This window comes from Amycolatopsis japonica (assembly GCF_000732925.1).
In the GTDB taxonomy this organism is placed as follows: domain Bacteria; phylum Actinomycetota; class Actinomycetes; order Mycobacteriales; family Pseudonocardiaceae; genus Amycolatopsis; species Amycolatopsis japonica.
In genome coordinates this window covers 6,473,093-6,702,829 of the sequence record NZ_CP008953.1, presented here as the reverse complement: position 1 = coordinate 6,702,829, position 229,737 = coordinate 6,473,093, and the positions used below count along the sequence as shown (strand labels likewise).

Genomic DNA, 229,737 nt, shown 5'->3' with positions numbered 1-229,737 from the left:
TCGCGGGTGACCGAGCCGGGCTACCGGCTCAACGCACTCGGCTACTCCGCGACGCGCGATCTGGTCTTCGGTGTCGCCGAAGGACTCAGCCGGGGCGCGCACGCGGTGACGATCGACCGGGCGGGGAAGACCCGGGATCTCGGCCCGATCACCCGTGCCGGCAACCGGCTGCCGCTGTGGAGCCCTGTCGCGGGAGTGACCGCGGGCGCGATCGGCGGGGATTCCTGGTACCTGCTCAGGAACGGCACACTGTACACAGTGGACTTGACGCCGGGGGAGCGGTACCTGCGGGTGATCAGGACGGTGTTCCTGCGGCCGATCACGCTCGCCCACGACGTCAACGATTTCGCGTACCACAACGGATTGCTGTACGGAGTTTCCACCACCTGGCGCGGAAAAGGCGCCGTGATCACCATCGATCCGGAGACCGGAAAGGTCCGTGAAGCCGAAGACGCGCGTTTCCCGCCAGCCGACGTCTACGGCTCGGTGGTGCTCGGCCGTGACGGTGCGCTGTACGCCACGGCGAACCGGATCGGCGGGCGCAGCGTGCTCTACCGGCTGGAGCGGAGCGGGCAGGTGACCGTGGTGCTTTCGGGGCCGCCGCTGGCGGGTTCGGACGCCGCGGGCTGTCTCACCGCGCCGGAACCGGAACCGCCCAAGCCTGAGCCGCCGAAGCCGGAACCGCCCAAGCCGACGCCCACGCTCACGCCTTCCCCTACTTCTACGCCGCCGTCGCCCAGTCCGTCTCCGTCTCCTTCGCCGAGCCCGAGTCCGTCGCAGACGCCCTCATCGTCTCCGTCTCCCTCGCCGTCGTCGAGCCCGGCGCCCACGTCCGCTCCCCAGGCGATGCCGCAGCCGCCCGTTTCCCCGCCGAGGCCGTCTCGTTCGGCGGCGCCCAGGGAACGGAAGGAGGTGGCGGCGGAGGTCGACGCGCACGCCCGCACGAAGGAGAAACGGCGGTGGGGTTTGACCGCGCTGGTCCTGATCCTCGGTGGCGGCGCGGCGGCCGGTGCCGTCCGGCGGGCGCGGTGAGTCAGTACTTGAACTGGTCCACGTTCTCGCGCGTGATCAGGAGCGGGTCGCCCAGCAGGAGGGTCTTCTTGTCTTCCTCGTACTTGATCGCGGGGAGTTCGAGGTTGACCTTGTTCGACGGGCCGGGCAGTTTGCCCTCGGCGATCTGCTTGCCCGCCCAGGCGGTGAGGTAGCCGAGCGATTCGACGTTCCACAGCACCGAGAGCGACGCGGAACCGTCCAGCAGATACGGCTTGATCGCCTGCGGGGTCCCGACGCCGACGGTGAAGACGCGGCCGATCTTCTGCTGCGAACGGACCGCTTCGGCGACGCCCGGCGCGGACGTCGTGCATTCGCCGACCAGGCCGGTGAGGTCCGGGTACTTGGTCATCAGCTGTTTGGCCAGCGCGGTGGCGTTGTCCTTGTCCTCACCGGCGTAGACCGTCTCGACGAGCTGGGCATGGGGGTACTGGGTAGCGGTATAGGCACGCTGAACGGCGATCCACGCGTTGAGGTTCTCGGCGGTCTCGCCACAGGAGACGATCGCGTACTTGCCCGCGTTGCCCATCTTCTTCATCAGCGCGTCGGTGAGCGCCTTGCCGATGCCTTCCGGGGTCGCCTGATTGACGAAGAGCTCGCGATCGGTGCCCGGCGCGTCGGTGTCCGAAGTGATCACGTGGACGCCCTTGGCTCGCGCGTCGGTGATCGCGGGCGCGATCGCCCTGGGATCGTTCGGCGCGATCGCGATGACGTCCACCTGCTGGTCGACGAGGCCGCGCACGATCGAGACCTGCGCCGCGGGGTCGACCGTGACCGGACCGGTCGAGGTCCATTCGACACCGAGCTGCTTGGCCGCGGCCTGCCCGCCGGTGTTCATCGCCTCGAAGTACGGGATGCCGGCGACCTTGGGCACGAACGCGATCCGGATCGGCCTGGCCGCCATTCCCGCCGGCTCTTCGCCGTCGCAGCCGGCCAGCCCGAACACCATGCCCAAAACGAGCACAGTGGCAACGACGAGCGTCTTCGTCGGCCCTCGCATCTCCACCCCATAGTCACGGAACCATCTGAACCAGCCGATCGGTCTACGCGCGGTGGAGACCTCCGGCGAAACTAGGGTCTCCGGTTACCCCGGTCAACCGGATGAGCGCAAAGGGTTACGGAAGTGAGTTCATCGACCTGGGACGATTACCCAGTCAGCCTCCGGGGGTGACGGTGAGCGACGGCTCGCCCCGCGTTTGATACGGGCGGGGGGTATGGTCTGTCGTATGGGCGACGCAAGGCATGGAGCAAGCTGGTCGATGGCGGTGTCGGCGACCCTGCACTGCCTCACCGGCTGTGCGATCGGTGAGGTCCTCGGCATGGTCATCGGTACCGCGCTCGGCCTCGGCAACCTGGCGACGGTCATCCTCTCGGTGGTGCTCGCCTTCGTCTTCGGTTACGCGCTGACCATGCGCGGCGTGCTGAAGTCGGGGCTGCCGTTCGGCGCCGCCCTCAAGGTGGCGCTGGCCGCCGACACCGTGTCGATCGCGGTCATGGAGATCGTCGACAACGCGGTCATGCTGGTGGTGCCGGGCGCCATGGAGGCCGGGCTCGGGACCCTGCTGTTCTGGGGCGCGCTGGTGTTCTCGCTGGCGGTGGCGTTCGTGCTGACGGTGCCGGTGAACAAATGGATGATCGGGCGCGGGCTGGGGCACGCGAAGGTCCATGCGCACCACGGTGGTCACTGAGCTCTCCAGGAGCAATGCGTCCGATTTGGGTACTTTGGGCAGTATTGTCTGGGGGGTCGTGAGTGGCGAGTGTCGTTAGAACGACCCGAAACACTCACGACCACCCGCGCCGACCCCTCACCTGCCTTCGCGACGCTTCCGCCCCCTGTGGACTGTAAGACCTGAGGTGAAGGGGACCTTCCGCTCATGCGACGCGGGGAAAGTCCCCTTCACCTCACCCATCCCCGCCGGTCACGCGCGGCCGCGCCGGAACGCGTTGCGAAAGCCACTTTCGCAACCTTCAACGTTGCGAAAGTGGCTTTCGCAACACCACGCCGCAGCCGGAAAGCCCGCCCGGCTCAGACGCTCGAAAGATCGACGGCCCGGTCGATCTCCCGCGGCATCAGCACCCGCAGAATGCCTTCCAGCAGGTAGTAGTCGCCGTACGGCAACGAAACCTCGACACCGTCCTCGGCCCGCCGGTTGCGCGTGCCCCGCGCCATGATCGCCTCGGCCTGCGTCGATTTCGCGGTCAGGCACGTGTCGCACAGCGCGGTGAGGATCCGGATCGCCGCTTCGCGGTACTGCGGCCGGTTCGCCACCTTCGCGAGGTCGAGCAGCCCGCACGCCATCACGGCACCGGCGGAGGAGTCCTTGATGTCGTACGGCGCCTGCGGTGCGAGGTAGTCCCATACCGGCACGTTGTCCGGAGTCAGCGCGCGCAATGCGAAGTCGGCAAGGCGTTGCGCGGTCCGCAGGAACAGCGGATCCCCGGAGCGCCGGTACATCGTGGTGAACCCGTAGATGCCCCAGGCCTGGCCGCGCGACCAGCACGACGTCGGGCTGTAGCCCTGCACGGTGTTCGGCCCGATCTCGGCGCCGGTGTCCGGGTCGAAATCGAAGACGTGCGGGGTCGAACCGTCCGGGCGCACGAAGACCCGTTCGGTGGTCTTCGCGTGCGAGATGGCGATGTCGAGGTACTTCCGGTCTCCGGTCTGCTTGCTCGCGAAGGTCAGCAGGTCCAGGTTCATCATCGTGTCGACGATGACCCGGCCCGCGTTGCCCGGGGTGCCGAGCGCGCCCCACGCCCGGATGAACTTCCCCTTTTCGTTGTAGCGCTGGATGAGCGACGCGGCGGCGTTGAGCGCGCCGGCACGCCACTTCTCGTCGCCGGTGAGCCGCCAGCCGGTCACCCACGACGGGTAGAAGAGGAATCCGAGGTCGTGATCCCGCGTCTCGTACTGGCGCGGCGCGAGCTTTTCCGCCGACGCCATGGCGAGCGTGCGGAATCGCGGATCACCGCTGTAGATCGAAGCGAGCCACAAAGTTCCCGGCCAGAATCCGCCGATCCAGCCGCCGTTCTGCGAATAGGTCCATTTCTCGAATCGGGTGATCTCCGGAAAGGCCGTGACGCCGGGGGCGACGGCCCGCAGCTTGGTCACCGCGTAATCGGCCGTTCGGCGGAAAGTCCTTAGCCCGTCGGCTTCTTCCCCTGCCGCACTGGCGGCCGGGGTGATCGTCGTCGCCGCGACGGCGGCACCGGCAGCGGTGGTCAAGAGGGTTCGCCGGGAAACGTTCACAATGTCCGCCATTCGTCAGTGGGAACGCGTCACGGGAGTTTCGCACGACGATTACGGACTTGTGAAGACCATTCATGGTTGTGAATAACCGCTTCACTCAGCGGGACGGATGTTCGCGTTGTGGTGGAACACGTTGTCCGGGTCGTACACCGCCTTGATGGCGGCCAGCCTCGCGTACTTCTCCGCGCCGAACGCCGTGCGCACGCGGTCTTCGTCGTATTCGTTCATGAAGTTCAGATAACCGCCGTAGTTGTTGGAATGCGGCAGGAGTTCCTCCCACAACGACCGCACCCAAGCCCGGTCGGCGGCCAGGAGTTCCGGCGTCGGCGCGGTCGCCGCGAGGCCGATGACGAATCCCGGCGTCCGCGGCCCGCCGAACGCGGTCGCGTCGTCGGGCACCGTCGAGAACGTGTCCTGCAACGGCACGATCGGCAGCACGGTCGTCGGCGACGCCTTGTCCGGCAAGCGCGCGGCGATCACGTCGATGACCTTTTCGGACAGTGACGAGACGTAGAGCGATTTCTCGTAGGCGAGGATGCCCCGGGGCGCGGTCGGGTCGAGCAGTTTCTGCAGCTCCGCGTAGGGCATCGGCGTGACGAGTTCGAACGCCGTGGGCAGCCCGCCCCGGATCCGCTCGACCAGCCGCTCGTGCCGCTCTGGGCCGTCGAAGCCGGCGACGACCAGCGCGAGTCCTGGCGCGAAGTGGTGCTCCGGCGGGACGAACGGCGCGGGCGGCGCGGTGATCCCGACGAGCATCGAACCGGTGCCCGGCGGCAGCGTCGCGATCACGTCCTTCGCGAAGCGCATCGCGTCGGGCGCGTTCGCCAGTGTCCAGAAGAACAGCCCGACCTCGGCGAGACCGACCCGGTGCAGCCGGAACTCGAATTCCGTGACCACGCCGAAATTCCCGCCACCGCCGCGCAAGGCCCAGAACAGATCCGGATGCTCCACTTCGGACGCCCGCAGGATCCGGCCGTCGGCCGTCACGACCTCCGCCGAAAGGAGATTGTCGATCGTGAGCCCGTGTTTCGCGGTCAGCCAGCCGAAGCCGCCCCCGAGCGTGAGACCGCCGACGCCGGTGTCGCTCACCGTGCCGCCGACCGTCGCGAGCCCGTACCGCTGCGTCGTTTCGTCGACGTCGGCCCAGACGGCGCCGCCCCCGGCCCGCGCGGTGCGGGCGTCGGGATCGACGGTGATCCGGCTCAGCCCGCCGAGGTCGATCACCAGACCGTCGTCGGCCACGGCGGAACCGCTGAAACTGTGCCCGCCACCGCGAACGGTGATCTCAAGACCCTTCTCGCGGCCGAAGGCCAGCGCCGTGACGACGTCTTCGCGGGTGGCGCATTCGGCGACCACCGCCGGACGCCGGTCGATGTCGCCGTTCCACACGGCGCGGGCGGTGTCGTAGCCCGGATCGGCGGCGGTGACCACCGTGCCGGAGAGCTTTTCGCGCAACGTGGTCGTTTCGGGCGGATTCATGGGGACCCCCTCAGGTCGTGGCTACCGCAAGTCTCGATGGCGGACGCCGCGGCCCAAGGTCCTCACGAGCGGGAGAAAGGGCGGACGAAAGGGCGAAGGCCCGGCGTTATGGGGTACGCCGGGCCTTCGCGATTAGGAGTGCGTCAGCACTTGGGTGCCACCGGCAGGTCCGATCCGGTCTGCAGGTAGGTGTCGGAGATGTAGTGCCCCGGCCCGATCCGGTCCCAGATGTTGCTGGTGCCGAACTTGCCGGTGACGGTCTCGCCCTCGACGTAGCATTCGATGTTGACCTTCGCGTAGTTCGCCGCGAGGCCCTTGATCGCCGCCGAGGTGCTCGCCGAAGCGCGGACGTTCATCGGGTCGCCCGCGGTGCTGACGACGCCGGTCGGACCGGAGCCGGTCCACAGGTAGGAGACGTTGACCCAGCCGTTGTCCGTCATCTTCAGGCCGTCCCAGAAGGTGCCGTCGGCGAGGTCGATACCCGCCGGGTTGGCGACCCTGCGGCCGAACTCGTCCTTGCCGCCGTTGTAGCCGTCCTGGTACGCGGCCTGCGCCTCGGGCTTGCCCTGCGGCAGGTTCTTCCACATCTGGCGGGTGGCCGACGGGTTCCAGTAGTCGTCCTTGGTGTTCCACGGGCCGACGTCCCACACCGGCGCGTATTCGCAGCGGCTGTTGTCGGTGCGGCAGATGCGGACGGTGTAGTTGCCGGTGTTCTTGGGCGCCAGGCCGCGGCCCGAGGGGAGGGCGACGAAGTGGTCGCGGGACTTGATCACGTGCCCGTTGGCGGTGGTGCCGCCGACGAGGCCTTCGCGGGTGCCGTAGACCTTGTACGTCAGCGGGGCCGCGGCCGCGCCGATCGCGTTCACCTGCGGGCCGAGATCACCCTGGAGGGTGACGTCGCTGACCTTCGCGGTCACACCGTCGTTCACCGTGCGCAGTCCGATGCGGACCTGGACCGTGGAGACCGAAGCGGACAGCTGGGCGGCGCCGCCGTCGGTGGGCGTCCACTCCGTCCAGTCCTGCGAGTTGAGCTTGCCGCGGACATCGACCTCGACCTCGGTGCCCTTCGGCGCGTCGGCGGTCACCTGGGCGGTGACGCGGTTGACCGGCTTCCCGAGTTTCTGCTCGGCCAGCAGCAGGTAGCCCTGGCTGCCGATGGAGTCGGGTTTTCTGTGCCAGGCGGCGTTTTCCAGGCTGAGCACGCCGCCGTCGCTGCGGACGTTGACGTCGTCGCCGTCCACAGTGGACAGATCGGCGCGCCAGCTTCCTTCGGGCGCGGCGTTCGCGGGGCTGGCGGCGAGCGCGGTGACCGCCCCCATGGCCAGCACGGCCGCCATCACCCGGCGGGCCTTCACGGTCCGGACCATTCCGGTCTCCCTTCGAGCACTCTCGGTTGCTACGAAGGGAGCTTCGCCGGGGGCTGTACACGATCGATACAAACGCGAGTCGGCACCTGATCGCGGTGCGTGAATACCGCGACCAGGTGCCGAAAGGCGAAACGGTCAGGCGCTCGCGGAGTCGTTGTAGGACGCTTCGGCCGACTCCTGAAGACGTGAAGCGAGCGCGGATTCCTGCGGCCGTGCGGAGAGTTCCCGCCACAACGCCAGCGCGCGTTCCGAATAGGTCCGAGACCGCTCGGGCTGGCTCAGCGCCTCGTGCAGTTCCCCGAGCAACTGCGACACCTCGGCCTCGGACCGGCGGTCCCCGTTGCGCCGGTGCACGCTCAGCGAATTGACCAGCAGCAGTTGCGCGTGCGCCAGATCGCCGCTGTGCAGGTACAGCTCGCCGAGATTCTGGTTCGCGTAGCCGACGCAGTGGTCGTCGCCGAGTTCGTTGAAAAGGGCGATGGCCCGGTCGACCCACTCCCGCGCGCCCGCGAGGTCGCCCTGGTGCTGACGCAGCATCGCGAGCCGCTTCAACGCGTGCGCCTCCCGATGCCGGTCCCCGATCCGGGCGGACTGTTCGAGGGCCTCGGTGAACCAGCGTTCCGCCTCGGCGAACCGGCGCCGCGCCAGCCACACCGCGCCGATCGCGATCCGCGCGAGGGCCTCGCCATGCGGGTCACCCGCCGCCGAGAACTGGTCGAGCGCCGCGTGACAGTGCTCCAGCGCGACGGTGTCCTCGCCCTTGATCCGCAGCACCGTGCCGAGCCCGGCCAGCGCGATCGCCGCGCCCTGCGCGTCGCCGACCTTGTCGAACAGCAGCTGCGACTGCTCGAACGCGACCAGGGCCTCGGCGTAACTGTCCTGGTACAGCTGGATCTGCCCGAGGTTGCGCTGGATGATCGCCTCGCCGCGGACCTCGCCGGACCGCCGGGCGGCGGCCAGCGCGACGGCGTGCGTCTGCAGCCAGTCGTCCTGGTGACCGCGCTGGTCGAAGTACGGTGCCAGCGCGGCGGCGAGCCGCCAGGCCAGCGAATCGAAGCCGAGGTCGGCGGCCAGCGAGACGGCGGCGACACAGGTGTGCCGTTCGGCGGCGAACCACGCGGCCGGATCCTCGATCAGCCTGCCGGTCCCCCGGGGGAGCGCGGGCTGGACCGCGGTGTCGTCCCGGTAGAGGCCGAAGAAGTGGATCGGCAACCGGTCCGCGGCCTCGACCGCGAGCGCGAGATAGCCCTCCAGCACCCGTTTCGTGGCGCCGTGCGCCTTCGCCGGGACGTCCTGCGCGCGGAGTTCGAGCGCGTAACACCGCAACAGGTCGTGCAGACGGTAGCGAGGCTCGCCGGTGGTGTCCGAGCCGCTGAGCTCGACCAGATGGGCGTCCACCAGCACGTCGAGGACGTCGTCCCCGTGCTCGCGGCCGAGCAGCGCCGCGACCACCCAGCCGGGGAACTGCACCGAACCGAGCCCGCCGAGGCCGCGGAACGCGGTCGCCGCCGACATGGGCAGCAGGTCGTAGCTGAGGGTGACACTCGCCCGCACGGCGAGATCGCCGACGCGGAGTTCGTCCAATCTTCGTCTCTCGTCCCGCAGCCGGTCCGCCAGCACGCGCAACGTCCAGCCCGGCCGGTGCGTCAGCTTCGCCCCGGCGACCCGGATCGCCAGCGGCAGATACCCGCAGTGACGCAGGATCGCGGTCGCGCACTCCGGCTCCGCGGCGACCCGCTCGGCGCCGACGATGCCTTCGAGCAGCTTCGCGGCTTCGGCTTCGGGGAGGAGCTCGACGTCGACCGGGGTCGCCCCGGCCAGATCCGGCATCCGGATCCGGCTGGTGATCAGCACCGCGCACGAACCCGCGCCGGGCAGCAGCGGCCGGACCTGCGCCGCGCTGCCGGCGTCGTCGAGGACCACGCACATCCGCATGGTCGACAGCCGGGACCGCAGCAACGCCGCGCGTTCGGGAAGATCGCGCGGCAGCCCCGCGTCGGGGACGCCCAGCGCGCGGAGCAGCTCGGCGAGCACCGTCATCGGGGGCCGGGGCGAGGACGACGTCCCGGCGAGGTCGACGTGCAGCTGACCGTCCGGGAAGTCGTCCCGGACCGCGTGCGCCACCCGGATCGCGACGGAGGATTTGCCGATCCCCGGCGCACCCGAAAGCACCGCGATCGCCGGCTTCCCCTGCTCGCGGCGCTCGCGGAAGAGGCCGACGAGCTCGCCGACCACGTCGTCACGGCCGGTGAAGTCCGGCAGGTCCAGCGGCAGCTGGCAGACCGGCGCCATCGGCCGGGTGAGGGCCGCGGACACCGCGTCCTGGGTCGCGGACGGCGTGAGGACCAGCGAGGCCCGCAGCTCCCTCAGCCGCGGGCCCGGTTCGGTGCCGAGCTCCTCGGCCAGCACCTTCTCGGCCGTTTCGTAGGCCTCGATCGCGTCGGCCGTGCGGCCGTCGGCCCGCAACGCGACGATCAGCTGCTGCCAGAGCTCCTCGCGCAGCGGATGCTCGGTGACCAGGCCGCGCAGTTCGGCGACGGCCTCCGCGGTCCGGCCGAGTTCGATCCTCGCCCGCAGCCGCTGTTCCTGCACCGCCAGCCGCAGTTCCGACAGCCGTGCCACGGTCGCGCCCCAGCCGTGGTCGTGGGGGAGGCCTTCGAGTACTTCCCCGCGCCACAGGGATTCGGCTTGATCCAGCAGGTCGAGTGCGGATTCGGCCTCGCCACGGCCGAGCGCGTCCTGCGCGCGGGCGGCCAGTTCGCCGAACCGGATGTGGTCGATCTCCTCGGGCGTGGCCTTGAGGATGTATCCGGACGCCCGGCTCCCGATGCGCTCCCCGAGCGCGGGGTCGTGGTCGGCGAGGCGTTTGCGGAGTGAGTGGACGTAGGTGCGGATGTTCGCGGCCGCCGACCGGGGAGCCGACGAAGGCCACAGGACCTCGATCAGCAGTTCGGTGGAGACGACGACGTTGGGCTGGAGCAGGAGAGCGGCCAGCAGCAGACGCGGTTTGGGGCCGCCGAGCGGCACCACCTGCCCGTCCACCGCCACTTCGAGCGGACCGAGAACGCGAAACCCGAGAATAGTCACCTAAACCGCCAATACGGCAGGAGCCCCATATCCGCCGATAATATTGCCGTCCCGCCATGGTTGGCTAGATCCATTCGCATGCATGTGCAGACGCGGGTCGGCGTTTGTACGTGACGTGTACGACGCCGGTCGACCCTGCCGTCATGAAGCGTTCAAGTGTCCGGCGGCTCGCCGGTTTCTTTCTCGTGCTGGTGACGGCGGGCGCCTTGGGCCTCGCCGGAGCCACTCCCGCGGTGGCCGCGGCCACCGGGACCGTGAAGACGGCGGGCGATCCGCTGAACGTCCGCCGCGCCCCGAGCACCTCCTCGACCGCGGTGCGCACGGTCGCCAACGGCGCCACGGTGACCATCGACTGCCAGACGATCGGGACCTCCGTCGCCGGCCCGCTGGGCACGACGACGTTGTGGGACTACGTTCCCGCGCTGGGCGGTTACATCTCGGACGGTTACGTCTACACCGGTTCCGATCAGCGCATCGCGCCCGACTGCGGAGTCGGTTCCGGCAGCGCCGAATGTTCCACCGGCGTCTGCGCGGGTGAGGGGCAGTTCCGTTCATCGGATGCTCATTTCCTCGTCTACGACAAGGACGCCGACGGCAAGTCCGCCGTGGTCGCCTACTGGCTGAAGGGCGGCGCCGGCCCGTTCTACGTCTGGGCTTCCGGCGGCAACGGCACGCACGTCGACAAGGCCGTGCCGGTCGCGAAGGGATCGTGGGTCTATTACAAGGTCTGCGTCGCCAACGCCGCCGCCAATCCGACGCTCGAAGCCTGTAGTGGCGGCATCACCGATTACGCCGCGTGAAATCCCTCCCCTCTTCTTTCCCCACTTCGAAAGGTTGAATTTTCATGGGCCAGGTGAATCGGCGGGCGGTACTCCTCGGCGGTGCCGCGGCGGTTTCGGCGGCGGCGTTGTCGTCGACGGTGCCTTCGTGGGCGAACGCGAGAACGCTGGCGGCGGCGCCCGCCATCCACGATCCGTTCCAGCTCGGGGTCGCCTCGGGTGACCCGCTGCCGGACAGTGTCGTGCTGTGGACGAGGCTCGCGCCCGCGCCGCTGAACCCCGACGGTTTCGGCGGGATGCCGGACGCTTCGTACACAGTGGACTGGGAACTCGCGAACGACCAGGCGTTCACCTCGATCGCGCAGCGGGGCACCGTGACCGCGGCCCGCGCTTCTGGGCACAGCGTGCACATCGAACCGGTCGGACTCGAGCCGGGACGTGAATACTTCTACCGATTCAAGACCAGTGGCTACATCTCGCCGGTCGGCCGGACCAGGACCGCGCCCGCCGCCGGTGCCGCGGTGAACCAGCTGAAGTACTGCTTCTCCTCGTGTCAGCACTGGGAGGAAGGCTGGTACCACTCGTACAAGGGCATGCTCGCCGACAACCCCGAATTGGTGCTGTTCCTGGGCGACTACATGTACGAGCGGAAGTCCGGCCGTGCCGCCGCCGAGCGGAATCCGCGCAGGCTGGCCTTCACCGAGGACGTCACGACCCTCGCGCAGTACCGCGCCCGGCACGCCCAGCACAAAACCGACGCCGACCTGCAGAACGCGCACGCGATGGCGCCGTGGATCGTGGTCTTCGACGACCACGAGGTGATGAACAACTGGAACGGCACCACCAGCCCGGCCACCGCGGACCGCAAGGCCGCCGGATTCCAGGCGTTCTACGAGAACATGCCGATCCGGTCGACCGCCAAGCCGAGCGGCGCGTCGATCCGCCTGTACCGCCAGTTCACGTGGGGGAACCTCGCCCGGTTCCACATGCTCGACACCCGTCAGTACCGCAGCGCGCAGGTGCCCGACCCGTCCGGTTCGACGGGACCGGCGTGCACGGACATGCGGTCGACGTCGCGCAGCATCCTCGGCACCACACAGGAAGCGTGGCTGCTGAAGGCATTGGAGACGCAGCCGGCGAAGTGGGACTTCCTCGGCCAGCAGGTCTTCTTCGCCACCCGTGACGGCGACGGCAACAAGGCGACGTGCGAGAGCCCCGACTCCTGGCAGGGTTACGAGGCCTCGCGCGACCGGATCGCGAAGGGCATCGTGGACCGCAAGGTGCCGAACCCGATCGTGCTGACCGGCGACGTCCACCGCCACTGGGCGGCCGATCTGCGCCGCGACTACTTCAACCACAGCGACCCGGTGTTCGGTTCGGAACTCGTGACGACCTCGGTGACGAGCAACAGCGACACCGCGACCGACCCGTCGTCGACGTGGCTCTCGAACAACCCGCACATCAAGTACTGCCGGGGAAAGCGCGGCTATGTCCGGGTGACGGCGTCGCAAACGCAGATGCGGGCGGATTTCATGACGGTTTCGGACACCACGGAGTACGACTTCTCGAAGGTGACCTTGGCCGCGGACCGTTCGTACGTCGTCGAGGCGGGCAAGCCGGGGCTGCAGCGGGTCTAGTCAGGAGAGCAGGTCCACCAGCGCGTCACCGCGAGGAGTCCGGACCACGAGGACGACCTGGCCCTCGCGGTGCCGCTGGATCAAACCCGCCGAAACGAGCTGTTCGCAGTGATAGGTCGCGGTGCTCGCCGCGCACGACAGCAGATTCGCGATCTCGCCCATCCGGGCCGGCTTTCCCAGATGCCGCAACAGTTTCGCGCGGTGGGCCCCGACCACCAGGTCGAGCCCGTCGACACCCGGGGCCGGTTCGGTCTTGCCGCCGTCGAGCAGGCCGTCGAGCCCCGGCAGCGGGTAGCCGATCCAGATGGCGTCCTCTTCGTCGAAGTTGGACACCACCGAACGGCTGCCCGCGAGCATCGGGACGAGGATCAGCTTGCGGCCGCGGGTGGTGTACCGCGCCGGTTCGGCGTCGGGCAGCAGGAGACATCCGTTGCTGAACCGGAAATGGGGCCGCAGCAGGCCGAGTACCGCGTCCGTCCCGCCGCGGACGGAGGCGACGCCGATGCGTTCGATCTCGCGGTCGAGCAGGGGACGGGCCTTGGTCCAGAGATTTTCGGTCGCCAGCCTGGTCGCGGTGAAGGCGTCCGCGATCGAGGCGACCCAGCGTCTCGGATGGTCGGCGGCCTGCCGCCACTGCGCGGGCAACCGGTCGCCGAAGACCTCTTCCAGGCCTTTCAGGACGTCGGCCTCCGGCAGTTCGCGCAGCATCTCCGCCTGTGCGGCGGCGGAGGAGTCCGCACCGGGGCTGATCGGGACGATGAAGTCCGGTTGTACCGAGGTGCCGCGGCGGGCGAGGGCGCTCGCCGCGCGGTATCCCTGCTCCGGGATCGCCGAGCCCACCTGACGGCGCCAGGCGGCGGGCAGGCCGCGGTCGTACCCGCCGACGACCTCGACGAGCATCGAAACCAGTGAGATGTGCGGGGAAACCGTCACACCGACCGGGATCGTGCTGGTGTCACCGAGTTCGAGCCGGGTATAAGAAGCCTGGGGCGGCGTCTCGCGCATCCGGTCGTCCCTCCTGGGAGTGGGCGTCGCAGCACGCGATGTTAGCGCCTCCGGTCAATACCCGGCACCCGCCCGGAAAACGACCGAAGGACGCTTTCCCCAGGTCGGAAGCGGGGAAGGCGTCCTTCGGCCGGTGCGGCGACCTCAGCGGGCGAGTTGCTCATTCATGATGAGGAACGCGCCGAGACCGTGGAAATCGTTGGTGTTGCGTTTACGCGCGTAGTAATACGCCGTGTCGCCGACGTTGGTGCCTTCGGAAATGTTCGCGATATCGGTCAATCCGTCGGAACCGGTCGAAACCTGGGACAGAACCCCGCGATAGCCCTTCGCGGCCACTGGTCCGTACTCCGGGCCGACGTAGCCGCGTTGCACCGCGCGGGACAGCAGGAACGTGTACATCGCCGAAGCCGACGTCTCCAGCCAGTTGTCCTTGTCGCCACCCCGGTCGACGACCTGGAACCAGCGGCCCGAAGCCCGGTCCTGCCAGCGCCGGTAGCCGGCCGCGAGGAATTCGACGACGTCCACGAGACGACGCCGCCGCGGATGGTCGCGGGGAAGGATTTCGAGGAGGTCGATCGCCGTCATCCCGAGCCAGCCGATCGCCCGCCCCCAGTGGTACTTCGAATGCCGTCCGGCGCCCGAAGCCCACGGTTCCGAGCCGTCCTCGTCGTAGGCGTGGTAGAGCAGGCCCTTGGCGGGTTCCTTGAGGTGGTCGAAGTAGATGCTGACGTTCTTCGCGGCCTCTTCGTAGCAGTAGCCGGCATCGCCGAAGGTCTTGCCGTACAGGGCGAGGAACGGCTGCGCCATGTACACGCCGTCCGCCCACAACTGCCCGACCCGGCTCGTGGCGTGGAACATCCCGCCGTCGGACGTCCGGGGATAGGACGGGAAGCGGCCGCGCAGCTGCTCCGCCGCGGTCTTGTACTTCGCCTGCCCGGTTTCGTTGTACAGCAAGGGGAACATCTGCCCGGAGCGCATCGCGTCCAGGTTGGTGAACCCGTTGGAAATACCGCTGTCGGTGACGAATCGGTCGTACCACGCGAGGATGTAGTCGAGGTAGGACTTCTCGCCGGTGCGCCGGTACACCAGGTACTGGCCGTAGAGGTAGAGACCACGGGTGTAGCCCCAGCCGCCGAGCGTGGCCGGGGTGTGGCGTTTCATCGTCGAGTCGACGACCGCGCGCGACCAGTCCACCGGCGCCGCGGTGGCCACGCCGGGCAGGGTGAGCGCGCCGAGGGCGCCCGCGGTTCCCGCCAGCACGGTGCGTCGCGAAAGCCGTGCCGCGCGAAGAGGATCCGGTGCCATTCGAAGTCCTTCCTGCGCCGGGGAACCGGGGGAATGAGTGGCCGGGATGCCGATCCGCCGTCCGTCGCCATCCCGGCTGAACAACGTCTACCCGCGTGTTCGATGGCGAGTCAAGAGAGATCCGATCTCTTACGTCATATATCAGATATGCCACTCGAATGGGCGCTCCCGGTCCCCGGGACGGTCCCGCTGGGCGGCACTTTCCGTCTCCGGGCGTCCGCTCGCCTACGATCGGTGCGTGAACGAGCTGACCTTCCGCGGGCGCCGCGTCGCCAGGGACCGCGCCCTGGTCATGGCTATCGTCAACCGGACCCCCGATTCGTTCTACGACAAGGGCGCGACCTTCTCGGATCCGGACGCGCTCGCCGCCGTCGCCAGGGTGGTGGCGGAGGGCGCCGACATCGTGGACATCGGCGGGGTCAAGGCGGGCCCCGGCGCGGACGTCGACGTCGAGGAAGAGATCCGACGGGTGGTCCCGTTCGTCGAGCGGATCCGGGAACTGCATCCCGACCTGGTGATCAGCGTCGACACCTGGCGCCACGAGGTGGGCAGGCGCGCGGCGGAGGCCGGCGCGGATCTGATCAACGACACCTGGGCGGGCGCCGATCCGAAACTGGCCGAGGTCGCCGCGGAATTCGGCACCGGTTACGTCTGCTCGCACACCGGGAACGCCGTCCCGCGCACCCGCCCGTTCCGGGTGCGCTACCCGGACATCGTCGCCGACGTCGTCGCGGAAACGACGGCCCACGCCGAAGCCGTCGTGGCGCTCGGCGTCCCGCGTGAAGGGGTGCTGATCGACCCGACGCACGACTTCGGCAAGAACACGTGGCACAGCCTGGCGCTCCTGCGGCACGCGAGGGAACTGGCGGACACCGGCTGGCCGGTGCTGATGGCACTGTCCAATAAGGACTTCGTCGGGGAGACGCTCGGCGTGGAACTCGCGGAGCGGGTCGACGGCACCCTCGCCGCGACGGCCTGGGCGGTGGCCGAAGGGGCGAAGGTGTTCCGGGTACACGAGGTGCGGCGCACCCGGCAGGTGCTGGAGATGGTCGCGTCGATCCAGGGTGTGCGGCCGCCCGCGCGCGCGATCCGCGGGCTCGCCTAGGCTCGGTCGGTTGTCAGCGCGATTCGGTCTGGAGCCGTGGCCCGGGCACCCGCGATCGGACATTTCGCGTGACTGCGAGGACGACACTGGTGATCAGATGGACGACACGCGTGACTGGATGGACGACACGCGCACGTGGCCGGGTCCGCCGCGAGTCGTCCACCTGGACACGCGTGTCGTCCATCTGATCACGCGTGTCGTCCCCGCGGTCACGCGCACCGGACCGCAGAAGGGGCCTAGCCGTCAGTCGGGATGACGGCCGAAACCGTGGTGCCCGAGCCGGGTTCGCTCGCGACGGTCAGTTCGCCGCCGAGCGCCCGGACCCGGTCACGCAGGCCGTGCAGCCCGGAACCGCCGCCGATGTCGGCCGTGCCGACGCCGTCGTCGTGGACGTCCACCCGCAGGCCGTCCTCCCCGACGCGGATGCACACCCGGACCTGCTCGGCTTGCGCGTGCTTCAACGCGTTGGTGACCGCTTCCGAAACGACGAAGTACGCCGTCGCCTCGACGGCGCCGCTGAGCCGGGGCACGTCCTCCCCGGCGAGGTCGACGGCGATCGGGACGCGGGCCAGCAGCGACCGGACCGCGGGGATCAGCCCGGCCTCGGTGAGGATCGGGGGACGCAGCCCGCGCGCGAGTTCACGCAGTTCGGTGACGGTGGCCTGCAGTTCGTCGATCGTGCCGGTCAGCAGGGTCGCGACGGCGGGCGTGAGGTCGTCCCCGAGCCGTCGTTCCGCCATCCGCAGCAGCAGTACGACACTGACCAGGCGTTGCTGTGCCCCGTCGTGCAGGTCGCGTTCGACCCGCCGCCGCTCGTCGTCGGCGGCGGCGACGATACGGGCGCGGGAGGCCTGGACCTCGACGAGACGTTCCTCAAGTTCCGCGGCCAGCCGCTGGTTGTCCAGGACGAGCCCGGCGGCGGCGTTGAGCGCGTCGATCGACCGGCTGTCCTTCCACACCTCGTCGTCCTGCACGAGCGCGGCCAGCCCGGAGCCGTCGCGTTCCAGCAGGAGCCGGATCATCTCCGCGTTGCCGACCCGCGCCCGCAGCACCCCGATCAGGAACGTCAGCGGCCACAGGCAGAACGAGATCCGGTAGACGTCGAGCAGCGGTTCGGAGAACGGATGCCCGGAGCCGAGCGCGCTGCCGACCGTGGTGCTCACCGCGCCGACCACGGCGATCGCGAGGACGGGGGAGAGCAGCCGCCGCTGCGGGAGCCGCCCGGCGAGCCAGCGGTAGAGCAGCACCACCACGACCCCGCCGCCGATCAGCGCGCCGACCAGCTCCAGCAGCCGTTTGACCAGCTGTTCGGCCTCCGGGGACGCGGCGACCGCGGCGAGGTTCCGTGGATCGTCGTTGACCAGCAGGCCGAGGACGGCCGACCCGAAGACCACGGCGTACGCGGAGAACGCGAGCACCCGCTCCCCGCGGGACCGGAGTTTCCCGTGCGGGAAGGCGAGCACGAGATGCGCGATCACCGGACTGGACGCGGCCGAAAGCGCCAAGCCGAGGGTGTGCGTGAGCGGCTCGTCGGAGAACTGGAGGTCCTCGGTGAACAACGCGAGCCCGGCCAGCGCGATGAGCAGGCCGATGGGGTTCGAGGCGCGGCGCACGTGCGCGACGGCGCCGGCGAGGAGGAAGAGGAACCCCGTCGTGGACGACAGGGTGGTGTCGAGCACGGTGTGCGTGCCGTCGGCGATCTTGAGCGTCGTCGCGACGACGCCCATGCCGATCCCGGCGGTCAGCACGCCCGCCATCGCGACGGTCCGAGGGTGCGTCACCACTAAGCGTGATTCGTCCGTTCGGCCCGGACCGTTACACCGGTCCTGATATGTGGAACACCTGTTCCGCCAGGTGTCAAGGATTCTCAGCATCTTTCCCGTCATTCGGATGGCGATGCAGGCACGTGGGTGAACATGCGACTCTCGCGCCATCACCCGAGCCGAAGTCGTACCCTCCGAAAGGCGACCTTCCGTGAGCACCCACCACAGAACCCGTTTGCTGGCCGCGGCCTTCGCCGCCCTGACACTGGCCGGCGGGATCGCGGGGTGTTCACGCGCGGACAGCGGCGCCGCTCCGGCGGAGCAGAAGAGCCAGGGTGCCGCGGCCGAGGTGCGTGTCGGGTACTTCCCCAACGTGACGCACGCGCCCGCGCTGATCGGCGTCAAGAACGGCTTCTTCGCCAAGGAAATCGGCTCGACGAAGCTCACCACGCAGACGTTCAACGCCGGCCCCGAAGAGGTCAACGCGCTGCTCGGCAACTCGCTCGACATCGCCTTCATCGGCTCCGGGCCCGCGATCAACGCCTTCACCAAGTCCAAGGGCGCCATCCAGCTGGTCTCCGGCGCGGTCACCGGCGGAGCGCAGCTGGTGGTGAAGCCCGAGATCACCACTCCCGAGCAGCTCACCGGCAAGAACATCGCGACACCGTCGCTGGCGAACACCCAGGACGTCGCGCTCAAGAAGTTCATCGCCGAAAAGAAGCTGCCCGACGTCAAGATCACCAACCTCGAGAACCCGAAGACGTTCGACGCCTTCAAGAAGGGCGAGCTCGACGGCGGTTGGCTGCCCGAACCGTGGTCCTCGCGGCTCGTGCTGGACGCGGGCGCGAAGGTCCTGCTGGACGAGAAGAACCTGTGGCCGGAAGGCAAGTTCCCGACCACGGTCGTGATCGTCCGCAGCGAATTCCTGCAGCAGCACCCGGAGACCGTCACCGCCATCCTCAAGGGTGAACTCGCCGCCATCGAGTGGGCGAAGACCAATCCCGCCGAGGCGAAGAAGGTCGTCAACGGGGAGCTCAAGGCGCTCGCGGGCAGCACACTGAGCGAGGCCGTCCTCGATCGCGCCTTCTCCGGCATCGAACTCGGCATCGACCCGGTGGCGTCGACCTTCACCCAGCTCGCGCAGGACTCGGTGACCGCGGGCGTGGTGAAGTCCGCGGTGGACCTCAAGGGGTTCGCCGATTTCGGCCCGCTCAACGCCGTGCTCGCCGAGCAGGGCAAGCCCGGCGTGAACGCGCCCGGGCTGACGAAGTGACCGGAGGGGATCAGCGATGACGACCACCTTGGAGCCCGGCCTGTCCACCGATGTCGCCGTGCGGCTCGACGGGGTGCGGAAGGCGTTCGGGCCGACCGGCCGCGCCGTCGTGGCCCTCGACGGGATGGACCTGACGGTGGCGCCCGGCGAGTTCGTCTGTCTCCTCGGCGCCTCCGGTTGTGGCAAGAGCACCCTGCTGAACCTGGTCGCCGGCCTCGACCAGCCGACGTCGGGCTCGATCACCCTCGAAACCTCCCGGCCCGCGGTCATGTTCCAGGAAGCCGCGCTGATGCCGTGGCTGACCGCGGCCCGCAACGTGGAACTGCCGCTGCGGCTCGCCGGTTTCGGCCGGGCCGAGCGCCGCGAGAAGGCGGCCGAACTGCTCGAACTCGTCCGCCTCGGCGGCGCGGGTGACAAGCGGCCGCACGAGCTGTCCGGCGGGATGCGGCAGCGTGTCGCGCTCGCCAGGGCGCTGGCCGCGACCCTGCGCGTCGGCGGTGACACGGAGCAGTCGCTGCTGCTGATGGACGAGCCGTTCGCCGCGCTCGACGCCATCACCCGCGACGTCCTGCAGGGTGAACTCCTGCGCGTCTACCGCAGCACCGGCACCTCCGTGTTGTTCGTGACCCACGACGTCCGCGAGGCCGTCCGGCTGGGCCAGCGGGTCGTGCTGCTCTCGTCGCGGCCGGGCCGGGTCGTGCGGGAATGGCGCGACGTCCAGGCCTCCGACGCCGAGGAGCTGACGCTGGAGATCACCGGTCACCTCCGGGAGGTGATCAGTACCCATGCCGCGGCTTGACCGCCCTGAAACCGCGGTGGAAGACGCCGACGAGGCCGTCGGCGCGGGACTCGATTCGCTCGACACCCCGACCGGGGAACGCCGGGAAAGCCGGGGCAAGCGGTTCCTGCGCGGCTTCGTGCCGCCGGTGGTCTTCCTGGCGCTGCTGATCGCGCTGTGGCAGGCACTCTGGGCCGCCGCGTTCTGGCCGGAGGCCATGCTGCCCGCGCCGCTCGCGGTGTGGGACGAACTCGTCGGCATCACCGTCGACGGCGAGATCTTCGAATTCGTCTGGACGTCGGTGCACCGGGCCGCGCTGGGCTTCCTGATCGGCGTGGTCATCGGGACCCCGCTCGGCCTGCTGGTGGCGAAGGTCCGCATCGTGCGCGCCGCGGTCGGGCCGTTCCTGACCGGGCTGCAAAGCCTTCCGTCGGTGGCGTGGGTGCCGGCGGCGATCCTGTGGTTCGGGCTGAACGACGCCTCGATCTACTTCGTGGTGTTGCTGGGTTCGGTGCCTTCGATCGCGAACGGTCTCGTCTCGGGCATCGACCAGATCCCGCCGATCCTGCCGCGCGTCGGACAGGTGATGGGGGCGAACAGGCTCTCGTCGGCCCGGCACATCCTGCTGCCCGCCGCGTTGCCGGGGTTCCTGGCCGGGCTCAAGCAGGGCTGGGCGTTCTCGTGGCGTTCGCTGATGGCCGCCGAGCTGATCGCGCTGTCCCCGGCGCTGGGCAAGGGGCTCGGCGCGTACCTCAACGAGGGCTCGTCGTTCAACAGCATGGAAGGCGTGATCTCGGCGATCTTCCTGATCCTGCTGGTCGGCGTCGGTATCGAGCTGCTGGTGTTCCGTCCGCTGGAGCGTTCGGTGCTGCGGGCGAGGGGGCTGACGGCCTCGCTGTAAGTCGTTCATCTTCCGGAGGTGGCAAACCTACGACACCGTAAGTTACGGTGTCGTAGGTAGCGTTTTCCGTACCCTGGAAGGACGAAACGCATGACGGTCCCCGAAACCACCCGGCTGATGCTCGAGCTCGAGGGGACGGTCGAGGAGAACCTCAACCGGCATCTCTCGGTCGCCAAGGAATGGATGCCGCACGAGTACGTGCCGTGGGACGAGGGCCGGAACTTCGCCGATCTCGGCGGGGAGGCGTGGGATCCCGAGCAGTCGCGGGTGTCGCCGATCGCGCGGACGTCCCTGGAGGTCAACCTCCTCACCGAGGACAACCTGCCGAGCTACCACCGCGAGATCGAGCGCGCCTTCGGCCGCGACGGGGCGTGGGGCACGTGGGTGCACCGCTGGACCGCCGAAGAGGGCCGCCACGGCATCTGCATCCGCGACTATCTGCTGGTGACGCGCGCGGTCGATCCGGTCGAGCTGGAGCGCATGCGGATGCAGACCATGGAGGCCGGCTACGACAGCGGCGACAAGGCGCTGCTGAACGTCTTCGCGTACGTGTCCTTCCAGGAGCTGGCGACGCGGATCTCGCACCGCAACACCGGGAAGTACACGCAGGATCCGTTGTGCGAGAAGCTGCTCGCGCGGGTCGCGATGGACGAGAACCTGCACATGCTCTTCTACCGGAACCTGGTGCAGGCGTCGCTGGAGCTTTCACCCGACGCGATGATGCGCGCCATCACCGACGAGGTCGTCCAGTTCCAGATGCCGGGCGCGGTGATCCCGAGCTTCGTGCGGAAGGCCGCGCTGATCGCGAAGGCGGGCATCTACGACCTGCGGATCCACCACGACGAGGTGATCTGGCCGCTGCTGCGGCAGTGGAAGATCTTCGAGCTCGAAGGGCTCGGCGAGGTGGGGGAGAAGGCGCGGGACGAACTCGACCAGTTCCTGAAGGCCCTCGACACCCAGGCGTCACGTTTCGAAGAGCGTCGCGCGGCCGCCGAGGCCCGCTCCGCCGCCCGTCGCGCGTGATCGGAGCCGTAACTCGCGTGATCAGAGGCGTAACTCGCGTGATTGGAGCCGGATCATGGAGTTACGCCTTCAATCACGCGAGTTACGCCTCCGGACACGCGTGATCCGCCTTCAATCACGCGTGTCCGGGGTGGGTCAGCGCGAGCGGCGCGAGCCGGCCCGGGTTCCCGAAGAGAACGCGGCGGCACCGCCACGACGGGCGGGAGCGCCGCCGGACTGGTTCCGCGAGGATTGCGACTTCGACGCGCCGGAGCCGCGGCGCGGCTGCGCCTCGGCGGAGGCGCGACGACCTTGGCCGCCCTTGGGCGCGCCTTCGCGACGTCCGGTGGACTCGGCCCCGCGGCGGCCCTGGCCCGCGGAAGCGCCGCGACGGTCGCCCTCGGAGCGGGGCTGACGCGAACGGCCGTCCGAGGAGCCATCGCGACGCCCGCCGCCCGAAGTACCCCGTCCGCCGCCGGAAGCGCCACGGCCACCGGCCGAGGGACCGCGGCCACGACCACCGCGGGCACCGCGCCCGCCGCGAGCCGGACGCTCTTCGTCGTCACCCTTGGCCGGGATGGCTTCACCGGAGGCGGTGACCTTCTTCGGCCGCGTGTCCACGATCGGCCGCCGCGGCGACGCGGTGAACGAACGCTCACCGGGCGCCAGCTCCGACAGCAGCGGATGGCCGGGGCCGAGCTGCGTGGTGGTCGGCTTGATACCCGCCTTGCGGGTGAGGTCGCGGACGTCGCCGACCTGCGCGTCGGTCATCAGCGTGACGACGGTGCCGGACGCCCCGGCCCGCGCCGTCCGGCCGGAGCGGTGCAGGTACGCCTTGTGCTCGACCGGCGGGTCGGCGTGGATGACGAGCGTGACGTCGTCGACGTGGATACCGCGCGCGGCGATGTCGGTCGCGACCAGCGTCTTCGCCGCGCCGGACGCGAACGCCTCCAGGTTGCGGGTCCGCGCCGTCTGGCCGAGGTTGCCGTGCAGTTCGACCGCCGGCACGCCGGAGGCCATGAGCTTGCGTGTCAGCTGCTTGGCGCGGTGCTTCGTGCGGGTGAACACGAGCGTGCGGCCCGGGGCGGCGGTGAGGTCGATCAGCACCGGCAGCCGGTGGGTCTCCTCCAGGTGCAGCACGTGGTGCTTCATGGTCGCGACCGGCGACTGCGCCGAGTCGACGCTGTGCGTGACCGGGTCGTGCATGAAGCGCTTGACCAGCACGTCGACACCCGCGTCGAGGGTCGCGGAGAACAGCAGCCGCTGCCCGCGCTCCGGGGTCTCGGCCATGATGCGCCGCACGTCGGGCAGGAAGCCGAGGTCGGCCATGTGGTCGGCCTCGTCCAGCACGGTGATCTCGACGTGGTCGAGCTTCGCCTCGCCGGAACGCATGTGGTCGGCGAGCCTGCCGGGGCAGGCGACGACGATGTCGACGCCGTCACGCAGGCGGGTGATCTGCGGGTTCGGGCTGACCCCGCCGAAGATCGTGGTGACCTTGAGGCCGAGCGGTTTGGCCAGCGGCAGGAACGACGCCTCGATCTGGGTCGCCAGCTCGCGGGTCGGCGCCAGGACCAGCGCGCGCGGGCGGCCGGGGCGGCGCCGCGTCGGGCCATCGGCGAGCCGGGCGAGGACGGGCAGCACGAAACCGTACGTCTTGCCGGAGCCGGTGCGGCCGCGGCCGAGGACGTCCCGGCCGGCCAGCGAATGCGGCAGCGTGGCGGCCTGGATCGGGAACGGGCTGGTGACGCCCTGTTCGGCGAGCGCGTCGACGATCGTCTTGGGCAGGCCGAGTTCGGTGAAGGTAGGTGTGCTCATAAGCGTGTGGGCACAGGTGCGCCCTGGTATCTCCGTAAGGATAGAAAGGGTTGTCCTGCCCGGCGCAGACCTCGGGGGCCGCGGCGCGTGGTCTTCGACAACGAAACGCGGCCCGAGGCAGAACTGAGCGGACCGCAAGAGCAGTGTACTGGGTCGTGATCTCCCGGGCTACGTGATATCGCCCGCACCGGTCCGTCGATGTTCGTCGGTTCGTACGAGCCGGACCCGCCCTCGCGGTGAAACGCTGACCTGACCGGACGAAAGGGGACACGGGTGTCGAACGTTCAGGAACTGCAAGGGGTGCTCGACGAGGAAGCGCGTCGCGCGAGTGTCCCCGGGGCCGTGGTGGGGGTGACGCACCGGGGCGAGGAGTCGGTGTTCGCCACCGGGGTGTCCAGTGTGGACACCGGGCTCCCGGTCGATCCCGGCACGTTGTTCATGATCGGCTCCACCAGCAAGACGTTCGCCGCGGCCGCCGTCATGGCACTGGTCGAAGACGGGGTGCTGGACCTGGACCGGCCGGTCGTCGACCACCTTCCCGATCTCCCGCTGGTGGATCCGGTGGCGCGGAAGACAGTTACCCTGCGCCATCTGCTCACGCATTCGGCCGGGTTCCTCGGCGACGTGGACTTCACCACCGGATGGGGTGACGACGCACTGGCCCTCGCGATCGCGAAGTTCGGCGAACTCCCGCAGAATTTCGCGCCCGGTGAGGTGTTCTCCTACTGCAACGCCGGGTTCCAGCTGGCCGGACGGGTCGTCGAGGTGGCGGCGGGCGAGCCTTTCGAAGACGTCGTCCGCGCCCGCCTGCTCGAACCGCTCGGCATGACCGAGTCGTATTACCTGCCGTGGGAGGTGCTCACCCGGCGTCACGCCGTCGGTCACGTCCTGCGAGACGGCGGACCGGCGGTCGAGCACACCGTGGGCCTGACCCGCGCGGACAGCGCGAGCGGCGGCCTCTGGTCGACGGCGGGTGACCAGCTGAAGTGGGCCCGGTTCTTCCTGGCCGGCGAGGCCGAGGGGAAGCCGCCGCTCAGCGAGGCCACCCGTGACCTCATGCGCGCGCCGCAGCGCAAGGCCGCGCTGCGCTTCGAAGAGGTCGGCCTGAGCTGGCTGCACACGACCCACGGCGCGGCACGGCTGGTCCGGCACGGCGGCAACGTGAGCAATCTGCAGCTGTCGGATTTCGTGACGCTGCCCGAGCACGATTTCGCCGTCACGGTGCTGACCAACAGCGCGGGCGGATCGGCACTGGGCGCCAAGATCGTCGACTGGTGCCTGGAGAACGTGGTCGGGCTGCCACCGCTCGTGAGCCCGCCACCTGTGCCCCAGCCGGATATCGCCGAGTACCTGGGCCGCTACCAGACCGGTGACCTGGCGTTCGTGATCAGCGACCGGGACGGCGCCCTCTGGGCTCAGATGGTCGCCGATATCGAGGACTTCCCGTCGCCTCCGCCGTTCGAGGCCGTGTTCGTCGGCGAAGACGCGATCGCCCCGGCCGCGGACACCCGCAAGCCCACCGCCCGGTTCCTGCGGGACGAGCGTGGACGGGTGACTTCGGTCGAGTTCGGTGGCCGGACGGCGAAGCGAGGCGCTACGGTTACCGGGTAGTAACTTCGGCTGACCAGGAGTGACCATGAGCGAAAAGGCGACCGCGTTGTTGCTGAACCCGGGTGGGTACGACCCCCAGCAGTTCGACCCGGAGACGCGTCGCCTGTTGCGTGCCACCATCGAGTGGTTCGAACAGCGTGGCAAGCGCAAGCTCGTCGAGGACTACCACGACCGGACCTTCTACGCGGACTTCATCGAGTTCGCGGGCAAGGAAGGCCTGTTCTCGACCTTCCTCACTCCCGGCGCCAACGCCGAGGGGAACCCCGACAAGCGCTGGGACACCGCGCGGGTCGCGGCCCTGTCGGAAATCCTCGGCTTCTACGGCCTGAACTACTGGTACCCGTGGCAGGTCACCATCCTCGGCCTGGGCCCGGTGTGGCAGAGCGCGAACGAGGCCGCCCGCAAACGCGCGGCGGACTCGCTCGCGGCCGGCGGCGTCGCCGCGTTCGGACTGTCCGAAAAGGAGCACGGGGCCGACATCTACTCGTCGGACCTCGTGCTCACCCCGGACGGCGCGGGCGGCTACCGCGCGAACGGCTCGAAGTACTACATCGGCAACGGGAACTGCGCGCGGACGGTGTCGGTCTTCGGCCGCATCGAAGGCGTCGAGGGGCCGGACCAGTACGTGTTCTTCTACGCGGACTCGGAGCACCCGAACTACCGCGTGGTGAAGAACGTCGTGCCGTCGCAGATGTACGTCGCCGAGTTCGAGCTCAACGACTACCCGGTGTCCGAAGAGGACATCCTGCACGTCGGCGCCGAAGCGTTCTCCGCAGCGCTGAACACGGTCAACATCGGCAAGTTCAACCTGTGCTTCGGCGGCATCGGGATGTCGACGCACTCGCTGTACGAGGCGATCACGCACGCGCACAACCGGGTGCTCTACGGCAAGAAGGTCACCGATTTCCCGCACGTGCGCCGGGAATTCGTCGAGGCGTACGCGCGGCTCGTCGCGATGAAGCTGTTCTCCGACCGCGCCGTGGACTACTTCCGCAGCGCGAACGCGGACGACCGCCGGTACCTGCTGTTCAACCCGATCACCAAGATGAAGGTGACCACCGAGGCGCAGAAGGTCATCGGCCTGGTCGCGGATGTGGTGGCGGCCAAGGGTTTCGAGGCCGACACCTATCTCGCGATGTCCAAGAACGACATCGACGGCCTGCCGAAACTCGAAGGCACGGTGGCGGTGAACCTCGCGCTCATCGCGAAGTTCGTGCCCGCGTACCTGTTCGCGCCGCAGGCCTACGAGCCCGTGCCGACCCGTTCCGACGCGGCGGACGACGAGTTCCTGTTCCGCCAAGGCCCCGCGCGCGGGCTGTCGAAGGTGCGGTTCCACGACTGGCGTGAGGCCTACGCCAAGGCGTCCGCGATCCCGAACGTCGCGCGGTTCACCGAACAGGCCGAGGCGCTGGTGAAGCTGTTCACCGACGCGGCCCCGGACGAGGCGCAGCAGCAGGACCTCGACTTCGGCCTCGCGCTGACCGAGCTGTTCACGCTGGTCGTCTACGGGCAACTGGTGCTGGAGCAGGCGGAGATCACCGGCATCGAGACCGAGGTCGTCGACCAGATCTTCGCCGTGCTGGTGCAGGACTTCAGCGTCGCGGCGATCGACCTGCACGGGAAGTCGTCCTCGACCGAGGCGCAGCAGGCGCTGGCGCTCGCTTCGATCCGGAAGCCGGTCGTGGACGCGGACCGCTTCGACCACGTGTGGTCCCTGGTCCGCGATCTCTCCGGCGCCTACGCGATGAACCCCTGACCCAAGTACATGAAGGCCCCCATCCTTGCGCCTGGGTACAGGATGGGGGCCTTCATGTACTTCTGAGCCTTACTTGCCGAAACCGGCCTTCCGGAGCGCGTCCGCCATGGCGCCGCCGCCGCCGGAGTTCCCGCCGCGGTCCCGGCCGCCGCCACGGCCGCCCTGGCCGCCACGCTGACCGCCGCCCTGACGCTGTCCGCCCTGGCCGCGGTCACGACCGCCGCCGCCCTGCTCGCGAGCGGGCTTGCCGGGCTCGTCGTCCAGGCGCAGGGTCAGCGAGATCCGCTTGCGCGGCACGTCGACCTCCAGCACCTTCACCTTGACGATGTCGCCCGGCTTCACGACCTCACGCGGGTCCTTGACGAAGTTCTTCGACAGCGCCGAGACGTGCGCGAGCCCGTCCTGGTGCACGCCGACGTCGATGAACGCGCCGAACGCGGCCACGTTCGTCACGACGCCTTCCAGCCGCATCCCCGGCTTGAGGTCGCCGATCTTCTCGACGCCGTCGGCGAAGGTCGCGGTCTTGAACGCCGGACGCGGGTCGCGGCCCGGCTTGTCGAGTTCGGCGAGGATGTCGGTCACCGTCGGGAGACCGAAGGTGTCGTCGACGAATTCCGACGGCTTCAGCGCCTGCAGCGTCCGCGTGTTGCCGATCAGCGCGCGGATGTCGGTGCCGGTCGAGGTCAGGATCCGCCGCACCACCGGATAGGCCTCGGGGTGCACCGAGGACGAGTCGAGCGGGTCGTCGCCGTCCGGGATCCGGAGGAAGCCCGCACACTGCTCGAAGGCCTTCGGGCCCAGCCGCGCGACCTCCTTGAGCCCGCTGCGGGTCTTGAACGGCCCGTTCTCGTCGCGGTGCGCGACGATGTTCTCCGCCAGCGTCGTCGTGATACCCGAAACGCGGGTCAGCAGCGGCGCCGACGCGGTGTTGACGTCCACGCCGACGGCGTTCACACAGTCTTCGACCACCGCGTCGAGTGACCGCGACAGCGAGATCTCCGACAGGTCGTGCTGGTACTGCCCGACACCGATCGACTTCGGATCGATCTTCACCAGTTCCGCCAGCGGGTCCTGCAGCCGCCGCGCGATCGAGACCGCGCCGCGCAGCGAGACGTCCATGCCCGGCAGTTCCTGCGAAGCGAACGCCGACGCCGAATAGACCGACGCGCCGGCCTCCGAGACGACGGCCTTCGTCAGCTTCAGTTCCGGGTGCTTCTTGATCAGCTCGCCGGCGAGCTTGTCGGTCTCGCGCGACGCGGTGCCGTTGCCGATCGAGATCAGGTCCACCTTGTGCCGGGCGCACAGCGCGGCGAGTTCGGCGATGGACTGGTCCCATTTGTTCGCGGGCTGGTGCGGGTAGATCACGTGGGTGCCGACGACCTTGCCGGTCGCGTCGACGACGGCGACCTTGACGCCGGTGCGGAAGCCAGGGTCGAGGCCCATCGTGGCGCGGGTGCCCGCCGGGGCGGCGAGCAGCAGGTCGCGCAGGTTCGCGGCGAACACGCGGACGGCGTCGTCCTCGGCCGACTGACGCAGCCGCATCCGCAGGTCGATCCCCAGGTGCAGCAGGATCTTCGTCCGCCACGCCCAGCGGACGGTGTCGCCGAGCCACTTGTCGGCCGGGCGGCCCTCGTTCGAGATGCCGAACTTGTGGGCGATGCGGTTCTCGTACTCGGTCGGCCCCGTGCGCGGTTCTTCGGAGGGCTCCTCCGACTCCATCGTGAGGTCGAGGATCTCTTCCTTCTCGCCGCGGAGCATCGCGAGGATCCGGTGCGAGGGGAGCTTCGTGTAGGGCTCGGAGAACTCGAAGTAGTCGGAGAACTTCGCGCCCTCTTCGGCCTTGCCGTCGCGGACCTTCGAGGCCAGACGGCCTTCCGCCCACATCTTCTCGCGCAGCTCGCCGATCAGGTCGGCGTCTTCGGCGAAGCGCTCGACGAGGATCGCGCGGGCACCGTCCAAGGCGGCCTGCGCGTCCGCGACACCCTTGTCGGCGTCGACGAACACCGCGGCGGCGGCCTGCGGGTCGGTGTTCGGGTCGCTCAGCAGCCCGTCGGCGAGGGGCTCCAGACCGGCCTCGCGGGCGATCATCGCCTTCGTGCGCCGCTTGGGCTTGTACGGCAGGTAGATGTCCTCGAGACGAGACTTGGTGTCGGCCGCCATGATCGACGCTTCGAGCGCCTCGTCCAGCTTGCCCTGGCTGCGGATCGACTCCAGCACCGCGACCTTGCGCTCGCCGAGTTCCCGCAGGTAGCGGAGGCGCTCTTCGAGCGTGCGGAGCTGGGTGTCGTCCAGCATCCCGGTGACCTCTTTGCGGTACCGGGCGATGAACGGCACGGTCGATCCGCCGTCCAGCAGGTCGACGGCCGCCTTGACCTGCCCCTCGCGCACGCCGAGTTCTTCGGCGATCTTCTGCTCGACTGTCTGCAGGCCCTGCACGCTCACTCCCACGCTCCTGAAATCCGCCCTCGGGTGCTCTCGGACCCTGCATTCTGCCGCTCGCGCCGAGCCGACTTTCGTATGGCCTCCCCTAAGCGAACCCTTGACAGTTGTATTGGTCTGTACCATTTTGATGTGGCCGACATCACCCGTTCGTGGAGGCCAGTCGTGAAAGTGAAGCCGAAACACGCGTTCCTCGCCCTGCTGTCGTCACTGGCCGTGTGCCTGGGGGTGACTTTCGCGGTCTCGGGCAACGCCTCGGCCGCCAACATCCTGACCAACCCGGGCTTCGAACTCGGGACCACGAGCGGCTGGACCTGCTCCGGTACGTCCTCCGTGGTCACCACGCCGGTCCACTCGGGAAGCCGCGCGCTCAGCGCCACCCCGGCCGGACAGGACAACGCCCGCTGCTCGCAGAGCGTGCCGGTCAAGGCCAACACCGCGTACACGCTTTCGGCGTGGGTGCAGGGCAGCTACACCTACCTCGGTGTCACCGGCACCGGGACGGGTGACAAGAACACCTGGACGCCGGGCGGCGGCAGCTGGTCGCAGCTCTCGCTGAGCTTCACCACCGGCGCGTCCACCACCAGCGTCGAGATCTACCTGCACGGCTGGTACGGCCAGCCCGCGTACTTCGCCGACGACGTGAACCTCGACGGCCCCGGCGGCTCGCCCACCACGACGCCGACCACGCCGACGACGTCCACGAGCCCGACGACCACGACGTCGAACCCGCCGACGACCACGACGAGCACCCCGCCGACCGGGAACCTGCCGAAGCACGTGATCACCGGCTACTGGCAGAACTTCTACAACGGCGCGAAGGCACTCAAGCTCGCCGACGTGCCGACGAAGTACAACATCATCGCGGTGTCCTTCGCCGACGCGACGGCCACGCCGGGCGCGGTCACCTTCACCCTCGACTCCGGTCTGTCGAGCCAGCTCGGCGGCTACACCGACGCGCAGTTCAAGGCCGACATCAAGACGGCGCAGGCGCGCGGGCAGAAGGTCATCCTGTCCGTCGGCGGCGAGAAGGGCACGATCCGCGTCGACTCCTCGGCCGCGGCGACGAACTTCTCCAACAGCATGAAGTCGCTCATCGCGACCTACGGCTTCGACGGCGTCGACATCGACCTCGAGAACGGCGTCAACGCGACCTACATGGCGCAGGCGCTGCGCAGCATCCACGCGGCGGGCGGCACCGTCATCACCATGGCGCCGCAGACGATCGACATGCAGAGCCCGGCGGCGGAGTACTTCAAGCTGGCGCTGAACGTCAAGGACATCCTGACCATCGTCAACATGCAGTACTACAACAGCGGCACGATGCTCGGCTGTGACCAGAAGGTCTACTCGCAGGGCACGGTCGACTTCCTCACCGCGCTGGCCTGCATCCAGCTGCAGAGCGGCCTGCGGGCCGACCAGGTCGGGCTCGGCCTGCCCGCCTCCGGTTCCGCCGCGGGTGGCGGCTACCAGGCGCCCGGCAACACGGTCAGCGCGCTGAACTGCCTGGCGAAGGGCACGAACTGCGGCTCGTTCAAGCCCTCGACGACGTACCCGGCGATCCGGGGCGCCATGACCTGGTCGATCAACTGGGACGCCTCGCAGGGCTACGCGTGGTCGAACACGGTGAGCGCGGGCCTGGCCGGCCTCCCGTGATGATCCGCTAGACCGGGGCGGGGCACCGTCGTCGCGCGGGCGACGGTGCCCCGCCCTTTCCACTTCACGCGTTTCGTCCTCTGGATGCGGTAGTTGGCAGGGCGAACTACCGCATCCAGAGGACGAAACGCGGGGGTTAGAGCGGGGTGAGGGGCAGGCGCAGGGCCGCCGGGGCCTCCGGAGGGACGACGGGCTTCAGCGGGGCGACAGGGGACAGGCGCCGGTAGGCGGAGCCGAGCGGCGGCCGCGGGTCGTCCTCGCCTTTGTTGGGCCACAACGACATCGCGCGTTCCGCCTGCGCGGTGATGGTCAGCGACGGGTTCACGCCGAGGTTCGCCGAGATCGCCGAGCCGTCGGCGATGTGCAGCCCCGGATACCCGTGCACCCGCTGGTACGGATCGACGACGCCGGTCTCTGCGCTGTCGCCGATCGCGCAGCCGCCGATGAAATGGCCGGTGACCGGGATGTTCGCCAGATCCGTCCACGCTCCCTGCGCCAGCCCGCCGATCTTGTCCGCCACCCGCCGGGTGACCTCGTGCCCGGCCGGGATCCATTCGGGGTTCGGGTCGCCGATGCCCTGTTTCGTGGTCATCCGGCGACCGAAGAGCCCGCGTTTCGTATACGTGGTCACGGAATTGTTCAGCGTCTGCATCACCAGCAGCCCGACCATCCGTTCCGACCAGCGTCGCGGGTTGTGCAGCCGCACCAGGTTCCGCCGGTGCCGCCACAGCTCGCGGACGCCCAGCGCCCACCGGCGTTTGCCCGGCTCGGCGTCCACGAGCACCGTCGCGAGCAGTCCCATGGCGTTGCTGCCCTTGCCGTAACGCACCGGTTCGACATGCGTGACGGCGTCGGGGTGGATCGACGACGTGATCGCGACGCCGCGAGTGAAGTCCGTGTCGTCGCGCAGCGAGCGCGCGGCGAGCACAGCCTCGGAATTCGTCCTGGCGAGCAGACCCAACCGCGGCGACAGCTCCGGCAGGGTGCCCGAATCCTTGAGCGAGTGCAGAAGTCGTTGCGTGCCCAGGGAAGCGGCGGCGAACACGACGTGCTCGGCGGTGAAGGTCCGCTTGGCCTTGCGGACCCACCGTCCTGTTCGGACGGTGTCGACCGCGTAGCCGCCGCCGATCGGCCGGACCGACACCGCGGTGGTCAGCGGGTGGACCTCCGCGCCCGCCTTCTCCGCCAGGTACAGGTAGTTCTTGACGGTCGTGTTCTTCGCGCCGACCCGGCAGCCGGTCATGCACTCGCCGCAGTGCGTGCACGGCTTCCGCAGCGGGCCTTCGCCGCCGAAGAACGGGTCGACGTCGCGCGCGCCGAAGTGGACGCCGACCGGGGTCGGCCGGTAGGTGTCCGCGATCCCCATGTCCTCGGCGACTTCGCGCAGCACGCGGTCGGCCGGGGTGACCAGCGGGTTCTCGACCACGCCCAGCATCCGTTTCGCCTGGTCGTAATGCGGGGCGAGTTCGGCCTTCCAGTCGGTGATGTGCGCCCACTGCGGATCCCGATAGAAGGTGTCCGGGGGCTCGTAGAGCGTGTTCGCGTAGACGAGCGAGCCGCCGCCGACACCCGCTCCGCTCAGCACGAACGTGTTCTTCAGCAGCGTGAGCCGCTGGATGCCGTAGCAGCCCAGTTTCGGGGCCCACAGGTACTTCCGCAGCCGCCACGAGGTCTTCGCGAACTCGTCGTCGGCGAAGCGGCGGCCGGTCTCCAGCACGCCTACGCGATAGCCCTTCTCGGTGAGCCGCAACGCGGTCACGCTGCCGCCGAAACCGGAGCCGATCACCAGCACGTCGTAGTTCATCGCGGTCCCGCCGTCCGGTAGTCGCCGAGGTCGAGCGTCTTCGTCCGGCGGTCGTATTCGGTGACCAGACCGGGCCAGTTCGTGCTCACGCGCCCGTTCTCCTGGCGGTACCAGCTGGCGCAGGTCGTCCAGACGCTCTTGCCCAGCCGTCGCTGGATCTCCTCGTCGTACCGTTGCTCGACCTCCGGGACGACGTCCATATAGGACACTTCGGGTTTCGCGAGGTGTTCGACGGCCTGGCGGATGTAGCGGGCCTGCCGTTCGATCATGTAGATGATGGAGCCCGCGCCGAGGTTCGTGTTGGGGCCGTAGACGCAGAACAGGTTCGGGAAACCCGGCACGGTCATGCCGAGGTACGCCCGCGCGCCGCCCTTCCACGCGTCCGACAACGCTTTTCCGCCGAGGCCTTCCACCTTCAGCTCGCCGAGGAAGTCGGTCGCCGCGAAACCGGTCCCGTAGACGATGACGTCCGCCTCGTGCTCGACGCCGTCCTCGGTGAGCACGCCGGACGGGGTGATCGCGCTGATACGCCGCGTCTCCACGGCGACGTTGTGCTGCGCCAGCGCGGGCAGGTACTCGTTGGTGAACAGGATCCGTTTGCAGCCCAGCGGGTAGTCCGGGGTGAGTTTCTCGCGCAGCGCCGGATCCTTGATGTGACGGCGGCGCAGCTGGGCCGTCCGCAGCTCGAAGACCTTGGCCAGCAACGGATGCTTCGTCATCGCGTAGGTCGCGTATTCGGCGAGCAGGAAGATCCGGAGCCTGCCGATCAGCTGCGTCGCGGGCAGGTGCCGGAACAGTCGCTGCTGCCAGCGCCGGTAAGCGGTGTCCCGTTTCGCCATGATGTAGGGCGCGGTGCGCTGGAAGACGGTCAGTTCGCCCGCCTGGCGCTGGAGTTCGGGCACGAACTGGATGGCGCTCGCGCCGGTGCCGATCACCGCGACCTTCTTGCCGCGCAGATCGACGTCGTGATCCCAGTGCGCGGAGTGGAAGCTGGTGCCTTCGAAGGTCTCCTGGCCGGGGATGTCCGGCTGGACGGGTCGCGAGAGCTGGCCGACGGCGGGGACGAAGACGTTCGCTTCGTACGTCTCGCCGCCCGCGGTCTCCACCCGCCAGAGCCCGCGTTCCTCGTCGAAGGCCGCGGAGGTGACGCGGACGCCGAACCGGATGTGCGGTTCGAGTCCGTAGCGGCGCACCACGCGTTTGAGGTACTCGTGGATGTCCGGTTGCAGCGAGAACCGCTTCGGCCAGTCGGGATTGGGCTCGTAGGAGAACGAGTACAGCGGCGACGGGATGTCGCAGCCCGCGCCGGGATACGTGTTCTCCCGCCAGACGCCACCGGGTTCGTCGGCGCTCTCCAGGATGGTGAAGTTCTCGAAGCCGGCGCGTTTGAGCTCGATCGCCGTCCCGACCCCGCCGAAGCCCGTCCCTACGATCAGCACGCTCGTATCGCCCATGCCGATCGAAGTTACCCAGCGGTCACCCCTGGTGGAAGTACACGAGCGGCCACTCGATCGAGATTTCCGGCCACGCCCCCGCCCGCATTCAGAGGACTAAATGCACCGAGTGGGTCTCCGCCTGCGGGTGCGCCCAGGCCAGGAGGCGGTGCGCGGAGCTCTCCAGGGTGTCCAGATCGCGCTTAGGGACGCGCTCGAACGGCGTGATCACCACCGAAGCCGCCTTCTTCACCGTCTTGATCTCCCAGAAGCCCTTCACCATCCCGCCGACCAGGATGGTGCCTTTGACCAGGCCGTTCTGCGTGATGACGACCTTGCGGTGCTCGTCGCTGATCACCCGCGTGCGGTCGGCGTAGGACAGGACGGTCTGGTCGAACGGGCCCAGCAGCCGCGCGGGCGCGGGGGTGTCCGGATCCGGACGCGAGGCCTCGGGCAGGTCGAAGAGCTCGCGGCCGTTCTCGTCACGGAACGTCCGCAGCTCCGGCCGCAGCCGCTCGGCGACGTCGCCGAGCTTCGTGATCCCGGCCCAGGCCTGCGCGTCCTGCACGCTGGCCGGCCCGAACGCGGCCAGGTAGCGCCGGAACATCGCTTCCGGCGACGGCGCGGTGTTCGGTTCGGCGCCCAGCCAGTCCCCGGTGGTCTGATACGTCGGCTGCCCGGACTTGCCCCAGACGCCGCGCGGCGGGATCTGCACCAGCGGCAGCAGCGCCCGTGCGACGTGCACCAGCGACGACGGCGCGACGCCTTCCCAGTGCTTCGCCAGTTCCGCGCCGAGGCCTGCCGACGAAAGCGGCCGCTCACCCAGCAGTTTGCGGGCGGTGCGGGCGATCTCCTGGTGGTCGAGGCCCTTGATGTCGGGGCCGTGCTGGGTGTTGCCGAGCACCGAGCGGTCGTAGAGCGGCTGCACGATGGGGCGCCACGCGAGCGCGTCCGACGGCGTGACCAGGTGCACCGTGCCGCGCATGAGCGCGATCCGCACGACGCTCTTGTCCAGCAGGAGGCTCGCGAGGTCTTCCTGGCGGAAGCCGTGCAGCCGGGTCCACAGCGCGAAGTACGGCGGGTTCGGCGCCTGCGCCTGCAGCCCGGCCAGATGCTCGACCGCTTCGAGCGCGGTCATCTTCGAACGCCGGAGCAGCAACTGCCGGTCCAGCATGGCGCGGTTCAGCGCGCGCCTGCTCAACGTGTCGGACATGCCGCTCACCCTAAAGGGGATCAAGGACAGTTATGGTCCTCAATGGGCCGATCGTCGCCAGGGGATCCATAATCCCGGCCATGGAACTACCGCCGCCGGTGATCCGGGACTGGGACTACCCGCGCGGCACGGCGAGCATCGTGCTCATGGCCCGCTTCGCCGCCGAAAACGGCGTCGAGGGGCTGGAGTCCTACGAACACGCCCCCGTGGACGGCCAGGTCGACGCGCGTCAGGAACTCGCGGTGGTCCGGGCCCTGGTCCGCGGGCTGGGCGGCGAGGACGCGGTCGCGCTCCGGCTGAGCAGGCGATACCGGGTCAGCGCGTTCGGCATCTTCGGGTTCGCGTGCATCAGCAGCCCGACGCTGGGGGACGCGATGCGCTTCGCCCTGCGCTACCTGGACCTGAGCTTCACGTTCTGCATCCCGCACGTGACCGTCGAGGCGGGACGGCTCGCGCTCGCCATGGACGACAGCCGCGTGCCCGGCGACGTCGCCCGCTTCCTGCTGCTGCGCGACCTCGGCGCCATCCACACCGTCATGCGCGACATCCTGCCGGACATCTCCTTGCGCTCCTTGGCCTTCCGGCACGACAAACCCTCCACTGTGGACGAATACGTGCGGACCTTCGGGCTGGCGCCGTCGTTCTCGGCGACGTCGCATGTCGCCACCCTGGACCCGCTCCTCCTCGACAAACCGCTGCCGCAGGCCAACGACCAGACCGTCGCGGTGTGCGCCGCGCAATGCGAACTGCTGGTGTCACGGAAACGGGAGCGATCCGGGATCGCCCAGCAGGTGCGGGAAAGACTGGTACGGCTCGGCGGGGTCGACGCGGGTATGGAGGAGGTCGCGCGGCAGCTCGCGCTCAGCCCCCGGACCCTGCGGCGACGGCTGTTCGAGGCCGGGACCGGCTACCGGGCCCTGCTCGACGAGGTCCGCCAGGCGCTGGCGGAGGAGATGCTGGACACCGGCGCGCTCACCGTGGAGGACGTCGCGCTGCGGCTGGGCTACGCGGAGGCGTCGAGTTTCATCTACGCCTTCAAACGCTGGAAGGGGATGACGCCGGCGGCCTACGCCCGGCGGAACGCGTTGCGAGCACGGCCGGGTAGGTGACCCGCAGCAGGTGCAGGATCGACTCGGTGAGGAACACCCGCAGCTCCTCCCGGCCGAGCGTGCCGCGGATCAGCCATTCGCGTGACGCCGCGCGCAGCATCCCGCCGTACGAACGGATCATCGCGCGGAGTTCTTCGCGACCCTCGGTGACGTCGCTCATCAAGGCGGCCGCGAGCACGCGATCGGCGGCGATCTCGTCACCCTCCAGCATGATCCGCTCGATCTCCGGGTCGCGGCCCACCGCCTCCGGGCCGATCGCCGTCAGCCACGCCTGCTCGTTGCGCTCGACGACCTCGATCCAATGCCGGACGCTGATCGCGAGCCGCTCCTCGGCGGTCGTCTCCGGCAGGTTCTCGATCACCGGCGCCGGGACGATCATCATCTGCCGGACGACTTCCAGGTACAGCTCGCGTTTGCCGCCGAAGTAGTGGTTGATCAGCGGCCGGGCCACCCCGGCGGCCTTCGCGATGTCCGAGGTCGAAACCGAGGCGTACGTGCCCTCGCCGAACAGCCGCCGGGCCGCGGTCAGGATCTCGGCGCGCCGGGCGGCCGGTTCGAGGCGGCGCCGCCGGGCCTCCGGATCGGTGCTCATGGGCCGAGCGTAACCGTTTCACGTGGCCGTCTGCCGTTACTCATTCGGAACAACCCCTCGGTAACCCCTGGGGCCTTCGCGGCGACGTTCGGGGCGGGGGACCGGGTGTCATGGGTAGGGACGAATGACCAGTGCTGAGCGCGATCCGGTCCGCCGTGCCGGACGGTGGGTCAGTGTCCGGCTGCAGCATCGTGACGTCCGCATCCAAGGTGACACCGGGGAGGAAGCCGTCTCGTACGCGGGGATCGTGATCACGAGTTTCGAGAACGGCGCCGAGGTCTGCGAACGCTGGATCCCGCTCGGGGTGGATCCGTCGGAGGCCGACGACGAACAGCTCATCCAGCAGTTGCGCGACGCACTGGTCTGGCAGGCCCGGCGGCCGCCAAAATCCTGATCACGCGTGCTTGGAGCCGTAACTCGCGTGATTGAAGACGGAACGGCTCCAATCACGCGAGATCCGCCTTCAATCACGCGAGTTACGGCTATTGAGTCCGCAGGCCGTCGAAGGCGATCTTGCACACCGCGTCCGCCAGCTCCGTCCCGGCCGAACCACGACGCGGTCGGTACCACTCGATCAGCGAGTTCACCATGCCGTACAGCAGGCGCGCCGTGACCGCGGGATCGATGTCGGGGCGCACGTCGCCCTCGGTTTCGGCCTGTTTCACCAGTTCCGTGACGAGCCGGTCGAATTCGCGCCGCCGCGCGAGCGCCGCCCGTTCGATCTTGGTGTTGCCGCGCACCCGCAGCAGCAGGGTCACGAACGGCAGCTGGTCGACCAGCACCAGGACACTGCCCCGCACCAGATGCTCCAGCTTTTCGATCGCCTTGCCCTCGAAGGATTCCGTCTCGGCGGCGACGGCGAACAGGCCGTTCAGCGCGCGGTCGACGGCGAGCCGCAGCAGCTCCTCCTTGCTCGGTACGTGGTGGTAGATCGCGGATTTCGTGATGCCGAGCTTGCGGGAGAGGTCCTCCATGCTGGTGCCGTCGTAGCCGCGCTCGTTGAACAGCTTCACCGCGACCTGCAGCAGCGACTCGAGGTCGTAACCGGGACGCCCCCGGCGGGCGGGGGTGCTCAAGCGCGGTCCCGTTCGTCGAGGACGCGGCGCATCTTGCCCAGCGAGCGTTCCAGCGTGTCCGGGTCGACGACCTCGACGCCGACGCTCACGCCGACCCCGTCCTTCACCCCGGCGATCAGCCGGGCGGCGGCCTCGGCGCGCTGCTCGGCGGTGGCGTCCGGACGCGCTTCGACGCGGACGGTCAGGTGGTCCATCCGGCCCTTCGTCGACCGGATCAGCTGGAAATGCGGCGCGAGCGCGGGGGTCACCAGCACGACTTCCTCGATCTGCGTGGGGAAGACGTTGACGCCACGCAGGATGATCATGTCATCGCTACGCCCGGTCACCTTCTCCATCCGCCGGTACGCCGGCCGCGCGGTGCCCGGCAGCAGCCTGGTCAGGTCGCGCGTGCGGTACCGGATGATCGGCAGCGCCTGCTTGGTGAGCGAGGTGAACAGCAGCTCACCTTCGGCGTCGGTCGGTTTCTCGGTGAACGGGTCGATCACCTCGGGGAAGAAGTGGTCCTCCCAGATGTGCAGCCCGTCCTTGGTCTCGACGCATTCCTGCGCGACGCCGGGGCCCATCACCTCGGACAGGCCGTAGATGTCGACCGCGTCGATGCCGACGCGCTCCTCGATCTCCGTGCGCATCTGCTCGGTCCACGGCTCCGCGCCGAAGATGCCGACCTTGAGCGAACTCGTCTGCGGGTCGATGCCCTGCCGCTCGAACTCGTCGAGCAGCGTCAGCATGTACGACGGGGTGACCATGATGATCTCGGGTTTGAAGTCGGTGATGATCTGCACCTGCCGCGCGGTCATGCCGCCGGACGCCGGGATCACCGTGCAGCCGAGCTTTTCGGCGCCGTAGTGTGCGCCGAGCCCGCCGGTGAACAGGCCGTAGCCGTAGGCGACGTGGACCTTGTCGCCCGGCCGCCCGCCCGCGGCGCGGATCGAGCGCGCCATCACCGTCGCCCAGGTGTCGATGTCTTCGGACGTGTAGCCGACGACGGTCGGTTTCCCGGTGGTACCGCTGGACGCGTGGATCCGGCTCACCTGCGCCTCCGGCACGGCGAACATGCCGAACGGGTAGTTGTCGCGCAGATCCTGTTTGGTGGTGAACGGGAACTTCGCCAGATCTTCCAGCGCCTTGCAGTCGTCCGGGTGAACGCCCGCCTCGTCGAACTTCCGCGTGTAGAAGGGCACGTTGTCGTACGCGTGCCGCAGCGTCCACCGGAGGCGCTTCAGTTGCAGCGCCTGGAGTTCGTCGATGGTGAGGTTCTCGGCTTCGTCGCTGAAAGTCATCGTCACGCCTTCTGGATGGTGCGGCTGCGGCCGCGGAATTCGGCGACGACCTCCGGCCCGTCGGGGGTCTCCCGGTGCACGGTGACGTCGTAGATGCCGTTGCGGCCGTAACGCGTCCGTTCGGTGGCGGTGGCGATGAGGTGGTCGCCGAGTTTGCCCGCCGCGACGAAGGAGATCTCCGCGCCGGCCGCGACGGTCACCGGCCCATGGCTGTTGCAGGCGCAGGCGAAGGTCGTGTCGGCCAGCAGGAAGACGTAGCCGCCGTGGGCGATGTCGTGGCCGTTGACCATCGTCTCGGTGATCCGCATGGTGGCGACGGCGTGGCCTTCGGCGGCCTCGATCAGCTCGATGCCCAGCGCCTTCGACGCCTGGTCGTCGGCGAACATCGTGTGCGCGGCGTTGCTAGTCAAGCCTGACCACCTGGTTACTGACCGAATGGACGGTTGTTAAAGGGTGTCGCAAGTAAAGGCGCGCTTTCGGGCAGATGTCAAGGGTCCACCGCCGTCAGGGGGTTTGCAAGACCCCGGTCACGAGCTACAGTGAATTACTGAACGGACGGTCTGTTAATCCCACCATCGAAGGGTCGGCCCCATGGCATTGCTGCGCAGCTACGTCTCCGGCGGGTGGCACACGGCGGAAAGTGACGGAGTACCGCTGCACGACGCCTCCACCGGCGAGGAGGTCGCCCGGGTCTCGTCCGACGGCATCGACTTCGCCGCCGCGCTGGAGTACGGCCGCCGCGTCGGCGGCCCCGCGCTGCGCGAGCTGACCTTCCACCAGCGTGCCGCGCTGCTGAAGGCGCTGGCCTCCCACCTGCGCGAACACCGCGAGGAGCTGTACGCGCTCTCCGCGCGTACGGGCGCGACCAAGGGCGACTCGATGGTCGACATCGACGGCGGCATCGGCGTGCTGTTCGCCTACTCCAGCAAGGGCAAGCGCGAACTGCCGAACGACACCGTCTACGTCGACGGCAACGTCGAGCCGCTGAGCAAGGGCGGCACCTTCGTCGCCCAGCACATCGCCGTCCCGCTGCGCGGCGTCGCCGTCCAGATCAACGCGTTCAACTTCCCCGTCTGGGGTCCGCTGGAGAAGTTCGCGCCCGCGTTCCTCGCCGGCGTGCCGAGCCTGATCAAGCCGGCCAGCCAGACCGCGTACCTCACCGCGCGGCTGGTCGAGATCATCATCGAATCCGGCATCCTGCCCGAGGGCACGCTGCAGTTCGTCGCGGGCAGCGTCGGCGATCTGCTCGACCACGTCACCGCGCAGGACCTCGTCTCGTTCACCGGCTCCGCGTCGACCGCGCAGAAGCTGCGCGCGCACCCCGCGATCGTGCGCAACTCCGTTCGGTTCAACGCCGAAGCCGACTCGCTCAACCTGTCGATCCTCGGCCCGGACGCCAAACCCGGCACCACCGAGTTCGATCTCTTCGTCAAGCAGCTGACCACCGAGATGACGGTCAAGGCGGGCCAGAAGTGCACCGCCATCCGCCGCGCCTTCGTCCCCGCCGACCTGCTGGACGAGGTCGCCGAGGCCGCGAGCGCGCGGCTGGCGAAGACCACCGTCGGCAACCCGACCGCCGAGGGTGTCCGCATGGGTGCCCTGGCCAGCCTGGAGCAGCGCGAGGAGGTCCGGCGGTCGCTCAAGGCGTTGCTGGACGTCGGCACGGTCGTCTTCGGCGACCCGGAGCAGGTCGAGGTCGTCGGCGCGGACGCCGAACGCGGCGCGTTCATCTCACCCGTACTGCTGAAGGCCGACCCGGAGCGCTCCGAGCCGCACGAGGTCGAGGCGTTCGGCCCGGTGTCGACGCTGCTGCCCTACACCTCCACCGAGCAGGTCATCGAGCTCGCCGCACGCGGCGGCGGCAGCCTCGTCGGTTCCGTCGTTTCCGCCGACAAGGAGTTCGTGCGCGAAGTCGTCCTCGGCGTCGCGCCGTACCACGGCCGCCTGCTGGTGCTGGACGCCGAAGACGCCAAGGAGTCCACCGGGCACGGTTCCCCGATGCCGCAGCTGGTGCACGGCGGCCCCGGCCGCGCCGGTGGCGGCGAGGAGATGGGCGGCGTCCGCGGCGTGCTGCACCACATGCAGCGCACGGCGGTCCAGGGTTCGCCCGCGGTCCTGAGCACGGTCACCGGCCGCTGGGTCGCGGGTGCGCCGCGCGCCGAAGGCGACGTCCACCCGTTCCGGAAGTCCTTGGCGGAGCTCAAGATCGGCGACTCCGTGGTCGCCGGTCCGCGCACCGTCACCCAGGAGGACGTCGACCACTTCGCCGAGTTCACCGGCGACACCTTCTACGCCCACACCGATCCCGAGGCCGCCGCGGCGAACCCGCTGTTCGGCGGGATCGTGGCGCACGGGTACCTCGTGGTCTCGTTCGCCGCCGGCCTGTTCGTCTCGCCGGAGCCCGGCCCGGTGCTGGCGAACTACGGCCTGGAGAACCTGCGGTTCCTCACCCCGGTCAAGGTCGGCGACTCGCTGACCGTGACCTTGACCGCCAAGCAGATCACCCCGCGCATCGACCAGGAGTACGGCGAGGTCCGCTGGGACGCGGACGTCACCAACGCCGACGGCGACTCGGTCGCCAAGTACGACGTGCTCACCCTGGTGGCGAAGGAGCAGTCATGACCGCGACGTTGCCGGAAGAAGACCTCGAACGGCATTTCGAGGCGACGATCGAGCGCGATCAGCGCATCGAACCGCGTGACTGGGTGCCCGAGGGCTACCGCAAGACGATGATCCGGCAGATCGCGCAGCACGCGCATTCGGAGATCATCGGCATGCAGCCGGAGGGCAACTGGATCACCCGCGCGCCTTCCTTGCGGCGTAAGGCGATCTTGCTCGCGAAGGTGCAGGACGAGGCCGGACACGGGCTGTACCTGTACTCCGCGGCCGCCACACTCGGCGCCGATCGCGCGGATCTGACCGACAAGCTGATCAACGGCAAGCAGAAGTACTCGTCGATCTTCAACTATCCGACGCTGACCTTCGCCGACGTCGGCGTGATCGGCTGGCTGGTGGACGGCGCGGCGATCTGCAACCAGGTTCCCTTGTGCCGCAGCTCGTACGGGCCGTACGCGCGCGCCATGATCCGCATCTGCAAGGAGGAGTCCTTCCATCAGCGGCAGGGTTTCGAACTGCTGATGACCATGATGCGCGGCACCGAGAAACAGCGCGAGATGGTGCAGGAGGCGGTGAACCGCTGGTGGTGGCCGTCGCTGATGATGTTCGGTCCGCCGGACGCGGATTCACCGAACACCGCGCAGTCGATGGCGTGGAAGGTCAAGCGGCACACGAACGACGAGCTGCGCCAGCGCTTTGTCGACATGTCCATCCCACAGGCCGAGGCGCTGGGCGTCACCTTCCCGGACCCGGACCTGAAGTGGAACGCCGAACGCGGGCACTACGACTTCGGCGCCGTCGACTGGGACGAGTTCAAGAACGTGTTGAAGGGCAACGGCCCCTGCAACGCCCAGCGCGTCGCGCACCGGCGGCGGGCCCAGGAAGACGGCGCGTGGGTGCGGGAAGCCGCCTCGGCGCACGCAGCGAAGAAGGGTTCGTGATGAAACACGACTGGCCGTTGTACGAGGTGTTCGTCCGGGGCAAGCGCGGGCTGAACCACGTGCACGTGGGTTCGCTGCACGCGGCGGACGACGACATGGCGTTGCACCACGCGCGGGATCTGTACACCCGCCGCAACGAGGGCGTGTCGATCTGGGTCGTGCGCGCGTCGGACATCACGGCGTCCTCGCCGGACGAGAAGGACCCGTTCTTCGCGCCCAGCGGCGACAAGGTGTACCGGCACCCGACGTTCTACGAAATCCCCGACAACGTCCCCCACATCTGACATGAGCTTCGACAACGCCTATGAGGCGATCACCGAGGAGAACGACTCCCGCTGGGCCTTCGGCACCGGGTTCGAGGATCCGCTGTCCGGTGTGGACACCACGGTTCCGTCCGGTGTGGATGGTGCGCGGCTGGCGGCCTACTGCCTGATGCTCGGCGACGACGCACTGATCTTCTCGCACCGGCTGCAGGAGTGGTGCACGAACGCGCCCGAACTCGAGGACGAGGTCGCGATCGCGAACATCGCGCTCGACCTGCTCGGGCAGGCGCGGCTGCTGCTGGCCCGCGCGGGCAAGGCCGACGGCAGCGAGCGTTCGGAGGATTCGTACGCCTTCTTCCGGAGCGAGCAGGAATACCGCAACGTCCGCCTCGCCGAACTCGAAGGCGGGCACTTCGGACATCTGATCGCACGGCTGCTGGTGTTCTCGATCTGGCGGCTCGCTTTGCTGCAGCAGCTTCAGTCCTCTGTGGACCCCGTGCTCGCGGCCATCGCGGACAAGGGTGTCAAGGAAGTCGCGTACCACCGCGACTACGCCGCCCAGTGGGCCGTGCGCCTCGGCGACGGCACCGAGCTGTCCCACGCGCGGATGCAAGAGGGCCTCGACGCGGTCTGGCCGTACGTGGACGAGCTTTTCGCGGCGCACGAGGTCGAGTTCGTCGAGTCGCCGTCGCTGCGGCCGGAGTTCGACGCGATCCTGGACCAGGTGCTGGCCGTCGCGACGCTGAAGCGTCCCGAAATCGGTGCCATCGCCGGGGTTTCCGGCCGGATGGGCCGCGACGGTGTGCACACCGAGCGGATGGGCTTCCTGCTGGCGACGCTGCAGAGTGTCGCCAGGGAACATCCGGACGCGACATGGTGACCGCGTACGCCGTGGCGGCCACGGTCACCGACCCGGAGCTGCCGATGCTCACCCTCGCCGACCTCGGCGTGCTGCGTGAAGTGTCCGAAGAGGACGGTCGGGTGGTCGTCGCGATCACCCCGACTTACACCGGCTGCCCGGCGATGGACACCATGCGCGACGACCTGGTGCACGCGTTGACCGGCGCGGGCTACGGTGAGGTCGAGGTCCGCACGGTGCTGCAGCCCGCCTGGTCCACCGACTGGATCACCGAGGACGGCAAACGGAAACTGGCCGAGGCCGGGATCGCGCCGCCGGGAGCCGCGCCGCGGCGGACCGGGCCGATCCCGCTCACGTTGAGCCCGGCGGTGTCGTCTGTCCGCTGCCCGAACTGTGGTTCCGCGGACACCGAGGAGCAGTCCCGGTTCAGCGCGACCGCGTGCAAAGCCTTGCGCCGCTGCCGGTTCTGCCTCGAACCGTTCGAACACGTCAAGGAGATCTAGCGTGACCGCAACCCTGCGCCGCACGGGATTCCACGCCCTGAAGGTGGCGGACGTCCAGCGCCTGTGCGACGACGCCGTCGCGGTGACCTTCGACGTGCCCGAAGACCTCGCGGACACCTTCCGCTTCAAGGCGGGGCAGTCGCTGACCCTGCGCCGCGAGATCGACGGCCGCGACGAGCGCCGGTCGTACTCGATCTGCGCGCCCGCCGGCGCGGCGCCGCGGGTCGGCGTCCGTGAGGTGCCGGGCGGGCTGTTCTCGTCGTGGCTCGTGCGCGACGTGAAACCCGGCGACGAGATCGAGGTCGCGCCGCCGACCGGCACCTTCAGCCCCGATCTGGAAGCGGCCGGGCATCACGTGCTGATCGCGGCCGGATCCGGGATCACGCCGGTGCTGTCGATCGCGTCTTCGCTGCTCAGCGACTCCGACGCGACGGTGACCGTGCTCTACGGCAACCGCCGCACGGACACCGTCATGTTCGCCGACGACCTCGCGGATCTGAAGGACCGTTACCCCGCGCGGCTCGAACTCGTCCACGTGCTCTCCCGTGAGCCGCGCGAGGCCGAACTGTTCACCGGGCGGCTCGACGTGGAGAAGCTGCGGCGCCTGTGCAGCGTGCTGATCCCGGTCGAGGACGTCACGCACTGGTGGCTGTGCGGGCCGTTCGAGATGGTGACCGGCGCGCAGGAACTCCTGCGCTCGCTGGACGTCGCGGACGAACGCGTGCATCAGGAACTGTTCTATGTGGACACTCCGCCGGAGCCGGTGCATCACGTCGACCCGGCCGTCGTGGGCGCGTCCAGCGAGGTCACGCTGGTGCTCGACGGCCGGTCGACGACGATGACGCTGCCGCGCGGGACTTCGGTGCTCGACGGCGCGCAGAAGTTCCGTCCGGATCTGCCGTTCGCCTGCAAGGGCGGTGTGTGCGGCACCTGCCGGGCGAAGATCTGCGACGGCAAGGTGGACATGCGGCGCAACTTCGCGCTGGAGAAGGCCGAAGTCGACGCCGGTTTCGTCCTCACCTGCCAGTCGGTGCCCGTCTCCGATGCCGTCACCGTGGACTTCGACGCCTGACCCACCCCCGCGTTTCGTCCTCTGGATGCGGTACTTGCGTGTGCAAGTACCGCATCCAGAGGACTAATCGCGGAGGGGGAGCCAGCGGGTGATGCCGATGTCGGCCAGGAACGGCCGGTCGTGGCTCGCCACGATGAGCGTGCCCCGGTAGGCGAGCAGTGCCTCGGTGAGCCGCCGCACGCTGGCCAGGTCGAGGTTGTTCGTCGGCTCGTCGAGCAGCAGGAGTCGCGGCGTGGGCTCGGTCAGCAGCAACGTCGCCAGCGCCGCCCGGAACCGTTCCCCGCCGGACAACGACGCCACCTCGCGGTCGGCCGCCTTGCCCCGGAACAGGAACCGGGCCAGCCTCGCGCGGATCTCGTTGTCCGTGAGCGACGGCGCGACCAGTCGCACGTTGTCCACAATGGACAGCGTGTCGTCCAGCGCGTCGATCCGCTGGGGGAGCAGCCTCGCGGGGACGAAGAGCCCCACCTCGCCCGACTTCGGCGGCAGCTCGCCGGCGATCGTCCGCAGCAGGGTGGTCTTCCCCGACCCGTTCGGGCCGGTGAGCGCGATCCGCTCGGGGCCCATGACGTGCAGGTCCACCGCCGGGCCGAACCGGGGCACGGCGTCGATCCGGAGCACGTCCGTGCCGCGGGCGACGGTCGTCTCCGGCAGCTCGACGCGGATCTCGGCGTCCTCCCGCACCAGTTCCTCGGCGGCCTTCAGCGCCTCGACGGCGCCTTCCAGCCGGTCGGTGTGCAGGTTCCGGTACTTGCCCGCGGCGATCTGCGCGTCCTCCTGGCGTTTGCGCATCCGCACCTTGGGCTCGCGTTTCCGGTCCCACATCTGCTGGCCGTAGCGGGCCCGCCGGGCGAGTTTGATCCCGGCCTCGACCAGCTCCCGCTTCTGCCGTTTGACGTCCGACTCCGCCGCGCGCACATGCCGCCGGGCGGCCTCCTGCGCGACCTCGACGGCGTGTTCGTAGTCCGCGAGGTTGCCGCCGTACAAGGTGACCTCGTGGTCGCGGACCTCGGCGATCCGGTCGACCAGCCGCAGCAGTTCGCGATCGTGCGAGACCACGACGAGGATCCCGCCCCAGCCCGCGACCTCGCGGTGCACGAGTTCACGGGCCCGCAGGTCGAGGTTGTTCGTGGGCTCGTCGAGCAGCAACGCGGCGGGACGGCGCAGCAACAGGGCGGCCAGACCGAGCAACGTGAGTTCGCCGCCGGACAATTCGCCCGCCAGCCGGTCCAGGCGGACGGCTTCCAGGCCGAGCCGGTCGAGGATCGCGCGGATGCGTTCCTCGACGTCCCAGTTGTCGCCGATGGTGGCGAAGTGCTCTTCGGTGGCGGAACCGTCCTCGACGGCCCTGATCGCCGCGCGGATCGCGGTGACACCGAGCACGTCGTCGACGCGGCGTCCGGTGTCGAGGACGAGGTTCTGCGGCAGATAGCCGAGTTCACCCGGTGTGGTGATGGAACCCGTCGTGGGCCGCAGCTCGCCGGCGAGCAGCCTGAGCAGCGTGGACTTGCCGGATCCGTTGGTGCCGACCAGGCCGGTGCGGCCGGTGCCGAGGGTGAGCGAAAGGCGGTCGAACGCCGGGGCGCCGTCGGGCCAGGTGAAGGTGACGTCGGAAAGCGTCAAGGAAGAAGACATGAGACTCCCTGCGAAGGAGGTGGATGTGGGCGCAGGTTCGTCTCAGAAGATCACCGCGACAGGTTAGCTCTTGGGTGGTCGGGTGGCGATCGATTTTCGTGGGGCCCGGTAGCCGTTTCGTGGCGATCCGGTACTCGGGTTCGTCCTTGAGCCGATGAGGCGGGTGTGTGCCTTGGAGCGGTCGAGATCGCGGGCCTGAGTGGGCACCCTGGTCCGGCGTTCGCGGGACCGGCGCCGGGGCTGGGCCGATGATGATCCGACGCGGCACCATGTCGGGTCCGCTCGCGAAGGGTCGGCGGATTTCGGCGGCGGTGCGGGTGGTGTTCCGCGGCTTGCGTGGGCGGTCGTTGCCGAATTGCGGCAACGGTGCGGGCGTCTCGGTCACATGACATGGGGACGGTCGCTGGTGCCCTAGGCGCTGTCGCCGAATTGTGGCAACGCGGGGGAGTCGGTCTTGGTCATGTGGCTGCGGGTAGCGTCGTGGATTCCGTGGTCGTTGCCGATTTTCGGTAACGCCGAGGGTGGCGTCCTTGGTCACGTGACGTCGGGGCGGTCCCGGTTGCCGCAGGTGGTCGTTGCCGATTTGCGGCAATGGTCGCCGGTGCGGTCGGCCCTGATTCGGTGCGGGGGTGGTCCTGGTGCGGGCAGGCGTTGTCGCCGCTTTCTGGCAACGCTGAGGGGTGTCGGTCTCGGTCACGTGACGTTGGGGCGGTCTCGGTTGCCGCAGGTGGTCGTTGCCGATTTGCGGTAACGGTCGCCGTGCGGTCGGCCCTGATTCGGTGCGGGGGTGGTCCCTGGTGCGGGCAGGCGTTGTCGCCGATTTCCGGTAATGCCGAGGGTGTCGTCCTTGGTCACGCGGCATCGTGCCGGTCCCCGGTTCCCGCAGGCGCAGGTGTTGTCGCCGATTTCCGGTAACGCCGAGGGGTCTCGGTCACGTGACGTCGGGGCGGTCTCGGTTCCCGCAGGAACCGTCGCCGAATTGCGGTAACGGTCGCCGTGCGGTCGGCCCTGATGCGGCACGGGGGCGGTCCCTGGTGCGGGCAGGCGCTGTCGCCGAATTTCGGTAACGCCGAGGGTGTCGTCCTTGGTCACGTGACGTCGGGGCAGTCCCGATTCCCGCAGGAAACCGTCGCCGAACTGCGGCAACGGTCGCCAGGTGCGTCGACCCTGACACGCCATCGGGCCGGTCCCCGGTTCCCGCAGGCGTTGTCGCCGATTTCCGGCAACGCCGAGGTTGTCGGCCTCGGTCACGTGACATCGGAGCGGTCCCAGTTCCCATCGGCAACCGTCGCCGAATCCCGGCAACGGCACCAGAGCGTCGCCCCGACGCGACACCCGACCCCGGCTCAGGCCGTCGCCGAATCCCGGTAACGAACAACCCGCCACAGAGCCCCGAGTCACGGTCTGTCCCAAAGACCCGCGAGGGGCATACTGGCGGTCGTGATCGAACGCCCTCATGTCCTGCTCTCCGCCGCGGTCTCGCTCGACGGTTACCTCGACGACGCGAGCGACACCCGGCTGGTGCTGTCGAACGAGGAGGACTGGGCCAGAGTGGACGGGCTGCGTGCCGCGTCGGACGCGATCCTCGTCGGCGCGAACACGGTGCGCGCGGACGATCCGCGGTTGCTGGTCCGCTCGCCGGAGCTGGTCGCGAAAAGGGTCGCGGAAGGGCGCCCGGAGCAGCCGGTCAAGGTCACCCTCACGCGGAGCGGGTCACTCGATCCGGCGGCGCAGTTCTTCACCGTCGGCGACACCGAGAAGCTGGTCTACGCGCCGCCCGGCGTCGTCACGGGGGTGAAGGCGACCGTCGTCGAACTGTCCGGCCTGAACAAAATCCTGGCCGATCTCCACGCGCGCGGCATCCGACGGCTGATGGTCGAAGGCGGCGGCGCGATCCATACCCAGTTCCTCACCGAGGGCCTGGTCGACGAACTGCATCTGGCCGTCGCGCCGTTCTTCGTCGGCGACACGCGCGCGCCGCGTTTCGTCGGGCCGGGCGCGTTCCCGCGCGGGCTGACGCTGACCGGAACGACACGGCTGGGCGACATCGCCGTCCTGGAGTACCATGCGACGCCGGAACCGTCCGATGTGGACATTCAACACCTGCGCGAGGCCATCGCGCTGGCCGAGAACTGCCCGCCGCGCACCTTCCGCGTCGGCGCGGTGATCACCGCCGCCGACGGCGAAGTGCTCTCCACCGGTTTCTCGGGCGACGGCGATCCCGCCAACCATGCCGAAGAAGCCGCGCTCGCCAAACTCGAATCAGGGGATCCGAGGCTGGCGGAGGCGACGATGTACACGTCACTGGAGCCGTGCAGCTCGCGGACGTCACATCCGCGAAGCTGCACCCAGCTCATCCTCGACGCCGGCATCCCGCGCGTCGTTTTCGCCTGGCGCGAGCCATCGGTGTTCGTCGACTGCGTCGGCGCCGAGACACTGGAGGCGGCCGGACGCCGGGTGATCGAGGTACCCGCCCTCGCCGCCGACGTCCGCCGCGCGAACACCCATATCCCGGGTGTCCACCTCTGAGCTTCTACTTGCAGGCGTCGCAGCAGCCGCAGCCCTGACCGGTGCACGCCGAGCAGCAACCGTGGCGAAGCACGACCTTCAACAGACGCTTGATCATCGCTGTCCTCCCGATCATTGACGTCCCACCGCCCTTGTCACGCTAAGTTCTGCGCATATGACAGTGGTACCGCCGGGAGTGCCACGACGCTGCTCCAGCGGGTGACGGCAATGTCTCTGGTGAACCCGCGACCGCGATCGACGTCGGCAGGACGCGGCCTAGCCTTCCCTGTCACGGATGCGGATAGGGCGCCCTGCCACCGCGATAGCGGGGCCTTCGGCCGTGGCGGGTTCACGCGTATGGTCACCTTTCGCGGCCACTGCTCAGCTCCGCCAACAGGCAAGTCAGGATTCGAGATCCCCCTCCAGCGATAGGTAGACCTCGCGCAGCTGAGCCAAAAGATCGGCGTCCGGCTCCGCCCACAGCCCCCGATCGGCCGCCTCGTTCAGCCGCTCGATGATGCCGCGCAGCGCCCACGGGTTGGCCTGGCGCAGGAACTCCTGGTTGACCTCGTCGAGCACGTAGGACTCGGTGAGCTTCTCGTACATCCAGTCACCGACGACACCCGCGGTGGCGTCGAAACCGAACAGGTAATCGACCGTCGCCGCCAGCTCGAAAGCGCCCTTGTAGCCGTGCTTGCGCATCGCCGCCAGCCACCGCGGGTTGACCACGCGGGCCCGGAAGACGCGGGCGGTCTCCTCGCCGAGCGTGCGGGTGCGGACGGCGTCCGGGGTGGTGCTGTCGCCGACGTAGGACGCGGGCGCGGTCCCGGTCAGCGCGCGGACCGTCGCGATCATCCCGCCGTGGTACTGGAAATAGTCGTCGGAGTCGGCGATGTCGTGCTCGCGGGTGTCGGTGTTCTTGGCCGCCACCACGATCCGCTTGTACGAGTTCTCCATGTCCTCGCGCGCCGGCCTGCCGTCGAGGTCGCGGCCGTAGGCGAACCCGCCCCAGACCGCGTAGACCTCGGCGAGATCCTTGTCGTCGCGCCAGTTCCCGGAATCCATCAGCGGTAGCAGACCCGCCCCGTACGCGCCCGGCTTGGAGCCGAAGATCCTCGTGGTGGCCCGGCGTTCGTCGCCGTGCGCGGCCAGATCCGCGCGGGTGTGGGCTCGCACGAAGTTCTGTTCGTCCGGCTCGTCGAGGTTCGCCACCAGGCGCACGGCGTCGTCCAGGAGGGTGATCACATGCGGGAAGGCGTCACGGAAGAAGCCACTGATCCGCACGGTGACGTCGATCCGCGGACGGCCGAGCTCGGCGAGCGGGATCGCCTCGATCCCGGTGACGCGCCGCGAAGCCTCGTCCCAAACCGGCTGGACACCCAGCAGGGCAAGGACTTCCGCCGCGTCGTCACCCGACGTGCGCATCGCCGACGTGCCCCAGACCGAGAGACCGACCGAACGCGGCCAGTCGCCTGTGTCCTCCTTGTAGCGGCGGAGAAGCGAGTCCGCGAGCGCCTGTCCAGTTTCCCATGCGAGACGGCTCGGGATGGCCTTCGGGTCGACGGTGTAGAAGTTGCGGCCGGTCGGCAGCACGTTGATCAGGCCGCGCAGCGGAGAACCGCTGGGTCCCGCGGGGATGTAGCCGCCGTCGAGCGCGTGGAGCACGGCGTCGATCTCGGCACCGGTGCCCGCCAGACGTGGCACGATCTCGGTGGCGGCGAAGGTCAGCACGCGCGCGACCTCCTGGTGTTCCGGTACTTCGGCGACGACCTCGGCGACGGCGGCGGGGGACCAGTCCCTGGCCTCCATCGCCTCGACGAGCGAGCGGGCCGTCTGCTCGATGGCGTCCACTTCGGACAGTGGGGCGCCGCTGTTCTCCTTGAGCCCCAACGCGGACCGCAGACCGGGGACCGCGCCCTGTTTGCCGCCCCACATCTGCTGTGCGCGCAGCATGGCGAGCACGAGGTTGATCCGCGCCTCGCCCACCGGCGCGGCGCCGAGGATGTGCAGGCCGTCGCGGATCTGGGCGTCCTTGACCTCGCACAGCCAGCCGTCGATGTGCAGTAGGAAGTCGTCGAACTCCGCGTCGTGCGGGCGTTCTTCGACACCGAGGTCGTGGTCCAGTTTCGCGGCCTGGATCAGCGTCCAGATCTGCGCGCGGACGGCGGGCAGTTTCGCCGGGTCCATCGCGGCGATGTTGGCGTGCTCGTCGAGGAGCTGCTCCAGTCGGGCCATGTCGCCGTAGCTCTCGGCGCGGGCCATCGGCGGGATCAGATGGTCGACGATCGTGGCGTGCGCGCGCCGTTTCGCCTGCGCGCCCTCGCCGGGGTCGTTGATCAGGAACGGGTAGATCAGTGGCAGATTGCCCAGGACGGCGTCCGGCGCGCACGAGTCCGAGAGACCCGCGGTCTTGCCGGGAAGCCATTCCAGCGAACCGTGTTTGCCGAGGTGGACGACGGCGTGCGCGCCGAATTCCTCCTCCAGCCAGCGGTACGCGGCCAGGTAGTGGTGGCTCGGCGGGAGATCCGGGTTGTGGTAGATCGCGACCGGGTTCTCGCCGAAACCGCGCGGCGGTTGGATCATCAGGATGACGTTGCCGGACTGCAGCGACGCCAGCACGATGTCGCCGTTGTCGACGTAAAGCTCGCCGGGCGCCGGGCCCCAGTGCTCCTCCATGCCCTCGCGCAGTTCCGCGGGCAGCTCGGCGAACCACTCGCGGTATTTGTCCGCGGGCACGCGGATCGGGTTGCCGGACAGCTGTTCCTCGGTGAGCCACTCCGGATCCTGGCCGCCCGCGGCGATGAGCGCGTGGATCAGAGCGTCGCCGTCGGGCTGGTCGGTGCCGGTGGGCTCGACGCCGGGGAACGGATCGTCGCCGAGGTCGTAACCCTGGTCGCGCATGCGGCGCAACAGTTCGATCGCGGACGCGGGCGTGTCGAGGCCGACGGCGTTGCCGACGCGGGAATGCTTCGTCGGGTACGCGGACAGCATCAGCGCGATCCGGCGTTCCGGCGGGGGAGTGTGGCGCAGACGCGCGTGCGCGAGCGCGATCTTGGCGACCCGCGAAGCGCGCTCGGCGTCCGGCACGTACTTGGGGAGGCCGTCGTCGTCGATCTCCTTGAACGAGAACGGGACGGTGATGAGGCGGCCGTCGAACTCGGGGACGGCCATCTGGTTGCCCGCGTCGAGCGGCGAGAGGCCGTCGTCGTTCGCGGACCAGGTCTCGCGATCGCTGGTGAGGCACAGCGCCTGCAGGATCGGGATGTCGAGCGCGGCCATCTCGGCGACGTCCCACGCCTCGTCGTCCCCGCCCGCGCCGACCTCGGACGGGCGGGTGCCGCCGGCGGCCAGCACGGTGACCAGGAGCGCGTCGGCCTTGGCCAGCTCGGCCATCATCTCCGGCTCGCGGGTGCGCAGGGAGGCGCAGTGGATCGGGAGCGCGCGGCCCCCGGCGTCCTCGACGGCGTCGGCGAGGGCGTGGACGAACTCGGTGTTCCCGGACAGGTGATGCGCCCGGTAGTAGAGGATCGCGACGACCGGTCCCTCGGTGCTCTTCGGCTCGCGCTCCAGGACACCCCACAGCGGCTGCACGGCGGGCGGCTCGAAGCCGTCACCGGTGAGCAGGAGCGTGTCGCTCAGGAACCGGTGCAGCTGCGTGAGGTTGGCCGGGCCGCCCTGCGCCAGATACGCGTGCGCCTCCGCCGCGGTGCCGGCCGGGACGGTGGACAGCTTCATGAGCTGCGCGTCCGGCGTCTGCTCGCCGCCGAGGACCACCACGTGCGCGCCGCTCGCGCGGACCGTGTCGAGGCCTTCCTGCCAGCTTCGTTCGGAGCCGAGGATCCGGACGACGACGATCTTGGCGCCGTCGAGCAGGGCGGGCAGCTCCGCGAGGTCGAGGCGGGCCGGGTTGGCCAGCCGGTACTCGGCCTCGCTGGAACGGGCGCTGAGCAGGTCGGTGTCCGAAGTGGACAGAAGCAGGATCACGGCAGTCCTCACTCGGGGTGTCCGCGCCCCGGGTCGTGTGGTCGCGACGGCCGGAGTTCCTGGCTTCCCTCCCTGGCCGGGAGGATGACAGTGGCGGGACCGCCCCGGACTCTCACCGGGTTCCTCCGCCGCCGTCGCGTGGGTCTTGAGTTCACTCTCCGGTGCGGTCCGGCGGGAGTCAAGGTGATGTGTGGCCGGGGTCGAACGCGTACCCCATACCCCGCGCGGTGCGGATGTGGCCCGCCCCGATCTTGCGGCGCAGGGTGCGGACGTACACGTCGACGATGTTGGAGCCCGGGTCGAAGTCGTACCCCCACACGTGGGAGAGGATCTGCTCACGGGTCAGCACCTGGCCCTGGTGGCGGATGAACAGCTCCAGCAGGGCGAACTCGCGCGAGGTCAGGTCGACGCCGGCGCCGTCGACGTCCGCGCGGCGCGTGCGCAGATCCAGCGACAGCGGGCCAGCGTGCAGCACGGTGGTCTCGGCGACGAGTTCGGTGCGGCGCAGCCGGAGCCGGATCCTGGCCAGCAGCTCGTCGAAGCGGAACGGTTTGGCCATGTAGTCGTCGGCGCCGCCCTCCAGCCCGGCCAGGGTGGTCTGCGGCGAATCGTGCGCGGTGAGGATCACCACCGGGGTGGTGTTGTGGTGTTCGCGCAGCGTCCGCAGCACGGACAGGCCGTCGCGGGAGGGCAGGCCGAGGTCGAGCACCAGCAGGTCGTAGCCGTCGCCGAGGGCGTACTGGAGAGCCTGCTCGCCGTCCGCGACGACGGTGGTGGTGAAGCCGTTGGCGACGAGCCCCTTGCGGACGAACGACGCGATGCGCTCCTCGTCCTCGGCGATCAGGATACGGGCCACGGCGTGCCTCCTTCGGCTGAATGAACAGGGATTTCGATGGTGAACCGGGCGCCGTGCCCCGGGGCGGATTCCAGGCGCACCAAGCCGTGCTGAGCCTCGGCGATGGCGCACACGATCGCCAGCCCGAGCCCGGCCCCGCTCCGATGACCGCCCGACGGCCCCCGGTTGAACCGCTGGAAGATCTTCTCGGCGTCCTCCCGCGGCACTCCAGGGCCATGGTCGGCCACCCAGAACGACACGGTGTCCTCGGTGACGGCCGAGCCGATCAGGATCTCGTCGCCGTCTTCGGTGTGCTGGACGGCGTTCTGGGCCAGCTGCACGACGGCCTGGGTCGTGCGCTGCTCGTCGAGCGGCACTTGGCCTTCGCCGAGCGCCTCCAGCCGCCAGCGACGATCGCCGATGGTGCGGACCTTGGCGTAAAGATCGCTGGTCAGCTCGGTGACGTCGGTGGGGGCGAGGGTGACGAAGTCGGGCTGCTCGGCCTTCGCCAGCAGCAGGAGATCCCCGACGATGCGGTTCATGCGGTCCAGTTCGTCGACGCACAGCCGGATCGCCTCGGCCCGCGCGACCGGGTCGTCGTCGAGCAGTTCGAGATGGCCGAGCACGATCGTGATGGGCGTCCGCAGTTCGTGGCCGGCGTCGTCGAGGAAGCGCCGCTGGGTGGCGAACGCGAGGTCGAGCCGGTCGAGCATGGCGTTGAACTGTTCGGCGAGCGCGGCGACGTCGTCGCGGCCGTCAACCGGGATGCGGCGGGTCAGGTCGTGCTCGGTGATCTCGGCGGCGGCGCGGCGCACCAGCCGCACCGGGGCGAGGATCTGGCCGGCGACCAGCCACGCCGCGGCCCCGGCCAGGACGAGCCCGAGCAGCCCGACGAACAGCAGGGTCCGCACGGTGGTGGCGATCTCGGCGCGGTCGCGGTCCACGAAGTAGCCGACGACGAACGAACCGCGGTCACCCTCGCGGGTGCCGGACGCGTCGACACGGATCCAGCGCATCTCCCCGGCGGGGGTCTCGACGCTGCCGCTGCGCGCCGGGTCGGCGAGGATCGGATCCAGCACCGCCGGGCTCTCGCCCAGCCGGAACGGTTCCTCGCGGTCCTGCAGGATCGGCCCGGACGACGGCGTCCAGGCCAGGACCACTTCGTCATCGTCGACGTACTGGCGCCGCAGGTGCGCCGACAATGCGGACCGCACGTCCGGGAACGGCTGCCCGGTGGCGCGGTCCACCCCCTCGGCCAGCACCTGGCCGAGTTCGGCGGCCTCCTGCTCGAGCGCCGCGTTGACGTCGCTGTCGACCTCGCGCAGCAACAGGTTGTACGTGACCAGCGTCGTCGACACCGTCACCACGGCGACGAGCAGCAGCAGCCAGCCCATGATCCGGACGCGCGCGGGGACCGCCCGCATCCTGGGTTCAGTCGTCGTCGGCACCGTCGTCGTCCTGGTCGTCGCCGGGCGGGACCACCGGGGGCGGTGGCACGACCACCGGCGTGGAACTGCTCGGCGGAGGGGGCTGGGTGGTCGACGTCGGATGTTCCTTCAGTTTCACCTCGATCGGCGCCTGCGGCGCGGGCGGCTCCGGCCATGCCCAGGTGACCGCGGCCGCACCGAGCGGGAGCGCCACGGCGGCGATGAGCAGGGCGATACGCGGCGAACGGGCCATGGCTCCACCCTTCCGGTCGTCGATGTGGCGAAGATGAGGACAAGATGAAGGAATCTTCACATAACGGGCGTGGACAGGCGGGTGCCGACCAGCACGAGCCGCAGCAACCGTTCGGCGGCGTCGGTGAGGAACTCCGCGCCGCGCAGGATCGCCTCGTCCAGATCCACCGGGCCGGGCTGGATGGCCTGGAAGGCGTCGATGCCGACCGCGTAGGTGGTGTCGGCGTCCATGCCGATCCGCCCGGCGAGCGCGACCACCGGCTTGCCGTGCGCCTTGGCCCGGCGCGCGACCTCGGCGGGCACCTTCCCGTGCGGGGTCTGGGCGTCGATCGTGCCCTCGGCGGTGACCACGAGATCGGCCGCCGCCAGCCGCGCGTCGAGGTCGACGTGGTCCAGCAGGACTTCGAAGCGCGGCAGCAGCCGGGCTCCCAGCGCCGCGCACAGCCCCGCGCCGAGACCGCCGGAAGCACCCGATCCGGGGACGAGCGCGACCTCGGCGCCCAGGTCGCTGCGCAGGACGCCGGCCCAGTTGTCGAGCGCCGCCGCCAGCCGCTCCACCTGCTCGGGAGTGGCGCCCTTCTGCGGGCCGAACACCCTGGCCACGCCGCGGGGGCCGCACAGGACGTTGTGCGGGTTGACCGCCAGCCGGAGTTCGGTGCCCGCGAGTCTCGGATCGAGCCCGGACACGTCGATGTGCCGGGCCCGCGCCAGCTCCGCCCCGCCGGGCCCCACCTCCTGACCGGCGCGATCGAGCACCCGGGCGCCCAGCGCCTGGAGCGCCCCGGCTCCGCCGTCGGACACGCCGGAATCGCCGCAACCGACGAGCACCGACGAACAGCCCGAGTCGAGCGCGGCGATCATCAGCTCGCCGACGCCCCGGCTGGTGGTGCGCCCGGGATCGCGGCGATCGGCGGGCACCAGGCGAAGACCCGCGGCCGCCGCCATCTCGACCACCGCCGTCGACCCGTCACCGAGAATCGCGAAATGGGAGCGCACCGGCAGCCCGACCGGGCCGGTGACGACGGTGTCCACGATCTTCCCGCCGGTGCTCCCGGCCAGCGCCGCGGCCGACCCCTCGCCGCCGTCCACGAGCGGGACGCGGTCGATCTCCGCGAACGGGACGACCCGCAGCACGCCCTCGGCGATGGCGTCGGCGGCGGCTTCGGCACCGAGACTTTCCTTGAACCCACTGGGGGCGACGACGATCCGCATGACTTCCTCCTGATGGTTCACGGGATGAGCGAGAGGCCGAGGTGCGGCCAGACGAGCAAGGCGAAGACGGCGACGACGACCACGTGCAGCGGCGCGAGCACCTTCGAAAGCCGGAGCAGGTCGCGGGACGAATAGGTCGGCACGCCGTCGATGTCGGAGAAGAGCGCGACCGGTTTGGCGGACGAGGTGAGCGTGTGGCAGAACCCCGCCGCCGCGGTGGAGGCGAACACCGCCGCGGCCGGGGCCAGCCCGGTGGCCGCCGCGAGCGGGATCACCACCGGCACCAGCACCGAAGACCGCGCCGACCGGGACTGCACCGCCAGATGCGCGGCCGTGCTCACCACGATCACCGCCGCCAGCACGACCCACGCCGGAGCGCCCCGGACGGGACTCAAGGCCACGTCCGCCACCCATGCCGCCGCGCCCGACCCCACCAGCGCGCCGCCCAGCGCGGCCGTCGCGGCGGTGAAGAGCAGCAACGACCACGGCACGGTCTTCAGCGCAGTACCCGTCGTGACCCGATGCGGTGGCACGCACATCGCCAAGGCACCGACGAGCCCGACCAGCGCGGGCGGCAGTCCGTGCCACGGCTCGGTGCACCACAGCACCAGCACGGCGCCGATGGTGACCGCCGCGAACCGTTCCGTCCGGGTCCACGGCCCTCGCGGCGGGAACCTGGAGCGCAGGTCGAACCGCTCACGACGGTCTTCGCGGGTGGTGAACAACCGCAAGACGACCTCGGCCGCGAGGTGGCACGAGACCACCGCCAGCGGCAGGCCGAGCAACAGCCAGCGCAGGAAGCCGATGCCGTCGCCGGTCGCTTCACGCAGAAGCTGATCGGCCACCAGATGCGCGCCCGCGCCGATGAGCGTCGAGACCGCCGACAGCAACACCACCGTGGGGAACAGCACTGAGAGCGCCTTGACCATCCGCGGGAGCGCGCTCGCCAAGGCGGTGAACACCGGCACGGCCAGCGCCGCCCGCCCCGACGTCGAGGGGACCACCAGCGACGAGACCACCACCGCGACCGTCGACAGATGCGCCAGCCCGCGCACCGATCGCGCCCGCGCGGGGACCATGGCCACGAACCGGTCGACCAGTCCTGACGCGGTCAGCCCCGCCGCCAGTACGAACGCCGCGATCAGCAGCCACACCAGATCCGCGCCGAGGGTGGCGAACAGGTCGGCGGGCGCCAGCACTCCGGCCACGGCAAGGACGGCCACCGCCGCCAACGCGATCCAGGTGTCGTCCACGCTGGTCAGTACCCACGCGCCCACGGCCGCGGCGAAGACGGCCAGGACCAGTGCGCCCTGCCAGCCCGGTCCGCCGGGCACGAGCGCTGTGGACAGCGCCGGGATGGCCGCGGCGGGGATCAGCCATGCCTTGGTGTGCCGGGGTTTTTCGGGGTTGGTGGGTTTTCTCGGTGGGCTGGTCGTGTAGGTGTAGGCGGTCACGGTGATGAGCTTGTGACGCGCTTCTGAATCGTCCGTTAAGGACGGATGAGGAGGTCTTCATGTTGGCTTGGCGGCTGTTGCCGTGCGAGGGGCAGGTCGTGACTGGTCCGGTGGTGATGGACTGTGTGGATTTTGGGGCGTTGGATGACCAGAAATCCACACAGTCACCGGGCCTGTCCGGCGCAGGGCATGCCGAGGGGCCCGTCGCCTGGGGGTGGCTGGCGGGCTCCTCGGGGCCTAGACGTGGTGCAGGGTGTTACGGCGGGGTTTTCGGAGCGGGTCCCGGTATTGGGGTGGGATGAATTCCGGTAAACCATCAGCGGCCATCCGTACTTCCCAGTCACCGTGGTGGATCAGCCGATGATGGAAGCCGCAGAGCAATACGAGGTTCCGGAGGTCGGTGGGTCCGCCGTCTGCCCAGTGATGAATGTGATGGGCGTGGCAATTCTTCGGTTTCCGATGACACCCGGGGAAGGCGCAGCCGCCGTCGCGGATGTTCAACGCGCGTCTCTGGCCTGGAGTGACGAACCGCCTCAGCCGCCCCATATCCAGCGGTTCCCCCGAGGCACCCATCACGACCGGCACCATCAGGCAATCGCAGGCGGCAAGCCGGGCTTCCCGTGCCGTCATCGTCCCCACGAAGTCGAGACACGCGGTCCCGAGACCCGACTTCAGTTCCTCAAGTCCGACGGTGACGTGCACGAGGGTCCGATAGCCACTGGTCCCCGGCTGGTCCGGGCACGCGATCGCCAGATCGAGGAGCTCGGCCCAGGCGTCGCCCATGCGCTCGCACTTCATCCGCAGATCCGCCTGCCCGAACTCATCCACCGGCCGCGGCTGCGCGTGCGCCTCCAACGCCGCCGCCGTGCGAGCACCGGTCTCGTCATCGAGAAGACCGGTCAGTTTCCAGAACCCGTCTTTGCGGCGTTCGAGGGTGATCTCGCGGCGTGGTTCCTTGGGCTCGGGGTCTTTGGGTTCGTTGCCGTCAGGGTTGAGCAAGCCCTGCAAGTTCGCCTCGGCCTTGGCGAGCTGGCGGGGACCGGCATTCGGGGCGAGGTTGGCGAGGATCTGCTCCGCACCGGCCCGATCCTCGGCCGAAATGTCGGCGGGGAGGTTTTTCAGGATCTCCAGGATCTGATCGATCCGTTCGTCCCCGACCAGTCCCTGAGCGGCGACCGCAGCAGTGGCGGGAGCGAGAGGCGGAACCTCCGTGCCATCCAGAGCGCGGGTGGGGTTCAAGGCGATGGCGCGCTTCACCACCGCACTGGCCTCGCCACGTGACAATCCCGCGATCTCGGCGAGCCAGCTCGCCGTGCTGCCATGCCCGTACAAGTCTTTGGCGCCCCGAGACTCGATCTCCGCCAGGAACTGCCCCAGACAGGCGGTCGCGATCCGGATCACCTGCAAAGCGTGCTGCACGCCATGGGCAAGCTCCAGCTTGCCGGCGCGCCACAGCTCCTGCGGCAACTCGGGGAGGAAGGTCTCGGGCACGACTCCATAATACCCGAAAAAATCGAACACGTGTTCGTAATTTTAAGCAACCAGCAAACCGTACGAACAACACTGAAGAGTGAAACGGTCACTGACCCGAATCATCCTGCGTTGAACCTCACGCATTTAGTCGACTAAGTGCGGCGAAGGATGGCGACCATTTCCCGCAGCGAAACGACCGCCTCGGCCAGATCCACCGGATCGACGGTCGCCGCCCATTCCCGGATGAGCTCGGACCGTCGCCGCTCGACCGCTTTCTCCTTGTCGCGGATGAGGGCCGCCTGGGTGTACTCCTGCGCATCGACGGCTGCTTCCTTGCGTCGCCGATATTCGGCGATCTCGGAAGTCAGCGCCTCGATCTCGACGGGCGGGTCCGCGGGGCCGCGCGTCGGAGTGCCGGGCCCGGGGCCTCCCCAGATGGCGTTCTCATCCAGAAAGGGAGCCCAGATCCGCGCGTAAGCCTCCCGCACCCGCTCCTCGGTCACCCCGTGTTCGCCCAGGACGCGAGCCGCTCCGCCCCCGGCGGCCAGCAGGCCGACGACCAGCTCCGCCAAACCCGAGGATCGAGGCACGCCAAGGACTTCGGCCGTGACCGGATAGCCGTCGATGCTTCCGGCGGCAGGCGACGAAGGAGCTTTCTCCAGTTGCCACACAAGGACATCGCGAGAGATCCCCAAAGCGCCAGGGAGTGCATACCCCACACCATCGTCGAGGACCGCGAGCAGAAGTTCCTCGCCCCCGATGCGATCGCGCCCCAGCCGGACCGCGTGCGCGTGCGCCCGCTCCAGCAGGCTCACGCCGACCGCTCCGACGAAGAGTCCCCGATCCGCGGGAAAGGGGCGGTGGAGAAGATGATCTCCACCGCCACCTCGAAGAACTCCGCGATCCGCAGGGCGAGGTAGAGGCTCGGGCTGTACTCGCCGCGTTCGAGGTAGCCGATGGTCTGGTAATGCACGCCCAGCGCATCGGCGAGTTCGCGGCGGGAAATGCCCCGTTCCGCCCGCAACATCGCGATCCGGTTGTAAACGACCTCGCTCATGAGCTAGCCAATTCGCTGCATCGCCTTTTCCCGTCGTGCCGCCACCGAGGACCCGGACTCGCGCCGCGCCATGCGCCGCAGGACGACCGGGGCCAGCGTCAATCCGATCACGGCCCACACCGACAGCACGCCGAGGGTCTCCCAAGGCCGCCAGGACTGGCCGATCTCGATGATCACCGTCGAGTCCGGCAGCAGCGCCGACCGCATGCCGAGGCCGAGCCAGTACATCGGGAACACCTGCCCGAGGTATTGCAGCCACTCCGGCAGCGCGGTGATCGGGTAGAAGATCCCCGAGATCGCGCCGATCCCCAGTGTCGGCAGCATGATCAGCCCGATGCTGCGCGCGTTCGAGGTCAGCGAGCCGAAGATCGCGCCGATCGGCATCGTGGCGAGCAGGCCGAGCACCAGCACCCACAGCAGGCCCAGCCACGACGTCAGCCCGCCGGGCGCGATGCCGTCGAACAGGATCAGGCTGGGGATCAGTACCAGCAGCATTCCGATGACGGTGCTCATCGACACCGTGACGACCTTGCCGACGAGGTAGCCGATCATGCCGTTCGGCGTGGCCTTGGCGCGCAGGAGCGTGCCGTCTTCGCGTTCGACGGCGAGGACTCCCGCCATCCCGAGCATGCCGCTGAACACGATCGACGCGCCCAGCACGCTCGGCACGGTGGCGGCGCCGAGCGAGAACTCCGTGCCCGGCAGTTTCGCGCCGCGCATGAAGAACATGACGATCACGAAGATCGCCGGGTACAGGAAGGTGTTGAAGAGGTCTTCCCGGTTGGTCATCATCTGGCGGGCCTCGAGCCAGCCGCGTCGGACGCCCAGCCGGACACTGTGCTGAATCGTGTTCATCGCGCGCCCACCGCCTCCAGGGACTCGGCCTTGCGGACCAGGGTCATGTACGTGTCTTCGAGCGACGCCCGCCGGACCTCCAGATCGCCGATGGCGTCCCCGTGCTGCTTGAACAGTTCGTGCACGTACTTCGTCGATTCGGTCGTGGAGTGCACGAACCGCTGGCCGTCCAGCGTCCAGCGCACCTCGGCCTCGCCGGCGATCTGCCTGCTCAGCGCGTCGGCCGAACCGTCGGCCACGATGCGGCCGTGGTTCAGGATCAGGATCCGGTCGGCCAGCTTCTCGGCCTCGTCGAGGTCGTGCGTGGTCAGCAGGATCGTCGTGTCGTCGTCATCGGTCAGCCGGTGCACGAGTTCGTGGAACTCGCGCCGCGCCTCCGGGTCCAGCCCGGCGGTCGGCTCGTCGAGGAACAGCAGTTCCGGGCGACCGACGATGCCGATCGCGACGTCGAGCCGCCGCCGCTGCCCACCCGAGAGCATCCGGACCTTCTTGTCCGCGTGCTCGGTCAGGCCGACCGCGGCGACCAGTTCGTCCGGATCCCACGGCCGCTTGATGCGGTCCGTGGAGTACGGCGCGTAGTAGCCGCCCAGGTGCTCCAGCAGCTCGCGCACCCGCCATTTCGCGTGGTCACGCCAGGCCTGGAGGACGACCCCCAGCCGCGCCCTCCAGTTCTCGTCGGCGTGCGCCGGGTCGACGCCCAGCACGCTGACCTCGCCCTCCGACCGCATCCGGAAGCCTTCGAGGATCTCGATCGTCGTGGTCTTGCCCGCCCCGTTCGGGCCGAGCAGGCAGATCACCTCGCCGCGGTGCGCGGTGAAGTCGACGCCGTGGAGTACGTCGTTCGTGCCGTACCGCATCCGGAGATCTTTGACGGAGATCATCACGTCGTGTGGATCTCTCATTGGTCACCCCCATCTCAGTGCTGCGATCGAATGTAGCACACCTACTACATATGAGCTGAGACATACTCTCGGTGGAATCGGCCATCTACAGTGAGCGCATGTCCACGAGCGCACGTGTCCGAGCCGACGCGTGCCCTGGTGTTTTCGCCACGCACGACGCGGCCGACGGTCCGCTCGCCCGGATCCGGCTGCCCGGCGGCGCCATCACCGCGGCCCGGTTCAGGGCGCTCGCCGACGCCGCCGACGACCTCGGTGACGGCGCCCTCCACTTGACCTCCCGCGGCAACGTGCAGCTGCGCGGAATCACCCGGCCGGGGCTCGCGGGCAGGCTCGCCGCGGCCGGGCTCCTGCCTTCGCCGTCACACGAACGCGTCCGCAACATCCTCGCTTCGCCGCTGAGCGAGACCGCGCAAAAGCTCGCTCAGGAACTCGACGAGGCCTTGTGTGCCGTCCCGGAGCTGGCCGAGCTCCCCGGACGCTTCCTTTTCGCGTTCGACGGCGGCCAGGGTGACGTCGCCGGTGAGGGCGCCGACGTCTGCTGGCGCGACGGGGCCGTACTGCTCGCGGGCGAGGACACCGGCCTGCGCGTCCCCGCCGAGCACGCCGTCGAGACGCTGCTCGCGGTCGCGCGCGCGTTCCTGCGCACGAGGGGAACGGCCTGGCGGATCAGCGAACTCGCCGACATCGAGCCGCTCGTCAGGGGCATCCCAGGCGAAATGACGGAGCCGCGGGAGTTCGAGGTGAACCCGGGCCTCCCGATCGGGCCGATCGGTGACGCGATCGGGGTCGCCGCGGTCTTCGGCAGGCTCACCTCGGCTCAGGCGCGCGCGATCGCGAACGCGGGGAACGCCGTTGTCACGCCGTGGCGATCGATCCTGGTGCTCGGTCCCTTGGCCGCGGACACGGGGCTGATCACCGATCCGGACGCGCCTTCGCTCGGGGTCAGCGCCTGCATCGGGCATCCGGGCTGTGCCAAGTCGCTGGCCGACGTGCGGGCCGACGCGGCGCGGGTCGGGCGGACGCCGAGAGCCCATTTCGCCGGTTGTGAACGGCGCTGCGGCAAACCCGCGCGCGAGCACGTCGACGTGCTCGCGACGGAGGACGGTTATCTGGTCGACGGGGCGTTCGTCCCGGTCGGCGAGCTGGCGAGGACGTTGGCGGAGAAAGGGACACAGTGATCGACTACATCCGGGACGGGGCCGAGATCTACCGGCATTCGTTCGCCACCATCCGTGAGGAGGCGGATCTCGCGATCCTGCCCGACGACGTCGCGGTGCTGGCCGTGCGGATGATCCACGCCTGCGGGATGGTCGACCTGGTCGACGACCTCCGCTACAGCCTGGACGTGGTGGAATCCGGCCGCGCCGCGCTCGAAGCGGGCGCGCCGATCCTGTGCGACGCGAACATGATCGCCTCCGGGGTGACCCGCAAACGTTTGCCTGCCGCCAACGAAGTGCTGTGCACGCTGTCCGATCCGAAGGTGCCCGGGCTGGCCGAGCGGATGGGCACCACCCGGTCCGCGGCCGCGCTGGAGCTGTGGCGCGACAAGCTGCCCGGTTCCGTGGTGGCGATCGGCAACGCGCCCACCGCGCTGTTCCGCCTGCTGGAACTGCTCGAAGAAGGCGTCGGTGCCCCGGCGGCGATCATCGGGGTCCCGGTGGGCTTCATCGGCGCCGCCGAGTCCAAAGTGGAGCTCGCGAAGCGGGCACCGGCCCCGTACCTGGTGGTGCACGGACGACGTGGCGGCAGCGCGATGGCCGTCGCCGCGATCAACGCGATGGCGAGTGAGGTCGAATGAGCGGGCTCGGAAAACTCTGGGGTGTCGGGCTCGGACCGGGTGACCCCGAGCTGATGACGGTCAAGGCCGCGCGCCTGATCGGCGAGGCCGACGTCATCGCGTATCACAGTGCGCGGCACGGCCGGAGCATCGCGCGTTCGGTCGCCGAGCCGTACCTGCGGGACGGCCAGATCGAGGAGAAGCTGGTCTACCCGGTCACGACCGAGACCACCGACCATCCCGGCGGCTACGAAGGCGCCATCGCCGATTTCTACGAGCTGAGCGCGAAACGGCTTGCCGAGCATCTCGACGCCGGACGCGACGTCGTCGTGCTCTGCGAAGGCGACCCGTTCTTCTACGGCTCCTACATGTACATGCACGAACGCCTCGCCGACCGCTACGAAGCGACCGTGGTGCCGGGCGTGACCTCGGTCAGCGCGGCGTCGTCGGTGCTCGGCCGCCCGCTGGTGCAGCGCGACGAAGTCCTCACGATCCTGCCCGGCACGCTGCCCGCGCCGGAGCTCGCGCGCCGCCTGGCCGACACGCAGGCCGCGGCGGTGCTCAAACTCGGCCGCACGTTCGGCAACGTCCGCGAGGCGCTGGTCGAAGCCGGGAAGCTGGACGACGCCTTCTACGTCGAACGGGCGACCTGGCAGGCGCAGCGCGTCGAGCCGTTCGCCGACGTCGACCCGGAGTCGGTGCCGTACTTCTCGCTGGCGCTGCTGCCCAGCCCGGCCTACGCGTCCCGGCTCGCCGACGAACCCGAAGTCACCCGGGAGCAGGAAACGCATACCGGCGGCGAAGTCGTGGTCGTCGGCCTGGGCCCGGCGGGTCCGGACTGGCTGACCCCCGAAGCGACCGCGGAACTGGCCGCGGCGGAGCACATCGTCGGCTACGGCCCGTACGTCGCGCGGGTGCCGCAGCGCGCGGGCCAGCAGCGGCACGCGTCGGGCAACCGCGTCGAGGCCGAACGCGCCGTCGAAGCGCTCGAACTGGCCGCCGACGGGGCCAAGGTCGCGGTGGTCTCGTCGGGCGATCCCGGCGTGTTCGCGATGGCATCGGCGGTACTGGAGCAGGTCGCGGCCGGACACGGCGCGGGCGCACGGGTGCGGATCGTGCCGGGCGTGACCGCCGCGCAGGCGGCCGCGTCCCGGGTCGGCGCGCCGCTCGGCCACGACTACTGCGTGCTTTCGCTGTCCGACCGGCTCAAGCCGTGGGAGATCATCGAACGTCGGCTGGACGCCGCGGGTGCGGCGGATCTCGTGCTCGCGCTGTACAACCCGGCGTCCCGCACGCGGACCACGCAACTCGCGCAGGCCCGCGACGTCCTGCTCCGGCACCGTGCGCCGGAGACGCCGGTGGTCGTCGCCCGGGACGTCGGCGGCCCCGAGGAGGACATCCGCGTGGTCACCCTCGGCACCCTCGATCCGGCCAGCGTGGACATGCGCTGCCTGCTGATCATCGGCTCGTCGAAGACCCGCGCCGAGAACGGCATCGTCTGGACACCTCGCACCTACGAGTGACGGCCGAGCCCGGCGTTCCTGGCCTGGGCGAGCAGCACCTCCCGGTCGTCGATGCCGGCCTTCGCGTGGATCGACGTGACGACGTTGCGCACGGTCTTGGGCGCGAGCCCGAGCCGTCGCGCGACGGCCGGGATCGTCAGGCCACCCGCCAGGAGGTCGAGCACCTCGTGTTCGCGCGGGGTCAGCCGTGGGAACGCCCGCATCGGCTGCGAAGCGGCCAGCAGGCCGTAAAGCCGGTCCGCGGCGCGCTCGCCGAACACGACCGCGCCCGCCGCGACCCCGCGGATGAACCGGATCAGATCGTCGGGGCCCGCGCTGCGGGACAGGACGCCGCGCGCGCCCGCGAGCATCGCGGCGACCACGAGTTCGCCGTCGCCGGGCGGGGTCAGCACCAGCACGGCGGTGTCCGGTACGCGCGACGACACCTCGCGCGTGATCGCCAGCCCGTCGAGTGAGGGCGGATGGACGGACAGGACGAGGACGTCCGGCCGCAGCACGCTGGCGTGCCAGACCGCTTCACGTTCGTCGGGGGTATGGGCGACCACCTCCAGCTCCGAGGACGCGGGCGGTTGGGGGACGCCCGCGAAGACCACGGTCACCGCATGGGTTCGAATCGGCACGCCATCGGTTGTAGCGCAGAACTTTTGTACAGTGTCGGGCCGTTTTCGGTGAACAATGTCCAATCGGTAACGGTTCGACGATCAGGGGGGCCTGGTGCCGAGACGCGAGCGCCCGCTGGGGCCGGGCGACGACGTCGTCGTGAGCTTCGCGGCGGATCTTCGCCTGCTTCGCGAGAAGGCCGGCGGGCCGACGTACCGCGAGCTTTCGACCCGCGCGGGCTACTCGGCCGCCGCGCTTTCCGAAGCCGCCGGCGGACGGAAGCTGCCCGGGCTCGCGGTCACGACGGCGTACGTCACCGCGTGCGGCGGTGACGTCGCGGCGTGGGAGGAACGTTGGCGCGCGGTCGCTGCCGGGCTCGCCGCGACCTCCGGCGAACGCGACGAAACCGAACTCCCGTACCTCGGGCTGGCCGCGTTCCAGACGGCCGACGCCGACCGCTTCTTCGGCCGCGAGCGGCTGGTCGCCGAGCTGACCGGCAAGCTCGCGGAACGACGGCTCGTCGGCGTCTTCGGCGCGTCGGGGTCCGGAAAGTCGTCCGTCCTGCGGGCCGGGCTGGCGGCGGTGAGCGAACGCCCCGTCGTCCTTCGCACGCCAGGGGCGCATCCACTCGACGAGGACCTCGACGCCGAGGGACGGCTGCTGATCGTCGACCAGTTCGAGGAGGTCTACACGCTCTGCGGCGACCGGATCGAACGCGAGAAGTTCATCGACGCGCTGGTCGCGCTCGCCCGCGACGAGCACGGCACGCGGGTCGTCCTCGGTGTCCGCGCGGATTTCTACGGTCACCTCTGCCGTCACGCCGGTCTGGTCGAGGCGCTCACCGACGCACAGGTGATGGTGGGCCCGATGACCGCCGACGAACTCCGGACCGCGATCGTCGAACCCGCCGTCCGCGCGGGGTGCCGGGTCGAGGCGGCGCTGGTCACGACGCTCGTCGCCGACGCGACCGGCCAGCCGGCGATGCTGCCGCTGGTGTCGCACGCCTTGCTGGAGACGTGGCGGCGGCGTCAGGGGATCACGCTGACCAGTGCGGCGTACGAGGCGGCCGGCGGGATCCTCAACGCGATCGCGCGGACCGCGGAGGCGGTCTACACGGATCTGGAGCCGGACCGGCAGCGCGTCGTACGGCAGATCTTCCTGCGCTTGACCGCGCTCGGCGAAGGCACCGAAGACACGAAGCGCCGTCTCAACCGGCGCGAACTCGACGACGACCCAGCGACGACGGAGGTTCTCGAACGCCTCGCCGACGCGCGCCTGCTCGTCCTCGACCGCGACGGCGTCGAGATCGCCCACGAGGCCTTGATCCGTAGCTGGCCGCGGCTGCGCGACTGGCTCGCGGAGGACCGCGAAGGGCATCGCCTGCACCGGCAACTGGCCGAGGCGACGGAGCTGTGGGAGTCGCTGGATCGCGACAAGGGCAGTCTCTATCGCGGCACGCGGCTGGGGCTCGCGGCCGAATGGGCGGACCGGGAGCCGGACGCGCTGAGCGCGCGCGAGCGGACGTTCCTCCAGGCCGGGCTCGACGCCGAAGCCGAGGAGACCGCCGTCGGCCGCAAACGGACGCGGAGGCTGCGAAGACTCGTCGCGCTCCTCGGCGTCCTGCTGCTCCTGGCGGGTGTCGCCGTCGGGTATGCCGTCGACGCCGGGCGGACCGCCACCGAACAGCGGAACGAGGCGCTCGCGCGCAAGGCCGTCGTCGAGGCGAAGACGTTGCGGGAGTCCAATCCGGCGCTGTCGACCCAGCTCAGTCTCGCCGCGTACCGGCTCGCGCCGATCCAGGAGACCCACGACGGCCTGCTCACCGCCATGGCGGCGCCGTTCGCCACGCGGATGACCTTCGACCCCGGCGACGTCACCGTCGCGCTGAGCGGGCAGCTCATGATCACTTCCGACTCCTACCGGGCGACGCAGGTGTGGTCCATCGCCGATTCGCGGCATCCAGAACTCCTGGCGACGCTGCCCGGATCGGAGGAGGTCCGCGGGCCGCTGGCGTTCAGCCGCGACGGGCACGCGCTGGCGACGGTCACCCGGGATCATCGGGTCCGGCTCTGGGATCTGACCGATCCGCGGCGTCCGGTGCGGAAGGCGGACGTCACCGGGCATCGGGAGGTCGTGATCTCCGCCGACTTCGGCTCCGACGGCCGGACGCTCGTCACCGGGTCCGACGACCGCACCGTGCGGCTCACGGACGTCACCGACCTCGGCGCGCCGAAACCGCTCGTGGTGCTCGGCGGGACCCCGGCCGCGCAACTCGCGCGCGCCGCGTTCAGCCCCGACGGCAAGCTGCTCGCGGTCACGAACACGAACTGGACGGCGGAGCTCTGGGACGTCACCACCCCGTCCGCGCCGCAGCGGCGCTCCGTCCTTTCCGGACACAAGGATCTTCAGCTCACGCCGTCGTGGAGCCCGGACGGCAGGCGGCTGCTCACCACCAGCTGGGATCGCACCGCGAGACTGTGGGACGTCGCCGATCCGGCGGCGCCGCGGCCCTTGTCGACGTTGACCACCCCGGCCGTCGTCTGGGCGGCCGGGTTCAGCCCGAGCGGCAGGCTCGTGGTGACCGCGGGGGACGACCAGTCCGTGCGTATCTGGGACGTCACGGGGCCGGCGAAGGAGCTGCCGCCGCTGTCCGGGCACACGAACGCCATCTGGTGGACCGCGTTCTCCCCGGACGGCAAGACCATCGTGTCCACCAGCGCCGACCGCACCGTCCGGCTGCAGGACGTCGGCGAACTCGCGCTGGCGTCGAGCGCGGGCTGGAACGTCGGCGCCTTCCTCGAACAGGGGCGGATCCTCGTCACCGCGGGGGACGACGTGCGGCTCTGGGCGATGGACGATCTCCGTGCCCCGAGGCAGCTTTCGAAGCTGCCCGGGCCCGCGACCGTCACCGCGGTCGCGGTGAGCCCGGACCGGCGGAGTCTCGCGCTGGCGGCGCACGCCGGTGCCGGGGTGGCCGGGACCTTCGTGCTCCAGCGTTGGGACATCAGCGATCCGACGGCGCCGAAACTGCTGGCGTCGACCGAGGTCCTGCCGACCTACTCGCTCGCCTTCAGCTCGGACGGGAAGACCTTCGCCTCCGGCCGCGACGACGGACCGATCACGCTCTGGGACGTCAGCGACCCGCGGCGGTTCACCGGGCCGCGGGATCTGCCGGTCGGCGACGGCACGGTGTGGTCGCTCGCGTTCACGCCCGACGGGCGGACGCTCGTGGCGAGCCAGGGGCCGGACTCGTCCGCGGTGACCTTGTGGGATGTCGCGGACCCTCAACGGCCCAGCCTGGTGTCGACCCTGCGGCCCGACGGCGGCACGGTGTTCAAGATGGCGCTCAGCCCCGACGGCCGCACGGTCGCCGCGGGCAGCAGCGACCGGAACGTCTACCTGTGGGACATCACCGATCGCGCGCACGTCGCGCGGCCGGTCAAACTGGGCGGGCACTCCGAAGGCGTCGGGCCGCTCGCGTTCGGCCCGGACGGCCGGGAACTGGCGGCGTCGGCGTTCCGGACGGTGCGCGTCTGGGACGTGGCCGATCCGCGGAAACCGGTGGAGACGGCGCAGCTCACCGGCTTCGCGGCGACGGTCAACTCGCTGGCGTACCGGGACGACGGGCATACGCTCGCGATCGGGAGCAGCGGTGTCCAGCTGTGGCAGACGGACACCGCGAAAGTGGGCGAGGAGATCTGCAGGCTGGCGACGCCGAGGATCACGCGGGAAGAGTGGGAGAAGTACTTTCCGGGGCTCGAATACGCGCCACCGTGCGGATGAGCGACTCCCGGAGGCCCGTGAGGAAAGCTGTCGGGTGAGGTGGGCGGTGTCGCAGGGGCTTGAGCGAACAATGTCCACAAAGGACACCAGTCGGCAGGTTGCTGTACGTTTGATGCGCATCTGTGCGGTTTTGGCTGGGGTCGTGAGTGTTTTGGGTCGTTAGAGCCAAGGGTGTCTTAAGTACCTACGCGGAGCGCGGCTGCGGCTGATCCAACCTGCGTCAGTAGGACTAGCGGAGTGGTGTGGGCTGAAGGCTCCCTTCACCGAGTCTGACGCGACGAAAGGAGCCTTCGCCCCCCGGTCGGCTACGGGGAGCGGCGGTTCGGTCACAGGTGTCGCCTCGTGAGTGTTTTGGGTCGTTAGAACGACCCAAAACACTCACGACCCCTTCGCAAAACGCCCGAATCGGGCCCGATTGTCCCGGAAGTGTCCCCAGCGGACAGACGAATGCCGAGACCTGACCTTCAGAGCAGGGAACAGGCCCGACGGGGCCGAGAAGTAGACGGAGTAACTCCCTCCGTAATAAACATATAGCGCATGGGGGGACTTGCCACAAGACCCCGGTGATGCCTCAGACTCACTCGCCGTAGCCGAAACCTGGCGAAATGGGAGTCTGTGTCAACTCAGGGTCATGAACAAGAGCTCCGGTCCGAACGCGAGTACGTCGCCGGGCTCTACACGCGCCTGGACGCCGAACGCGCGCGGGTGAAGGGGGAGTACCAGGCCGCGCTGGGCGGGACCGGCGGGACGGCCATGGAACGTGACGTCGAGGTGCGCGCGCTGGCCAGGGAGTCGCGTCGGCTGGATGTCGTCGATAACGGGCTGTGCTTCGGCAGGCTCGACAGCCTCGCGGGGGAGACCTCGTACATCGGCCGCATCGGTCTCTTCGACGAGGAGAACGACTACGAACCGGTGCTGCTCGACTGGCGGGCGCCGGCGGCGCGCCCGTTCTACACCGCGACCGCCGCGACGCCGGAGAAGATGCGCCGTCGCCGTCAGTTCCACACGCACGGCCGTGAGCTGCTCGGGTTCACCGACGAGGTGTTCGGCCGCCCCGGCGGTGACGCGGAGGGTGACGCGGCGCTGCTCGCGGCCGTCAACGCGCCGCGTGGCGAGGGGATGCGGGACATCGTCGCGACGATCCAGTCCGAACAGGACGAGATCATCCGGCACGAGCACCCCGGAGTGCTGGTGATCGAGGGCGGGCCGGGGACCGGGAAGACCGTGGTCGCGCTGCACCGCGTCGCGTACCTGCTCTACACGCAGCGCGAGCGGATGGAACGCCACGGCGTGCTCGTGGTGGGGCCGAACCCGGCGTTCCTGCACCACATCGGCCGTGTCCTGCCGTCGCTGGGCGAGACCGACGTGGTGTTCATGACCACCGGCGATTTCGTGCCCGGCAAGCACATCACGGCCGAGGACGGCCCGGAGGCCACGCGGCTCAAGGGTTCGCTGAAGATGCTGGACGTGCTCAAGGCCGCCGTCGCCGACCGGCAGCGGCTGCCCGAGGAGCCGGTGCTGATCGACCTCGCCGACGTCACCGTGCGGATCGACGCCGAGACCGCGGAATGGGCCCGCGACGAGGCACGCAAGAGCGGCCTGCCGCACAACGAGGCGCGCGGGACGTTCACCGACATCGTCACCTACGTGCTGACCGAGCGGGCGATCGCGCGGATCGGCCGCGGTTGGCTCAGCCGGGACGACCGTGACGAATGGGAGCGGCTGCGGAAGGACCTGCTGAAGGAACTGGCGGAGAGCGAGACGTTCACCGCCGCGCTCGACGCGCTCTGGCCGATCCTGACGCCCGAAAGCCTGCTGGGGACGCTGCTTTCGTCGTCAGAGCGGCTTCGCGCGGCGGGGGCCGACCAGGCGTTGCTGCGCGCAGACGGCGAGGCCTGGACGGTGTCGGACACGCCGTTGCTCGACGAACTCGTCGACCTGCTCGGCCGCGACAAGGCGGAGGACAAGGCCGCCGAGATGGCGCTCGCGCGGGAGAAGAAGGCGGAGGCCGAGTACGCCGAAGGTGTGCTCGACACGATGAAGCTCGACCGCGAGGAGATGGACGAGGATGTCATGCTGTCGGCGGAGAACCTGCTCTTCGCCGACGAACTCGCCGACCGGTTCGTCGAGCACGACACGCGCAGCCTCGTCGAGCGTGCCTCGGCGGACCGGGACTGGACGTACCGGCACGTCGTGGTCGACGAGGCGCAGGAACTGTCCGAAATGGACTGGCGGGTGCTGATGCGGCGCTGTCCCAACCGGTCGTTCACCGTCGTCGGCGATCTGGCGCAGCGCCGGTCCGAGGCCGGGGCGCGCTCGTGGGACGCGATGCTGAAGCCGTACGTGCCGGGGCGCTGGGTGTACCGCTCGCTGACGGTGAACTACCGCACCCCGGCGGAGATCATGGCCGTCGCGGCGTCGGTGCTCGCCGAGTTCGCGCCCGAGGTCCGGGCCCCGGAATCGGTGCGCTCCAACGGGGTCCGGCCGTGGGCGCGGCAGGTCGACGCGGAATCCCTGGCCGGTGCCATCGAGGAGTTCGTCAAGGACGAAGCCGGGCGTGAGGGCACGAGCGTCGTGATCGGGCCGCCCGGCGTGCCGGGCACGGTGCCCGCGTCGGAGACGAAGGGGCTCGAGTACGACGCCGTCCTCGTCGTGGACCCGGAACGGATCCTGGCCGATGGCCCGCGAGGTGCCGCTGAGCTCTATGTGGCGCTGACGCGCGCTACGCAGCGCCTCGGCGTCCTTCACGAGGCTCCGCTGCCGCCCGCGTTGCGGGGGCTGAAGGACGCTTTCCCCGCATGAGACGCGACGAAAGCGTCCTTCACCGCGTCTGATGCGGTGAAGGACGCTTTCAGCCCACTAGCGGGTCGGGTCCTTGCCGTTCGGCTGCCGCGGTCCCGGGCCGGGCGACCACCAGCCGGGGACGACCTTCTCGCCGTGGACGATCGTCGGCGCGATGCCCTCGGTGAACGGTTCGACCTGCAGCAGTTGGCCCCAGGACTGGCTCGGCTGGCCGATCAGGTAGCTGGGCACCTCGGGTTCGGCCGCGACCTCTTCGAGCCAGCCGATCGGGCCACCGTTCGTGCTGGACGCCCAGTTCGCCTCGTCGGCGACGGCGCCGGCGGTGATCCGGTACTCGGGCATCTTCGAGATGCCGTCGTGCGAGGTCACCGGCTGCACGCACGGGTAGACGAACGACGCCGGCCAGTCGACGTACACCGGCTTGCCCGCGATCTTCTCGGTCAGCGTGGTGAACGTCGGCACGCGCGGCGCGGACGCGGCGATCCAGCCGTCCTCGGTGAGGTCGTTGTCGACGATGTTGATCCGCACGGACGTCGTCTCGGCGGGGAGGTCGCGCAGGTTGATCCGGGTGTCGTTCCAGCCGTTGGTCCCGGCGCCGGGCGGCAGCACGAACTGGCTGCGCACGACCTTCACGCCTTCGCTGGTGTTCACGCCGTAGTCGAGGCTGACCGACGTCGGCCGCCGGGCCGCGCCCGCGGTGGCGACCACGATCTGGCCGTCGGCCGGCTTCTCGGAGAGGGCGTACCAGTCGCTGCGCAGCCGCCCGGCCCGCGTCTCGGGATCGAGGAAGCTGCTCCACATCGGGACTTCGTCGGGTTTGAAGCCGTGCGGCGGTTCGGCCAGCGGATCCTTGTCGTCGATCGCGCGGGTGTGGAACCCGGTCTGCACCCGGCCGTTGTCCTGCTCGGGATCGGGCAGCGGCGGCGGGGTCTGCCCGGCGGGCGGCTCCTCCTTCTTCACCGGGACCGTCCGCTGTTCGGGCTGGGCCCGCAGGATGCTGGTCGCGGCGTCCCGTTCCACCATCACGTGGTCGGAGAGGTTGCAGCTCTTGCCGAACAGATGCCCGAAGTTCGCGGCGCCGAGGCTGTAGGAACCCTGCTGGTTGTGGATCGCCCACGCCATGCTGACGAACTCGCCCGTGGCCATCAGACCGCAGACCACCACCAGCGAGAGCGAACCGAGCCGCAGCGACCGGCTCCGCCCTTCCTGCGGTCCCGCCTGCAGGCCGGGCCGGTGCGCGCGGACGTTCTCCACGAACGCGTACACCCCGGAGATCGCCGCCGCGATCAGCAGGATGGTCGACAGCGGGATCCCGCCGATCGACGGCGCCACCGCCGTCCACTGCACGCCGAGTTTCGAGACGAACCAGTACGAGTTGGGGCCGGTCGCGGCCAGCGCGCCGACCACGAGCAGCCCGGCGAGGAACGCCGCCCGGTTGCGCCGTGAGCGCAGCACCGTCGAACTGGTCGCCAGCGCGGTCAACGCCGCCATCGCCGCGCCGACCGCGGCGAACGCGCCGAAGTGGTGCGTCCACTTGGTCGGGGTCAGCGCCAGCAGCAGGAAGAACAGCGCGACCGTGCCGATCAGGCGGCGGCTGGGGCCGAGCGCGGCGCCGGGGATCCGGCCGCGGCGCAGCAACACCACCAGGCAGGTCCCGGTGCACAGCAGCACCAGCAGCACGGGGAACCGGCGTGGCACGGAGCCGTCCGGCAGGCTTTCGAACAGCAGCTGGTAGCGCGCGAGTTCCTGGAACCACGACAGGTTCGGGCCGACCAGGGTGCGGATCCGGGTCGCCTCCTGCACGGTGGCGAAGGTCTGATCGGCGAACACCACGACCAGCACGAGCAGCCCGGCGGCCAGCACCGGCGCGAGCACCGGGAGCCAGCCGTTCTCGGCGCGCTGGCGGACCAGTTTGTACAGCGGGCGCGCGGCGACCAGGAACGGCGCCACCGCGATCAGCCCGGTCGGTGTCGCGGCCAGGGTGAACCCGGCCGCGGTGAGCCCGAGGCACAATGGCAGCAGACGGCGGGTCACCAGCGCGCGCTCGACGGCGCAGATCGCCAGCAGCGAGCCCAGCGCGGCGACCGGTTCCGGCCGGACCCCGTTGTTGAACGGCATCCACCAGACCAGGAACACCGCGGCGGCGGCCCAGCCGGCGGCGCGGCTCGTGCGGACCTGGGTGCCCAGGCGCGGCATGACCTCGCGGCTGATCAGCAGCCAGCTCAGCACGCCCAGCAGGAACGACGGGAGCCGGATCCACGGCGGCACCGTGCTGACGTGCGCCATCAGCTGATACACGTGGTAGAACCAGCCGAACGGCGCTTCGGCGACACCGAACCAGCGGTGGTAGTTCGTGAGGTAGCCGGTCTCTTCGGCCACTCTCGACATCGTGAGGATGTAGCCGTCGTCCGAGGTGACCGGGCCGATGAACACCCAAGCGCCGAGCGCGATGATCACCGTCGCGTCGCGGGCGGTCAGCCGCCACCAGCCGACCGGCGCCCAGCGCGGCGCGCGGCGGGCGAATCCGGAGTCCATCCGCCACACCGCGATCAGGCAGCCGATGAACGACAATGCCGCGATGACGCCGACGATCCACTTCCACACCGTCGGCGACGTCTGGTAGCGGGTGTCCGGGACGACCGAGACGTGCAGACCGTCGATCGGGTCCTTGCCCGCGTTGATCGACGAGTAGATCCCGACCAGCCGCGGCCGGACGTCGCCCTCGGCGTGGAACACCACGGTCTCGGCGACGGTCAGCGTCATCTGGTTCGCGTCCGCCGACAGCTTTACGTCACATTTGTTCTCGGGAAGCGGCTGCTGCACGATCTGCTGTCCCTGGCTGGAGGCGAGCAGCACCCCGTTGTCGATGCGCAGCTGCAGGCCGACGCCCTTGCCGGCGCGCGGGTCGGTGCGGCCGTCGGGCACGGTGGAGAACAACAGCGCCTGCCCCTGCGAACGCGCGTCCAGCGAACGGACGGTCGTGCACGGCAGGTCGACGCGCAGGTCTTGCGCCCAGTACCCGGTCAAGGGCGCGTTGACGGAGCGGGTGTCGCCGCCCGTTGGCCAGACGACCTCCGCTGTGTCCTGCACCACCGGCAGGAAGGGGAAAGCCAATGCGCACAAGGCGGACAGCAACCCCAGCGTGACAGCGATCAAACGCATCGGCGCAACGCTAACGGGTCTGGTCCGAACGGCTTACGCAGGGCTGCCCTTCGTCTCGGTGCCGAGCCAGGTTATAGCGCCCTGAACTGTCGTTACGCTGGCCGTTTCCGGCCGATGCGGCCGCCGCACGACGACCACCGGAAGGCCGAGCCCACGGGCCGCGGTGAGCTTCGCCGCGGTCATCGCGCCGCCGCTGTCCTTGGTGACGAGGACCTCGACGTCGTGCCGCTCCATGAGCGCGCGTTCCTTCTCCACCGTGTACGGCCCGCGGTCCAGCAGGATTTCGTGACGGCGGGGGAGGGGCACCTCGGGCGGATCGACGCAGCGGATCAGGAACCAGAGATCCAGCCCGGCGAAGGCGGCGAGCCCTTGCCGTCCGCTGGTGAGGAACACGCGTTCGCCGAGCGCCGGGAGCAGCCGCGCGGCGTGGTCGAGGTCGTCGGCCCAGTGCCAGGTGTCGCCTGGCTGTTCCGTCCAGCCGGGCCTGGCGAGCCTGAGCAGCGGTGTGCCCGTTTCCCGCGCCGCGATGGCCGCGTTGGCGCCGATGCGTTCGGCGAAGGGATGCGTGGCGTCGATCACCGCGTCGACGTCGTTCTCGGTCAGCCAGCGCGCGAGCCCTTCCGGACCGCCGAAGCCGCCGACTCGGGTCTCGCCGTGAGGCAGCTTCGGTCGTGCGACGCGGCCCGCGAGCGAGGACACGACGTGCTCGCCGCGCGCCACCAGTTCCTTCGCGAGCTCGCGTGCTTCGCCGGTGCCACCCAGGATCAGCAGTGTCATCGGGCCACGGCCTCGCGCCATCGTTCCAGCGTGCGCAGGTTCGCGAGCGTCTCCGCCCAGGTGAGTTCGGGGGCCTGCCGGTCGGCGATATGCGCCGCGACGTGGTCGGCTTCGCGGGCGAAAAGGCCTTGTGTCGCCTCGACTTCGATCACCTCGGGCTCGCCGCCCTCCGGCGTGAGCACGATCTGCGACGTCTTCGGCTTGCGCATTTCGTGGATCCACGCCGGTTTCGGCACGTACAGCTGCCCTTCGGAGCCGTACACGCGGATGTGATCGTCCTGCGTCAGCTGGAAACCGCAGGCCAGCTGCGCGAGGATCCCGCCCGGCAGCCGCAGCAGCCCGAACGCGACCTCGTCGACGCCGTTCTCGTCGAGCCTCGCCATTCCGAGCACCTCCTCGGGCTCCACGACGTCCTGCCCGGTCGCCGCCTGCGAGACCAGCCGCGCGAGTGACGTGCAGTAGCAACCGACGTCGAAGATCCCGCCGCCGCCCAGCGCGGGATCGGTGAGCCGGGGCACGGCGAAGTTGTAGCTGAAGGCGACGTCCACGGCGCGGACCTCGCCGATGGCGCCACAGGAGATCAGCTCGGCCAGCCGCCGGATCTGCGGATGCAGCCGGTACATGAACGCCTCCATGAGGAAGACGTCGTTGGCGCGGGCGGCTTCGACGACCTTCTCGGCCTCGGCGACGGACATCGTCAGCGGTTTTTCGCACAGGATGTGCTTGCCCGCTTCGGCCGCGCGGATCGCCCATTCGCCGTGCAGCGGATGCGGCGTCGAGATGTAGATCGCGTCGACGTCCGGATCGGCGAGCAGATCCTCGTAGGCGCCGTAGCATTTCGGGATCTCGAAACGGCTCGCGAACTCGGCCGCCCGGTCACCGGATCGCGCGGCGACGGCTTCGAGCACGCCGTGCTTGCTCTCTTCGACGCCCGCCGCGAACTCGGCGGCGATGGTCCCGGCGGCCAGCAGGCCCCAGCGAAGACTCTTCACAACGACTCCGGTTGGCTCGCGCGATCACGGGTGGCCGAATACAGGAAACTGTCGGGAAACCCTTCCGCGGCAAGGACTTCCCCGACGAAGATCATCGCGGCGCGGCTGATCCCGGCCTCGCGGGACTGCGCGGCGATGGTGCCGAGCGTGCCGCGCAGCACCTGTTCACCAGGCTGGCTCGCCAGCGCCACCACCGCCGCCGGGCAGTCTTCGCGGTAGAACGGCCGCAGTTCGTCGACTACCTGCTCGATGCGGTTGATCGCGAGATGCAGTGCGAGCGTGGTGCCGGTGCGCGCGAAGTTCGCCAGCGTTTCCCCCGGCGGCATGGCCGTGGACCGGGCCTGGGCCCGCGTGATGACCAGGCTCTGCCCGACTTCGGGCACGGTCAGTTCGCGGTTGAGCAGCGCGGCCGCGGCGGCGAACGCGGGGACGCCCGGCGTGACGTCGTACGGAACACCGGCGGCGTCGAGGCGGCGCATCTGCTCGGCGACCGCGCTGTAGATCGACGGGTCGCCCGAGCACAACCGCGCGATCTCGTGGCCCTTCCCGTGCGCCTCGACCATGCGCTCGACGATCGCGGGCAGGTCGAGGTTCGCGGTGTCGACGAGCACCGCCTCCGGAGGGCAGTACTCCAAGAGCGCTGTCGGCGTCATGCTGCCGGGGTACAGGCAGGTTCGGCAGCGGCCGAGCAGGTCACGGCCTCGTACGGTGATGAGGTCGGCCGCACCCGGGCCGGCGCCGATGAAGTGCACTGTCAAGGTTTGCTCCACTGTGTCACGGCTCGCGCCGGGGTCCAGCCGGTGAATCCGCCGAGCGGCGCGGCCTGTTCGACGGCGACGCGGATCAGTTCCCCGCCGTGTTCGCCGTACGCGCGGGCCAGGGCCTGTTCGGATTCGAGGGTCACGCCGTGCGCGACGATCCGCGCGCCGGTCGCCAGGCAGGCGTCCAGGACACCCAGCACGGTCAGTCCGCCGCCGATGAAGATCGCTTGCGGGGTGGACAGCCCTTCGAGGGCTTCCGGTGCCGCGCCGGTCACCACGTCGAGTTCCGGGACGCCGAGCGCGTCCGCGTTCCGGGTGATCCGGGCGGCCCGTTCCGGCGACCGCTCGATCGCGATCGCCCGGTTCAGCGGATGCACGCGGGACCACTCGATGCCGACGCTGCCCGCGCCCCCGCCGACGTCCCACAGCAGTTCGCCGGGCGTCGGCGCGAGCCTGGCCAGCGCGGACGCGCGGAGGTCGCGTTTGGTGAGCTGGCCGTCGTGCTCGAAGATGTCGTCCGGCAGCCCGGTAAGCGGCAGCGCGGGACCTTCGGCCTCGATGGCGAACACGGTCAGCGAGCCGGGTCCGACACGTTCGTCGGGGCCGCCGAGGTCGGACAGCGCGGTGACGCGGCTGTTGCCGTAACCGCGGGTTTTGAGCAGGTCGAGCAGGTCTTCGGCGTTCGCGCCGAGGACGAGGATCTTCCGCCCGGGCGCGAGTGCGCGGCTCACCCGGGCGATCGCGCGGCCGACGACGGTGACCACCTCGGTCTCCTCCGCCGCCCAGCCGAGCCGCGCGCGGGCGAGCGTCACCGAGGAGAGCGCGGGCAGGACTTCGACGTCGTAGCCGCGCTGGATCAGCGTCGTGCCGATGCCGGACAGCAGCGGGTCGCCGCTGGCCAGTACGCAGACGCGGCCCTCGCGCTCGGCGAGGAAGCCGTCCAGCCCCGGCAGGAGCGGACTCGGCCAGGGCTCGGATTTCATCCCGGCGGGCAGGTACGCGAGCTGACGCGGAGCGCCTACGACCACGTCGGCGTTCAGGACCGCTTCCCTGGCCTGCGAGGACAGGCCGGGCCAGCCGTCGGCCCCGATCCCGACGACCGTCAGGGGTGATTTTTCGCGCACGTTCGTCACGGTAGATGACGGATTTCCTGTGCGATGATCGGCCGGAGGTCGTCGAGGATGAGGGAGAGCTGTGAAGCCGTACCCGTTCACCGCCGTTGTGGGGATGCCGGATCTGCGCCTGGCGCTGGTGCTTTCCTCCATCTCGCCCGCCGTCGGCGGGGTTCTCGTGCGCGGCGAGAAGGGCACGGCGAAGTCCACGATGGTACGCGCGCTGGCCGGTCTCCTGCCCGGCGTCGACGTCGTGGACGCGTGCCGGTTCTCCTGCGACCCCGTCGAGCCCGATCCGGCCTGCCCCGACGGCCCGCACGCGGAAGGTTCGCCCGCCCACCGTCGTCCCGCGCGGCTGGTGGAACTGCCGGTCGGCGCGGCCGAAGACCGCGTGATCGGTTCGCTGAACCTGGAACGCGCGCTCGCCGACGGCGTCACCGATTTCCAGCCCGGCCTGCTCGCCGCCGCGCATCGCGGGCTGCTGTACGTGGACGAGGTCAACCTCCTGCACGACCACCTGGTCGACACGCTGCTCGACGCCGCCGCCATGGGCCGCGCGACCGTCGAACGCGAGGGTGTCTCGGTGTCGCACGCGGCCCGGTTCGTCCTGATCGGCACGATGAACCCCGAGGAGGGCGAGCTGCGACCGCAGCTGCTGGACCGGTTCGGGCTCACCGTCGAGGTCGCGTCCAGCCGGGACCCCGAACTGCGGGTCGAGGTCGTCCGGCGGCGGCTCGCCTACGAGGCGGACCCCGACGGCTTCGCCGGCCAGTACGCCGCGGCCGACGCCGAACTCGCCGCGGACATCGAGGCGGCGCAACGACTTCTGCCTTCGGTCAAACTGCCGGACGACGCGCTGCGGCAGATCGCGGAGGTCTGCGCGTCGTTCGAGGTCGACGGGATGCGCGCGGACATCGTCACCGCGCGGACCGCGGTCGCGCACGCCGCCTGGGCCGGGCGCACCGAGGTGACCACCGACGACGTCCGGGTCGCGGCCAGGCTCGCGCTGCCGCACCGCCGTCGCCGCAATCCCTTCGACGCGCCCGGGATCTCCGAGGAGCAGCTTGAGCAGGCGTTGCAGGACGCCGAACCCGAAGGCCCCGGTCCCGACGACGACGGTCCCGGTTCCGGTGCACCTCCGGAGGGCGGTGAGGCCCCGCCGCCCTCGCAAGGTGGCCAGGAGCCATCAAGCGGCGGGAGTGGCGGCGACCAGAAGCCGGTCGGCGCCGGGGAAGCCTTCCGTGCCCGGCGTTTCGAGGTGAAGGGCACCGGTGAGGGTGCCGCCGGGCGGCGGTCGAGGGCGATCACCGACAACGGGCGGACCATCGGCGTCCACCCCGCCGGGACCAAGGACGGGCATCCGCATCTGCTCGCGACCGTGCGCGCGGCCGCGCCGCATCAGCGTTCCCGCGGCCGTAGCGGCGCGGGTCTCGTGGTGCGGCCCCAGGATCTGCGGTTCGCGCGGCGGGAAGGACGCGAGGGCAACCTGGTGCTGTTCTGCGTCGACGCGTCCGGCTCGATGGGCGCGCGGCAGCGGATGCGCGAGGTCAAGACCGCCGTGCTGTCGCTGCTGCTCGACGCCTACCAGCGCCGGGACAAGGTCGGCCTGGTGACGTTCCGAGCCTCCGGCGCCGAACTCGCGCTCCCGCCCACGATCAGCGTCGACGCCGCTGCGTCCCGTTTGGACGGTCTCGCGACCGGCGGCCGGACCCCGCTGGCCGAAGGACTTCTCGAAGCGGCAAGGGTTCTGCGGATCGAAGCGGTTCGCGATCCGTTGCGGCGTCCGCTGCTGGTGGTCGTCACCGACGGCCGTGCGACCAGCGGCGCCGACGCCGTCCAGCGTGCCCGTCAGGCGGCCGGGTTGCTGGCGGGGAACGTGACCTCGATCGTGATGGACTGCGAGAGCGGGAAGATGCGCCTCGGGCTCGCCGCCGAACTGGCGGAACACCTTGGCGCGGAACACGTTCCGGTCGCCGAGGTCGCCGCCGACACTCTCGCGGGCGCGGTCCGCACCCGTATCTCCGGAAAGGCGGCGTAATGCCACAGGGCAAACCGGAAACGGTGCCGAACGACGGTCTCACCACCCGCCAGCGGCGCAACCGCCCGCTGCTCGCCGTGCACACCGGTGAGATGAAGGGCAAGTCCACGGCCGCGTTCGGGATGGCGCTGCGCGCGTGGAACCAGGGCTGGTCGATCGGCGTGTTCCAGTTCGTCAAGTCGGCGAAATGGCGTGTCGGCGAGGAAGCCGCGTTCCGCGCGCTGGGCAAGCTGCACGAGGACACCGGCCAGGGCGGCGCCGTCGAGTGGCACAAGATGGGCGAAGGCTGGAGCTGGGCGCGTAAGTCCGGTTCCGAGGAGGACCACGCCGAGAACGCGCGTGAGGGCTGGGCCGAGATCAAACGCCGTCTCGCCGCCGAAACCCACGACTTCTACGTCCTCGACGAGTTCAGCTACCTGCTCAAATGGGGCTGGCTCGAAGTGGACGACGTCGTCTCGACGCTGAGCGGACGCCCCGGCCATCAGCACGTGGTGATCACCGGCCGGTACGCGCCGCCGGAGCTGATCGAGGCGGCGGACCTGGTCACCGAGATGACGAAGGTGAAGCATCCGATGGACGCCGGGCAAAAGGGCCAGCGAGGCATCGAATGGTGAACCGCGTGGTCATCGCCGCGCCCGGGTCCGGGCACGGCAAGACCACGATCGCCGCGGGCCTGATGGCGGCGTTGCGCGCACGGGGGTTGAAGGTGTCCGGGCACAAGGTCGGGCCCGACTTCATCGACCCGAGCTACCACGCGCTGGCCACCGGACGGCCGCCGCGCAACCTCGACCCGTTCCTCCAGGGCGAGGACCGGCTGATCCCGTTGCTGCGGCACGGTTCCGCCGGTGCCGACATCGCCGTCATCGAAGGCGTGATGGGCCTGTTCGACGGCGCGCTCGGCACCGAGGGGTACGCCTCGACCGCGCACGTCGCCCGGTTGCTGGACGCGCCGGTGGTGCTCGTCGTGGACGCGTCGGCCGCGTCGCGCAGTGTCGCCGCGACCGTGCTCGGGTTCGCGCAGTACGACACCCGCGTCCGGCTCGCCGGCGTGATCCTCAACAAGCTGGGCTCGCAACGGCACGCGGACGAGATCGTCACCGCGCTGGAGGCGACCGGCGTCCCGCTGCTGGGAACGTTGTACCGCAACGAAGAGATCCACGCGCCCAGCCGTCACCTCGGCCTGGTCCCGGCGGCGGAACGGGCGAGCGAGTCCGAACGTCTGCTGCCGGAGCTGGCCGCGTGGATCAGCGAAGGGGTGGACCTCGGCGCGATCGTGCAGGTGGCGCGTTCGGCCTCCCGCCTTTCGGGGGAGCCCTGGCGGCCGCCGTTCGCGGTCGAGGGGCGGCGTTCGGTGGTCGCCGCGGCGGCCGGTCCGGCGTTCACCTTCCGCTACACCGAGGCCGTCGAACTGCTCGCCGCCGCGGGGGTCGACGTCGTCGACGTGGATCCCTTGCAGGATAAGGAACTCCCCGAAGGCTGCGCCGGGCTGTACTTCGGCGGTGGCTTCCCCGAGGTGCACGCCGAAGAGCTTTCGGCGAATCTCCCGCTGCGGACGGCGATCGCGCGGGCCGTCGGCGACGGAATGCCCGTCGTGGCGGAATGCGCGGGGCTGTTGTACCTGTGCCAGGACATCGACGGCACGCCGATGACCGGCGTCCTCGACGCGTCGGCCACCATGACGAAACGCGGAAAGCTGGGATACCGCAAGGCTTTCTCGCCCGCGGACAGTGTGCTCGCGGTCGCCGGGCAACGCGTCACCGGGCACGAATTCCACCGCACGATCATCGAACCCGGCAGCGGCCCGACCCCGGCCTGGGGCTGGGACCGCACTCCGGACGGCTTCGCGTCGGCGTCCCTGCACGCGTCGTACCTGCACGTCCATTGGGCGGGCTACCCTGAACTCGCCGAGCGGTTCGCCACCGCGGTGCACGCCCATGGCTGACTACGATCTCTGGCATCACGGCGATCGCGAGGTCGGCGAGGGTCTCGTCGATCTGGCGGTCAACGTCCGCCTGCCGGCGCCGCCCGCTTGGCTGCGCGCCGAACTGGCGGCGGCGCTGGACGATCTGGCCGCCTATCCGGACGTCACCGCCGCCACGGCCGCGGTCGCCGCCCGGCACTCGTTGCCTGAGTCCCAGGTCTTGGTGACCTCCGGCGCGGCCGAGGCGTTCACGTTGCTGGCGACGGCGTTGCGGCCGTCGTGCGCGGTGGTCGTGCACCCGCAGTTCACCGAACCCGAAGCCGCCCTGCGCGCGGCAGGCCACGCCGTGCGGCGGGTGGTGTTGTCGCCCGACGACGGTTTCCGGCTGGGCGACGTCCCGGAGGAAGCCGATCTGGTCTTCGTCGGGAACCCCACGAACCCGACATCCGTGCTGCATCCGGCCGCGGACCTGCTCGCGCTGGGCCGCCCGGACCGGCTGGTCGTCGTCGACGAAGCCTTCCTCGACGCCGTCCCCGGCGAGACCGAAAGCGTTGCGGGGCAACCGGGTTTCGTCGTTCTCCGCAGCCTGACGAAGACGTGGGGGATCGCCGGGCTGCGCGCCGGGTACGTCCTGGCGGACGAGTCCGTTGTGGACAGTCTGCGCGCCGTCCAGCCCCCGTGGTCGGTGTCGTCGCTGGCCGCCGTCGCCGTGGTGGCGTGCTGCCGCCCGGAGGCGCTGGAGGAAGCCGAGAAACTGGCCGTGGCGGCGGAAGCGGACCGGGAGTACCTGGTTTCGGGCTTGACCGCTTTGGGGGTCGAGGTGCTGGGGGAGCCCCGGGGGCCTTTCGTGCTCGTGCGGCTCCCGGGCGCCGACGGCGTGCGGGAACGATTGCGGGAGAACGGCTTCGCCGTCCGCCGGGGGGACACCTTCCCGGGGCTGGACGGGCGGTACCTGCGGATCGCGGTGCGGGACCGGGAGACGGTGGACCGCTTCCTGGCGGCGCTCGCGGCGGTCAGGCGGCTCCCCGCTTGAGGATCTCGATCACCGAGGAGTAGCCGCTCTTGCCGAACCCCGCGGCGACCGCCCGGTCCAGCAGTTCCTTGTTCCCGGCCGGGATACCGGCGTCGACTCGCTGCTCGTCGCTGGTGCCGATGATGTGCTTCAGCGTCGTGACGTTCATTTCCAGGGAAGCGAGCTCGCCGGGATACTCACCCTTGTCGATGGTGGGCGCCTCGGCCTTGATGATCCCGCCGATCACCGAGGGCAGGAACCAGTCCACCGCGATCTCCGTGAACTCGGCCGCCCCGACCCCGGCACTGCCGACCAGCGCGGCGGCGTGCAGGAAACCGTTCAGGGACGAGTACATCATGCTCAGCAACGCGGTGTTGTACAGCACGGCGAGGCCCGGGTCCGTGCCGAGATGGGTCGGATCTCCCAGATCGGCCAGGGTCTCCTTGTGCGTCTCGAAAACCTCGGTGGGGCCGCTGTAGAGGAAGAGCGAGCCGGGGTGCCCGACCAGGGGCGGAGGAACCATGATCGCGCCGTCGAGATAGCCGATTCCGTGTCCTTCCGCCCACTGGGCGGCCTCGCGTGCCTCCTTCGGCGTGCCGGAATTCAGGTTCACCACCACGCGGCCGCGCAAGGCTTCCCGCGCCGGGCCGAGCGCGGAGTAAAGCGCGTCATAGTCGGCGAGACAGACCACGAGCAGACGGCTCGCGGACACCGCGTCCACGATGTCGTCCGCCTGCCGCGCGCCTTTCGCCACCAAGGGGGCGGCCTTGCCGGGGGAACGGTTCCACACGGTCACGTCGTGGCCGCGGTCGAGCAGGGCGGCGGCGAGCGCGGCACCCATCGGGCCGAGTCCGACGACGGCCACCGGGAGGTTCTGATCGGTCATGGGGCAAGGCTAAAGTCTCTCATCGATGTGAGAGTCAACTCCTGATCGTGTAATGGTTGTTCTCATGCGGATCGGTGAGCTGGTGCGGCGGACGGGCGTGCGGGAACGGTTGCTCCGCTATTACGAGGAACAGGGCCTTCTGCATCCGGTGCGAAGGCCGAGTGGTTACCGCGAATATTCGGAAGCGGATGTCGCGCGGGTGCGCAACATCCGCACCCTGCTGTCCGCGGGACTGGGCACCGCGACCATCGCCGGGGTGCTGCCGTGCATGGTCGATCTCGGGAACGGCCTGGCGCCCGCCTGCGTCGATCTGCTGCCCGAGTTGTACCGGGAGCGGGACCGGATCACCACGGCGATCGACGAGATGACGGCGACGCGGAAGGTGCTGGACGGCATCATCGCCGCGACCATCCCACACGCCGACGAAGTCGCCGAAGCCTTGGCTCGTGAGGGGTAAGTGTCGTTAGAACGCGACTTACCACTCACGACCAACTCGGCCAAAGCGCACGGCGACTTCTGGTTGGATAGGCGAGTGAACTTCGTGATCGGCGTCTTCGATCTCTTCGCCTACACCATCCCCGGCGCGCTGTACGTCGCGTTCTTCGGTTACCTCGGGGCGAAGGTCCACATCCTGACGGCGGCGAGCGTCGGCGGCGTGCCGACCGTGGTGCTCGTCGTCGTGATCGTGGTCCTGAGTTTCCTGCTGGGCTATCTGGCCTATCCGCTCGGGGATGCGCTGGAGCGGATCGTGCCGCGCAGGCGGGACCGGGACGCCGCCGTGGAGTTCGTGCGCCGGATGCCCGCGGCCAAGGACCGCGCGTTCCTGAAGGAGAGCCCGCATCTCCTGCTGTGCGCGCTGCAACTGCACGACAAGGAGGTCGCGGCCGACGTCACGCGGCTGCGCGCGTCCGGGCTGATGGTGCGCAACTGCGCACCGCCGATGCTGTTCGGCGCCGTCGCCGCGATCGTCGACATCTTCGCCGGCAAGCACCCGTTCATCGCCGCCGTGATCGCCGCGCTGCTGCTGTTCGCGTCGGTCACTTTGGTCTCCCAGGGCCGCAAACTCGGCCTCTGGGCCGGGATGAAGACCTTCGAGTTGTGCTTCTGGCTGCCGGAGATCGACGAGAAACTGGCGGTTCCTCAGAACGACGAAGCCAGCAAGATCCCCGCGACGGAGACCTCGACGCAACCCCCGAGCACGTCCCCGGTCACCCCGCCCAGCCGCTGAACGCACCGCGCCAGCAGCGCGGACGCGGCCAGATACCCCAACGCCACCGCGGCGAGCCCTTGCCACCACGGCAGCACCAACGCCGCCGCGCCCGCCAGCACGGCGAAGACCAGGGCCGCCGCCCACACCGGCACCGAACCGGCGACGGTCGCCCCCAGCCCTTCCGGCCGGGCCGACGGGACACCGCGCGCGCAGCACAGCGAGAGCACGCCGCGTCCGGCGACGACCGCGACGGCGGCCGCCGCGATCCCGTGCCCGGCCGAGATCGCCCCGGCCAGCGCGCCGACCTGGACGAGCAGCGCCAGCACCAGGGTCGCGATCCCGGTCGGCCCGGAATCCCCGCGCCGCATGACCTCCAGCGCCCGAGCACGGTCGTACGAAGCGCCGAGACCGTCGGCCGTGTCGGCGAGCCCGTCCAGATGGAGCCCGCGGCTGCCGAGCGCCACCGCGCCCAGCGCGAGCGCCGCCGACGCGAACGCGGGCAGACCGATCAGCTCACCCAGGAAGACGATCAGCGAAGCGACGGCCGCGAGCGGCACGACGGCAAGCGGGCCGAGCACCATCGCCCCGCCCGCCACCCGCCGGTCGATCACCCCCGGCGCCGGCACCCGGACGGTGGTCAGGGTGCCGACGGCCATTTTCAGCGCGTCGGCGATCAAGCCAGATCCGCCAGCAGACCCATGTCCGCGAGGATCGCCCGCGCCGCCCTCAGCACCGGTACCGCCTGCACGGCGCCGCTGCCCTCGCCGAGCCGCAGCCCGAGGTCGAGGATCGGCTCCAGATCGAGCGCCTTCAACGCGTACGCCTGCGACGGCTCGGTCGACCGATGCCCGGCCAGCCACCACTGCTCGGCACCCGGCGCGATCTCGCGGGCGACGAGCGCCGCGGCCCCGGAGAACACGCCGTCGAGCAGCACCGGCACCCCGCGAACCGCCGCCTGCACGAGAAAGCCCGCCGTCGCGGCGAGACAAGCGCTGCCGAGCGCGGTCAGCAGTGCGAAGGGGTCTTTCGTCGCGCCCGCCCTGATCAACGCGGCCTCGACGACCGCGAGTTTCCGCGCGCGCCCGGCCTCGTCGATCCCGGTGCCCGTGCCGACGACGTCTTCCGGGAGAAGACCGAGCAGCGAGGCGACCACGGCCGCGCAGACCGTCGTGTTCCCGATCCCCATGTCACCGGGGATGAGCAGATCCGCGCCGCCGTCGATCTCCTCGTCCGCGATCGCCAGCCCGTGCTCGAACGCCGTCCGCGCCTCGCCCTCGGCGAGCGCGTCCTCGACGTCGATCGCGCCGGAACCCCGCCGGACCTTGTGCGCGGTGACCTCGGCGGGCACGTCCGCGCCGTCCCAGTCCACGGCGATGTCCAGCACCCGCACCTTCGCCCCGGCGAGCCCGGCCAGCACGCTGACGCCGCTCTTCCCGGCGAGGAACACCCGGACCATCGCCGCGGTGACCTCACGCGGATACGCCGACATCCCGGAAACCCCGTGGTCCCCGGCGAAGACGACCACGCGGACGTCGTCGAGCGGCCGCGGCGGGACGACACCGTGCGCCGCGCTGAGCCACGCGGCCAGGTCTTCGAGCCGTCCGAGTGAACCGAGCGGTTTGACCAGTCCGTCCAGTCTGGCGCGCGCGGCGGTTGCGGCGGCGGCGTCCGGGGTGGCGATACGCATGGGGACTCCCTAGGGCAGGTCGAGCATCCGTCCGGCGACGACCAGCACGGTCCGGTCGGACACGGCGGACACCCGGTTGTTCAACGCGCCCAGCACATCACGGAACACGCGTCCGGACACCGTCGCGGGCACCACACCGCTGCCGACCTCGTTGCTGACCGCGATCACCGGCACGTCGGCCTGCGCCCACGCCGCGAGGAAATCCTCCAGCCGGTCGTCGAGCCGCCGCTCCCAGCCCTTGCGCTGGTCCCAGGCACCGACCTCGTCGAGCACCCGGCTGATCCACGTGCCGAGGCAGTCGATGAGCAGCGGATGTGTCGCCGTGCGCAGCACCGTGGCCAGGTCGGTGGTCTCGACGGTCTTCCAGTGGCTCGGCCGCCGCGCGCGGTGCGCGGCCACCCGGGCGGCCCATTCGGGATCTTCGGCGCTCGGCGGCAGCCCGGGCGCGACATAGGTGAGGTGCGGGTGGCGGGACGCGAGCCGCTCGGCGTGGTGTGACTTCCCAGAGCGGACGCCGCCCAGTATCAGCACCTTGCCGTCGTCGCGCGAATAGCGGCGAAGTGCCCGCGCGAGAGTCTCCAGGACCCTCGCGAGGCGATGCGTCAGCTTGGTCATACCCCGCATTCTCGTGCACGCGCTACCGTTCGCCACGTGCCACTCCGACAAGCCGCCACCGCAGCCGGACTCGTGACCGGTTACGTCGCCGACGCCGTGTTCGAAGATCCACGGAAGAGGCATCCCGTCGCGGGCTTCGGCCGCGCCGCACAAGCCCTCGAACAGCGGGTTTACGCCGATTCGAAGGTCCGGGGTGTCGCGTACACCGCGGTCTGCGCGGGCACCGTCACCGGATTGGGGGTCGCGGCCCAGTTCTTGACGCGGAAGCGTCCCTTCGCGAGATTCGCGCTCACCGCGGCGTCCACTTGGGTGGTTCTCGGCGGCAAGGGGCTCGCGGCCGAGGGCACGCGCATGGCTCATCTGCTCGACGACGGCGACCTGCCCGGCGCACGGCAGCGGCTTTCGCATCTGTGCGCCCGCGACGCCACCGGCCTCGACACCGAACAGCTCGCGCGCGCGACCACCGAGTCCATCGCCGAGAACACCTCCGACGCGGTCGTCGCGCCGCTGCTGTGGGGCGCGGTCGCCGGGATCCCCGGTCTGCTGGGTTACCGCGCGCTCAACACGCTCGACGCGATGGTCGGCTACCGATCGCCGAAGTACGCCAACTTCGGCTGGGCGTCGGCGCGGACGGACGATCTGGCGAATCTGGTGCCGTCCCGGGTCGGCGCGGCGCTCACCGTGGTGTCGGCGCCGCTGGCGGGCGGCTTCGCCAGGCCTGCGTTCCGCATCTGGCGCCGAGACGGGAAGCACCATCCGAGTCCCAACGCGGGCCAGGTCGAGGCCGCCTTCGCCGGCGCGCTCGGGATCAAACTGGGCGGGACGAACAGCTACGGCGGCCGTACCGAACGCCGCGGCGTCCTCGGCGACGGCCGCGAACCGGAGCCGGTGGACGTGCGCCGCGCGGTCCGGCTGTCGAGGGCGGTCGGTCTCGCCGCGCTCGTCGTCGCGGTGGCGGTCGCGCGATGAGCGGCCTGCTCGTCGCGGGGACGACGTCGGACGCGGGAAAGAGCCTGGTCACCGCCGCGTTGTGCCGCTGGCTCGCGCGCCGGGGCGTGCGGGTGGCGCCGTTCAAGTCCCAGAACATGTCGAACAACTCGATGGTCTGCGCCGACGGCGCCGAAATCGGCCGCGCGCAATGGCTTCAGGCGCGGGCGGCCCGCGTGGAACCCGAAGCCGCGATGAACCCGGTGCTATTGAAACCCGGGAGCGATCGGCGCAGCCACGTCGTCGCGCTCGGGAAACCGTTCGGCACGCTGGAAGCGGGGGAGTACGCGACGGGCCGGGCCGGGCTCGCCGAGATCGCCTTCGACACGTTCTCTTCGCTGCGAAAGCGTTTCGACGTCGTGCTGTGCGAAGGCGCGGGCAGCCCGGCCGAGATCAACCTGCGCGAAGGCGACTACGTCAACATGGGGCTGGCTCGGCGCTTCGGCCTGCCTGTGGTCGTCGTCGGCGACATCGACCGCGGCGGGGTCATGGCCGCGATGTTCGGCACCCTCGCGCTGCTGTCCGCCGAGGACCAGGCGCTGGTTTCGGGTTGGCTGGTCAACAAGTTCCGCGGTGACGTGGGTCTGCTGCGGCCGGGACTGGAGACGCTGGAGAAGCTCACCGGCCGAGAGGTCCTCGGTGTGCTGCCGTGGCTCGACCAGGTGTGGATCGACTCGGAGGACGCGCTCGCCGCCGCGGGCTGGGGCGCCTCCGGCGGGTCCCTGCGCGTCGCCGTCGTGCGTTTCCCGCGGGCCTCCAACGCGACCGACGTCGACGCGCTCGCCGCCGAGCCCGGTGTCTCGGTCGCACTGACCGCCGACCCGGACACGGTCCGGTCCGCCGACGTGGTGATCCTGCCGGGTTCCCGCGCGACCGTCGACGATCTGGCGTGGCTGCGGGCGCGTGGTCTGGCGGACGCCGTGCGCGCACGGGCCGAGGCGGGGCGTCCGGTGCTGGGGATCTGCGGCGGCTATCAGATGCTGGCCGCCGAGATCGAGGACGACGTCGAATCCGGGGCGGGAACGGTCCCCGGTCTCGGTCTGCTGCCGACGCGGGTCTCGTTCAGCGCCGACAAGGTGCTGGCCAGGCCGACGGGTTCGTGGCGCGGTCAATCCGTGGAGGCGTACGAGATCCACCACGGCACCGTGACCGCCACCGGCCCCGCCGAGTCCTTTTTGGACGGATACCGGCGGGGCGCGGTGTGGGGCACGATGTGGCACGGCGCCTTCGAGAACGACGGTTTCCGGCGCGCCTGGCTGGGCGAGGTGGCGGACTGGTCACCGGCCGCCGGGGCACCGGGCTTCGGCGCGCTGCGGGAGTCCATGCTCGACAGGCTCGCGGACGCCGTCGAGGAGCACGTCGACACCGAGGCTCTGCTGCGCCTGATCGAGAACGGTGCCGACGGCTCTCTGCCTTTCGTGCCGCCCGGAGTCTAGGCCCGAACGGCGTCCCGGCTCTTCAAGGCCTTCTCGGCCAAAGCGCCGAAGGCAAGGCCGAGCGCGGTCCACAGCACCACCTGCGTACCGACCGACGCCAGCCGGAAGGACCACAGCGTGGAACCGGGGAACCCGTCGGGGACCTCGTCGATCGACGGCAGCAGCGCCGCCGCCACCGAGATCAGCACGACGTACCCGCCCGCGGCGAGCAGACCGCCGCGCCAGGCGCCGAGTTTGTCGGCCAGCTTCCGCCCGAACGCCGCGGCGAGGATGCCGACCAGCAGCGAAAGCGCGACGAAGCCGAAGTACAGCGAAGTCCGGCTCCCGATCGTGCCGGCCTGACCCACCGCGGGCGGATTCCCGGGGTACTTCAAGAACGGCACCAGGAACACGACCACGAAGGCGCCGCCGGCGAGCAGGGCCGCGGTCACCCGCGGTCGCAGCGTGCCGAGGCGCCCGTAGGTGAAGGCGAACGCGAGCGAGAACAGCCCGCCGACGGCGACGCCGTACAGGCCGACGCCGGTCAGCAGCCCGACGGTGCTCTGCACACCGCGGGTGACGAGCTCCTCCTCCGCCGCCTCGGCGTCGGCCGGGGCGTGTTCGTGGGCACCGGGCGCGCTGTGCGAATGCGCGGCGGTGCCCTCGAGACCGATGGCGGTGTCGACCGAAGGCTCACCGAAGAAGTACGCGAAAAGGGTCGCCAGGACACCGGCGACCAGGCCCGCGAGCATGCCGCGGACCAGCAAGGTCCTCATCATGGGGCGCTTGCCGCCCTAGTGACAGGGGAAGGCCAGCAGGTGCCGGCCGTCGTGGACGAACTCGTGGACGTACGAGTTCGCGAACACCGACACCGCACCCTGCTCGGCGCTGACGAAGTACAGCGTGATCAGCGAAAGGAGGATGACGAGCACCGCCCAGGGCAGGATCTCGCGGAGGGGGATCCGGACGGGGACGGGTACTGCGGCTACCGCTTCGGACATGGCGGTGGGACCTCCTCGGGCTAGCGCGGCCTCTTCAGGGGTGTCACGACGGCTCCGGGTCTGGCTTCCCCGATCGCTCGGGGTCACAGTGGCGCGACCGCGCGGATTCTCACCGCGTTCCGGGAACCGTCGTCTGGCCGGTCGAGCGTAGGTCGCGGTGAAGCCTCCGGTCAATGTGACAATCGTGGGTATGACACCTGCGGTGGCGGCACTCGATGTCGGCGGCACGTCCATCAAGGCGGCCCTCTACGACGCGGACCTGAAAGACCTCGCCAGCCTGCGCGAGCCGACGGCGCGCGGCGCGGACGGCGAAGCGCTCGCCGATCAGGTCGCGCGGATCGTGGAAACGCTGGGCAAGCAGGCGGGGACCGGTACGCCGGACGCCGTCGGCGTGGTCATCCCCGGCATCGTCGACGAGGTCGAGCGGGTGGCCCGGTTCTCGGCGAACCTCGACTTCCGCGACGTCCCGTTCGGCGAGATGCTCGACAGCAGGCTCGGCCTCCCGTTCGCGTTCGGGCACGACGTCCGCGCCGGCGGGCTCGCGGAATTCCGTGTCGGTGCGGGCAAGGGCTGCACCGACGCCGCCTTCATCCCGGTCGGCACCGGGATCGCGGCCGCGCTCCAGCTCGACGGGAGGCTGTACGCCGCAGGCGGGCAAGGCGGCGAAATCGGGCACATCGACGTCGGTCACCGGCTGCCGTGCGGTTGCGGCGCGACGGGATGCCTCGAAGCGATCTCCTCCGCGTCGGCCATCGCCCGCCGCTACAGCGAGCACACCGGGCGACCGGCCGAAGGAGCCGAGCAGGTGGTCGACGCCGCCCGCCACGGTGACGAGGCCGCGATCTCCGTGGTCAACGACGCGCTCGAGGGGCTCGGCCACGGCATCAAGACCCTGGTCACCCTGCTCGCGCCCGAAGTCGTCGTCCTCGGTGGCGGTCTGTTCACCGCGGGCGACTACGTCCTCGAGCCGGTGCGGGCCTGGCTGGCGGCGAACCTGCAGTTCCAGCGGATGCCGGAACTGCGGATCGCGCGGCTCGGCGACGAGGCCGGCAGGCTCGGCGCGGCGCTGCTGGGGCTGGACCTGCTCAAGCCTTGACCACGCGCACGCCTTCCTCCTCGAAGGCGTGCACCCGCTCGGGATCGGCGCGGCCGTCGGTGACGAGCACGTCGACGTCGGCGGTCGCGCAGATCTTCGCGAAGGCGTGACCGCCGAGCTTCCCGCTGTCGGCGAGGACGACGACCTGCCGGGCGCGGGCCGCCATGAGCCGGTTCGTGCTCGCGTCGCCCTCGTGGTGCGCCTGCGCGCCGTGCACCGGGTCGAAGGCGTCGACGCCGAGGAACACCAGATCGAGCGAGATCTGATCGAGGAACAGCTGCGACAGCGGCCCGGACAGGTCGAACGACTGCTGCCGCGCGACCCCGCCGGTCACCACGATCTTGATATTGGGCCGCACGGCGAGTTCGTGGGCGATGTTGAGCGCGTTCGTCACCACGGTGAGCGACGGCCCGCCGCTCGGCTCGCCCATGTCCGGCCGCGTCGCGAGCGCGCGGCCGACCTCGGTGCTCGTGGTGCCGCCGTTGAGGCCGACCACCATGCCCGGGTCGACCATCCTGGCCGCGGCGGCGGAAATCCGTTGCTGTTCCGGCGCGTTGCGCGCGGCCTTGTGCCGCAACGGAAGGTCGTAGGCGACGTTGCTCGCGACGGCGCCGCCGCGGGTGCGGACCACGAGATTGCGGCCCGCCAGATGATCGAGGTCCCGGCGAATGGTCGCGGGGGAGACACCGAGTTCGCCCGCCGAAACCTCGACGTCGACTTTTTCCCGCACTCCCACCATGTCCAATAAGGCCGTCAGCCGTTCATGCCGATTCATCACCAGCTCCCTCCCCGAAGCCCGATGTCGCTTACCGCACCGGACAAAGTACTACGCGTCGCGATACGGACGGAGAGAAGGGAGAAAGCGGGCGCCGGCCACCCCCAGTGTGACCGGCGCCCGCCGGATCAGTTCTTCCCGCCGAGCCCGCGCAGGAAGGCGAGTGACGGCATGAAGAAGTAGTCGCCACCCTTCAGTGTCACCGCCTGCGGGAGGGGATCCGCGGTCACCGTCCGCGTTCCCGCCCATTCCGCGGTGTAGACCGATTCCGGGCGCGGGCCCTGGCCGATGACCGGATCGAGGCCCGGCGGTTTGACCCCGACCGGGGGAATCGGGAACCCGGGGTTGTTCGACCAGGTCGCCTGCGTGAACTCGAACTGGTTGCCCAGCACCGAATTGAACGCCATGAACAGCAGACCGACCCCGCCGCTGGGCCGCGCGGACGGCGGCAGATCGGCGTTCGGATCGTCGGCCCGTTCGCCGTACGGCACGCCCCGCCGCGCCATCAGGTGCAGACGTTCCTGCGGCGGTTGTTCCGCGCCGCCGCTGCCGCGCGGATTCGTCTTCCGGATATGCGCCTGGAACGGGCATTTGGCGCCGGCGATGTCGCTTCCGTAGTCGAAGTTGTTCGGTACCGGGCTTTCCGCGCCCTCTTCCCGTTGCGCGGTCACCGGCGTGCCGTCCTCGAATCGGCCGACGATCATCGCGCCCGCCCGTTCGCGGTCTTCGCCGACGAGACCCAATTGATCCGCCAGTGCCTCTTCCGACTGCTTGAACCGCCGCACGTTCTGTTCCAATTTGCGGAAAACGAAGTAGCTGCCGAAATGCACTTCGGGATCGGGAGCCGCGTGATCCGGAACGAGCACCTGGTTCAGCGGGGCGCTCGGATCCCAGACACTGATCCCGTCCGTTCCCGTCTTTTCCGCGTGGATGTCCTCGACCAGGAAGAGCGGCTGGCTCCGGCCGTCGACGTAGCCGAAATGCTCGATACCCTCACCGTTGGCGTTCACCCGGCCGAATCCGGTTTCCTCGGCGACGACGGAAACGGTCGACGGAATCAGTGCGAGAACCGCGTTGCGGCGCGCGGTCATCGGAGCGTCGGCGCCGTCGCCGATGATGACGACGGCGTGGATCTCGTCGTGGTATCCGCTGTCGAAGGTGGAGCGAGGCGGGTCGTTCAGCTTCTCCCGGGTCTCCTGCGTTCGCATGCCCAGACGGAAGGATTCGTCTTGTGGCGCCTCGATTTTCAGGAATCGGTAGCCTGCCGAGGTCAGCCCGGTGCCGACGTAGGGCGTCCCCTTCACCCCTTCGGTTTTGAAGCGCTCGACCTCGGTCAGATGGGTCTTCGCGGACTTCATCAGCGGGACGAGCGACGCGAGGAACTTCATCGCGCCCGGGGCCTCCGAAAAACGGAGGAAAAGTGCGGAAAAATGGTCTCGGGCGTGCGCTTTCAGGATGTTCGGCTGTAGTTCTTCGAGCATCTTCGCGGCATCGCCGGTGGCGGTCTTCCATTCCAAGGGCACGGTCAGATCGACGGACATATCAAGGAACCCCCTCCTTGGGATCCCGTCCGGCGGCCCCGGCAGGTCTTGCCGGTCCCCGCCGCCGCACGGGACTTACCCCTTGATACAACCGATACCGAAACCTCGCTGTCATCACCCGCAAGTACACTCTTCCGGCGGTTCTTTCACTCGAAAGAACCAATGCGCCGATTACGCCCCGCGTTTAGTCCTCTGCTTGCGGTGGTTGCCCGCGCAACTACCGCATTCAGAGGACTAAACGCGGCGGGTGGTCGCCAGACGCCGAGCGCGCGCCGGAACGCGGTGGGTCGCGGTGGTCGGCGCGGATGAGCGACCGGGGTGAAGGCTCCCTTCACCGCATCAGACGCGGCGAAGGGAGCCTTCACCCCACCATCGACCCGCCCGCGCCCTCGACCCCTTTGCCTTACCGCTCAACAACCCGAATCGCCACTCACGACCACCTGGACCGAGCGATGGCTTCGCGTGATCGATCGGACGGCACGTGTGATCCGGCGGACGACACACGTGACCAGACGGACGACACACGTGACGAGACGGACGACGAACCCGCGACTACCTCCCCGCCGCGAGCCGTCCGTGCAGACACGCGTGTCGTCCCTCCGCTCACGTGTGTCGTCCAACCAGTCACGCAAGACCGCCGGTAGATGTCCAAGACACCGTTGGCTCCGAGCCGAATCGCCACTTACGACGTCCAACCCGACCTCAACGCGCGTGAAGGCCTCCTTGAGGGACCTAGAGTCCCTCAAGGAGGCCTTCACGGACTTCGGAGGCCGCCTAGGTGAGCGGCCGGTCGGTCGGAGCGATCGGCGCGGGCAGCACGTCCCGTCCGGTGAGGAACGCGTCCACCCCGGCCGCGGCGGACCGGCCTTCGGCGATCGCCCACACGATGAGCGACTGGCCGCGGCCCATGTCACCCGCCACGAACACGTTGTCGATGCTGGTCTTGAACGCCTTGTCGCGGGCGACGTTGCCGCGCTGGTCCAGTTCGACGTCGAGCGACTCCAGCAGGCCTTCCCGCTCCGGGCCGACGAAGCCCATCGCGAGCAGCACCAGCTGCGCGGGCAGTTCGCGTTCCGTGCCTTCCACCGGGACGAACTTGCCGCCCTCGTTGCGCACCTCGACCAGCTTCAGCGCCCGCACCCGGCCGTCGGCGTCGGCGGCGAACTCCTGCGTGTTGACCGAGTACAGCCGCTCGCCGCCCTCCTCGTGCGCGGACGAGACGCGGTAGATCATCGGGTACGTCGGCCACGGGTGCGCGTCGGACCGCGAAAGCGGCGGCTTCGGCATGATCTCCAGCTGCGTCACCGATTTCGCGCCCTGGCGGTGCGAGGTCCCGACGCAGTCCGCGCCGGTGTCACCGCCGCCGATGACCACGACGTCGAGGCCTTCGGCGCTGATCGGCGAGACGTCCAGTTCCCCGGCGGCAACGCGGTTGGCGTGCGGCAGGAACTCCATCGCCTGGTGGATACCGGCGTGCTCGCGGCCGGTGATCGGCAGATCCCGCCACGCGGTCGCGCCACCGGCGAGGACCACGGCGTCGTAGGACGACTTCAGTTCCTCGACGGTGAGGTCGACGCCGACGTTCACCGAGGTCCGGAATTCCGTGCCCTCGGCGCGCATCTGGTCCAGACGGCGGTCGAGCCGGTGCTTCTCCATCTTGAATTCGGGGATGCCGTAGCGCAGCAGCCCGCCGATCTTGTCGGCCCGCTCGAAGACCACGACACTGTGGCCCGCGCGCGTGAGCTGCTGCGCCGCGGCGAGTCCCGACGGGCCGGATCCGACCACCGCCACCTTCTTGCCGGTGAGCGCCACCGGTTTCTGCGGCGTGACCCAGCCTTCTTCGAAGGCCCGGTCGATGATCGAGATCTCGACCCGCTTGATGGTGACGGGATCGTCGTTGATCCCGAGCACACACGCCGTCTCGCACGGCGCCGGGCAAAGGGTCCCGGTGAACTCCGGGAAATTGTTGGTCGCGTGCAGCCGCTCGGCCGCGTCGCGCCAATCGTCGCGCCAGGTCAGCGTGTTCCACTCGGGGATGAGGTTCCCGAGCGGGCAGCCCTGGTGACAGAACGGGATACCGCAGTCCATGCAGCGCCCGGCCTGCTTCTGCAGTTTCGACGTCGCGAAGTCCTCGTACACCTCGCGCCAGTCCATCAGGCGCAGGTCGACGGGACGGCTCTTGGGCGTCTCGCGAGTGGTGGTCAGAAAGCCCTTGGGGTCAGCCATGTGCGGCCTCCATGATCGCCTCGTTCACGTCACGCCCGTCGCGCTCGGCCTTCGCCTGCGCCGCGAGCACGCGCTTGTAGTCCTTCGGCATGACCTTGCCGAACCGGTCGACGGCGGCGTCCCAGTCGGCGAGCAGCGCACGCGCGACGGCGGACTCCGTTTCGTCGTAATGCTTTTCGAGCGCCTCACGCAGGAAGTCCACATCGGACGAATCCAGCGGGTCGATGTCGACCATCTCCGGGTTGATCCGGTGCGCGGGCAGGTCCAGCACATAGGCGGTGCCGCCCGACATCCCGGCCGCGAAGTTGCGGCCCACACCGCCGAGCACGACGACACGGCCACCGGTCATGTATTCGCAACCGTGGTCGCCGACGCCTTCGACGACGGCCAGCGCACCCGAGTTGCGCACGCAGAACCGTTCGCCGACCTTGCCGCGGATGAAGATCTCACCGCTGGTCGCACCGTAGCCGATCACGTTGCCCGCGATGATGTGCTCTTCGGCGTTGTACCGCGCCACCTTCGGCGGCCGCACGATGAGCCGTCCGCCGGACAGGCCCTTGCCGACGTAGTCGTTGCCGTCGCCGTAGAGCCGCAGCGTGATGCCCTTGGGCACGAACGCGCCGAACGACTGACCGGCGGTACCGGTGAAGGTGACGTCGATCGTGTTGTCCGGCAGGCCCTCGCCGCCCCACCGCTTGGTGAGCTCGTGGCCGAGCATGGTGCCGACGGTCCGGTTCACGTTGCGCACCGGCAGTTCCAGCCGCACCTTGTCCCCGGACGACAGCGCGCCCTCGGCGAGCTGGATCAGCGTGTTGTCGAGCGCCTTCTCCAGCCCGTGGTCCTGCACGGTCTGCTGGTGACGCAGGCCGGCCGGGGCCGTGTCGGGCACGTGGAAGATCGGCGTCAGGTCGAGACCGGCGGCCTTCCAGTGGTCGATCGCCTTGCGCTTGTCCAGCATCTCCGCGTGGCCGACGGCCTCGGCGATGGACCGGAAACCCAGCTCCGCCAGGTACTCCCGGACCTCCTGGGCGATGAACTCGAAGAAGTTCACCACGTACTCGGCCTTGCCGCTGAACTTCTCGCGCAGCTTCGGGTTCTGCGTCGCGACGCCGACCGGGCAGGTGTCGAGGTGACACACCCGCATCATGATGCAGCCGGACACCACCAGCGGCGCGGTCGCGAAACCGAACTCCTCGGCCCCGAGCAGCGCGGCGATGACGACGTCGCGGCCGGTCTTGAGCTGGCCGTCGGTCTGCACGACGATCCGGTCGCGCAACCGGTTGGCCAGCAACGTCTGCTGCGTCTCGGCGAGCCCGAGTTCCCACGGGCCGCCCGCGTGCTTGATCGACGACAGCGGCGAAGCGCCCGTGCCGCCGTCGTGCCCGGAGATGAGCACGACGTCCGCGTGCGCCTTGGAAACACCGGCCGCGACCGTGCCGACGCCGACCTCGGACACGAGCTTCACGTGGATGCGCGCGGCCGGGTTGGCGTTCTTGAGGTCGTGGATCAGCTGCGCCAGATCCTCGATCGAGTAGATGTCGTGGTGCGGCGGCGGGGAGATCAGCCCGACTCCCGGAGTGGAGTGCCGCGTCTTCGCGATCCACGGGTACACCTTCGCGCCGGGCAGCTGGCCGCCCTCGCCGGGCTTCGCGCCCTGCGCCATCTTGATCTGGATGTCGTCGGCGTTGACCAGGTATTCGCTCGTGACGCCGAACCGGCCGCTGGCGACCTGCTTGACCGCGCTGCGGCGCTCGGGGTCGTAGAGCCGATCCGGATCCTCGCCGCCCTCACCGGTGTTCGACTTGCCGCCGAGCCGGTTCATCGCGATGGCCAGGGTTTCGTGCATCTCCGCCGAGATCGACCCGTAGGAGATCGCGCCGGTGGCGAACCGCTTGACGATCTCGGAGATCGGCTCGACCTCGTCGATCGGCATCGCCGGCCGCTGGCCGACCTTGAAGTCGAACAGCCCGCGCAGCGTGTACAGCTTCTGTGCCTGGTCGTCGACGGACTTCGTGTACTCCTTGAAGACCTCGTACTTCCCGGCACGCGTGGAGTGCTGCAGCTTGAACACCGTCTGCGGGTTGAACAGGTGTGGCTCGCCCTCGCGGCGCCACTGGTAGTCCGCGCCGGTCTCCAGCTCGCGGTGGTTCGCGCGGAACCCGTCGCGCGGGAACGCGCGGCGGTGCCGTTCGGCGACCTCCAGGGCGAGCGTGTCGAAGCCGACGCCGCCGAGCCGGGAAGTGGTGCCGGTGAAGCAGTTCTGGATGACTTCGTCGCCGAGCCCGACCGCTTCGAAGATCTGTGCGCCGGTGTAGGAGGCCACTGTGGACACACCCATCTTCGACATCGTCTTGCGGACGCCCTTGCCCAGCGCCTTGATCAGGTTCGCGGTCGCCTGCTTGGCGGTGGCGCCGGCGATCAGGCCCTGCTCGGCCATCTCCTCGACGGTCGCCATCGCCAGGTACGGGTTCACCGCCGCGACGCCGTAGCCGATCAGCAGCGCGATGTGGTGCACCTCGCGCGCGTCGCCCGCCTCGACGATGAGGCCGACCTGCGTACGGGTCTTCTCGCGCACCAGGTGGTGGTGCACCGCGCCGGTGAGCAGCAGCGACGGGATGGCCGCGTGGTCCTCGTCGATCCCGCGGTCGGACAGCACGATCAGCCGCGCGCCCTCGGCGATGGCCGCGGACACCTCGGCGCGGATCTCGTCGAGCCGCCGCACGAGCGCCTCGCCGCCGCCGTGGACGTCGTAGGTGCCCTGCACGGTGACCGCCTGGAACTCCGGCAGGTCGCCGTCGTCGTTGACGTGCACCAGCTTCGCGAACTCGTCGTTGTCCAGCACCGGGAACGGCAGCACGATCCGGCGGCACGACTTGGCGTCGGCCTGCAGGAGGTTCGGCTCCGCGCCCAGCTGGGTGCCCAGCGAGGTGACCAGTTCTTCGCGGATCGCGTCCAGCGGCGGGTTGGTCACCTGGGCGAAGAGCTGGATGAAGTAGTCGAAGAGCAGCCGCGGGCGGCTGGACAGCGAGGCGATGGGGGAGTCGTTGCCCATCGAGCCGATCGGCTCCGCGCCGGTGCGGGCCATCGGTTCGAGCAGGACGTCGAGCTCCTCCTCGGTGTAGCCGAACGCCTGCTGACGGCGCACGAGCGCGGCGTGCGGGGGGATCTCGCGCTCACGCTCGGGAAGCCCGTCGAGCGGGAGCAGGCCGTCCTCGACCCATTCGTCGTACGGGTGCTCGGTGGCGAGCTCGTTCTTGATCTCCTCGTCCTCGACGATCCGGCCGGCGGCCGTGTCGACGAGGAACATGCGGCCCGGCTCCAACCGTCCTTTGCGGACGATCGTGGACTGCTCCAGCTCCAGCACGCCGACCTCGCTGGCGAGGACGACGAGGCCGTCTTCGGTGACCCAGTACCGGGCGGGGCGCAGGCCGTTGCGGTCGAGGACCGCGCCGATCTGGGTGCCGTCGGTGAAGGAGACCAGCGCGGGGCCGTCCCACGGTTCCATCAGCGTCGAGTGGAACTCGTAGAACGCGCGGCGCGCGGGGTCCATCTCCTGATGGTTCTCCCAGGCCTCCGGGATCATCATGAGCACCGCGTGGGGCAGCGAACGGCCGCCGAGGTGGAGCAGCTCCAGCACCTCGTCGAAGGACGCCGAGTCGCTCGCGCCGCGGGTGATGATCGGGTGGATCCGCTTGAGGTCGCCGGGGATCAGGTCGGATTCCAGCAGCGCCTCACGCGCGTCCATCCAGTTCCGGTTGCCGCGCAACGTGTTGATCTCGCCGTTGTGGGCGACGTACCGGTACGGGTGCGCCAGCGGCCACGACGGGAAGGTGTTGGTGGAGAAGCGGGAGTGCACCAGGCCGATGGCGCTGGTGACGCGCTCGTCGGTGAGGTCGGCGAAGAACCGCTCGACCTGCGGCTCGGTGAGCATTCCTTTGTAGACGATCGTGCGCGAGGACAGGCTGGGGAAGTAGACGTCGTCCTCGACGAGCTCGTGCTCGGCGCGTTTGCGCACGACGAAGGCGGCGCGCTCCAGCGCCAAGCCCTCCAGCGCGTCGTTCCCGGCGAGGAACAACTGGCTGAAATGCGGCATGGTCTCGGCCGCGCCGGTGCCGACGTGGTCCGTGTCGACGGGAAGGTCACGCCAGCCGAGCACGCGCATGCCCTCTTCGGCGGCGACGCGCTCGATGGTCGTCATCGCCCGGCCGCGGGCCTTTTCGTCCTGCGGAAGGAAAGCCGTACCGACGGCGTAGGCGCCGGGCGCGGGGAGGTCGAAGCCGACGACCTCGCGATAGAACTCGTCGGGGACCTGGATGAGGATCCCGGCGCCGTCGCCGGTCTCCGGGTCGGCGCCGCGGGCCCCGCGATGTTCCAGGTTCCGCAGCGCGATCAGCGCTTTGGCGACGATGCCGTGATCGCGTTTACCGGAGAGATCGGCGACGAACGCGACACCGCAGGCGTCGTGTTCGAACTCCGGGTCGTACAGGCCTTCGGGGGCCTTGCTGCCCTTGTAGCTGGCATGGTGGGTCACGGCTGGCCGCCTCCCAAGGCGTCGGCGCGACCGGTAACACTCCGTTCGGGTGGTTCGGACGGAACCAGTTAACGGAGTGGTCCGGGACCGCGATGGTCAGTCGAGAGGGAACGATCCCGCCCGCGGAAACGGGGGCAGGCCTCGTAGAGCCGCACTGCACTGGGCGGCCGATGCGCATATCGGTACTGCTGTGCACGTGGGTGCCGCCTGGCCGCTGTGGTGGGTGGCTGGCGGGTACACGTGTTACTCCCGGGTTCGCCGGTCTTATGACGATAGTGTGAAATCGCTGTTATCGACATACGTCGCTTGGTCGGGGTGGGAAATGCCACGCGGGCGTTGACTTCAAACATCATCTGCCCACTGGCTGGAATGACGTGTCCACTGAGTGGAGCATCAGCGCGCTGACCTGCGGTTATCGCCGCACCGCTCGTCCGAAAGTGTGACCTGGGTCGCGCGGAAGAGTGGGTTTCGCCCGCGCCGCGGTGACCTCGGGTGACCGTCGAATCGCCCGAACGGCAGAGCGACCTGCCCGGTTTGAGAGGCTTGGCCGATGGCGGATCGTTATCTCACCGTGGCGGGTACCGGGGTCCACGAGATCGAAATCCGGCGTTCGCGCTTCCTCTGCGCGCTCGCGCCGGTCACCTCGGAAGAGGCCGCCCGCGAGGTGATCGCCGCCAGGAAGAAGGCCGATCCGGCCGCCCGGCACCACTGTCACGCGTTCGTGTTGGGCGCAGACGGACGCACCCAGCGTTCGAGTGATGACGGCGAGCCCGCGGGCACGGCGGGCACCCCGATGCTCGAGGTGCTTCGCCGTCGCGAGCTGACCGACACGGTCGCCGTGGTGACCCGGTACTTCGGCGGGGTGCTGCTCGGTGCCGGCGGACTGATCCGGGCGTACGGGCAGGCCGTTTCGGAGGCCGTCGACGTCATCGGGGTGCGGGAGTACCGGCGGCTGCGGCTGGTGGAGGTGGTCGTCGACTACGACCGGGCCGGCCGCCTGGAGAACGACATCCGCTCGTCGCCGTACCTGCTGCACGCGACGCGCTTCGAGGACGTCGCGCATTTCGACGTCGGGCTCGCGCCGGACCAGGGGGAGGCGTTCCACGCCTGGCTCGCCGACCTCACCGGCGGGGAGGCCCTGGCCGAGGAGATCGGCGAAACCTGGCTGCCCACCGGCCGCGTTTAGTCCTCTGAATGCGGTTTGGGCGCCGACCGCCACTCGTCCAGGGTGATGGCGTACTCGACCTCGCCCTCCTCCGTGCCGGGGATCGGGTGGTCGAAGTGCTCGTGAAAGGTCCGGACGTACCGCATCCCGATCTTTTCCATGACCCGCCGGGACCCCAGGTTCACCGCCATGGTCGCCGCCCAGATCCGCTGGACCCCCAGTTCGGTGAAACCCTTCTCCAAGAGCGCGAGCGAACCTTCGGTCGCGTACCCCTTGCCCCAGGACGACCGGTTCAGCCGGTAACCCAGCTCGGGGTCGTCCGTGTGGTGTCCCTTCAACGGGCGGAAATGGAACCACCCCAGGAAATCCCCGCTCGCTTTCTCGATCGCCGCCCAGAACCCGTAACCGGGGAAACGCTCGTAGTAACCGAGAAAGGCGGGAAGGTCCAGCTTTTCGATCTCCGCCCGGTCGGCGGGTTCGCCCCCATTGAGGTACCGCATGACTTCGGGATCGTCGTAGAGCGCGAACAGATCGTCGACGTCGGCGTCGGTGAACTGCCGCAGGACGAGCCGCTCGGTCTCCAGAAAGACACGCATCACGAGATCGTGGCGCTCCCCGTGCGCCCCCGCAAACGCTTTTAGGCGGCCAGCGGCGGGAACGCGCCTTCCAGCGCCACCGCTCCGGCCTCGGTGAGCAGGGCGGGAACACGCTCGCCCCATCGGCCGCTGCGCGCGGGCATCACCAGGCCGAGGTGGGCGAGGCGATGCGCGGTGTGCTGGTCGCAGCAGGCGAGACCGTCGACGAACAGGTCCGGCTCGCAGCTGCAGCTGATCTCGGCGTGGCCCTCGGCCACGGCTCTCAGGGTGGCCCGCTCACGATGGTTCAGGCCTGTCCGAACGTCCATGGCGCGCCTCCTTTCCGTTTCCGCTATGGCCAGTCAAACCCACACCACCGACAGTTTCCGTCTTCCAAGATGCGAAGTCTCGGATTTCGGGCGTACTTAGGGGTGGTGTGTCGGGTATTCCGGGGTAAGGACCTAGGGGGTGTCACCCGGTATTCGGCGCGGAAGGGGTTCCAGCTCGGTCTTGCGCAGATGCCGGAAAATGATCGAACTCCGGAAGCCGATGATCTCTTTGCGCTTCGCCAAGCGATCCACCAGGAATGCGTGGAGCTGATCGACGTCCTGGGCGGCGACGTGGATCAGGAAATCGTCGCTGCCGGCGGTGACGAAAACGGAGAGCACCTCCGGCAATTCCGCGACCGAACGCTGGAAGGAATCGATCACCTCCCGGCTCAGCGGCCGCACCTGCGCCGAGACCATCGCCTGCACGCCGCGGTTGAGGCTGCGCAGGTCGATGTCGGCGTGATAGCCGCGGATGACGCCGCGCTCCCGCAGCAGCCGCGTCCGTTCCAGGCAGGTCGACGGCGCGACGCCGACCTTGCGGGCGATGTCGCGGTTCGACTGCCGCGCATCCGCCTGGAGTTCCCGGATGATCGCCGAATCAAGTTCGTCCACGTCCACTCCTTCATCGGCCTTGCCGAATATCGTTCGGCGGAGCCCCTATAGCCCTGCGCATCACCTTAACTTCGGCGCATTCAGTCGACTAAATGCGCAGAAGAGGAGTGAAATGTCCGTACAGGAGCTGGTCGTCCGGCGGGGGCGCCGGTCCGGGGTGACGACGATGGTGGCCGTGCATTCGAGCACGCTCGGCCCGGCCGTCGGCGGCTGCCGGTTCAAGGTCTATCCGCGTGTCCACGACGCGATCGACGACGTCCTGCGGTTGTCCGCGGCGATGACCCGCAAATGCGCGGTCGCGGGTCTGGACTTCGGCGGCGGCAAGAGCGTCGTCGCGCTCGACGGCGTGCCGTCCCCCGAACAGCGGCGCGAGATCCTGCTCGACCACGCCGACCTCATCGCGTCACTCGACGGTGCGTATCTCGTCGGCCCCGACGTCGGAACCGGCCCGGCGGACATGCTCGTGCTGCGCGAGCGGACCCCGCATGTCTTCTGCCTGCCCGAGGAGCACGGCGGTACCGGTTCTTCGAGCGGGCCGACCGCCGTCGGCGTGCTCGCCGCGCTGCGAGCGGGTGCGCGGGCGGTCTTCGGTGACGACGGGATGAAGGGCCGCAAGGTGGTCATCAGCGGCTACGGCTCGGTCGGCGCCCACCTCGCCGCGAACCTGGTCGAGCAGGGCGCGGAGGTCGTCGTGTCCGATGTGGACGAACGACGTCTCGCCGCGGCCCGCGAACAAGGACTGGCCCTGGTCCAGCCGGAGAAGGTACCCGGCATCGAGGCCGACGTCCTGATCCCCGCGGCCGTGGGCGGGGTCTTCGGCCCGGGAACCGAGGTCGCCGCGCCGCTCGTCGTCGGCCCGGCCAACAACCAGCTCACCGACGACACCGTTGCCGAAGCCCTCGCCGCCCGGGGAGTCCTGTGGATCCCGGATTTCGTCGCGAGCGCCGGGGGAGTCGTCTACACCCTCGGCCGCGAGAAGGAGAGCCTGACGCACGCCGAAGCACTCAACCGCGTCGAGGCGCTGGAGAAGACCACGCAAGGGATCCTCGACGCCGCTTCGGCCAACGGCACCACGCCGTTGGCCGAAGCGGACGCGCTCGCCGAAGCGAGACTCACTTCTGGTGCGGGGCCACGTACTCCTTCGCCTCGGGAGCCTCGAACAGTGGCTTGACGTAGCGGACGCCGCCCTCGGCCGACGCGTCCGGTGTCGCCGCGTACACCTGACGTGTCGCCGGGGTGCCCGGCTTCGAGAAGTCCAGCGCCGCCACGAGATCCTCCGTGCTCGCCGACGTCGTCTGCTTCAGTGCCGCCGCGACGCCGTCACGGGTGAGGTCCTTGTTCTCACACGCCTTCTTGAGCACCGCGCCCCACACCTCACCGACCGCGTAGCCATAGGGGATCCCGCCGTTCGGGGTCTCCTTGTACGCCGCCTTGTACTTCGTGGCGACTTCCTTGGCCTTCGGGATGTCGGCGGAGAACGGGACGCTGCTGGCGACGATGGTCAGCTTGTCCAGCGCGTTCGCCGCCGGGCTCTTCAGCAGCACGGGATCGAACACCGGGTTGTTGCCGAGCACGGGCACGTTGAGCCCGAGCGCCTTGTTCGCCGCGAGCGCGGAACCCGTCTGCGCCGGGGACGTGGTCAGGACGATGGCCTTGACGCCGTCGCCCTTGAGCCCGGTGACGATGTTGGTGAGGTCGTTGTCGGTGGAGGTGATCTTGACCTCCTTCACCGTCAGGTTGTGCTTCTTCGCGTAGTACTGCGAGCCGCGCAGGCCGTTCTTGCCGTACTCGCCGTCGATGTAGACGTGCCCGATCGTGTCGCCGTCCTTCACCAGGCCCTTTTCCTGGAAGTACGACAGCCCGTCGATGATCTCCAGGTCGTAGGTCGTCCCGACGATCATCACGTACTGGTTGTCGAGCAGTTCCGAAGACCACGACGCGGGCGCGGCGACGGTCTTGTCCGAGGCGATGTTCTGCTTCAGCGCGGCCACCACCGGCGAGCCGAGCAGCTGCACGAAGCCGAGGACCTTCGGCTCGATCTGCGGATACAGCGTCTTGGCCGTGTCCGCCTTGTAGCCGTGGTCGACGGTCTCGAGTTTGACCTGACGGCCGCACACCCCGCCCGCGGCGTTGAAGTCCTTGGCCCACAACTCGTTGCCCTGCGTGATACCGAGCCCGAGGTTCTTGAACACCCCGGTCTTGTCGGTCATCACGCCGAGGGTGATCTCCGAGGCCGTCGCCCCTTTGTCGGTCTTGACGCCCGAACCGTCCGCCCCCGAGGACCCCGAGTCGCCCGCTTTCGTGCTGCACGCCGAAAGGGCGAGGACCGCCGCCAGCGCGACGGCCGGATATGTGCGCTTCATTTGTCTTGCTCCTCCGGGAGATGAGGTTTCTTGGCGGGTGTTATCCGTCGTCCGATCGCGGCGAGTCCGCCCGGTTCGAAGAGCACCACGAGGATGATCGCGGCGCCGTAGACGAACGAACTGACCAGGATCGGGGTCAAGGCGCCGTCCCCGGTTCCGGAGAACCAGCCGAGATCGGCGGAGTACAGCGAAAGCACCTGCGGCAGCCCGTTGACGATCAGCGCGCCCACCAGCGCGCCGGGCACCGAGCCGAGTCCCCCGATGATCACCATGGCCAGGAAGGCGATGGAGATGTTGATGCCGTACGTGCCGAATTCGCTCTCGTCGGGTTTGAGGATGTCGAACCACAGCACGGTCATCGCGCCCGCGAGCCCCGCGTACGCCGAGGAGACCGCGAACGCGCCCGCCTTGGCCCGCGTGACGCTGACGCCCATCACGGACGCGGCGGCCTCGTTGTCCCGCACCGCCCGCCACGACCGGCCGACCCGGCTGCGCACCGCCGCCTTGGCGACGACGAACGCGAGCACGGTCAGCAGCAGGAACAGGTACCAGAGCCGTTCCGCCTGCCGGATCGGCACGCCCATCAGCTCGATTTCGGGGCCGCCGTTGGTGAACGGGAAACCGAACAGCGAGAACGGTTCCGGGGTGCGCCCGGTCGACGTCCCGCCGGTCAGCGTCTCGGCCGACTGTCCGAAGTAGAGCCCGAGGAACACCAGGGAAAGGGACGCGACACCGAGGTAGATCCCGCGCAACCGTCCGGAGACCGGCGCGAACGCCAGCCCCAGCAGCGCGGCGACGACCACCGCGCCGATCAGCGACAGCCCGGGATCGAGCCCGAGCCCGATCACGCGCTCGTCGTCGGACGGTCCGGAAAGGACGGTGTACCCGGTCGCGCCCGCCAGCAGGAAGAACGCGTGCGCCAGCGACAACTGCCCGGCCTGCCCGACCAGCAGCGTCAGCCCGATCGCGCCGACCCCGCCGATCATCATGTACTGCCCGGCCTTCAGCCAGGCGGCGTCGAGGTACAACGGGATCGCGAGCAGGACCACCAGCAGCGCGACCCAGGCCAGCGCTTTGAGCAAGCGTCCCCGATCGCGTTTCGGGGGCGGTGCCGTCGGGGCGGCGGCGGGGGTTTTCACGGCGGTGTCAGACACGTGTGCTCTCCCTCGTCCCGAACAACCCCGACGGCCGCACCACCAGGACCACGAGCATCACCAGGAAGACCGCGCTCTTGGAGAAGTCGAACGACACGTACTGCGCGGAAAGCGCCTCGACGAGCCCGACGACGAGGCCGCCCACCACCGCGCCCGCCGTCGAGTCCAGCCCGCCGAGGATGGCCGCGGGGAACGCGGCGAGTGCGATGGAGTGCGTGCCGCGGGACAGCCCCGCGCCGGAGAAGTCCTGCGTGGCGATGAAGAGCACCGCGACCCCGGCGAGGACGCCCGCGACCACCCAGGCGGTCGCCGTCACCCGGGAACTGCGGATGCCCATCAGCGCGGCGGCCTCGCGGTTCTCGGCCTGTGCCCGCATCGCGACGCCCCAGTTCGAGTACTTGAACGCCAGCGTGAACGCGGTGATCAGCACCGCGGCGACGAGCAGCGCCACCAGATGCGTGCGGAACAGCGTGATCCCGCCGAGCTGGAACGGTTTCGCGTCCCAGGCGTCGCCGAGGAACGGCAACGTGACGCCGAGCCGCCGCACGATCTCCTCGGTGATGATCACGTCGACGCCGATGGTCAGCAACGCCAGGCTGTTCGCGTCCGCGTGCCGCGAGCGGGACAGCAGGAACCGTTCCAGCAGGAGGGCGAGCAGACCCGCCGAGACGATGCCGACCAGCGAGGCACCCACCCAGCCGAGCGCTTCGCGGGTCACGACGACCAGGTAGCCGCCGAAGAGCACGAGCGACCCGTGCGCGAAGTTGACCACTTCGGTGGCCTTGAAGATGATCACGAAACCCAGCGCCAGCAACGCGAACACCGCGCCCTTGCCGAGTCCGTTCACCACGAGTTGCAGGAATGTGTTCACGCCGTGGCCTCCGTGCCGAGATATGCCCTGATCACGTCCGGATCCGACTGGACCTCGGCCGGTGTGCCGTCGGCGATGCGCTTGCCGAAGTCCAGGACGGTGACCCGGTCCGCGATGCCCATCACCAGCCCCATGTCGTGTTCCACCAGCAGGATCGAGATGCCGAGTTCGTCACGGACGTCGCGGATCGTCCCGGCCAGTTCGGCGGTCTCGGTCGCGTTCATGCCCGCCGCGGGTTCGTCGAGCAGCAGCAGGACCGGTTCGACGGCGAGCGCGCGGGCGAGGTCGACGCGTTTCACCGCGCCGTAGGGCAGCGCGCCGACCGGGAGGTCCACCAGCCCGCCGATGCCGAGGAAGTCGCAGATCTCCCGCACCCGTGCGGAATGGCGGCGTTCGGCCCGGACCGTCCACGGCAGACGGAGGCCGCAGGCGAGGAAACCGCCCTTGGTCAGCGCGTGGCGGCCGAGCATGACGTTGTCGAGCACGGTCGAGCCGGGGGAAAGGGCAGCGTTCTGGAACGACCGGCCGACCCCGAGCCGGGCGAGCCGATGCGGCGGGAGTCCGGAAAGGACGGTGTCGCCGAGCCGGACGCTTCCGGTGTTCGCCCGGTAGAGGCCGCTGATCACGTTGAAACAGCTGGACTTGCCGGCGCCGTTCGGGCCGATGAGCGCGTGCAGCGAACCGGAGCCGACGGTGAACGAGACGTCGTCCAGCGCCCGGATCCCGCCGAAGCGCAGGGTCACGTTCTCGACGCGCAACTCGGGCGGCGTCATCCGGCCCACCTCGACAGGCTCCGGCCCGCGAGGTGCTTCCGGGCGTCGGCGGCCTCGGCTTCGGCGGTGGCCTGCGATTCGGCGTGACCGCCCAGGTAGAGCCGCTGGACCTCCTCGCTCGCCACGAGCTCGGCCGTCGTCCCGGCCAGCGCGACCCGGCCGACCTCCAGGACGATCGCGTGGTCGGCGACGCGCAACGCCATCACGGCGTTCTGCTCGACCAGCACCACGGCGGTGCCCTGTTCGTGGATCTCGCGGATGATGTCGCCGATCCGCTCGACGATCTTCGGTGCGAGACCGAGCGAAGGTTCGTCGAGCAGCAGGAGCCGGGGGCCGGACATCAGCGCCCGGCCGATCGCGAGCATCTGCTGCTCGCCGCCGGAAAGCAGGCCCGCGCGCTGTTTGGCGCGTTCGGACAGGACCGGGAAGAGCTCGTCGACGCGTTTGCGGGCGGCGGCGCGCTGCTCGGGGGAGCGGGCGCCGATCCCGCCGGCGCGCAGGTTCTCCTCGACCGTCATCCGCGCGAAGACCTGGCGGCCTTCGGGGACGCCGACGACGCCGAGACCGACGATGCGGGCCGGGTCCAATTTGGTCAGTGGTTTGCCGTCGTAGCGCACCTCGCCGGCGGAAACCGAGCCGCGGTGCATCCGCAGCGTGCCGGAGACGGTGCGCAGCAGGGTCGACTTCCCGGCCCCGTTGCTGCCGAGGACGGCCAGCACGCCATCAGGTGAAACGTCGAGGTCGACCCCGTGCAGCGCGGCCACCGACCGGCCGTACCGCACCTGGAGATCACGAACACTGAGCAAGCCGCCTCCTCCGTTCGTGTGACGCGAGTCACGATCGGTGGCGGTCATCCTGCGTGGGCACCCTCCGCCGCGTTACCCCCACGTGGAGACCCACCCGGCTACAAAACGGACACGGGAGCTGTACCTACTGGTCCGAAGTCCGTGAAGGCCTCCTTGAGGGACTCTGGGTCTCTCAAGGAGGCCTTCACGGACTGGGAACACAGGCGCGGCGTGAGCGAAGGCGGGACTCGCGTTGATCAGGGACGTGACTCGCGTGATTGGAGGCCGCACTCGGGGTGTTCCGCCGCCGATCACGCAAGTTCCGCCTTCAATCACGCGAGTGCGGTGCCACTCACGACCACCCGTATCCGTATTCGGGCCGAAGGCTCCCTTCGCCGCATCAGACGCGGTGAAGGGAGCCTTCGGCCCCCGCGTCAGAGGAGGCCGGCTTCGGAGGCCTTGCCGATGGCCTCGACGCGGTTCCGGGCGCCGAGTTTGTGCAGCGCGGACTGCAGATAGGTCTTGACGGTGTTCCGCGCCAGCCCGGTCGATTCCGCGATCTCCGGATTCGTCTGCCCCTGCGCCGCGAGTCGCAGGACCTCGTACTCGCGCCGCGTCAGCCCGCTGCGGGCCAGCGCGTCGGACCGCTGGCCGTCGTCGGGGAAGATCCGCGGATCGACGACGCGCTCACCCTTGAGCACCTGCCGCAACGCCGCCACCAGATCCGTCCCGGCGACGTCCTTGAGCAGGCAGCCGTGCGCCCCGGAGTCCAGCGCGGCCCGCACGCCCTGATGGTCGCCGTGCGCGGTGAACACCACGATCCGCCCGGCCGGGTGCACACGCCGGAGTTCGGCGATGACCTCGGGCGCGAGCATGTCCGGCAGCCGCAGGTCCAGCAGGATCAGCACCGGTTTCAGCTCACCCGCCCGCCGGATCGCGGACCGGCCGGTCTCGGCCGAGCCGACCACGGTCATCGCCGGGTCGTAGCGCAGCAGCAGGCTCACCCCGTCGCGGACCACCGGATGGTCGTCCACGACGAGGACCGTCACCGGCGACGGCACGGTTCCGGCACCCAGGCGCGCAGCGTGCAACCGTCGTCTTCGTCCCGGACCAGGCTGACCCGGCCGCCGACCCGCGCGGCGCGTTCGGCCAGCGCGCGCAGCCCCATGCCGGTGCCGGGTTCGGGCTCGTCGTCCTCTTCGGCGCGACGTCCGGTGCCGTCGTCGGCGACGACCACCTGCACGCCGTCCTCGCTGGGCAGGAGACTGACCACGACGGACAGCGCTTCGGCGTGTTTCTCCACGTTGAGCAGGCCTTCCCGGACGGCCGCGACCAGCAGGCCGGTGCGCTCGGCGTCCAGCCGCGGAACCGGGGCGAGCTGCACGAACCGCGCCGGGACACCGCAGCGCGCCTGGAACGAACGGCAGTGTTCGGCCAGTTCCACCGGCAGCGCGCGTTCCGGACTCGACTCCGACAGCGCGAGCAGCGACTCGCGCAGCGCCCTCGACGCGGCCGACACGTCGCCCTCCAGCCGCCGCAGCCGCGATTCGAGCGCCGGGTTGTCGCTGATGTCCTCGTGCAGGTTCCGCACCTGGACGCCGATGGAGAACAGCAGCGCGCCGACCGAATCGTGCAGCGCGCTCTGCATGCGGAGCCGCTCGGCGGACAGCGCGGTCTCACGGTCGGCCTCGGCGACCGACGCCAGTTTCAGCGCCCGGCCGGCCTCGGTGGCGATGTCCTCGAGGGACTGGACCGCGTCGTCGCCGAAGTCCCGGCGTTCGCGCATGGCGGCGTACGCGATGGCGACGGTCTCGGTCCCGCTGACGATCGGGACGGCGATCATCGCGGCGAGCCCCTCGCCGCGGACCTGCGCGTCGAACTGGTGGGTGATACTCGGCGAGCTCACGTAGTCGTTGACCCGCACGGGCCTGCCCAGCGCGAGCACCCGCCCGCCGATGCCCTGGCCGATCGGCACGGCGAGATCCTGCAGGGCGTCGGTGCGGGTGCCCGACATCCAGCGGATCACCGCCTGTTCGGGCCCGGCCAGCTCGGCGACGAAGCCGGAATGCGTGCCGATCGACTCGCGGATCAGCCGCGCGGTGCCGTTGAGGGCCGCGACCCGGTCGAGGGTCGCGAGCAGCTCTTCGCGCTCGCGAAGAAGCCCGCCGAGCACCGCACTGTGCTCGGCGGCGAGCTCTTCAGCGGCGTGCCGTCTCGCCGTCACGCGCTCACGATCGCATACCGGACGTGGTTTCCGACACACCCGTCCGGAGAGGTTCACCGATGCGTTTCCGGCCGCGGTTGTCTTGAATGGACCCGTGGAGATCCTGGCCGACGCCGCGACACTGGCGCTGTACACGACCGATGCCTCCAACTACCGGCACGTGCCGAAGGGTGTGGTGCTGCCGCGGAGCGTCGACGAAGTGATCGAGGCCGTCGCCGCCTGCCGCCGGGCCGGGCTGCCGGTGATCGCCCGCGGCGGCGGCACCAGCGTCGCGGGCAACTCGTGCGGGCCTGGCGTCGTGATCGACACTTCGCGTCATCTCGGCGGGGTGCTCGACCTCGACCCGGAGGCGCGCACGGCGAGGGTCTCCCCGGGCACCGTCCTCGACGATCTCCAGCGGCTCGCCGCGCCGCACGGGCTCCGGTTCGGCCCCGACCCGTCGACGCATTCTCGCTGCACGATCGGCGGGATGATCGGCAACAACGCCTGCGGTTCGCATTCGGTGGCCTGGGGCCGCACGGTCGACGTCGTCCGCGAACTGGACGTGCTGCTCTACGACGGCACGCGGCTGACCGTCGGGCCGACCTCACCGTCCGAAGTGGACGCCCGAGCGGCCGAACCCGGAACCGGAGGGCGGGTCTTCTCCGAGTTGCGCGCGCTGGTCCGGGACAATCTGGCGTTGCTGCGCACCGAACTGTCCTCCTTCAGCAGGCGGGTCTCCGGGTACGGGCTGGAACACCTGTTGCCGGAGAATGGTTTCGACGTCGCCAAGGCTTTGGTCGGCAGTGAGGGCACCTGTGTCACCGTGCTGGAGGCGACGGTCTCGCTCGCCCGGCTGCCGGAACGCAAGGTGCTCGCGGTGCTCGGCTTCGAATCCGACATCGCCGCGGCCGACGCCGTCCCGGCGATCCTGCCGTGGTCGCCGCTGACCGTCGAGGGTGTCGACGCGGACCTCGTCGCCCTACTGGAGCCCGGTCGTGCCGACGGCCTGCCGCCCGGTGGCGCCTGGCTGTTCGTCGAAATGGCCGACCCGGACCAGGCCCGCGGGCTGATCGACGGGCTCCGCGGCGCGCTGACCGGATCCGCGCTGCTGGACGACGCGGCCGCGCAGAAGCGGCTGTGGCGGATCCGGGAGGAGGGCGCCGGTCTCGCGACCCGGCTCGCCGGAGGTGAGGAAGCCTGGCCCGGCTGGGAGGACGCGGCCGTGCCGCCCGAGCGGTTGGGCGCCTACTTGCGGGAGTTCAAGCAGCTCATGCGCGAGCACGGGCGCAAGAGCGTCGTCTACGGCCATTACGGCGAGGGCTGTCTGCATTTGCGGCTGGACTTCGATCTGCTCTCACCGCGAGGGATCGCCGGATTCCGGTCGTTCCTGGAGGAGGCGGCGGACCTGGTCGCCGCGCACGGCGGCTCGCTGTCGGGGGAGCACGGCGACGGCCAGGCGCGTTCGGAACTGCTGTCCCGGATGTACAGTCCCGAGATCCTCGCGCTTTTCGCGCGGTTCAAGGGGATCTTCGATCCGGCGGGCATGATGAACCCCGGCATCCTGGTGAACCCCAGGCCGGTCGACGCCGATCTCCGTGTCCGGCGCGCGCCGCTGGAGCTCGAAGACGTCACCGCGCTCGCGTACCCGGAGGACCAGGGGAGCTTCGGGCAGGCGATGCGGCGTTGCGTCGGCGTCGGGAAATGCCGCAACACCACCGGGGCGGGCGTGATGTGCCCGAGTTACCGCGCCACGCGCGAGGAGAAACATTCGACGCGGGGCCGCGCGCATCTGCTCGCCGAGATGGTGAACGGCGAACTGATCACCGACGGCTGGCACTCCGAGGAAGTCGCCGAGGCGCTGGATCTCTGTCTGTCGTGCAAGGGCTGTCTGTCCGATTGCCCGGTCGACGTCGACATGGCGACCTACAAGGCGGAATTCCTGCACCAGCACCACAAAGGACGGATCCGCCCGGCGTCGCACTATTCGATGGGCTGGCTGCCGGTGTGGCTGCGCGCGGCGTCGTTCGCGCCCCGGCTGGCGAACACGCTGTCGCGCCGGTTCTCCGGACTGCTGAAGAAGTTCGGCGGGATCGCGCCGGAACGGGATCTGCCGACGTTCGCGACGGCGCCGTTCACCCGGCGGCGTGCGGATCTCAAACGCTGGGCGACCGGCTCCCGGCCCGTGGTGCTGTGGCCCGACTCCTTCAACAACTACCTGACGCCGGACGTCCTCGACGCCGCGGCCGAGGTGCTCACCGCCGCGGGCTACGACGTCGTCCTGCCCGATCGCGGTGTCTGCTGCGGCCTCACCTGGGTGTCGACCGGGCAGCTCGACGTCGCAAAGAACGTGTTGCGCCGCACGCTTTCCGTGCTCGAACCGTACCTGCGGTCGGGGTATCTGGTGGCCGGGCTGGAGCCGAGCTGCACGGCCCTCTTCCGCGGAGACCTCCCGGCGCTGCTCCCCGGCGACCCGGTGGCGGAACTGCTCGCCGAACGAACCAGGACCTTCGCCGAACTCGTCGAGGATTCGCCGCTCGAATTCCGCTCGCTGGACGTCGAGGCGCTCAGCCAGGTGCACTGTCACCAGCACGCCGTGCTCGGCTTCGACGCCGACGAGGCCGCCATGCGCGCCGCGGGTATCCACAATTCCACAATGGACTCCGGCTGCTGTGGATTGGCGGGCAACTTCGGTTTCGAGCGCGGGCACTACGACGTTTCCGTCGCTTGCGCCGAAGACCGCATGCTGCCCGCGATCCGCGCCGCGGCCGAGGGCACCGAAGTGGTCGCGGACGGCTTCAGCTGCCGGACGCAGATCGAGCAGCTCGACGGGCGGCGGGCTTTGCACCTGGCCGAACTGTTAAGGCGCGCGCTGCCCTAGCCGCGCGTCCAGTTCGGCGTGTTGCGAAAGCCACTTTCGCAACGTCGCGGCTGCCGGGAGTGGCGGCCGGCCCAGTGACCCGAGGGAGCATGTCGCGAAAGCCACTTTCGCGACGTCTGATGTCCCGAAAGTGGCTTTCGCGACGTCCTTCGGCGGCCGGCCGAACTTACGAGACGTGACCGAGCCGCGCGTCCCGTTCGGCGTACTTCTTCAACGTCAGCAGCTGTTTCCGCATCATGACCAGGTCGCCCCAGCCGAGCAGGAACTCCTTGAGGCGTCCGCCGAACCCCGCGGAGGTCACGACGATGCGGCACAGCATGCGACAGGACGTCTCGTCGATCGGCTCGACCGAATACGTGGCGGCGACCGGGCCGAACAGCTTCTCGGACTTGGCGAAGGTCCGCCCGGTGAGGCTGTGCCCGCGGTCGACCTCGGTCAGTTCGAACACGATCAGCGTGTCGCCGGGAGCGAGTTCGTCGGCGCCGGGGGTGAGGGTGCCGGGGCTGCGGCGTCCCCGGTTGTCGAGCAGGTCGTAGCTGTAGGGCGCGACCGAGATCTGACAGAGCCAGCGGTAGGCGAGCGCGGCGGGCGCCCGCACGGTGACCGCGCGGTCGAACCGCGCGACCGGGCCGTCGAGCAGGGTGTCCGCCGGCTGCGCGCGGCGGCGTTCTTCCGTGGTCGCGCCCCAGTTCGCGGGTGATCCGAAGGGCATGTCCGCCTCCCGTACGGTGCCGTATGGTTTCCCATACGGTAGCGTATGTCGCGTGAAACGGAAGCTCGCGCGGGAAGATTGGGCGGACGCGGCGCTCGAAGCGCTGTGCGAAGGCGGCGTCGCCGCGATCGCCGTCGAGCCCATCGCGGCGAAACTCGGGACGACGAAAGGCAGTTTCTACTGGCATTTCGCGAATCGGGACGCGCTGGTCGAGGCCGCCGTGCGCCGGTGGGCCGAACAGCACACCGAGGCGCTCATCACGTTGCTGGACGGGATTTCGGATCCGGTCCGAAGGCTGCGTGAACTCTTCGAACTCGTCTTCGGCGCGAAGGACGAGCGGGCCGAGCTGGCCTTGCTCGCCCACGCGGGCGACCCCGTGATCGGCCCGCTGCTCGCCGACGTCACCGCACGGCGCGTCGAGTTCATCGTCCGCTGCTTCCGTGAGATGGACTGCCCGGAAACCGAGGCCCGCCATCGCGCTTTGCTGGCGTACACGGCTTTCGTCGGGTTGATCCAGGCGCAGCGGGCGAGCGGCGGCGCACTGCTGTCCGCCACGGAACGCCCGGCCTATCTGGAGTTCCTGCGCGGGATTATCACCCGGTGAGAAGGGCCTTCCGGCCGCGCGCCGCGCCGCTCATCATCATGCTCCATGACAGCCACCTATCCCGCGGCGAAGGACGACCCCGCGACCCCGATGGGCGCGATCTACGCCGAATATCCGCCGATGTCCCGGGTCGTCTTCCCCAGCGGCTGCGAAGGCTGGCTGGTGACCCGGTACGAAGACGTCCGCCTGATCTTCTCGGACACTCGGTTCTCCCGGAACCTGCTCGCCCCGGGCGCGCCGTGTCTCATCGAACCGGGTGATTTCTCCACCGGCGAGCACAGCATCCTCAACATGGACCCGCCGGATCACACGCGCCTGCGGAAGCTGACGGCGCAGGCCTTCACCGTCCGCCGGATCGCCGGGCTCCGGCCGCGGATCCAGCAGATCGCCGACACGCTCCTGCGGGCGATGGCCGAGCACGGTCCGCCGGTGGATCTCGTGGAGATGTTCGCCTTCCCACTGCCCACCGCGGTCATGTGCGAAATCCTCGGCGTCCCTTACGAAGGCAGGGAACGGTTCCGCCAATGGTCGCGGGTGATCGTCACGCCGATGGCGTACAGCCCGGCGGATGTGGCGCAGGCCCGGCGTGACGGGGCGGACGACATGGCGGCGCTCGTCGCCGTCAAACGGGAGACGCCGGGGGAGGACCTGCTGAGCGTCCTCGTGCACGCTCGCGACGAGGACGGCGACCGGCTCACCGAGGCCGAGCTGATCGATCTCGCCACCCAGCTCCTGCTCGCCGGGCACGAGACCACGGTCAGCCTGATCGCGACCGGGATCGTGCTGCTGGCGGGACATCCGGATCAGCTCGCCGCGCTGCGCTCCGATCCGAGCCTGACGGAAGGCGCGGTCGAGGAGATCATGCGGTTCGACGGACCGGCCGACGCGTCGCTGCTCCGGGTCGCGCTGGAAGACGTCGAACTGAGCGCCGGCCCGGTCCGGCGCGGTGAGGCGGTGCTGGCGCATACCGGCGCGGCGAACCGCGACGAAGCCGCCTTTCCCGGTGCGTCCCGGTTCGACATCCGGCGGCGGAACGCGCCGCAACTCGGCTTCGGACACGGCCTCCACTTCTGCCTCGGCGCTGCCCTGGCCCGCCTCGAAGGGGAGATCGCGTTCCGGACCCTGCTCGACGGGCTCCCGGGACTGGATCTCGCGGTTCCCGCCTCGGCCATCGCCTGGCGTCCGCCGCTTTCGATCCGCGGCCCGGAGGCGGTGCCCGTGACCTGGGCTACCACCAGGCGCGGCTGAGGCTTTCCAGCGTGGGTTCCTCCGGCGCGGGGAGAACACCGAGGTACCAGGTGAAGTTGCTGTATACGTGCAAAAGCGCGTATGCCAGGCAGCGCCGGGAGAAGTCTTCGTCCGGCTCGACGCCGTATCCGGTGAGCAGCCGCCGCAGGAAATCCTTGTCGCCGCCGGAAACGAACAGGCCCACGGCGACGAAGTCGTACTCGGCCGCGCCCCGCATGGCCGGTTCGAAATCGAAGAGCCCGCTCAGGCGCGGACGGCCGCCGTCGTGAGTGACCATGAGGTGGTCGCGCATGAATTCGGTGTGCAGCGGGACGACCGGCGGGCTGCCCGGCTCGACGGAATCGAGGAACGCCGGGATCTGCGCGATCCAGCTTTCGTCGAGCCCGGTCCGCCGGTGGTGCTCGACGACCTTCGCGCGTTGTCCGGCGACGAACGCGGCCCAGTCCGGCGGGCCGAGGACGTCGAGCCGAGGGTCGCGCAGCGAATGCAGGGCGGCCAGCGCCTCGCCGAGTTCGGGCGCGAGCCGATGTTTGTCCTCTGTGGACAGTTGTGGCCAGGCGTCCTTCAATGTCTCGCCGCGCAGGCGTTCCATGAGCACGTAACCCCAGCCGTCCCGCTCGCCGGCGTCGTGCACGGCGGGGGTCGGGATCGGCAACTTCCCGTGCAGGACTTCGAGCATCGTCCGCTCGGTGGGGAGTTCGCCGAGATGCACCGGCGGGAACAGCTTGAGGACCAGATCGTCGCCGACCGCGTAGACCGGCAGAGAGCCCTCGGTGAACGGGACGGCTTCGCCGAAGCCGAGCGACCTCACGGCGGGGAGCAGGTCTTGCCTGGTCAGCGCGTCGAACTCGGCTTCGGTACCGGCGGGCGGGAACGTGATCACGACCCGACCGTAGAACAGCGTGCCGCGGACGGCGACGCAATTACCCGCTGCGCTCCAGCAGGGTCCGCGCCGCGCCGAGCACCAGACGGCAGACGTCGTCGGGATCCGCGCTGGCCAGCGGTTCCTTGCCGGTGATGTCGCGGACCAGGCCGATCCCGAGCAGCCAGGCGAGGACGAGGTCGGCCCGCAGTTCCGCGTCGTCGGCGTCGCTCAACGTGGCGAGCACCTTCGCGTACTCCTCGCCGAGCTGCCGCCGGACCGCGGCCGCGGCGCTGTCGTGCCCGGTCGAGCGCAGGTACGCGTCGAGGGTGCGGTCGCGGCCGGTGTCGGATTCCAGCATGCTGCGCAACGCCGTCCCGAGCAGTTCGTCCGGTGGGGTGGTGGCGATCTGCTCGCGTCCGCCGCGCGCCAGGACCTCCTCGAACAGCGCGTCCTTCGACCCGAAGTAGCGGAACAGCAGGGCCTGGTTGGCACCGGCGAGTTTCGCGATGTCGCGCACGGTCGTCCGGTCGAAGCCGCGCTCGGCGAAGAGAGCCGCCGCCGCGTCGAGCAGGGCCGCCCTGGTCGCGGCCGCGTCGCGCTTGCGGACCTGCGGTTCTTCCGTCATCGGCAAAGGCTAGCCGGGCGTCGCACGGTAGGCGCATTGACGCTCAGCGTGATCATGGTTAGCGTTGTAAGCAGTTGCTTACAAACCGCCGAGCCGGGGGGTTTCCGGACAAATGACCACCACAGACACCGAATTCGTCGCCTATCCCTTCAACGAGGACGCCGGCCTCGAACTCAACGAGGCGTACGCGGCGGCACGCGCCACCAAGGGCATGCTCCGCGTCCGGCTCCCGCACGGTGAGCCGGCGTGGCTCGCCACCCGGTACGCCGACGCCCGTTTCGTGCTGGGCGACCGTCGGTTCTCCCGGGCGATGGCGGCGGAGAAGGACGAGCCGCGGATGGCGCCCGGCAGGCGCCCAGGCGGGATCCTGAGCATGGACCCGCCGGATCACACCCGCTTGCGCACGCTGGTCGCGAAGGCGTTCACCATGCGCCGCGTGGAACTGCTGCGTCCGCGCGTCGCCGAGCTGGCGGCCGGTCTGATAGAGGACATGAAGGCCAAGGGACAGCCCGCGGATCTGGTCGAGGACTACGCGCTGCCGATCCCGGTCGCGGTGATCTGCGAACTGCTCGGCGTCCCCGTCGAGGACCGGCCGAAGTTCCGCGTGTGGAGCGACGCCGCGTTGTCCACCAGCCCGCTGACCACCGAAGAGATGATGGCCAACCAGGACGAGCTGCGGGCGTACATGCACGTGCTCGTCGAGCAGCATCGCGCCGAGCCGCAGGACGATCTGATGACCGCGCTGATCGAGGCGCGCGACGTCCGCGACCGGCTGAGCGAGCTGGAACTGGTCGACATGTGCATCGGCATCCTGATCGCCGGGCACGAGACCACCGCCAGCCAGATCCCCAACTTCGTCTACGCCCTGCTCGAACAGCCGGAGCAGCTCGCCCGTCTGCGCGCGGACCTGGACCTGATCCCGGCCGCGGTGGAGGAACTGCTGCGGTTCGTCCCGCTGGGGGCCGGAGCCGGATTCGCCCGCTACGCCACCGAAGACATCCAAGTGGGTGACGTACTGGTGAAGGAGGGCGAGCCGGTGATGGTCGCGATCGGCGCCGCCAACCGGGACGGGCTCCAGTTCACGTCGGCGGAAACCCTCGAATTCGGCAGGGAAGCCAATCCCCACCTCGGTTTCGGGCACGGCGTGCACCACTGCCTCGGCGCTCCGCTGGCCAGGCTCGAACTGCAGGAGGCGTTGAAGGCGTTGCTGCGAGACCTCCCCGGGCTGCACCTCGACGGCGATATCGTGTGGAAGACCCAGATGCTGGTGCGGGGCCCCCGCTCCATGCCGATCGGATGGTGAGCATGAGCTGGAAAGTCGAGGTCGATGGCAACACGTGCATCGGCTCGGGGATGTGCGCGGCGCTGATGCCGGAGGTCTTCGAACTCGAAGGCGCCGTGGCGACGGTGGTCAAGGGGGAGGTGGATCCGGACGAGACGGTGCTCGACGCGGCGGATTCCTGCCCCGCGATGGCCATCGAGGTGATGGAAAAGGGTGAGGTGATCGGGCCGAGGCCCTGAACGCCGCCCTTTGATGCTTGCATCGAAAAAGGCGTGGCGGTCGTCGGTGAAGGGGCGTAGTACGAACAGGGTGAGCGATGACGGCTTGACCCTCCGCACCCTGACCACCGACGACCTGCCCGCACTTTCGGACATGCTGGCGCGTGCTTTTCTCGCCGATCCTTCGGAAGGGTTCCAATACCGCGAAGGGCTGGTGTTCGAACCCGAGCGTTCACACGGCGTCTTCGAAGGCGACGAGCTGATCGGGATGGGGGAGATCCTCACCCGGAAGATCACCGTTCCCGGTGCGGGGCCGACGCCGTTCGCGGCGATCACGTCGGTCGGCGTCGCGCCGGGGCATCGGCGGCGGGGCGCGCTCACCCGGGTCATGCGGGCGCAGCTGCACGGCCTGCACGACGAGGGCCGCGAACCGATCGCCGCGTTGTGGGCGTCCGAGGCCGTCATCTACCCCCGCTTCGGCTACGGGCTCGCGGCGCAGTTCTACCGCGCGAAGATCCGCGCGAAATCCGCGTTCCGGCCCGGTGTCGAACTCGAAACCGAGCGGGTGCGCGAAATCGGCCGCGAGCAGGCGATCCCGCTGATCAAGGCGATCTACGAAAAGGAAGCGCCCCAACGGGTCGGCGCGCTGGACCGGCCAGGGGCGACGTGGGAGTTCAACCTCGACGACCCGGAACGGCGGAGGAACGGCGCGACCGCGCTGAGGTTCGCCGTCCTGCCCGACGGCTACGTGATCTACCGGGTGAAGAACGACTGGAACGAAGAGGGCCCGCGAGGGATCCTGAGCGTGCAGGAACTGGTCGCGACCACGCCGGAGGCGTACGCGACGCTGTACCGCTTCCTGCTCGACTACGACCTCGTCGTCACGGTGGAGGTGTTGGCCGCTCTCGACGAACCGCTCGTTCATCTGCTCGCCAACCCGCGTGCCATGACCCGGTCCGGCGGCGATTCCCTGTGGCTGCGCATCGTCGACGTCGATCGAGCCCTCGTCACCCGGCGCTACAACGGCCCGGTGGACCTGGTGTTCGGTGTACGCGACGCCTTCTGCCCGTGGAACGCCGGGAACTGGCGGCTCGTCACCGACGCCGACGGCCACGCGGAAGTGACGCGCGTGGAGGACGCGCCGGATCTCGAACTGGACGTCACCGACCTCGGCGCCATCTTCCTCGGCGGGACCAGGCCGAGCACCTTGGCCGCCGCGGGCCGGATCAAGGAGCGGACCGCCGGCGCGGTTTCGCGGGCGACGGCGGCGTTCGCCACCGATCGCGAGCCGTCCTGCCTGGAATCCTTCTAGGGGTTCAGGATTCCGTGCTCGGTCACCACCGCGGTGACCAGCCCGTGCGGCGTCACGTCGAAAGCGGGGTTGAACACCTCCGCGCCTTCGGGCGCGACCTTCGTGCCGCCGAAGGCCAGGATCTCGCCGGGATCGCGTTCCTCGATCACGATCCCGGCGCCGTCCGGCATCGCGGTGTCCACAGTGGACGATGGGGCGACGACGACGAACGGGATTCCGTGGTGCTTCGCCGCGATCGCCAGGCCGTAGGTACCGATCTTGTTGGCGACGTCGCCGTTGGCGGCGATCCGGTCGGCGCCGACGAGGACGCAGTCGACCAGGCCCCGGCTCATCGCCGCGGCGGCCGCGCCGTCGGGCTGGATCCGGTACGGGACACCGGCTTCGGCCAGTTCCCAAGCGGTCAGGCGGGCACCCTGCAGCAGCGGCCGGGTCTCGTCGACGAGCACGGACTCGACCAGGCCGCGGGCCTGCAGATGCCAGACGACGCCGAGCGCGCTGCCCCAGGCGACCGTCGCGAGGTGGCCGGCGTTGCAGTGGCTCAGCAGCCGCAACGGCCGCCGCCCGCAATGCTCGATCACCACGTCGGCCGCCAGCCGGGAGGCCTCGTGGTTGATGCGCTCGTCCTCGTCGAGGATCGCCAGGGCTTCGGCGAGAACGGCTTCCGGCCCCTCCGAAAGCTTCGCGAGGGCACGGGAAACGCCCCAGCTCAGGTTGACCGCCGTCGGCCGCGCCTGCGCGACACGGCGCGCCTCGGCCTCGACGTCGCCCTGCGCGCGGGTGGCGAGCACGACGCCGAGCGCCCCCGCCGCGCCGAGCGCCGGCGCTCCGCGCACCGCGAGCCGCTGGATGGCGGCGACGAGTTCGCCGACCGTGCGCAATTCGAGCACGCGGTACTCGGCGGGTAGAACGGTCTGGTCGATGATCGTGACCGCGTCACCGGTCCAGTCGATCGTCCTGCGCATGGCTCCCCCGTGAAATCCGGTTGTCCCGTCGCGACCGCCTCGGTGAGGATGCGGCTCGTGACCATTGAACGCCACCATCCGCCCGGTCTGCACCCCACTCCCACCTACCACCACGTGACCATCGTCGAAGGCCGGAGGGACGTCCACCTCGCCGGCCAATGCCCGCTCGCCGAAGACGGCAAGGTCGTCGAAGGCGACGTGCTCGCCCAGGTCGACCAGGTCGTCGCGAACACCGCCGCCGCGCTCGCCTTCGCCAAGGCGACCCCGGCGGACGTCGTGCGCACGGTGATCTACGTGGTGACGCCGGACGCGGACGTCCTCTCGGCCGTGTGGGACCGGTTCGTCGAGTCGGCGATCGGGGAGGCCTTCACCACCGCGAGCACCCTGCTCGGCGTCGCGCAGCTCGGCTATCCCGGGCAACTCGTCGAACTCGACGTCACCGCCGCCACCGCCTGAAGCTGAGGTACATGAAGGCCCCCTTCCTGTACCTAGGCGCAAGGATGGGGGCCTTCATGTACTGGGAAGGTGTGAAGGTCCAGTACCGCATGCCTGTCGGTCAGAGACCCGCCATGAGGTCGGTCTCCGTGATGCCCGGCCCCTGCCCGGCACGGATGAACCACTCGACGCCGAACGCCTGCGCGAAAGCCTCGTCGGGCATCGCCAGGAAGAACGAGTCCTCGCTGATCTGACTGGCGTGCGCGCGCATCGCGGCCCGCTTGGCAGGCAGGTACGCGGTGACGTCGACCCTCGCCGTCAGGATCGCCTCCGGCTTGCCGAATTCGGAACCGTCCTCGAAATCGGGAAGGTCTTCGGCCTTCATCTGCCCGGTCCGCACCGCCTCCTCCATGCCGCGGCGCATCTCGTCACTGTTGCTCGTCGCCTCGTAGACCCGCGGCGTGCCCGCCAGCTCGGCCGCGCGCATCCCGACGCGGTGCACCTGGATGTGGTCCGGATGCCCGTAGCCGCCGTTGTCGTCGTAGACGGTCAGGACGTCGGCCTGCTCCTCGCGCAGGATCGCGGCCAGCCGCTGCGCGGCCTCCTCGACGTCGGCCTGCCAGAACGTGCCGGGCACGTCGTTGCGCGGCTCGCCCATCATGCCGGAATCGGTGTACCCCAGGAACTCCACACGCTTGGCCCCCAGGACCTCGGCGGATGCGTGCGTCTCCTGCACGCGGCGCTGCCACAACTCCTCTCCGTCGTCGAGGAACCCGTCCGGCACCTCGCCGACCTCCCCCCTGGTCGCGACGACGAGCACGACACGGTGACCTTCCTCGAAGGCCTTGCGCATGACGCCTCCCGCGACGATGCACTCGTCGTCGGGGTGGGCGTGAAAACTCACCAATGTGGCCATGGTGGGGAAACTACCGGGAGGCACCGACATATTCCGGTGGACGCCGACGCCGCCCGTCCATCGGCGCCCGGGAACGCCGCCGTCACCGACCGTGAGGGTCACAAGTCGGTAACCGTGGAAGCCTCGATCTTCGTCGCGGGTTGCGGAACGCACCTTCGAGGCGACTCTCCCGGCAGGCGCCGAGCATGGAGGTCGGATGAAAAACCGGGACGGCTATTTCCCGTTCGAACTGGAACTGGAGCCGGAATGCCTCGGTCTGGTGCGCGGCGCCGCCTCCACCACGTTCGGGGAATTGCACTATGTGCGAACCGCCGAGGAGGCGAGATCCGGTACTCAGGTGACACTGTTCGTGCACGGGGTGGCCAACGATTGGTCGACCTGGACGCCGCTTTTGCGGCAAGCCGAGAAAGACGGTGTCGACCTTGGCGACGTCATCCTCGTCGACCTACCGGGATTCGGGGAATCCCAGAACCGCAAGTCCGATCTGGAAAGCGGTGAGGTGGGCCGGGTACTGATGGAACTGGTCGCCGATTGCGGCTATCACTCCTGCCGTCTGGTCGGGCACTCGATGGGCGGGTTCCTGGTGCTGGACATGGCAGGCCGGGGTGACGACCGGATCAGGTCCGTCCATCTGGTGGCGGGAGCGTACTTCTCCGTGATCGAAACGGTGCAGAACCCGTTGCGAAGCCTCGTTCTCCTGAAAAAGGTCGCCATCGCGTACTGGATGCAAAGCGTGCTGGCCGCGCTGGGAAGGCCGGGGCTGCGCATGGTCAAGGTCGGCAGCGCGATCGGTCTGCTCCCGCTGGCGCTCAACGGTTTCCTCGCTCATCCCTGGGGGATCGGCAAGAGCTTTCGCAAGTCGCTGGTCAAGGGGATGCGGCCGGATCAGTTCGTCCTCGCCGCGCAGAACGGCCTCGACTACGACCCCGATCAGCACTGGTCGGAGATCAGCTGTCCCATCCACGCGGCCTTCGGTGTCGAGGACAAATTGGTTCCGCCCCGTGACATGGTGCGCTTGGCCGCGATCTGCGAAAGTGCGAAAACGGTCCTTGTCGGTGACTCCGCTCATTTCCCGCATGTGGAGCGTCCTCGCGAGACCTTGGCCGTCCTGTTCGAGACGGCGCTGTCGTGAACGGGAAAAGACCCTCGCGGCCGTCGCGCCTGGCGTGGGAAGTCGGAATCGTCATGGTCCTCCCCGTCATCATGCTCTACATGACGGCGTCGACGATCCTGTCCGGAGACTTCGCCGCGGCGGGCTGCGGATTCGGCCGGATCCTCCGGCTGACCCTTTTCGGCCCTGACGCGAGCGGAGTCGCCTGCGTCAGGCTGCCTTTCAGCGCCGATATCCCCAGCATCGCACTCGGGATCACTTCGGAAGTGGCCGTGATCAACTACGTGCTGCTCGTGCGCAGGCTCAGGTCTCTCGATATCCAGCTCTCACACGGAGAACGCAGCCTGTTCGCGGCCGATCAGCTCGAGCGTGAGCCGATGAAGGTGCACTACGAGCGCATCGGGCGCTGGCTCAGGGTCCGGCTTCGCTGGCAACTTCTGCTGCTGGCGTTGGTCTTCACCGTGGGAACTTGTTTCTATCTCTGGGTCGTCGAAAACAACCACTTGTTCAAGGCCATGGCCTCGATACAGGGCGATGCGCGGCCGAGCGGCGCCGTTCGCGACGGATTCCGTGACAGCTGGTGGGCCTCTTGGGAAAGAAACCCCGGTATGGCGATCTCATGGACCGTGGTCGGATCCCTCGGAACGTACTTCGCCTGCTGTCAGGCCTACCTTTACTACCACCTGTCCAAGATCTTCCGCACGGCTCCGGGTTTGATGGTCTTCCGGCACGTTCCCGCCCGCGTGGACCGGGACCACGGCTGGCGCCCGATCGGCCGCATCATCGCCATCGCCTATGTCTCCTCGATCTCCTTCATCTGTTCGGTCATCGCGCTCATCTACATCCTGCGTGATCCGGAGGCGATCCCGTTGGTCAGGAACACCATCACCGGGATCCTGGTTTTCGTCGCACTCGGCGGTACCGTGCTGAACATGCTGCTGGTGTCCACGCTCCGGCTCGGCGTGGCGAGGACGTTCGCCAATACCGTGAGACTCAAGTTGATCAGATTGAATCAGGAGATCCGGGAGCTGCTGGAACGGGGGAACAACGTCGAAGCGCGTCTGGTCCTGCTCGAAGCCGAGCAGCTCGCTCGCGAAAAGCCGTATCCCATCCAGGGGACCGCGATCCGGGTGTTGTCGCTCGCTTCCGGGGTGATCCCGGTTTCGAAACTGCTCAACGACATATTCCATCTCGTTTTCTGAGTTCGGCCTAGGATCACGCCGGGTAGGTCCGCCCCAGGAACTCCAACGTCAGCGCCCAGGCCGCCGCGGCGGGCTCCGGCTGATGGAACATCGGCGCCACGTGGTTGTGGAACGCGTGCCCCGCGCCCTCGTGGATGTGGATCTCCGCCCCGTCGTGGGAGGCGACGGCGTCGGCGAGGCGACTCACCCCCTCGGCGGGAATGTAGGGATCCGCGCCGCCGAACTGGAACTGGATCGGGCAAGTGATCTTGTCCAGCAACGGAAGTTGCTCGGGAACGCGGGAGCCGTAGTACGAGACCGCGACGTCCGGGTCGCCTTCGGCGGCGGCCGCGTAGGCCATCGAGCCGCCGAGGCAGAAGCCGAAGACGCCCGCGCGGCCGCCGGTTTCGGGCAGTGCGCGCAGTGTCGCGAGGGTCGCGAGCACGTCGGTGACGGCGCTCGCCGGGTCCAGCCGGCCGGCGACGGCCATCGACGCCGAGACACCGGCTTCGTCGTGCGTGGCCGACCAGCCGGGGGAGATCCGCCAGAACAGTTCGGGCACCGCGACGACGTAGCCGAGGGCGGCCAGGTCGGCGGCGACCGACTTGAGGTAGTCGTCGAGACCGAAGATCTCCTGGATCAGCACCAGCCCCGGGCCGGAGCCGGATTCGGGCAGCCAGAGCGGGGCGTCGAACGAGCCGTCGGCGACGGTCACCTTGGTCATCGGGGTCCTTCCAGTGCGCGCACGAGGCAGTCCGTCACGAGGGCGGCCTGCGTGCCGTCGGGGTCGAGGTCGGGATCGAAGATGGTCAGTTCCAGCCCTGCGGCGCCGGGGATCGCGAGCAGGCCCCGGAGCAGCTCGACGAGCTTGTCCGGGCTGAGCCCTCCGGGATCGGGACTGTCCACGGCGGACACGAATTCCGGGTCGAGGGTGTCGATGTCGATGTGGATCCAGAAACCGTCCAGCGGCGCGAAGATCTCCCGGGCGGCGGCGAGCGCGCCGTCGGTGCCGGAGGCCATGATCTCCTGGCTGGTCACGATCCGCAGCCCGGCGTCCCGTGCCTCGGCGGACTCCTCCGCGCGCACGCCGAGGACGAGGACGTCTTCGTCGCGGACGTAGGGCTTCAGACCGTCCACATCGGCCAGTTCGGGTTGGCCGCGGCCGGTGACGACGGCGAGAGCCTCGCCACCCACGTTGGCGACGTAGTCGGAATTGCCGAGATGCCGGAAGTCGTCGTGTCCGTCGAAGTAGACGATGCCGTAGCGGCCTTCGCGACGCAGCGTCAGCATCGCGGCGAGCGCGATCGAGCAGTCGCCGCCGAGCACCACCGGGAAGCCGCCGTCCGCGCGGATCTTCGCGAGACGTGCGGCGAGGGACTCGGTGTAGGCCGCGATGCCGGCCGCGTTCCGCACGCCGCCATCGGGGGACCAGGCGGGCAGATAGCGCGGCGGAGTGACGACGCCGCCGTCGGTCGCCCCCAACCGGGTGAGCAGGCCGTGGTCACGCAGCGCGCCCGGTGCCTTGTAACAGCCGGGGACCACGCCTTCGGCGGGCGGGCGCAGCCCGAGATTGGACGGTGCGTCGAGCAGTACGAGATTCCCCATGGTCACACCGTAGTAGCGATGTCTGGTGCCGCGCCGTCCGTCCCTTTAGGTTGAAGGGACGGACGGAGGAGGCTCAATGGCGGAGCGGACCAAATACATCCTCGACGAAGCGGACATGCCGACCAGGTGGTACAACGTCGTCCCGGATCTGCCGGAGCCGCCGCCACCGCCCTTGCATCCCGGCACCCGCGAGCCGGTCGGCCCGGACGATCTCGCGCCGCTGTTCCCGCAGGCGCTCATCGCCCAGGAGGTCAGCACCGAGCGGTACATCGACATCCCGGAAGAGGTCCTCGACGTCTACCGGCTCTGGCGTCCGTCACCGCTGTTCCGGGCGCGGCGGCTGGAGAAGGCGCTCGGCACCCCCGCCCGCATCTACTACAAGTACGAGGGCGTCAGCCCGGTCGGCTCGCACAAGCCCAACACCGCCGTGCCGCAGGCGTTCTACAACGCGGCGGAGGGCGTCACCAGGCTGACCACCGAGACCGGCGCCGGGCAGTGGGGCAGCGCGCTCGCGTTCGCCTCCGCCACCTTCGGGCTCGAGTGCGAGGTGTGGCAGGTCCGCGCTTCCTACGACCAGAAGCCGTATCGCAAGCTGATGATGGAGACCTTCGGCGCGACAGTGCACCCGAGCCCGTCCGAGCTGACCGAATCCGGCCGCGCGATCCTGGCCGCCGACCCGGACTCGACCGGGAGCCTCGGCATCGCGATCAGCGAGGCCGTCGAGCAGGCGGCGCAGGCGGAGAACACCCGCTACGCGCTCGGCAGCGTGCTCAACCATGTGCTGCTGCACCAGACGATCATCGGCGAAGAGGCGCTCAAGCAGTTCGAGCTGGCCGGGGACACCCCGGACGTCCTCGTCGGCTGCACCGGCGGCGGATCCAACTTCGGCGGGCTCGCCTTCCCGTTCCTGCGCGAGAAACTCGCGGGCCGGATGGACCCGGTGATCCGCGCGGTCGAACCGGCCGCCTGCCCGACGCTCACCCGCGGGAAGTACGCATACGACTTCGGGGACACCGCGGGGCTGACGCCGTTGCTGAAGATGCACACGCTCGGTCACGACTTCATCCCCGACCCCATCCACGCCGGTGGTCTGCGCTATCACGGGATGTCCCCGCTGATCTCGCATATCTACGAACTCGGGCTGATCGACGCGATCGCCATCGGGCAGGAGGACTGCTTCGCCGCGGGCGTGCGGTTCGCGCGCACGGAGGGCATCATCCCCGCGCCCGAGCCGACGCACGCGCTCGCCGCGTGTATCCAGGAAGCTTTGCGGTGCAAGGAAACCGGGGAGGAGAAGGTGATACTGACCGCGCTGTGCGGGCACGCGCACCTCGACCTCCCGGCGTACGGCGCGTACCTGGCGGGAGACATCTCCGATCACGCGCTGCCCGACGAGGCCCTCGAGAAGTCCCTCGCCGGCCTCCCCTGAGCGCGTTTAGTCCTCTGGATGCGGTCCTTGCACACGCAAGTATCGCATTCAGAGGACGAAACGCGGGGGGTCAGCCGGTCACCTGGTAGCCCGAAGTCCGGTTCCGCCCGGTGTTCTTGGCCTCGTAGAGCGCCCGGTCCGCGACGGCGATCACCGTGTCCAGATCGGCGACGCCCGGCCGGTCGGCGAGCCCGATCGACACGGTGACGTGCTCGGGCAGGTCGCCGGCGCGCGAAGCCACGCTCGACCGGATCCGTTCCGCGATCGCGTGGGCGTGCACGGCGGGCGTGCCGGGCAGCAGGACGACGAACTCCTCGCCGCCGAAGCGCCCGACCAGATCCGTGCCGCGCACCTCGGTACGCAGCGTTTCCGCGATCGCCGCCAGATACCGGTCGCCGACCAGATGCCCGTGCCGGTCGTTGATCAGTTTGAACCGGTCGACGTCGACCATCAGCAGGCTGGTGTGCCGTCCCGCGCGCCGCGCGCGGTCGAGTTCGTCGGCCGCGGCCTCACGCCACGCCTTCGCGTTGAGCAGCCCGGTCTTGGCGTCGCTGCGCGCCTGCCGTTTCAGCTGCCGCAGCAGGACACCGCGATGCAGCACCAGCGTGATCCCGACGACCAGCAGCAGCACCACCGGCCAGTCCCGCAGCGCCCACGCGACGATGACGCCGAGCGCGATCGTCGCCGCTTCGAGCGCGTACTCGAACGGCTTCGCCAGCGCGTCCCGGAGGCGTTCGTGCGGCGTGCCGTAGTACACCGCGACCGTCATCAGCACGGTGTTGACCAGCAGGAACACCCCGCCCGCCGCGACAACCGAACCGAACGACGACGCATCGCGGGGGAGCACGTCGAACGGCACCGCGTACCGGGACAGGTAGGCGGCCGCCGCGAACCCCGAGAGCACGGTCGCCGAGGTGGAGAACACCCGGCGGAACAACGGGTTCGGCTGCCCGCGGAGCCAGCGGTAGAAGAACGACACGGCGATGACCAGCGCGGCGAGCGCCGGATGCACCAGCAGCACGGCGGCGAAGGTCCACACGCTGTCGAGCGAGATATGCGGCGTGCCGGCGAACCTCTCCCGCACTCGCTCCACCGGACGCGACAATTCCGTGTAGAGCACGGAGCTGAGGATCAGGATCGCGAAGGGGAGCGCGTCGCCCTCGGTGAAGGGGACGCGGAGAAAAGACCAGGCGGATCCGGCGATCGCCGCGACGTCCACCAGGAGGACGAAGCCGATCAAACCACGGTTGGGTAGCCGCCACAGCGCCCAATTCGTTAGCGCCACGGAGACGAACGTAATCGGTTGGATACTAGGTGTCACTACGCTGTATGGGTAGGCGTGGGTGCACCACGCGTGACCGGAACGGGGAAGCGGAGGGGGTGAGCCCTATGCGCGGGCAGAACTGGTGAGTACCGGGTTCCGGTCTAAAGGGGGTGCGGTGGGGCCACGTGGCGCCAAGCCCGGGTGGCCGGAACAGCCACTACGAGACCGGCGAGTGCGATGACCGAGACCGTCGTCGCCGGTGAACCGAGCACGCCGACGAGCAGGCCGCCGGCGATCAGCCCGATTCCCTGCACGGCGATGAGTCCCGACCCGGCGAGGCCGAAGGCCTGGCCTCGTTCGGTGTCGGGTACCAGCCGCATGAACGTGGTGCTCGCGGTGACCTGGTAGGCCGCGCACATCCCGGACAGCACGAGCAGTCCGGCGGCGTAGGGGAGCGACGGCCGGAACCAGAACGCCGCGAGCGGCACGATCGCGCCGAGCGCCAGCGCGCCGACCAGGCGCAACCGGATCTCGGGCCGCACGAGGCGGCCCAGCACGAACACCCCGAGCACGATCCCCGCGGGATGCGCCGCGAGCAGCAGCCCCGCGGTCACCGCCCCGCCGCCGATCTCCGCGGCGTACGGCACGGCGAGCCCTTCCGGCACGATCACGAAACCCGCCAGCCACGCCAGGCCGACCAGCGCGCGCAACCGGCGGTCACGCCAGATCGTCCCGGCGCCCGCCGAAAGCCGCCGCAGGGTCGACGTCGCGGGGCCTGCCGCGCCCGTCGCGGACCGCGCCCGCACGCCCAGCCGCAGGACGATGGCGGAGACGGCGAACGTCACCGCGTCCAGCGCCAGCCCGCGGCCCGGCCCGATCGCGGCGATCACCGCGCCGCCCAGCGCGAATCCGGCCAGCTGACCGATCTGGTTGGTGATCTTCAGCAGGGACTGGCCGAGCACGTACCGGTCCCCGCTGAGCACCGACGGGAGGACCGCGGCCTGCGCGGCCGTGAACGGCGCATTGGCCAGCTGCACCACCACCAGGACGGCGGCGAGCACGGGCAACGGGATACCGGGGACGGCGAGCACCGCGACCAGGAGCGCCCGGACGACGTCGGAGCAGACCATCACCGCGCGGCGCGGGTACCGGTCGGCCAGACCGCCGAGCAACGGCCCCCCGATCAGATCGGGGAGATAAGTGAGCGCGTACGTCAGCGCGGGCCACGTCGCCGAGCCGGTGCGCTGGAACACCAGCACCGACAGGGCGACCCTGGCCACCTGGTCACCGAGGATGGACTGGAGTTCCGCGAACCAGATGGCGCGCAGTTCACCGACCGCGAGGATCTGCCGGAAGGTCGCCTTGGAGTCCACGAGGTGACCACCCCCGCCCGGTCGAGTGAGTCACTCAGCGTACCGCTCCGGGCGCGGGTGGTGAAACCCTCGAAGCTACTCAGTGCCGCAGGTGATCTTCGGCTGCGGGTTGTAGTGCACGTTCCGGGTGTGCCGCCGGATCTCGCGGCCGCTCGCGGCGTCCTTGATGACCCGGGTGTCCGACGTGGTGAAACCGGGCGCGCCGTTGCTGGGCTTGCAGTTCTCGGCGGGGCCGGGCTTCGTCGGCGGATCGGACGGGTTGGTGCGGCCGCCCGGGATCGACTCGACGGTGTACTTCTTGGTGCCCCACAGCCGGATCGTGATGTCCGACGGCGTCCAGATGGTCTGGATCGCGACGCCGGTGTCCCCGTCGTTGGTGAACTTCAGGTCGATCACGCTGCCGCCGTTGTGGTTCTGGAACACGGTCGCCTCACGGGCGGCCGGGTAGCGGCTGATGTAGTAGCTGTGTTCCTTGTGCTCGGTGTCCTTCATACCGGCGAAGTACGAGGCGTTGTACAGCGTGGTCGCGAACTGCGAGATCCCGCCGCCGACCTCGCGGCCGGGTGCGCCGTCCTTGATGACACCGGCCTCGACGTAGCCCTGCGCGGCACCGCGCGGCCCGGTGAACCCGTTGAGGCTGAACGTCTCGTTCGGCTTCACGATGGCGCCGTTGACCTTCTGCGCCACGACCCGGATGTTCGTCCCCGAGTCCGCGGCGAACCCGCCGGTCTTGAACTCGCTGACGACCTCCTTGATGCCGAGCTGGTTCGCCTGCTCGGTGGTCACCTTGGCCGGGGTCTTCTTGTAGGTCACCGGCAGCTCGCGGGGCGCGGCGCGCTTGAGCACGTCGAGCACCGGCTTGAGGCTCGGCTCCCAGTCGACGACGTTGGCGTCCTCGGACGGCTGGACGGTCGGCTTGCCGCCTTCGAAGACGATCTGCGCGTCCTTGCCCTCCTTCTCGGTGGACTTCAGCTGCGGACCCGCGGCCTCGATGATCTTGTTGTTGTCCACCTTCGGGTTCAGCACGCCGCCGTCGACGGGCTCGAAGGTCAGCGCGCCCGCGATGTCCTCGGGTTTGACGACGGCGTCCTTGCCCTCGCCCTTGATGACCATCGGCGCCGAAACGGCGGGCTTCGCGATCTGCTCGAGGGCGGCGTGGACGGCCTCCGGCGAGACCTTGACCGGGGTCTGGGTGACGGCGAGGTTCAACGGCTCGCCACCGGCCCAGCGCTCCAGGATGGTCTTCTTGGCGGCTTCGAGGTCGAGCTTCTGCCCGGTCTTCGGCTCGACGGCGACCGGCTTGGCCTCCTCGAAGCGCACGGTGCCTTCGACGGGGTCGCGGTCGACCTTGTCGCGCAGGTTCTCCAGGGCGGCGGTGAGCTTGGCGTCGTCGGTCTGGGTGACGACGCCGACCTCGGTGGTCGAGAAGAACGACGCGATCCGCGTGAACGGGTTCAGCGGCTGGTCGCCCGCCTGGTCCAGGGTGGCGGGCCAGTCGAGGCGCAGGCCGGCGTTGTTCGGCGCCAGCGACTCCTCGGCGTCGCCCGCGACGATCTTCACCGGCCGGGTCAGCCGCGGTTCGATGCCGCCCCGGAGCTCCTTCTCGGCCGCGGTGCGGTCCATCCCGCCGACGTCGACCCCGGCGACGGTGACGCCGCGGGGGACGCTGCCCTGGGAGACCAGCACGTCGAGGGCGTACGCGACGACCAGGAGGCCGAACACGCCGCCGCCGATGAAGGCGGCCTTGCGATAGCTGCGACGGCGTTTCGGTGGCGTGGGCTCCTGCGGCGTGGCAGACTCCGCGAACCCGGGCGTGACGACCGGGAGAATGTCCGTCTGCTCAGCGTGGGACTCGGGCCAGCGCGGTTCCTGCGGCAACTCTCCACCCTCCACGGTCCGGCGAGTGCCGGGCTTCGTGATCGAACATCCGGGCTTCCACACGTTCCGGACGTAGGTTCAAGATACGGGGCGCGTTTTGTGGGCCTGCAACTCGCCCGGTTGGGTGAGCGGGTCACTCCGTCGGGTGGTCACTGGGCGTCAGGTTCCGGGTTTTCGCCCACCCGGGCGAGAAAATCGAAGTCACAACCTTCATCAGCTTGCGTGATGTGTTCGGAGTACAACGCGCCGTAACCACGTTCGTAGCGCGGCGCGGGCGGGTTCCAGGCCTCCCGCCGGCGTTGCAATTCCGCATCATCGACGTCGAGGCTCAGCCGTCGCGAAGGGACGTCCAAGGTGATCGGGTCGCCGTCGCGGACGAACGCGAGCGGACCGCCCACATGGGATTCCGGCGCGACGTGCAGCACGCAGGCGCCGTAACTGGTGCCGCTCATCCGGGCGTCGGACACCCGGACCATGTCGCGGACCCCCTTGGCCAGCAGGTGATCCGGCAGCGGCAGCATCCCGTACTCGGGCATGCCGGGGCCGCCGAGCGGGCCGGATCCGCGCAGTACCAGGACCGAATCCTCGGTGATGCCGAGCGCGGGGTCGTTGATGCGCTTCTTCAAGTCCCGGTAGTCGTCGAAGACCACCGCGGGTCCAGTGTGGACGAGCAGCCGGGGCTCGGCGGCGATGTGCTTGATCACCGCGCCCGACGGCGCGAGATTCCCGCGCAGCACCGCGACTCCTCCTTCCGCGGCGACGGGATCGTCACGCGTGCGGATGACGTCGTCGTCGTGCACCCGCGCCGAAGCCAGGTTCTCGCCGAGCGTCCGGCCGGTGACCGTGACGCGATCGGTGTGCAGCAGGTCGGTCAGCCGGGAGAGCAGACCGGGAAGCCCGCCGGCGTAGTAGAAGTCCTCCATCAGCCAGTCGCCGCCGGGCCGGATGTTCGCCAGTACCGGGACCCGGCGGGCGATCGTGTCGAAATCGTCGACGGACAACGGGATCCGGCCGCGTCCGGCCATCGCGATCAGGTGGATGACGGCGTTGGTGGAGCCGCCGAGCGCCAGCACGGTGGTGATCGCGTCGGCGTATGCGCGCTCGTCGAGGATCTTCGTGATGGTGAGGTCCTCCCACACCATCTCGACGGCACGCGCGCCGCTCGCCGCGGCCATCCGGTGGTGCGCCGAATCGACGGCGGGGATCGACGCGGCTCCGGGCAAGGTCAAGCCGAGCACTTCGGCGACCGACATCATCGTGGACGCGGTCCCCATCGTCATACAGGTTCCGGGAGAACGGGCCAGCCCACGCTCCAATTCGGACAGTTCCTCGTCGCCGATCAGCCCGGCCCGCTTGTCGTCCCAGTACTTCCACATGTCGGTGCCGCTGCCGAGCACCTCGTTCCGCCAGTGCCCGCGCAGCATCGGCCCGGCGGGAACGAAGATCGCGGGCAGCCCGGCGCTCGTCGCGCCCATCAGCAACGCGGGCGTCGTCTTGTCGCAGCCGCCCATGAGCACCGCGCCGTCGATCGGGTAGGACCGCAGGATCTCTTCGGTCTCCAGGGAAAGCAGGTTGCGGTAAAGCATCGGCGTCGGCTTCTGGAACGTCTCGGACAGCGTCGCGACCGGGAACTCCAGCGGGAACCCGCCCGCCTGCCACACCCCGCGTTTGACCTGTTCCGCCCGCTCGCGCAGATGCATGTGGCAAGGGTTGATGTCGCTCCAGGTGTTGAGGATCGCGATGACGGGTTTCCCGAGGTGTTCCTCCGGGTTGTAGCCGAGTTGCCTGCTCCGGGCCCGGTGGCTGAAGCCGCGCAGTTCGTCGCCGCCGAACCAGCGGTGGCTGCGGAGTTCCTCGGGATTCCTCATGACCGCGAGTATGGCATCTCATATATGATCGGCCCATGTCTTCGACCTTCAGCCTGCCCGCTTCACGGACCGAAGTGGTGCTCGACGAGATCCGCCGCGGCATCCTCACCCGGGAGTTGAAGCCCGGCCAGCCGCTGGTCGAAGCCGAACTCGCGGCCAGGCTCGGCGTCTCGAAGACGCCGGTCCGCGAGGCGCTCAAGGTGCTGTCGAACACGGGACTCGTCACGTTCAGCCCGTACAAGGGCGCTTCGGTGTGCGTGGTGGACGCGGAGCTGGCGAAGTCCGTGTACGACGTCCGCATGGTGCTGGAACCCGAGGCCGTGCGCCGGTCGGTCGAACGCCGCTCGCCGGACCTGCTCGAAGACGCCGCGGAAGCGCTGAAAGAGGCGTCGGCGGCGCTCTCGGACAAGGATCACGCCGCGCTCAGCCTGCTCAACCGCCGGTTCCACCGCGCGCTGTACAGCGGCTGTGGCAACCCGCTGATGGTCTCGATGCTCGACGACCTCAGGGACCGCGCCGCGTTGATCAGCGTGGTCGGCTGGGAGGCGAATCCCAGCTGGCGCAAGGAATGGAACGAGCACAAGGCGGTGCTGGCGGCGGCGAAGAAGGGCGACGCCGAAGGTGCGGCCGGGTTGCTGCGTACGCACATCGGCGATTTCCTGGAGCGGACCCTCGAAACCATCGGAGACGCTTGATGCGGCTGCTGCTCATCGCCGACACCCATCTGCCGCTGCGCGCGAAGGCGCTGCCGGATCAGGTCTGGCGCGAGGTCGACACGGCGGACGTCGTCGTCCACGCCGGCGATTGGGTCGAGGTCGCCCTGCTGGACGAACTCGAGGCCCGGAGCGGGCGGCTCATCGGCGTCTACGGCAACAACGACGGCGCGGACCTGCGGGCGCGGCTCCCCGAGATCGCGCGGGCGGACCTCGGCGGCGTCCGGCTGGCGGTCATCCACGAAACCGGCGCCAAACAGGGCCGTGAACGGCGCTGCGACGAGCTCTTCCCGGACACCGACGTCCTCGTGTTCGGGCACAGCCACATCCCCTGGGACACCGTCACGCCGAACGGGATGCGGCTGCTGAACCCCGGTTCGCCGACCGACCGGCGGCGGCAGCCGTTCTGCACGTATCAGACCGCCGAAATCCGCGACGGCGAATTGCGCGATGTCACAAGGCATGAGCTGCCTCTTCGCCGCTGACCGGGTAGACAGGTAGGCATGGAACCGGCGCAGGCGTTGAGGGAGATCGCGTTCCGGCTGGAACGCGCGGGCGAGCCGACCTACCGGGTGCGGGCGTTCCGGCAGGCGGCCTCGGTGATCGCCAAGGTCAAGCCGGATGACCTGCGTAAACGCGCCGAGGCGGGCACGTTGACCGCGTTGCCGAATATCGGCAAGGCGACCGCGGCCGTCGTCGAAGACGTCCTCGCCGGGCGCCGTCCCGCGTACTTCGAGAAGATCGGCGAGCCGAAGCTGCCCGACGGCGGCGCGATGCGGGCGGCGTTGCGCGGCGACTGCCACACCCATTCGGACTGGTCCGACGGCGGGAGCCCGATCGAGGAGATGGCCGAGGCCGCCCGCGCGCTCGGCCACGAATGGATGGTGCTGACCGATCACTCGCCGCGGCTGACCGTCGCGAACGGGCTCTCGCCCGAGCGGCTGCGCCGCCAGATGGACGTCGTCGCGGAACTGAACGAGACCATGGCGCCGTTCCGGATCCTGCACGGCATCGAGGTCGACATCCACCTGGACGGCACGCTCGATCAGGAGGAAGAACTGCTGGAGCGGCTGGACTTCGTCGTCGCGAGTGTCCACTCGAAACTCCGGATGCCCGCGAAGGAGATGACGCCGCGGATGATCGCCGCGGTGCGGCATCCGCGGGTCCGCGTGCTGGGGCATTGCACCGGACGGCTGGTGATGGGAGGCCGCGGGAAGCGGCCCGAGTCGGAGTTCGACGCGGAAGCCGTGTTCACCGCCTGCCGGGACAACGGGGTCGCCGTCGAGATCAACTCGCGGCCCGAACGCCGGGATCCGCCCACGCGGCTGCTGAACCTGGCCGTCGACCTGGGCTGCGATTTCGCGATCGACAGCGACGCGCACGCCCCCGGCCAGCTGGACTGGCTGGTCTACGGCTGCGAACGGGCCAACGAACTGGGGATCGAGCCGGACCGGGTGATCAACACGCGGACCGCCGCGGACCTGCTGGCGGGCTAGTGAGGGTAAGTCAAAGGTGTCGGGGTCGCGGGCGGGTCGGTGGTGGGCCGAAGGCTCCCTTCGCCCCGACTACTCGCCTGCGCCGACCACCTCGCCGCCTGTCGAACGTGTCGCGAAAGCCACTTTCGCGACGCCTGATGTCCCGAAAGTGGCTTTCGCGACACGTTCGACAGGCGGAAACCTGCGAAAGCCCCTTCCCGCCCCAGGGAGTAGAAGGTCTCCGCGGAGAACGACCATCGCCACTCACGACCCCGGGCCGAAGGCTCCCTTGGCCGCGTCGGACGCGGCGATGGGAGCTTTCACCCCGGCGGAGGCCTCGCTCACGAACACGCCACCTTTGCCTTACCCCTCGATGGTTCGCCCCCTCGCGTGTGTCATGAAAGGGTCGTTCAGGACGAAAGATGTCCTGAACGACCCTTTCATGACATGCGTCGCGGCGCGCTAGCCGATCTCGTACGGGTCCCCGTAGACCGCCCACTTGAGCGGGGTGTGCAGGTCGAGGTTGCCGTCGTTGAGCCACACCAGCTGGGCGGTGTCGATCCGCGAGGTGTCCGCGTGCGCCTCTTCCTGCTTCATGACCACGCGCCGCGCGTCGAGGAACGCCTTGAGGTACGCCGTCTCGTCACCACCCTGCGCGGGTGGCTTGGCCTGCTGGAGCGCGGCCGAGCGGATACCGCCGAAGCTGTCCTGGCTGGTGCCCGGGCCGTGCATCACGATGGCGTCGTAGTAGATGAATTGTCCCAGTGTGCCCAGGCCGTCCGATTTCGCCTGATTCACCGCCGGGTCGAAATAGACGCGGTCGCGTTCACCGTTCTGCGCCGCCTTGAAGTCCTCGCGGCCGGCGGCCTCCCGCCACGCGTTTTCGAAACCGCTGCCGAGCCCTTCGTGCGAATCGGTGCCGTCGACCTTGCGCAGCGCCGGGAGGTATTCCGCGAGCGGGTTGTCCGGGACCGAGTTCGTGTAACGCTCGACGAGTTCCAGCATGTCCCCGGTGCCGGAACAGAACCCGATGATGCCGGCGGTGTACCCGCGCCCGTCGTTGATGTCCTCGATGTAGGAGTACTGCGCTTTCCAGTCCAGGGAAGAGTTTTCCGCGCTGGAGACGATCTGCATCGCGATCTCCTTCTTCTCCGGCGAGGCGAGGTCGCCACCGGAGGCGAAGATCGACGCCGACGCCGGGACGGGCGCCGCGGACGCGAGTGAGGAGAGCGCGACGGGGCCGGAAACGGCGAGGGCGAGAACGGAGACCGCGCCGAGAGCACGACGCATCGCGGGCCGCAGGGTGTCACTCATGAAAGGAGTCCCTTTCCGCAGAGAATTGTCATTTTCTCATCAGGTGTTGCTGCGGCGTGGGCACACGATAACCACGGGTGACAGTTTCCGGCAAGGGGGAGAGCCGGTCGAAGATTTTCGTTACCGGCGGTCGCCGGTGTAGACGACGGCGGCGCACACCGCGTCGACCCCCGAGATCAGTTCGGCCAGCGCCTTCGGAAGGTCCCGATGGGTGGACTCGGCCCAGGCGCGCAGGCCCGCCCGGTCGAGTTCCGGTTCGCAGAAGTCGTCGAGCCCGATGGTCCAGGCCAGCAGGGCCAGGCAGACCGAATGCGGATCCGGCTGTTCGGTGCCGAGGACGGCCGCCCGCACCTTGCTGCGCGCCGCCGTCGACATCAGCAGATCCCGCGGCGGGTACCGGTGATTCTTCCGGATGAGCATCCGGTCGGTCTCGCGGTCGATCACGCCGGCGGCGAGCAGATTGTCCGCGACCGTTTCCCCGAGGTCGTGCCGGAGATGGGTGACCCATTCCCGGACGGTGTGCCGTTCGCGTTCGCGGAGGATTTCCGAGAACACCCCGTCGAGCGGGGGATGGGCGAGGCCGCGTCGTGACAGCGGGCGGATTCGCTTGCGTTCCACGGTGATCCGCTCGGCGAGGAGGAGATCGCAGAGCGCGGAACCGGCCATTCCGATGCCGAGTCCCGTGCGGCGCAGCGCGGGTTTTCCGGTGAACTCGTCGTGGGCGAGAAAGAACAGGGAATCGACCAAGGTCAGCCGACGCATGAATGGCACGCCCTCCGGCGTTGTGGTGCGGGACGGCCAAAGTAGCGGTAGTGCGTGCACCACTGCGACCCGAGGTCCGTTTTTAGCCTGAACGGACGTACCTCGCCGGGGGGCTCGGCCCTAGGGTGGGATGGCTTCGCAAGATCAAGAACGTCCACACACCGCCAAACCGACGTCCGGGGGGACGGGTCCATGGGTACGCAAAGACCGCGGCGCGGTCTCGGTCATCGGCGGCTCGGGGCCGCCCAGATCGTGTTCTTCGTGGTGGCCGCGGCGGGTCCGCTCTTCGCCATCGCGGGCGGGGTCCCGACGAACTACGCGGTCACCGGCAGCATCGGGGTGCCGTTGTCGTTCCTTCTGCTCGCCCCGATCCTGGGCCTGTTCGCGGTCGGGTACGCGGCGATGAGCCGCTACATCACCAACGCGGGCGCCTTCTACCCGTACGTCGCCAACGGGGTCGGCAAATCCACCGGCGCCGGGATCGCGTTCGTCACGCTGATCTCCTACAACGCCATCCAGATCAGCATCTACGGCCTGTTCGGCTGGTCGGTGTCGACCTGGCTGGGCACACTCACCGGATCCCCGCCGCCGTGGTGGTTGTGCGCGCTGGTGATGGTGCTTCTCGTCGGCGCGCTCGGCGTCCTGCGGGTCGATCTCAACGCCAAGGTGCTCGGGGTGGCGCTGTGCCTCGAGGTGGCCGTCGTCGCGATCGTCGACATCGCGTTGTTCTCGAATCCGGCCGGTGGCAGCGTTTCCCTGGTCCCGCTGGAACCGTCGAGCCTGTTCACCACCGGGGTGGGCGCGGTGTTCGCGTTCTCCGCGGCCGCGTTCATCGGCTTCGAGGGCGCGGCGACCTACGGCGAGGAGACCCGGGAACCCAGCCGCACGGTCGGCCGGGCGACGTTCGCCGCGATCGCGCTCACCGCGGTGCTCTACGTCGTCTCGTCGCTCGCGCTGGCCGTGGGCGCCGGGCCGGACGTCATCGTGACGACCGCGGCCGCCCAGGGGCCGGATCTGCTGTTCAACCTGGCGGGCGAACATCTCGGCGGCACGTTCTCCGACGTCGCGTACACGCTGTTCGTGACCGGCCAGTGCGCGGCGCTGCTGAGCTTCCACAACGCCGTCGCGCGGTACTTCTTCGCGCTGGGCAGGGAAGGGCTGTTGCCGCGTTCGCTGGCCAAGACCAGCAAACGCACCGGCGCGCCGGTCGCCGGTTCGCTCACGCAGACCGCGCTCGCGCTGGTGGTCGTGTCGCTCTTCGCGATCGCGGGCCGCGACCCGGTGACCGAACTGTTCACCTGGCTCGGCACGACGGCGTCCACCGGTGTCGTGGTGATCATGATCGCCGTCTCGCTTTCGGTGATCGGCTTTTTCAAACGGCGTCGTCACGCCGAAAACGCCTGGCGCCGCTGGATCGCGCCGTCGCTGGCGATCCTCGCGCTGTCGGCCGTCCTGGCGCTGATCCTGCTCAACTTCGATCTGCTGCTCGGCCCGGCCGGCACGTTCCTGTTGCGCTGGGGGCTGCCCGGTCTCGTGCTCGTCGCCGCGCTGGTGGGCTTCCTGCGCGCGGAAGTGTTGCGGACGAGGGATCCCGAGACGTACGCCGCCATCGGCGGCCCACTCGAAGAAGACGAAGAACCGGTCAAGCTGAGGACGGGAAGATGATCGTACGCGCGGCGGAACCGTCCGAAATGGACACTGTGATCGATGTGCTGGCCGAGGCCTTCCAGGACGACCCGGTCAGTGTGTGGGTCTTCCCCGGTGACGAGCGGCGCGCGGTGGGGCAGCGGATCTTCCACCGGGCGGTGCTGGCGGGAGCGCTCGCCGTCGGCGGCCACGTCGACGTCACCGACGACCTTTCCGCCGCCGTCGTCTGGACGCCCGGCGGCGAGGACGACCTCGACGGGGCCGCGTTCGCCGGGCTCACCGGGGAAGAGCTCGGCAGGCTCATCGCGTTGTTCGACTTGATGACGGAGCGAGCCCCTGGCGGCGAGTACCACCACGCGCAGTTCATCGGCGTCCGCGAGAAGGCACAGCGGCGAGGGATCGGCGCCCGGTTGCTGCGGCACGGGCTCGACCGGTACGCCCCCGCGCCCGCGTACCTGGAGGCGAGCAGCCCGGAGAGCGCGAAACTGTACCGGCGGCTGGGTTTCCGTGATCACGGGCCGGCCTTCGCGGTCGACGGCGGGCCGCCGATGCAGCCCATGTGGCGCGAGCCGTGACGGATCCCTCGTCGATATGTCTATAAAGGACTGGTAAAGTGGCGGGCAGATGACGACGACCCGTGCCCCCGCCGCACGGCACCGTTCCGTCTTCTTCCTGCTGATCTTGCTCGTCTTCGCCTTCGTCACGCCGACCGTTCCCCATGGGCACGGCCGGGCCGCGAAGGAAGATCCCGTCGCCGTTTTCGCGACCCATCCGCTGCCCGCCTTCCACGGCGGGCAGGCCGTTCCCCTCGCCGACGCTCCCGCCGAAGCGGAGACCGTCGACCTCCCCGACGCCGGCCACGTCCCTGAGCAGGGCGAACCCGTCGTCATCACCCGTGCGGTGCCCCAGGCGCCCGCACGGGCACCTCCGCGCTGATCGGCGTCTTTCTGCCCGCATCAGCCATCCATCGGAGGTCTCCATGAGTTCCGGTCATGCCCTGCTGGCCGTCGGCGGGGCGTTCCTCGCCGCCGGTGTCATCGCCAGAGCCGGCGCCCGTATCGGGCTGCCCACGATCCCCCTGTTCATGCTGGCCGGTTTCGTCTTCGGCCCCAACACCCCCGGACTGTCCCTTGTGGACGATCCGAAAGAGCTCGGTGTGCTCGCCGGGCTCGGCCTCGTCTTCCTCCTGTTCTACCTCGGCCTCGAGTTCTCCCTCGACGATCTGGCGAAGGGCGGGCGCAAACTCGTCTGGTCCGGGCTGATCTACCTGATCCTGAACATCGGCGGCGGGCTCGCGTTCGGTTTCCTGCTCGGCTGGGGGACCAGGGAAGCGCTGGTCATCGCCGGTGCCATCGGGATCTCGTCGTCGGCGATCGTCACCAAACTCCTGCTCGAATCCCGCCGGATGGACAACCCCGAATCCCGGCTGATCATGGGCATCATCGTGATCGAGGACATCTTCCTCGCCCTCTACCTGGCATTGCTGCAGCCGGTGCTGTCCGGCGCCGGGAGCTTCGGTTCGGCGCTCGCCGACTTCGGCAAGGCCTTCGCGTTCCTGATCGTGATGGCCGCGCTCGCCCGCTGGGGCGGCCGGGTGGTGTCGAAGCTGTTCGGCTCGGCCGACGACGAACTGCTGACCGTCTGCTTCGTCGGGGTCGCGGTCATGGGCGCCGCCGTCGCCGAGGAGGTCGGGGTGTCCGACGCCATCGGCGCGTTCATGGTCGGCATGATGCTCGGCGGCTCGAAGGTCGCGCCGCGTATCCACAAGCTGGTGCTCCCGCTGCGGGACGCGTTCGGCGCGCTGTTCTTCTTCATCTTCGGGCTCAGCATCGACCCGAACGCGGTCGGCTCGGTGGTCGTGCCGGTGCTGATCGCGGTGGCGCTGACGATCGTGCTGAACCTGGGCGCGGGCGCGCTGGCCGCGCGGGTGAACGGGTTCGATCGCCAGGCCGGGGTGAACATCGGGCTGACCGTGCTCACCAGGGGCGAGTTCTCGCTGGTGCTCGCGGCGATGGCGACCGCGGCCGGGCTCGACTCGCGGGTCGCGCCGTTCGTCGCGGGCTATGTTCTCCTGCTGGCCGTGATCGGTCCAGTCGCGGTCATCCGCTCGGAGAAACTCACCTGGTTGCTACCGGCGAGTATTGTCCGAGGCTCGACCCGCCGCGACGAGCCGGCCAGGGCGACGTGACGAGGAGGCCTGGGTGACGGAGCGGTTCGGCGGCTACCAGAACGAGATCTACCTGCAGGGACTCGGCGGCGCCTTCCCGCCTTGCTCGACCGACGCCACGAAACTGGAGGAGTCGGCGCGGGAGATCCTGGAGCCTGGACCGTTCTGGTACGTCGCCGGTTCGGCCGGTTCCGGCGCCACCGCCCGGGCCAACCGCGAGGCCTTCGACCGCTGGCGCCTGGTGCCGCGGATGCTCACCGGCGCCACCGAACGAGATCTGTCCACGACGGTCCTGGGCACGCCCGTTCCGGCGCCGGTACTGCTGGCGCCGGTCGGCGTCCAGTCGATCGTCCACGAGGGCGCCGAACCGGCGGCCGCGCGTGCCGCGGCGTCGGTCGGCCTGCCCTACGTCATGTCGACGGCGTCGTCCACGAGCATCGAGGACGTCGCCGAGGCCAGTGGTGAGGGGCCGCGCTGGTTCCAGCTGTACTGGCCGACGGACAACGACGTCTGCGCGAGCATCCTGGCGCGGGCGAAGGCCGCCGGGTTCACCACGCTCGTCGTCACCCTCGACACCTGGACGCTCGCGTGGCGCCCGAACGACCTCGACCACGCGTACCTGCCGTTCATCAAGGGCGAAGGGCTCGGCGTCCCGCTGAGCGACCCGGTGTTCCGCGGCCTGCTGGAGAAGACGCCGGAAGAAGACGCGCCGACCGCGATCCTGCGCTGGATCTCGATGATCACCGGCACCGACAGCACCTGGGACCGGCTGCCGTTCCTGCGCGAGCACTGGGACGGGCCGATCGTGCTCAAGGGCATCCAGCACCCCGACGACGCGCGCCGCGCCGTGGACGCCGGGATGGACGGGATCGTCGTGTCCAACCACGGCGGCCGCCAGGTCGACGGCGCGATCGCGTCGCTCGACGCGCTCCCGGAGATCGTGGCGGCGGTGGGCGACCGGCTGGAGATCCTGTTCGACTCCGGGATCCGTACCGGCGCCGACATCGCCAAGGCGCTCGCGCTCGGGGCGAAGGCCGTGCTGGTCGGGCGGCCGTGGGTGTACGGCCTGGCGCACGCGGGGGAGGACGGCGTCCGGCACGTGCTGCGGAGCCTGCTCGCCGACCTCGACCTGACCATGGGCCTGTCCGGACACCGGCGGCTCGCCGACCTCACTCCGGCCTCCCTCACCCGCATTTAGTCCTCTGGATGCGGTAGTTCGCGCTGCCGACTACCGCATCCAGAGGACGAAAATGCGTGGGGTGGTGGTGACGTGCGGGATATTCGGAGGCCCGGATCGTGACGCACGGCTATCCTGGTGCCGGTCATGGCTGCTCAACCTTCCCCGCTCGGCGCCCTGCGCGCTCGCCTGCCCGAATTGATGTCGCGCGACGAGCACCGCCTCCGGCGCCGGCTCGACGGTGCCCGCAAAGCGCGTAACGCCCAGAGCGTCACCGCGCAGATCGAGGCCGACATCGAGGCCGCCGAACTCCGGATCACGCGCAGGCGTGACGGCGTCCCGAAGATCTCCTTCCCCGAAGAGCTGCCCGTCAGCCAGCGCAAGGACGAGATCGCCGAGGCCATCCGCGACCACCAGGTGGTGATCGTCGCGGGGGAGACCGGGTCGGGCAAGACGACCCAGCTGCCCAAGATCTGCCTCGAACTCGGCCGCGGCATCCGGGGCCAGATCGGGCACACGCAGCCGCGGCGGCTGGCCGCGCGCACGGTCGCCGATCGCATCGCCTCCGAGCTGAACACCGAACTCGGCGAGACCGTCGGCTACAAGGTCCGGTTCACCGACCAGTCCGGCCAGGACACGCTGGTCAAGCTGATGACCGACGGCATCCTGCTCGCCGAGATCCAGACCGACCGGATGCTGCGGCAGTACGACACGCTGATCATCGACGAGGCGCACGAGCGCAGCCTCAACATCGACTTCATCCTCGGCTACGTCAAGCAGCTTTTGCCGCGGCGCCCCGACCTCAAGGTGATCATCACCTCGGCGACGATCGACCCGGAGCGGTTCTCCAAGCACTTCGACGACGCGCCGATCGTGGAGGTCTCGGGCCGGACGTATCCGGTGGAGGTCCGCTACCGGCCGATCATCGACCCGGACGATCCGGACGCCGATCAGGACCGGGACCAGACACAGGCCATCTGTGACGCCGTCGACGAACTCCAGCACGAGGGACCGGGCGACATCCTGGTGTTCCTGTCCGGTGAGCGGGAGATCCGCGACGCGGCGGACGCGCTGTCCAAACAGGACCTGAGGAATACCGAGATCCTGCCGCTGTACGCGCGGCTTTCGTCGTCGGACCAGCATCGGGTGTTCCAGCGACACACCGGGCGGCGCGTCGTACTCGCGACGAACGTCGCCGAGACGTCGCTGACCGTGCCGGGTATCAAGTACGTCGTGGACCCCGGCACCGCCCGGATCTCGCGCTACAGCCACCGCACCAAGGTGCAGCGGCTGCCGATCGAGCCGGTCTCGCAGGCGTCGGCGAACCAGCGCAAGGGCCGCTGCGGCCGGACGTCGGACGGTATCTGCATCCGTCTGTACTCCGAGGACGACTTCGACGCCCGGCCCGAGTTCACCGATCCGGAGATCCTGCGGACCAACCTCGCGTCGGTCATCCTGCAGATGACTTCGCTCGGTCTCGGCGACATCGCTGCGTTCCCCTTCGTGGAGCCGCCGGATCGCCGCCAGGTCACCGACGGCGTCCAGCTGCTGCAGGAGCTCGGCGCGTTCGAGATGTCGGACGGCAAGAAGCTCACCGAGACCGGCCGCAAACTCGCGCTGCTCCCGGTGGACCCGCGGATGGCGCGGATGGTGCTGGAGGCCTCGCGCAACGGCTGCGTCCGCGAAGTGATGATCATCGCGGCCGCACTGTCCATTCAGGACCCGCGTGAGCGGCCGGCGGAGAAGCAGCAGGCGGCGGACGAGCAGCACGCGCGGTTCGCGGACAAGACGTCGGACTTCCTGGCGTACCTCAACCTGTGGGAGTACGTCAGCGAGCAGCAGAAGGCGTTGTCCACCAACCAGTTCCGCCGGATGTGCCGCAACGAGTACCTGAACTACCTGCGCATCCGCGAATGGCAGGACATCTTCAGCCAGCTGCGTCAGCTGGCCAAACCGCTCGGCATCACGCTCAGTACCTCCGGCCCGGCCGATCCGCAACGTGTGCACACGTCGCTGATCGCCGGGCTGTTGTCGCATGTCGGCCTCAAGGATCCGGCCAAGGGCGACTACCTCGGCGCGCGCGGGGCCCGGTTCTCGGTGTTCCCGGGGTCGGCGTTGTTCAAGAAGCAGCCGCGGTTCGTCATGTCGGCCGAACTGGTCGAGACCTCGCGCCTGTGGGGCCGGGTGAACGCGCGGATCGAGCCGGAATGGGTCGAGCCGCTCGCCGGGCACGTCGTGAAGCGGAACTATTCCGAGCCGCACTGGGAGCGCAAGCAGGGCGCGGTGATGGCGACGGAGAAGGTGACGCTGTACGGCGTCCCGCTCGTCGCCGACCGCCGGGTGAACTACGGGCGCATCGATCCCGAGGTGAGCCGCGAGCTGTTCATCCGGCACGCGCTGGTCGAGGGCGACTGGGAGACCCGCCACCACTTCTTCCGCGAGAACCGCGCGCTGCTCGACGAGGTCGAGGACCTGGAGAACCGGGCCCGCCGTCGCGACATCCTGGTCGACGACGAGACGTTGTTCGAGTTCTACGACCAGCGCGTCCCGGCCGACGTCGTGTCCGCGCGGCATTTCGACAGCTGGTGGAAGAAGGCGCGGCACACCGAGCCCGACCTGCTGAGCTTCGAGAAGACGATGCTCATCAACGAGACCGCGGGCGGCGTGCGCGAGGCCGACTACCCCGACTTCTGGACACAGGGCACGCAGACCTTCAAGCTCACGTACCAGTTCGAGCCGGGTGCCGACGCGGACGGTGTCACCGTGCACATCCCGCTGCCGGTGCTGAACCAGGTGACCTCGGACGGCTTCGACTGGCAGGTCCCCGGCCTGCGCGAAGAACTGGTGACGCAGCTGATCAAGTCGCTGCCCAAGGCGATCCGGCGCAACTTCGTGCCGGCCCCCGACCACGCGAAACTGGTGTTGTCGAGGGTCGGCCCTGCCGACGGGCCGCTGCTGCACGCCGTCGCCGACGAGCTGGAAGCGTTGCGCGGGGTGGTGATCCCGGATGACGCCTGGCAGCTGTCGACGGTTCCTGAGCATCTGAAGATGACGTTCCGCGTAGTCGACGTGCGCGGCAAGAAGGTGTCCGAAGGCAAGGACATCGAGGCGCTCAAACGGGATCTGAGCGGCCAGGTGCGCGCGACGATCTCCAAGGCCGCCGACAGCATCGAGCGCGAGGGCCTGACGACGCCCGCGTTCGGCGAACTGCCGAAGGTGTTCGCGAGCAAGCAGCGCGGGCACGACGTCAAGGCGTATCCGGCGCTGGTCGACGAAGGCGGTTCCGTGGCGGTGCGGCTGCTGGACACGCCGGGCCAGCAGGAACAGTCGATGTGGGCGGGCACGCGGCGGATGCTGCGGCTGAACATCCCGTCGCCGATGAAGTTCATCACCCGCAACCTCGGCAACTCGTCGAAACTCGTGCTGAACCGGAATCCGCACGGCTCGGTGGCGGCGTTGCTCGAAGACTGCGTGGATTGCGCGGTCGACAAACTCGTGGCCGACAACGGCGGACCACGTTGGGACGAGGCCGGTTTCGCCGTACTGCTGGAAAAGGTGCGCGCGGGCTTGAACGCGGGGGTGCTCGACGTGCTGACCAACGTCGAGAAGATCCTGCGCGCGGCCAACGACGTCGAGACCCGGCTGGCCGACACCCGCGGCCCGAAGGACTCGCTCGCCGACGTCCGCGCGCAGCTGGACGGGTTGGTGCACAAGGGTTTCGTCACCGAAATGGGGCAGGACAGGCTCAAGCACGTCGTCCGGTACCTGCGGGGGATCGAGCGGCGGCTGGAGAAGCTCCCGACCGAGCCGACCCGGGACATCCAGCGCACCGGTGACATCGCCTGGCTGCGCAACGAATACCAGGCCGCGCTGGACGCGCTCCCGCCGGGCACTTCGTCACCCGCGCTGCGGGAGATCCGGTGGATGATCGAGGAACTGCGGGTGAGCTTCTTCGCCCAGACCCTGGGCACCGCCCACCCCGTCTCGCTGAAGCGCGTCATCAAGGCCCTGGACGACGCCGCCCGCATTTAGTCCTCTAAATGCGAGAGTTCGCCGTTCAATCACGCGAGTCCCGCCCCCAATCACGCGTGTCGTCCCTCTGATCACGCGAGTTCGCCGCCTGATCACACGCGTTCCGCGGTGGGGAAGCGGAACTCGCGTGATTGAACGGACGACACGCGTGATCAGACGGCGAACTCGCGTGATTGGGGGCGGAACTCACTTGGCGTCGGCGTAGGTGTCCACGGCGGCGATGTGCAGCGGGAACCGGACCGGGCAGGCGGCACCGAAGAGCAGCCGCGCCGCCTCGGCCATGCTGTCCACAATGGACTGCGAGACCTCGTCGGCGAACTCGGCGGGGGTGTGCACCAGGACCTCGTCGTGCTGGAAGAACACCAGGTGGGCGGGGGCGGGCAGCCTGCCGCGCAGGGTCGCCAGCAGGACCGCGGTCATGTCCGCCGCGCTCGCCTGTACGACGAAGTTGCGGGTGAACCGGCCCCAGTTGCGCGACGCCTGACGCGCCTTCAACTCGCCGGCCTCGTCCGCCGCGACCCCGCCGGTCAGCGCGCGCCAAGCCTCCGACGGTGCGGGCGACGTCCGGCCCAGCCGCGAGCGGACGCGCTCCCCGCGTTCCCCGGCCTGCGCGGCACGCTCCACATAGGACACCGCGTCCGGGAACCTGGTGCGCAGCAACGCCAGCAGCGGCCCGGCCTCACCGGACGTGCCGCCGTACATCGCCGACAGCATCGCGATCTTCGCGCGGTCCCGATCGTCCCTGTCGTCCCATGCGGGCACGGGCACCCGGCGCACGCCGGAGAACATCGCCTCGGCGAGGCTCGCGTACAGATCGGTGGCCGCGGCGACGTCGGCCAGCTTGCGGTCTCCGGACAACGCCGTCAGCACCCGCGGCTCCAGCTGCGCGGCGTCGGCGACCACCAGCTTCCAGCCAGGATCGGCCCGGACACAGGTCCGCAGGACCTTCGGGATCTGCAGCGCGCCCCCGCCCCGGCTCGCCCACCGGCCGGAGACGACCCCGCCGACGACGTAATGCGGGCGGAACCGGCCGTCGCGCACCCACTCGTCGAGCCAGGTCCAGCCGTTGGCCGAATGCAGCCGCGCGAGCTCCTTGTACTCCAGCAGCGGCGGGACGGCGGGGTGGTCGATGTCGCGCAGCAGGTACTTCCTCGCCGACGAGACCTCGATGCCCTCCCGGCCGAGCGCGCGGACGACGCTGGCCGGGGCGTCCGGGTTGACCGGGCGTCCGCCGAACGCGTCGCTGATCTTCGCCGCCAGCTCGACCAGCCGCTTCGGCCGGTGCCCGGCCGGGACGCGGGGGCCGAGCTGCTCGGCGAGCAACGCCAAATGCAGGTCCGCCCGCCAGGGCAAGCCGTCGGCCGACATCTCCGCGGCCGCCAGCGCGCTCGCCGACTCCGCCGCGAAAAGCAGCCGGAGCCGCTCCGGATGATCGGTCAGCGCGACCCGTTTCTCCTGCTCGGCCAGCACCCGGCGCGCCGCGTCGATCACCGTGACGCCGGCGGGCAGCCGCGGGCCGCGCGTCTCGAACAGCGTCGGCTGGTCGTCCTCGGCCCAGAGCGGCGGCTCGTCGGCGGGCGCCTCCTGCCCGTTCGCCCTGGCCAGCGCCGCGCGCAGGCTTCGCGACTCCTGCGGCCGCCCCTCGTGAGCCAGGAGCAAGCCCTCGATCAGCGTCAGGTCGTGGCAGCGCCGCACCCGGACGCCCGCCTTGATCAGAGCGGGATACGTCCCTTCGACCGACGGGAACACCCAACGGGGTGAGTGCTCCGCCTCCAGATCGCGTACTTCGGCGACGAACTCCGCGAGCTTCAGACCGCGCCGCGGCGGCTGCCCGGAAAGTGCGATCGCGAAGTCGCCATCCTCCTCTTGACCTGCGATCGCCTGCACACTCACATTGTGGTGGTTCCCTCCGACATTTCTGTCACCAGACGGCTAGTGCGCCTGCGCTATCGGTCGGCTACTGTCGAGTAGCAACCCCATACCGCCGGTACGCGAACCGCCGGTGGCATGGTGTCTCGCCGCAGCAGCAACGGAGGTGCCCGGATGAGAAACCCCACCGGCCTCGCCACCCTGGTGGCGGGCAAGGTGACCGAGACCGTGCGCAGCATCGACGTGATGCGCCAAGCGGGCCTGCTCCCGATCCCGCGGGTGGACGAGGGCCTGCGTTCGCTGGTCATGGTGCGGAAGTGGGGCCCGTTCGCCGGGGCGAACATGATCGCCGCCCGCCGCGACCCGACCGCGACCGGCATCATCGACGAACTGGGGCCGCTGACCTTCAAGCAGCTCGACACCCAGTCGAACGCGCTGGCCAGGGCGTGGTCCGAACGCGGCCTCGGCCCGGGTTCGGTGATCGCCGCGCTGTGCCGCGACCACCGCGGTCTCGTGCTGACGATGCTCGCCTCGGGCAAACTCGGCGCCAAGCTGCTGCTGATGAACACCGGGTTCGCCAAACCCCAGCTCGCGGACGTCGCGAAACGTGAAGGCGTCACGGCGCTCGTGTACGACCAGGAGTTCACCGAGCTGCTGGACGCCGTCGAGGGCGACGTCGAGCATTACCTCGCCTGGGTCGATTCGGACACCGCGCGCCCGGCGGACATCCCGGTCGTCGCCGAACTGGTCGCCAGCACCGACGACCGTCCCTGGCCCGCGCCGGCCAAACCCGGCGGATTCATCCTGCTGACCAGCGGCACCACCGGGACGCCGAAGGGCGCGCCGCGGCCGCACACCTCCGCGCTCGCCTCCGCGCAGTTCCTCGACCGCATCCCGCTGCGCACCGGCGAGGCGACCTACATGGGCGCGCCGCTGTTCCACGGCACCGGGTTGTCGCAGTTCATCCTGTCCTTCGCGCTGGGTTCGAAGGTCGTCATGCGGCGCAAGTTCGTACCCGAGGAGACGTTGCGCGGCGTCGCGGAGAACCGCTGCACCACGCTGGTCCTCGTGCCGACGATGCTGCAGCGCATCGTCGACCTGCCCGAGGAGATCCGCGCCAAGTATGACACTTCGAGCCTGCGGATCATCTTCGTCGCCGGCTCCGCGCTGTCCCCGGATCTCGGGAACCGCGCGACCGCCGCGTTCGGCGACGTCGTGCACAACCTCTACGGCTCCACCGAGGTCGCCGTGGCGACGGTCGCGACGCCCGAGGACTGGCGCAAGGCGCCGGGCACCGTCGGCCGCGCGCCGGTGGGCTGCAAAGTGGCGCTGTACGACGAAAAGGGCGGCAAGATCACCGAGCCGCATGTCACCGGCCGGGTGTTCGTCGGCAGCGGGCTGAGCTTCCAGGGCTACACCGACGGGCGCAACAAGGAGATCATCGACGGGCTGCTCTCCAGCGGCGACGTCGGGCATTTCGACGAGGACGGTCTGCTGTTCATCGACGGCCGTGACGACGAGATGATCGTCTCGGGCGGCGAGAACGTCTTCCCGATCGAGGTCGAGAACCTCCTGGTCGAACGTGAGGACGTGATCGAGGCGGCGGTCGTCGGCGTCGAGGATCCCGAGTTCGGGCAGCGGCTGAAGGCGTTCGTGGTGCGAGCTGAGAAGTCGGAGCTGGACGTCGACGGCGTGCGCGAGTACGTCAAGGCGAACCTCGCCCGGTACAAAGTGCCGCGTGACGTGGAGTTCCTCGACGAGCTACCGCGCAACGCGACCGGGAAGGTGCTGCGCAACAAGCTCCACTAGTACTCCCAGTCGATGCCGAACACGCCGGGGCCGAAGTCGAGCGCGACGGCGTGGACACCGTTGCCCTGGTCCGGTTTGAGTTCCTTCCGGTCCAGTGGTGACGTGCCCTGGCGCGAATATTGCCAGCACTTGGCCGGGACGGTGCCGGGGTCGAACCGGACCTCCAGCAGGTACTCGCGCACGGGACGCCGGAACTCGCGATAATGCGTGTTCCGGCATTCCGGGTACGGCGGCCCGGGGTTGGTCAGCGAGTACTCGATCAGGTGAGTCTCGCCGCGATCGATGGGCCGGTCGAAGAGCAGCTCGGCCACGGTGAGCCCGTGCTCGTCGTCGACCTCGGCACGTCCGACGTGGCAGTTGCGCAGGGTGTTCAGCACCGGCGGCCCCGCTTCCGGGTCGCCCTGGGCGTACACCAGCAGCCAGCGGTCCTGCCCGTCCGCGCCCGCCTGGAACACCGCCCGCGCGGTCACCGCGCGTTGCCCGCCGTCCTCGGCGATCTCGCACAGATCGTGCAGGCCGACGAGTTTCAGCTGATGGTGTTGTTCGAGCGCGTTGGGCGCGCCGACCTTCTCCAGCAGCGCCTGAAGCGCTTCGAGCGGGAAGGTCAGCGGCTGCTCGGTGGTGGCCCGGCTGCGGCGTGACGACGCCCCGCGCGGCCGCGGCGGCGGCAGGAGGCTGAGCAGCGATCCGGCGGGGATCGCCAACACCTCTTCGAGCACCCGGACAGCGGACAACGAACTCTGCCGTTCCGGCTGACGTTTGCCCGATTGCCAGTAACTCAGCGCGGTCACGCTCACCGACGCGCCGCGCGCGAGCAGCCGGGCTTGGATACGGTCGAGACTCAGGCCGCTCGTGGCGATGGCCGATCGCAACGCGGTGGCGAACGCGGTACGCGGTTGATCTTCATCGTCCGTGGTCACTCGGTCCGCCGCGCTCCCCGCCACCATATGCTGCCCGACCGCCCCCGTCTGCCGTTCCCTGACACCGCCCGGTTGATAACAACACGAATAACTTTAACAGTCTGAGGTAACGCTTCAGGGGCGCCTTCTGCCAGGCGAAAACGACTTTCCGGACGAGCGCCGTTACTCCGTATGGCCTAGTACTGGTAACTGTGAATCATTGCCCGGCCACCTGCGCACCGGCTTGCATGGCTCTCAACAACGATCATCCTCCCGGGTGATCCGCACGGCGCGGCAGGAAGGGAACCAGTGAGCAAGTCCCGGAAGAACCTGAAGTCCCGAAAGACCCGTAGCGGCCTCGTGGCGGGAGTCGCCCTCGCCGGTGTGACCGCGGCGGTCGCCACGTTCGGCGCGGGTGCGGCCAACGCCGACCAGCAGGGCGAGATCCGCGGCGCGGGTGCGGCCAACGCGGTCGGCGGCAGCTACATCGTCGTCCTCAAGCCCACCGCGGTCGGCCAGGGCGTCGCCGCGGCGAGCGAGATCACCGCGAACGTGGCCGCCAAGGCGCAGGGCCTCACCGGTCAGTACGGCACCACGCTGTCCCGCACGTTCGGCTCGGCGCTGAACGGCTTCTCGATCAAGGCCGACGAGGCCGCCGCGAAGCGTCTGGCCGCCGACCCGCAGGTCGCCTACGTCGTCCAGAACAAGACGTTCAAGATCAGCGAGACCCAGGACAACCCGCCCTCGTGGGGTCTGGACCGGGTCGACCAGGCCGACCTTCCGCTCGACGACAAGTACACCTACCCGGTGAAGGCCGACAACGTCACCGCCTACGTCATCGACACCGGTGTCCGCGGCTCGCACAAGGACTTCGGCGACCGCGCCACCGGCGGCAAGGACTTCGTCGACAACGACGACACCCCCAACGACGAGCACGGCCACGGCACGCACGTCGCCGGCACCATCGGCGGCACGGACCACGGTCTGGCCAAGGGCGTGAAGATCGTCGGCGTCCGCGTGCTGGACGCCAACGGCAGCGGCACCACCGAGGGTGTCGTCGCCGGTGTCGACTGGGTCGCGGCGAACGCCAAGGGCCCGTCGGTCGCCAACATGAGCCTGGGCGGCGGCGCGGACGACGCCCTGGACGCGGCGGTCAAGGGTGCCATCGACAAGGGCGTGACCTTCGCGCTCGCGGCGGGCAACGAGTCCTCCGACGCCGGCACCACCTCCCCGGCCAGGGTCAAGGAGGCCATCACGGTGGCCGCCAGCGACAAGACCGACAAGCAGGCCAGCTTCTCGAACTACGGTTCGGTCGTCGACCTGTACGCGCCGGGTGTCGACATCACCTCCACGTGGGGCACCGGTGACGACGCCACCAACACCATCAGCGGTACCTCGATGGCCGCGCCGCACGTCGCCGGTGCCGCCGCGCTGTACCTCTCGGCGCACCCTGACGCCACCCCGGCCCAGGTCGCCGAAGGTCTCGTCGCCGCCGCCGCGGACGGCAAGATCAGCAACCCGACCGGTGGAACGGCGAACAAGCTGCTCCAGGTCAAGTAAGACCCTTGAGGACAGGCTGCCCCCGGCGAACTCCAGGCGCCGGGGGCAGCCCCCTGTCCAAGGGGCTCCCAGACTTGTTACCAACGGGTAAGCTCCTGCCCATGGTCCTGCGGAAGAACATCCTGATCACCGGGGCGAGCTCCGGACTCGGCGAAGGAATGGCCAGGCAGTACGCCGCGAGAGGCCGCAACCTGGCGTTGGCCGCCCGCCGTGTCGACCGGCTCGAAACCCTCGCCGCGGAGCTCAAGAAGGCGTACCCCGGCATCACCGTGGTCACCCGGAAGCTCGACGTGAACGACCACGACCAGGTCTTCGCCGTCTTCGAGGAGTTCCGCGAGGAACTCGGCTCCCTCGATCGCGTGATCGTGAACGCGGGGCTCGGCAAAGGACAGCGGATCGGCACCGGCCGCTTCGACGCTAACCGCGAGACCCTTCAGACGAACTTCCTCGCCGCAGCCGCCCAGATCGAGGCCGCCGTCGGCATCTTCCGCAAGCAGAAGGACGGCCATCTCGTGGTCGTGTCCTCGTTCCTCGCGCTTCGCGGTGTGCCCGGCAACGCCACCGCGTACGCCGCCTCGAAGGCGGGTATCTCGTCGTTCGCCGAGGGAACCCGGATCGAGCTGCTGAAGACCCCGATCAAGGTCACCACGCTGCACCCCGGATTCATCGAATCGGAGATGAACGAAGACATCTCGAAGCTGCCGGGCGCCGTCAGGGCGGAGCCGGGCGCGCAGGCGCTCGTGAAGGCGATCGAATCCGAGACGGCGAAGGCGTTCGTGCCGACGTGGCCGTGGAGCGTGCTTTCGAAGCTCTTCCCGTTCGTCCCGGCGTCGATGCTGAAGAAGTTCGGATGACCTTGGCCGCGGACAAGACCGTCGAGGTACGCGGAGAGGACTCGTTCGACCCGGCCGCGATGCACGCCTGGCTGGCCGCGCGGGTGCCCGGGCTCGGCGATGCGCCGCCCGGGGTCCGCCAGTTCCCCGGTGGCGCCTCGAACCTCACGTACCTGCTGACCTATCCGGATCGCGAGCTGATCCTGCGGCGTCCGCCGGTCGGGCACAAGGCCGCGTCCGCGCACGACATGCGCCGCGAGTTCCGGGTCCAGCAGGCGTTGCGGCCGGTCTTTCCTTACGTGCCCGAGGTTCTCGCCTTCTGCGACGACGAAACCGTGCTCGGCGGTGACTTCTACGTGATGGAGCGGCTCGAAGGCCTGATCCTGCGCGGAGATCTGCCCGCCGGTTTCGACCTGCCGCCCGACAGTGCGCGTGAACTGTGCGGCAAGGTCGTCGACCGGCTGGTCGAGTTGCACGCCGTCGACGTCGAGGCCGCCGGGCTGGCCGACCTCGGCAAGGGCGCCGGCTACGTCGAGCGTCAGGTGCGCGGCTGGTCGGAGCGGTTCCTCAAGGCCCGCACGGAGAACGTCCCGGACTGCGCCGAGGTGATGGCGTGGCTGAAGGAGAACCAGCCGCCCGAGGTCAAGATCTGCCTGATCCACAACGACTACCGGCTCGACAACCTGGTACTCGACGACGATCTCGGCATCGTCGGCGTGCTCGACTGGGAGATGGCCACCCTCGGCGATCCGCTGATGGAATTGGGCAGCACCCTGGCGTACTGGGTGCAGGACGACGATGACGACGTCATGAAGCTCAGCCGTCGTCAGCCGACGCACCTGCCGGGGATGTACACGCGTGAGGAATTCGTGCGACGGTACGCGGAGCGGTCCGGTCTCGAAATCGGCGACTGGACGTTTTACGAGGTGTACGGCCTGTTCCGGCTCGCGGTGGTGATCCAGCAGATCTACTACCGCTACCACGCGGGGCAGACGACCAATCCGGCGCTGAAGGACCTCTGGCAGTTCGTCGGCTACCTCGACGGCCGCTGCCGCCGGATCATCGCGAAAGGGCACGCGTGATGGGCGCGATCTATCTGGTCCGGCACGGGCAGGCGTCGTTCGGCGCGGAGAATTACGACCAGCTCTCGCCTCGCGGGTTCGAACAGTCCACTGTGGTCGGTGAGGAACTGCTCCGTCGAGGTGTCGAGTTCACCCAGGCGCGGGCGGGTTCCCTTGCCCGCCAACGGGACACGGCCGCGACGGCGTTGAAGGTGCTCGGCTCCGGCATCGCCGTCGTCGAGGACGAGCGCTGGAACGAGTACGACCACGTCGACATCGCGAAGTATCACGCCGCCGGTGTCCAGCAGACCGACTCGCGGGCGTATCAGGCCGCTTTGGACGGTGCCCTGAACGCGTGGGTGTCGGCGGGGGATTCGAGTCCGTGTGCCGAGACCTGGCCCCGGTTCCTGGAGCGGGTCAAGGGTGCGCTGGCCGATGTCGTGGCGTCATTGGGCAAGGGCGAGCACGCCGTCGTGTTCAGCTCCGGTGGGGTGATCGCGACGGTCTGCGGCGCGCTCATGGGCACGCCGGAGGCGGGGCTGCTGAAACTGAACCGGGTCACCGTGAACGCGGGCATCACCAAACTGGTGTCCGGCCGCGGCGGGGTGACCCTGTTGTCGTTCAACGAACATCCGCATTTCGAGGCGGAAGCCGCGGAACTGCTCACCTACCGCTAGGAGACACGCGATGGCGTTCGGCGAGGTCACGGTCATCCCGGTCAACGGGCACGGTCCCGAGGACGTCGTGGTCGACGACCAGGGGCGGATCTACACCGGCGTCGACGACGGGCGGATCCTGCGCGTCACGCCGGACGGCAAGCGGATCGACGTCCTCGGCGACACCGGCGGCCGTCCGCTGGGCCTGGAGTTCTACGGCGAAGACCTCCTGATCTGCGACGCCAAGGCCGGTCTGCTCACCATGCCCCTCGCGGGCGGCCCGGTCACCACGCTGGCGACTTCGGCGGTGGGGCTCGACTTCGTGTTCTGCAACAACGCCGCCGTCGCCTCCGACGGCACGGTGTACTTCACCGACTCGTCGCGCCGCTTCGGCATCGAGAAATGGCGTGACGACCTGATCGAGCAGACCGGCGGCGGACGGCTCCTGCGGCGCACACCGGACGGGAAGATCGAGCAGCTCGCGGACGGTTTCCAGTTCGCCAACGGCGTCGCGCTGCCGCCCGACGAGTCCTATGTGGCCGTCGCCGAGACCGGCGCCTACCGGGTCGCGCGCGTATGGCTCACGGGCGACAAGGCGGGCACGCGGGACTACCTCGTCGACGATCTGTGGGGTTATCCCGACAACATCTCGACCGGCAGCGACGGACTGATCTGGATCACCGTGGCGAGCCCGAAGGTGCCCGCGCTTTCCTTGGTGCAGAAGCTCCCCGCGCCGCTGCGGGCCGGTGTCCGGGCGTTGCCGACCGCGCTGCAGCCCGCACCCGCGCGGGAATGCGGGGTGCGGGGCGTGACCCCGGACGGAAAGCTGGTCCACGAACTGCGCGGGGAGATCGACGGGTTCCACGTGCTCGTCGGGGTCCGCGAACGGGCCGGGACCCTCTACTTCGGATCCCTGGAGGACAACGCGATCGCGGTGACGTCAGTCTAGGCAGAACTCGTTGCCCTCGGGGTCGTTCATCACGATGAAGCCGAGGCTCAACGGCTGCTCGGGCTCGAAACGCTTCACTCGCGTCGCGCCCAGGGCGACGAGACGGTCGCATTCGGCTTCGAGCGCCGCCATGCGCTCGTCACCCTGCAGGCCGGGAGCGGCGCGGATGTCGAGGTGGACGCGGTTCTTCGCGATCTTGTCCTCCGGGACCTGCTGGAAGAAGATCCTGGGCCCTTCGCCCGCCGGGTCTTCGAGGGCAGAGCGGCTGTTGCGCTGCTCCACGGGCATGCCGACCCGCTCGAGGAACTCGTCCCACGCGTCCAGCGGGTCGGTGCCCTCGGGCACCTCGACCCCGGGCGGGCCGGGGTGGACGTAGCCCAGGGCGTCGCGCCAGAAGGTGGACAGGGCTTTGGGGTCGAGGGCGTCGAAGCTGACCTGGAATTCGCGGCTCTTGCGGTTCATGGGAGAAGTCTGACACGCCTAGCGGACAGGATCGGTCCGCTATCTCTGGCAGAGTGGGTGACATGGAGGACGAGCGCGGGACGACCGAACGGGTGCTCACCCTGCTCGGGCTGTTGCAGCAGCGTGCCGTGTGGACCGGTCCGGAGCTGGGGGAGCGGCTCGGTGTCACGCCGCGCACGATCCGGCGGGACGTCGAGCGGCTGCGCGCGCTCGGTTACCCGGTGCAGGCGAGCAACGGCGTCGGCGGGGGCTACCAGCTCGGGCCAGGCCATGACATGCCGCCGTTGCTGCTGGACGACGAGGAGGCGATCGCCACCGCGGTCTCGCTGCTCGCCGGCGCGGGCAGCGGGGAAGCCGCGTTGCGGGCGCTGACGAAACTCGACCGGGTGCTGCCGACCAGACTGCGGCACGAGGTGAGCGCGTTGTCCGGCTCCGTGGTCGCCTTCGACGGAAGCCGCGCGCCGATCGACCCCGACGTGCTCATGACCCTGGCCCGCGCTTGCCGCGACGAGGTCGAGTTGGGCTTCGAGTATCCGTCTTCGGGTTCCATGCCGCGGCGGGTCGAGCCGTACCGTTTGGTGGCCTCGGGGCGGCGCTGGTATCTGCTCGCCTACGACCTCGACCGCGACGACTGGCGCACCTTCCGCGTCGATCGGATGACCGGAGTTTCCGCGCGGTCGTGGCGTTTCCGTCCGCGCGAGGCGCCCGACGCGGCGGCGTACGTGCAGGAGAACATCGCCAGCCGGGTCTATCGGCACCAGGCACGGTTTTTGGTGCACGCGCCCGCTCCGGTCGTGCGTTCGCAGATCCCGGCGTCGGCCGCTGTCGTGCGGGAACGGGGGCGTTCGCGGTGCGAGGTGCTGAGCGGGGCCGGGGATCTCGATTTCCTGCTGATGCATGTGGTGGTGCTGGGGCACGCTTTCGAAGTGATCGAGCCGGTGGAGTTGGGCGAGCGGTGCCGGGTTCTGGCCGATCGATTGCTGGGCGCTGCGGGCCACCTTTCGCAATTAGCCGACTAATTGCGTGGGGTTCTTCGCATTTAGTCGACTAATGGCTAGAGGGCCTCGCATTTGGTCGACTAAGTGCGGGGCGTGCTCGGAGGTAGTCGCATGGGTGGCCGGCCTGGCCTTCGGTGCTATTCACTCTGTCTCGACGGCGTGTTTGAGGGTGCGCCCGCCGTTGCTCGCATTTAGTCGACTAAGTGCGTGGGGTGCCTTCGCAGGGTGATTCGGGGTCGGTGGCTGTTTCACTCTTCGGTGTTGTTCGTGCGGTTTGCTGGTTGCTTGAAATTACGAACACGTGTTCGATTTCTTCGGGTATTATGAAGGGGTGTCCGAGACCTTCCTCCCCGAGTTGCCGCAGGAACTGTGGCGTGCCGGCAAGCTGGAGCTTGCCCATGGCGTGCAGCACGCTTTGCAGCTGATTCGGATCGCGACCGCCTGTCTGGGGCAGTTCCTGGCGGAGATCGAGTCTCGGGGCGCCAAAGACTTGTACGGGCATGGCAGCACGGCAAGCTGGCTCGCCGAGATCGCGGGATTGTCGCGGGGTGAGGCGGGTCCGATCGTGAAGCGGGCGATCGCCTTGAACCCCACCCGGGCCCTGGATGGCACCGAGGTTCCGCCTCTCGCTCCCGCCACTGCTGCGGTCGCCGCTCAGGGACTGGTCGGGGACGAACGGATCGATCAGATCCTGGAGATCCTGAAAAACCTCCCCGCCGACATTTCGGCCGAGGATCGGGCGGGTGCGGAGCAGATCCTCGCCAACCTGGCCCCGAGTGCCGGTCCCCGGCAGCTCGCCAAGGCCGAGGCGAACCTGCAAGACTTACTGAATCCGGACGGCAACGAACCCAAAGACCCCGAGCCCAAAGAACCACGCCGCGAGATCACCCTGGAACGGCGCAAAGACGGCTTCTGGAAACTCACCGGCCTCCTCGATGACGAGACCGGCGCCCGCACCGCCGCCGCCCTGGAAGCACACGCCCAGCCGCGGCCGGTGGATGAGTTCGGGCAGGCGGACTTGCGGATGAAGTGCGAACGCATGGGCGACGCCTGGGCCGAACTCCTCGACTTGGCGATCGCCTGCCCGGACCAGCCCGGAACCAGCGGTTACCGCACCTTGGTGCACGTCACCATCGGGCTGGAGGAACTCAAATCGGGTCTCGGCACCGCCTGCTTGGACTTTGTGGGGACGATGACGGCGCGGGAAGCCCGGCTAGCGGCCTGCGATTGCCTGATGGTGCCGGTCGTGATGGGCGCGTCGGGGGAACCGCTGGATATGGGGCGCCTGAGAAGATTCGTCACCCCAGGGCAGAGACGCGCGTTGAACATCCGAGACGGCGGCTGCGCCTTCCCCGGATGCCACCGGAAACCCAAGAACTGCCACGCCCACCATATTGAGCACTGGGCAGACGGCGGACCCACCGACCTCCGAAATCTCGTGTTGCTCTGCGGCTTCCATCACCGGCTGATTCACCACGGTGACTGGGAAGTACGGATGGCGGCCGATGGGTTACCGGAGTTCATCCCACCCCAGTATCGGGATCCGCTCCGAAAACCTAGGCGCAACACCCTGCATCACGTCTAGGCCCCGAGGAGCCCGTTAGCCACCCAGGCGACGGGCCCCTCGGCATGCCCGTGTGCGTTTTGGGACATCTGACGTTCCAAAACCCACACAGTCCATCGCTCGCCCGACCGAGACCCCTCAGGACCCGCCACTCGGCGACGAAGCCCTCCGTATCCGCGACTGAGGCCTGCCCCTTCCCCAGATTCATCGACGACCGAAGCACTCCCTAACGGACGACCACCACGACTGGCCCGATCACGCACGACTGTGTGGATTTCAGGTCATCCAACGCACCAAAATCCACACAGTCCATCGTCACCGGACCGGTCACGACCGAAACACCGGCACCCGAAATCCCTGAGGACCTGCTCGCCTGCCCCGCTCGTGAAAGCCCGCCACCGGAACCGATCCGCCGCCCAGTCCTTAATGGACGATTCAAGAGCGCATCACAAGCTGAGCATCTTGACTGGACCGGCCACACAGTCCATCGTCACCAGACCGGTCATGACCGACCGGAGCCAGCCCCGACGGTCACCGAAAGAACTCACCGACCGGTCCATTGAGGCGAACGCCCAGCCGTCCACGCCGCATAGAACTCCCCATGATCCTTCGCCGTCATCAGCAAAGCCTGCGTGATCGCCTCCAGCTCGATGGAACTCCCCAGGTCCATATCGAGCTCACGCGTCAACAGAACCTTCGTCGTGCTGTAAGCCAAAGCCGGCCCATCGGCAAGACGCCGAGCCAACGCGGAAGCCTCCGAAGCCAAGTCTGAGTCGGGCACCACCTTCGAAGCCAGCCCGATGGTCTCGGCTCGGGCGGCGTCGATCTTGTCGCCCAGCATCAGCAGTTCCGTCGCCCGGCCGAGCCCGACCAGCCGCGGCAGCAGGTACGCCGAGCCCATGTCCGCGCCGGCCAGCCCGACCTTCGTGAACAGGAAGGCGAACTTCGCCGACGACGCCAGCAGCCGGAAGTCGCTCGCCAGCGCGATCACCGAGCCCGCGCCCGCGGCGACACCGTTCACCGCGGCGATCACCGGGATGGGGCATTCCCGCAGCGCCTTCACCACCGCGCCGGTCATCCGCGTGAACTCCAGCAGTTCCGCGGACTCCATCTTCTGCAGTTCACCGATGATCTCTTCGACGTCGCCGCCGGAGCAGAAACCCCGCCCCTGCCCGGTGATGACCAGCACCCGGACGTCGCCGCGATGCGGCAATTCGGCCAGCAGGTCGCGCAGGTCGGCGTAGCTGTCGAAGGTGAGCGCGTTCAGTTTGTCGGGGCGGTTCAAGGTGACCGTGGCGACGCCGTCGTCCACGGTGAACTCGAAGTGCTCCCAGTCCGTCGTGATCGGCGGCGTGGCGCGGAACGGGCTCATGACTGGATCCCACCTCCATCGAGGACGAGTGTCTGTCCGTTGATCGCGGCGGCTTCGGGCGCCGCGAAGAAGGTCACCGCGTGGGCGACCTCGTCGGGTTCGAGCAGGCGGCCGAGTGGTGACGCGGCGGCGAGGGCGGCTTCCGCGTCGGCTTCGTCGCGGCCGGTCCGTTCCTGGATCCGGGCGACGGAGGCTGCCGTCATGTCCGTGCGCACGAAGGCCGGGCAGACGGCGTTCGCGGTGACGCTGGTGCCCGCCAGTTCCGCTGCAGTAGCCCGCATCAGGCCGACGGCGGCGTGCTTCGACGCGGTGTAGCCGGCGGTGTAGCGGTAGCCGATATGCGACGCCGTCGAGGCGACGGTGACGATCCGGCCGGTGTCGCGCGACCGCATACCGGGCAGGACCGCCCGTGTACACAGGAAAGCGCCGGTCGCGTTGACCTCGAGCTGGGTCCGCCACTGCTCCAGCGAGGTCTTCGCCAGCGGGGCGCTCGCCGAGATCCCGGCGTTGTTCACCAGCACGTCCACCGGCCCGAGACCGTCGAAGTACCGCGCGACGGCGTCTTCGTCGGTGACGTCGCAGTCGGCCCGGCCGGGGGCGTGCACCTTGTCGCCGGCGGCCCGGAACCGGGCGGCGATGGCCGCGCCGATCCCGCGGGTCCCGCCGGTGACGACGACGATCCTGCTCACTCTGCCTCCACCCGGCGCAACGCGCGCCGATCGAGTTTTCCGTTGGCGGTGCGGGGGAGTTCGGTCACGAACACCACCTCGCGCGGATACTTGTGCTTCGCCAGCTGGGCCCGCGCGTGATCCTTGAGTTCCTCGGCCGTGGCGGAAGCGCCCTCCGCCAGGACGACGCACGCCCGAGGGACGACGAGGCCGTCGACGGTCACGCCCAGCACCGCGCAGTCGACGACCGCGGGATGACCGATGAGGCAGTCTTCGATCTCGCTCGGCGCGACGAACACGCCGGACACCTTCAGCAGGTCGTCGGCGCGGCCGTGGTGGTGGAAGTATCCGTCGGTGTCGCGGCTGAACAGATCGCCGGTGCGCAGGGTGTCGCCGTGGAACGTCCGCGCGGTCTTCTCGGCGTCGCCGTAGTACTCGCGCGCGATCGTCGGGCCGGTCACCTCCAGCGTGCCGATCTCCCCGTCCGGCAACGGATCGCCGCTCTCGTCCAGCACGCGGGCGGTGTAGCCGGGGACCTCGCGGCCGAGGCTGCCGACCCGCTGCGCGCCGGGCACATTGGACAGATAGATGTGATACGCCTCCGACGAGCCGATCCCGTCGATCACCGGGACACCGAACAGGTTGTCCCACTTGCGATGCAGCTCCGACGGCAAGGCCTCACCCGCCGACGTCGCGAGCCGTAGCGAGCTCATGTCCACTCCTGCCGCCGCCGGATGGGCGATCATCGCGCTCATCATGGTCGGCACGTTGACCAGGATCGTCGGCCGATAGCGCTCGATCAGCGAGAACAGCAGGTCGGCGGTGCTGCGTTGCGGGAACACGATCCCGGACGCGCCCACGCCGAACGGGAACAACGCGGTCAGATCGCGCGCGTAGCCGAAGAACAGCTTCGGCACGGCCAGTACGCGGTCGTCCTCGCGGAGGCCGAGCACGCCGAGCGCGTACCGGTCGAAGCTTTCCAGCGCGCTGCGCGCCGGGTGCACACACGCCTTGGGCGCGCCGGTGCTGCCGGTGGTGAACTTCCAGATCGCGACGTCGTCCAGCGTGGTCGGCGCGGCTTCCAGTTCGGCCGACGCCGAGGCGATCAGCGTGGAGAACGAGTGCTCGCCGGGCAGCAAGTCCACGTCGCCGACGACCAGCAGGTTCCGTGCCCCGGCTTCGCGCAGCGCGGGCAACGTCGAGGCGTCCGCGATGACGACGACGGCCTCGGTGTAGCCGAGGTAGTACGCGTAATCCTTGGGCTGCAGGAAGGAATAGACCTCGGCGGTGACCGCGCCGATCTTCTGCGCCGCATACCAGACGGCCACGAACTCGACGCCGTCGTTCAGCGCCAGCAGAACCCGCTGTCCACTTCGGACACCGAGCTCGCGCAGCACGTTCCCGGCCCGGTTCACCAATGCGCCGAGCTGCGCATACGTGACTTCCTCGTCGCCGCACAGCAACGCCGTCCGGTGCCCGGGGAGGCGGTCGACGAAATGGGTCGCCAGATTGAAGGTCATACGAGCTCCCGGATCGCTTCGACCAGGATGTCGGTGAGTACCGAAAAGGTCTTCTCGCCTTCCTCGGCGGTCGCCTGGGCGGGGGTGCCGCAGTAGGCCTCGGTCATCCCGGCCGAGGCGAAGTCCGTGACCCCGCCGCGCGCCAGGTCGACGTGGACCGCGGGCAGTCCGCGCTGGACGGCGGCGTCCACGAGATCCGGCCGGTCGGCCAGCACCAGCGACGTCTCGTACTGCCCGGCATGGCATTCACCCGAGCGGAACTCGTCGGTGAGCCGCGCGGCGTACCGGCGGCGGACGAGGTCGACGAAGCCGACGTCCGCCGTCTCCGCCACCCGCCGCAGTACGGCGAGATGCGCCGGCTCGAAATGGTTGTTGACCAGCAGGATCCGGGTGAGCCCCTGCTCGGTGAGCGCGCCGCAGATCTCGGTCAGCAGCGCGTACAGGGTCTCTTCGCCGATCGAGACGCCGCCCGCGAACCCGGCGGCGAACCGCGTCACCCCGTACGGCACCTCGGGCAGGATCAGCACGCGCAAGCCGGGATCGCCTGCCAGGCGCGCGGCGGCACGTTCGCACATCCCGCGCGAGATCAGGGGATCGGTGCCCAGCGGCGCGTGCGGTCCGTGCGGCTCGACCGCGCCCACCGGGAGCAGCAGCACGGGAACGCGCGCGTCGGACGCGAGCGCGGCCACCTGACGCGAGCTCAACTCCGCGAAGTACGTCACTCGAATCAAGCTACACCGCAGCGGCCTGAGGTGTATAGAGTTGCGCTCATGCCCGAATCGGCCCCGCCCCACGGCGACCCAGGTCCCCAGGAACTGGTGATGACGCTGCTCGGCACCTACGTGTCGCCGCGCGAGAGCCGTCGTGTCTGGTCCGGCGGCCTGGTCGGCGTGCTCGCCGGGCTCGGCTTCTCCGACGGCGCCGCGCGGATCGCGCTGGCCAGGCTCGCCCGCCGCGACCTGCTCGCGAGGCACAAGGCGGGCAGGCTCGTCCACTACTCGCTGACCCGCCGCACGATCGCGCTGCTGGAGGACGGCGATCGCCGGATCTTCTCCCTCGGCAGGCGTGAGCGCGAGGTCGGGCAGTGGACCGTGCTGTGGCAGAGCATCCCGGAGAGCCGCCGTCAGGCGAGGGAGCGGTTGGTGCGACGGCTGCGTTTCCTCGGGTTCGGCCCGGTGCAGGACGGCACCTGGATCGCGCCGCACGACCGTGAGGCCGAGGTGCTCGCCCTGCTGGCCGAACTGGACGTCGCCGAACACGCCGGGCTGATGCTCGGGAAACCGTCGGCCGGGCTCGACGTCCGGCGGTTCGCCGCGCGGGCCTGGAACCTCGACGGCCTCGCCGCGCGTTACGACGCGTTCGTCCGAGATTTCGGCGGATATTCAGGCGACCTGCCTGACGCCGAGGCGTTCCAGGTCCGAACCTGGCTGACGCATACGTTCCGCGCCTTCCCGTCACTCGATCCGGAGCTCCCGGTCGGGCTGGTGCCCGCTCCGCCGAGCCGGGCGGCCGCGGTCGAGTTGTTCCACGATCTCTATCAGGCGCTGGCCCCGGCGGCGCAACGCCATTTCGACGAGGTGACTGAAAAATGAACGACACTCAGGCCGCATTGAGTTACACGTCCTACCTTTCGCTGGACGAATTGCTGGACGCACAGCATCCGCGGTCCGACGAGCACGACGAATTGCTCTTCATCGTGATCCACCAAGTGTATGAACTTTGGTTCAAACAAGTTCTCCACGAGGCGCTTTACCTGCAGGAGCAACTCGAAGCGGGTAACACCGCTCACGCCGTCCGCACTTTGCGGCGAATCCTGACTATCTTCAAGGTGGTGGTCGCGCAGATCGATGTGCTCGAGACGATGACTCCGAGCCAGTTCACCAGTTTCCGTGCGCGACTCGACGCGTCGAGCGGGTTCCAGTCTGCTCAGTTCCGTGTCCTGGAGGCCGTCCTCGGCCGCCGGGACGAGCGGGTGTTCGCGCATTACCCCGAAGGCGGTGAACAGCGCGCCCAGATCGCGGACGCGATGTCACGGCCGTCGCTCTTCGACTCCTTCGTCACCTACCTCGCGGTGAAGGGGTACGACGTCCCGACCGGGCGCGATGTCACCAAGCCACTCGAACCCTCTCCGGCGCTCCAAGAGGTTCTGTTGCGGGTCTACCGCGACGACACCGGGCCGTCCGTCGTGGCGGAGCACCTGGTCGATCTGGACGAAGGGATGCAGGAGTGGCGGTATCGGCACGTGAAGATGGTCGAGCGCACCATCGGAGACAAGACCGGGACGGGGGGTTCGTCGGGCGCGCACTATCTGCGTACGACGCTTTTCTCCCCGATGTTCCCGGATCTCTGGGCGGTGCGGAGCAGGCTTTGACGAACCTCGACGAACTCCGCCGCGATCCCAACGCGCTCGCGGAGCACTACCAGGCGTTCGGTGTGGCGGACCGGATCCTGTTGACCGGGCACTCGCATCAGGCGTGGCCGGACGTCGCGCGGGAAGGTCTTCTGGAGGCCTTCGCCGACGCGGCCGAAGAGGTCGACACGAAATGGGACCGTGCCTTCGCGAAGGCCGACGAGATGCGGGCCGGGTTCCGGGCGCTGCTCGGTGACCCGCACGGCGGTATCGCGCTCGGCGCCAGTACCCACGATCTGGTGATCCGGTTCCTCTCGGCGATGGACCTGCCCCGCCGTCCGCGCCTGGTCACCACCGACGGCGAGTTCCACACCCTGCGCCGTCAGCTGGGCAGGCTGGCGGAGGAAGGCGTCGAGGTGGTCCGCGTCTCCGCGGCGCCGGTCGCCACGCTGGCCGAACGCGTCGCGGCCGAGGTCACCGAAGACACCGCCGCCGTGCTCGTCTCGGCCGTGCTGTTCGAGACCTCCCGGCTCGTGCCGGGCCTCGCGCATCTCGCCGACGTCTGCCTTTCGAAGTCGGTGAACCTCGTCGTCGACGCCTACCACGCGCTCGGCGTCGTCCCGTTCTCGCTGCACGACCTCGGGCTCACCAACGCCTGGGTGCTCGGCGGCGGCTACAAGTACCTCCAGCTCGGCGAGGGCAACTGCTTCCTGCGGATGCCCGCGCACGCGCAGGAACTGCGGCCGGTCGTCACCGGCTGGTACGCCGAGTTCGGCGCGCTCGCGGACGAGCGCCGGCCCGGCCAGATCGCCTACGCCGCCGGATCGGACAGGTTCGCCGGAGCGACCTACGACCCGACGAGCCACTACCGGGGCGCTCGCGTCTTCCGGTTCTTCGCCGAGCACGGGCTCACGCCCGAGTTCCTGCGGGAGGTTTCGCGGCACCAGATGGGCTTCCTCGCCGAGGGCTTCGACAAGCTCGGGCTGCCCGAGGACGTCATCACCCGTGACCGGGAGACGCCGCTCGACCGCGTCGGCGGCTTCCTGTCGCTGAAATGCGCCGACGCCGGAGCACTGCAGGCCGCCCTCGCCGAACGCGGCGTCCGGACCGACAGCCGCGGCGCGTATCTGCGGTTCGGACCGGCGCCGTATCTGTCCGATCGGCAGCTCGATTCCGCGCTCCGTGTCCTTCAAGAGGTCGTCGACGGCTGAGACACCTCGGCCCCGGCTTGGCGAACGGACCGGGGCGATCTAGGTTTGCGATGTGGCACCGTCGCCGCCGGACGACCTTCGTCGGGGACTGTGCCTTGTTGCAGGAACTTCGCACGTGAGCCACAAGCAGCGTGCACTCCAGGACAAGGAGTCACCACAGTGACCGAAGTGTTCGGCCAAGGTACCGGCCATGAACAGGTCGTCTTCTGTCAAGACCAGGCCACCGGCCTGAAGGCCATCATCGGGATCTACTCGACGGCGCTCGGACCCTCGCTCGGCGGGACCCGGTTCTACCCCTACGAGTCCGAAGACGCCGCGCTCGCGGACGTCCTCGCGCTGTCGAAGGGGATGGCGTACAAGAACGCGCTCGCCGGGCTCGACCTCGGCGGCGGCAAGGCCGTCATCATCGGCGACCCCCAGAAGCACAAGACCGAAGCGCTGCTTCGCGCCTTCGGCCGGTTCGTCCAGACGTTGGGCGGCCGCTACATCACCGCCTGCGACGTGGGCACCTACGTGCAGGACATGGACATCGTCGCCCGTGAATCGGAGTTCGTCACGGGCCGCTCGCCGGAGAACGGCGGCGCCGGCGACTCCTCGGTGCTCACCGCTTTCGGCACCTACCAGGGCATGCGCGCCTCCGCGGACGCCGTCTGGGGTGTCCCGGACCTCGCGGGCCGCAAGGTCGGCGTCGCCGGCGTCGGCAAGGTCGGGCACATCCTGGTCGGGCATCTGATCGAGGTGGGCGCGCAGGTGGTCATCACCGACGTCTCGCCCGCGGCGATCGAGCGCACCCGCGCGGCGTACCCCGGGGTCGAGGTCGTCGAGGACATCGACGCGCTGATCCGCACCGAACTCGACGTCTTCGCGCCGTGCGCGCTGGGCGGGGTGCTCACCGACGAGACCGTCGGCCTGCTCCGCTCGAAGATCGTCTGCGGCGCGGCCAACAACCAGCTCGCGCATCCGGGCGTCGGCAAGCAGCTCGACGACCGCGGCATCCTCTTCGCGCCGGACTACCTGGTCAACGCCGGTGGCGTGATCCAGGTCGACGACGAGCGGCACGGCTTCGACTTCGCGCGCGCCAAGCGCAAGACGACGGCCATCTTCGACACCACCAAGGCGGTCTTCGCGCTGGCGAAGGCCGACGGTGTCCCGCCGGCGACGGCGGCGGACCGGCTGGCCGAACGCCGGATGGCCGAGGTCGGCGGGCTGCGGTCGATCCTGACGGTGTAGGTCCCTGAACGCGGCCCTCTGAACGCAATGAAAGGTCCTTTCCTTGCAAATTTTGCAAGGAAAGGACCTTTCATGGCACTGGGGTGTGCCGGGGACTCAGCCGCTCTTGCGACGGAAGGTGCGCTTGTTCGCCGCCGGACCGTGCGCGTGCAGGTTCTTCCCGCCGCCGTTCTCGTGCGCCGAGCCTGAGCGGGCCTGAGCCTGCTTGCGCTCCAGGGCCTCGCGGAACTTGCGCTTCGTGTCGTCCTCTTCGCCATCCGCCGGTGACGGTGCGGGTTCAGTCATTCTTACCTCCGAGGTGACGACGTGTGACCACGCCAGCCTGTCAGGAACCGACCGGCTTGGCGAGTCGATTTACGTCACCTGGACGGCGCGGGCAGCTGGACCGGACCGCCGAACCGGACCCGGTCCCGCAGCAGCGGGTGCCAGCAGTGATCGCACAGCAGGATCGGCTTCAGCCGGTTGCCGCAGTCCACGTGCTCCAGCGTGATGTCGGGCTCCTGACCCGGGACCTCGAAACCCCGCGACCATTCGGCGATGAAGGCCAGCGCGGGGAAGAACGCGAGCCCTTTCGCCGTCAGCCGGTAGTCGTGCGCGTCGGTGCGGGTCTTCGCGATCCCGGTCCGCAGCACGCCGACGTCCACGAGTCTCGACAGCCGCCCCGAGAGCACGCTCGGCCCGATGCCCAGTTCGCGTTCGAACTCCGAGAAATGCCGTGCCCCGAGCAGCGCGCTCACCACGACCCCGGTCGACCATCGGTCGCCGAGGAGTTCCATGGTGTCCGGGAAGAACATCAGCGGATCGCCCGCGAGGGACTCGGCGTCCTTGCGGCGGAAGCGTTTCGACGCCGTCGCTTCGACGACGCCGGTCTCGTCGAGCCGCCGGGCGCGGACGTCGCGGGCGTCGACCCGGCGTTCGCACGAGGCGCAGCCGAGGGGCGCCGACGTGGCCAGTTCGCAGTCGAGATGGATCAGCGTCGGCAGTACCGCGCGCCGTCCCTCGACCCATTCCCGTTCCCACGCCCAGATCGAGATCAGCAGCGGCCACAGATCGAGGCCGCGTTCGGTGAGCCGGTACTCGTGCCGGGTGCGGCGCGCGTCCCGGTACGGCGTGCGGACGAGCACGCCCGCGTCGACCATTTCGCGCAGCCGCCCGGACAACGCGGTGGGGGAGATGCCGAGCCGCAGCCGGAGCTCCTCGTAACGGCGGAAGCGCAGGAAAAGGCTCTGCAGGATCAGCAAGGTCCACTGATCGCCGAGCAGTTCGAGCGCCCGTCGCAGCGGATCGCCCGCCGGCCGGACGCGGTGCGCCGTCGCCTCTGTCACGTGGTTCCTTCCGAGGGTGGTGTCGCTGTCAGCGTACTACTGACTACAGCAACAGAAGCCTCTTGACGCCTGACTACAGAAATCATAGTGTCTCAGCCATCGGTCAACACGAACCAGCCGGGGAGTACCGATGACGAGCACCTCCGAGCAGCCGGTCCTGGTGGCAGCCGCCACCGGGGAACCCGAGGTCAACCCGTACCTGATGGGCGTCTACGCCCCGGTCGGCGAGGAGATCGACGCGAGCGATCTCGAGGTCATCGGCAAGATCCCCGCGGACCTCAACGGCGTGTACCTGCGCAACGGGCCGAACCCCCGGTTCGAGCCGGAGGGGCGCTACCACTGGTTCGACGGCGACGGCATGATCCACGCGGTCCATCTGGAGAACGGCAAGGCCCGCTACCGCAACCGCTGGGTCCGCACCAAGGCGTTCGAGGCCGAATCCGAAGCGGGCAAGGCGCTCTGGAAGGGCGTCATGGAGTCGCCCAAGGGCAACCCGTTCGGCAACACGCACGGCCTGAACGTCAAGGACAGCGCCAATACCGACCTGATCTTCCATCGCGGCAAGGTGCTCTCGACCTGGTACATGTGCGGCACACCGTACGCGGTCGATCCGCTTTCGCTGGAGACACTGGGCGCCGAAGACTTCCTCGGCACGCTGGTCGGCGACATGATGGCCCACCCGAAGGTCGACGAGCGCACCGGCGAGATGTTCTGGTTCGACTACGGGCCGCGGCCGCCGTACCTGCGCTACGGCGTGATCAGCGCGGACGGCAAGGTCGCGAGCACGACCGACATCGAACTCCCCGGCCCGCGCCTGCCGCACGACATGGCGATCACCGAGAACCACGCCGTCCTGATGGATCTACCGCTGGTCCAGGACATGGAGGCGGCGCGCAACGGCCGTCACAGGCTGTTGTTCGACCGGTCGCTGCCGAGCCGGTTCGGGGTGCTTCCTCGCTACGGTAACGGTAGCCAGATCCGCTGGTTCGAAGCCAGCCCCTGCTACATCTACCACGTCGTCAATTCCTGGGAGCAGGGCGAAGAAATCGTCCTCGACGTCTGCCGCGTCCAGCGCCCGCAACCGCGCGCGGACGCCCGCACCCCGCTCGCCAAGATGCTGTCGTACCTGCGGCTGGACGCCTCGCTGCACCGCTACCGGTTCAACCTCCGGACCGGGCAGTGCCTGGAGAACCAGCTCGACGACGACAACACCGAATTTCCGTCCGTCGACTCGAGGGTGGTCGGCGGCCGGAATCGCTTCTCCTACGCGGTGCACATCTCGCCGGAGTCGACGCTCAAGTTCGACGGCCTGGTGTGCTACGACAATCTTGCCGGCGCCAAGACCGAACACCGTTTCGGTCCGGGCCGGTGGGGCAGTGAGGCGCCGTTCGCACCCCGCGACGGCGCGGCCGCCGATTCCGCCGACGGCTATCTGGTGACCTTCGTCCAGGACGAGCGTGAGGGGCGCTCGGAGCTGGACGTCTTCGACGCCGCCGATCTCGCTGCCGGACCCGTGGCCAGGGTCCTCTTGCCCCAGCGGGTCCCGCTCGGTTTTCACGCGACCTGGGTACGAGCGGACCAGCTGGAACCTTCCCGTGATCGATGATCCCCGTCGCACTCGCCCACCGGAGGGGGATGGGCAGGTGTGTCAGGGCCGGAAAGCCGCGTCCGAGTCGCCCCTTCCAGGGGGTGGGGCGACTCGGACCTGGCATCGTGGACGAAACGCCGGGCGAGCGCGCCGACCGCGGTCGCGGCGGTGAACACGAGGGCGGCGACGCCCGTCTCGGTCGTGAACTGGAGCGCGCCCAGTGTCCCGACGGTGAATCCCGAATGGACACCCCAGGCGATCACCGCCGTCCCGGCGGTCGCGGTCAAACGCGTCGCGACACCGGTGGCGAGGACGACGAAACCCAAGGCCAGCAAGGAAAAGACGTGATGTCGCGCCGAGCCGAGGAGTCCGGCCACCGACGCCGCGACGACGACGGAGGCACAACCGAACGGGAAGCCGAAACACTCGGGATTCCTCATCCGCCCAGTCAACTCCGTGTCACCGGCCGAGCCGCGGGCGTGAACGCCTTCCCTACGGCTCCGCCGGGAACCTTGACGGAATCCTGACCCTTCAGGCCTTGCGCGCGTGCGCGATGATCGCGTCGGCGATCGCGGGCCACAGCTGCCGCGGCAGTTCGTGACCCATTCCGGGGAACAGCAGCAGTTCCGCGTCCGGGATCGCCTCCGCGGTGGCCTTCCCGCCGCTGACGTTGATCAGCGGGTCGCTTTCGCCGTGGATGACGAGCGTGGGGACGTGGACGTCGCGCAGCTTCGCCGTGCGGTCACCCGAAGCGACGACGGCGGCGGCCTGCCGCAGTGCACCCTCGGGGTGATTCGCGCGGTCGTAGTTACGGGTGGCCTTCATGCGCAGGAACTCTTCGTCGGACGGGTGACCGGGCGAACCCACGAGCTTGAACCAGGCGATGCCGTCTTCGATCGCCTGCTCCCGGGTGGCGGCGGGCGGCCGCGTCAGCCCGGCGAGCGCGGCGGGCTCCGGATGCCCGACCGAGGGATCCCCGGTGGTCGACATGATCGACGTGAGGCTGAGCAGCCGCTCCGGCGAGTCGATCGCGAGCTGCTGCACGATCATCCCGCCCATCGACGCCCCGACGACGTGCGCGCGGGCGAAACCGAGCGCGTCGAACAACCCGGTGATGTCTGCGGCGAGATCGGACAGCAGGTACGGCGCGGAGGTCAGGTCACCCGCGGCGAGCGCGGCCAGATCCGGCGCGGGGAGATCGTCCAGATAGGACGAGAGACCGATGTCGCGGTTGTCGAAGCGGACGACGTGGAACCCGCCCTCGGCGAGCAGTGCGCAGAAGCCCTCCTCCCACGTCACCATCTGGGCGCCGAGTCCCATCACCAGGACCAGCGGCGGATCCGCGGGGGAGCCGAAGGTGTCGTACTCGAGTTCGAGACCGTTCACACGCGCGCGGGGCATGGCCTGATCCTGCCGGAAGCCCCCGCCGTCCGGCCAGCCGAATGCGGATACGGTAGCCCGCATGCCGACTTTCTCCGAAGACGCGGGTTCCCGGCCGAGGTCCCGCGCGGCTTCCGGACGGCCGGCCGTCACCAGGGACAGGATCGTCGACGCCGCGCTGGAGCTGTCGGCCGAATCGGGCCTGGAGAACTGGACGTTGCGGCAGCTCGCGGCCGCCGTCGACGCCTACCCCGCGGTGGTCTACCACCACGTCGGCGACCGGGACACCGTCGTCGTCGCGGTGCTCGACCGGGTGGTCGGCGAACTGACGCTGCCCGACGAGACCTTGTCGTGGCGGGACTGGTTCGACGAGTTCCTGCCGACCGTGCGGACCGTGCTGCGCCGCTATCCCGGTTCGGCGCGCCGCCTCGCCCTGTTCGGGCCGTCGGTCGCCGCCGCCGTGCCGACCATGAACACCGGCATCGGCCGTCTGCTCGCGGCGGGTTTCGGCGGCGAGGCGCCGTTCGCCTACAACCTGCTGCTCGCCACCGCCTGCCAGTTCGTCGCGATGGAGGACGACCGGGAGAGCGCGATGGCGCTCCAGCTCGACCGATGCGAGGGCTACGCGGCGTACCGCACGCGCGAGGATCTGCCCGGCATGGCGGCGCTGGGCGAGTCGATCTCCGAGCTGGTCGCGGATCCGGACCTCGCGGCCGGTTACTACGAGCGGCTTTACCATTACGCCGTGCAGCGTTGTCTCGACGGTCTCGAACTCCGGCTCACCCAGCTGAACGCAATCGGACGTTTGACAGAGCCGTGACAGGGAATCGGCGTAGTGTGGAGGAATACCGGTGCTCGTCACCGGTCCCGAAGCCCCTGGCACCAACCTCCCCCTCGAGGTGCCGGGGGCTTCTCCCTTTTCAGCCTCGCTGGATCTCCGGGAACACGTCGCCCACCAGCGTGACCAGCGATTTGCTGAGCAAGGTGTGCACCTGCGCACGATCGAGTGAACCGCGCACGAGCCATTCCCGGCCCGCCGCCTTGACCATCCCGCCGAACGCGCGGACGAGCGCGTTCAGCTCCGGCCCGTGCTCGCTTTCGCGGGAGAGGCCGACGGCTTCGAGCACCCGGTCGGCCGATTCGCGATCGGCTTCCTCGAGGATCCGTTCGACCTCGAGGTCCCGGCCGATGCCCTCCGGCGCGATCGCGGCCAGCCACATCTTCTCCTGGCTGGTGACCATGTCCAGGAACCAGTCGATGGCGACGTCGGCGCGCAGTTCGAGCGGGCCTTCCGGCAGGATCTCGACGGCGAGCCGCGGCACGGTCAGCGCCCGCCGGATGATCTCCAGGTAGAGCTCGCGTTTCGTGCCGAAGTAGTGGTTGATCAGACCCCTGGCGACCCCGGCCTCGGCGGCGATGTCCGAAGTGGACACTTCCGAGTACGGGCGGTCGGAGAAAAGGCGGGCCGCGCAGGCGAAGATCTGCTCCTTGCGCTCGTCCGGTTCCAGTCTCCGCCATCTCGGCGCCGGCTCGGTGGTCATGCGGTCAATCTTCCCACGATCGATTCAGCCCGGCCGGACAACTGCTCGATTCCTGTGACATTCAAAAGCAAAGTGTCAGTTAATCCGGCGTGTACCGTCTGTTGGCCCGCTGGTCTTTACCGTCTTCAGTCAGGTGGCATGCCGTGCGCGCTGTCGGGGCGCGTTTGCCTCCTACCGGCCCGGCCTGGCGAGTAACCCCCCCTAGCTCGCCAGGCCCGGGCCTTCTTCTTTCGGCGAGGGGCGTTCGGCGGGCAGCAGCAGCGTGAACGTCGTCGGCGCCGGGCTGGTCAGCCGCAGCCGCCCGCCTTCCGCCTCGGCCAGGCTCCGCGCCAGCCGCAGCCCGATCCCGTTGCCTTCGTGGTCCTCGGTCCGGTCGACGGTCGCGAACGGATCGTGCCCGTCCTCGATGGCGCCCTCGTCGCTCACGTCGATGGCCAGCGCGTCCCCGGCGTCACGCGCGAGGACGGACACCGTGCCGCGTCCGTGGGTCGCCGCGTTGTCCAGCAGTACGGCGAGCACTTGCCGCACGGCCGCGTCCGCCGCCCGCGCCGGCAGGGCGTCCCGGCCGCTGATCCGCAGCGCGCGGCCGCGTCCGGCGAGCAGGCCGTGCCAGGTCTGGCGGACCTCCTCGAAGAGTTTGCCCAGGTCGAGTAGCGCGCGCGGGGCCCTCGTCTGTTTGGCCAGCGCCAGCAGGTCGTCGATGGTGCGTTCGAGCCGGTCGGCCGAGGCGATGCCGTCGCGGATCGTCGCGTAGGGGTCGCGGTCGGGGCTTTCCAGCGCCGCCTCCAGCTGCAGCCGAAGCCCGGTCAGCGGTGTTCGCAGCTGGTGGGAGGCGTCGGAGGAGAAGGTCCGCTCGCGGTCCAGCGTCTCGCCGATCCGCTCGGACGTGACGTCGAGTGCCTCGGCGACCTGATCGATCTCGTGGACCCCGGTCCGGCGCGTGCGGACGGTGAAGTCGCCTTCGCCGAGCCGTTCGGCGGTGGCGGCCAGATCCTCCAGCGGCCGCGCCAGCCGGGTGGCGATCCGGCGCCCGATCAGCCAGCTCGCGCCGATCGCGATCCCGGCGAGCGCGATCATCTTCAGCCAGGTCAGGCGGATCTTGGCGTCCAGTTCCGACCGGGGATGGGCGGCGCGGACCACCCCGACCAGCGACGGGCCGCTGAGCACCGGGACCGCCAGGACGATCTCGTCGTCGCGGGTGCCGGTCGCCATGTCGGTGTAGTGCGCTTCGCGGACGAAGCGGTCTTCGCTGTTCGGGCCGTTGCCTGCCAGAAGCCTGCCGGTCGGGGTGTAGACCGCGACCCTGATCCCGCGGATCCGGCCTTCCTCCTCTTTGACCGGTCTCAGTTCCGGGATCCGGCCGTTGGCCAGGTCGCCGGCCACGCCGAGGACGACGGTGTCGGCGACCCGTTCGAGGTCGTGGGTCGAGTTGCCCTCGTGGAACTTGGCGACCGCGATGGCCAGCGGCGCCCCGAACAGCGTGATCGCCAGCACCGCGGCCAGCACGGTGAGGGTGACGATCCGGCGGCGCACGCTCAGAGTGTGGCCGAAGTGCGAGAGGATCACCCACCCGACGCGATATTTTGCCGTCCGTTGACCTGAGATCAAGGCGATGTTGACCCCCTTCGCCTTACCTTGGGGCCATGCGCCGACGTGCCGCCGTCATGGCAGGCCCGGGGCCCGGATCCGTCCCCCTCGTCCGGTTCGCCGTCCCGGGCGAGTGTGTGGCCGTGCTGCCCGCCGGAAGCGGCGAGGCCCTCCTCGGCGCTCCAGGGGTCGGCGTGCTGCTCCGGCGCGGAAACCTCTTCGACCACCTCACCGTCGGGCGGAACGTCGTGCTGGCGGGGCGGCTCGCCGGGCGGCGCACCGCCGACGACCTGCTCGAACTGGTCGGGCTGGCCGGCCGGGGCGACGACTACCCGGGCACGCTGTCGGCGCTGGAAGGCGCGCGGGCCGGAGTCGCCGTCGCGCTCGCCGGAGCGCCTGACGTGCTCCTCGCCGACGAACCCGCCGGAGAACTCGACGGGCTCGCCGCGCTCGAACTCATGGATCTGCTGTGCGCCGTCGCGGCCCGCGGGACGGCCGTCGTCGTGGCGACCCGTGACCCCGAGATCGCGGCGGCCGCGCAGCGGATCGTGAGAGTGGCGTGACGGCGCCACTGGTCCGCGCCGACGAACTGGCGCACACCTACGGTTCCGGGCTGACCGCCGTGGTCGCCGTGCACGGCGTCACCTGCGTGATCGGCGCGGAGACCCGCGCGGTGGTGACCGGCAGGGCGGGCGCGGGGAAGACCACGCTGCTGCACCTGCTCGCCGGGATGAAGAAACCGACGGCGGGCACCATCGACTGGCCCGCCTTCGAGCCGTCGCCGCCGGGGCCCGATCTGATCGGGCTGGTACTGCAGGACGGCGGGCTGCTGCGCGATCTCGACGTCCGGCTCAACGTCGCCCTGCCGCTCGTGCTCGCCGGGCGGACCGGAACGGCGGTCCGTGACGCCGTCGACGGCGCTCTGGAGCTCGTGGGCCTCGACGGCTTCGCCAAGAAGGCGCCCCGCGAGCTGACCGGCGAGCAGATCCGGCTCGCCATCCTGGCCAGGGCGCTCGCACCCGCGCCGAAACTGATCCTCGCCGACGACCCGGCGGGCTGGCTCGACCAGCGCGAGGGCGAGCGGCTCCTCGGCAGGCTCGTGCGCGCGGCGGACCAGCTGGCCGCCGGTTTGCTGGTGGCGACGGCCGAAGCCGCTCCGGCCGGGCTGTTCGGGGAACAATGGGCCATGGTCGACGGGAAGCTGGTGCTGGACCGGTGATCGCCGCGATGGCGTTGTGGGTCGGCGGGATCGCGCGCGTGCGCCCCGCCAGGCTCGGCGTGCCCGCGGCCGGGGTCGCGATCGTGACCACGCTGCTCGCGGTGCACGACTGGACCTGGGCCCCGGCACCGCGCTGGATCCCCGCGATGGTGCTGGTGGTGCTGCTGTCCACGCCCTCGGCGAGAGTGCTGCGGGCGGATCAGGACCTGCTGCGTGCCCGCGGCGCCACGGGCGGGCAGGTGGTCGGGCTGGCCGCGGCCGAAGCCGCGGCGGCCGGGCTGGCGGGCGGCGTGGTCGGGAGCGTCGTGTCCCTGGCTTGTGGCTTCGCGACCGGTACGGGCGTAGCCGTCGTCCGGGAAATCGTTCTCTTGCTGTTCGCCGGACTGCTCGTCGCGGCACTCGCCATCCTGCCCCCGGTGCTGCGCGAGTGGTATTTCGTCCCGGCCGACGGCGGGCCGCCCTGGTGGTCGCCCTATGGCCTCGACGTCATCCTGCTCGCGCTCGCCTTCGTCTGGCCGCTGTTCGGCTGGGCGGGCGGCACGATGCTGCTGTGGCGGTTGGTGGAGCTGGGGCTGCGGAAGGGAAAACGGGCGATCGGCGGGATACTCCGGCCGCTCGTCTCGGGGCTCGCGGGCGTGATCGCGCTGTCCATTTCGTGGCGGAGCGCGCTCCTGGCGCGGTCGGTGGTGCTGGTCGCGCTGGCGGTGGCGTTCGCCATGGCGACCGCCCTCACCAGGGACGGCTGCGGCGAGGCCGAGGTGGACCTGATCGCCTCGCTGATCCTCGCGGCCGCCGCGGCCGGGCCGTCGTTCGGCGCGGCGCTCAACGAACGTCGCCGCGATCTGCTGATCGTGAGCACGCTCGGCGGGAAACGGCGGCAGGTGGCGGCGTTCATCGCGGGAGACGCGCTGGTGGTCGGCGGGGGTGGCCTGATCGCCGGGCATTTGCTGGGCGTGCTGTTCGTCTTCGTCTCGAAGGTGGAGAGGGTGCCTTCGCCGCACGGCTACTTCGGGCTGCTGGCGCTGGTGGTGATCGCGTCGTGCGTGGCGGCGTCGGCGCGGATCGCGCAGCTCGCCGCCCGCGACGAGGTCTCCGACCTGCGGGACTACTGATTCTCGAAGGGTTGTTCGAGGCGGTAGCCGTGGCCGCGCAGGGTCGAGATCCTGGGCGCCTGCTCGGGGGTGGGCGCCGATTCGGTCAGCTTCCGGCGCAGTGCCGCGATGTGGACGTCGAGCGTCTTCGTGGAGCCGTACCAGTGCGCGTCCCACACCTCGGACATCAGGGTGTCGCGGCTGACCGCGACGCCCGGCTGTTCGGCCAGCCGGGCGAGCAGGTCGAACTCCTTGGCCCGCAACGCGATCTCCTTGCCGCCGACGCTGACCCGGCGGCCGGCGGTGTCCACCCGCAGATAGCCGATGGCGATCGCGGGCCTGCTCTCCGGCGGCGCCGTCCCGCGCCGCAGATGCGCCCGCACCCTGGCGAGCAACTCTCCGAGCCGGATGGGCTTGGTGAGGTAGTCGTCGGCGCCGGCCTCCAGGCCCACGACGACGTCCATCTCCTCCTGGCGCGCGGTCAGGATGACCAGGACGGCGCCGGGCAGCTCCGCCCGCAGCCGACGGCAGACCTCGACCCCGTCCAGATCGGGCAGGCCGAGGTCGAGCAGGACGAAATCGATGTCACCGTCCGCCGCGGCCGCGAGCGCTGTGCGGCCGTCACGCTGCCAGGAAACCTCGTAGCCGTGCAGACGGAGGGTCGATTCGAGGACGCCGCCGATCGCGTCGTCGTCTTCCACCACCAGCAGTTTCGGCATGCGGGGGAGCTTAACCGTTGAACACTGTTCTTTTCGGCTGAGACGTTAGGAACACCACGCCTTCCGTAACGGGGCGCTAACGTTTCCTTCGATATGTCCATAAAGGACAGAGCGCGGCGACGGCCAGGCACAGCCAGGCGAACACGTCACCGACACGGGCGTACACGGTCTGTGTTCTCGGCTGCACCGGCAGATCCGCGACGAGCGTCTGCTGCTCCGTCCGGTAGTAGTCGGCGTGCGCGAGCACCCGGCCCTGACCGTCCACAGCTGTGGAATTCCCGTGGGTGGACTGCCGGAAGAGTGAATATCCGTTCTCCACCGCGCGGAAGACGGCCTTTTCCGCGTGCAGCGCGCCGAATCCCGGCCAGTCGTTGGCGGGGACGAGCATCAGCGAGGCCTCCTTGTCCGCGGCTTGGCGCATCAGACCGGGGAAATCCGCGTCATAACAGATGACCGACGCGATCCGTCCGTACGGCGAATCCGCGGTGGGGACGACTCCCGGGCCCGGTGTCATCGGCTCCATCGGCGTCGGATGCGTCTTGTCATAGGTCCAGAGCACCTCGCCGGAAGGCCCGACGAGCACGGCCACGTTGCGGATGAACGGAGCCTGCGCGGTGTAAAGCGAGTACGCGAGTCCGACGTGGATCCCCGCCTGCTTCGCTTCGGTGCCCATACGGGCGAGCAGCGCCGCTTGATCACGTTCCAGCACGCCGGCGTGCGTTTCCGGCCAGAGCACGATCTTCGCGCCCGCCGACGCCTGCTGCCGGGTCCTCGTCACGAGATCCTCGGTGACCGGCGCGAACGCCGCACCGACCGCGACCGGGTCGGCGGTGACGACTTCTTCGGCACGCCAGTACTTCACGCCGATCCGCTTCAGCGCGTCCGAACTCGACCGGTCCGCCTCCGCCGACGGGCTGATCCCCGCGACCCGCACCGTTTTCGTCGTGGGAGCGTCGAACAGCAACCGCGCGCCACCGGCGGCGAACACCACGCCGAGCAGGCAGAGGTGCACGACGACCGTGCGCTTGACCGGCCGCCATCCCTCCTGCCAAACGGTGTTCGCCACCGAGGCGGACCACGCCATGACGAAGGTGAGGCCGTAGACACCGGTCACGGAAGCCGTTTGGAGCAGCGGCAGGTTCGTGGACTGGGTACTGCCGAGCGCGCCGAAGTCCCCGAATCCGGTGATCACCGTGAAGAGGTATTCACCCGCGACGAGCGTCACCGGGAACACCAATGTCTTCAAGAGGCCGGCGCGGTCGGCGAGCAGGCGATCGGCGAGGAACGCCGTCGTCTGCAGCACGGCGAGCAAGGTGAAGGCGAGCAGACCGGAGAGCACGAACAGCAGACCGGTGACCCCGAGCCAGAACAGTTGCCCGATCAGCAGCGACAGTCCCACCATCAGGATCGCGCGGCGCGTGGGTACCAGCCGGGCGTAACGGAGGAGGAAGACCGGGAACACCCAGGCCGCGAGCGGAACGTTCCAGTCGGTGTGGACGGCGAGCAGGAGCAACGCTGTGCCCAGCCACCAGAGCAGCCGTGGTTTCATGCCGCGAACGGTAGGAGACCACGGCCGCCCGGACAGCGAACCAAGGACAGCGAGGGACCCTTACTTTCGTCAGGAAACGTGGTCGCGGTAGGCCTTGACGGTCTCCGCGAGCACCTCGCCACCGGGACGGCGCCAAAGGTCGGCGTCGAACACCTCGACCTCGATCGGGCCGGTGTACCCGGCGGCCTCGACACACGCCTTCAGATGCCGGTGGTCGATCGGGCCGTCACCGGGCAGCGCCCGGCCGAGCAGGGTGTCGGTCAGGGGCACCTTCTGGTCGCAGACGTGGAATCCGGCGATCCGGCCCGCCGCCGCGGCGATCGACTCCTCGATCCGCGGGTCCCACCACACGTGGAATTCGTCGACGATCACGCCGACCTGATCGGCCGGATGTTCCAGTGCGATCGCCAGCGCCTCGTCCACAGTGGACAGGACGGAACGTTCGGCGCACTGCATGGGGTGCAACGGTTCCAGGCCGAGGCGGACCCCGCGCTCACCGGCGTACGGCGCCAGCTCGCCGACCGCGTCCGCGACACGCTGTCGCGAAGACTTCAGGCTGCCGTTCACCCCGCCGACGACCAGGACGAGGACGTCCGCACCCAGCGCGGCGGCTTCGTCGATCGCCTCCCTGGTCTGCGCGACACCGTCCACAGGGGATCCTTCCGGGGTGACCCCGGTGAAGAAACCGCCACGGCACAACGACGACACGCCGACGTCGTACTCCTTGAGCAACCGGGCGGCTTCGTCGACGCCGGTCTCGGCGACCTTGTCGCGCCACAAGCCGATCCAGCGGACGCCCGCCTCGGCGCAGCCCGCGACGGCCTCCGGCAGCGACCACGCCTTGGTGGTGATCTGGTTCAGGCTCAACCGGTCCATCAGGACACCCCCGCCGCGGCCAGCAGCGGCCGCATCCGCGCGACGGCGAGCTCCGAATCGGTGAGCGCGCCCGCGGCGTCGGCCAGGCGCAGCAGTTCGGCCAGATGCGTGATGGACCGGGCCGATTCGCGGCCCGCGACCATACGGAAGTGGTCCTGGTGCCCGTTGAGGTAGGCGAGGAAGACGACGCCGGTCTTGTAGTTCCTCGTGGGGGCACGGAAGATGGCCCGGCTCAAGGCGACCGTCGGGTCGAGCAGACCGTGGAAACCGGCCTTGTCACCCTCGTCGAGGCGGGCGAGCGCGGCGCCCGCGACCTGCGCCACGGCGTCGAAGATGCCCAGAAGCGCTTCGCTGTGGCCCTGCTCGTCCCCGGCGATGAGTTCCGGATAGTTGAAGTCGTCGCCGGTGTAGCACTTGACGCCTTCGGGCAGCGCGCGGCGGAATTCGGTCTCGATCGACGCGTCGAGCACCGAAACCTTGACCCCGGCGATCACGCCGGCATGCTCGGCGCAGAGCCTGCCCAGTTCCTCGGCCGCCTTGCGGACGTCATCGTGGCCCCAGTAGCCCGCCAGCGCCGGGTCGAACTGCTCTCCCAGCCAGTGCAGCAGGACCGGGCGGTCCGCGCCGGAGAGCAGTTTTCCGTACGCGGCATGGTAATCCGCGGGCCCGGAAGCCGACGCGGCGAGCGCGCGGCTGGCCATCACGACCGGGATCGCCCCCGCCTCGCCGACCAGGTCCAGCTGCTCGCGCCAGGCGTCCACAATGGACCCGGCGGTCGCCTCGCCGTCGGGGAGCTGGTCGGTGCCGACGCCCGCCACCCACGGCCGTCCGGCGGCGAGCGCCCCGGTGCGGCGGATCAGCTCCTTGGTCGTGGCCCAGTCCAGGCCCATCCCGCGCTGCGCGGTGTCCATGGCTTCGGCGACGCCGAGACCGCAGGACCACAGGTGCTCGCGGAAGGCGAGAGTGATGTCCCAGTCCAGGACCGCGCCTTCTTCGGGGTCTGCGGGGGAGAACGGGTCGGCGACGACGTGCGCGGCGGCGTAGGCGATCCGGGAGGTCGGCGGCGTCGCCGGTTTCGCGGGCGTTTCCGCCCCTCGCGGCGTCCATTCCGCCAGTCCGCCGTCGGCGGTGGGAAGGGCGATCAAGGTCATCGGGTCTCCGTGGCGCGGGTTTGAGAAAGCGCTTTCTCAGACCACGTTAAGACACCCCGCGGGCCGCACACAAGGGTTTCAGCGCGCGGGAGCGGCGGTGCTGCGGCGCAGGACGACCTCGCCGGACATCTTCACCACGCGCGGCCGGGTGCCGGGGGAGGCCTTGAATGCCAGGTCCATGGCCCGTTCACCCAGCTTCTCCAGCGGCAGCGCGACCGTGGTCAGCGCGGGCGTGAGATCGCGCACTACCGGGATGTCGTCGAAGCCGGCGATCGACATCTCGCCGGGCACGGAGACCCCGGCGTCGCGCAGGGCCGACATCGCGCCGATCGCCATCACGTCGGTCACCGCGAACACGCACGTCGGCCACTGCTTGCGCGGCCGGGCGAGGACCTTCTCCATCGCCTCGTAACCGCCATCGCGGGTGAACGCCGCCTCGAAGACGTCGTCCTCGGCCAGTTCGACGCCGTGCTCCAGCAGTTCCGCGGCGAACCCGTCGAGACGGTCGACGACGGTGGTCAGGCTCTTCGGCCCGGCGAGCACGGCGAAACGGCGGTGTCCCAAGTCCAGCAGGGCCTTCGCCAGTTCGGCGCCGCCACCCCGGTTGTCGGGCTGGACGGTGTCCACTTTGAGCCCGCGATGCCTGCTGACCGCGGCGACGTGCCCGCCGCCGCGCCGGTACGGCTCGAGTTCGGCGGCCATCGCCTTTTCCCACGCCTTGTCCTCGAACGCGGAACCGATCAGCAGAATGGCCGACGCGCGCTGGGCACGCAGCGTCGAAACGTACGCGACCTCCTTGGCCGGATCGCGGAACGTGCTCGCGAGCATCACCAGAAGATCGTTTTCACTCGCCGCGCGCATGATCCCGCCGGCGATCGCGGCGAAATACGGATCGCCGACGTCGTGGCAGATCACCCCGACGGTCGGCTGTGAGCCACCGGCCAATGCCTGAGCGTGAGCATTGGGGGTGTACGAGAGCTCGGCAGCCGCGGCGATCACTCGTTCGCGGAGATCCCCCCGGACGGTGGCGGTGCCGTTGAGTACGCGGGACGCGGTCGCGAGCGACACGTCCGCGGTGCGCGCCACATCTTCCAGCGTCACGTGGGGGCGGGCCTTCATCGATCCTCCAAGCTGGCGTTTGGGGCATAGTGGCGGACATGCTCGGCCTTTATCCGGAAATCGAACCTTACGTCCAAGGGATGTTGCCCGTCGGTGACGGCAACGAGATCTATTGGGAGGAATGCGGCGATCCCGAGGGCAAGCCGGTGATTTTCCTGCACGGCGGCCCCGGGGGCGGTTCGAGCCCGAGACATCGCAGACTGTTCGATCCGGACAGGTACCGCATCGTCCTTTTCGATCAGCGCGGCTGCGGGCGCAGCACGCCGAACTGCGCCACCCCGGAGGCGGAGCTTTCCGTCAACACGACGTGGCACCTGGTCGCCGACATCGAGCGCTTGCGCGAGCATCTGGACATCGAACACTGGATGGTCTTCGGCGGTTCGTGGGGGAGTGTGCTCGGGCTGACCTACGCGGAAACCCACCCGGGGCGCGTCACGGAACTCGTCCTCCGCGGGGTCGCCACCTTGCGGGTGAAGGAACTGCAATGGCTCTACGGCGGGGGAGCGGCGTTCCTCTTCCCCGAGGCGTGGTCGCGGTTCCTGGCCCCGGTGCCGTATTCGCGCCGGCAGGAGAACCTGATCGAGGTCTATCACGAACTGCTGAGCCATCCGGATCCCGCCGTGCACGGCCCCGCCGCGATCGCGTGGAGCCGGTGGGAGGGGGAAACGGTCAAACTGCGTCCCCACGACGAGGTGATCGACGCGTTCAGCGATCCGACGTTCGCCCTCGCGATCGCGAGGATCGAGAACCACTACTTCCGGCACGGCGGCTGGCTGGCCGAAGATCAGCTGCTCCGCGACGCCGGGAAGCTCCGGGACATCCCGTGCGTTCTGGTACAGGGACGCTATGACGTGGTCACCCCGGCCATCACCGCGTGGGAGCTCAGCCAGGTGCTGCCTTCCGCCGAACTGGTGATGGTCGGCGACTCGGGTCACGCGTTCGACGAACCCGGCACCCTGCACGAGTTGATCAGCGCGACCGACCGGTTCGCGCGAGACTGGCAGGGCGCCGGTACACGCAAGGACGAGAGGAACGCAGACATGCTTTTCGGTGACGAGCACGTCCGTCGCTACGAAGAGACCGACGGCGAGGTGGGCCACGACTGGGAGCAGGGCGCGCCTTGCCTCATCCTCACCACCAAGGGCCGCAAGACCGGCGAGGACCGCAAGTTCGCGCTGATCTACCAGTTCGACGATGACGACAACCCGGTGATCGTGGCGTCCAAGGGCGGCGCGCCGGAGGACCCGGGCTGGTACAAGAACCTGCAGGCGAACCCCGAGGTGAAGGCCCAGGTCAAGGCGGACAAGTTCACCGCGCGCGCCCGGACCCTCGAAGGCGAGGAGCGCGCGAAACTGTGGGAGAAGCTCGCCGCCGTGTGGCCGGATTACAACGACTACGCGAAGAAGACCGACCGCGAGATCCCCGTGGTGGTGCTCGAGCGCGTGTGATCCGCGCCGCGTTCGCGCGTGGTCGTAGCCGAACCGGAGCGGGTTCGGCTACGAATTACGTCCATGGTGCTGAGACCTCGTGAACGCTGGACCGCGCTGAGCCCCGCTTCGGGGGACTTGCTGACGTTCCGCCAGATGATCGCCTTCGGCCGGCGCTTCGCCCGCGCCGGCCGGGGCGCCTGGTTCGCCTTCGCGATCAACGTCGTGTGGCCGTTCCTGGTGCTGTTCACCCGGTTCCGGGTACGCGGCGGTGAGCACCTGCCGTCGTCGGGCGGCTTCCTGGTGGCGTCGAACCACCTCTCGTTCGCCGACCCGACGACGGTGACGGCGTACTGCCTGGCTCATGGGCGCGTGCCGCGCTACCTGGCGAAGGCGAGCCTGTGGGACGCGCCCGTCATCGGCTCGGTGATGCGTTCCGGCAAGCACATCCCGGTCTATCGCGGGGCCGCCACGGCGTCGGACGCGTACCGCGACGCCGTCAGCGCCGTCCGTGAGGGTGAATGCGTCGTCATCTTCCCGGAAGCCACCTTCACGGATCACCCGGACGGGTGGCCCATGCGAGGGAAGACCGGGATCGCGCGGATCGCGCTGGAGACCGGTGTCCCGGTGATCCCGCTGGCGAACTGGGGCACGCACCACCTGCTGCCGTCGGACGCCGTGCTCCCGCGCGCCTTCCCGCGCAAGACGGTGAACCTGGTCGCCGGTCCGCCGGTGGACCTCTCGGACCTCATGACGCCTTCGCCGTCCCGTGAGGTGCTGGAGGAGGCGACCAAGCGGATCATGACCGCGGTGACCGAGCTGCTGATCGAGATCCGCGGTTCGCGTCCCGAGTAGGCAGTCTCACCCTTCGGACCGCCCCGGTGAGGGTAGGTTTCGGGGTATGAGTGCACACTATGACGTCGTTGTCCTGGGGGCCGGAGTCGGCGGTTACGTGGCGGCGATCCGGGCGTCGCAACTGGGGCTGAGCGCGGCGGTCGTGGAGGAGAAGTACTGGGGCGGTGTCTGCCTCAACGTCGGCTGCATCCCGTCGAAGGCACTGCTGCGCAACGCCGAACTCGCGCACATCGTGACCAAAGAGGCGAAGTCCTTCGGGATCCAGGTCGAGGGGAAGGTCAGCTTCGACTACCAGGCCGCCTTCGACCGCAGCCGCAAGGTCGCGGACGGTCGCGTCAAGGGCGTGCATTTCCTGATGAAGAAGAACAAGATCACCGAATACGACGGGCACGGCACCTTCCTCGACGCCAACACCATCGAGGTCAACGGCGAGCGGATCACCTTCGACAACTGCGTGATCGCCACCGGCGCGACCGCGCGCCTGCTGCCGGGCACCACGCGCAGCGACCGCGTGGTCACCTACGAACAGCAGATCATGGAAAACGAACTGCCGGAGAGCATCGTCATCGCCGGCGCGGGCGCGATCGGCGTCGAATTCGCCTACGTGCTGCACAACTACGGCGTGAAGGTGACCATCGTCGAATACCTCGACCGGATGGTCCCGCTCGAGGACGCCGAGGTCTCCGCGGAACTCGCGCGCCGCTACCGGAAACTCGGCATCGAGGTGCTGACGTCGACCAAGGTCGAGTCCATCGACGACACCGGCTCCAACGTGCGCGTGACCGTCTCGAAGAACGGCGAGCAGCGTGTCCTGGAAGCCGACAAGGTGTTGCAGGCCATCGGTTTCCAGCCGCGCGTCGAGGGATACGGCCTGGACAAGACCGGCGTGGAACTGACCGACCGCGGCGCCATCGCCATCGACTCGCGCGGCCGCACCAACGTCCCGCACATCTTCGCGATCGGCGACGTCACCGCGAAACTGATGCTCGCGCACGCGTCCGAATCCATGGGCGTCGTCGCCGCCGAAACCATCGCGGGCGCCGAGACCATGGAACTCGACTTCGTCATGATCCCGCGCGCGACCTACTGCCAGCCGCAGATCGCCAGCTTCGGCTGGACCGAAGAACAGGCCCGCGAAAAGGGCTTCGACGTCCAGGTGGCGAAGTTCCCCTTCACCGCCAACGGAAAGGCGCACGGCCTCGGCGAGGCTGTCGGCTTCGTGAAGATCCTGAGCGACGGGGAACATGGCGAACTGCTGGGCGCGCACCTGATCGGCCCGGAGGTGACCGAACTGCTGCCGGAACTGACTTTGGCGCAGCAGTGGGACCTTACGGTGCACGAAATCTCGCGGAACGTGCACGCTCACCCGACACTGGGGGAAGCGGTCAAGGAAGCCGTGCACGGCCTCGCTGGCCACATGATCAACATGTAAGCCCTCGTGAGTGGTACGGACGGTTAGAACCGTCTGTACCACTCACGAGCTGGTTATGGCTGCAGCGATTCGTGCGGCTAGCTCCTCGGCCTTGCGTTCCTCGAAACCCACCCAGTACCTGAGTTCGTGGTGATGCCACCGGTCCACCTCGGATACCTCTCGGTACATGCGGGCGTTGGCCCGGTGGAACGTCAGCCACTCCGATGCATCCGCCTCCGGCCGAGGGCGTCGGCTCGCCGCGTCGGTGTGCGCGTCACGCAGGGTCTGCGGCTCGGTCTTCATCAATCCCTCCCTCTCGACGCCGTCAGTTTTCGGCAACGGCGGAGACGTGATCACCTCACGGAAGGACATCTTGGGACGTCCTTGGTACGGTCGAAGACGTCCCTACAAGTCCCTGGAGCACGGATGCCGAACGAACGCCTTCGGGACGCCTTGCTGCGTAACGGCTTCTCGCTGGAGCAGGTCGCCGATGCCACCGGGGTCGATCAGAAGACCGTGGAACGGTGGATCACCAAGGGGCGGACGCCGTACCCGAAGCACCGCCACAAGATCGCCGCGATGGCGCGCGAGTCCGAGACCTACCTCTGGCCGGACTCGGTAGCCCCGGAGCGCAAGGCGGAGACGGCAGCCGCCGAGGTCGTGCAAGTGTTCCCGCACCGCAATGTCATTCCGGTCGAGCTGTGGGACCGGCTGATCAAGGAAGCGTCGGGCACTGTTGAAGTCCTGGTCCACGCCGGGCTGTTCCTGGTGGAGCGCCCGCGGTTCGTCAAGGACCTGACCGCCAAAGCCGCTGCGGGAGCGCGGGTCCGCCTGCTGTTCGGTGATCCCTCCAGCGATAGCGTCGCTCTGCGCGGGGCCGAGGAGCAACTGGGCGACGGGACGCTCGCGTCGCGCATCCGCAACGCACTGGCGTTCTACCGGCCGCTGGTCCGAGTGAACGGAGTGGAGATGCGCTTCCACGACACCACGCTCTACAACTCGATCTTCCGCTTCGACGACGAGATGATCATCAACACGCACGTCTACGGCTTCCAGGGAGCCCACGCCCCGTCCCTGCACCTCCGCCGGCTATCCGCCGGGGACCTCTTCGAGACCTACTCGGAGAGCTTCGAAGCCGTCTGGAACCTCGCCAAGCCCGCCACCTTCTAGGAGGCCACCCATGGCACGCGTCGACTACCTCAACGATCCCAACGCGCCGAAGGCGAACAGCATCGCGGTCGCTGTGTCCGTGTTCATCCAGGACGACGAGGGCCGGATTCTCATGATCCGGCGGACGGACAACGACCTGTACTCGATCCCTGGTGGGCAGCTTGAGCTCGGTGAGACGTTGTCGCAGGCCGCTGTGCGGGAGGTGCGGGAGGAGACCGGGATTGAGTGTGAGGTGACCGGGGTGATCGGGCTGTACTCGAACCCGAACCACGTCATCGCGTACGACGATGGCGAGGTGCGGCAAGAGTTCTCGATCTGCTTCCGCGCGAAAGCGATCGGCGGGACGCTGCGTACTAGCGCTGAAAGTAAGGAAGCTGCTTGGGTAGCGGATTGTGAAGTATTCCAGCTAGAAATTCATGACTCGATTAAGCTTCGAATCGATCACGCTCTAGCTGAACGCCCATCGCCGTTCTTCTCGTAGGGTCTGCTACTGTGTCGGCGCAAGATGTTGTTGAGTCTATCTTATTTGCCATTGAATTTAGATATTCGACCGGTGTTCATATCGTGCCCCTCGCTCTGTAGCCACGAAGTGGAGCTTTCGGCGTCGCGCTCGGGATTGAACCATTGAATTGCCCCGAGTCGGCTGTAGTGAGGATATAGTTCTGCTAGGACGCGGCGTTGTGTATCATCGAACGAGAAGACGGCGACGTCTAGGTAGATCGCAGCTTCTGTGATGTGAACATCTTTTAATATAACCATGCGCTTTTCCTGCTGCTTTACATGGTTAGTGATGGATTCTCGGAGGTCTGCAAGTCGTCGATCGCGCTCTCGTCGAACTCGGCAACGCTGCTCCATGTTGGCAAGCCATCTGGTCATGAATCTTGTCGCATGTCGCTGCCACTCAGACTGAAGATCGGGGGTCATGCACACCCCGATCCTTCCTGCTTTAAGTCGAAGTATTATTTTATGAGTGTTTGCCAATAGATCTGAATTGTTTTCGCTGACTGAGCGCGCTACGCACGCATCAAGTAGGACGTGACTACTCGGCTTCATTTTCCGACGCCTCCTGCACTGCGTTCAAAAATTCCCAATCGGCTTCGTCGGCAACTTCATCGAAGTCGACAGGCCATCCGCCGAAGCGGCCAAGCTTATCCAATTCAGCTTTTTCGACCTGGGTAAACCCCGTCTGGGAATCCCTTGAAAACCAATTCAGTGATACTCGGTCAGGACTAATCAATCCGCGGGCAATGGATGTCTGGATGGATCGGAGTAGAAGGGAGCTATGCGTTTCCACTATGACGCGGACGCCGCGCATCGACGCGGCTACAATAACCTCACCTAGTCTTGTCTGCGCTTTGGGGTGAAGGTGCGTCTCAGGCTGTTCAATATAAACGATTTGGTTCATTCTAGCGGCGTGCAGCGCCACCAATATCGGAAGAGTTTGACTGACGCCGAACCCTACATCGGCAATGTTTACCAAGTCATTTGCGCCGCTGGATTGAGGTGAAGGCATGCGGGCAACTAGTAGCTCAAGACGTACGTCGTCGATACGTTGTGCCTTCACCTTCCAGGTGAGGCCAAGGTGTCTGAGGTCCTCTCCAAGCGCCGTCAGTTTTGCCTTTCCGTGAGCGTCTTCCGAGCCCCATTTATGGATAACGCTGGCCACGTATAGCTCCATTGTCCCTGGGTATCGCACGCCGGCTGCTGAACTCGTGTATGTGCGCTCCGGGTTTCCTCGAAGGCCGGGGACGTGAATAATGTCTCTAAGGAACCGAGCGTAGTCCGAGGAGCCGAACCCGGATTGACTAATTAAGCCAACTCCGCGAGTGGTTCTACGGTTGTCGAGTTCCACGTCTAAGAAGCAGTGCTCCCTGTACGGGATTAGCTTAAACGTGTCGTCCGAGGCTTCAGAATCCCAGAGCTTCCGTCGACTCTTCTGGTACTCAATGAATTCAGGATTGAATCTCCTGATTAGCGTGTCTGAAGTACTTGACTTTCCAACTCTAATTGCTTCGTCTTTGTTGACATACTCACTCTCGTTGAGGGTTAGCCCTTGATTTTGCGAGTACGAGTAAGTATTTTTTACGCTCGCCGCGCCGATTTGTATTTTAACCTCTAGGCTTTCAGCTGTATCGGAGCGACTTTTGCCGCGGCTAAGACCTTGTAGCCAAGAGGTCAGCTGTACATTTGGCCCATGTATTAGCAATGCGCCCGGATCAAATTGCGCTTCGACCGTTTGCTTCAACATTAAAAATGGCTGCATGAAGCTCGATTTTCCTGAGCTGTTTGCGCCTGAAATTAGCGTTAGTGGAGCAATGTCGAGCGTGACCTCGTTGCGGATCGCCTTATATCCTGCAACTGAGAGACTTACGGCTCCACGGCGATTTATGGCACGCCAGCGGGCTGTGCTCGCTGGGGATTCGCTCATGTCAACCTCTTCTTTTGGTATGCAATTTCAGGCAATAATGCTAAAGCTGCCGAACTTGGCTCTATGGGATCAAGGCGCGCCGCCGTCGGCGGCGCGCTGGTCACCTTGCGTCCGAGCCTCGCTTGCGGGCGCACCTTGCCCGACACGGCGGGCTGCCGCTCCGCTCCGCCCATCGGCCGGGCGGTGCGCCCGCTGAGACCGTGGCAGGTGTAGCCGCCGCCAGCGGCGCGCAGGTACGCCAATGAGCACGTCGGCCCTCCTCACACAGACGATCGTGATCAGAGGTCGCAGGCGGACCAACGGCTGTTACGCGGAGCCATCGCCCCGATGCCAGATCGTCACAACGGCCGTCACGCCGCGTCAAGGCGGGAAAGCGTGCCTTGACCCGACGCAACGGCCGCATGGATGGCTTCGTATCGGGGAGATGGGGAGGAGTGGGGCGAGTGCCAGGCCGTGTGACGTCGGGTAGGGGTGAGAACACGCGAGAAGTGTCCACCTTGTCCGCGCAGGTCAGGGGTCAGAAGCGGCGATCATGCCCACGTCAGAGAAACCTCGGAACCATAAGATCAACATGTAAGCCTTCGTGAGTGTTTCGGGTCGTTAGAACGACCCGAAACACTCACGACCATCGGTACCGCCGGTTTCGCGTGATTGACCGGACGACACGCGTGATCAGCCGGACGACACGCGTGACTGGACGGACGACACGAGTGCGACGGGCGCGAGTCGTCCGCTTGAACACGTGTGTCGTCCCTGTAGTCACGCGTGTCGTCCGTCCAAGCACGCGCAATGCCTGTAGCCGCCAGGAGTAGGACGGAAAGTGGGCTAGAGCGTGTGTGTGGCGATCAGTTGCCCAATGGCCCGGATGTCCGAGCCCCGGAATTCGAGGCGCACGTTCCCCAGCCCGCTGAACCAAAGGTCCAGTTCCGCGTCGAGGTCGAAGGTGCCCGCGGTTTCGATCGAGAAGGCCTGGATCCTGTTGTAGGGCAGCGAGGTGAAGTCCTTCTTCCGGCCCGTCATGCCCTGGACGTTCACCGCGATCAGCCGCTTGTTCGTGAACACCACGAAGTCGCGCACCGCCTTGAACGACGAGATGATCTGCTCGCCGGGGATGATGATCGGCTGCACCGTCGGCGCGATGTCCTTCGGCTTGCACGGCGTGAGCTTGAAGACGGTGTCCTTGGAGAAGTCAATCATGTACCCAAGATACGGACGAGCGCGACACCGGGACCCGTCCCCGGCGGGATCTCGCATAATGCCGGGGAGCAGGAGGAGGGACGATGAAGCGGCTCACGACGACGCACGAGAGCCTGGCGCTCGGTGTGCCCCGGTCGGCGCCCGGCGCGGTCTTCGCGCTCACGCTCGCGGGCGGCGTGTCCGTCGATCCCGGCGAGGGCGGCGAGATCTCTTTCGGGCGTAATCGGCCGCAGGTCGACGTCTGTGTGGGCGAGAACGACCTGCAGGTCAGCCGTAAGCACGGGCTGCTGAACTTCACCGACGGGCAATGGTGGGTCAGCAACACCGGCCAGCTGCCCATCCGCCTGCCGAATTCCCGCTGGCTTTCCCGCGGTGAGGAGCCGATTCCCCTGTCGGACGGGTACACGCCGCTGTTCGTCCGCGGTTCGGGCAGGAGGGAGCATCTGCTCGAGTTGTACGTCGCGGGTCCCGAGGGCGGGCATCCCGTCACGCGCCACGACGACGTCACCGTGCCGCCCCGCCGTTGGCGCCTCAGCGCGGAAGAACGCCTGGTCCTGGTCGTCTTCGGGCAGCGTTATCTGCTGCACGACCTCAATCCGCAGCCGTTGTCCCGCCAGCAGACGGCCGAGGTGCTCTCCGAACTCAGGCCGGACGAGACGTGGACCGCCCGCCGGGTCGAGCACGTCGTCATCGACGTCCGGGGGCGGTTGTCCGCCGGCGGCGTTTTCGGGCTGCGGCGCGAAGAGGTCGGCGAGCCGGTCGGCAACGCGTTGAACGACAACCTGTTGCGCGAACTCGTGTTGTCCACGACGCTCGTCCCGCCGGACCTCGCCCTGCTCGAAGCGCTCGACTGACTGTCCATAGAGGACGGTCAGCGCACGCCTTCCATCGCCGCCTTCGCGACGTCGCTGCCTTCATCCGCCTGAGTCGCCACCTTGACCAGTGCCGCGGTGGCCTGATCCCGGCTTTCTTCGGCCTTCACGCGTCCCGCCGAGGCCGCGTTCACGCCGAAGAAGGCGCCCACCACGGTGCCGATCACCGTTCCCGCCGCGGTGATCACCGCCGTCACGTCCGAAGTGTTCGGATACCGCCACACCGCCGCGACCGCGATCACCGCGAGCGCGCTGAGGCCCGCCAGCACCGTCATGAAACCGTAGTTCCTGCTCATGGCCCGCTCCCTTCAGGCTCTTTGCGCTCATGCTTCGCCCGAACGGTGCCCATCGTTACGGCAAAAGGCCGGACCGTTATCCGCCGATGCCGAAACGGATGTCGTGCTCGGAATCCGGCACTACGAATTCCAGCAGCCGCGCGCCCTCTTCGGCGATCGAATCCTGATCTTGCAAGGGTTCCCGCGATTCGATCGTCAGGGTCGCCCCTTTGATCGCCCAAATGGCCAGGAATTCACCGTCGACCAGGAGCGTGCCCCGGCGGCCGCCGTTACCCGGTGGCAACGGCACACGGCGGCCGTCGGGGATCACCCGGACGCGGTCGGCGTGGGAGAGCAGGACGTTGTCGTACTCGGGAAGGAACCGGGGCGGCGCCGGGGTTTCCGGGTCGGGGCGTGGGGCGCCCGGAAGGTCGAACAGTTCCTTTCCCTCGACGTCGGTGAAGGTGATGAGCCGCGCCCGCAGCCGCTCGAAGACCTCCTTCAGCCGAGTGAGCCCCGACCAGACCTGTGCGTCGCGGACGGTCGCCGGGCCGAACGCCCCGAGATAGCGCAGCACCAGGTCGTCGAGGGAGACCCCGTCCGTGATCGGTTCGCCGACCCAGTCTTCGAGCAGGGCGAACGCGGCCGGTCCGGTCTGCCCCCACAGGCCACGCGGGGTCACATGCGCGAGGGGGAGCAGGCTGTTGACCGCGTAGCCGAGCGTCGGCTGGTCCGCGTCGGGCCATCGGGGCGCCAGCGCGGCCCGGATCTCGGCGCGGGTACGTGGCCGTTCGGCGATCAGGGCACGCCCCGCTTCGGCGACCGCGGCGAGGTCGAGCCCGGCGACTTCCCGCGAGTAGTGGCCGAGGAAACCGCGCTCGACCACTGGTTTGAGGGTGGGCCACAGCGCGAGGCCGTCGGCGGCCGTCACCAGGTGCACGGTGCCGCGCATCAAGGTCATCCGGACGGCTTCGCGGGCGGCCAGCGGCTTCGCCAGCTCGTCCACCTGGAAATCCCGAAGCCGTGACCACAGTCCGACGTAGGACGAGTCGGGGGCCTGCGCCTGGAGGCCTGCCAGCCGCTCGATCGCGGTGATGGCGGGCAGATCGGCACGATCCAGCAGGAGTTGCCTGGCCAGAGTCGCGCGGTTGAGGGCCCGAGGGCTGAGCTGTTCCATTCGTCAGACGCACTTTCGCAGGAAGGAACGGAGGTCTTCGGCGAACAGGCCGGGGACCTCCATCGCCGGGAAGTGGCCGCCGGTGTCGTACTCGGACCAGTGTTCCACCGGACCGTCCTGAAGGCTCCGGATCGTGGTGTCCCCGGCGAAGACGGCGATCCCGCGTGGCGGACCGGCGGGCGCCTCGCCGCCGTCGTCCCATCCGCCTTGGGCCATCTGCCGGTAGACCTCCATGCCTTCGTAAACCGCGTGCGCGGAGGAAGCGCCGGCACCGGTGAACCAGTACAGGCTCACCGCGGTCAGCAGGTGGTCGCGATCGACGGCGTCGTCCGGCAGTTCCTTGGCCGGATCGGTCCATTCGGCGAACTTCTCGACGATCCACGCGAGCTGGCCGGTGGGGGAGTCGTTCAGCGAATAGGCCAGCGTCTGCGGCCGGGTCGCCTGAAGGTGCAGGTAGCCGAGACCGTCGGACTGGAACCGGTTGAAGCGTTCGCCGCGCTCGCGGTCCTTCTCGTCGAGGCCGTCGAGGTCGATGGCCGGACCGAACGGCATGCCCGCGCTGGTTCCGGTGAGGTGCACGCCGACCACCCGGTGCGCGGCGATCATCGACAGGATGCCCGCGACCCCGGCACCCGCGTCGGTGCCGTGGACGCCGAAACGCTCGTAGCCGAGGCGGTCCATCAGCGTGATCCACGCCTGGGCGACGCGGAACAGGTTGCCCCAGCCGGGGCCGTTCACCGGGCTCGAGAACCCGTAACCGGGCAGCGACGGGATGACCAGGTGGAACTCGCCGCTGAGCTCCTCGACGACCCGCCGGAATTCGAACGGCGAGCTCGGCCAGCCATGCGTGAGGACCACCGGCAGCGCGTCGGGGGCGGTCGACCGGATGTGCAGGAAGTGGATGGTCTGGCCGTCGATCTCGGTGGTGAACTGCGGGAACTCGTTCAGTTCCGCTTCCTGGGCGCGCCAGTCGAAGCCGTCGGCCCAGTACTCGGCCAGCCCCTTGAGATAGGCGACCGGGACGCCTCGGCTCCAGCCGCCGGTGACCTCACGGGGCCAGCGGGTGCGGCTCAGGCGGTCCCTGAGGTCGTCGAGTTCGGCCTGGTCGATGGCGATGCGGAAGGGCTTGATCTCAGTCATGGGGCTAGATTAGGAACGATTGCGGAAAGGTTCGTTCCGCGATTGCGGACAAGGTGGGATTCATGGCGGAAACTTCGGCGAGACTGCTGCGGCTCCTGTCGTTGCTGCAGGCCAGGCGCACGTGGACGGGGCCGGAACTGGCCGGGCGGCTCGACGTCACGACCAGGACGATCCGGAACGACGTCGAGCGCCTTCGCGGGCTGGGCTATCCGGTCGACGCGACGCCCGGCGTCTCCGGCGGGTACAGCCTCGGCGCCGGCGCGGCCATGCCACCCCTGCTCCTCGACGACGAGGAAGCCGTCGCGGTGGCGATGGGCTTGCGCACGGCCGCGGGCGGGACGATCGCGGGCATCGAGGAGACGTCGGTGCGCGCGCTGGCGAAATTGGAGCAGGTGCTGCCGTCGCGGCTACGGCACCGTGTCGCGGCGTTGAATTCCGCGACCCTCGCGGTGCAGGGCGGCGGACCCACGGTCGACGCCGAGGTGCTCTCCGCCATCGCCGCGGCCTGCCGCGACCGCGAGACCCTGCGCTTCGATTACGTGGGACACAGCGGATCCGAGACCCGAAGGCAGGTCGAGCCGCACCGCGTCGTGCATATGAGCCGCCGGTGGTACCTCGTCGGCTGGGACGTCGACAAACAGGAATGGCGCACGTTCCGCGCGGACCGGGTGCGGCCGCGTACGCCGAACGGGCGCCGTTTCGAGGAACGCGAACCACCCGAAGGAGGCGTGGTCGCCTACCTCCAGCGTGGTGTCGGCGCGGCGTTGTGGCGGCACCACGCGACGATCCGGCTGCACGCCCCGGCCGCCGAAGCCGCGGCGAAGGTGCCGCCCGCCGTCGTCGTCGAAGCCGTCGACGAGCGGACCTGCCTGCTCAAAGCCGGTGCGGACACGCTGGAGTATCTGGCGCTCTACCTGGGCCTGCTCGACACCGACTTCGAGGTCGTCGACTCGCCGGAATTCGCAGGCCACCTGCGCAAACTGATCGGACGGTTCAGCCGCGCGGTGGGTGCTTGACGTCGAAGACCAGCTCCGGGCGCTCCCAGGTGATCTTCGGCGGGCTGGCGGGCAGGACACCGACGCGGCGGGCGCCCATCCGCTCGTAGAACCCGGCGGCGGGCGGATGGGAGACGACTCGGATCTCGGTCATGCCGAGCTCGGCCGCCTGCCCGAGCATGTGCTCGACCAGCCACGCGCCGATGCCCGTGCCCTGGGCCGAATCGGCGACGAACAGCAGGTCGAGCTCGGCCGGGTACTCGATCAGGCTGTAGAAACCGACCACGTCCCGCTGCGCGTGGGCGACGTACGCGGGATGGGTGGCGAGGTAGTCCTCGGTGACCTGGTAGCCGTCGAGGATCGAGGCGTATTCCCCTTGGTAGGCGGCCGATTCGTGCATCAGCGCCGTCAGCCTGCCTGCGTCGGAAGCGCTTGCCCTGGAGATGCGGTAGCTCGTCACGAGCGCAGCTTAGAACGTCACACCGACAATTCTTGACCTCCAGTTATCTGGAGGTATCACGCTGGGTTCCGACAGCTGGGGAACGAACTGGAGGAACGAGATGAAAGCGGCCGCGTTCACGGAAGCCGGTGGCCCGGAGGTGCTCCGGGTGCTGGAGCTGGAGGAGCCGCACGCCGGAGCGGGGGAGGTCCGGGTGCGGGTGAAGGCGGCGGGGGTGCAGCCGTACGACGCGGCCGTGCGGGCGGGCTGGGAACCCGCGGGGTTCGAGCTGCGTTGGCCGCGTGTCCCGGGGAACGAGTTCGCCGGGGTCGTCGACGAGGTCGGTTCCGGGGTTACCGGCCTCGTCGCGGGGGCCGAGGTGCTCGGGTTCACCGCGGTGCAGGCGTACGCCGAGTACATCGTGGTACCCGCGGAGAACGTCACGCCGAAGCCGGCGGAGATGCCGTGGGAGGTCGCGGGCGGGTTCACCGCGGGGACGCAGACCGCGTACCTGGCGCTGGATCTGCTGCGGATCGCCCGAGGGGAGACGCTGCTGATCCACGGGGCGGCGGGCTCGGTGGGCACGGCCGCCGTCCAGCTCGCCGTGCTGCGCGGCGCGAAGGTGATCGGGACGGCGAGTGAGGCGAACCAGGATTACGTCCGTTCGCTCGGCGCCGAACCGGTGGTCTATGGCGACGGCCTCGCCGACCGGGTGCGGGCGCTCGCTCCCGCCGGGATCGACGCGGCGCTGGACGGCGCGGGCGGGGAGGCCTTCGATCTGTCCCTGGAGCTGGTCGGGAATCCGGACCGCGTGCTGACGCTGGTCGAGCACGGCCGAGCTCCCGAAGCCGGGGCGCGAGTGGTCACCGGCACGCGGTCGGCCGAACGGCTGGGGATGCTGGCGTCGTTGTACGCCAAGGGGGAACTGCGCTTCCTCGTGCGGCGGACGTATCCGTTCACCGAGGCCGCGGCGGCGCATCGGGAGATCGAGACCGGACACGGACGCGGGAAGATCGTGCTGACCTTCCCTTAGAGGGCTCACTACCCTCGCAGTTTCCTCACCACTCCGCGCACCACCAAAGGCGTCACGATCGCCACGAAGAGCACCAACGCCGCCCAGCCGCCGAAGCCACCGAACCCACCCTCGTCGTAGGACGCAGGGGCGGCTTCCCTCCAGTTCTTCGAGCCGCCGCCCGCCGACTCTTCGTCGGGGTTCGCCGTCGCGGTCGCGGTCTTGTCGCCGACGGCCGGACCCGCGCCGGGACCGGCGGAGGCCTTGGGGCCCGAGGTGGCGGCCTTGGGTTTGCCGTCCGGGGCGATGATCCCGGCGGTCACCAGCGGATCGGGCGGGCTGGCCGCGCCGGCGCCGAGGCTGCCGTGGAAGGTCGGGTTGCCGCAGTTGCCCGCGTTCAGCTGTTTCGCCGGTTGCCCGGTGAGCCGCGCGTTGGAGTTCATGATCTCCTGCGACAGGTTCGGCGGCAGCGGCGAGTAACCGATCCGGGCCATGTTGATCTGGCCGTCGCAGGCGACGTGTTCGAGGAAAGCGGTGATCGTGTCGGTCTTGCCCAGGTCGCCGTAGCCGCCGCGGCAGGTGTCACGGCCGTTGGTGCACGGCATCATCACGTACGAGTACGCCGAGATCGGATACGACTTCGGATCGGTGTTCGAGTAGACCTTGTCCAGTTTCTGGCTCAGGTCCGGCCGCAGTTCCGCGTGCTTCAACGCGGCCGCGATGTTCTCCGCGTAGGGCTGCGTGTACTGGCCCGCGCCGTTCTGCACCCACGCCGACGGAACCTGGTACCGCTGGGCGTAGGCGAATTCGTCGTAGCTGATGGAGAACGGGATGGTCGCGTTGTCCATGGCCGTCGCGATCTGGTCGGAATCCGCGAGCAGCCGGTACCACTCGGCGTCCGGGCCCTGCCCGGGAAGCTGGATGGGGCGGACGCCCGCGGGCAGGTTCCCCATCCCGTTGCCGACGTTGCGGGAGACGAACCGGTTGTAGGCATCGGGTGCCGCGTGCGCGATGAAGTCGTAGAACAGCGCCGTCGTCCCCGATTGCCCGGTCCGGCCGACCAGGGTGATGGGCTGATCGGGCAAGGACTTCCCGCCGTTGGTCGCGGTGATGGCGGGATCGCTCCAGCGGGTGATGTCCCGGCTGAAGATCCGGCCGATCGCCTCCCGGCTGAGGTGCAGGTAGTCGACGCGTTTCCCGGCCTGGTCGTTGACGTTGTACATCAGCGCGATGGCGCCTGCGACGTCCGGGACGTATTGGTAGCCGCGGGTCTGCGCGGACAGTCCGCCGCCGCCCGCCGCGATGAGCGAGGACACTTCGGCTTCGGTCCCGGCGAAGTCGACCGTCCGGTCGCCGAACTGGTTGACCCCGGCGGGGGAGTTGTTGGCCGAGTAGTTGACCGGGATACCGCGTGACGTCGCGCCGTTCTGCCAGTCGTTCATCGCCGGGCCGACGTAGCTGGAGCCGGAGCCGGTGATCCTGGTGAGCGCCGCCGCGCCGGGGGCGGTCGCCACGGAGACCGAGAACAGCAACGCCATCACCGCGGCCAGCCTCATGATCATCCGAATCGCCCGTTCACGTAGTCGTAGGTCCGTTCGTCCGACGGCGCGTTGAAGATGGTGTCCGTCGGCCCGTGTTCGATCACCCGGCCGGGTTCGTTCTCGGCCGCGAGGAAGAACGCGCAGTGATCCGAAACCCGTTGGGCCTGTTGCATGTTGTGCGTGACGATGACGACCGTCACCTCGTGCCCGATCTCGGCGATGGTCTGCTCGATCCGGCGGGTCGACGTCGGGTCGAGCGCCGAGCAGGGCTCGTCCATCAGCAGCACGTTCGGCTGCACGGCCAGCGACCGCGCGATGCAGAGCCGCTGCTGCTGCCCGCCGGACAGCGCGCCGCCGGGGGAGCCGAGCCGGTCGCGGACCTCGCGCCACAGTCCGGCCCGCTCCAGGCTCTGCTCGACGAGCGCGTCCTTGTCGCCGCATTTGACACCGGCGAGCTTCAGCCCGGCCAGCACGTTGTCGCGAATGGACATCGCCGGGAACGGGTTCGGTTTCTGGAACACCATGCCGATCCGCAGCCGGACCTGCTGCGGACGTGTCCCGTCGGCGTAGATGTCCGTACCGTCCAACAGGACCTCGCCGGTCAGCGACGCCGACGGCACCAGTTCGTGCATCCGGTTCAGGATGCGCAGGAAGGTCGACTTGCCGCAGCCGGAGGGACCGATGAGCGCGGTCACCTCCTTGGCGGGCATCCGCAGCGAAACCCCTTCGAGCACCAGGCGGTCACCGAACCAGGCACCGATATCGCGGGACTCGAGTTCCGCCGCACCGGGCGGCGGCCCGCCGGTCAGTTCGACCAGCGGGCGCGCCGGACTGTCCACGTAGGACACTTCAGTGTCGGTCACCGGTTCTCCTGTGTCTTGACGGTGGTTCTCTTCGCCTTGCGCTTCGACCGGTCGCGGCCCACCACCCTGGCGATCGCGAACAGGCCGAAGATGAGCAGGATCAGCACGAGCGCGCCGACGTAGCCGCGCTGCTGGACGTTCTCCAGCGGCTGCTTGATGAAGCGGTAGATGAACAGCGGGATGCTCTCCTGCGGATCGGAGAACGGGTTCGCGTTCATGCCCAGCGCACCGAAGGAGGTGAACAGCAGCGGTGCGGTTTCCCCGGCCACGCGGGCGATGCCGAGGATCACGGCGGTGGTGACGCCGGTCCTGGCGGTCGGCAGCACCACCGACCACACCGTGCGGGCCCGGCTCGCGCCGAGCGCCAGCGACGCCTCGCGCAGGCCGTCCGGGACGAGCCGGAGCACGACGTCCACGGTCCGCGTGACGGTCGGCAGCATGACCATCGTCAAGGCGAGGGTGGCCATCATCCCGTTGTAGCTGAACAATCCCACGCCCGCCTGGATACCGGGGATGATCAGCGCCGCGTAGACGAACAGACCGGCCACAATGGACGGTAGGCCGCTCATCGCGTCGACCATGATCCGCACCGGACGGCGGAACCGCGACCGCGTCTCGTTCAGGAACACCGCGGTGAGCACGCCCAGCGGGACGACGAGGACCAGGGTGAGCGCGGTCTGTTCGAGAGTGCCGACGACGGCGTGCAATCCGCCGGTGTCGGTCACCGGATCGGTCGGCGCGACCGCGGACATGTCGTGGGTGAAGAAGCCCGGCCGTAGGTACGGCGCGCCCTCGACGACGATGTAGATCAACAGCGACAGCAGCGGCGCGAGCAGGACCAGCGCCCCGGTGACGACGATCGTGGACACGAGCCGGTCGGACGCGGCGAGCTTGCCCAGCCGGTCGCGGGTGACCAGGTACAGCATCGCCAGGTAGAGCAGGTACGCGATGATCAGGTCGGCCAGCCAGCCGGGGGAATCCAGCAGCAGATGCATGACGAACCAGGTGAGCAGCGTGGCCGACACCGCGCAGCCGAGCGCCGCGAGCCGGTCCTGCCTGGTCGTCTCCGACGGGCGGCGTTTGACGAGCTTGCGCGGCGGGGTGACCGGGGGAGTCATGGTCGTGGTCACGCGTCCACCCCCGCACCGGAACGGCTCTTGGAGATGATCACCGACGCGGTGAAGTTCGTCGCCAGGGTGAAGACGAACAGCACCAAGCCCGCGGCCATCAGTCCGGACAGCGCGAGCCCGGACGCGCCGGAGTTGTTGGCGATGAACCCGGAGATCGTCGCGCCGCCGAACTGGACGAGATGCTTCGTGATCTCCGGAACCTGCGGCAGCAGCAGGGAAACGGCGATCGTCTCGCCGAGCGCGCGACCGAGCCCGAGCATCGAACCGCCGATGACGCCGCCGCGGCCGAACGGCAGCACCACGGTTTTGACCATGCCCCAGCGCGTGCTGCCCAGCGCGAGCGCCGCCTCCTTCTCCCCGGGCGGTGTCTGCGCGAACACCTCCCGGATCACCGAGGTCGTGATCGGCAGGACCATCAGCGAGACCACCAGACCCGCGATGAACATGGACTGGATGTACAGCGCGTTCTCCTTGGCCGAGAACACCGGGATCCAGCCGAGGTTTTCGGTCAGCCACGACGAGACCGGCACGATCTGCGGTCCGAGGAAGGCGAACCCCCACAGGCCGTACAGCAGGCTCGGGATCGCGGCGAGCAGGTCGACCAGTCCGGTCAGGAAGCCGCGGATCCGCCCGCTGGAGTACTCCGTGATGAACAGTGCGGCCAGGATGCTCAGCGGGACCGCGATCAGGACCGCGATCAGCGCCACCACGATCGTCCCGTACAGCAGGCCGAGTACGCCGAGGACACCCGAAGCCGGATCGAACCGGATCGTGGTGAAGAAGCCGAAACCGCTGGAATCGAACGCCGGCCCGGACCGGTAGACGAGGAAGAAGCCGATGACCACGAGGATCGCCAGCATGGTCAGCCCGGCGCCGGTGGTGACGCGGCGGAACGCGCGGTCGGCCCGCGACAGGACTTCGGTGATCGCCCGCCGCACCGGGGCCCCGGGCGGGGACGGGTCGGGCCGGGGTGGCGCGATCGTCACGAGCGGCCTTCCTTCGTGTTGGCGGGTAAAGGAGTCGAGGGCACACCACGTCGCCCCCGATGCGGCCAGTATGTGGTGCCGGTGTCCGGGAAAGGTGTCCACACGGAGAACGCCCGACGGGACGTGTGTGAATCAGTGCGGGGGACCCGTTGACCCCCGCCGGGTGACTCGTGGACGTTGGGTCCCGTGAAATCTGGGGAGTCGTCCGTGTTCCTGTTCCGCGCGAGACGAGCCGGGATCGTGCTGCTCTGCGGGGTGCTCGCGGTCGCGGGGGTGTCCGTTCCCGCCGCACAGGCGCAGGCGCCCGCGAATCCGCCGTATCGGCTCAAGACCGAACCCGCCGATCTTTCGGCGGTCCAGAACGGCGATCCACTGCGGATCACGCTTTCGGGATTGCCCAAGGGGGCGAAGGCGAAGCTCGTCATCTGCCCGAAAGACGTGCCGGACAACCTCATGAAGAAGGTGTACGTCCCGCCGTGGCCCAAGGACAGCACCCTGCTCACCCGGGTGCAGTCCTACTGCCAGGACGAATTCGGCGACGAATTCACCGGCAAGGCCGCGGGTATGCAGTCGATGGAAAGGGTGCGGAGCAGCACGACCGGCGACATCGTCTTCGACACGACGATTCCGCGCGGCACCTTGCGACCGCACGCGGTGGCCTGGGACCCGCTTTACACCACTTATGAAAAGGCGGTGAATCCCGGCGACAAATTCCCCAAGGTGCCGTGGGCGGACAATCCCGTCGTCGTCGATCCGGCGACCGGTGCGAAGAGCAGAAGGCAGTATTCGTTCACCTGCGACGAGAACAATCCCTGCACCGCCACGATCCAGATCACCGCGCAGGACGCGACCGGCAAGACGGTGACCTGGGTCGACGAGTCGATCAAGTTCACCCCGTACCTGCCGGGGATCGGCGTCAAGGGCTGCAAGGGGATCGGGCGGAACACGCTCAACGCCAGCATGCCGGAGCGGCTCGGCCGGGCCGCGGTCGCGTGGAACCAGGCGCTGTGCGCACCCACCCAGGCCGATCAGCCCGCCAACATCGTGAGCGAGACCGAGGACACCGGGCTGACCGCGTTCGACAAGGGCACCTCCGATCTCATGATCACCGGCAGCGGGAACGCGCTGGCCGCCCAGACGGTGCGGTCCAGGGAATACGTCCCTGTCGGGGTCAACGCGGCGGTGATCGCCGCGGTCGGATGGTCGCCGACCGACGTCAACGACGAAGGGAACCCGCTCGGCTCGAAGCTCGCCACGACGATGTCGTTCACCACCACCGAGCTGGCGCACATGTTCACGAAGGGCGGGCAGAACCCCGACGCCGGCGGCCGGGGCGGCGTCTTCAAGAACGGTTCGCCGCTGGTCGAGCGCAATCCCGCGCTCTCGGCGATCAAGGACGGCCAGCCCGCCGGCGTGATCGCGGTGAACCGACGGGCCGGATACGGCGGAAGCCCGGACTTCTTCGGGGTGACCGGGGAATCGGGGGCGGGGACGGTCCCGTTCGCGCTGAGCAGGCTCCTCGCCACGACGGCGCCGGAGGCGTGGGTCTTCCCGGCGCTGGGCACCGACTATTTCGGCGAGCTGAGCGGGAAGTCGCCCGGGGTGATCTCCGATCTGAGCGTGCTCGACCCCGGCAAGTCGCGGGTGAACAACGTCGACGCGAAGACCGGGCAGCTGTCGGTGCGCAAGACCGTCGACAACGCGGTCGTCGGCCGTGGCGCGGACTGTGCGGGCGGCTGCCTGAACTGGGTGATCACCGATCTCGCGACGGCGACGGTCAACCGCTGGACGCCGGTGGCGCTCCCGGACGGCAAGGGGAACTTCGTCGCACCGACCGAGCAGAGCCTGCAGCTGGCGGCCGATTCGATGAAGGTCGGGCCCGACGGGACGGCCGAGACCGGCACCGTCACCAAGGACGGCGCCTACCCGCTCACCTTCGTCGAGTACATGGCCGTTCCGGTCAACCCGCTGATCGACGCGACCTGTAAGCCGATGCAGGAGAAGCAGGACCAGCTGAAGGCGTTCGCCGGTCTCGCGGCCGGATTCGGACAGGCGTTGCTTCCGCCCGGAATGGCCCGGTTGACCCCGGGATTGGCCGCGACCGCCGCGGAACGCGTCGGCAAGATCGGCACCGGTAGCGCCGAAAAGGCTTGTCAGGAAAAGGAAGAAGCGAAGAATCCGCCGCCACCGGGCGCGAACGGCGTCACGCAGGCGTCCAACGCCTCGCTCACCGGCCCGTCCGGCGGTCCGGGCTCGTCGGCCGGTACGCCCTCGGCCGCCACCGGACCCGCGCCGGCGGCCGCCCCGACACCCGAAAGTGTGGCGGCGGCGAAGAACCTCGCCGAATCGATCGACATCCCGAAATTCGCCGGTGCCGGCGCGCTCGGCGCCCTGATCCCGTTGGTGGCACTGGTGATCCTGGCGACCTTGCCGTCCGCGACGGCGTATCTCGCGGCAGGACGTCCGGTGCCGTCCTGGTTGACGAGGGCGTTGGCCGCTCTCCTGCGTCGCAGGCAGTCGGGCGGCGCGGCGTGAACACCGAAGTGGAGGAGAGGCAATTCCTGCGGTTCGGTCCTGGCTGGATCGGCGCGGTCGTGTTCGCGTGGCTGGTCACCACCCTGGTCGCGCTGGCACTGGTCGTCTACGCGCTGGGCCCGATGCTGCAGTCGAGTGATCAGCGGAAGGCGCTGACCGAGATCCGGGGCGAGATCGGCGTGGCGCTGGGTGCCAGCCAGAGCCTCTTCGGGGCCGCGCCGCCCGCGAAACCGGTCGAGTTCGGCAGGCCGGTGGCCGTCATGGAGATCCCCGCCCTCAAGGTGCAGCAGGTCGTCATCGAGGGCGCTTCGAGCGGGGAAACCGCGTCCGGACCAGGGCATGTGCCGGGAACGGCCGGGCTGGGGCAGCCGGGCAACGCGGTGATCGCCGCCCGGAACGCCGGGTTCGGCGGCCCGTTCGGCTCGCTCGGCGCGCTGGAGAAGGGCGACGAGATCGTCGTCGCGACCACGCAGGGCAAGTCCGTCTACCGGGTGACCGACAAGGCCACGCGTCCCCTCGACGAGGGCGCCGACTACGGCAAGACCGAAAACGACCGGCTGACCTTGGTGACGTCGGCGTCGTGGTGGCCACTGGCCTCGGCGGAGGCGACGGTGGTGACCGCCGTCCTGGAGGGCAGGCCGTTCCGGCCGAGCCCGCAGAACGGCCGGGCGGACGCGCAGGACGGCCGCACCGGCGACGGTGACGCGTGGGCCGGGCTGGTGCTGGCCTTCGGCGGATTCGTGGTCGCGGCGGCCGGGGCGACATTCCTTTATCGCCGTTGGCGTCCGGTTTCGACCTATGTCATCACCGGGCCGGTGCTGCTCACCCTCGCCGCGCTCGCGGCGCTGGCGTTGTGGCGGCTGTTCCCCGCCTGGGCGTAAACGGGATATCGGTCTTTTCGGACCGGAATCGTTCCCAGGATGTGGATCATCCCCCGATCCAGACTTTGGTGGGTGGACTCGTCACGGATCGCTCTTTAGATTCTCCCCATTACACCCGGTCAGGGTAATTCATTCGGGCGGCCGAAGGGATTCCTGTTGCGGGCTGTGTCGTGTGGGCAGTGCTTTTGAAAAGCCAGGGAGATTTCGATGAGCAGATTCAGCCGGGTGGTCACATGCTCGGTTCCGGTCGCGGTCGGCGCTTTGCTGCTGTCGACGGCGGTTTCCGGCGCCCAACCGTCGGAGGAGGCGCGCACGCAGGCCGGGATCACCGCACTGCAGAGCATCAAGAAGAGCCTCACCCCGGCTGAGCGCAAGCAGTCGAGCCAGCTCGTCGTCGAGAAGCGCCTGCGCGCCGACAAGGGCCTGGCCGGCAAGCTGCCCGAATACCGGACCGGGCTGGGCGTCAGCGACGCCGGCACGGTCGCGGTGGACATCAAGGGCGCCGGACAGTCCCTGGTGGACGCCGTCAAGGCGGCGGGCGGCACCGTCCGTTACGCCTCTCCCGCCGGCGCGATCCGCGCAGACCTCCCGCTGAACGCCGTCGACGCGATCGCCGGACGCGGGGACGTCGCCGAGGTCAAGGCCGCTTCCCAGGCCATGACCTGGAACGAATCCGCGCAGCAGGACCGGCGGCAGGCCGCGGTCAAGCAGACCGCCGCCGCGCTGCAGGTCGCCGAGGGCGACAAGGCGCACGGGAACGACACCGCCCGCACCAAGTACGGCGTCACCGGCGCGGGCCAGAAGGTCTGCGTGCTTTCCGACGGCATCAAATCCCTGAAGGCGTCCCAGACCGCGGGCGAGCTCCCCGCCGTCGACGTCCTCCCCGGTCAGGCGGGCAGCGGTGACGAGGGCACCGCGATGCTGGAGATCATCCACGACATGGCGCCCGGCGCCGCGCTCGGTTTCGCCACCGCGTTCACCAGCGAGCAGAGCTTCGCCGACAACATCCGTGCCCTGCGCACCACCGGCAAGTGCACGATCATCGTCGACGACGTGTCCTATTTCGACGAGTCGCCGTTCCAGGACGGCCCGGTCGCGCAGGCCGTCAACGACGTGACCGCGGCCGGCGTGCTCTACTTCTCCTCCGCGGGGAACTCGGGCAACCTGACCGACGGCACCAGCGGCTACTACGAGGGTGACTTCCGCGGCTCCAGCAGCAAGATCTCCGGGATCACCGGTACGCCGCACGACTTCGACCCGAGCACCACGACCCAGCTGTACAACGCGCTTTCGCCGAACTCGGTGGGCCGCTACGTCACCCTGTTCTGGTCCGACCCGTGGGGCAAGGCCACCAGCGACTACGACCTGTTCGTCCTGAACTCGTCCGGTTCGGTCGTCGCCTCCAGTGAGGGCTCGCAGAACGGCACCCAGAACCCGTACGAGATCGCCCAGGTCCCGGCCAGCGGCTCGGGCTTCAAGGTCGCCGTGGTCAAGTACAGCGGCTCCGACCGGTTCATCGCGCTCAACGTGATCCGCGGCCGCTTCGTCACCTCGGGTGCGCTGAAAGCCTTCAGCACCAACGGTGTCACCTCCGGCCACTCGGCCGCCGTCAACGCCTTCAGTGTCGCGGCCGCCCCGGCCGCCGGTGCCTTCGGCCGCGCGCTCGAGACCGGTGACCCGGCGAACCCGGCAGGCCCGTACCCGGGTCTGTTCACCTCCGCCAGCAAGTGGGAGCGGTTCACTTCGGACGGTCGCCGTCACCAGTTCTACAACCCGGACGGTTCGGTGATCACCCCCGGCAACGTGTCCTCGACCGGTGGCGCGACGCGCAACAAGCCGGACATCACCGCGGCCGACGGCGTCGCGACCTCGGTGACCGGCTTCCAGCCGTTCTTCGGGACCTCGGCCGCCGCGCCGAGCGCCGCCGCCATCGCCGCGCTGCTGAAGCAGGGCAAGCCTGCCGCGACCCCGGCGGAGATCCGGAACGCGCTCGTGTCGACCGCGATCGACCTCGGTGCCCCCGGTTTCGACCCGGTCACCGGCGCGGGCGTGATCATGACCGACCCGGCGCTCGCCGCGCTGGGCGTCGCCCCCAAGTAGCACTTCTCGCGTGAAGGCCCCCTTCCCTCGGCTGAGCTGAGGGAAGGGGGCCTTCACGCGCTAGGAGGGGGTCAGGACTTGACGCAGGACAGGCCGTTCGGGCCCGACACGGTCAGGAAGCCGTACTGCTGGATGGTGGCGGCGAGCTGGCCGCCGCACAGCGGGCTGGCGGTCGAGGCCGTGTCACCGTCGTCGAAGCCGACGGCGCGCTTGGCCTGGTCGTAGCTGGGGGTGCGGGAGTCGACAATGTTGTAGACGCTGCGCGAGCCCAGGAACGCGGTGGTGAACGCCGGGGTGTAACTGCCGGCGGAACCGGCGACGGGGGAGCTGTTGAAGCCGGCCCCGGTCAGCGGGTTGACGGTGAAGCCCGCCCGCTTGTCGGCGACGACCGTGTTGCCCTGCGCGATCCACTGCGCGATCGAGAACGGCGCGATGGCGGTGGCGCGGTCGGCGGCCGGGATGGAGTTGCCGTCGTGCTCCTGGAAGCGCTTGATGGTGACCGGCTTGGTGGTCGGGTCGAAGCCGAGGACGGTGCCGGTGAAGAAGCTCAGCGTGCCGGAACCGGTCTGCGGCAGGTAGACCTTGATGGGGGAGTTGGCGCCGCCGACCTGGTTCCAGTTGGTGATGGAGCCGTCGTAGATGCCGCGCAGCTGCGCCAGGGTGAGGGTCAGGCCGGCACCCGAACCGGTGGCCGACGAGGCCCAGGTGACACCGTCGGTGGCGAAGGCGAAGTACTCGAAGGTGCCGGGGTCGGACGAGCCGCGGGCCGAGGACGACCGCGCGATGTCGATCTTGCCGTCGCCCGCTTCGGCGGAGGCCTTCAGCGCGGCCTTGCCCTGCGACGAACCGTTCGGGGCCGGGTTGCCGGCGCTGTAGACGACCTCGTCGGCGAACGGGTCGGCCGGGACGGTGAAGGTCTGGGTGCCGGACAGCAGCGGCGGCACGTTGACGAAGTTGTCGGGGTCGCTGTTCCAGGCGCCACCGTTCGCGTTGGCGAGGATCGCGCCGGTGATGTCGACCGTGGTGTCGGAGCCCGCCGCGGCGATGACCTCGGAAAGGCCGTTGGCGGGGGCGACCGCCGAGGCGGTGCCGGTCAGGGTGAGGCAGGCACACGCGGCGATCGCGGTGGCGCCGAGAAACCGAGTGGTACGAGCACGCATCTTGTTTGCACTCTTTCTCTAGTCCCCAAGTAGTCGCGGGATTCCGTGACTTGACGCAATCCTCGCTCCGCAACACTGTCCGGCTGCGGTGCTTCGCGTTCCCGCCCGACGTCATGGTGGTTAATCTCCGGGGAACGCACTTTCCGTGATCGGCCGTCACGGAGAACGATTCGGTGAATGCCCGCCGGAATCGCGACGGTATTTCCGGCGCCAATCGGCGATCATCTCGATTCCTTCGCCGATGGACGCTTCGGTGGTGGCCGAGCGGAACCGGTCGAGGCCGCGCTGCGCCTCGATACGTCTTCCGTAGGCGTGGCTGGCGATCGCGACGAGCCGGTCGCCGGTGTGCAGGCGCCAGCGCCAGCGACCGCCGCTGAGATGACTGAAATCGCTGGTCAGTTCGGAAATATGCGTGCTGAGCCAAGCGATCGCGACAAGGCATTCCTCGGCTCGCGGATAGTCTTCGGGCGCCGATCCGAGCGACACGTTGTTGCCGCCGAGCAGCCGCCATCGAAGGGTCTGCTCGCCGGTCTGGACGAGTTGAAAGCGTGGATTCTTCGCTACTGAATTCCCCCTGGTCACATCCCGTGAATCGCCGCCATGTGGTGAAGGGGTTACCGGATCCGCTTAAGGCGCGACGGCCGACGGGTGAACGTTTTCCCCCGGCGGCGGCGCGCTAGCCTGAACGGACGCGGGTAATCGGAAAAAAATCACCGAGCCGGTCCGCTCCGGCACGGTCTGCGAGGAGGATCGATGGGCAACGGCAGGATCGCGGTCGTCACCGGGGCGGGTTCCGGGCTCGGCAGGGAGATCTCCCGCGCGTTGCTCGGCGCCGGTTACCGGGTCGCCCTCGCCGGCCGCCGCGCGGACGCGCTGGCCGAGACCGCCGACGGCGCGGCGGACGCGCTTCCCGTGCCCACCGACGTCGGCGATCCCGATTCCGTCGCGGCGCTGTTCGAGACGGTCCGCGCCCGCTGGGGGCGGCTGGACCTCCTGGTGAACAACGCGGGCGTGTCCGTGGGCGGGACGGTCGACGAACTGTCCTTCGCGGACTGGAAACGCGCCGTCGACACCAATCTGACCGGGATGTTCCTGTGCGCGCAACAGGCCGTGCGGCTGATGAAGGCGCAGGACCCGCGCGGTGGCCGGATCATCAACAACGGCTCCATCTCCGCGCACGCCCCGCGCCCCGCGTCCGTCGCCTACACCGCGACGAAACACGCGGTCACCGGGCTGACGAAGTCGATCTCCCTCGACGGCCGCGCCTGGAATGTCGCATGTGGACAGATCGACATCGGCAACGCGGCCACCGAGATGACCCTGCGGATGGCCGACGGGATCCCGCAGGCCGACGGCAGCGTGAAGGCCGAGCCGACCTTCGACGCCCGGCACGTCGCGGACGCCGTGCTGTACATGGCCGGGCTGCCGCTGGACGCGAACGTCGGATTTCTGACCGTCACGGCGACCGCGATGCCGTACATCGGGCGCGGCTAGCGCCTCACGGGATCACCTTCGTCTTGCGGAACTCGTCGAACAGCCGGAAGAACATCTCCGGTGTCTCGGCGTACTCGTGGAAACCGGCACGCCGCGCCTTCGAGCCGTCCGCGAACATGTCGTAGTCCCAGCCGAACACGAAGTCCGCGAACGCCCACGACGACGAAACGGCGCTGTACGGCACTTCGAGGCCGTACTTCGCGGCGATCGACGTCCAGAGTTCTTCCTTGTCCGCCATGACGACGTCCAGCGACATCGGCAGCGGCGGCGCCACCTCCAGGTCGAAGTAGCGCGCGATCCGCGGCCAGAGGTCGTTCCACCGGAACAGATCCCCGTTCGCGATGTTGTACGCCTCGTTCTCCGAACCGGTGGCCCAGACGGTGGCCTTCGCCAGCAGTCCGGCGTCGGTCATCTCCAGGAGGCTGTCGTACGCGCCGGGTTTGCCCGGGAACCGCAGCGGCAGGCCGAGTTCCTTCGAGATCGACGCGTAGACCGCGATGGCCAGCGCCAGGTTCATCGGGTTGCCCAGCGCGGTCCCGCCGACCACCGACGGCCGGATCGCCGACCACGTCCAAGACTTCCCGGCCTGGCGCCGCTCCAAGAACTGCTGCTGGTCGACGTTGAACTCGGGCGGCATATGCCCGGCGTCGTCCTCCCGCGCCGGGGTCTTGAAGGGGCCGAGGTGGGCGCCGTAGACCTTGTAGCCCTGCATGAGGCTGATGTGCCGCAGGCCGGTCGCGACGGGTTCGATCGCGTCGACGAGGTTGGTCAGCATCGCCAGGTTCGGCGGCACCAGTTCGGCCCAGGTCGGCTTGTCGACATAGGCCGCGTAGAACACGTGCGTGACGTCGTCCAGGCCGCCGAGCTTCGCGCGGGTGTCGGCCGCGTCGAGCAGATCGACCGCGATCTGGCCGGGGCCACCACGCCGCGACAGGCCGATGACGCGCCAGCCGGGCAGCGTCTCCAGGTGGGCGATCAGGTTCTTGCCGATGACCCCGTTGGCCCCGGCGACCAGGGCGACCTTGCGTTCTTCGTTCATGTCTCCGAGCCTGGACCAGGCTGCACGATAAGTCCAAGGCATAGATCTCACCGCTCCAATAAACTCTCTTCATGACCAGCTTGCGGCAGCTCGAATACCTGGTGACCGTCGTCGACACCGGCTCCTTCACCAAGGCCGCCGAGTTGCTGCACGTGACGCAGCCCGCGCTGTCGCATCAGGTGCGCGCGCTGGAGAAAGGTGTCGGCGGCCCGCTGCTCGAACGGCTGCCGCGCAGCGTCCGGCTCACCCCGATGGGCCGCGCCATGTTGCCGCACGCCCGCGCCACCCTCGCCGACGCCGAACGCGCGCGGTGCGCGGCCCGGCAGGCGTCGGGGCTGGAAGCCGGGGAACTGCAGATCGCCACGGTCTACTCGGTCGGCCTCGGGGTCCTCCCCGCGGCGTTGCGGGTATGGCGCCGCGAGCGGCCCGACGTCGACGTCCGGCTGGTGGAGTTCCGGCACGCGGACGAACTCCGGGAGGCGATGGTGGCGGGGGAGGCCGACGTCGCGGTCGGCCCGGTCCCGCCGGACTGGGACGGGCCGGTGCGCGAACTCGGGGTCGAGGAGTTCGTCGTCGTCCTGCCGATCGACGGGCCGCGCGAAGACGACGGCACCGGCGTCGTCGACCTGGCGACCCTCGCCGACTGCGCGTGGGTGCACTACGCGCCGGGCAACGGCTTGGCCGACCTCGTCGACCAGGCCTGCGCCGCGGCGGGATTCCAGCCGAGGGCCGCGGTCCGCACCGAACAGAGCGCGGCCGCCCCGTTGCTCGCGGCCGCGGGTCTCGGCCCCGCGCTGGTCCCGGCCAACGTGCTGCCCGAAGGTTTCCACGGCCGCGTCCTGCGGCCCGAGCCGGCGATCCGCCGCACGCTCGCCGCCTATTGCCGCAGCACTCCCGACCCGCTGACCTCGGCCTTCATCGACGTCGTCGCGGGGGAATGCACGCTCGGGTCACCGCACGGAAACCCCTGAGAGGTCAACGCCGCCGAACGCCGTCGCCTTGACGTCGCCGACGCGGTCCGCCCAGACGGCGTGCCCGTGCCCCGACCACAGCGGGACGACCGGGAGATCCCGCAGCAGCTGGTTCTCCACCAGCCGGTAGACCTCGCCGCTGTCGGCGGAGTCGGTCTCCTCGGCCGATTTCAGCAGGTCGGCGAATCCGTCGCTCTGGTAACCGGTCGCCTTCACGATCTCGGCCAGCACTTCCTGTGGGCTCGGCGTCGTCAGGGCAACGTCGATCGCGAACGGTCCCTGTCCCGGTTCCGGGGCGAGCGGGACACCGACGGCCTTGCCGACCTGCTCCGCGAGCGGACGCAGCCAGCTCGCCTGCGACTGTCCGAAGTGGACCGGCGTGGCCGGGAACTCCGCTTGGGTCAGCAGGGATTTCCCCGCTCCGGCGTCGAACGTGCAGGGACGGCACGTGCTGCTGCGCTCGCCTGGGGCGACGGCGGGCGGCAGCAGCGACTTCGCCGGATCCACCTGCTTGCCGAGCGCGCCGGCCTCCAGCGCCGCGCGGTCGATGCCGAGCGCGAAGCCGTGCCGGACGGTCGCGTCGGAGAAATGCGGCGCGTTCAAGGGAAACCCGAGGTAGGCGGCGGTGGGCAGGGCCCACATCACGTGCCGCTGCGCGAAATCCGCGTGCATGGCCTCGTGACGATCGCCGGGGACGAAGGTGGAGAGGTCGAGTTTCCCGGCCTTGACCTCGTCGTACTGTGCCGCCGCGTCGCCGGTCTTCAGCTCGACCGTCCGCGCCTTGCCCGGCGCGTCGGCGACCCGGACCAGTTTGCCGCCCGACGACTGCCACGCGCCGTCCAACCGGAACGGCCCGTTGCCGACCGGCCGTTGCGCGAAGCCCGCCCAATCGCGCGAAGCCAGCGCGGAAGCGGGCAGCGGGACCAGCGCGGGCGAGGAGAGCAGCGCCGGGACCTGCCCGGACGGCCGGTCGAGTACGACGCGGATGGTGAGCGGGTCGGGTGCGGTGATCTCCTTGGCCCGCAGGAGATCCTTGACCACCCGGGACGCCTGCCACCGCTCCGCGCCGATCGCCTTCCAGGTGTCCACATAGGACTGCGCGGTCACCGGGGTGCCGTCGTGGAACTTCCCGCCGTCCTTGAGCTTGACCGTCCACGTGACCCGGTCGGGGCTGGAGAACGATTCGGCCGCCCGCGGCACCGTCTTCCCCGTCGCCGGGTCGTAGTCCGCCAGCGGCGTCCACAGCGCGCCGGTGACCATCCGTCCGGACTGGTCGCGGACGTCCGCGGGCAGCAGGGTCGCCGGGGCGGCCAGGCCCACGCGAAGAACGTCCGGTGCGGGCGGTTCGCCGGATTCGGTGCAGCCCGCCGCGACCAGGGCGGCGGCGAGGAGCGGGGCCAGAAGACGCAAGCGCATGAGGATGTCTTAGCAGTCCCGCACCGAGCAGTCCCACGACCAATGGCGGTTGTGCGGGCAAAGTGGCGATCATAGGGTGCGGGGACCAGCCTGGGAGGTTTCTGTGCGAGGAAACTGGTTGCTCCGTTCGTGTTTGGCGCTCACCACGGTCACCGCGACCTTGATCGCCACCGGATTGCCCGCCGCGGCCTGCGGTGAAGAGGACAAACCGGCCAGTGAGAAGGTCCGGGTCGCCGGTGCGCCCGGCGCGGTGAAGAACGTCAAGGCCGTCGGCAACGTGCCCGACGCGCAAGGCGCCATCGCCATGGGGTTCCTGCAGTACGGCAACCGTGACGTCATGGCGGTTTCCGGCGAGTTCGGCCTGAAGGTCTACGACCTGACGAAGAACCCCACCGCCCCGAAGCTGATCGGCGAGGTCAGCCTCCCCGGCCTGTGGGAGACCGAAGACACCGAGGTCGACGTCAAGCGCAAGCTCGTCTTCCTCGCGCGGGACCCGCGGGCCTACGGCGGCACCACGCAGACCGGCGAGTCCGGCATCTACATCATCGACCTGAAGAACCCGGACAAACCGGCCATCCTGAGCTACACCAAGGTGCCCGCCGGCCACACGACCAGCTGCGTCGACGACTGCCGGTACCTCTGGACCGGCGGTCCCGCGAAGGCCGCGAACCAGCCGGCGGACTGGGGCGGCCGCCCGATCTGGGTGACCGACATCCGCGATCCGCGCAACCCCAAGACGTTCCCGAACCCGATCGAACTCGCGCGCAACGACGGCAAGACCGACTACGTGCACGACGTCCAGGTCGACGACGAGGGCGTGGCGTGGGTGTCCGGGCGCGGCGGCGTCCGCGGTTACTGGACCAACGGCCACCACCGCGATCCCGTGCAGGGCAAGGTCCGTCGCGCGACGGCGTTCGACCCGGTGCCGTACGCGGGCGGCGGGATCGAGGAGACGGCGGCGCCGTCGAAGTTCATGCACAACAGCTTCCACCCGGCGGGACACCGCTCGGCCGACGGCGCCGACTCGAACCGCTGGCGCGGCCGCGACCTGATCTACGCCACCGAAGAGAGCTTCCTCGACGGCTGCGCCGGTGACGGCGTGCTGACGATCTCGTCGCTGCAGAACTCCTACAACGGCGAAGGCTGGCGCTCGACGCCGGAGAAGCCGTTCCGCCTCAAGTCCGTCGGCACCTGGAGCGTCGCCGGGCAGGAAGGCAGCGACCCGGCCACGGGCGACTGCTCCGCGCACTACTTCGACGTCCGCGGCAAGGTCCTCGTGCAGTCGTTCTACACGCAGGGCACGCGTTTCCTCGACGTCAGCGACCCGACCGACCCGAAGCAGATCGCCTACTTCCGCCCGGCCGACGCCAGCGCGTGGGCGCCGTACTGGCACAAGGGTTACGTCTATGTCGCCGACAACACTCGCGGAATCGACATCCTGAAGCTCACCGCCTGAGTCAAGATGTCCCCATGCGCACCATGGGGAAGACGCTGGGAGTCATGGCCGCGATCGTCCTGATCGCGGCCTGTGACCCGGCCCCGCCGAAGGAAGTGGCCGTCCACACCGATCCGGCGCCGGTCGCCGAGACGTTCCCGGAGGTCGGCGAGATCGTCCAGGCGTCCTGGGTCGAGGAGCGGATGGGCGCCTCCGAAGGGCGGGTCGCGGCGCCGGGACCGTCCGACTTCCGGCTGTCCGCGGTGGTGAAGTTGCGTCCCGAGGCCGTCGCGAAGGTGCTGGACGGTTACAAATGCCAGGCGGGTTCCCCGGCGGTGCCGGAGCCCTTGAAGGGGCTCTTCCCGTCCGGGGTGAAGTGGCTTTCCTGTGAGCTGCCCATGAACGGCAAGGCGCGGACGGCGTTCGTCGCCGACGGGTCCGAACAGGCCTTCCTCTCTTCGACAACCATGTAACGGTTCTGTGGCGGAACTGTCGCGGGACCATCACGGCAGCGGGATGATCCGTTTCTAGCTTGGCGTCATGACCACCTTGCTCGAGCGGGCCCCGGTCCCCGTCGCCGGGAAGACTTCGCGACGAAGCGTCACCGCACTGTTCGCGATCGCCGTCCTCCTCGCCGGCTACACCGGGTTCCGCTTGCCGGGGGAGTGGGCGGCGACCCTGCAGGCCGTGTCCCTGACGGACGGATTCCACCGCCGTTTCCTCGTCGGCACGCTCCTGAAGCCGTTCGGGCACGACTACGCGGTCTTCGCGGTCGCGAGTTTCGCCGTCCTCGGCGCGGTACTGGCGGTCTTGACGCTCGCCTTCTTCCGCAGCCGCACCGAAAGCCGGCGGTGGTTGATCGTCGCCTGGCTCCTGTTGCCGACCGGCGGCTACCTGTTCCACGAGGTCGGCTACCTCGACCAGGTGCTGTATCTGCTGCTGTCCGGCGCGCTGTGGGCGGTGCACCGGAACAGACCCGTGCTCGCCAGTGCGGTGATGGCGCTTTCGGTGACCGTGCACGAGATCGCGTTGCTCACCGTGCTGCCGATCTTCGGTTTCGCCCTGCTGCGAAAGGTTCCGTTCCGGCGCGCGTGCGCGTTGCTCACTCCGGCGGCGGTACTCGGCCTGGGGATCCTCGCCCTGCCGCCCGCCGCTCCCGGCACCATCGACGGTCTCCGGCGCTCACTGTCCACAGCGGACTTCGCCTACCGCGCCGACGCGCTGGACCTGTTCGGGCGCACCCAGTCCGAAAGCTGGCGGCTGTACTCGATCACCGGAGTCCTGCTCTACCTGCTGCCGATCGCGGCCGTGGTGCTCGGCGGTTTCCTGTACCTGCACCGGCCCACGCTCGCGGCCGTGGTGCCCGCCGCCGCGATCGGGGCGCCGGTGCTGCTCGCGTTCGGCGGCTGGGACGATGCCCGGTGGGGGTTCCTGCTGATGACCAACTTCTTCGTGGTCGTGTGGCTCTGGCTCGGCCATCGTGAGCTGAAACTGCCGCAGATCGGTGTACTGACCGCGCTCCTGCTGGTGCTCACCCATGTCCCGTTGCCGTATTTCGACGACTACACGCCACGCGGGCTCACGCTGGTGACTCCCGTGGAAGACGCACGGTGAAAACGGCGCCGCGAGGTCGACCAGTTCGGGCCGCAGGTCCGCGGAACCCGCGTCGAACCGCGAGATCTCCAGCAGATCCTCGACGAGCCGCGCCAGGCGCCAGGTCCGCGTCCCGAGCAACTCGGCCGCGCGGGTCTTGACCTCGGGGCCGGCGTCGAGGGTCTCGACCGTGGCGACCATCGACGCGAGCGGTGTCCGTCGCGGAGCCGTGCGGTCTCGTCACAAAACCCGGTCATCTGCTTCACTGTCGTATCCGCGAGCTAGGGGGAGCGATGTCGGTCGAGGTGGGGAAACGCGTGTCCGGCTACTTCGGGTTCTCCGAGGTGGCGGTGCTCGTGGCGGGTGCGGTTTCCGGCGCCGTCGGTGCCTACGCCTACTACAGCGAGTCGCTACGGCCGCTGGCGCACAGCTTCACTCTATGGATCGTGCTGATCGTCGCGGTCGTCCCCGGGATCCCCCGCCGGCGGGCGGTGATCCGGGCGGTGTGCGCGCTGATCGCGGCGGTCTTCGCGTTCTACCTCGGCAAGGCGTGGGTCTACGGCGTCAAATACGAGGGCACGTACCGAATCGACCCTTCGACGCTCGTGCTGTGGTGCGGTCTGGCCGTGGCCGCAGGACTCGTCGCCGGGCTTCTGCTCGACGCCGTGGGGCGGGCCGACCGCCGCGGCACCCTGGCCACCGCGGCGGTCGTGGGTCTGCTGATCGGTGATCTCGTCCGGCGATCCGACCGATCCGGTGTCGGAACGCTGGCGGTCGCCACGGCGATCGCGATCGCGTTCGTGGCCTGGCGGGGGATTCGTTCACCGCGTCAGGCCGCCGAGGTCGCCGTCGTCGCCCTGCCGTTGGGACTTCTCGGTCTCGTGATCGTGTCGGCGCCGGACTTCTTCGAGGGCTTGTTCGCGAGCTTCTAGTTCTTGAGCTTGGCGTTCCAAGCCGTCAGCGTCAGCTTGCCCGTGGTCCCGAGGTCGGTGTCGACCGTGATCCGCTGCTCCGGATCGCCCTTCGCGGCCGCGACCGTCACGTAGGCGCCGGCCTCCGGTGAACCCACGGTGACCGTGTTCGACCACGAGACGACCGAGAGCAGCGTCCCGCCGGGCTGGACCGTCTGCGGGCTGACGCCGGGATCGATCGCCATATACGACGTGCCGTGCTCCACGGCGACGTTCATCGGCCGCTTTTCCTTGTCCAGCAAGCGGATTTCGGGATAGCCGGTGAGCGTGCGCGGGGTCGTGCCGCAGTTGGTGAGGGTCAGCACGACCGCGCGATGCCCCAGCGCGGCCTCGACCGGCCCGGACTTCACCGTCACGCCGGTGTCGAGACAGCCTGCCGGGACCACCGGGCCCGGGTCCGGCGTGTGGACGGTGGGCGGGACCGGCGGCGGTGGCGGCGGAGGCTCGCCGCACCCCGCCACCGCCAACGCCGTCCCCGCCACTGTCACGATCGCTTTCCCCAGCACGGCTGAACCGTACTAGGCCAGCAACTCCTGCAGTTCACGCACCGCGTCGGCCAGTTCCGTCGCGAACAGCTCCATGTCGTGCGCCACGTGCTTCGGCGTGCACAGGTACAGATTCAACGACTCCGGCAGCAGCACGTACGCGATGCCGATGCACTGCGGGCTGGTCGACCCGAAACCGAAGTACTGGATGTTCACCGACGGCGCCGAGCTGGTGCTCAGGTAGTCGTTGCGCATCTTCAGCCAGCCGGGCGACGAGTACAGCGACGGGGAGTCCTCGACGCCACGCCGCTTCTGGATCAGCTGCAGCTCCCATAGGTGCTGCTCCGGCGCGTCGCCCGCCTGGCACTCCTTCGCCCGCGTGACGTGCTTCGCGGCCGCCGCGCGGAAAGCCGCCTGACGGGTCTGGCGGTCGGCTTGCGGGTCGTCCATCACCTGGACGAACCACAGCACCTCGGGCGTCACCACGCGCATCGCTTCGGTGCGCCCGTTCTGGTACTGCCGCGTCGCGATCGACTCGTACGTCGCGCCCGTGATCCCCTTCGCCCGCTTGTGCGCGAGCTGGTACGCCATCTGCGCGAAGGCGTCCGGGGACATCCCGAGCTCCTTCGCCCGGTTCGCGCCGAAGTCGGTGAAGGACACCGTCTTCGTAGCGGTCGCGTCGGCGTATTCGGCGAAGGACGCGGCTGCGGCGCGGGCGTCTTCGCGCAGCGCGTCACCCAGGACGAACTCGATGACCTCGGACGACGGCACACCGTCGGCGGGCGGCCGCTCCAGCCGCGTACCGCTGAGCAGCGCGTCGGTGAACCCGAGGATCGTGGTCCCGTCCAGTTCACAGTGCTCGACGTTCAGCCCCGCCGTGCCGTCCTCGAACACGATCAGCGACACGGCCTTGTCGAACCAGCGGTTCCCGCTGTCGCCGTGCAGCAGGGCGTCGCACGCCTCCTGCGTGCCCGACGGCGTGAAGTCCTCCAGGCACAGGCAGAACAACGCCGTCTCGATGTCGTCGAGCGCGGCCGCGTTCCCCGCCGCCAGCAACGCTTCCCGCGTCGCCGCCCATTCGGCCCTGGCCTTGGTGGTGAAATGCCCGGCGGCGGTCCGCGGGTCCTCGACCAAGGTCCCCGACTTGACGATGGCCTGCAGTCCCGCGACCAGCTGTTCGGGGGAATACGGCCGGCCGTCCGGCGCGATGACGTCCATCCGGAACGGGGTGTCGCGGTGGAAGACCACGATGTGCCGCGCCCTCGACGGCCCCGGCCAGTCCTCGCGGTACGGCGTGCGCGCGGTGTCCTGCGCGGCGCCGGGGATGCGGGTCGCCGAGAACAGGAACTTGTGCTGCACCATCGACTGGGGCCGCCCGCGCAGCAGGATCGGCGGGATCAGTTCCTCGTCGAGCTTCAGCTTGTAGTCCACCGCCGAAGCCGTCAGTTCGGCCGCGCGCTCCAGCTGTTCCAGCGGGGATTCGGTGAACAGGAAGAAGAAGTTCGCGTTGAGGGCGATCCGGTCGCGACGGCCGAGGTAGCGATACGGCCAGAAGGTGTCGAGCCAGCTTCGGACGTCTTCGCGCTTGTCGTAGGCCTCGAGCGCGCTCTGCAGCTCGTGCGCTGGGCTTCCTTCGGCGAGGAACTCGGTGACGGCGCCTTCGGTCTCGGCGAGTTCGCCGGGGGTGAGCAGCGGCGAGCACCACTCGAGGAACCGGCGGCAGGTGTCCTCCAGGCTGGGGACGGGGACCCGCGGCAGGCTGTCCTCGTTGCCGAACGTGCGGGGGGACGGTTCCGGACTGCTCACGATCATCCTCGATCTCGAAGGGGAAGGGCGTTCAGCGCGGAGGCGAGCCCGCCCGCCGCGCCGTGGGGACGGGAGACGAACAGCCGTGCGTACAGCCGGCCACCGGCCTCCAGCCCACGCGGGTCGACGCCCGCGACGGACAGATTGTCCAGGATCTGCGTCTGTTCCTCATCCGAAGCGAATTTCCGCTGCCGGAAGACGCCCTCGACCCCGGTCGTCTCGTAGTCCAGTTCGCCGAGGCTGTCGGCGACCGGGCCGTAGGAGAACATCCGGAGGACGAAATGCGCCATCCACGGCCGGTTTTCCCGCGCGATCCGCACGAGGGTCTTCTCGGTGACGTAGCCGACGCAGCCGGTCGAGATGACGATGTCGACCTCGGACAGCAACGCGCGCTGTTCCTCAGTCGGGTCTTCGTTCTCCAGATCGGCATGGATCGCTTCGTCGATGAAGCCGGCAGCGAGCGCGTAGTCCAGAGCGGGCGCGGAGGCGTCGAGGCCGATGAAGCGGACGTCATCGCCGACTGCGTCCATCCGGCGGTCACGCGCGATCAGTTCGTCCCGGCTCAGCGCGCCGGCGGACGCGTAGTGGTCGTACAGCCGTTCCATCGTGGTGTCGCATCTGTACAGCGCCGCGTTGACACCGTAGGAACAGCCCAGGTCGAGCACCGTCGGGACCTTGACGTCGGCCTCCGCGCGGTACTCGTCGATCAATTTCGCGAAGTAGGCCTTCGCCTGCTGCGGGATGTCGTAGTCCAGACGGCGCAACGTGCCGAAGAAGGCGCGTGGATCGGGCGCGGTGTAGATGTCGTCGAAATTGATCTTGCCGGTCGAATCCAAAGGCACGGCCAAGCTCCTGACTTAGTCGAGCAGCTGATCGCCCCGGACCGCCGCCGAAGCGACGTGTTCCGGCAGGACCCGGCCGAACAGTTGCCTCGTCCGTTCCGGACTGCCGATGACCCCAGGGCGCTCGCTGTACGCGAAGATCGCGGAATGGCGGGCGACTGCCCCTTGAACACTACTCACCCGGTGCAGCGCGAAGCGTCCGCGAAACAGCTGAAGATCGCCAGGACGCAGAGTGAGCCGCCTGATCAGGTGCTCACCTTCGCCCGCCAGGACGGCACGGACGTCGTCGAAGTTCTCCGCCGTTTCGGAGCGGATGTTCGGGCAGTACTCGAAGACACCGCCGTCGGCCGCTTCCTGCGTGAGCATGCTGACCGTGTACTCGTTGGTGTCGAAATGCCACGGATGCGCGCGGCCCGGTTCGATCACGTTGAGCACCAGGCCGGACAGCGGATCGGCGAGTTCGTGCAGCTCGGGGAGTTCGAAGCAGTCGGCCACGAACCGCTGGAACTCGCGGCTCGAGTACAGCTGCTGGATCACCGCGGTCGCCGGGATCCGGTCCCGCGCCACGAAAGCGTTGCCGCGTTCCATGATCGTGCGGCCGGGATGGTCCTCCGGCAGCGGAGTGTCGATGGCGATGTTGTAGGCGTTGACGCGTTCGACCTTCGCGTACGCCTCCGGAGCGATCTTCGCGCCTTCGTGGCGAAGGACGTCTCGCAACTCCGGACGGATGAAGTCGGCCAGCACGCTGCAGCCCGTTTCCCGCAGTTCGGCGCGGGTGCGGGAAACGATTTTGCGCCATGCCGGGCTTCCCGGTTCGGACAACGGATAGCGGGCGGTATCGGCCACTTGGACTGCGCTCGCGGTCATCGACGTCCTCTCGGCTGCCCGGAAGTGATTCTCGGGTTTAGCACAGAAAACGCCCGCGACCCCCGGGCCTTGTGAGCGGTGCCACACGCAACGTGACGGCCCCCTTCCTCGCGTTTGTACGCGAGTCAGGGGGCCGTCAGGGGATTTTCGTCAGCTGGTGACAAGCGGCAGGAGCGGCCGCCGCACCGCGGTCGCGACGCCGTCGGACGCCTGGGCCGCGGCGATCCGCTCGGCGGTCGGCGTGCCGTACTCCGTGGTCCGCTGCCGCAGCGGGCGGCCCAGCGGCTCGACCATCGCGCGCATGTCGCTGATCGTCTTGTACGACCCGTTCGCCGCGCCGGCCATTCGGCTGATCGTCTCCTCCATCAGCGTCCCGCCGATGTCGTTGACCCCGCCTTGCAGCACCGCGCGGCTGCCCTCCTCGCCGAGTTTCACCCACGAACTCTGGATGTTGTCGATCATCCCGTGCAGCAGCAGGCGGGCCAGCGCGTGCACCGCGCGGTTCTCGCGCAGCGTCGTACCCGCCCTCGCCAGCCCGGCGAGGTAGATCGGGGAACTCTGGTGGATGAACGGCAGCAGCACGAACTCGCTGAACCCGCGCCGCCCGTTGCGCTCCAGGCCTTCCCGCTGCAGTTTCGCCAGCAGCTTCAGGTGCCCGACCCAGTGCGCCGGAGTGTCGACGTGGCCGTACATCATCGTCGACGTCGTCGTGATGCCGAGTTTGTGCGCGGTGGTGACGACGTTGATCCATTCGGACGTCGGCAGCTTGCCCTTGGTCAGTACCCAACGCACGTCGTCGTCGAGGATTTCCGCGGCCGTGCCCGGCAGCGAGTCGACGCCGGCTTCCTTCGCCCGCGCCAGCCAATCCTCGATCGAGAGGTTCGTCCGCGAAGCGCCGTTGACGACCTCCATCGGCGAGTACGAGTGCAGGTGGATGTCCGGCTGACGGCGTTTCACCTCCGCCGCGAGGTCGAAGTACGCGGTACCCGGCAGATCCGGGTGGATGCCGCCCTGCATGCAGATCTCGGTCGCGCCGGCGGCCCACGCCTCGTCGACGCGGTCGCCGACCTGCTCCAGCGAGAGCGTGTACGCGTCGGCGTCGGTGCGCCGCTGGGCGAACGCGCAGAACCGGCAGCCCGTGTAACAGACGTTGGTGAAGTTGATGTTCCGCGTGACGACGAAGGTGACGTCGTCGCCGTTCACCTCGCGACGCAGGTCGTCGGCGATCTTCGCGAGCGCGTCGAGCTCCGGCCCGTCGGCGTGCAGCAGCGCCAGCGCCGCGTCGTCCGAGAGTCCGGCGGGGTCCTTTTCCGCGCTGCGCAAGGCATCCCGGATGTCGGTGTCGAACCGCTGCGGCCCGGTCTTGATGTTGCCCTTGATCTCGGCCCAGTCGCCGTAGACCGAGTCGAAGTCGCTGCGGCGGTCCTCCGTGCGCCCGACGGTGTCGACCTCGACGTGCAGATCGGTACGCCCGGCCTCCTTCCACCCGCCGTCCGGCTCCTGCCACGGGATGCCCACCGGGATGGCCTCTTCGATCGCGAGCCCGGTCCCGGTGTCGGTCAGCGGCGCGAGATGCGCGTTCAGCCGCGGGTCCAGCCACGGCTCGCCCGCCTTGACGTACTCCGGATAGATCGGCAGCCGCTCGCGCACGGTGAACCCGAGCGCCTCGGTGCGGCGTTTGAGCTCGTCGATCTGCGGCCACGCGCGTTCGGGGTTCACGTGGTCGGGGGTCAGCGGCGAGACACCGCCCCAGTCGTCGATGCCCGCGTTCAGCATCAGCTCGTACTGCTGGCCGATCAGGTTCGGCGGCGCCTGGATGCGCATCCGCGGCCCGAGCACCAGCCGCGCGACGGCGATGGTCGCGGCGAGTTCTTCGAGATCGGCGTCCGGGGTCGCGCGCATCTTCGTGTCCGGCTTCGCGCGGAAGTTCTGGACGATGACCTCCTGGATGCCGCCGTAGGTCTTCGCGACCTTGCGGATGGCGAACAGGGAGTCGGCGCGTTCTTCGAAGTTCTCGCCGATGCCGATCAGGATGCCCGTGGTGAACGGCACCGAACTGCGGCCGGCGTCCTCCAGCACCCGCAGGCGGACGTCCGGGTCCTTGTCCGGCGAGCCGTAGTGCGGGCCGCCTTTCTCGGTGTACAGCCGCTTCGCCGTCGTCTCCAGCATCATGCCCATCGACGCCGACACCGGCTTGAGCCGCTGGAAGTCCTGCCAGGTCAGCACGCCGGGGTTGAGGTGGGGGAGGACGCCGGTCTCTTCGAGCACCCGGATCGCCATCGCCCGGACGTAGGACAGCGTGTCGTCGTAACCGTGCGCGTCGAGCCAGTCCTTCGCCGCCTTCCAGCGGTCCTCCGGACGGTCGCCGAGGGTGAAGAGCGCTTCCTTGACCCCCATCGCGGCACCCTTGCGGGCGATGTCGAGCACCTCGTCGGGGGAGAGGAACGGCGATTCGAGGCGGCCGGGAACGGTCGCGAAGGTGCAGTAGCCGCAGCGGTCCCGGCACAGCCGGGTCAGCGGGATGAACACCGAACGGCTGTAGGTGACCACGCCGGGACGGCCGGCCGCGACGAGCCCGGCGTCGCGGACCCTCGAGGCGTGCTCTGACAGCGTCTTGAGGTCGTCGCCGCGCGCCTGGAGCAGGATCGAGGCCTCGGTGATGTCGAGGGTCTTCCCGTCGCGCGCCCTGGCGAGCGCCCGGCGCATCGCCGAGGTGGTGGGGGCGTTCGCGTCAGCAGGGGATGCCATTCCCGCACGCTATGGCCGGACTCGCTCCACCTGCCAGTGTGCATCCCGCCACCGCGTCACCCACGTGGGTGTGATCACTGTTTCCGCTGGTCAGAGCGTGATCTTGGTTGCCGATCAAGGGGTCGGCGTGTATTACCTAAAGTGTGGCTTCGGTGATCGGCAAGAAGGTCGGCGGGCGGACGTACTACTACCTCGTCACCTCCGCGCGGGTCGACGGCGAGCCGAGGGTGGTCTCGCAGCGTTATCTCGGCACGGCCGAGGAGATCGGACGTGCGATGGACGGCGACGTCTCCGCGCCCGGCGAAGCGCGTCACCGGACCTTCGGCGACGTCGCGGCGGTGTGGGCCACGCTGCGACGGCTCGACTTCGTGCGCCGAGTCGACGAAGCCGTCGGAGCCCAGCGCGCGGCGACCACCCTGGGGACGCATCTCGCGCTCGCCGTCCTGCACCGGGCGACCGCGCCGGAAACGCAGTTGGCCGACTGGTGGCGTGACTCCGTCGCCCGGGAATTCCTCCAGGCCGACCTGCCCAATCACCGGCGGGCCCTGCAACGCCTCACCCCGGAACGGATCGCGCGGATCGAGACCGCCGTCGCCGACGCGGTGCTCTCCTGGCTGGGGACGGGCGACGCCGCGCTCGCCGTCGACGTCCCGCAGTTCGCTACCTTCACCACGGCCGACCCCTGCCGCTGCGAACTCGCCGGTCTCGGGCTGGTGGTGACCAAGGACGGCGCGATCCCGCTGGCGTCGCACGTGTACCCGCGGGAAGGGGCGCCGCCGTTCGCCGCGCTCGCC

Annotated in this window: 198 protein-coding genes, 2 pseudogenes and 1 riboswitch (2 of these 201 only partly in view); of the genes and pseudogenes, 94 read left to right on the top strand and 106 right to left on the bottom strand. The window is 69.2% G+C overall.

The window, feature by feature from the left end:
- On the top strand, positions 1–1,032 hold the 3' portion of the coding sequence (locus tag AJAP_RS30950) for a DUF6923 family protein (RefSeq protein WP_051972646.1). It extends 186 nt beyond the left edge of the window; 1,032 of the gene's 1,218 nt are visible here — the last part of the coding sequence; its start codon lies beyond the left edge, outside the window; its stop codon occupies positions 1,030–1,032.
- A gap of 1 nt (position 1,033) precedes the next feature.
- Here the strand turns inward: AJAP_RS30950 and AJAP_RS30945 are convergent, their stop codons facing one another.
- Positions 1,034–2,056, bottom strand: a complete 1,023-nt coding sequence (locus tag AJAP_RS30945; RefSeq protein WP_038517967.1) for an autoinducer 2 ABC transporter substrate-binding protein — start codon at positions 2,054–2,056, stop codon at positions 1,034–1,036.
- Positions 2,057–2,309: 253 nt separating this feature from the next.
- Between AJAP_RS30945 and AJAP_RS30940 the strand changes: the two genes are divergently transcribed.
- Positions 2,310–2,738 carry a DUF4396 domain-containing protein gene (locus AJAP_RS30940; protein ID WP_174492109.1) on the top strand — a complete coding sequence of 143 codons (429 nt, stop codon included), beginning with the start codon at positions 2,310–2,312 and terminating at the stop codon, positions 2,736–2,738.
- Positions 2,739–3,076: 338 nt separating this feature from the next.
- On the opposite strand, the gene AJAP_RS30935 is transcribed toward AJAP_RS30940, so the two are convergent.
- From AJAP_RS30935 to AJAP_RS30920, 4 genes are all read right to left on the bottom strand, one after another.
- Positions 3,077–4,297 (bottom strand): glycoside hydrolase family 88 protein, encoded by a 1,221-nt coding sequence (locus AJAP_RS30935; protein ID WP_038517961.1) that lies wholly within the window; start codon positions 4,295–4,297, stop codon positions 3,077–3,079.
- A gap of 93 nt (positions 4,298–4,390) precedes the next feature.
- The gene (locus tag AJAP_RS30930; RefSeq protein ID WP_038517958.1) at positions 4,391–5,776 is read right to left on the bottom strand and encodes an FAD-binding oxidoreductase; all 1,386 of its coding nucleotides are present in this window, start codon (positions 5,774–5,776) and stop codon (positions 4,391–4,393) included.
- 143 nt (positions 5,777–5,919) lie between these two features.
- Entirely contained in the window at positions 5,920–7,143 is a 1,224-nt protein-coding gene (locus AJAP_RS30925) for a hypothetical protein (RefSeq protein ID WP_038517956.1), read from the bottom strand.
- Positions 7,144–7,278: 135 nt separating this feature from the next.
- On the bottom strand, positions 7,279–10,230 hold the full coding sequence (locus tag AJAP_RS30920) for an AfsR/SARP family transcriptional regulator (RefSeq protein WP_148311596.1): 2,952 nt from the start codon (positions 10,228–10,230) through the stop codon (positions 7,279–7,281).
- 143 nt (positions 10,231–10,373) lie between these two features.
- On the opposite strand from AJAP_RS30920, the gene AJAP_RS30915 reads away from it, so the two are divergent.
- Complete coding sequence (locus AJAP_RS30915; protein WP_037346577.1) at positions 10,374–11,030, top strand: SH3 domain-containing protein; 657 nt, start codon at positions 10,374–10,376, stop codon at positions 11,028–11,030.
- Positions 11,031–11,074: 44 nt separating this feature from the next.
- The gene (locus AJAP_RS30910) at positions 11,075–12,646 is read left to right on the top strand and encodes an alkaline phosphatase D family protein (RefSeq protein WP_038517952.1); all 1,572 of its coding nucleotides are present in this window, start codon (positions 11,075–11,077) and stop codon (positions 12,644–12,646) included.
- On the opposite strand, the gene AJAP_RS30905 is transcribed toward AJAP_RS30910, so the two are convergent.
- Together AJAP_RS30905 and AJAP_RS30900 are read right to left on the bottom strand one after the other, a co-directional pair.
- On the bottom strand, positions 12,647–13,651 hold the full coding sequence (locus AJAP_RS30905) for a winged helix-turn-helix domain-containing protein (protein WP_038517949.1): 1,005 nt from the start codon (positions 13,649–13,651) through the stop codon (positions 12,647–12,649).
- A gap of 144 nt (positions 13,652–13,795) precedes the next feature.
- Complete coding sequence (locus AJAP_RS30900; protein ID WP_038517946.1) at positions 13,796–14,956, bottom strand: glycoside hydrolase family 88/105 protein; 1,161 nt, start codon at positions 14,954–14,956, stop codon at positions 13,796–13,798.
- Between the two features lie 238 nt (positions 14,957–15,194).
- On the opposite strand from AJAP_RS30900, the gene folP reads away from it, so the two are divergent.
- A complete protein-coding gene (gene folP, locus AJAP_RS30895; protein WP_038517944.1) occupies positions 15,195–16,061 on the top strand; it encodes a dihydropteroate synthase in 867 nt (288 codons plus the stop codon).
- Positions 16,062–16,297: 236 nt separating this feature from the next.
- On the opposite strand, the gene AJAP_RS30890 is transcribed toward folP, so the two are convergent.
- Entirely contained in the window at positions 16,298–17,818 is a 1,521-nt protein-coding gene (locus AJAP_RS30890) for a sensor histidine kinase (RefSeq protein ID WP_148311731.1), read from the bottom strand.
- Positions 17,819–18,035: 217 nt separating this feature from the next.
- On the opposite strand from AJAP_RS30890, the gene AJAP_RS30885 reads away from it, so the two are divergent.
- From AJAP_RS30885 to AJAP_RS30870, 4 genes are all read left to right on the top strand, one after another.
- On the top strand, positions 18,036–19,097 hold the full coding sequence (locus AJAP_RS30885) for an ABC transporter substrate-binding protein (RefSeq protein WP_038517939.1): 1,062 nt from the start codon (positions 18,036–18,038) through the stop codon (positions 19,095–19,097).
- 16 nt (positions 19,098–19,113) lie between these two features.
- Positions 19,114–19,896: an ABC transporter ATP-binding protein gene (locus AJAP_RS30880; protein ID WP_038517935.1), complete on the top strand. Its 783-nt coding sequence runs from the start codon at positions 19,114–19,116 to the stop codon at positions 19,894–19,896.
- Entirely contained in the window at positions 19,883–20,776 is an 894-nt protein-coding gene (locus tag AJAP_RS30875) for an ABC transporter permease (RefSeq protein ID WP_038517932.1), read from the top strand. Before AJAP_RS30880 ends, AJAP_RS30875 begins: the two co-directional genes overlap by 14 nt.
- 90 nt (positions 20,777–20,866) lie before the next feature.
- Positions 20,867–21,799, top strand: a complete 933-nt coding sequence (locus tag AJAP_RS30870; protein WP_038517929.1) for an acyl-ACP desaturase — start codon at positions 20,867–20,869, stop codon at positions 21,797–21,799.
- Between the two features lie 135 nt (positions 21,800–21,934).
- Here the strand turns inward: AJAP_RS30870 and AJAP_RS30865 are convergent, their stop codons facing one another.
- A complete protein-coding gene (locus AJAP_RS30865; protein WP_038517926.1) occupies positions 21,935–23,593 on the bottom strand; it encodes a DEAD/DEAH box helicase in 1,659 nt (552 codons plus the stop codon).
- A gap of 273 nt (positions 23,594–23,866) precedes the next feature.
- Between AJAP_RS30865 and AJAP_RS30860 the strand changes: the two genes are divergently transcribed.
- Both AJAP_RS30860 and AJAP_RS30855 read left to right on the top strand, forming a co-directional pair.
- Positions 23,867–25,204, top strand: a complete 1,338-nt coding sequence (locus AJAP_RS30860; RefSeq protein WP_051972645.1) for a serine hydrolase domain-containing protein — start codon at positions 23,867–23,869, stop codon at positions 25,202–25,204.
- 25 nt (positions 25,205–25,229) lie between these two features.
- Positions 25,230–26,960 carry an acyl-CoA dehydrogenase gene (locus AJAP_RS30855; protein ID WP_038517920.1) on the top strand — a complete coding sequence of 577 codons (1,731 nt, stop codon included), beginning with the start codon at positions 25,230–25,232 and terminating at the stop codon, positions 26,958–26,960.
- Between the two features lie 69 nt (positions 26,961–27,029).
- Here AJAP_RS30855 and AJAP_RS30850 read toward each other — a convergent pair whose 3' ends face one another.
- Complete coding sequence (locus AJAP_RS30850; RefSeq protein WP_038517917.1) at positions 27,030–29,402, bottom strand: Tex family protein; 2,373 nt, start codon at positions 29,400–29,402, stop codon at positions 27,030–27,032.
- A gap of 162 nt (positions 29,403–29,564) precedes the next feature.
- Between AJAP_RS30850 and AJAP_RS30845 the strand changes: the two genes are divergently transcribed.
- Positions 29,565–31,055, top strand: a complete 1,491-nt coding sequence (locus AJAP_RS30845) for a chitinase (protein ID WP_038517914.1) — start codon at positions 29,565–29,567, stop codon at positions 31,053–31,055.
- Between the two features lie 136 nt (positions 31,056–31,191).
- Here AJAP_RS30845 and AJAP_RS30840 read toward each other — a convergent pair whose 3' ends face one another.
- The 3 genes from AJAP_RS30840 to AJAP_RS30830 all read right to left on the bottom strand — a co-directional run bounded on the left by AJAP_RS30840 (position 31,192) and on the right by AJAP_RS30830 (position 35,505).
- The gene (locus tag AJAP_RS30840; protein ID WP_038517911.1) at positions 31,192–32,859 is read right to left on the bottom strand and encodes a GMC oxidoreductase; all 1,668 of its coding nucleotides are present in this window, start codon (positions 32,857–32,859) and stop codon (positions 31,192–31,194) included.
- The gene (locus tag AJAP_RS30835; protein ID WP_038517909.1) at positions 32,856–34,313 is read right to left on the bottom strand and encodes a flavin-containing monooxygenase; all 1,458 of its coding nucleotides are present in this window, start codon (positions 34,311–34,313) and stop codon (positions 32,856–32,858) included. The genes AJAP_RS30840 and AJAP_RS30835 overlap by 4 nt, the downstream gene beginning before the upstream one ends.
- Positions 34,314–34,401: 88 nt before the next feature.
- Positions 34,402–35,505, bottom strand: coding sequence for a winged helix DNA-binding domain-containing protein (locus tag AJAP_RS30830; protein ID WP_038517907.1), 1,104 nt, complete (start codon positions 35,503–35,505; stop codon positions 34,402–34,404).
- Between the two features lie 80 nt (positions 35,506–35,585).
- Here AJAP_RS30830 and AJAP_RS30825 point away from each other — a divergent pair, with 80 nt between their 5' ends.
- Positions 35,586–36,614 carry an AraC family transcriptional regulator gene (locus AJAP_RS30825; RefSeq protein WP_038517904.1) on the top strand — a complete coding sequence of 343 codons (1,029 nt, stop codon included), beginning with the start codon at positions 35,586–35,588 and terminating at the stop codon, positions 36,612–36,614.
- Here AJAP_RS30825 and AJAP_RS30820 read toward each other — a convergent pair.
- Complete coding sequence (locus tag AJAP_RS30820; RefSeq protein WP_038517900.1) at positions 36,541–37,206, bottom strand: TetR/AcrR family transcriptional regulator; 666 nt, start codon at positions 37,204–37,206, stop codon at positions 36,541–36,543. The two genes, AJAP_RS30825 and AJAP_RS30820, sit on opposite strands and share 74 nt — an antisense overlap.
- A gap of 124 nt (positions 37,207–37,330) precedes the next feature.
- Between AJAP_RS30820 and AJAP_RS30815 the strand changes: the two genes are divergently transcribed.
- Positions 37,331–37,600 (top strand): hypothetical protein, encoded by a 270-nt coding sequence (locus tag AJAP_RS30815; RefSeq protein ID WP_038517897.1) that lies wholly within the window; start codon positions 37,331–37,333, stop codon positions 37,598–37,600.
- An 88-nt stretch (positions 37,601–37,688) separates the two neighbouring features.
- Here the strand turns inward: AJAP_RS30815 and AJAP_RS30810 are convergent, their stop codons facing one another.
- The 3 genes from AJAP_RS30810 to paaI are packed head-to-tail and all read right to left on the bottom strand — an operon-like array spanning position 37,689 to position 39,948.
- Entirely contained in the window at positions 37,689–38,282 is a 594-nt protein-coding gene (locus tag AJAP_RS30810; protein WP_034323145.1) for a TetR/AcrR family transcriptional regulator, read from the bottom strand.
- Positions 38,279–39,562 (bottom strand): phenylacetate--CoA ligase PaaK, encoded by a 1,284-nt coding sequence (gene paaK / locus AJAP_RS30805; RefSeq protein ID WP_038524186.1) that lies wholly within the window; start codon positions 39,560–39,562, stop codon positions 38,279–38,281. The genes AJAP_RS30810 and paaK overlap by 4 nt, the downstream gene beginning before the upstream one ends.
- Positions 39,563–39,564: 2 nt before the next feature.
- Entirely contained in the window at positions 39,565–39,948 is a 384-nt protein-coding gene (paaI, locus tag AJAP_RS30800) for a hydroxyphenylacetyl-CoA thioesterase PaaI (RefSeq protein WP_038517894.1), read from the bottom strand.
- Between the two features lie 205 nt (positions 39,949–40,153).
- Between paaI and paaZ the strand changes: the two genes are divergently transcribed.
- Genes paaZ through paaE form a run of 6 tightly spaced genes read left to right on the top strand, consistent with a single transcriptional unit; the run spans position 40,154 to position 45,816 of the window.
- Complete coding sequence (gene paaZ, locus AJAP_RS30795) at positions 40,154–42,184, top strand: phenylacetic acid degradation bifunctional protein PaaZ (protein ID WP_038517891.1); 2,031 nt, start codon at positions 40,154–40,156, stop codon at positions 42,182–42,184.
- Positions 42,181–43,119, top strand: a complete 939-nt coding sequence (gene paaA, locus AJAP_RS30790) for a 1,2-phenylacetyl-CoA epoxidase subunit PaaA (protein WP_038517888.1) — start codon at positions 42,181–42,183, stop codon at positions 43,117–43,119. The genes paaZ and paaA overlap by 4 nt, the downstream gene beginning before the upstream one ends.
- A complete protein-coding gene (gene paaB, locus AJAP_RS30785; protein ID WP_037346994.1) occupies positions 43,119–43,403 on the top strand; it encodes a 1,2-phenylacetyl-CoA epoxidase subunit PaaB in 285 nt (94 codons plus the stop codon). Before paaA ends, paaB begins: the two co-directional genes overlap by 1 nt.
- Before the next feature lies 1 nt (position 43,404).
- Entirely contained in the window at positions 43,405–44,262 is an 858-nt protein-coding gene (paaC, locus tag AJAP_RS30780; RefSeq protein WP_038517883.1) for a 1,2-phenylacetyl-CoA epoxidase subunit PaaC, read from the top strand.
- Positions 44,256–44,744: a 1,2-phenylacetyl-CoA epoxidase subunit PaaD gene (gene paaD / locus AJAP_RS30775; RefSeq protein WP_037346628.1), complete on the top strand. Its 489-nt coding sequence runs from the start codon at positions 44,256–44,258 to the stop codon at positions 44,742–44,744. The genes paaC and paaD overlap by 7 nt, the downstream gene beginning before the upstream one ends.
- Position 44,745: 1 nt before the next feature.
- Positions 44,746–45,816 (top strand): 1,2-phenylacetyl-CoA epoxidase subunit PaaE, encoded by a 1,071-nt coding sequence (gene paaE / locus AJAP_RS30770; protein WP_038517881.1) that lies wholly within the window; start codon positions 44,746–44,748, stop codon positions 45,814–45,816.
- Positions 45,817–45,879: 63 nt separating this feature from the next.
- Here paaE and AJAP_RS30765 read toward each other — a convergent pair whose 3' ends face one another.
- Positions 45,880–47,451, bottom strand: a complete 1,572-nt coding sequence (locus tag AJAP_RS30765; RefSeq protein WP_038517878.1) for an ABC-F family ATP-binding cassette domain-containing protein — start codon at positions 47,449–47,451, stop codon at positions 45,880–45,882.
- Between the two features lie 1,440 nt (positions 47,452–48,891).
- Here AJAP_RS30765 and AJAP_RS30760 point away from each other — a divergent pair.
- Positions 48,892–49,980 carry a dihydrofolate reductase family protein gene (locus AJAP_RS30760; protein WP_038517875.1) on the top strand — a complete coding sequence of 363 codons (1,089 nt, stop codon included), beginning with the start codon at positions 48,892–48,894 and terminating at the stop codon, positions 49,978–49,980.
- 381 nt (positions 49,981–50,361) lie between these two features.
- Here AJAP_RS30760 and cobN read toward each other — a convergent pair whose 3' ends face one another.
- From cobN to AJAP_RS30700, 11 genes are all read right to left on the bottom strand, one after another.
- Entirely contained in the window at positions 50,362–53,943 is a 3,582-nt protein-coding gene (gene cobN / locus AJAP_RS30755; protein WP_038517871.1) for a cobaltochelatase subunit CobN, read from the bottom strand.
- A 53-nt stretch (positions 53,944–53,996) separates the two neighbouring features.
- Positions 53,997–54,069: riboswitch (cobalamin riboswitch) on the bottom strand.
- A 52-nt stretch (positions 54,070–54,121) separates the two neighbouring features.
- On the bottom strand, positions 54,122–54,799 hold the full coding sequence (locus AJAP_RS30750) for a response regulator transcription factor (protein WP_038517869.1): 678 nt from the start codon (positions 54,797–54,799) through the stop codon (positions 54,122–54,124).
- Entirely contained in the window at positions 54,784–56,226 is a 1,443-nt protein-coding gene (locus AJAP_RS30745) for a sensor histidine kinase (RefSeq protein ID WP_228694640.1), read from the bottom strand. Before AJAP_RS30745 ends, AJAP_RS30750 begins: the two co-directional genes overlap by 16 nt.
- Positions 56,210–56,458, bottom strand: a complete 249-nt coding sequence (locus AJAP_RS30740) for a hypothetical protein (RefSeq protein ID WP_037346637.1) — start codon at positions 56,456–56,458, stop codon at positions 56,210–56,212. The genes AJAP_RS30745 and AJAP_RS30740 overlap by 17 nt, the downstream gene beginning before the upstream one ends.
- 56 nt (positions 56,459–56,514) lie before the next feature.
- Positions 56,515–57,669, bottom strand: a complete 1,155-nt coding sequence (locus tag AJAP_RS30735; RefSeq protein ID WP_038517864.1) for a glycerate kinase family protein — start codon at positions 57,667–57,669, stop codon at positions 56,515–56,517.
- 17 nt (positions 57,670–57,686) lie between these two features.
- The gene (locus tag AJAP_RS30730; RefSeq protein WP_084098394.1) at positions 57,687–59,123 is read right to left on the bottom strand and encodes an SLC13 family permease; all 1,437 of its coding nucleotides are present in this window, start codon (positions 59,121–59,123) and stop codon (positions 57,687–57,689) included.
- A 237-nt stretch (positions 59,124–59,360) separates the two neighbouring features.
- Positions 59,361–60,614 (bottom strand): HNH endonuclease signature motif containing protein, encoded by a 1,254-nt coding sequence (locus AJAP_RS30720; protein ID WP_038517859.1) that lies wholly within the window; start codon positions 60,612–60,614, stop codon positions 59,361–59,363.
- Between the two features lie 134 nt (positions 60,615–60,748).
- Positions 60,749–61,411: a UvrB/UvrC motif-containing protein gene (locus tag AJAP_RS30715; protein ID WP_038517857.1), complete on the bottom strand. Its 663-nt coding sequence runs from the start codon at positions 61,409–61,411 to the stop codon at positions 60,749–60,751.
- Entirely contained in the window at positions 61,408–61,653 is a 246-nt protein-coding gene (locus AJAP_RS30710; RefSeq protein ID WP_005162705.1) for a helix-turn-helix transcriptional regulator, read from the bottom strand. The genes AJAP_RS30715 and AJAP_RS30710 overlap by 4 nt, the downstream gene beginning before the upstream one ends.
- 3 nt (positions 61,654–61,656) lie before the next feature.
- The gene (locus tag AJAP_RS30705) at positions 61,657–62,508 is read right to left on the bottom strand and encodes an ABC transporter permease (RefSeq protein ID WP_038517855.1); all 852 of its coding nucleotides are present in this window, start codon (positions 62,506–62,508) and stop codon (positions 61,657–61,659) included.
- Positions 62,505–63,410: an ABC transporter ATP-binding protein gene (locus AJAP_RS30700; RefSeq protein ID WP_038517852.1), complete on the bottom strand. Its 906-nt coding sequence runs from the start codon at positions 63,408–63,410 to the stop codon at positions 62,505–62,507. Before AJAP_RS30700 ends, AJAP_RS30705 begins: the two co-directional genes overlap by 4 nt.
- 98 nt (positions 63,411–63,508) lie before the next feature.
- On the opposite strand from AJAP_RS30700, the gene AJAP_RS30695 reads away from it, so the two are divergent.
- The 3 genes from AJAP_RS30695 to AJAP_RS30685 are packed head-to-tail and all read left to right on the top strand — an operon-like array spanning position 63,509 to position 66,710.
- Positions 63,509–64,588, top strand: coding sequence for a precorrin-3B synthase (locus AJAP_RS30695; protein WP_038524181.1), 1,080 nt, complete (start codon positions 63,509–63,511; stop codon positions 64,586–64,588).
- Entirely contained in the window at positions 64,585–65,208 is a 624-nt protein-coding gene (locus AJAP_RS30690) for a precorrin-8X methylmutase (protein WP_016332061.1), read from the top strand. Before AJAP_RS30695 ends, AJAP_RS30690 begins: the two co-directional genes overlap by 4 nt.
- A complete protein-coding gene (locus AJAP_RS30685) occupies positions 65,205–66,710 on the top strand; it encodes a precorrin-2 C(20)-methyltransferase (protein WP_038517849.1) in 1,506 nt (501 codons plus the stop codon). The genes AJAP_RS30690 and AJAP_RS30685 overlap by 4 nt, the downstream gene beginning before the upstream one ends.
- Here the strand turns inward: AJAP_RS30685 and AJAP_RS30680 are convergent.
- Entirely contained in the window at positions 66,701–67,330 is a 630-nt protein-coding gene (locus tag AJAP_RS30680) for a response regulator (RefSeq protein WP_228694638.1), read from the bottom strand. The two genes, AJAP_RS30685 and AJAP_RS30680, sit on opposite strands and share 10 nt — an antisense overlap.
- 94 nt (positions 67,331–67,424) lie before the next feature.
- Here AJAP_RS30680 and AJAP_RS30675 point away from each other — a divergent pair, with 94 nt between their 5' ends.
- Both AJAP_RS30675 and helR read left to right on the top strand, forming a co-directional pair.
- Complete coding sequence (locus AJAP_RS30675; RefSeq protein ID WP_051972644.1) at positions 67,425–71,093, top strand: nSTAND1 domain-containing NTPase; 3,669 nt, start codon at positions 67,425–67,427, stop codon at positions 71,091–71,093.
- Between the two features lie 615 nt (positions 71,094–71,708).
- Positions 71,709–73,895: an RNA polymerase recycling motor ATPase HelR gene (gene helR / locus AJAP_RS30670; protein ID WP_038517843.1), complete on the top strand. Its 2,187-nt coding sequence runs from the start codon at positions 71,709–71,711 to the stop codon at positions 73,893–73,895.
- A gap of 57 nt (positions 73,896–73,952) precedes the next feature.
- Here helR and AJAP_RS30665 read toward each other — a convergent pair whose 3' ends face one another.
- The 5 genes from AJAP_RS30665 to AJAP_RS30645 are packed head-to-tail and all read right to left on the bottom strand — an operon-like array spanning position 73,953 to position 80,720.
- Positions 73,953–77,057 carry an arabinosyltransferase domain-containing protein gene (locus AJAP_RS30665; protein WP_084098392.1) on the bottom strand — a complete coding sequence of 1,035 codons (3,105 nt, stop codon included), beginning with the start codon at positions 77,055–77,057 and terminating at the stop codon, positions 73,953–73,955.
- A gap of 33 nt (positions 77,058–77,090) precedes the next feature.
- Positions 77,091–77,834: a cobalt-precorrin-6A reductase gene (locus AJAP_RS30660; protein WP_174492055.1), complete on the bottom strand. Its 744-nt coding sequence runs from the start codon at positions 77,832–77,834 to the stop codon at positions 77,091–77,093.
- Positions 77,831–78,826, bottom strand: a complete 996-nt coding sequence (locus tag AJAP_RS30655) for a Gfo/Idh/MocA family protein (protein WP_038517838.1) — start codon at positions 78,824–78,826, stop codon at positions 77,831–77,833. The genes AJAP_RS30660 and AJAP_RS30655 overlap by 4 nt, the downstream gene beginning before the upstream one ends.
- On the bottom strand, positions 78,823–79,584 hold the full coding sequence (cobM, locus tag AJAP_RS30650) for a precorrin-4 C(11)-methyltransferase (protein WP_038517835.1): 762 nt from the start codon (positions 79,582–79,584) through the stop codon (positions 78,823–78,825). Before cobM ends, AJAP_RS30655 begins: the two co-directional genes overlap by 4 nt.
- Positions 79,581–80,720 (bottom strand): bifunctional cobalt-precorrin-7 (C(5))-methyltransferase/cobalt-precorrin-6B (C(15))-methyltransferase, encoded by a 1,140-nt coding sequence (locus tag AJAP_RS30645; RefSeq protein ID WP_038517833.1) that lies wholly within the window; start codon positions 80,718–80,720, stop codon positions 79,581–79,583. The genes cobM and AJAP_RS30645 overlap by 4 nt, the downstream gene beginning before the upstream one ends.
- Before the next feature lie 61 nt (positions 80,721–80,781).
- On the opposite strand from AJAP_RS30645, the gene AJAP_RS30640 reads away from it, so the two are divergent.
- The 4 genes from AJAP_RS30640 to cobC are packed head-to-tail and all read left to right on the top strand — an operon-like array spanning position 80,782 to position 85,691.
- Positions 80,782–82,737, top strand: a complete 1,956-nt coding sequence (locus AJAP_RS30640) for a putative cobaltochelatase (protein ID WP_038517830.1) — start codon at positions 80,782–80,784, stop codon at positions 82,735–82,737.
- Positions 82,737–83,351, top strand: a complete 615-nt coding sequence (cobO, locus tag AJAP_RS30635) for a cob(I)yrinic acid a,c-diamide adenosyltransferase (RefSeq protein ID WP_038517828.1) — start codon at positions 82,737–82,739, stop codon at positions 83,349–83,351. The genes AJAP_RS30640 and cobO overlap by 1 nt, the downstream gene beginning before the upstream one ends.
- Complete coding sequence (locus AJAP_RS30630; protein WP_038517825.1) at positions 83,345–84,679, top strand: cobyrinate a,c-diamide synthase; 1,335 nt, start codon at positions 83,345–83,347, stop codon at positions 84,677–84,679. The genes cobO and AJAP_RS30630 overlap by 7 nt, the downstream gene beginning before the upstream one ends.
- Entirely contained in the window at positions 84,672–85,691 is a 1,020-nt protein-coding gene (cobC, locus tag AJAP_RS30625; protein WP_038517822.1) for an Rv2231c family pyridoxal phosphate-dependent protein CobC, read from the top strand. The genes AJAP_RS30630 and cobC overlap by 8 nt, the downstream gene beginning before the upstream one ends.
- Here the strand turns inward: cobC and AJAP_RS30620 are convergent.
- Positions 85,672–86,556: an NAD(P)-dependent oxidoreductase gene (locus tag AJAP_RS30620; RefSeq protein ID WP_038517819.1), complete on the bottom strand. Its 885-nt coding sequence runs from the start codon at positions 86,554–86,556 to the stop codon at positions 85,672–85,674. The two genes, cobC and AJAP_RS30620, sit on opposite strands and share 20 nt — an antisense overlap.
- Before the next feature lie 64 nt (positions 86,557–86,620).
- Here AJAP_RS30620 and AJAP_RS30615 point away from each other — a divergent pair, with 64 nt between their 5' ends.
- Together AJAP_RS30615 and AJAP_RS30610 are read left to right on the top strand one after the other, a co-directional pair.
- Positions 86,621–87,013, top strand: a complete 393-nt coding sequence (locus tag AJAP_RS30615; protein WP_038517815.1) for a MerR family transcriptional regulator — start codon at positions 86,621–86,623, stop codon at positions 87,011–87,013.
- 75 nt (positions 87,014–87,088) lie between these two features.
- On the top strand, positions 87,089–87,784 hold the full coding sequence (locus AJAP_RS30610) for a hypothetical protein (RefSeq protein WP_228694636.1): 696 nt from the start codon (positions 87,089–87,091) through the stop codon (positions 87,782–87,784).
- Here the strand turns inward: AJAP_RS30610 and AJAP_RS30605 are convergent.
- Genes AJAP_RS30605 through AJAP_RS30595 form a run of 3 tightly spaced genes read right to left on the bottom strand, consistent with a single transcriptional unit; the run spans position 87,697 to position 90,068 of the window.
- Positions 87,697–88,443: an adenosylcobinamide-GDP ribazoletransferase gene (locus AJAP_RS30605; protein ID WP_148311595.1), complete on the bottom strand. Its 747-nt coding sequence runs from the start codon at positions 88,441–88,443 to the stop codon at positions 87,697–87,699. The two genes, AJAP_RS30610 and AJAP_RS30605, sit on opposite strands and share 88 nt — an antisense overlap.
- Complete coding sequence (gene cobT / locus AJAP_RS30600) at positions 88,440–89,453, bottom strand: nicotinate-nucleotide--dimethylbenzimidazole phosphoribosyltransferase (protein ID WP_038517812.1); 1,014 nt, start codon at positions 89,451–89,453, stop codon at positions 88,440–88,442. Before cobT ends, AJAP_RS30605 begins: the two co-directional genes overlap by 4 nt.
- A 9-nt stretch (positions 89,454–89,462) precedes the next feature.
- Positions 89,463–90,068, bottom strand: a complete 606-nt coding sequence (locus tag AJAP_RS30595) for a bifunctional adenosylcobinamide kinase/adenosylcobinamide-phosphate guanylyltransferase (RefSeq protein WP_037346667.1) — start codon at positions 90,066–90,068, stop codon at positions 89,463–89,465.
- 36 nt (positions 90,069–90,104) lie between these two features.
- On the opposite strand from AJAP_RS30595, the gene AJAP_RS30590 reads away from it, so the two are divergent.
- Both AJAP_RS30590 and AJAP_RS30585 read left to right on the top strand, forming a co-directional pair.
- On the top strand, positions 90,105–91,037 hold the full coding sequence (locus tag AJAP_RS30590; protein WP_038517810.1) for a cobalamin biosynthesis protein: 933 nt from the start codon (positions 90,105–90,107) through the stop codon (positions 91,035–91,037).
- Complete coding sequence (locus AJAP_RS30585; RefSeq protein WP_038517807.1) at positions 91,034–92,491, top strand: cobyric acid synthase; 1,458 nt, start codon at positions 91,034–91,036, stop codon at positions 92,489–92,491. Before AJAP_RS30590 ends, AJAP_RS30585 begins: the two co-directional genes overlap by 4 nt.
- Here AJAP_RS30585 and AJAP_RS30580 read toward each other — a convergent pair.
- Both AJAP_RS30580 and AJAP_RS30575 read right to left on the bottom strand, forming a co-directional pair.
- The gene (locus AJAP_RS30580; protein ID WP_038517804.1) at positions 92,488–93,249 is read right to left on the bottom strand and encodes a CbtA family protein; all 762 of its coding nucleotides are present in this window, start codon (positions 93,247–93,249) and stop codon (positions 92,488–92,490) included. The genes AJAP_RS30585 and AJAP_RS30580 overlap by 4 nt on opposite strands.
- Before the next feature lie 15 nt (positions 93,250–93,264).
- Positions 93,265–93,471 (bottom strand): CbtB domain-containing protein, encoded by a 207-nt coding sequence (locus tag AJAP_RS30575; RefSeq protein WP_038517801.1) that lies wholly within the window; start codon positions 93,469–93,471, stop codon positions 93,265–93,267.
- Positions 93,472–93,673: 202 nt separating this feature from the next.
- On the opposite strand from AJAP_RS30575, the gene AJAP_RS30570 reads away from it, so the two are divergent.
- Complete coding sequence (locus AJAP_RS30570; protein ID WP_083650049.1) at positions 93,674–94,567, top strand: ROK family protein; 894 nt, start codon at positions 93,674–93,676, stop codon at positions 94,565–94,567.
- Here the strand turns inward: AJAP_RS30570 and AJAP_RS30565 are convergent.
- From AJAP_RS30565 to gltB, 4 genes are all read right to left on the bottom strand, one after another.
- Entirely contained in the window at positions 94,557–95,342 is a 786-nt protein-coding gene (locus tag AJAP_RS30565; RefSeq protein WP_038517795.1) for a DeoR/GlpR family DNA-binding transcription regulator, read from the bottom strand. The two genes, AJAP_RS30570 and AJAP_RS30565, sit on opposite strands and share 11 nt — an antisense overlap.
- Positions 95,343–95,470: 128 nt before the next feature.
- On the bottom strand, positions 95,471–96,883 hold the full coding sequence (locus AJAP_RS30560; protein ID WP_038517792.1) for a Dyp-type peroxidase: 1,413 nt from the start codon (positions 96,881–96,883) through the stop codon (positions 95,471–95,473).
- Positions 96,884–97,657: 774 nt separating this feature from the next.
- Complete coding sequence (locus AJAP_RS30555) at positions 97,658–99,109, bottom strand: glutamate synthase subunit beta (RefSeq protein ID WP_038517789.1); 1,452 nt, start codon at positions 99,107–99,109, stop codon at positions 97,658–97,660.
- A complete protein-coding gene (gene gltB, locus AJAP_RS30550; RefSeq protein WP_038517786.1) occupies positions 99,102–103,640 on the bottom strand; it encodes a glutamate synthase large subunit in 4,539 nt (1,512 codons plus the stop codon). Before gltB ends, AJAP_RS30555 begins: the two co-directional genes overlap by 8 nt.
- Positions 103,641–104,190: 550 nt before the next feature.
- On the opposite strand from gltB, the gene AJAP_RS30545 reads away from it, so the two are divergent.
- Complete coding sequence (locus AJAP_RS30545) at positions 104,191–104,826, top strand: YigZ family protein (protein WP_038517783.1); 636 nt, start codon at positions 104,191–104,193, stop codon at positions 104,824–104,826.
- Here AJAP_RS30545 and AJAP_RS30540 read toward each other — a convergent pair.
- From AJAP_RS30540 to AJAP_RS30530, 3 genes are all read right to left on the bottom strand, one after another.
- Positions 104,823–105,401 (bottom strand): GNAT family N-acetyltransferase, encoded by a 579-nt coding sequence (locus AJAP_RS30540; protein ID WP_038517780.1) that lies wholly within the window; start codon positions 105,399–105,401, stop codon positions 104,823–104,825. The genes AJAP_RS30545 and AJAP_RS30540 overlap by 4 nt on opposite strands.
- A gap of 41 nt (positions 105,402–105,442) precedes the next feature.
- The gene (locus AJAP_RS30535; RefSeq protein WP_038517778.1) at positions 105,443–105,709 is read right to left on the bottom strand and encodes a hypothetical protein; all 267 of its coding nucleotides are present in this window, start codon (positions 105,707–105,709) and stop codon (positions 105,443–105,445) included.
- A 132-nt stretch (positions 105,710–105,841) separates the two neighbouring features.
- The gene (locus AJAP_RS30530) at positions 105,842–106,321 is read right to left on the bottom strand and encodes an Lrp/AsnC family transcriptional regulator (RefSeq protein ID WP_016332097.1); all 480 of its coding nucleotides are present in this window, start codon (positions 106,319–106,321) and stop codon (positions 105,842–105,844) included.
- A 112-nt stretch (positions 106,322–106,433) separates the two neighbouring features.
- On the opposite strand from AJAP_RS30530, the gene AJAP_RS30525 reads away from it, so the two are divergent.
- Positions 106,434–107,492, top strand: a complete 1,059-nt coding sequence (locus tag AJAP_RS30525; RefSeq protein ID WP_038517775.1) for a Glu/Leu/Phe/Val dehydrogenase dimerization domain-containing protein — start codon at positions 106,434–106,436, stop codon at positions 107,490–107,492.
- Here the strand turns inward: AJAP_RS30525 and AJAP_RS30520 are convergent.
- The 7 genes from AJAP_RS30520 to AJAP_RS30490 all read right to left on the bottom strand — a co-directional run bounded on the left by AJAP_RS30520 (position 107,434) and on the right by AJAP_RS30490 (position 114,491).
- Positions 107,434–108,684, bottom strand: coding sequence for an ABC transporter substrate-binding protein (locus tag AJAP_RS30520; protein WP_038517772.1), 1,251 nt, complete (start codon positions 108,682–108,684; stop codon positions 107,434–107,436). The genes AJAP_RS30525 and AJAP_RS30520 overlap by 59 nt on opposite strands.
- The gene (locus tag AJAP_RS30515; RefSeq protein ID WP_081976018.1) at positions 108,681–109,838 is read right to left on the bottom strand and encodes a branched-chain amino acid ABC transporter permease; all 1,158 of its coding nucleotides are present in this window, start codon (positions 109,836–109,838) and stop codon (positions 108,681–108,683) included. Before AJAP_RS30515 ends, AJAP_RS30520 begins: the two co-directional genes overlap by 4 nt.
- Positions 109,831–110,709 (bottom strand): branched-chain amino acid ABC transporter permease, encoded by an 879-nt coding sequence (locus AJAP_RS30510; protein WP_038517770.1) that lies wholly within the window; start codon positions 110,707–110,709, stop codon positions 109,831–109,833. Before AJAP_RS30510 ends, AJAP_RS30515 begins: the two co-directional genes overlap by 8 nt.
- Complete coding sequence (locus tag AJAP_RS30505; protein ID WP_038524166.1) at positions 110,706–111,482, bottom strand: ABC transporter ATP-binding protein; 777 nt, start codon at positions 111,480–111,482, stop codon at positions 110,706–110,708. The genes AJAP_RS30510 and AJAP_RS30505 overlap by 4 nt, the downstream gene beginning before the upstream one ends.
- Complete coding sequence (locus tag AJAP_RS30500) at positions 111,479–112,288, bottom strand: ABC transporter ATP-binding protein (RefSeq protein WP_038524164.1); 810 nt, start codon at positions 112,286–112,288, stop codon at positions 111,479–111,481. Before AJAP_RS30500 ends, AJAP_RS30505 begins: the two co-directional genes overlap by 4 nt.
- Before the next feature lie 413 nt (positions 112,289–112,701).
- On the bottom strand, positions 112,702–113,328 hold the full coding sequence (locus AJAP_RS30495) for a response regulator (RefSeq protein WP_038517767.1): 627 nt from the start codon (positions 113,326–113,328) through the stop codon (positions 112,702–112,704).
- On the bottom strand, positions 113,313–114,491 hold the full coding sequence (locus tag AJAP_RS30490) for a GAF domain-containing sensor histidine kinase (protein WP_038517764.1): 1,179 nt from the start codon (positions 114,489–114,491) through the stop codon (positions 113,313–113,315). The genes AJAP_RS30495 and AJAP_RS30490 overlap by 16 nt, the downstream gene beginning before the upstream one ends.
- 94 nt (positions 114,492–114,585) lie before the next feature.
- Here AJAP_RS30490 and AJAP_RS30485 point away from each other — a divergent pair, with 94 nt between their 5' ends.
- The gene (locus AJAP_RS30485; protein WP_038517761.1) at positions 114,586–117,351 is read left to right on the top strand and encodes an FAD-binding and (Fe-S)-binding domain-containing protein; all 2,766 of its coding nucleotides are present in this window, start codon (positions 114,586–114,588) and stop codon (positions 117,349–117,351) included.
- A gap of 166 nt (positions 117,352–117,517) precedes the next feature.
- On the opposite strand, the gene AJAP_RS30480 is transcribed toward AJAP_RS30485, so the two are convergent.
- Complete coding sequence (locus AJAP_RS30480; RefSeq protein ID WP_038517759.1) at positions 117,518–118,063, bottom strand: SRPBCC family protein; 546 nt, start codon at positions 118,061–118,063, stop codon at positions 117,518–117,520.
- Positions 118,064–118,115: 52 nt separating this feature from the next.
- On the opposite strand from AJAP_RS30480, the gene AJAP_RS30475 reads away from it, so the two are divergent.
- Both AJAP_RS30475 and AJAP_RS30470 read left to right on the top strand, forming a co-directional pair.
- Positions 118,116–118,667: a TetR/AcrR family transcriptional regulator gene (locus tag AJAP_RS30475; protein WP_038517756.1), complete on the top strand. Its 552-nt coding sequence runs from the start codon at positions 118,116–118,118 to the stop codon at positions 118,665–118,667.
- 45 nt (positions 118,668–118,712) lie between these two features.
- Positions 118,713–119,915, top strand: coding sequence for a cytochrome P450 (locus AJAP_RS30470; protein WP_038517753.1), 1,203 nt, complete (start codon positions 118,713–118,715; stop codon positions 119,913–119,915).
- Here the strand turns inward: AJAP_RS30470 and AJAP_RS30465 are convergent.
- A complete protein-coding gene (locus tag AJAP_RS30465) occupies positions 119,896–120,798 on the bottom strand; it encodes a phosphotransferase family protein (protein WP_038517750.1) in 903 nt (300 codons plus the stop codon). The two genes, AJAP_RS30470 and AJAP_RS30465, sit on opposite strands and share 20 nt — an antisense overlap.
- Positions 120,799–120,838: 40 nt before the next feature.
- A complete protein-coding gene (locus AJAP_RS30460; protein WP_038517748.1) occupies positions 120,839–121,405 on the bottom strand; it encodes a TetR/AcrR family transcriptional regulator in 567 nt (188 codons plus the stop codon).
- A gap of 112 nt (positions 121,406–121,517) precedes the next feature.
- Here AJAP_RS30460 and AJAP_RS30455 point away from each other — a divergent pair, with 112 nt between their 5' ends.
- The 3 genes from AJAP_RS30455 (at position 121,518) to AJAP_RS30445 (ending at position 124,217) form a co-directional block, all read left to right on the top strand.
- The gene (locus AJAP_RS30455; RefSeq protein WP_016332111.1) at positions 121,518–122,708 is read left to right on the top strand and encodes a cytochrome P450; all 1,191 of its coding nucleotides are present in this window, start codon (positions 121,518–121,520) and stop codon (positions 122,706–122,708) included.
- A gap of 2 nt (positions 122,709–122,710) precedes the next feature.
- Positions 122,711–122,926: a ferredoxin gene (locus AJAP_RS30450; protein WP_083650048.1), complete on the top strand. Its 216-nt coding sequence runs from the start codon at positions 122,711–122,713 to the stop codon at positions 122,924–122,926.
- 85 nt (positions 122,927–123,011) lie between these two features.
- The gene (locus AJAP_RS30445) at positions 123,012–124,217 is read left to right on the top strand and encodes a GNAT family N-acetyltransferase (protein ID WP_228694634.1); all 1,206 of its coding nucleotides are present in this window, start codon (positions 123,012–123,014) and stop codon (positions 124,215–124,217) included.
- On the opposite strand, the gene mtnA is transcribed toward AJAP_RS30445, so the two are convergent.
- Entirely contained in the window at positions 124,214–125,179 is a 966-nt protein-coding gene (mtnA, locus tag AJAP_RS30440) for an S-methyl-5-thioribose-1-phosphate isomerase (protein WP_038517738.1), read from the bottom strand. The genes AJAP_RS30445 and mtnA overlap by 4 nt on opposite strands.
- A 57-nt stretch (positions 125,180–125,236) precedes the next feature.
- On the opposite strand from mtnA, the gene AJAP_RS30435 reads away from it, so the two are divergent.
- A complete protein-coding gene (locus AJAP_RS30435) occupies positions 125,237–125,635 on the top strand; it encodes a RidA family protein (protein ID WP_038524161.1) in 399 nt (132 codons plus the stop codon).
- A gap of 100 nt (positions 125,636–125,735) precedes the next feature.
- Here AJAP_RS30435 and AJAP_RS30430 read toward each other — a convergent pair whose 3' ends face one another.
- Positions 125,736–126,530, bottom strand: coding sequence for a PIG-L family deacetylase (locus tag AJAP_RS30430; protein ID WP_038517736.1), 795 nt, complete (start codon positions 126,528–126,530; stop codon positions 125,736–125,738).
- Between the two features lie 196 nt (positions 126,531–126,726).
- Here AJAP_RS30430 and AJAP_RS30425 point away from each other — a divergent pair, with 196 nt between their 5' ends.
- Positions 126,727–127,662 (top strand): alpha/beta fold hydrolase, encoded by a 936-nt coding sequence (locus AJAP_RS30425; protein ID WP_038517733.1) that lies wholly within the window; start codon positions 126,727–126,729, stop codon positions 127,660–127,662.
- A gap of 53 nt (positions 127,663–127,715) precedes the next feature.
- A complete protein-coding gene (locus tag AJAP_RS30420) occupies positions 127,716–128,843 on the top strand; it encodes a hypothetical protein (RefSeq protein ID WP_038517731.1) in 1,128 nt (375 codons plus the stop codon).
- A 13-nt stretch (positions 128,844–128,856) separates the two neighbouring features.
- Here the strand turns inward: AJAP_RS30420 and AJAP_RS30415 are convergent, their stop codons facing one another.
- Complete coding sequence (locus AJAP_RS30415; RefSeq protein WP_038517728.1) at positions 128,857–129,546, bottom strand: dienelactone hydrolase family protein; 690 nt, start codon at positions 129,544–129,546, stop codon at positions 128,857–128,859.
- Positions 129,543–130,427 (bottom strand): arginase family protein, encoded by an 885-nt coding sequence (locus AJAP_RS30410; protein WP_038524158.1) that lies wholly within the window; start codon positions 130,425–130,427, stop codon positions 129,543–129,545. The genes AJAP_RS30415 and AJAP_RS30410 overlap by 4 nt, the downstream gene beginning before the upstream one ends.
- Positions 130,428–130,503: 76 nt before the next feature.
- Between AJAP_RS30410 and AJAP_RS30405 the strand changes: the two genes are divergently transcribed.
- Complete coding sequence (locus AJAP_RS30405) at positions 130,504–131,856, top strand: TrpB-like pyridoxal phosphate-dependent enzyme (RefSeq protein WP_038517725.1); 1,353 nt, start codon at positions 130,504–130,506, stop codon at positions 131,854–131,856.
- A gap of 70 nt (positions 131,857–131,926) precedes the next feature.
- Here AJAP_RS30405 and AJAP_RS30400 read toward each other — a convergent pair whose 3' ends face one another.
- The 4 genes from AJAP_RS30400 to araD form a co-directional block, all read right to left on the bottom strand.
- Complete coding sequence (locus tag AJAP_RS30400) at positions 131,927–133,141, bottom strand: GGDEF domain-containing protein (RefSeq protein WP_228694632.1); 1,215 nt, start codon at positions 133,139–133,141, stop codon at positions 131,927–131,929.
- 140 nt (positions 133,142–133,281) lie between these two features.
- Positions 133,282–134,493, bottom strand: coding sequence for an MFS transporter (locus tag AJAP_RS30395; RefSeq protein WP_038517720.1), 1,212 nt, complete (start codon positions 134,491–134,493; stop codon positions 133,282–133,284).
- A gap of 75 nt (positions 134,494–134,568) precedes the next feature.
- A complete protein-coding gene (locus tag AJAP_RS30390; protein WP_038524155.1) occupies positions 134,569–136,371 on the bottom strand; it encodes a VanW family protein in 1,803 nt (600 codons plus the stop codon).
- Between the two features lie 149 nt (positions 136,372–136,520).
- Complete coding sequence (gene araD / locus AJAP_RS30385) at positions 136,521–138,239, bottom strand: L-arabinonate dehydratase (RefSeq protein WP_038517717.1); 1,719 nt, start codon at positions 138,237–138,239, stop codon at positions 136,521–136,523.
- A gap of 35 nt (positions 138,240–138,274) precedes the next feature.
- Here araD and AJAP_RS30380 point away from each other — a divergent pair, with 35 nt between their 5' ends.
- The 3 genes from AJAP_RS30380 to AJAP_RS30370 are packed head-to-tail and all read left to right on the top strand — an operon-like array spanning position 138,275 to position 140,448.
- Entirely contained in the window at positions 138,275–138,934 is a 660-nt protein-coding gene (locus AJAP_RS30380; RefSeq protein WP_038517715.1) for a GntR family transcriptional regulator, read from the top strand.
- On the top strand, positions 138,934–139,437 hold the full coding sequence (locus AJAP_RS30375; RefSeq protein WP_038517712.1) for a metallophosphoesterase family protein: 504 nt from the start codon (positions 138,934–138,936) through the stop codon (positions 139,435–139,437). The genes AJAP_RS30380 and AJAP_RS30375 overlap by 1 nt, the downstream gene beginning before the upstream one ends.
- 18 nt (positions 139,438–139,455) lie before the next feature.
- A complete protein-coding gene (locus tag AJAP_RS30370) occupies positions 139,456–140,448 on the top strand; it encodes a PHP domain-containing protein (protein ID WP_038517710.1) in 993 nt (330 codons plus the stop codon).
- Positions 140,449–140,889: 441 nt separating this feature from the next.
- Here AJAP_RS30370 and AJAP_RS30365 read toward each other — a convergent pair whose 3' ends face one another.
- Complete coding sequence (locus tag AJAP_RS30365; protein WP_038517707.1) at positions 140,890–141,741, bottom strand: chitosanase; 852 nt, start codon at positions 141,739–141,741, stop codon at positions 140,890–140,892.
- Between the two features lie 120 nt (positions 141,742–141,861).
- Positions 141,862–142,503, bottom strand: a complete 642-nt coding sequence (locus AJAP_RS30360) for a GOLPH3/VPS74 family protein (protein WP_038517704.1) — start codon at positions 142,501–142,503, stop codon at positions 141,862–141,864.
- Positions 142,504–142,695: 192 nt separating this feature from the next.
- Here AJAP_RS30360 and AJAP_RS30355 point away from each other — a divergent pair, with 192 nt between their 5' ends.
- The 6 genes from AJAP_RS30355 to hrpA all read left to right on the top strand — a co-directional run bounded on the left by AJAP_RS30355 (position 142,696) and on the right by hrpA (position 151,526).
- A complete protein-coding gene (locus tag AJAP_RS30355) occupies positions 142,696–144,168 on the top strand; it encodes an APC family permease (RefSeq protein ID WP_038517701.1) in 1,473 nt (490 codons plus the stop codon).
- Positions 144,165–144,725, top strand: coding sequence for a GNAT family N-acetyltransferase (locus tag AJAP_RS30350; protein ID WP_038517699.1), 561 nt, complete (start codon positions 144,165–144,167; stop codon positions 144,723–144,725). The genes AJAP_RS30355 and AJAP_RS30350 overlap by 4 nt, the downstream gene beginning before the upstream one ends.
- 49 nt (positions 144,726–144,774) lie before the next feature.
- The gene (locus AJAP_RS30345; RefSeq protein ID WP_038517696.1) at positions 144,775–145,086 is read left to right on the top strand and encodes a hypothetical protein; all 312 of its coding nucleotides are present in this window, start codon (positions 144,775–144,777) and stop codon (positions 145,084–145,086) included.
- 43 nt (positions 145,087–145,129) lie between these two features.
- The gene (locus AJAP_RS30340; protein ID WP_038517693.1) at positions 145,130–146,338 is read left to right on the top strand and encodes a cation:proton antiporter; all 1,209 of its coding nucleotides are present in this window, start codon (positions 145,130–145,132) and stop codon (positions 146,336–146,338) included.
- 13 nt (positions 146,339–146,351) lie between these two features.
- A complete protein-coding gene (locus AJAP_RS30335; RefSeq protein WP_038517691.1) occupies positions 146,352–147,515 on the top strand; it encodes a lactate 2-monooxygenase in 1,164 nt (387 codons plus the stop codon).
- 126 nt (positions 147,516–147,641) lie between these two features.
- Positions 147,642–151,526, top strand: a complete 3,885-nt coding sequence (hrpA, locus tag AJAP_RS30330) for an ATP-dependent RNA helicase HrpA (RefSeq protein WP_038517684.1) — start codon at positions 147,642–147,644, stop codon at positions 151,524–151,526.
- 186 nt (positions 151,527–151,712) lie between these two features.
- Here hrpA and AJAP_RS30325 read toward each other — a convergent pair whose 3' ends face one another.
- Complete coding sequence (locus AJAP_RS30325) at positions 151,713–153,419, bottom strand: bifunctional 3'-5' exonuclease/DNA polymerase (RefSeq protein ID WP_038517682.1); 1,707 nt, start codon at positions 153,417–153,419, stop codon at positions 151,713–151,715.
- Between the two features lie 150 nt (positions 153,420–153,569).
- Here AJAP_RS30325 and AJAP_RS30320 point away from each other — a divergent pair, with 150 nt between their 5' ends.
- Positions 153,570–155,204: an acyl-CoA synthetase gene (locus AJAP_RS30320; protein ID WP_038517679.1), complete on the top strand. Its 1,635-nt coding sequence runs from the start codon at positions 153,570–153,572 to the stop codon at positions 155,202–155,204.
- On the opposite strand, the gene AJAP_RS30315 is transcribed toward AJAP_RS30320, so the two are convergent.
- Positions 155,201–156,151: a hypothetical protein gene (locus AJAP_RS30315; protein WP_143202661.1), complete on the bottom strand. Its 951-nt coding sequence runs from the start codon at positions 156,149–156,151 to the stop codon at positions 155,201–155,203. The genes AJAP_RS30320 and AJAP_RS30315 overlap by 4 nt on opposite strands.
- 261 nt (positions 156,152–156,412) lie before the next feature.
- Here AJAP_RS30315 and AJAP_RS30310 point away from each other — a divergent pair, with 261 nt between their 5' ends.
- The 5 genes from AJAP_RS30310 (at position 156,413) to AJAP_RS30290 (ending at position 161,162) form a co-directional block, all read left to right on the top strand.
- Positions 156,413–157,663: a S8 family peptidase gene (locus AJAP_RS30310; RefSeq protein ID WP_038517676.1), complete on the top strand. Its 1,251-nt coding sequence runs from the start codon at positions 156,413–156,415 to the stop codon at positions 157,661–157,663.
- A gap of 101 nt (positions 157,664–157,764) precedes the next feature.
- Positions 157,765–158,517, top strand: coding sequence for an SDR family oxidoreductase (locus AJAP_RS30305; RefSeq protein ID WP_038517674.1), 753 nt, complete (start codon positions 157,765–157,767; stop codon positions 158,515–158,517).
- Positions 158,514–159,578: a phosphotransferase family protein gene (locus AJAP_RS30300; RefSeq protein WP_038517671.1), complete on the top strand. Its 1,065-nt coding sequence runs from the start codon at positions 158,514–158,516 to the stop codon at positions 159,576–159,578. The genes AJAP_RS30305 and AJAP_RS30300 overlap by 4 nt, the downstream gene beginning before the upstream one ends.
- A complete protein-coding gene (locus AJAP_RS30295) occupies positions 159,578–160,234 on the top strand; it encodes a histidine phosphatase family protein (protein WP_037346781.1) in 657 nt (218 codons plus the stop codon). The genes AJAP_RS30300 and AJAP_RS30295 overlap by 1 nt, the downstream gene beginning before the upstream one ends.
- A gap of 10 nt (positions 160,235–160,244) precedes the next feature.
- Positions 160,245–161,162 (top strand): SMP-30/gluconolactonase/LRE family protein, encoded by a 918-nt coding sequence (locus tag AJAP_RS30290; protein ID WP_038517668.1) that lies wholly within the window; start codon positions 160,245–160,247, stop codon positions 161,160–161,162.
- Here AJAP_RS30290 and AJAP_RS30285 read toward each other — a convergent pair.
- Positions 161,154–161,624: a VOC family protein gene (locus AJAP_RS30285; RefSeq protein ID WP_038517663.1), complete on the bottom strand. Its 471-nt coding sequence runs from the start codon at positions 161,622–161,624 to the stop codon at positions 161,154–161,156. The genes AJAP_RS30290 and AJAP_RS30285 overlap by 9 nt on opposite strands.
- A gap of 62 nt (positions 161,625–161,686) precedes the next feature.
- On the opposite strand from AJAP_RS30285, the gene AJAP_RS30280 reads away from it, so the two are divergent.
- A complete protein-coding gene (locus AJAP_RS30280) occupies positions 161,687–162,643 on the top strand; it encodes a helix-turn-helix transcriptional regulator (RefSeq protein ID WP_038517660.1) in 957 nt (318 codons plus the stop codon).
- A 310-nt stretch (positions 162,644–162,953) separates the two neighbouring features.
- Entirely contained in the window at positions 162,954–164,207 is a 1,254-nt protein-coding gene (locus tag AJAP_RS30275) for an HNH endonuclease signature motif containing protein (protein ID WP_038524149.1), read from the top strand.
- Positions 164,208–164,730: 523 nt separating this feature from the next.
- On the opposite strand, the gene AJAP_RS30270 is transcribed toward AJAP_RS30275, so the two are convergent.
- From AJAP_RS30270 to AJAP_RS30255, 4 genes are read right to left on the bottom strand one after another with little or no spacing between them, the layout of a single operon-like run.
- Positions 164,731–165,558 carry an enoyl-CoA hydratase family protein gene (locus AJAP_RS30270; protein WP_038517657.1) on the bottom strand — a complete coding sequence of 276 codons (828 nt, stop codon included), beginning with the start codon at positions 165,556–165,558 and terminating at the stop codon, positions 164,731–164,733.
- Positions 165,555–166,247: an SDR family NAD(P)-dependent oxidoreductase gene (locus tag AJAP_RS30265; RefSeq protein WP_038517654.1), complete on the bottom strand. Its 693-nt coding sequence runs from the start codon at positions 166,245–166,247 to the stop codon at positions 165,555–165,557. Before AJAP_RS30265 ends, AJAP_RS30270 begins: the two co-directional genes overlap by 4 nt.
- Positions 166,244–167,746 (bottom strand): benzoate-CoA ligase family protein, encoded by a 1,503-nt coding sequence (locus AJAP_RS30260; protein WP_038517651.1) that lies wholly within the window; start codon positions 167,744–167,746, stop codon positions 166,244–166,246. Before AJAP_RS30260 ends, AJAP_RS30265 begins: the two co-directional genes overlap by 4 nt.
- The gene (locus AJAP_RS30255) at positions 167,743–168,468 is read right to left on the bottom strand and encodes a creatininase family protein (protein ID WP_038517649.1); all 726 of its coding nucleotides are present in this window, start codon (positions 168,466–168,468) and stop codon (positions 167,743–167,745) included. Before AJAP_RS30255 ends, AJAP_RS30260 begins: the two co-directional genes overlap by 4 nt.
- Before the next feature lie 48 nt (positions 168,469–168,516).
- On the opposite strand from AJAP_RS30255, the gene AJAP_RS30250 reads away from it, so the two are divergent.
- The 4 genes from AJAP_RS30250 to AJAP_RS30235 all read left to right on the top strand — a co-directional run bounded on the left by AJAP_RS30250 (position 168,517) and on the right by AJAP_RS30235 (position 172,537).
- The gene (locus AJAP_RS30250; protein WP_038517646.1) at positions 168,517–169,338 is read left to right on the top strand and encodes a PaaX family transcriptional regulator; all 822 of its coding nucleotides are present in this window, start codon (positions 168,517–168,519) and stop codon (positions 169,336–169,338) included.
- Complete coding sequence (locus AJAP_RS30245; RefSeq protein ID WP_007033945.1) at positions 169,335–170,117, top strand: tryptophan 2,3-dioxygenase; 783 nt, start codon at positions 169,335–169,337, stop codon at positions 170,115–170,117. The genes AJAP_RS30250 and AJAP_RS30245 overlap by 4 nt, the downstream gene beginning before the upstream one ends.
- The gene (locus AJAP_RS30240; RefSeq protein WP_038517642.1) at positions 170,114–171,307 is read left to right on the top strand and encodes a PLP-dependent aminotransferase family protein; all 1,194 of its coding nucleotides are present in this window, start codon (positions 170,114–170,116) and stop codon (positions 171,305–171,307) included. Before AJAP_RS30245 ends, AJAP_RS30240 begins: the two co-directional genes overlap by 4 nt.
- A 159-nt stretch (positions 171,308–171,466) precedes the next feature.
- Positions 171,467–172,537 (top strand): Glu/Leu/Phe/Val family dehydrogenase, encoded by a 1,071-nt coding sequence (locus AJAP_RS30235; protein ID WP_038517640.1) that lies wholly within the window; start codon positions 171,467–171,469, stop codon positions 172,535–172,537.
- Positions 172,538–172,633: 96 nt separating this feature from the next.
- On the opposite strand, the gene AJAP_RS30230 is transcribed toward AJAP_RS30235, so the two are convergent.
- Both AJAP_RS30230 and AJAP_RS30225 read right to left on the bottom strand, forming a co-directional pair.
- Positions 172,634–172,822 carry a DUF5302 domain-containing protein gene (locus AJAP_RS30230; protein WP_005162443.1) on the bottom strand — a complete coding sequence of 63 codons (189 nt, stop codon included), beginning with the start codon at positions 172,820–172,822 and terminating at the stop codon, positions 172,634–172,636.
- A gap of 74 nt (positions 172,823–172,896) precedes the next feature.
- Entirely contained in the window at positions 172,897–173,862 is a 966-nt protein-coding gene (locus AJAP_RS30225; RefSeq protein ID WP_038517637.1) for a winged helix-turn-helix transcriptional regulator, read from the bottom strand.
- 130 nt (positions 173,863–173,992) lie between these two features.
- On the opposite strand from AJAP_RS30225, the gene AJAP_RS30220 reads away from it, so the two are divergent.
- The gene (locus tag AJAP_RS30220; RefSeq protein ID WP_038517634.1) at positions 173,993–175,468 is read left to right on the top strand and encodes a carotenoid oxygenase family protein; all 1,476 of its coding nucleotides are present in this window, start codon (positions 173,993–173,995) and stop codon (positions 175,466–175,468) included.
- On the opposite strand, the gene AJAP_RS30215 is transcribed toward AJAP_RS30220, so the two are convergent.
- Both AJAP_RS30215 and AJAP_RS30210 read right to left on the bottom strand, forming a co-directional pair.
- Positions 175,417–175,890 carry a hypothetical protein gene (locus tag AJAP_RS30215; protein ID WP_038517631.1) on the bottom strand — a complete coding sequence of 158 codons (474 nt, stop codon included), beginning with the start codon at positions 175,888–175,890 and terminating at the stop codon, positions 175,417–175,419. The genes AJAP_RS30220 and AJAP_RS30215 overlap by 52 nt on opposite strands.
- A gap of 91 nt (positions 175,891–175,981) precedes the next feature.
- Complete coding sequence (locus AJAP_RS30210) at positions 175,982–176,851, bottom strand: alpha/beta fold hydrolase (RefSeq protein WP_038524146.1); 870 nt, start codon at positions 176,849–176,851, stop codon at positions 175,982–175,984.
- Between the two features lie 61 nt (positions 176,852–176,912).
- Here AJAP_RS30210 and AJAP_RS30205 point away from each other — a divergent pair, with 61 nt between their 5' ends.
- Positions 176,913–177,650 carry a TetR/AcrR family transcriptional regulator gene (locus AJAP_RS30205; RefSeq protein ID WP_038517628.1) on the top strand — a complete coding sequence of 246 codons (738 nt, stop codon included), beginning with the start codon at positions 176,913–176,915 and terminating at the stop codon, positions 177,648–177,650.
- 100 nt (positions 177,651–177,750) lie between these two features.
- On the opposite strand, the gene AJAP_RS30200 is transcribed toward AJAP_RS30205, so the two are convergent.
- Together AJAP_RS30200 and AJAP_RS30195 are read right to left on the bottom strand one after the other, a co-directional pair.
- Positions 177,751–178,371, bottom strand: coding sequence for a TetR/AcrR family transcriptional regulator (locus AJAP_RS30200; RefSeq protein ID WP_038517625.1), 621 nt, complete (start codon positions 178,369–178,371; stop codon positions 177,751–177,753).
- Between the two features lie 201 nt (positions 178,372–178,572).
- Positions 178,573–179,937, bottom strand: a complete 1,365-nt coding sequence (locus tag AJAP_RS30195; RefSeq protein ID WP_038517622.1) for an ATP-binding protein — start codon at positions 179,935–179,937, stop codon at positions 178,573–178,575.
- A 77-nt stretch (positions 179,938–180,014) separates the two neighbouring features.
- Between AJAP_RS30195 and AJAP_RS30190 the strand changes: the two genes are divergently transcribed.
- The 3 genes from AJAP_RS30190 to AJAP_RS30180 are packed head-to-tail and all read left to right on the top strand — an operon-like array spanning position 180,015 to position 182,289.
- Positions 180,015–180,521: a P-loop NTPase family protein gene (locus tag AJAP_RS30190; protein ID WP_228694630.1), complete on the top strand. Its 507-nt coding sequence runs from the start codon at positions 180,015–180,017 to the stop codon at positions 180,519–180,521.
- Entirely contained in the window at positions 180,518–181,177 is a 660-nt protein-coding gene (locus tag AJAP_RS30185; protein WP_038517618.1) for an ATP-binding cassette domain-containing protein, read from the top strand. The genes AJAP_RS30190 and AJAP_RS30185 overlap by 4 nt, the downstream gene beginning before the upstream one ends.
- Complete coding sequence (locus AJAP_RS30180) at positions 181,174–182,289, top strand: ABC transporter permease (protein ID WP_038517615.1); 1,116 nt, start codon at positions 181,174–181,176, stop codon at positions 182,287–182,289. Before AJAP_RS30185 ends, AJAP_RS30180 begins: the two co-directional genes overlap by 4 nt.
- On the opposite strand, the gene AJAP_RS30175 is transcribed toward AJAP_RS30180, so the two are convergent.
- From AJAP_RS30175 to AJAP_RS30155, 5 genes are all read right to left on the bottom strand, one after another.
- A complete protein-coding gene (locus AJAP_RS30175) occupies positions 182,283–182,987 on the bottom strand; it encodes a response regulator transcription factor (RefSeq protein WP_037346833.1) in 705 nt (234 codons plus the stop codon). The two genes, AJAP_RS30180 and AJAP_RS30175, sit on opposite strands and share 7 nt — an antisense overlap.
- Before the next feature lie 76 nt (positions 182,988–183,063).
- A complete protein-coding gene (locus AJAP_RS30170; protein WP_038517612.1) occupies positions 183,064–184,536 on the bottom strand; it encodes an apolipoprotein N-acyltransferase in 1,473 nt (490 codons plus the stop codon).
- A gap of 69 nt (positions 184,537–184,605) precedes the next feature.
- A complete protein-coding gene (locus tag AJAP_RS30165; protein ID WP_038517609.1) occupies positions 184,606–185,412 on the bottom strand; it encodes a sugar phosphate isomerase/epimerase family protein in 807 nt (268 codons plus the stop codon).
- Positions 185,412–186,563, bottom strand: a complete 1,152-nt coding sequence (locus tag AJAP_RS30160; RefSeq protein ID WP_038517606.1) for a dihydrodipicolinate synthase family protein — start codon at positions 186,561–186,563, stop codon at positions 185,412–185,414. Before AJAP_RS30160 ends, AJAP_RS30165 begins: the two co-directional genes overlap by 1 nt.
- A gap of 78 nt (positions 186,564–186,641) precedes the next feature.
- On the bottom strand, positions 186,642–187,682 hold the full coding sequence (locus AJAP_RS30155) for a LacI family DNA-binding transcriptional regulator (protein ID WP_038517603.1): 1,041 nt from the start codon (positions 187,680–187,682) through the stop codon (positions 186,642–186,644).
- 38 nt (positions 187,683–187,720) lie between these two features.
- Between AJAP_RS30155 and pip the strand changes: the two are divergent.
- From pip to lpdA, 4 genes and pseudogenes are all read left to right on the top strand, one after another.
- Positions 187,721–188,659: pseudogene (gene pip / locus AJAP_RS30150) on the top strand (prolyl aminopeptidase); the annotation flags it as partial.
- A 63-nt stretch (positions 188,660–188,722) separates the two neighbouring features.
- A complete protein-coding gene (locus AJAP_RS45440) occupies positions 188,723–189,130 on the top strand; it encodes a nitroreductase family deazaflavin-dependent oxidoreductase (RefSeq protein ID WP_435826488.1) in 408 nt (135 codons plus the stop codon).
- 63 nt (positions 189,131–189,193) lie between these two features.
- The gene (locus tag AJAP_RS30145; protein WP_037346845.1) at positions 189,194–189,964 is read left to right on the top strand and encodes a lysophospholipid acyltransferase family protein; all 771 of its coding nucleotides are present in this window, start codon (positions 189,194–189,196) and stop codon (positions 189,962–189,964) included.
- 46 nt (positions 189,965–190,010) lie between these two features.
- Complete coding sequence (gene lpdA / locus AJAP_RS30140; RefSeq protein WP_038517600.1) at positions 190,011–191,396, top strand: dihydrolipoyl dehydrogenase; 1,386 nt, start codon at positions 190,011–190,013, stop codon at positions 191,394–191,396.
- Between the two features lie 42 nt (positions 191,397–191,438).
- On the opposite strand, the gene AJAP_RS30135 is transcribed toward lpdA, so the two are convergent.
- Positions 191,439–191,678 (bottom strand): AMED_5909 family protein, encoded by a 240-nt coding sequence (locus tag AJAP_RS30135; RefSeq protein ID WP_051972858.1) that lies wholly within the window; start codon positions 191,676–191,678, stop codon positions 191,439–191,441.
- Positions 191,679–191,801: 123 nt separating this feature from the next.
- Between AJAP_RS30135 and AJAP_RS30130 the strand changes: the two genes are divergently transcribed.
- Both AJAP_RS30130 and AJAP_RS30125 read left to right on the top strand, forming a co-directional pair.
- Positions 191,802–192,545, top strand: a complete 744-nt coding sequence (locus tag AJAP_RS30130; protein ID WP_038517597.1) for a DUF5919 domain-containing protein — start codon at positions 191,802–191,804, stop codon at positions 192,543–192,545.
- Between the two features lie 10 nt (positions 192,546–192,555).
- Positions 192,556–193,026 (top strand): NUDIX hydrolase, encoded by a 471-nt coding sequence (locus AJAP_RS30125; RefSeq protein ID WP_038517595.1) that lies wholly within the window; start codon positions 192,556–192,558, stop codon positions 193,024–193,026.
- 558 nt (positions 193,027–193,584) lie between these two features.
- Here AJAP_RS30125 and AJAP_RS43205 read toward each other — a convergent pair.
- A complete protein-coding gene (locus AJAP_RS43205; RefSeq protein ID WP_084098390.1) occupies positions 193,585–194,973 on the bottom strand; it encodes an AAA family ATPase in 1,389 nt (462 codons plus the stop codon).
- A gap of 63 nt (positions 194,974–195,036) precedes the next feature.
- Between AJAP_RS43205 and AJAP_RS44160 the strand changes: the two genes are divergently transcribed.
- Positions 195,037–195,186, top strand: coding sequence for a hypothetical protein (locus AJAP_RS44160; RefSeq protein ID WP_158509809.1), 150 nt, complete (start codon positions 195,037–195,039; stop codon positions 195,184–195,186).
- 612 nt (positions 195,187–195,798) lie between these two features.
- Here AJAP_RS44160 and AJAP_RS30120 read toward each other — a convergent pair.
- On the bottom strand, positions 195,799–196,170 hold the full coding sequence (locus AJAP_RS30120; RefSeq protein ID WP_038517592.1) for a PH domain-containing protein: 372 nt from the start codon (positions 196,168–196,170) through the stop codon (positions 195,799–195,801).
- Positions 196,171–196,253: 83 nt separating this feature from the next.
- Between AJAP_RS30120 and AJAP_RS30115 the strand changes: the two genes are divergently transcribed.
- Complete coding sequence (locus AJAP_RS30115) at positions 196,254–197,024, top strand: FHA domain-containing protein (RefSeq protein WP_038517590.1); 771 nt, start codon at positions 196,254–196,256, stop codon at positions 197,022–197,024.
- 17 nt (positions 197,025–197,041) lie between these two features.
- On the opposite strand, the gene AJAP_RS30110 is transcribed toward AJAP_RS30115, so the two are convergent.
- From AJAP_RS30110 to AJAP_RS30100, 3 genes are all read right to left on the bottom strand, one after another.
- The gene (locus tag AJAP_RS30110; protein ID WP_038517587.1) at positions 197,042–197,338 is read right to left on the bottom strand and encodes a hypothetical protein; all 297 of its coding nucleotides are present in this window, start codon (positions 197,336–197,338) and stop codon (positions 197,042–197,044) included.
- Between the two features lie 76 nt (positions 197,339–197,414).
- The gene (locus AJAP_RS30105; protein WP_038517584.1) at positions 197,415–198,494 is read right to left on the bottom strand and encodes a winged helix DNA-binding domain-containing protein; all 1,080 of its coding nucleotides are present in this window, start codon (positions 198,492–198,494) and stop codon (positions 197,415–197,417) included.
- A gap of 3 nt (positions 198,495–198,497) precedes the next feature.
- Entirely contained in the window at positions 198,498–199,634 is a 1,137-nt protein-coding gene (locus tag AJAP_RS30100; RefSeq protein ID WP_038517581.1) for an epoxide hydrolase family protein, read from the bottom strand.
- Positions 199,635–199,696: 62 nt separating this feature from the next.
- On the opposite strand from AJAP_RS30100, the gene AJAP_RS30095 reads away from it, so the two are divergent.
- On the top strand, positions 199,697–200,650 hold the full coding sequence (locus AJAP_RS30095) for a helix-turn-helix transcriptional regulator (protein ID WP_038517578.1): 954 nt from the start codon (positions 199,697–199,699) through the stop codon (positions 200,648–200,650).
- Here the strand turns inward: AJAP_RS30095 and AJAP_RS30090 are convergent.
- Entirely contained in the window at positions 200,628–201,089 is a 462-nt protein-coding gene (locus AJAP_RS30090) for a GNAT family N-acetyltransferase (RefSeq protein ID WP_038517575.1), read from the bottom strand. The two genes, AJAP_RS30095 and AJAP_RS30090, sit on opposite strands and share 23 nt — an antisense overlap.
- Before the next feature lie 100 nt (positions 201,090–201,189).
- Between AJAP_RS30090 and AJAP_RS30085 the strand changes: the two genes are divergently transcribed.
- Positions 201,190–202,101, top strand: a complete 912-nt coding sequence (locus AJAP_RS30085; RefSeq protein ID WP_038517573.1) for an NADP-dependent oxidoreductase — start codon at positions 201,190–201,192, stop codon at positions 202,099–202,101.
- 8 nt (positions 202,102–202,109) lie between these two features.
- Here the strand turns inward: AJAP_RS30085 and AJAP_RS30080 are convergent, their stop codons facing one another.
- The 4 genes from AJAP_RS30080 to pstC are packed head-to-tail and all read right to left on the bottom strand — an operon-like array spanning position 202,110 to position 206,600.
- A complete protein-coding gene (locus tag AJAP_RS30080) occupies positions 202,110–203,642 on the bottom strand; it encodes a substrate-binding domain-containing protein (RefSeq protein WP_038517570.1) in 1,533 nt (510 codons plus the stop codon).
- The gene (locus AJAP_RS30075) at positions 203,639–204,439 is read right to left on the bottom strand and encodes a phosphate ABC transporter ATP-binding protein (protein ID WP_407639411.1); all 801 of its coding nucleotides are present in this window, start codon (positions 204,437–204,439) and stop codon (positions 203,639–203,641) included. The genes AJAP_RS30080 and AJAP_RS30075 overlap by 4 nt, the downstream gene beginning before the upstream one ends.
- A 41-nt stretch (positions 204,440–204,480) precedes the next feature.
- Positions 204,481–205,614: a phosphate ABC transporter permease PstA gene (gene pstA / locus AJAP_RS30070; RefSeq protein WP_174492054.1), complete on the bottom strand. Its 1,134-nt coding sequence runs from the start codon at positions 205,612–205,614 to the stop codon at positions 204,481–204,483.
- Positions 205,611–206,600, bottom strand: coding sequence for a phosphate ABC transporter permease subunit PstC (gene pstC / locus AJAP_RS30065; RefSeq protein ID WP_038517566.1), 990 nt, complete (start codon positions 206,598–206,600; stop codon positions 205,611–205,613). The genes pstA and pstC overlap by 4 nt, the downstream gene beginning before the upstream one ends.
- A gap of 207 nt (positions 206,601–206,807) precedes the next feature.
- Here pstC and AJAP_RS30060 point away from each other — a divergent pair, with 207 nt between their 5' ends.
- The 3 genes from AJAP_RS30060 (at position 206,808) to AJAP_RS30050 (ending at position 212,116) form a co-directional block, all read left to right on the top strand.
- A complete protein-coding gene (locus AJAP_RS30060; protein ID WP_038517562.1) occupies positions 206,808–209,135 on the top strand; it encodes a hypothetical protein in 2,328 nt (775 codons plus the stop codon).
- Positions 209,132–210,016 carry a sortase gene (locus AJAP_RS30055; protein ID WP_038517559.1) on the top strand — a complete coding sequence of 295 codons (885 nt, stop codon included), beginning with the start codon at positions 209,132–209,134 and terminating at the stop codon, positions 210,014–210,016. The genes AJAP_RS30060 and AJAP_RS30055 overlap by 4 nt, the downstream gene beginning before the upstream one ends.
- 207 nt (positions 210,017–210,223) lie before the next feature.
- Positions 210,224–212,116, top strand: coding sequence for a S8 family serine peptidase (locus tag AJAP_RS30050; protein WP_038517556.1), 1,893 nt, complete (start codon positions 210,224–210,226; stop codon positions 212,114–212,116).
- Between the two features lie 71 nt (positions 212,117–212,187).
- Here the strand turns inward: AJAP_RS30050 and AJAP_RS30045 are convergent, their stop codons facing one another.
- The gene (locus AJAP_RS30045; RefSeq protein WP_038517554.1) at positions 212,188–213,276 is read right to left on the bottom strand and encodes a substrate-binding domain-containing protein; all 1,089 of its coding nucleotides are present in this window, start codon (positions 213,274–213,276) and stop codon (positions 212,188–212,190) included.
- Between the two features lie 177 nt (positions 213,277–213,453).
- Between AJAP_RS30045 and AJAP_RS44555 the strand changes: the two genes are divergently transcribed.
- Together AJAP_RS44555 and AJAP_RS30035 are read left to right on the top strand one after the other, a co-directional pair.
- Entirely contained in the window at positions 213,454–213,843 is a 390-nt protein-coding gene (locus AJAP_RS44555; protein WP_174492053.1) for a hypothetical protein, read from the top strand.
- A gap of 186 nt (positions 213,844–214,029) precedes the next feature.
- Entirely contained in the window at positions 214,030–214,770 is a 741-nt protein-coding gene (locus AJAP_RS30035) for an SDR family oxidoreductase (RefSeq protein WP_038517549.1), read from the top strand.
- 4 nt (positions 214,771–214,774) lie between these two features.
- Here the strand turns inward: AJAP_RS30035 and AJAP_RS30030 are convergent, their stop codons facing one another.
- Positions 214,775–215,809, bottom strand: a complete 1,035-nt coding sequence (locus AJAP_RS30030) for an SDR family oxidoreductase (RefSeq protein ID WP_038517546.1) — start codon at positions 215,807–215,809, stop codon at positions 214,775–214,777.
- Positions 215,810–215,880: 71 nt separating this feature from the next.
- On the opposite strand from AJAP_RS30030, the gene AJAP_RS30025 reads away from it, so the two are divergent.
- Entirely contained in the window at positions 215,881–216,780 is a 900-nt protein-coding gene (locus tag AJAP_RS30025; protein WP_038517543.1) for a LysR family transcriptional regulator, read from the top strand.
- Here AJAP_RS30025 and AJAP_RS30020 read toward each other — a convergent pair.
- The gene (locus AJAP_RS30020; RefSeq protein WP_167551724.1) at positions 216,760–218,196 is read right to left on the bottom strand and encodes a peptide ABC transporter substrate-binding protein; all 1,437 of its coding nucleotides are present in this window, start codon (positions 218,194–218,196) and stop codon (positions 216,760–216,762) included. The two genes, AJAP_RS30025 and AJAP_RS30020, sit on opposite strands and share 21 nt — an antisense overlap.
- A gap of 118 nt (positions 218,197–218,314) precedes the next feature.
- Between AJAP_RS30020 and AJAP_RS30015 the strand changes: the two genes are divergently transcribed.
- From AJAP_RS30015 to AJAP_RS44900, 3 genes are all read left to right on the top strand, one after another.
- Positions 218,315–219,652, top strand: coding sequence for an LVIVD repeat-containing protein (locus tag AJAP_RS30015; protein WP_038517541.1), 1,338 nt, complete (start codon positions 218,315–218,317; stop codon positions 219,650–219,652).
- 14 nt (positions 219,653–219,666) lie between these two features.
- Positions 219,667–220,104: a hypothetical protein gene (locus AJAP_RS30010; protein ID WP_038517538.1), complete on the top strand. Its 438-nt coding sequence runs from the start codon at positions 219,667–219,669 to the stop codon at positions 220,102–220,104.
- 67 nt (positions 220,105–220,171) lie between these two features.
- A complete protein-coding gene (locus tag AJAP_RS44900; RefSeq protein WP_038517537.1) occupies positions 220,172–221,245 on the top strand; it encodes a hypothetical protein in 1,074 nt (357 codons plus the stop codon).
- Positions 221,246–221,254: 9 nt separating this feature from the next.
- Here the strand turns inward: AJAP_RS44900 and AJAP_RS44895 are convergent.
- A pseudogene (locus tag AJAP_RS44895) lies at positions 221,255–221,443 on the bottom strand (histidine kinase dimerization/phospho-acceptor domain-containing protein); the annotation flags it as partial.
- Between the two features lie 74 nt (positions 221,444–221,517).
- On the opposite strand from AJAP_RS44895, the gene AJAP_RS30000 reads away from it, so the two are divergent.
- Positions 221,518–222,156, top strand: coding sequence for a DUF6518 family protein (locus AJAP_RS30000; RefSeq protein WP_038517533.1), 639 nt, complete (start codon positions 221,518–221,520; stop codon positions 222,154–222,156).
- Here the strand turns inward: AJAP_RS30000 and AJAP_RS29995 are convergent.
- The 5 genes from AJAP_RS29995 to AJAP_RS29975 all read right to left on the bottom strand — a co-directional run bounded on the left by AJAP_RS29995 (position 222,153) and on the right by AJAP_RS29975 (position 228,901).
- Positions 222,153–222,701, bottom strand: coding sequence for a DUF4232 domain-containing protein (locus AJAP_RS29995; RefSeq protein ID WP_051972640.1), 549 nt, complete (start codon positions 222,699–222,701; stop codon positions 222,153–222,155). The two genes, AJAP_RS30000 and AJAP_RS29995, sit on opposite strands and share 4 nt — an antisense overlap.
- A 12-nt stretch (positions 222,702–222,713) precedes the next feature.
- A complete protein-coding gene (locus tag AJAP_RS29990; RefSeq protein WP_038517530.1) occupies positions 222,714–224,492 on the bottom strand; it encodes a choline/carnitine O-acyltransferase in 1,779 nt (592 codons plus the stop codon).
- A complete protein-coding gene (locus tag AJAP_RS29985) occupies positions 224,489–225,322 on the bottom strand; it encodes a class I SAM-dependent methyltransferase (RefSeq protein WP_083650044.1) in 834 nt (277 codons plus the stop codon). Before AJAP_RS29985 ends, AJAP_RS29990 begins: the two co-directional genes overlap by 4 nt.
- 21 nt (positions 225,323–225,343) lie before the next feature.
- On the bottom strand, positions 225,344–226,195 hold the full coding sequence (locus AJAP_RS29980; RefSeq protein WP_038517524.1) for a HalD/BesD family halogenase: 852 nt from the start codon (positions 226,193–226,195) through the stop codon (positions 225,344–225,346).
- Positions 226,196–226,345: 150 nt separating this feature from the next.
- Complete coding sequence (locus AJAP_RS29975) at positions 226,346–228,901, bottom strand: bifunctional FO biosynthesis protein CofGH (RefSeq protein ID WP_407639410.1); 2,556 nt, start codon at positions 228,899–228,901, stop codon at positions 226,346–226,348.
- Between the two features lie 185 nt (positions 228,902–229,086).
- Here AJAP_RS29975 and AJAP_RS29970 point away from each other — a divergent pair, with 185 nt between their 5' ends.
- Positions 229,087–229,737: the start of an IS1634 family transposase gene (locus tag AJAP_RS29970; protein WP_038517519.1), read on the top strand. Its footprint extends 948 nt past the window's final position; only the first 651 of its 1,599 coding nucleotides appear in the window; it begins with the start codon at positions 229,087–229,089; the stop codon falls past the right edge of the window.

Excerpts from the sequence above, each read along its gene's own strand:
- AJAP_RS30525 (WP_038517775.1), top strand. The coding sequence starts at position 106,434 with ATGTCCGTACAGGAGCTGGTCGTCCGGCGGGGGCGCCGGTCCGGGGTG.
- paaC (WP_038517883.1), top strand. The coding sequence starts at position 43,405 with ATGAGCTTCGACAACGCCTATGAGGCGATCACCGAGGAGAACGACTCC.
- AJAP_RS30425 (WP_038517733.1), top strand. The coding sequence starts at position 126,727 with ATGAAAAACCGGGACGGCTATTTCCCGTTCGAACTGGAACTGGAGCCG.
- AJAP_RS30305 (WP_038517674.1), top strand. The coding sequence starts at position 157,765 with ATGGTCCTGCGGAAGAACATCCTGATCACCGGGGCGAGCTCCGGACTC.
- lpdA (WP_038517600.1), top strand. The coding sequence starts at position 190,011 with ATGAGTGCACACTATGACGTCGTTGTCCTGGGGGCCGGAGTCGGCGGT.
- AJAP_RS30555 (WP_038517789.1), bottom strand. The coding sequence starts at position 99,109 with ATGGCTGACCCCAAGGGCTTTCTGACCACCACTCGCGAGACGCCCAAG.
- AJAP_RS30420 (WP_038517731.1), top strand. The coding sequence starts at position 127,716 with ATGGTCCTCCCCGTCATCATGCTCTACATGACGGCGTCGACGATCCTG.
- AJAP_RS30405 (WP_038517725.1), top strand. The coding sequence starts at position 130,504 with ATGGCGGAGCGGACCAAATACATCCTCGACGAAGCGGACATGCCGACC.
- AJAP_RS30870 (WP_038517929.1), top strand. The coding sequence starts at position 20,867 with ATGACGGTCCCCGAAACCACCCGGCTGATGCTCGAGCTCGAGGGGACG.
- AJAP_RS30575 (WP_038517801.1), bottom strand. The coding sequence starts at position 93,471 with ATGTCCGAAGCGGTAGCCGCAGTACCCGTCCCCGTCCGGATCCCCCTC.
- AJAP_RS30105 (WP_038517584.1), bottom strand. The coding sequence starts at position 198,494 with ATGGAACAGCTCAGCCCTCGGGCCCTCAACCGCGCGACTCTGGCCAGG.
- AJAP_RS30200 (WP_038517625.1), bottom strand. The coding sequence starts at position 178,371 with ATGACCACCGAGCCGGCGCCGAGATGGCGGAGACTGGAACCGGACGAG.
- AJAP_RS30470 (WP_038517753.1), top strand. The coding sequence starts at position 118,713 with ATGACAGCCACCTATCCCGCGGCGAAGGACGACCCCGCGACCCCGATG.
- AJAP_RS30685 (WP_038517849.1), top strand. The coding sequence starts at position 65,205 with ATGAGCGGGCTCGGAAAACTCTGGGGTGTCGGGCTCGGACCGGGTGAC.
- AJAP_RS30615 (WP_038517815.1), top strand. The coding sequence starts at position 86,621 with ATGCGGATCGGTGAGCTGGTGCGGCGGACGGGCGTGCGGGAACGGTTG.
- araD (WP_038517717.1), bottom strand. The coding sequence starts at position 138,239 with ATGAGGAATCCCGAGGAACTCCGCAGCCACCGCTGGTTCGGCGGCGAC.
- AJAP_RS30270 (WP_038517657.1), bottom strand. The coding sequence starts at position 165,558 with ATGAGCCCGTTCCGCGCCACGCCGCCGATCACGACGGACTGGGAGCAC.
- AJAP_RS30585 (WP_038517807.1), top strand. The coding sequence starts at position 91,034 with ATGAGCGGCCTGCTCGTCGCGGGGACGACGTCGGACGCGGGAAAGAGC.
- AJAP_RS30080 (WP_038517570.1), bottom strand. The coding sequence starts at position 203,642 with ATGATCATGAGGCTGGCCGCGGTGATGGCGTTGCTGTTCTCGGTCTCC.
- AJAP_RS30160 (WP_038517606.1), bottom strand. The coding sequence starts at position 186,563 with ATGACCTTGATCGCCCTTCCCACCGCCGACGGCGGACTGGCGGAATGG.
- AJAP_RS30210 (WP_038524146.1), bottom strand. The coding sequence starts at position 176,851 with ATGCCCCGCGCGCGTGTGAACGGTCTCGAACTCGAGTACGACACCTTC.
- AJAP_RS30205 (WP_038517628.1), top strand. The coding sequence starts at position 176,913 with ATGCCGACTTTCTCCGAAGACGCGGGTTCCCGGCCGAGGTCCCGCGCG.
- AJAP_RS30890 (WP_148311731.1), bottom strand. The coding sequence starts at position 17,818 with ATGGCGGGCGTGCTGACCGCCGGGATCGGCATGGGCGTCGTCGCGACG.
- AJAP_RS30125 (WP_038517595.1), top strand. The coding sequence starts at position 192,556 with ATGGCACGCGTCGACTACCTCAACGATCCCAACGCGCCGAAGGCGAAC.
- AJAP_RS30295 (WP_037346781.1), top strand. The coding sequence starts at position 159,578 with ATGGGCGCGATCTATCTGGTCCGGCACGGGCAGGCGTCGTTCGGCGCG.
- AJAP_RS30010 (WP_038517538.1), top strand. The coding sequence starts at position 219,667 with ATGCGCACCATGGGGAAGACGCTGGGAGTCATGGCCGCGATCGTCCTG.
- AJAP_RS30865 (WP_038517926.1), bottom strand. The coding sequence starts at position 23,593 with ATGAGCACACCTACCTTCACCGAACTCGGCCTGCCCAAGACGATCGTC.
- AJAP_RS30300 (WP_038517671.1), top strand. The coding sequence starts at position 158,514 with ATGACCTTGGCCGCGGACAAGACCGTCGAGGTACGCGGAGAGGACTCG.
- AJAP_RS30380 (WP_038517715.1), top strand. The coding sequence starts at position 138,275 with ATGTCTTCGACCTTCAGCCTGCCCGCTTCACGGACCGAAGTGGTGCTC.
- AJAP_RS30430 (WP_038517736.1), bottom strand. The coding sequence starts at position 126,530 with ATGGCCACATTGGTGAGTTTTCACGCCCACCCCGACGACGAGTGCATC.
- AJAP_RS43205 (WP_084098390.1), bottom strand. The coding sequence starts at position 194,973 with ATGAGCGAATCCCCAGCGAGCACAGCCCGCTGGCGTGCCATAAATCGC.
- AJAP_RS30835 (WP_038517909.1), bottom strand. The coding sequence starts at position 34,313 with ATGGGCGATACGAGCGTGCTGATCGTAGGGACGGGCTTCGGCGGGGTC.
- AJAP_RS30190 (WP_228694630.1), top strand. The coding sequence starts at position 180,015 with ATGCGCCGACGTGCCGCCGTCATGGCAGGCCCGGGGCCCGGATCCGTC.
- hrpA (WP_038517684.1), top strand. The coding sequence starts at position 147,642 with ATGGCTGCTCAACCTTCCCCGCTCGGCGCCCTGCGCGCTCGCCTGCCC.
- AJAP_RS30540 (WP_038517780.1), bottom strand. The coding sequence starts at position 105,401 with ATGCGTGTCTTTCTGGAGACCGAGCGGCTCGTCCTGCGGCAGTTCACC.
- AJAP_RS30700 (WP_038517852.1), bottom strand. The coding sequence starts at position 63,410 with ATGAGAGATCCACACGACGTGATGATCTCCGTCAAAGATCTCCGGATG.
- AJAP_RS30905 (WP_038517949.1), bottom strand. The coding sequence starts at position 13,651 with ATGCGCGAGACGCCGCCCCAGGCTTCTTATACCCGGCTCGAACTCGGT.
- AJAP_RS30280 (WP_038517660.1), top strand. The coding sequence starts at position 161,687 with ATGGAGGACGAGCGCGGGACGACCGAACGGGTGCTCACCCTGCTCGGG.
- AJAP_RS30130 (WP_038517597.1), top strand. The coding sequence starts at position 191,802 with ATGCCGAACGAACGCCTTCGGGACGCCTTGCTGCGTAACGGCTTCTCG.
- AJAP_RS30360 (WP_038517704.1), bottom strand. The coding sequence starts at position 142,503 with ATGCGTCGGCTGACCTTGGTCGATTCCCTGTTCTTTCTCGCCCACGAC.
- AJAP_RS30085 (WP_038517573.1), top strand. The coding sequence starts at position 201,190 with ATGAAAGCGGCCGCGTTCACGGAAGCCGGTGGCCCGGAGGTGCTCCGG.
- AJAP_RS30840 (WP_038517911.1), bottom strand. The coding sequence starts at position 32,859 with ATGAACTACGACGTGCTGGTGATCGGCTCCGGTTTCGGCGGCAGCGTG.
- paaK (WP_038524186.1), bottom strand. The coding sequence starts at position 39,562 with ATGACTTTCAGCGACGAAGCCGAGAACCTCACCATCGACGAACTCCAG.
- AJAP_RS30285 (WP_038517663.1), bottom strand. The coding sequence starts at position 161,624 with ATGAACCGCAAGAGCCGCGAATTCCAGGTCAGCTTCGACGCCCTCGAC.
- AJAP_RS30170 (WP_038517612.1), bottom strand. The coding sequence starts at position 184,536 with ATGAAACCACGGCTGCTCTGGTGGCTGGGCACAGCGTTGCTCCTGCTC.
- AJAP_RS30825 (WP_038517904.1), top strand. The coding sequence starts at position 35,586 with ATGGAACTACCGCCGCCGGTGATCCGGGACTGGGACTACCCGCGCGGC.
- AJAP_RS30220 (WP_038517634.1), top strand. The coding sequence starts at position 173,993 with ATGACGAGCACCTCCGAGCAGCCGGTCCTGGTGGCAGCCGCCACCGGG.
- AJAP_RS30020 (WP_167551724.1), bottom strand. The coding sequence starts at position 218,196 with ATGCGCTTGCGTCTTCTGGCCCCGCTCCTCGCCGCCGCCCTGGTCGCG.
- AJAP_RS30145 (WP_037346845.1), top strand. The coding sequence starts at position 189,194 with ATGGTGCTGAGACCTCGTGAACGCTGGACCGCGCTGAGCCCCGCTTCG.
- AJAP_RS44555 (WP_174492053.1), top strand. The coding sequence starts at position 213,454 with ATGCCCGCCGGAATCGCGACGGTATTTCCGGCGCCAATCGGCGATCAT.
- AJAP_RS30245 (WP_007033945.1), top strand. The coding sequence starts at position 169,335 with ATGAACGACACTCAGGCCGCATTGAGTTACACGTCCTACCTTTCGCTG.
- AJAP_RS30025 (WP_038517543.1), top strand. The coding sequence starts at position 215,881 with ATGACCAGCTTGCGGCAGCTCGAATACCTGGTGACCGTCGTCGACACC.
- AJAP_RS30290 (WP_038517668.1), top strand. The coding sequence starts at position 160,245 with ATGGCGTTCGGCGAGGTCACGGTCATCCCGGTCAACGGGCACGGTCCC.
- AJAP_RS30855 (WP_038517920.1), top strand. The coding sequence starts at position 25,230 with ATGAGCGAAAAGGCGACCGCGTTGTTGCTGAACCCGGGTGGGTACGAC.
- AJAP_RS30505 (WP_038524166.1), bottom strand. The coding sequence starts at position 111,482 with ATGACGCCGCCCGAGTTGCGCGTCGAGAACGTGACCCTGCGCTTCGGC.
- AJAP_RS30565 (WP_038517795.1), bottom strand. The coding sequence starts at position 95,342 with ATGAATCGGCATGAACGGCTGACGGCCTTATTGGACATGGTGGGAGTG.
- AJAP_RS30230 (WP_005162443.1), bottom strand. The coding sequence starts at position 172,822 with ATGACTGAACCCGCACCGTCACCGGCGGATGGCGAAGAGGACGACACG.
- AJAP_RS30095 (WP_038517578.1), top strand. The coding sequence starts at position 199,697 with ATGGCGGAAACTTCGGCGAGACTGCTGCGGCTCCTGTCGTTGCTGCAG.
- AJAP_RS30535 (WP_038517778.1), bottom strand. The coding sequence starts at position 105,709 with ATGGACGTTCGGACAGGCCTGAACCATCGTGAGCGGGCCACCCTGAGA.
- AJAP_RS30365 (WP_038517707.1), bottom strand. The coding sequence starts at position 141,741 with ATGAGTGACACCCTGCGGCCCGCGATGCGTCGTGCTCTCGGCGCGGTC.
- AJAP_RS30815 (WP_038517897.1), top strand. The coding sequence starts at position 37,331 with ATGACCAGTGCTGAGCGCGATCCGGTCCGCCGTGCCGGACGGTGGGTC.
- AJAP_RS30175 (WP_037346833.1), bottom strand. The coding sequence starts at position 182,987 with ATGCCGAAACTGCTGGTGGTGGAAGACGACGACGCGATCGGCGGCGTC.
- AJAP_RS30340 (WP_038517693.1), top strand. The coding sequence starts at position 145,130 with ATGAGTTCCGGTCATGCCCTGCTGGCCGTCGGCGGGGCGTTCCTCGCC.
- AJAP_RS30320 (WP_038517679.1), top strand. The coding sequence starts at position 153,570 with ATGAGAAACCCCACCGGCCTCGCCACCCTGGTGGCGGGCAAGGTGACC.
- AJAP_RS30740 (WP_037346637.1), bottom strand. The coding sequence starts at position 56,458 with ATGGCCCGTTCGCCGCGTATCGCCCTGCTCATCGCCGCCGTGGCGCTC.
- AJAP_RS30250 (WP_038517646.1), top strand. The coding sequence starts at position 168,517 with ATGCCCGAATCGGCCCCGCCCCACGGCGACCCAGGTCCCCAGGAACTG.
- AJAP_RS29975 (WP_407639410.1), bottom strand. The coding sequence starts at position 228,901 with ATGCGCCGGGCGCTCGCCAGGGCGCGCGACGGGAAGACCCTCGACATC.
- AJAP_RS30560 (WP_038517792.1), bottom strand. The coding sequence starts at position 96,883 with ATGTCCGTCGATCTGACCGTGCCCTTGGAATGGAAGACCGCCACCGGC.
- AJAP_RS30910 (WP_038517952.1), top strand. The coding sequence starts at position 11,075 with ATGGGCCAGGTGAATCGGCGGGCGGTACTCCTCGGCGGTGCCGCGGCG.
- AJAP_RS30925 (WP_038517956.1), bottom strand. The coding sequence starts at position 7,143 with ATGGTCCGGACCGTGAAGGCCCGCCGGGTGATGGCGGCCGTGCTGGCC.
- paaA (WP_038517888.1), top strand. The coding sequence starts at position 42,181 with ATGACCGCGACGTTGCCGGAAGAAGACCTCGAACGGCATTTCGAGGCG.
- AJAP_RS30350 (WP_038517699.1), top strand. The coding sequence starts at position 144,165 with ATGATCGTACGCGCGGCGGAACCGTCCGAAATGGACACTGTGATCGAT.
- AJAP_RS30045 (WP_038517554.1), bottom strand. The coding sequence starts at position 213,276 with ATGCGTGCTCGTACCACTCGGTTTCTCGGCGCCACCGCGATCGCCGCG.
- AJAP_RS30115 (WP_038517590.1), top strand. The coding sequence starts at position 196,254 with ATGAAGCGGCTCACGACGACGCACGAGAGCCTGGCGCTCGGTGTGCCC.
- AJAP_RS30345 (WP_038517696.1), top strand. The coding sequence starts at position 144,775 with ATGACGACGACCCGTGCCCCCGCCGCACGGCACCGTTCCGTCTTCTTC.
- AJAP_RS44900 (WP_038517537.1), top strand. The coding sequence starts at position 220,172 with ATGACCACCTTGCTCGAGCGGGCCCCGGTCCCCGTCGCCGGGAAGACT.
- AJAP_RS30940 (WP_174492109.1), top strand. The coding sequence starts at position 2,310 with ATGGCGGTGTCGGCGACCCTGCACTGCCTCACCGGCTGTGCGATCGGT.
- AJAP_RS30000 (WP_038517533.1), top strand. The coding sequence starts at position 221,518 with ATGTCGGTCGAGGTGGGGAAACGCGTGTCCGGCTACTTCGGGTTCTCC.
- AJAP_RS29990 (WP_038517530.1), bottom strand. The coding sequence starts at position 224,492 with ATGATCGTGAGCAGTCCGGAACCGTCCCCCCGCACGTTCGGCAACGAG.
- AJAP_RS44160 (WP_158509809.1), top strand. The coding sequence starts at position 195,037 with ATGGGATCAAGGCGCGCCGCCGTCGGCGGCGCGCTGGTCACCTTGCGT.
- AJAP_RS29980 (WP_038517524.1), bottom strand. The coding sequence starts at position 226,195 with ATGACCGCGAGCGCAGTCCAAGTGGCCGATACCGCCCGCTATCCGTTG.
- AJAP_RS30100 (WP_038517581.1), bottom strand. The coding sequence starts at position 199,634 with ATGACTGAGATCAAGCCCTTCCGCATCGCCATCGACCAGGCCGAACTC.
- AJAP_RS30735 (WP_038517864.1), bottom strand. The coding sequence starts at position 57,669 with ATGCGGATCGTCGTCGCCCCCAGTGGGTTCAAGGAAAGTCTCGGTGCC.
- mtnA (WP_038517738.1), bottom strand. The coding sequence starts at position 125,179 with ATGCGCAGGACGATCGACTGGACCGGTGACGCGGTCACGATCATCGAC.
- AJAP_RS30370 (WP_038517710.1), top strand. The coding sequence starts at position 139,456 with ATGGAACCGGCGCAGGCGTTGAGGGAGATCGCGTTCCGGCTGGAACGC.
- AJAP_RS30660 (WP_174492055.1), bottom strand. The coding sequence starts at position 77,834 with ATGACACTGCTGATCCTGGGTGGCACCGGCGAAGCACGCGAGCTCGCG.
- AJAP_RS30050 (WP_038517556.1), top strand. The coding sequence starts at position 210,224 with ATGAGCAGATTCAGCCGGGTGGTCACATGCTCGGTTCCGGTCGCGGTC.
- AJAP_RS30035 (WP_038517549.1), top strand. The coding sequence starts at position 214,030 with ATGGGCAACGGCAGGATCGCGGTCGTCACCGGGGCGGGTTCCGGGCTC.
- AJAP_RS30765 (WP_038517878.1), bottom strand. The coding sequence starts at position 47,451 with ATGTCTTCTTCCTTGACGCTTTCCGACGTCACCTTCACCTGGCCCGAC.
- AJAP_RS30915 (WP_037346577.1), top strand. The coding sequence starts at position 10,374 with ATGAAGCGTTCAAGTGTCCGGCGGCTCGCCGGTTTCTTTCTCGTGCTG.
- AJAP_RS30710 (WP_005162705.1), bottom strand. The coding sequence starts at position 61,653 with ATGAGCGAGGTCGTTTACAACCGGATCGCGATGTTGCGGGCGGAACGG.
- AJAP_RS30665 (WP_084098392.1), bottom strand. The coding sequence starts at position 77,057 with ATGCGTTTGATCGCTGTCACGCTGGGGTTGCTGTCCGCCTTGTGCGCA.
- paaD (WP_037346628.1), top strand. The coding sequence starts at position 44,256 with ATGGTGACCGCGTACGCCGTGGCGGCCACGGTCACCGACCCGGAGCTG.
- AJAP_RS30460 (WP_038517748.1), bottom strand. The coding sequence starts at position 121,405 with ATGACGGAAGAACCGCAGGTCCGCAAGCGCGACGCGGCCGCGACCAGG.
- AJAP_RS30410 (WP_038524158.1), bottom strand. The coding sequence starts at position 130,427 with ATGGGGAATCTCGTACTGCTCGACGCACCGTCCAATCTCGGGCTGCGC.
- AJAP_RS30155 (WP_038517603.1), bottom strand. The coding sequence starts at position 187,682 with ATGAAGGCCCGCCCCCACGTGACGCTGGAAGATGTGGCGCGCACCGCG.
- AJAP_RS30900 (WP_038517946.1), bottom strand. The coding sequence starts at position 14,956 with ATGGCACCGGATCCTCTTCGCGCGGCACGGCTTTCGCGACGCACCGTG.
- AJAP_RS30705 (WP_038517855.1), bottom strand. The coding sequence starts at position 62,508 with ATGAACACGATTCAGCACAGTGTCCGGCTGGGCGTCCGACGCGGCTGG.
- AJAP_RS30415 (WP_038517728.1), bottom strand. The coding sequence starts at position 129,546 with ATGACCAAGGTGACCGTCGCCGACGGCTCGTTCGACGCCCCGCTCTGG.
- paaI (WP_038517894.1), bottom strand. The coding sequence starts at position 39,948 with ATGTTCGCCGACGACCAGGCGTCGAAGGCGCTGGGCATCGAGCTGATC.
- AJAP_RS30580 (WP_038517804.1), bottom strand. The coding sequence starts at position 93,249 with ATGATGAGGACCTTGCTGGTCCGCGGCATGCTCGCGGGCCTGGTCGCC.
- AJAP_RS30520 (WP_038517772.1), bottom strand. The coding sequence starts at position 108,684 with ATGAAGCGCACATATCCGGCCGTCGCGCTGGCGGCGGTCCTCGCCCTT.
- AJAP_RS30260 (WP_038517651.1), bottom strand. The coding sequence starts at position 167,746 with ATGACCTTCAATCTGGCGACCCATTTCGTCGACCGCCTCCCCGGGCAC.
- AJAP_RS30375 (WP_038517712.1), top strand. The coding sequence starts at position 138,934 with ATGCGGCTGCTGCTCATCGCCGACACCCATCTGCCGCTGCGCGCGAAG.
- paaZ (WP_038517891.1), top strand. The coding sequence starts at position 40,154 with ATGGCATTGCTGCGCAGCTACGTCTCCGGCGGGTGGCACACGGCGGAA.
- AJAP_RS30930 (WP_038517958.1), bottom strand. The coding sequence starts at position 5,776 with ATGAATCCGCCCGAAACGACCACGTTGCGCGAAAAGCTCTCCGGCACG.
- AJAP_RS30355 (WP_038517701.1), top strand. The coding sequence starts at position 142,696 with ATGGGTACGCAAAGACCGCGGCGCGGTCTCGGTCATCGGCGGCTCGGG.
- AJAP_RS30620 (WP_038517819.1), bottom strand. The coding sequence starts at position 86,556 with ATGACCGATCAGAACCTCCCGGTGGCCGTCGTCGGACTCGGCCCGATG.
- AJAP_RS30215 (WP_038517631.1), bottom strand. The coding sequence starts at position 175,890 with ATGAGGAATCCCGAGTGTTTCGGCTTCCCGTTCGGTTGTGCCTCCGTC.
- AJAP_RS45440 (WP_435826488.1), top strand. The coding sequence starts at position 188,723 with ATGCTTTTCGGTGACGAGCACGTCCGTCGCTACGAAGAGACCGACGGC.
- cobT (WP_038517812.1), bottom strand. The coding sequence starts at position 89,453 with ATGCGTATCGCCACCCCGGACGCCGCCGCCGCAACCGCCGCGCGCGCC.
- AJAP_RS30595 (WP_037346667.1), bottom strand. The coding sequence starts at position 90,068 with ATGACCAAGCTGACGCATCGCCTCGCGAGGGTCCTGGAGACTCTCGCG.
- cobO (WP_038517828.1), top strand. The coding sequence starts at position 82,737 with ATGCCACAGGGCAAACCGGAAACGGTGCCGAACGACGGTCTCACCACC.
- AJAP_RS30480 (WP_038517759.1), bottom strand. The coding sequence starts at position 118,063 with ATGCCCTTCGGATCACCCGCGAACTGGGGCGCGACCACGGAAGAACGC.
- paaB (WP_037346994.1), top strand. The coding sequence starts at position 43,119 with ATGAAACACGACTGGCCGTTGTACGAGGTGTTCGTCCGGGGCAAGCGC.
- AJAP_RS30630 (WP_038517825.1), top strand. The coding sequence starts at position 83,345 with ATGGTGAACCGCGTGGTCATCGCCGCGCCCGGGTCCGGGCACGGCAAG.
- AJAP_RS30455 (WP_016332111.1), top strand. The coding sequence starts at position 121,518 with ATGACCACCACAGACACCGAATTCGTCGCCTATCCCTTCAACGAGGAC.
- AJAP_RS30875 (WP_038517932.1), top strand. The coding sequence starts at position 19,883 with ATGCCGCGGCTTGACCGCCCTGAAACCGCGGTGGAAGACGCCGACGAG.
- AJAP_RS30165 (WP_038517609.1), bottom strand. The coding sequence starts at position 185,412 with ATGGACCGGTTGAGCCTGAACCAGATCACCACCAAGGCGTGGTCGCTG.
- AJAP_RS30545 (WP_038517783.1), top strand. The coding sequence starts at position 104,191 with ATGGCGGATCGTTATCTCACCGTGGCGGGTACCGGGGTCCACGAGATC.
- cobC (WP_038517822.1), top strand. The coding sequence starts at position 84,672 with ATGGCTGACTACGATCTCTGGCATCACGGCGATCGCGAGGTCGGCGAG.
- AJAP_RS30880 (WP_038517935.1), top strand. The coding sequence starts at position 19,114 with ATGACGACCACCTTGGAGCCCGGCCTGTCCACCGATGTCGCCGTGCGG.
- AJAP_RS30135 (WP_051972858.1), bottom strand. The coding sequence starts at position 191,678 with ATGAAGACCGAGCCGCAGACCCTGCGTGACGCGCACACCGACGCGGCG.
- AJAP_RS30030 (WP_038517546.1), bottom strand. The coding sequence starts at position 215,809 with ATGAACGAAGAACGCAAGGTCGCCCTGGTCGCCGGGGCCAACGGGGTC.
- AJAP_RS30110 (WP_038517587.1), bottom strand. The coding sequence starts at position 197,338 with ATGAGCAGGAACTACGGTTTCATGACGGTGCTGGCGGGCCTCAGCGCG.
- AJAP_RS30820 (WP_038517900.1), bottom strand. The coding sequence starts at position 37,206 with ATGAGCACCGATCCGGAGGCCCGGCGGCGCCGCCTCGAACCGGCCGCC.
- AJAP_RS30315 (WP_143202661.1), bottom strand. The coding sequence starts at position 156,151 with ATGGTGGCGGGGAGCGCGGCGGACCGAGTGACCACGGACGATGAAGAT.
- AJAP_RS30695 (WP_038524181.1), top strand. The coding sequence starts at position 63,509 with ATGTCCACGAGCGCACGTGTCCGAGCCGACGCGTGCCCTGGTGTTTTC.
- AJAP_RS30830 (WP_038517907.1), bottom strand. The coding sequence starts at position 35,505 with ATGTCCGACACGTTGAGCAGGCGCGCGCTGAACCGCGCCATGCTGGAC.
- AJAP_RS30120 (WP_038517592.1), bottom strand. The coding sequence starts at position 196,170 with ATGATTGACTTCTCCAAGGACACCGTCTTCAAGCTCACGCCGTGCAAG.
- AJAP_RS30450 (WP_083650048.1), top strand. The coding sequence starts at position 122,711 with ATGAGCTGGAAAGTCGAGGTCGATGGCAACACGTGCATCGGCTCGGGG.